The sequence below is a fragment of the Paenibacillus spongiae genome, assembly GCF_024734895.1.
GTDB lineage: Bacteria > Bacillota > Bacilli > Paenibacillales > Paenibacillaceae > Paenibacillus_Z > Paenibacillus_Z spongiae.
In genome coordinates this window covers 2,461,775-2,692,460 of sequence record NZ_CP091430.1, presented here as the reverse complement: position 1 = coordinate 2,692,460, position 230,686 = coordinate 2,461,775, and the positions used below count along the sequence as shown (strand labels likewise).

The window sequence follows — 230,686 nt, the reverse complement described above, 5'->3', positions numbered from 1 at the left end:
TGTATCCGCATACCGAGCCATGCCGGGCGCGCTTTCGACGAGCATCCAAGAGGCGCTTGCCGTATTGGGGGAGAAGTCGATGTCCTTTGGCGACCCGGACAACGCTTCGCCAAGCTGACTTTTGGCGCTGCCGCCCATCCAGTCGGCAGCCTGCATGACAAGAACGGGAAATTCAGGCCGAAGCGGCAAATCGGAATCATGCAGATCGAACGTAAAGAGCAGCATCGGTTTGCCGCCTTCTTGACCGGCGTATACGGCCGGAACGCCTCCATAGGTGACGACAGCCTTACCCCAAGTAATATTCGACTGCTGGACAAGTCTTGATATATGGATATCCTCGAAAGACAAATACTTGGTCACGGGATGATCGGCAATTTGGACCGTCCCGTTCTTAGGAGCCGTGCTTCTTGAACGATCCCCGTCAGCTGCCGATTCGAATCTCCAGACCGGTTTGGCGGCTAGAAGATCCTGCCAGGCCTTCGATTGGAGCTCCTCGCTCTGAATGCCGTCCAGAACGATCCAATCGACGGACTGGGCTGTCTTCTCTCCCGGTTCAAATGATGCGGGATCCGCTATAACGGTGCTGATTCCCGCGAGTTGAAGCGCTTTGTCCAGAAACAGATTGCCCTTCGTGACAAGCAGCGCATGCTTCTGGGCAGATGATGCAGTGAAGCGGTATAACGCGTCATCGGCCGTGTATCGTTCATCCGGCTTGGTCAGCTGTGCTTTGTACACGCTGGCCTCCGGAAGATCCGTAATCGTCACGCTCTCCCATTCGCCCGGCTGAACGCGGACCGACGCCGTGCCGACCGGACTCTTATTCCCATCCGTATAAATATCCGTTTGAAGGAGCGCCGGCTTCTTCCCGTCATTGCGAAGCGTGACGACAGCCGTGTGCGTCTTCGGCTTCGCCGGATCGCGTTTCACGCCGAAAGCGGCGACTGCAGCCCCTTCGGCCGGTCCGCCATCCGCTATATCCATCAACGTCACAGGCGACTGCAGCTTAAGCTGCTCCGCTGATGCCGCATCGGTCCAGTCGCGGTCAGTGACCACAATAACGGAGCCTTCCTTGTCTTCCCGCAGCAGCGCATCCGCCAAGGATACGGCTGCCGTACCGTCGTTCTCGCCGAATGCCGGCTGCAGACTACGTACCGCTTCCTTCAGCTTGGAACTGTCGCGCTCGCGCAGTGCCGCTATGCGGGGCTCGCCGCCAGTAGCGATAATCGAGACCGCGGTGCCGTCCCCCTTCTGCTCGTCCAGCCACTGCAGCACAGCCGATTTCGCAGCTTCCAGCTTGGTACCGCCAGATGGCTCTCCATTCTTGCCGGCAGCAGGCCCCGTCATGCTGGCGGAACGGTCGACGACAAGAACGACATGCCCTTCCGCTGCAGCGCTCCGCCACCAGCCAGGCTCCATTAAAGCCAGGACGAGCAGCAGCGCGCAAGCCAGCTGCAGCAGAAGCAGCAGCGACCGGCGCAGCTTCTGCCACGGGCGGTTCGCCTCCTGCTCCTTGAGCGCCCGATTCCATAGCAGGTGGCTGGATACCGGTGTATCGATGTATGTCCGTTTCAGCATATATAACAAGGCAATTGCAGGCAGGGAAAGCGCAAACCAGAGCGAGCCTAATGATTGAAAGAACATGTCATTCCCCTCCTTTCCTCCAGCATGCCGTGCAGCCTTGCAATCCTAGACATATTGATGTTAACCACGCAATAAACCCGAAGCTCTGAACACGCCGTGTATGGTCCGCTCCAGCGGAATGCCGGTATCGACGAATAAATAGCCCGCTCCCCGCTTGCCGCATAGCGTTCGGATTTCATTCCTGTGCGCGTCCAATGCCTGCAAATAGGATTCGATGACACCTGTCCCTAACGCCACGTCCTTGCCTGTCTGAAGCTCGCTGTCGATCAGACGCAGCTCCCCATACAAGTCCGGGCGCAGTTCATCGGGGGATAACAGATGCACGAACACCACCTCTTGTCCGGCACCGGTCAGCGCGGAGAGCACGCGGTCGACCCCCTCTGCATATAAGCCGTCTGTAAACAACCACGTCTGACCTGATCTGCGCGGAAGACTGGACGGCGAGTTGAAGGCGCTCGACATATCGTCATTGCCGGTCGCCGTCTTTCCCTCCTGTGCTTGAAGGCTGGCAGTCCATGCATCGGTTAAAAACTGAAACAGCCTCCGTGAGCTGCCTCTGCCGCGCAGCGGCGGCAGCTCTTCCCTCGCCGTATCGGCAAACAGCCTGGCGGAGACGCGATCCTCGCCTGCAAGTGCCGTGTAACCGACACAGGCTGCCAGCTGGAGCGCATAATAAAGCTTGCTCGTCGATCCGGACGATCCGGCAGACGCGACGGCTGTCGCTGCGTGTCTCCCGTCCCCTCCGGTATTCCGGGCTTGTGCATCGAAACTCATCGAACGTGAAACGTCGACCATCAGATGAACCTGCAGCTCCTGCTCGTCCCAATACTGCCTGACGAAGGCTCTTCCGGACCGGCCGTATACGTTCCAATCGATACGGCGAATGTCATCGCCCGGTACGTAGGGACGAAAATCGGCAAATTCCAGCGAACTGCCGAGCGAACGTGAACGCCGTTTTCCTTGCATCGTACCGCGAATGCGCCCTTTAGCTGAGACGGACAGCCGCTCAAGAAGCCGTATAACGGATGACTCCAATAAAAGTCCCGATTGAACGCCGCGCGACTGATCCGTTTTGTCGCCGGAGCTGCGCCCGTTCATCGCACGGCCTCCAGCGCATCCAGAATGGTGTTTACAATATCATCCGTCCGGATCCCCATTGCCTGTCCCTCGTACCCCAGTACAATTCTGTGGCGCAGCGCGGGAACGGCGGTTACCCGGATATCCTGCCACGAGACATGAAGTCTGCCCGAAGCCAGCGCTCTCACTTTGCTGGCCGCAATGACGGATTGAATGCCGCGCGGTCCGGATCCGAAGCGGACATGCTGCTTCACGATGTCAGGCGCATCCGCTTCCTCCGGATGCGTCATCATGAGCAGCTTCACAGCACGGTCGAGCACGTCCTCCGAGACGAGCACCTCCTTGGCAAAGGCCTGCAGCTCCGTCAGCTGCTCGGCAGATACGATTCGCTGCGCCGTATCCTGGCTCGGAGACGTCGTCCGCTGCACGATCAGCCTCAGCTCGTCGCGGGTCGGGTAAGTCACGTCGATTTTTAGCAGGAATCGGTCCAGCTGCGCTTCGGGCAGCGGATAAGTGCCCTCCTGCTCGATCGGATTCTGCGTCGCCAGCACGAAGAATGGTTTGGGCAGCGGATACGTTTGCCCGCCTGCCGTCACCGTCTTTTCCTGCATCGCCTCGAGCAGGGCACTTTGCGTCTTCGGGGTCGCACGGTTGATTTCGTCTGCAAGCACGATATTGCCGAAGATCGGTCCCTGCTGGAACCGGTAAGACGTCTGTCCTTGGGTGCCGAACTCCACCAGATTCGTCCCTGTAATATCGGACGGCATCAAATCCGGCGTGAACTGAATACGCGTAAAATGCAGGTCGAGCGTATCGGCCACCGTCCGCACGAGCATCGTCTTGCCGAGGCCCGGTATCCCTTCCAGCAGCGCGTGTCCGCCTGCAAGGATCGCCCAGAGCAGCTGCTCGACGCTCGATTCCTGACCGACGATGACACGGCCGATTTCCCGCTTGATCGCGTTTATCGTCTCCATCGCTTCCCCGAGCTGCGCTTTCGTTTCAAGCATGCCTTCACCTCTCCTAACCGCGTATTTACGATTCATCTCTATCGATTCGGTTGAATTTCCTCAAAATAATCTCGAACCCGCTGCTGCATGCTTTGCGGCAGCTGATTGCGCGACAGAGCCTCCTTCGCTTCCGTCGCATATTCAGCGTACACTTCCGCGTAAGGCCTGGATACGCCGTCGACCATAGGCGACTTACCGCCGGTTTCCATCTTGCCGCCTGTCGCCGGGCCTCCATCCTGCTGCACATTCCCCGATCCGGCGAGTGAACGAGGGGTTGTTACAAGATCGCGATTGCCGTTGCCGAAGCCTGCTCCCTGGCCCTGGCCTTGACCGGCTCCTCCTTGGCCCATACCTGCGCCCGTGCCTGAACCCGATCCGCTTCCGCTGCCTGAACCCGAACCCTCGCCTGAGCCGCTGCCTTCCCCGGCGCCCTCACCGCCTGTGCCTTGTCCGGACATGGCTCCGTCGCTTCCGCTCTGCCCGTCGGTGCCTCCGGATCCCGCTCCTGTCGATCCCGAATCAGTGCCGCCGCTCGCGCCCCCGGCCCCGGCTATCGCTCCGCCTGACGGCTGGTCGCCGCCACCGAGCTGGCCGGCCATTGCTGCGGCCAGCGCAGCGGCATCGCCCTGCGACAGCTCGCCTGCAAGCGCCTGCTCCAGCGCAGCGAGCGCATCGCCGTCGCCTGCGCCCTCGCTATCGCCAAGCGCTTGCTTCGCCGCGTCCTGCAGCGCCTTGCTGAGCGCGCCGCTCTCGTCTTGGAGCTGCGCAGCTGCACGCTCCATCGCCGCCGCCAGCGCTTCGCGTTCTTGCGGCGACAGCCGCTTGACCGCCGATCGCAGATTGTCGATCGCCGCGGATGCTTCCGAAGCGTCGCGCTTCTCTAACGCTTCGCCCAGCTTGCGCAGCTGCGGCTCCTTCTGCAGCGCAGCCGCCGCCTCGCCGAGCCGCTTCGCCGCATCGTCAGCTTCCGCGGCCAGCTTCTCCAGCTCGCGCTTCGCCTTCTCCAGCGCTTCAAGCGCCTCTTGCGGATCGTCCAGCTTCGCCAGCCGCTCCTTCAGCTCCTTTACCGGCTCCTCGAGCTCCTGCTTCACCTGCTCAGGCAGCTTCTCCGACTCCAGCTTGCCGGTCATCTCCTCGATCTTCTCCTCCAGCTGGGCGAGCTCCTGCTTCGCTTTCGCTATCGCTTCCGCTTTCTCATCCATTGCGCCGGGAATCAGCCATAACGCGGCCATGATCACCCAGGCCGCAGCGGTCCCATACACGTAGGGATTCCTCGCTCCGAGCCTTGGAAGCGGCAGATGCTCCTTCAATGCCGCCGTATATGCATCTGCAGCCGCGGCTGCATCTTCACGCTGCATCGCAGCGATGCGCGAATCGCTGTCCAACATCCCTAGTGCGGTTCCAACCGCATCTCCGGTGCTCCGGTCCATCGTTCGCGCCGCCTCGGCAGTCGTTATCCGGCGAAAGAAACCAGCCGCCGTACCGAGGAACGGTGCGGCGGCAAGCAGTGCCAGCGCGATCCAACGAGCGTGCAGCATAGGTATGAACCGGCTCAGAACGAGAACGAGAAGCGCTGCCGCGCTGCCGGAAGCCAAGCCCAGCAGGGCATAACGAACAACGCGAAGCAGCGTCAGCCGGCGCCTTACCCGCTTCATGCTCTCCAATAACCGCTGGACTGTTTCCACCGCAATCCCTCCTTCAAACTTCAAATCCGTGTCTTTATGTTAACTCCGCCTGCTCCGCTCCAAGTATCTGTCATCGATTCAACTTATGTTACTTGTTTCGCTTGCTCCGTTTATAGACGGGACGGATATACCGAATGCTGAGCGCTATGGCGGCGACCGAAATAACGCTGTATATCATAATGAACTCTTTCCATAGATCCAGGCGCTTCTGACCGGTATTCAGGTGAAACACCTGTTTCGTTATGCCTGTATCAAAGATGCTAAGCAGCGCGGCAATCGGATTCCATGCCGCTATATGGCCGACCCAGCCGTAAGAGGATGGATTGTAGGTGGCACTGCCGCGGTTCAGCTCCTGCATGATCTGCTCCACCAGCAAATAGATGAAGCCCGTTCCGCCAAATATGAACAGCGTCGTGCCGTACGTAACGATGACCGATACCATCGTACGCTTGAACAGCGTGGAAAACAGCATGCCCAACGAGCCCAGCGTCACCATCAGAAACACGTAGAACAAGAACACGATCGCCATCTGCCGAGGCGAAATGCCGCCATACAAGAAGACGACGCTGTATACCGGCATCGTAGCCGTAACGAGCAGCAGCATGAAGCTTAGCGAAGAAGCCAGCTTGCTCAGAACGATCGTCGCCGAGCTCTGCTGCGTCGTAAGGAGCAGGCTCAGCGTCTGCTTCTCCCTCTCCCCGCTGATGACGCCGGCCGTTAGGCCTGGAGCCATGAAAGCAATCAAACCAAGCTGTACGGCACTGATAAAATAGAACATCATCCGGCTCTGGCCGGGATCGAAGACCGAGCTTCCCCGGTTCGAAAGCACGGTGGTAACGTAGATGAACGCGAACGCGAGGCCGCCGATCACGAACAAATAGAAGAATAACGACCACATCGAACGGGGGGTCCGCATGCGCAGCCGGAACTCCTTATCGAGCACCGGGTTAATCAGTTTGCTGCGCCAACTACGCAGTCCTCCGCCTATTGAGTTCCGGCTCATTGCGTACTGTCGCCCCCTTTCGTAATTTCAAGGAATACATCCTCCAGGTTCGTCTGCGCTTCGCTGAACGAAACGACCCGGAAGCCGTTTTCCACCAGGCTTCGAATGAGACCGGCCTGCTCCTCGTCCTGTCCTTCATAGTGGACATGGATGCCATGCTCGTCACGCATCAGCCGGCCGATATGCGGCTGCTCCCTTAGGAAGCGCTCCGCTTCCTCCAGATCGCCAAGCAATCGGATATACAGCACCCGGTTCACGCGCAGACGGCTTTGAATATCGGCAATGTTGCCCTTCGCCACGAGCTGCCCATGCTCGATAACGCCGATTTCATCGACCATCTCCGCCAGCTCCGGCAAAATATGCGACGAGATAATGATCGTTTTCCCCATCGACTTAAGCTCTTTCAAAATTTCGCGCATTTCGATGCGCGCCCGCGGATCGAGACCGGAAGCCGGTTCGTCCAGAATCAACAAGTCCGGATCATGTACGAGACAACGGGCCAGACATAGCCGCTGCTTCATCCCTCTTGATAGTGTATCGACATAAGCATCCTTCTTGTCGCTCAAGTTCACGAGCTCCAGCAGCTGAGGGATCAATTCATCCCGCTCCGCCTTCGGAATGCCGTAGCTTGCTCCATAGAAGTGCAAATATTCCGTCGTCTTGAACTGATCGTAGACGCCGAAGAAGTCCGGCATATAACCGATCCGCTTGCGAACTTCCTTCGGATGAACGGTTACATCGAAGCCGTCCACCTTCGCCGTTCCGGCAGTAGGCACGGTCAGCGTTGCCAGAATCGACATGGTCGTCGATTTGCCCGCCCCGTTCGGCCCGACGAAGCCGAATACGCATCCTTTTGGAATCATGAGATCGATACCTTTCAAAGCCTGGAATGAACCGAATGTTTTCGTCAGTCCGCGGATCTCAATCATCGGCTTAACCGGCTCTTGGTCAAGGGCGGTTTCTGCATTCGCTCCCAAAGTCGTATTCATGGCTTCTTCACCTTCCCTTCCAGCGCAATTTGCGGCATGACCGTCTCGACTCTCATATCGCCGCTAACGGTATATTTCATGTTTATCGTACCTGCGGCGGTTACGTAGTCCGAAGCCTTCATCTCCCAATTCATGCCGCCGCCCGTCACGGCAGCCCACTTGCCTTCCCGCTCGTTCCATATGCTCAAGGCAGGCTGATTCTGCCCGCTCACCGTGGATATCGCGATGCTCAGCTTCTCATATGCCGCGCCTTGAATGGCCGGCAACGAATATTCAAACAGGAGATCGCCTTTGGTCAGCGCCATCCAGCCGTCGGAGCGGCTTTCCGTTTGGGCCATCGTCGTCGATTTGATGTTCGGCGGAAGCATTCCGTATGGAAGCGTAATCCGGTCGCCTTTCACAGGGTCGATCGTAATCCGCTGCACCCACATCGTTAAGGTGTCGCTCTTCACTTGCTTGCCGTTAACCTCGAACCAAGGCTGCGTGCTCTCCGTAAATCCGATTATGACAGGCTGATTCGACCCGAGCATGGCTCCTCCCTTGTTCGTGCTGTCATTGAGGTAAGCATTGACAAGTCTCCGCTCGCGCGCATATTGATCGTTCCGGCCGTTCGTCGGATATGGGAACATCATCGAAGCATAATCGACATACCCGCCTGAGTATGGCGTGGTCTTAGGTCTTACGGCGGCCGACCCGGAGGAGCCTACCTTCAAATCGCCGACTTTATACGAAAGCCCGTTCCAGAGCACGTGAACGTCGGTCATGTCGGCAGCCGTCTTATTCGTTAAACTGATTTTGCTATTCTGCCCTTCGGAATCGAAGACGGTTTGAATTTGCCCCGTATCCGTCACCAGCGCACGGTCCGTATACGTTTTGCGCGTCGACCAGAATGGCACCTCAAGCCACTTGACCTCGGCATTTTGCGAACCGGAATATACCGTCTGCAGCGCATTGTCGTCAACGCCGCCTCCCGATCCTCCGAATCCGTTGTCGTTGGGGTAGGGAACAAGAGATTGCGCCTCATTGAACTTCACATTCACCGTTCCGCCTGCCGGGGAGAATACGGCCGTAACGCCCGACTGAAGTCCATCCCCGGCTCCCGTCAGTTCGACCGTCCGTACCGTATGCGTCAGTGTGCTGTTCTTGTCCGACGCGCCAATAAAGAAGATCGCAACCGAGCTGATTATGGCAATGGACGGAATGATCCACCAGGCCCATTCCCGGCGGTCCATACGTTTGAGCATGATGAACAGCAGCGGTGCCACAATCAACAGATAAGCCAGAAATAAATAGAACAGGATCGAGAAACGCGGCATCTTGATGGAAGGGAACATGTCCGCGACGGTCTGCAGCTCCCAGAACGAGTTTCCTCCCATCTGGACAAACCCGACGCCAGGCTGCAGCACCTGCAAATGATGCTGCAGCAGCTTTGCCCACAAACCCGGGCTTCCGCTCCACGATGCCATCGGCTCCAGAGAAGGATCGAAGGCTACGTACATGACCTCGCCGGTGCCTACAGGCCATTTGACGGCCAGCGGGACGCCCTCTTCCTCCAGCAGAATCTGGCTGCCTTCCTTCGCTGTTCCGTCGGATACCGTTAGCGGCGAAGACAGCTTGAGCGGTTTTCCGGATGCGGCGGCTAATCCCGCCGTTGATGTAATCGTGCGCGTTCCGTTAGCGGTTACAGGAATAAGCTCGGCTAAGGGACCGGCTGTCTTGCTGAAACCTGCTCCACCGGCTGCAATAAGCGTTCCGCCGCGCTTGACCCACTTCGTAATGGCCTCAACCTGAGCTTGGCTCCAGCTGTCGGATGAAACGTCATTCAGCACGAGCATATCAAGCGCGTCTAGCATCTGCGCATCTTCAGGCAGCTCATTCGGTTCGATCGGCAAAACTTGAATATTGTAGCCCCGCTGGTTCAGCGTCGGCATAAAATTAAGCGTATCCGGGTCTCTGGCCAGGACGCCGATTGTGTTGTTCGAGGTCATCGTGTTCGTCAGATAGCTCTGCGTACCTGTCAGTGCGATCTGCTTGCCCGTTTCTGAGGAACCTTCATAAAAGCGGATATGATGGTTATTCTTCGCCAGCGGCATCCCCGGCAGCGCTATGGACAGCTGGATTGGCGTATCCTTGGGCAGCTGGGCTTTGACCGCGTAGTTGATCATCTGACCGCTCCACTGCGACCTGACCGACATAACCAGCTCACCGCTAATATCGTTAGCGGTCTGATTCGTTAATGTGAAGAATACGGGGAACCATCGCCCCTCCTTGACTACTCCTTGATACCCGACGGAAGCCTGCATGTCGATGCCTTTCTTGGCGCCGTTCGATTCCGCATATACTCTCCCTGTCGGCATGCCCGCAATCGGAAGCGCCCAGATCGTCAGCAAGCAGACAAGCAAAGCAACATAAGTGGTGGTTCGTCTGAAAGACAGCACGTGCGGTTCTCCTCTCTGCAATTGATTTCCTCTCTTTAACGACAATGACAATTGAAAAGTTTCGCAAGAAATGTATAAACAAAAAAACAGCATCCGTCGAAAACAGATGCTGTTTGCGGGGTATTCCTCTAGATGCGGACGGCCGTTCCGCTAACCGCTACCATGAGCATCCCCTCGCGGACAACCTCATAATCCACATCGATGCCTACAATAGCGTTGGCGCCCATTCGCGCCGCCTGACCGCCCATTTCATTAAAAGCAACGTCTCTGGCTTCCTTCAGTTTCATCTCATAGGCGCCAGATCGTCCGCCCACGATATCGGTAATCGATGCGAAAATATCCCGGACGATGTTCGCCCCCATAATCGCTTCCCCGGTAACGACGCCAAGATAGTCCAGAACCGGTCTTCCTTCAATCGTAGGTGTTGTTGTAAATATCATTTTTATTCCTCCCCTTCATTATAATCCATATACGGTTATGGATCGATGCTAGTTTCAAATGATTCTGTACCGCGATCCTGCAGAGCCGGACGGCTTGCCTTCCTCGGTAAATTGAATTTGCGTGATGCGCTCGGATTCCTGCTCGAACCAAATCTGAACTTTAATTCCGAACTGGCGCGTGCCGCTATTAAGAATCAGCTTGAAAGATTCGGAGACGATCCCGGGACGATCCGTTTTTCTGCCCAGATGCTTGTAGTCGACGATGTCGGCCCGGTATCGCTTGGCCGTCTCCTGCATGGCAATTCTTCCCCACTTGGCGTAATCAGGCTCTGCTATAACCACATTCGCGCCTGATACTCCAAGGCCATAACTGAATAGAACGAAGAGAACGAGCGCTCTAATTCCGATTTTCACGAACAACACCTCCGTTAATTTTAAGTAACGGTAGTATTGTTCCTATGGAAGCAATTCCCTATTCGCCGCAGGCTTGCCCTTCATATTTAATCCAGCGTCCCGAACTTACTGAGCGGCCATAAGCGGAATATGGCGCGCCCTTCGATGCTCGACACGGATATCGGGCCTAATTCGCGGCTATCGGTGCTGTGCTCCCGATTATCTCCCATCACGAAGAGCTTGCCCTCCGGTACCTCATATGGAACCTCCAGTCCGTTTGGGTATGTACTGCCTTTGACATAAGACTCTTCCGTCAATGTTCCGTTCACATATATTTGTCCGTCCTTCATATCGATCACGTCACCCGGCAAGCCTATGACTCTTTTGATCAATCGCTGCTCGCTCTCCGGTCCGTTAATGATGACGATATCGCCCCGATCGGGCTGCTCGAACCGATACGTAATCTTATCCTCGATCAGCCGCTGTCCGGCGAACAGCGTCGATTGCATCGATACGTTCCTGACTTCCGTCTGTGCGAACGCATAATTCTGAACGAGCAGCGCCACGATTACGGCTACAGATAATGACAATACCCACTCGCGGACTTCCTTCAGCCAGCTATTCTTTCTTGGAATGCGCGGTTCTTCGGCTTCTTTATTCATAACCTTCTACTCCTTCCGCAATTAGAGAGACGATGCGGCCCTCGTTACATTTCACACATACATACGCTTGTCATTGTCATAAAGTTTCTAATGCGTCCTACTTTTTGAGAAAAAGATTGCCGCTCCAGTTCGCTTGCGATAAAGTTAGGAGACTTACGATTATCAATGTGAAGGAGTGGCACTCGTGCAGACTCAGCCTGCTGCCGCCCCTAACCGCGCTTCCATTGCGACGGGCCGGGCGGATCACGTAATCTTTATTGCGGTTACGCTGCTGTATTGGTCGACCTTATATGTCTATGTTCCTATTCTGCCTCCGTTTATGAGTGAAAGCGGCCATTCCGCGGCGCTCATCGGAATCGTATTGGGCAGCTACGGCCTTACCCAGATGCTGGTTCGCTTTCCGCTTGGACTCCTGTCTGACAAGCTTAATAAGCGCAAGCCATTCTTAATATTAGGCTTGCTGACGGGTGCGCTCAGCTGCTTGTTGTTCACCGTTCCCGGTTCATGGCTCTGGCCGCTCGCGGGACGAATCATGTCCGGAGTCAGCGCCTCCGCTTGGGTGGCATTCACCGTCTTGTATGCCGCTTATTTTGCGAATGGGGAAGCGACTAGAGCCATGAGCAACATCAGCTTCATGACGGTAGCGGGCCAATTGTTTGGCATGACGCTCAGCGGCTGGCTGGCGGGGGCTTACAGCTGGAACGCCGCCTTCATAGCCGGTATCGTTTTCGGCGTAATCGGGCTCGCGCTCGCATTCGCCGTCAAAGAACCTAAGGAAGGCGTTGCCCGTGCTCCAATTTCCTTAGCCTTTCTGGGAGAAATCGTCCGCGAGCGGACGCTCGTCCAAGTCTCCACCTTATCCATACTGGCACACGGCATTCTGTTCATTACGATGTTCGGCTTCACGCCGCTTCAGGCAACCGAGCTAGGCGCCGATAAAGGCGAGTTGACTCTGATCGTCATTGCTTTTATGGTGCCGCATGCGCTCGTCTCGCTCATAACCGGACGCTATCTGGCCCCCCGCTTTGGCATATGGAATGTCATTGCAGTCGGCTTTGCATTCAGCGCCTTGTTCACGATTGCGATTCCGTATTCGCCTACGCTTGGTCTACTCGGCCTGACACAGGCCTTCAACGGCTTCGCACAGGGCCTATACTTCCCGCTGCTGCTTGGACTGGCGATACAGCCGTTCGAACCGGCCAAACGCGCGACGGCCATGGGTTTCTACCAAGCCGTTTATTCCGCGGGCATGTTTGCGGGACCGTTCATTGCCGGGTTCATCAGCGATCGCTTCGGCTTGAAGGGAGGCTTCTGGCTGGGCGGCGCCATCGGCTTGGCGGCGCTATTGCTCACACTATGGTGGAAGCGAGCTGCCTTACGGGAGCACGGTGGTATCCCGCGTTAAATTGCAAAAAGCCGTGGCGCCCTGCAATAAGCAGACATCACGGCTTTTTATTTCGGATCATTAGACGTCGCAGTTCTCCGGAGCCGCCGGAGCAGCATCCTCCATATTGATTTTCTCCGCAACCGTGTCGCGTATGATGGATACGACGGTCTGAAGCAGGTAGTTGATATCGGCTTGGCTTTGTTGAAACTCCGTAATGATCGGAATTTCATCGAGCTCGTCCTGGAGCGTTTCGATCTCGGTTTCGATCTTCGTGACCATATCGGCATTCTTGAAGGTCGTTTCGAATGCGACGATTTCCTTCTGCTTCTTCTTCAGCTTGGCAATTATATCTTGAATCCTCTCATTGCCTTGGATCTGCTGCTCGGCACGGCGATACTGCTGCACCTCTTCGGAGGTGAACAGCATTGCTGCCAGCTCTTTCGTTTTTGCCATGATATCTTCGCGAACGATGATATTCTCCGTATGGTGTACTACTACCCCGCATCCTTCGCCATGCTCGTGGTCATGCTCATGCGAATGCTTCGCTGTCGTTGTTTGTTCGTTAGCCATCTGCTTCCCTCTCCTTGCTTCGTTTAAGAAACGGCCTCTTGCCTTTCGGGTGCGCGGACCGGTTCTGCTTTGATATACCAGGTTTGCGGTTCGGTCAGCTTGACGTGAACGAATTCGCCGATCCATTCCTTCGGCCCTTCGAAGAGAACCAATTTGTTCGTCCGTGTACGTCCCGACAGAACGTTCGCATTGTTCTTGCTTTCTCCTTCGACGAGGACCTCGACAATCTCACCGCGCTGCGCCTCGTTGTCGGCGCGGCTCAGCTCCCCAATCAGTTCATTCAGCCGATAGAGACGGTCTTTCTTCACTTCAATCGGGACGTTATCTTCCAATTTCGCAGCCGGAGTCCCTTCGCGCAAGGAATAGATGAACGTATAAGCCGAGGCGAACCCGACTTCTCTGACGAGCGATAATGTTTCCTGGAACTGCTCTTCCGTCTCGCCCGGGAAGCCCACGATAATATCCGTCGTCAGCATTGCATCCGGAATCGCTTGCTTGATTTTCCGTACCAGCTCCAGAAACATCTCTCTCGTATAATTGCGTCTCATCCGCTTGAGGACGGCGGAGTTGCCCGATTGTACCGGGAGATGAATATGCTCCACCAGGTTGCCGCGCCTTGCCAGCACCTCGATCAAATGATCGTCGAAATCCCGCGGATGGCTCGTCGTGAACCGGATGCGCGGAATATCGATCTTGTTAAGATCGGCCATCAAATCGCCGAAGAGGTATTCGATATCCGTAAAATCCTTGCCGTACGCGTTCACGTTCTGTCCGAGCAGCGTAACCTCTTTAAAGCCCTGGCGGGCCAGCTCGCGGACTTCAGCGATCACGTCCTCCGGACGCCGGCTGCGCTCCTTCCCGCGCGTGTAAGGCACGATACAGTACGTACAGAACTTATCGCATCCGTACATAATATTGACCCAAGCCCGCATCCCTTCGCGCTTCTTGGGCAAATTCTCGATAATGTCGCCTTCCTTGGACCATACTTCAACGACCATCTCTTTGCTGAACATCGCGTTCTGAAGCAGATGCGGCAGACGGTGAATATTATGCGTGCCGAAGATCAGGTCGACGAAGGAATGCTTCTGCAGAATACGGCCGACAACCGATTCCTCCTGCGACATACAACCGCACACGCCGAGGATGAGATCCGGTTTCTCGGTCTTTAGATGCTTGAGATGTCCGAGCTCTCCGAATACTTTATCTTCGGCATTCTCCCGGATCGCGCAAGTATTGAGCAAGATGACATCGGCTTGGTTCCGGTCTTCGGTCGATACGTAGCCCATCTGCTCGAATAAGCCTTTCATGACTTCCGTGTCATGCTCATTCATCTGACAGCCGTACGTATAGATCAAATAGGATTTGCCTTTGCCGAACGTCTTCATATCATCCGGTATCGCAAATTCATAGTGAACATGAATATCTTCCTTGCCCCGGCGCTTCTCGTCTTTATAGCTGGGCGTGGAATTAATGGTAATATCGCGGCCTTTAATCCGGTATGTGGTGCTGCCGTCTTCTTCCTTAACAATCTTCGCGCCCGAGAAGTCAAAATATTTGGAGTAGTCCTTCGTTTCCTCGCCGGGCTGCATGTCCGAAGTGTTGTTATTCCCCTTAGTCATTCGTACTGATTCACTTCCTTTTACATGTCATCCATGATCGCATTATAACATTTTACCAACGGCATATCCATTCGAAAGATCGCTATCGGCTTAAACCCATATTTGAACGCAATCTGCTGGCATGGCTGAATCTGCTACCTCATCCTTCTCGTAATGCCTTGCTCTCATTCAACTTATCCGGAAGTCTATGATGGGGAAGCTGCCCTTCACCTCAAATCCATTCAAAAGAGCCTCACCGATGAGGAGGCATGCTTGCAGCAGCTCCTTTACCGATGAGGCTTCTTCACTTCTCTTGCTGCGCAGGTTGAACGCATGTTGTGAACATGAACCGATGCGCAGACAGAATGTTCTCTCACGAAACGCTGTTGTACCCGCACCGCGCTTTGTTAATTTTGTCGTTCAATCTATAAAGCTTCGATAATTTCGGCAGAATCGCCTGTTTTGGCGCCTGCAGCGTTAGCTTCATCCGTATCGATATGCATGTCGAGGGCGAAGTTCGGGGACACGCGTGCGACGACATTCTCCAAGATCAGTCCGCGTTCACCCTGGAGCCTGACCGTCAGACGCTGCTTATCCTCAATCCCCCAGCGCTCCGCATCGCTCGTATGAAAATGAATATGACGCGCTGCTACGATGACGCCTTCCTCGATCTTCACTTCACCCGCCGGACCTTTAATGGTAATCCCTGCAGAACCGGCTATATGACCGGATTCTCTGACCGGAGGATTGATTCCAAGGGAGAACGCATCCGTTCTGGAAACTTCCAGCTGCGTCTCTTTCCTTGCGGGACCTAATATTCGCACTTTGGAAAAGCTGCCTTTGGGACCGACCACTTCTACTGTCTCATTCGCTGCGAATTGACCGGGCTGAGAGAGTGGCTTCATCTCCGTAAGCTGAGCCCCTTTACCGAACAACTGCTCGACATGTTCACTGGATAAATGGATATGTCTTGCCGACACACCGACAGGTACGATTTTCATATGCAGTCTCCATCCTTTCTGGTTCCATCCCATTATAGCAATGAAATCGCAATGTTCAAAAACATAAAAAGGCATAGGGCCCGTTTGGTCCGTATGCCTTAATGGGTTTGAGCGGTACAGTCTTATTTAAACTCCGTCAGCAGTTTGTCAAACTGCTCCTGGGACATTTGGATATCCTGATTGGCAAGTCCTTGCTCGCCGAAACCGACTACGAGATCCTCGTAAGACTTCCGAACCGTGTCCTGGTAGATGAGTCCTGTCAGCATCCCGTTCGTCTCCATGATCTTATTCATGGCGGCAATACGGTTAGACGAATCGTAGTCAGGGAATTGGTCGAGGTTGACGATATTCTCCTTGAACCAGTCGTAAGTGTTCACTTTATTGAACGTTACGCACGGGCTGAATACGTTAATCAGCGAGAAGCCCTTGTGATTTAAGCCTGCTTCAATCAGTGCCGTCAGCTGCTTCAGGTCGCTCGAGAACGACTGCGCAACGAAAGTAGCGCCTGCTGACATCGCAATTTCAAGCGGAGACAGCGTCGACTCGATCGAACCTTCCGGTGTCGATTTGGTCTTGAACCCTTCCGCGCTGCGCGGTGAAGTCTGCCCTTTAGTTAAACCATAAATTTGGTTATCCATGACAATATACGTGATATCGAGATTGCGGCGGATCGCATGCACGGTGTGACCCATCCCGATCGCGAAGCCATCTCCGTCCCCGCCTGAAGCGATGACCGTAAGCTCGCGGTTAGCCAGCTTGACGCCCTGTGCGATCGGCAGCGCGCGGCCGTGAATGCCATGCAGGCCGTAAGCATTTATATAACCGGAAATACGTCCGGAACAACCGATCCCTGAGATTACCGCCAAACGTTCCGGCTCCAGTCCCACGTTCGCCGCGGCCCGTTGAATCGATGCCTGTACGGAGAAGTCGCCGCAGCCCGGGCACCAGTTCGGCTTCACGTTATTACGAAACTCTTTGAATGTTGCCATTTTAGTTCAGCTCCTTACAAGCTTTATACACTTCGGAAGGGAGGAACGGGTTGCCGTCGTACTTAAGCACGCTCTTGATTTTGTCCGCGCCGCCAGCATACAGCTTTACCTGGGAAGCAAGCTGACCCGTTGCATTGTTCTCAAGCACAATGACTTTCTTCGCCTTCGCAAGCTCCGCTTGAACGATATCCGTCGGGAACGGATGGATCTGACGAATGGTTATATGGTTCGTAAGCACATCGTCCGCACTCAAGCGTCTGCGCGCTTCATCGATCGTTCCGCCTGTCGAACCCATGCCGATGATCAGCAGATCGGCTTCTTTGTGAGGCGCGTCAACACGGACCGCATCGCGGATCGTTAATCCGTTCAGCTTGTTCAACCGTTTATCCATCATCTTCTGGCGGTTGACCGCATTCTCGGATGGCCGGCCTACCTCGTCGTGCTCAACGCCGGTTACATGGTGAATGCCGTTCTTATCACCAGGGAGAACGCGCGGCGATATGCCGTCTCCCGTGAATTCATACCGTTTGAAATATTGGTTCTCTTCCAGCGCAGGCAAGTCGCGAACGAGCTTGCCCCGTTTGATCGGAACTTCGTTCAGGTCCAGCGTATTGCAGGACTGCTTGCCCAGCGATAGCTGAAGATCCGTCATAATAATAACCGGAACTTGATATTCTTCCGCCAGGTTGAATGCTTCAATCGTATCGTAGAAGCAGTCTTCGATCGATGCGGGCGCAATTACGATCTTCGGTATTTCGCCATGCGTGCCGTACACCATCGCATTAAGGTCGGATTGCTCCTGCTTGGTCGGCAAGCCTGTTGACGGCCCCCCGCGCTGCGTATTCACGATAACGAGCGGAGTTTCCGTCATGCCCGCAAGTCCGATGGCTTCCATCATGAGCGCAAGACCGGGACCTGCAGACGCGGTCATGGTACGGACGCCGGCATAGTTAGCGCCGATCGCCATCGTAACCGCTGCGATTTCGTCTTCGGTCTGAACGACGGTTCCGCCGAATTTCGGCAGCTTCTTAATCAAATATTCCATGATTTCGGAAGCCGGCGTAATCGGATAAGCGGACATCAGACGGCAGCCGGCAGCAATTGAACCAAGCGCTATCGCTTCGTTCCCGATCATGAACAGCTTCTGCTTGCCGTCAGCCGGGTCGAGCTTGAATTCATCCAGCGGACCCCCGGCTTGCTCCAGCACAAACTCCGAGCCGCGCTTAACCGCCTCGATGTTCTTCTCTACGATTGCCGGACCCTTGCGGCCGAACTCTTCTTCCACTGCCTTGTTAAACACTTCGATAGGCAGTCCTAGAAGCGCCCAAGAAGCTCCGGATGCGACCATGTTCTTCATTAGCGAGGTCCCGAGCTCTTCCGCAATCGATGTGATAGGTACGGCAAACAGCTTCGCATTAACGCCTTCAGGCAGATTCGGATTGAACTTCGCGTCTGCAACGACGACGCCACCGGGGCGAAGCTCATGGGAATTCAAATCAATGCTCTCTTGGTCGAATGCGACCAGTATATCCAGATCATCGGATATGGCGCGAATCGGATTCGTGCTGATCCGAATTTTATTATTCGTGTGGCCGCCTTTAATACGGGATGAGAAATGACGATACCCGTACAAGTAATAGCCGAGCCGGTTCAATGCAGTTGAGAAGATACGGTCCGTACTTTCGACCCCTTCTCCCTGTTGTCCCCCGATCTTCCAAGACAATTGACTGATCAAAATAAACATCTCCTCTTTTTGACGAACATGCGATGTCTTCCGGCATCTTTTTTACCAAATAATAATATTTCTCAACAGTCAATTAAAATTTTATGACTGTAGATACTAAAAAGCAAGGTATAACCGTTATTTATACACATAGCGGTTTTCGATTGAACCCATATCAAAATGAGATTGAATTTGTCCGATTCAGCGCGGCAGATTATTTAATAGAAACCGATTCGCATTGCCGTGAAAGAACGAAGTCACCTGTTCGTCCGAGTACAGCTTCAGCAGCGTCTCTTCCAAATTCGAAAGTTCGCCCGGATTCGATAGTCCCTCCACATGGGTATCGATACCGTCGAAATCGGATCCGAACATGATATGCCTCTCTCCCCCAAGCTCGCATACATGCTCGATATGCTTGATTACATCCGCAACTTGCGCCGGCCGGCCTTTCACGATGAATGGCGGCACGAAGGTGATGCCTATTCTGCCGTCCATGGCAATTATAGCTCTTATTTGATCGTCGGTTAAGTTGCGAGGGTGATCGCAGACCGCCTTGGCGTTCGAATGCGATGCTATGAGCGGTTTATGAGTCCGGTTGACCATATCCCAGAACGACCGCTCGCTCAAATGAGAGACATCTAATAGTATACCCAATCTATTGCATTCTTCTACAAAGGCAAGCCCTTTTCCCGTTAAACCGCCCTGCCTAGGCTCCATTACCCCGTCCGCGCCCCAGTTCGCTTGATTCCATGTCAACCCTATCGCCCTGACGCCCAGCTCAAATAAGATGCGAAGCATGCCCAGGTTCCCCTGCAGACCGTCTGCGCCTTCCAATGACAGCATGGCGCCGATCTCTCCGCTATTCTGAATGCGCTCTATGTCTCCAGCCGTCTTAACAAATCGTATTCCGGGAACGGCGAGAATTTTTCTGTAAAATAAATCGATGCTTTGCAAAATGGGCGTCATCGATTTATCCATGCTATCCGGAATGTAAATCGCGAAGGTCTGGAGGCTGGCACCCGCTTGGCGAAGCCTCGTAAACGTAACATCCAGTTTACCTGTCTGGTCATCCAAAAAGCTCCGATTCCCTTGTTCAAGCAGCTTCCACAGCACATCGCAGTGAAAATCGACCGAGGACAGACTATTCATCGCGTTTCCTCCTTCATATGATATCGGTTTAATCGCTTACAGGCGCAAAAAAACCTGTTTACGACGACGTAAACAGGTTCAGCGTTCAAAGGGTTATGTTACGTTGGACGGGTAACGCTACCTTGGCTCGACGATGAGCTTGATTGCGGTCCGATCCTCTCCATCAATAACAATGTCCGTAAATGCCGGAATACAAATGAGATCCACCCCGCTGGGCGCCACAAATCCACGAGCTATGGCGACTGCTTTGATCGCTTGGTTCAACGCACCAGCCCCGATCGCCTGCAATTCTGCAGCACCGCGTTCACGCAGTACACCTGCAAGCGCCCCAGCAACGGAATTTGGATTGGATTTTGCTGAAACTTTTAAGACATCCATGGAAAGTACCTCCTCGGGAATGATGGATACCACTATTTAAATAGTATTCGAGAGCGGTAATAAAATTCCTGCTTTCTTCATGGAGACTATGCAAATATTTCCGAATTGTGAGAATTTTCAAAGTTTCATAACAATCGTTTACAGCATCAGCCAATCCGTTTCCGTCATGCGAATCTTTTGCGTACGCTTCGCTTTACCCGTTGCTTCGTCGATTTCAACAAGAATGGCGTGAACATGCCAGTCCCCTTCATCCACGACAAAACGGACAGGAAGCTGTGTCCTGAATTTGTGAATCACCGCGCCCCGCTCCATTCCAAGAACGCCTTCCTTTGAACCGCACATCCCTACATCCGTTAAGTATGCCGTTCCGCCCGGCAGAATCGTATCATCATTGGTTTGTACATGGGTATGGGTTCCGACGACCAATGATGCCCGTCCATCCAGGTACCAGCCCATTGCGATTTTCTCGGAGGTCGCCTCCGCATGGAAATCGACTAGAATGCATTTGGTTTTCGTGCGCAATTCATCGACGAGCTCATCCGCTTTGCGGAAGGGGCAATCGATCGGCGGCAGGAATACGCGCCCTTGTAAATTGACGATGGCCAGCTCTTTGCCGTTCGCCTTAATAATTGCGCTGCCACGTCCCGGCGCTTCTTCGGAGAAGTTCGCAGGCCTCACCATCCGCGGCTGATCATCGATCCATTCGAAAATGTCTTTGTTATCCCAAGTATGGTTGCCCATCGTGATTCCATGTATGCCTGATTCCAGCAGCTCCTTCACGATGGCGGATGTTATTCCGCGTCCAGCCGCAGCATTCTCGCCGTTCGCGATAATGATGTGCGGGTTGTATTTGCTCTGTAACGCCGGCAGCACTTTCTTCACGGCGGTGCGTCCGACATTGCCCACGATGTCGCCAATAAACAATACGTTCATACGATCTGTACCCTCTCTTACGACTAGAAAAGTGGCTGCATCGCAGCCACTTTACGAGTGTCGTTCTATTCATTATTTGGCGTATTCCACCGCACGGGTTTCACGAATGACGGTCACTTTAATATGTCCCGGATAATCGAGTTCATTCTCGATTTTCTTCGTGATATCGCGTGCAAGACGGAAAGCCTCCGTATCGTCGATTTTATCAGGCTGTACCATGACGCGAACCTCGCGGCCGGCCTGAATGGCATAGGATTTCTCCACGCCTTCGAAGGATTCGGTAATATCCTCGAGCTTCTCCAGACGTTTGATGTACGTCTCGAGCGTTTCTCTTCTAGCGCCCGGGCGAGCGGCTGACAAGGCATCAGCGGCGCCGACCAGCATGGCAATAACCGATGTTGCTTCGCAGTCCCCGTGATGGGATGCGATACTGTTAATGACAACCGGGTGCTCCTTGTACTTCTTGGCTAGCTCGACGCCGATTTCGACGTGAGAGCCTTCCACTTCGTGATCAAGCGCTTTGCCGATGTCGTGCAGCAATCCAGAGCGTTTCGCCAGGGTAACGTCTTCGCCAAGCTCGGCTGCCATCAAACCTGTCAAATAGGCAACTTCCATCGAATGCTTGAGCACGTTCTGCCCATAACTTGTCCGATACTTCAATCGGCCTAAAATTTTTATCAGATCTGGATGCAAACCGTGGACGCCAACCTCGAATGTCGCCTGTTCGCCGTACTCACGAATACGCTCGTCTACTTCTCTACGCGATTTCTCGACCATTTCTTCGATTCTTGCCGGGTGAATCCGTCCGTCCGCAACCAGCTTCTCCAGCGACGTACGTGCGATTTCGCGGCGAATCGGATCGAATCCGGACAATATGACCGCTTCCGGTGTATCGTCGATGATGAGATCGATACCGGTCAACGTCTCCAATGCGCGAATATTACGGCCTTCACGCCCGATGATACGGCCTTTCATTTCTTCGTTAGGCAATGCCACTACCGATACGGTCGTTTCCGCTACATGATCTGCCGCACAACGCTGAATGGCCAGCGAGATGATGTCGCGCGCTTTTTTATCCGCTTCTTCTTTGGCTTGCTGCTCGATTTCTTTAATCATTTGCGCCGTCTCGTGTCTGACTTCCTGTTCAACGCTCTGCAGAATGATCTGCTTCGCGTCTTCCATCGTCAAGTTCGAAATGCGCTCCAACTCGCTAAGCTGCTGCTTATAGAGTGAATCGATCTGTTCTTGCGTTTCCTCGATCCGCTTCTCTTTGTTGGCCACTTGTTCTTCTTTGCGCTCCAGCGCTTCTATTTTCTTATCCAACGACTCTTCTTTCTGAACCAGTCGTCTCTCAAGTCGCTGTACCTCATTACGACGTTCGCGAATGTCCTTCTCGGCCTCAGTACGGATCTTGTGGACTTCATCTTTCGCTTCGAGAACCGTTTCTTTCTTCTGCGCTTCTGCTTCCTTCTTCGCGTTGTCAACAATTTGACTCGCAGCTTGCTCAGCGCTTGAAATCTTGGCCTCAGCGATCGACTTTCGAATAAAATAGCCTAGCACAAAGAAAATCAAACCAACAAGGACCGTGATCGGGAGCCAGATATACCACTGCATCTTCTCACCTCCTCGTTGCTTTCACCAAGTCAAACGCTTGGGACATATTTGGTTTTCAGCCGGGTTTTTAATCCGATTTTCATCAATCAACCATTTTTTCGTGAAAAAAATTTAATGATCTTGAATCAATTTTTGGAAGGAAAATCGATTCAATAAAGAAGAATACAGACTCATTTTATCTTTTGTGAAAATCAATTGTCAAGCATATGCCACTCTTCGGCTAACTCTTCTTGTGTAATTGCAGCCTGAATAGCCTCTTTCACGATGCTGCCGGGAAAGCCTCTGCGCAGTAAAAATGTGGCTAGCTTGCGCTTTCGATCGATGGGTTCGCCCTTGATATAGGGCCATTTCTTACATGCCGCGCGAATCGCAGCTTCCGCTTCCTCCGTCTTATCGATCCGCTTGAGGGCTTCTTGAACCGTCTCTTTGGGAATACCGCGCTGTCTTAGCTCCTGCTGCAGCAAGAGCCGTCCCTTCATGTGGTTGCGCACCCGTTCGGAAGCAAATTGCTTGGCGAAGGCCGCGTCATTGACAAATCCCTCTTGAATGAGACGCTGGATCGCTTTCTCGCTCGACTCTTCATCGATCCCTTTACGCGACAAATAACGTGCGATTTCCTTATGCGTCCGCTGCCGGGCACCCAAGTAGACCAATCCAAGCGCATAAGCGCGGTGCTGCGTGTCTTCCTCGATAATCTGCTTCAGCTCATCGGTATGAATCTCGCGCCCCTTAAGCAATCGGAAGCGGATCATAATATCCTCATGAACCGTCAAGTACGGTTCTTCCTGGCCGTTATTGACGAATAACTGATACCGGTAACGTTCCTTGCGGTCCTGTTCCACCGCTGTTATCGTCAGCATTCCATCTTGCTGCCCATCCTTCATTCGTGTTCAGCCTCCCCCTTCATACACGTAGAAACAGAGAAAAGCACCTTTACAGGTGCTTTGAATCCCTTGGTCCCGACGAAACCGGACTTAATTCAATTCGAGTTCCAATTCGTCCTCGTCTTCATCGTCATCATTGCTGAATGCTGCGCTGTTCAATGCACCAGCAGCAAGGTTATTGGCATCGCGAATCTGTTGTTCAATGGTATCGCTAATCTCCGGATGATCCTTCAAGAACTGCTTCGCATTCTCGCGGCCTTGTCCCAAACGGTCGCCGTTGTACGAGAACCAGGCGCCGCTCTTCTGAACAATGTCCATCTCGACCCCGATATCGACGATGCTGCCTTCCTTGGAGATGCCTTCGCCGTACATGATATCCACTTCCGCTTGCTTGAACGGAGGTGCTACCTTGTTCTTGACGACCTTGATCCGCGTCCGGTTGCCGACCATGTCGTTCCCCTGTTTAATCGACTCGACCCGACGTACGTCGAGCCGGACGCTGGAATAGAACTTCAATGCGCGGCCGCCCGGCGTTGTCTCCGGATTGCCGAACATAACCCCAACCTTCTCACGCAGCTGGTTGATGAAAATCGCGATTGTCTTGGATTTGCTGATGGCACCGGAAAGCTTGCGAAGTGCTTGCGACATCAGCCGGGCTTGCAGACCGACGTGGGAATCGCCCATCTCGCCTTCAATCTCCGCCTTCGGTACCAGAGCCGCGACGGAGTCTACTACGATAATATCGACCGCGCCGCTGCGTACAAGAGCCTCAGCGATCTCTAGCGCTTGTTCGCCCGTGTCCGGCTGCGAGAGCAGCAGTTCATCAATGTTGACGCCCAGCTTACTCGCATAAAGCGGGTCAAGCGCATGCTCCGCATCGATAAATGCAGCTTGTCCACCATTGCGCTGCACTTGTGCGATCGCGTGAAGCGCGACGGTTGTTTTACCGGATGATTCCGGTCCATAAATCTCAATAATGCGGCCCTTCGGATATCCGCCGATTCCAAGAGCAATATCTAATGCGAGTGATCCGCTGGATGCAATTTCGACTTGCATGTTAGCAGATTCACCGAGCTTCATAACCGAACCTTTACCAAATTGTTTCTCGATCTGACGTAGAGCCATCTCGAGAGCTGCGCGACGATCTGACAACGCATCCACTTCCTTCACGGTTATTATTTATACATTCATGATACCTTGTTTTTCTTCCGTTGACAAGACTTTTTACGAACATATATTCTTATCCCTTGTTTCTCATTGGCCAATGAGCAAAAAAAGAACCGCAGCAAAGTATTCTTCGCCACGGTTCTTCCGTCAACTAAGTACGATTATAGACGAAGTCCGCTCTTTCGACAAGCCTTATTTCATACCTAGGCCTTCTGTCCATGCAGCTGTCAACTATTGTCCACAAGCTCCAGCCACAGCCGGTAGAGTGCCGACTTCGCCGCCCGCAAGCGGATCATCTCCCTGCTGCCGCTCAAGTGGATGGTGTGAACGGCAGGAGGCATGCCTGGCCTCGCGATCCCGATATGCACGAGCCCGACCGGCTTGCCTTCCGATTCGGAAGGGCCAGCCACACCGGTGAGCGATATTCCGAAATCGCTGCCTGTCCGTTCTCTTACCCGCTCCGCCATCAAGGCGGCCGTCGAATCGCTGATTGCCCCCGGCGCTCCGGTGCCTTCCAGCTGCGACATTGGAATGCCCAACAGCTTATGCTTCATCATGTTCGTGTACGTGACTACTCCGCCGACAAACTCGCCGCTGCTTCCGGGTACGTTCGTCACAAGCTCGGCCAGAAGGCCTCCCGTGCAGCTCTCAGCGCTTGAGAGCTTGCGCCCCGATGCCCGCAGCAGGCGAATGACCGCCGCCTCCAGAGGGATGTCTTCGCGCGCATAGAGATGCTTGCCTACGATCTGATTAATTTGTTCCTCGGTCCGGTCCAGCTTTGCGTTCGCTTCTTGCTCCGACTGCGATTTGGTCGATAGCCGGATCGCCACTTCGCCTTCATTCGCATAGGGCGCTATCGTGGGATCGGACTGAGCATCGATCAAATCGATCAGCTTCTGTTCCAGGCTGGATTCTCCGATACCGGCAAATTTCAATATTCTGGAGAACAGCCTGTGCGTATCGCCCGCGACGGAACGCAGCCATGTCTTGCCGGGTCCGTCGAACATCGGCTTCATTTCGCGGGGCGGTCCAGGCAGAAGCATGTAATGGGTGCCATCGGCCGTTAGCCCGTCGCCAACCGCCAGTCCGGCTTCATTCTTAAGCGGAACGGACCCTTCAATCATATGCGCTTGCCTGCGGTTGCTTTCCACCATATGTATGCCGCGCGAAGAGAAAATCGATTCGATTTTTTCCATGGACGGTTGATGGATGACGATCGGGCGGTTTAAATAAGCGGCCAGCGCATCCTTGGTCAGATCGTCCTGCGTCGGGCCGAGTCCCCCCGTGAACACGATCAAATCAGCTCGTGACCGGGCCAGCTCGATGGCCTGGCTGATCCTTGCCGCATTATCGCCAACAACGGTTTGAAAATAGACATCGATTCCCATTTCAGCAAGCCCCTGCGACAAATAAGTCGCATTCGTATTGACGATTTGGCCGAGCAGCAGCTCGGTTCCGACTGCAATAATTTCAGCTCGCATAATACAACTCCAATCGCAGGATGAATGAAAGCATCATCCCTTCGAATCAGGAATGATGCTTTATGAACGAACGAGAGCTCATTCTGACAAAGGAATGAGGTTTTTGTTTTTGACGAAATAATCCACACCTGAGTAAACCGTAATCAACGCAGCAGCCCAGCTGGCGACAAGGTCGAAACGGAAATCCACAAGGGCAAACGGGAAATTGTTAATCAGCAGTGCAATAATCATCGTGATCTGAACGGCTGTTTTCCATTTTCCCCACTTCGAAGCGGCAAGCACGCGGCCTTCCAGCAGCGCAATTTGTCTGAGGCCTGTTACGGCAAATTCCCGGCTGATGATCACGATTGCGATCCATGCATCCACCTTGTCCATTTCAACAAGAGAAATAAGCACCGCCGCTACAAGCAGCTTGTCCGCAAGCGGATCAAGCAGCTTGCCAAGGTTCGTAACGATTTTGTTCTTGCGTGCGATATACCCGTCAAGCCCGTCGGTACTGGCGGCAACGATAAAGATAAGCGCCGCCAGGATCTGATTCCACGTAATGGAGAAGTCCGAGAATGTAAGCGGCTTGAGGTTCACATTGATCAACAGCAGAAACATGATGATCGGTACTAAAAAAATTCGGGCGAGTGTTATTTTGTTAGCTAAATTCACGAGAGCCCCTCCCCGGACATATCAAATTCATAGGCGTGCGTTACCCGCACCTTCTGAATTTCACCGATTCCCGCTTGACAATTCGATATGAAGACTTCGCCATCAATCTCCGGGGCATCATATTCTGAACGCCCGATATAGACATCACTGCGCCCGTCATATCGCTCGACAAGCACGTCGATTTCGCGTCCTATATATTTGCTGCTATTATATTTCGATACATCGCGCTGTATTTCCATTAGCGTGTTCGAACGCCATTCCTTCACGTCGTCCGGTACGTGATTCGGCAACCGTACAGCCGGCGTATCCTCCTCTGAGGAGTATGTAAAGACACCTAAACGATCAAATTTGATCTCCCGGACAAAATCGCACAGCCGGTTGAAATCTTCTTCCGTTTCACCCGGGAAACCGACAATAATCGATGTGCGAAGCGCGACATCCGGAATACGGGTTCGAATCTTGTTAATGAGCTCGCGGGCATCTTGCTGCCGTCCCGGGCGGCGCATCCGCTTGAGTATGATATCTTCGCTGTGCTGAAGCGGCATATCGATATATTTGCAGATCTTCGGATTAACCGCTATCGTCTCGATCAATTCATCCGTGAAGAAGCCTGGGTACGCATAATGCAGCCGAACCCATGCGATTCCTTCGACCTCGCTCACCCGGTTAAGGAGCTCGGGCAGCATGAATGCATCGTACAGATCCGTTCCGTAATTCGTCGAATCCTGTGCGATCAAGCTGACTTCCCTCACGCCTTGCGATGCTAGCAGCTCAACTTCTGCCACGATGGACTCAATCGAGCGGCTGCGGAACTTACCGCGCATAATCGGGATCGAACAAAATGTGCAAGCATTGTCGCAGCCTTCCGCTATCTTGACATAAGCCGTATATCGCGGGGTTGTTACGAGCCTTGGAAGCTTCTGATCATAGTCGAAAGCAGGATTGCCGACCTTCATCGGCTTCTTGCCGTTCAGCGCTTCGTCGACAATCGTATTGATGTGATGAAAATCGCCGGTACCGACAATTCCGTCGATTTCGGGCATTTCGTCCATCAGCTGCTGCTTGTAACGCTGCGTTAGACAGCCGGATACGATAAGCGCCTTCAGACGTCCGGTCTGCTTATACTCCGCCATATCGAGAATGGTGTTCACCGATTCTTCCTTGGCCGCATCGATAAACCCGCATGTGTTCACTATAATGACAGTCGCATCGTCAGCCTGCTCGACAAGCTGATATCCGCGTTCATGGATGAGTCCAGACATGATCTCGGAATCAACCATGTTCTTCTCGCAGCCTAGTGTTACCACTTTAACTCGTTCTGTCATGGTCCCAAAAACTCCTCCGAAAAGCTACTTTTTTCAGTATAATACAAGGCCTATACAGTGTCAAAACAGCGAAAGTCCTGTTCTGAATCAAATACAAGTCGTGGAGAGGGCCTTATGATTGTGCACGTGCAAGATACTAGCGAAAGTTCATAAACTGCAAATCGATCGGCAGCTCGGCGCCGCGCAGCAGTGTCATGACGGCTTGCAAATCGTCCTTGCTTTTACCTGTAACCCGGATTTGATCGCCCTGAATTTGGCTCTTAACTTTAAGCTTCGAGTCCCGGATCAGGATGTTGATCTTCTTGGAGATGTCCTGCTCGATGCCCTGTCTGAGCTTAATCCGCTGTCTGACCGTTTGAGAAGCTGCAGGCTCGACTTTGCCATAGTCCAGGTTCTTGGTCGGAACCCCGCGTTTAATCATCTTCGAGGTCAAAATATCGATCACGTTCTTAAGCTTCAGCTCATCGTCGGATACGATGAGAAGCTCGCCCTTGTCCAGTTCGATGGTGCTCTTGCTGTTCTTAAAATCGAAGCGTGTTTCGATTTCACGTTCTGCCTGTATAATGGCGTTCGACAACTCCTGCATATCGACCTTCGATACTATGTCGAATGAATTCTCTGAGCTCATGTATTAACGACACCCTTTCCATCTCTTTCATGTCACGTATTATAACCGATCTTCACGCACAAGAAAAGGCACACCCCCAAGTCATCTTGGCTGGAATGCCTTATCCCGTCGTTCCCTGCGTATGATAGCTATCTATTGGTTCGTTACGGCGTCTGAATTCGATGTATCTGTCCCCGCCGTATCGGTTCCCGTATTTTGACCCGTTCCTGTGTCCGTACCGGTTGATTCGGCCGGATCAAGCTGCATCTTGCGGGAGCCTTTCTTGTTGCCGTCATCGATCGGCGCACCGTCAATCGTAACCTCGACCATATTCGCATGCGCGATATTGATATAGACCGGAACGGTAACATCGACCGATACCGATTCTCCGTCCTTCAACGTTTGCGTGAGCAAATACTTGCCACCCACATTTTTCTCGCTTACGCCGACCCAGCTGCTTCCTCCAGCGACCTTCAGTTCAATCTTATGCGTGCCGGCAGCAGGCGAAACTTCATAATAATTCGTTTTGCCGGTTGACCGAATGAACGTTACTGTTGTCGCAGGCGGCGTTACAGGAGGTTCGGGATCGGGTGTAACGTTCCCCGGATCCGGCGTATTGGTTTGACCGTCCGTACCCGGTGTTGTCTTATCTTTATTCTCTTCCGGCAGCTTCGCCTCATCGGTGATCTTGGTTTCGTCATCGGCCGTATCCACTTTCTTATTAACAGGATTGTTAATGTAGAATACGTACACAATAACGACGATCAGAATGAAGAACAGCCACATGAGCGAACGGAATCCCCATCGGCTCCATCGATCCGAGCTTTGCGCTTGGGCTCGGCGTGGACGCTGAACGGTTTCGACGACCGGCTCGGGCGCAGCGTGGGGAATCTCTTTCTGATATAAGCGGAGCACTTCATCGGCATCCAGCCCGACATTCTCCGCATAGTTTTTGACAAAGGCGCGCACGTAGAAGCTTCCTGGCAGGACAGCGTAGTTCCCTTCCTCGATCGCTTCCAAATAACGCTTTCGTATTTTGGTTAAATCTTGAATATCTTCAAGCGATAAACCGCGCTGCTCACGGGCTTTGCGGAGCAATGCGCCTAAATCCGACATGACCACACCTCCCTTGGTTTACAATTCGTTATAGTTAACCGTAAAGTCGAAGTTGATTTCTTCTTCCGGCGTGTTGCGAAGCTCGATAATATAATCAAAAGTACTGAGATCGTATTGGGATTCTTGTATAAAAATATCCGGGTGCTCGATCACCTTCGTGGAAGGCATCGCCATGATTTCTTGCAGCAGCGCATGGTGCTTCTCGTTCGAGCGTACCGTGCTGACAATTCCGTCAATGATGAATATATTATTCGCATTCATCTCTTCATGAGATAGCTGGCTGCGGACGGTTTGACGAAGAAGCGTCGACGATACGAACGTCCAGCGCTTGTTCGAGCAGACGCTGCCCGCGATAATGGATTCCGTCTTGCCGACACGCGGCATGCCGCGCAGCCCGATCACCTGATTGCCGTCCCTCTTGAACACTTCGCCCAGGAAATCGACGAGCAAGCCCAACTCGTCCCGTGTAAAGCGGAACGTCTTCCGGTCATCCGAGTCCCGCTCGATGTACCTTCCATGCCGTACGGCCAATATATCGACCAGCTTCGGTTCCCGAAGCTTCGTAACCGTAATATTATCGACCTTCTGGAGCATTCTGCCGAGTACTTCGATCTTCTCGTCGTCATTGGTTTGGAGAAGCATGCCGCGCGTCCGGTTCTCCACGCCGTTGATCGTCAAAATGTTTACTTCGAGCATCCCGAGCAGGGACGCGACGTCACCGAGCAAGCCCGGCCGGTTCTTATGTATCCGATATTCCATATACCACTGTTTGTATTCCATGAGACACCCCGTTCTAGGGAATTTGATCCCTACATCCGCTATTACATTTAGAAAGATTATTCTACAATATTCGTCATAATCCTGCAATGTGATTCAGGAAAACATTGCAGAAAAGCCTCCATTTGGGAGGCTTTTCGCGGGTGAAAGCTACGATTTACTTGACAAGCTTAACCATCAGCCTGGCGATTGTTTTCTTCTCGTCCTCGTCACCGGCATCCCAAATATCTTTGAGCACGCGCTGCTGCTCATTCTTGGGATCGACCTTCTCATCCAGGAAGGAGCCGATTTCATAGGCAAGATTGGAAATCGTGTCTTCACTTAAGCCCATTTTTTTCGCTTGGCTTACTCGTTCAGCCAAAAAGTGTTTCCATGTTTCGAAATTAGAAAGGACAGTTGTCATTGTGAAGGCCTCCTTTTGCGTGTTGACCGTTGACGGCAACAGTCGTATTGTGCACGCAATAGACCTTTCTTATTCGACGAAACAGATCCGTAAAAAGTTTCAACCAAGATGGAGTCATCCTCTAAGTAAGCCAACCGCCATTGGGACTAATAATCTGGCCTGTTATGTAAGCGGACTCTGGGAGTGACAAGAAATAGACAAGCGACGCGATTTCATCCGGCTGCGCAAAACGGCCGACCGGAATTTCGGACTCCAGCGCCGTCTTCTCATCTGCATCCAGGTTGTCCAGCATGACGGTGTCCACGGCACCGGGCGCAACGGCATTAACCGTTACGCCGGAAGGCGCAAGCTCCTTGGCAAGCGCCTTCGTGAAGGCGTTCATGCCGCCTTTGGTCGTGGAATACAGCACTTCGCAGGAGGCACCGGACATCCCCCAGATGGAAGAAACATTAATGATTCGTCCGTATCGCTGGGCAATCATCTGCGGCATAAAAATCTGGGTGCACAAAAACATCCCCTTCAAATTGACGGACATGACATCGTCCCAATCCTCTTCCGTCACATCGGCGAGCATGCCGTAATGGGCGATACCCGCGTTGTTCACGACAATATCCGGAACCATCCCGTGCAGCTCCAGTTTCTCGCGCATGCGGAGCAGCTGCTCCCTGGAACGAATATCGGCCGTAACGGTCATAACATTAGCACCCAGCTGCATACAGCTGCGTGCCGTTTCATTGGCTGATTCATGCGATTTCATATAATGGATGACGATATTCATGCTCTCCGCGGCAAAGCGGCGTGCGATCGCCGCTCCTATTCCGCGGCTTCCCCCGGTTATGAGCACCGTCATCTCCTTGAGCATTTTCAAATCGGATCTTTCGCGACGATCGAAGCGGCCATTCGTTCCCAATTAAAATGTTCCCGAAGCCGTTGATTCGCTTCTTCAAGCGTAATGTCTTCAAAAATCGGCACTAATTGAAACAGATCCGCGCCCCGGAATCTGTAGCGCGTAAACTCGCCGGCAATCGCTTCAGGGGAATTGAGAAGCCGGAGATATCCGCCGATACGCTTCCGTCTGGTCCGTTCAAAGGACTGCTCGTTCAAGCCGCTGGTCTTTGCGGCTTCAATAGCCGTGCGGATCCGGCTGATAAGCTCGTCGGGATCGCGGGTTTCACCGCCGATGATGGAGAACGCATAGTCCGGACTGCTGTTGAACTCATGACCGAACCCATCCGAAATTAATTGATCGTCATAGAGCTCGTGATACACCGGAGAGCTTGAACCGAGAAGCGTATCCAGCATCAGCTTTGTCGTGATTTCCGTCCGGAGCAGCTGATCGGCGGACATCTTCGGTAGGTCTTCCTTGAAGCCGAACAAGCATTTGGGCAAGGATACGGGAAGAACCGCCGTTTTGCGCTGCTGCTTGACAGCGGCCGGCTCCTCGTCGAAGAAGCGGTTGATTTTTCCTTGCTCTGCGAACGTCTTGCGGGCTTGATTGTTCCGTACAAGCTCCATCACCCGGTCCGGCTGAACGCCGCCAACCACGAACAGGAACATATTAGTTGGATGATAGAATGTTTCGTAGCAGCTGTACAGCGTTTCCTTGTCAATCTTACGGATCGACTCCGCCGTTCCGGCAATATCGATGTGGATCGGATGCACATGATACAAGGCATCGATCAATCCATAATAAACGCGCCAATCGGCGTTATCGCGGTACATGTTGATTTCTTGCTCAATAATGCCTTTCTCCTTCTCCACGTTCTCGTCCGTGAAATAAGGATGCTGAACGAAATCCAGCAGCGTCTCCAGATTGGCGTCGATTTGCTCCGTAGCCGAGAATAGATATACGGTCCGATCGAAGCTCGTATACGCATTTGCGGACGCGCCTTGCGAAGCGAACGTGGCAAATATATCGCCTGTCGGCTCTTCGAACATTTTGTGCTCAAGGAAATGGGCGATACCATCCGGGACCGACAGCGGCGCTTGATCGCCGACGGCAAAACGGTTATCGATCGAGCCGTAACGGGTTGCAAACGTCGCATAGGTCTTGCTGAAGCCTTCCTTCGGAAGCACGACGACTTCAAGCCCGTTGGGCATCACTTCGCGATATAAGGTTTCTTGTACGCCAGGGTACGATAAGGTTTGCATCGGTCACTCCTCCTTCCCGTCACGCAGGAAATAGATGGTATCCAGTTCGGTCTTGCGGGCTATTGCGGCGATTTGCTCGGCGGTGACCGCTTGCACCTGCCGGAGCAGCTCATCGGCTGTCCGCTCCTTACCCGATAGAACCGTATTAAAGTCGTAAGCGATCATTTCGTTAGCGGAATCCTGAAGCTCCCGCAGATGGTTCGCGATCATGGCCTTGGTCTGATTCAATTCCAATTCGCTGTATTTGCCGGAACGCATGCTTTCCAGCTGCTCTTGGATGATCGCCGTCGCCCGATCGTAATTGGCGATTTCAATGCCCGATTGAATCGTGCATATCCCCTTGTGGCCGTCGAAACGGGAAGCCGCATAATAAGCCAGGCTCGCTTTCTCGCGTACGTTAAGGAACAGCTTCGAATGCGGGTAGCCGCCTAATATGCCGTTGTACATCAGAGCCGCGGGATAGTCATCACTAGCATAGGACGTATGAACGCGCAGCCCCATGTTCAGCTTCCCTTGGTTAACATCCATCCGTTCCACGACGCTTCGTACATTATGTACCGGCTTCGAGACCGAAGGCATGACATATGAGGCCGGCTGACCTTCTCCGATACGAAAAGCATCGGCCACGAGCGCTTGTACCTCGTCAAGCGTCGTATCGCCGACCACGTATAAGTCGAATGCAGCTTCCGACAGCCATTTGCGGTACATAGCCGTTAGTGAATCCGCCGTTATTGCAGGTATGTCCGCGCGTTGTCCCAGCGCATGAAGCCGATAAGGCTCCCCTTGGCACATCTCTTCAATGCAGCGTTCCGCGGCATAGCGGATTTTATCGTTAATAATCGCTTCCAATCTTTTGCGAAGCGTTTCTTTCTCGGCATTCACATACTTGCTGCGGAGCTTCCCCGCCTCTTCAGCCGGGTTCGATAATACTTCGCCAAGCAGCTTCAGAGACTCTGCGAGCAGCGGCTTATCGAAGGAAACGAACCGATCGTTAATAACATCCATGCGGAACTGGATAATCTGCGAATCTCCTCGTTTATAGACATCGAAGCCGAAACCTGCACCGTACAATTCATCCAATCGTTCGCGAAAAGCGATGGTCTCCGGCGTCGAAGCCGTACCACGGCGAAGAACGAACGGAATTAAGGCAACCGGTGTCACTGTATCCTCGGCAAGCGGCAGGCCCGCAAACAGAGAAATAGAAAACGTCTTAAACCGTTTGGTCGGCATTACATGCAGCCGGATGCGGTTTAATTGTCCTCGTTCGAATCGGGATTTGATCACGTCTGGCTTCCCCTTCCGCTCTAGTTTATAAAGTAAATCTATTCCAATCAGCTGAAGTCTATTCCATTCTACCCGATTGGAAATGGAAGAAGCAACCCGCTAAGCAGCGGGTTGCTTCTATGCGGCGGCTACATGCAAAAAATATGTTTGCCGATCGTCTTGACTTGCGGACGCGTCCAAATCCATGCGGAGGTTGCCGTTTCCGGATTAAAGTAATACTCGCAGCCGCCGCTAGGGTCCCAGCCGTTGATGGCGTCTTGCACGGCGCGACTCGCCTTCTCGTTCGGAGTTAACCAAATCTGGCCATCCGCCACGGCCGTGAATGCGCGCGGCTGAAAGATTACACCGGAGACCGTATTCGGGAAGTTCGGCGACTTCACCCGGTTGAGGATAACAGCCGCTACGGCGACTTGTCCTTCATACGGCTCGCCGCGGGCTTCCCCGTATACGGCATTGGCCATCAGCTTCAAGTCGTTGGCCGACAAGCCAAGCTTATTTGACTTCGGCAAACTTGGAGCGCCCGAGGTCTCTTCTTTCGGCTTCTCCGCATTGCCGGTTCCTCCGGTAGCTTCATTACCGGTAGGCCGCCATTGCTTCGTGGCTTCCCAGAGTTTGAGCTTCGTCTTCGCTCCGACAATACCGTCTGCCTTCATGCCGAATTTCCATTGAAACCATTTGACCGCATTCAAGGTAGCCGGACCATAGTGGCCATCCACCTTGCCGTTGAAATAACCGAGATACTTTAAGCGTCCTTGAAGCTCAAGAATGTCTTTACCGGAAGAGCCGACCTTTAACGTTGCATTGCTGAACGTTTCGGCACTCCGGCCTCCGCCCGCATGCATCAGCGTGAATGCGCCGAACAACAGAAGGACGATGACGAAGGTCACCGCGATTAATCGTTTTCTCATCCTTAGGATCTGCCTTTCTCTTGCAAGTGGATTCTTAAGGGAGCAAGCAAGCTTAGACCTAGTATGAGAAACGAAGCTGCCTTCTATGCACGAATTTGCCTCAGGAACTAATCTTTCCGGCGTCGTATTGATCGATAGTCTGAAGAACCTCGCGGGGCTTGCTTCCTTCGTACGGGCCGATAATACCGCGGGCCTCCAACTGATCGATCAATCTTGCCGCGCGATTATAACCGATACGCATGCGCCGCTGAAGCAGGGATACGGAGGCCTGCTTGGCTTCCAGCACAATACGGGCCGCTTGATCGAAGAGCTCATCCTGCATCTCAAGCTCTTCCTCGGAGCTGTCGTCCAATTCCGGTACGAGGTCCTCCTTGTATTCCGCCTCTCCCTGTCCCCGGGAATAGGTAACGACGGCCTCGACTTCCGGATCGGAGAGGAACGCTCCCTGCACACGTATCGGCTTCGACATGCCGACAGGCAGGAAGAGCATATCGCCGCGGCCAAGCAGCTTCTCGGCACCCGCCGAATCGAGAATCGTACGGGAGTCCACCTGCGACGAAACGCCGAAAGCAATGCGGGATGGTATGTTGGCTTTGATAACGCCGGTAATGACGTCTACCGACGGGCGCTGCGTCGCAATAATAAGGTGGATGCCGGCGGCGCGTGCCATCTGGGCCAGGCGGCATATCGCATCTTCCACATCATTGGCGGCTACCATCATCAGGTCGGCCAGCTCGTCCACGATCACGACGATAAACGGCAGCACCGCCGCCGGATTATCGGCAACCAGACCGTTGTAGCCTTCGATATTGCGAGTGCCCGATTTCGAGAACAGCTCGTATCGCTTCTCCATCTCGACAACGATTTTCTTGAGAGCAAGCGATGCCCGCTTCGGATCCGTAACGACCGGCGCCAGCAGATGGGGAATCCCATTATAAACGTTCAGCTCGACCATCTTCGGGTCGATCATTAGAAACTTCACTTCATCCGGACGAGCCTTGTACAGAATGCTCGTAATAATACCGTTAATGCAGACCGATTTTCCGGAGCCGGTCGCCCCTGCCACGAGCAAGTGAGGCATTTTGGCCAAGTTTCCGACGATGGACTGTCCGGAGATGTCGCGTCCGAAAGCGATGGAAAGCTTGGATGTCGCATTTAAGAATGACGGTGTTTCCATGACTTCACGCATCGTAACCGTCGACACTTCCATATTCGGCACTTCGATTCCGATGGCCGATTTCCCTGGAATCGGAGCTTCCATGCGAATGTCCTTCGCCGCAAGAGCGAGCGCAATATCATCCGTCAAGCCGACGATCCGGCTCACCTTCACGCCTGTGGCCGGCTGCACCTCGTAACGCGTCACCGCCGGACCGCGGACAACGTCGAGCACTTTCGCCCTTACGCCGAAACTCTCCAGCGTCGCTTCCAGCTTCCTTCTTGAATCGGCGGCATCAGCGCTGTCTCCGGACTTGCCTGAGCTGGCCGGCTTCGCGAGCAGACTCATGGGAGGGAGCTGATACGGCTTCATCTCCGGCTTGACAGCGGCTGGTATGGCAGGGCTTGCCGAATTCTCATCCGCTTGTTCCAGCGCAGGGCTTGATATCGCCGTAGATGCCGGCAATGCTTCGTTCTCAGGCTCCTCATCCGCCTCCGATAATGCCTGCAAGTGAGTCTGTTCTATGTAGTCGTCATGATCCGAATCCGATGCGCTGCCGCTATGGCCTGCTAACGAATCGGACGGCTCATCCTCTTCCCATGGCAAGCGCTCCTTCTCGGAGCCTGCTTTCGCCGTGCTGTCTTCTTCGTTAACCGGGTAGGCCCGCCAATCGTCCTCGCCAACCTCATCGTCGTCCATCCATTCTTGGCGGCGGTAACGATCCTTCCCCGTCCGCGAGGGCAATTGCTCGTTGTCCTCCAGCAGCCATTCGCCGTCTCTGGATGAAGGATGCCCTTCTTGCACCGCAGCATCGTTAAACCACGAGAAAAAGGGCAGCTTCTTCGCCTTAACGCGCGGCTTCGGCGTTTGTTCATAATCCTCGTCGTCATCGTCTAGCAAGCGGTCGTCATTCACGATAGGGCCGCTGCCCGGATTGACGCCCTTGCCGGCTGAAGAGGCCGCAAGCGTTGTTCTCCTGCCCGATCCGGCAGTCAGCCTTGCATACAGCAGCGACAGGAGTCTCCCGCCGCGCCGGCGAAGCGTACCGGCAAGCTCCACGTAAGATTTGCCGGTCATCAGCATAAATGAAATCGCGAACATGACGATCATTACGAATTTGGAGCCGAAATAACCGAACAGCAAGTATAAGAGGGTGTATTGGAAAGCCCCTACATACCCGCCGCTGACCGGTTGGCCCGCCACCTGCTCGTCCCTGCCGGGTGCAGGAGCCGGACTAAGCAGCGTTTCCCGGATGTCGCTTCCGAGCTCCTGCAGAATATAACCGGCATCCAGCCCGCCGGTCGGCTCCGTCTTCTTGTCCATGACGGCAATCGAGCTGTACAGCGTTAGGGCAAGAACCAGAAGCAGCAGCCCCGACTTGCGGTTCGACCACCCGGATGGCCATTTGCGTTTAATCATGACGGCAAGCCCGACATAGATGCCGACCAGTGCCAGGACAAAGTAGAACTTCCCGAGTGCGAGTCCGAACAGCTTGGACAACGAACGTCCGACCGTCGCTTCTCCGGAAAGCGCTATAACCGAGAGCGTAATAAGCAGAATGCCATACACTTCGTATTTTAAGTTCGCGCCAAGCGAGCTCTTTCTTTTCTTTTTTCGTTTCGCCAAGATCAGTCACCTCTGGTTGTTATTATACCATAGGTGGACAAATGTTCCTATTGGACCGGTTTCCAATTAAGTCTCCCGGGCGCCATATGCGATGACCGTTCCAGGCGTATATTCAGGCTTTAAGTAAGCCTCTAAAGGACATTCCAGCAGGCGGACAATACGTCCGATGCCCGGCGATAACGGCTCTACCTGCATCCGGATTCCTCCGACGGCAATGTCAACGAACGGTCCTGGCTGCTCATTCAACCCGTTCAAGACGACTTCTAACGGTACGCTCGAGTAAATTGTCATTGCGGCAGTCCTCCCATTCTGTTTCGTTTGCTCTCCTCGATGATGCGATTCAGCTCGCGAAGCGCATCTCCGATCCCCCCTACCGCATCGATTAACCCATCCTTCACCGCATCGGCACCGATCACGGTCGTCCCGATGTCGCGGGTGAGCTCGCCCGTCTTGAACATCAGCTCTTTGAAGCGCTCTTCGCTCATCTTCGAATGAGAGGTTACGAACCGGGTGACGCGCTCCTGCATTTTCTCTAAATATTCGAATGTCTGCGGCACTCCGATTACTAGCCCGTTCATCCGAATGGGATGGATCGTCATCGTGGCGGTTTCGGCTATGAAGGATTTGACCCCGGCTACGGCGATCGGCACGCCGATCGAGTGTCCCCCGCCCAGCACCAGCGTTACCGTCGGCTTGCTCAAGGACGAGATCATCTCCGCAATCGCCAATCCCGCTTCCACATCGCCGCCGACGGTGTTCAAGACGATAATGATTCCTTCAATCTTCGGATTCTGCTCGGCCGCTACCAATTGAGGAATTATATGTTCGTACTTGGTCGTTTTGTTCTGCGGAGGCAGGACGATATGACCTTCCACCTGACCGATAATCGTCATGCAAAATACGTTCGATTCCGTTGCCGGCGTAACGGTCTGCCCCAGCTGTTGAATCGTGTCCACGACGGGATTGACCGGCTTCCGTTCGGCTTCCGGCTCCTGCTGCTCCGAATTGCCTTGATATTGTAAGTTGTTTTGCATGTGATACGCCTCCTCACAGATTGTCTGTTCGCCTCGCCATCTATCGGCCTGTAATTCCCGGCTCTGCATAGTATGGAATGGAGAAATGGATTTATGCAAAAGCAAGCAACGCAAAAAAGACGGTTTCCTCTCTACCCGCAGGTCGGGCAAAAAGAAAACCGTCTGTTTCTTCCTATGAGCTATACTTCCATAATGATTGGCAATATCATCGGACGACGGCGGGTCTGCTCGTACAAGAAACGTCCAAGCGCATCCTTCACATTCGTCTTGAGCGATGCCCATTCATTCACTTTGTCGTTCATTAGCTTCTGAAGCGTCGACGATACGATGCGGTTCGCTTCTTCCAGCAAACCTTCGGATTCACGCACATAGACGAATCCGCGGGAGATAATGTCCGGACCTGACAAGATCGCTCCGTCCTGCTTGCTTAACGTGACTACGACGACCAGAATGCCGTCTTGCGAGAGCAGCTTGCGGTCGCGCAGAACGATGTTGCCTACGTCGCCAACGCCAAGACCGTCAATGAGAACATTTCCTGCCGGCACCTTATTGCCCTTGCGTCCAACACCGTTCTGGAATTCTACCGTATCGCCGTTATCGATCAGGAAGATATTCTCCTTCTCGACGCCAACCGCTTCCCCAAGGAGTGCGTGATGACGCAGCATCCGATACTCGCCGTGAATCGGGATGAAGTATTTGGGCCGGATCAGATTGAGCATAAGCTTAAGCTCTTCCTGGCTTCCGTGACCGGATACGTGTACGCCCGATACCGAGCCGGGACCATAGATAACGTTAGCTCCAAGCCGGAACAGCTCGTCTACCGTACGTCCTACTAAGCGCTCGTTACCCGGAATAGGTGTAGCTGCGATAATAACGGTGTCACCCGGCAAAATATCAACCTTCCGGTGAGTTGAGCGGGCCATGCGCGTTAATGCGGACATTGGCTCGCCTTGGCTGCCGGTCGATAGAACGACGACGCGGTCTGCTGCTAATTTATTGATTTCTTCCGGTTCGATCAGCATCCCTTCAGGGATGTTCAAATAGCCGAGCTCCGAAGCGACCGTAACGACATTCACCATGCTGCGGCCAACGACGGCAATTTTGCGGCGGGTGGCCATCGCTGCGTTGATAACCTGTTGAATCCGGTGAACATTCGAAGCGAATGTCGCGACGACCACGCGCTGTGTTGCCTTCCGAAAGATATCTTCCAGTTCTGTGCCGATCTTGCTCTCTGATGGCGTAAAGCCAGGGCGTTCCGCATTCGTGCTGTCCGAAAGCAGCGCCAAAACGCCTCTTCTGCCAATATCCGCCATACGCTGAAGATCGGCATATTGATTATTAACCGGCGTATGATCGAACTTGAAGTCGCCCGTGTGAACGACGATGCCTTCCGGAGTATCCAGACATACACCGACCGAATCCGGAATACTATGATTCGTCCGGAAGAAGGATGCGCGGATCGATCCCAGCTGAACTTCCGAATCCGCATTAATAAGAATGCGTTTCGATTCGCCGAGCAGCCCGGCTTCCTTCAATTTACCCTCGATGAGTCCGAGCGTAAGCTTCGTTCCATAGACAGGAACATTCAGATGTTTCAAGACATAAGGCAATCCGCCGATATGATCTTCATGGCCATGGGTAATAAGAATGCCTCTGACTTTATCGCGGTTCTCCGTCAAATATGTAATGTCCGGAATGACGATATCAATGCCCAGCATGTCCTCTTCCGGGAACTTCAATCCTGCATCCACGATTACGATATCGTTTCCATATTGAATGACGTACATATTTTTCCCGATTTCACCGACGCCGCCCAAAGCAAAAATAAGCAACTTATCCTGGTTGTTTTTTTTCGACAAGTGGATCTATACCTCCTATAATTTTCCATAATAGTATAGAAATTCGTCCTATATTCGAGGACAATTTCGTTTTTTATAATCCTTTCGGATTCTGACGCCGCTCCAAACCTTTCCCTTTTTCAAAAATTTGCCGCACACCGTCTCTTGAGAACATTATACATGATTGAAATTAAGAAACACAAGTAAGCTAAAATGAGGCGATGACAAAAAGAAAAACCGATGCATGCGCACCGGTTTTTCGCGAGTGCAAGTCGGATGCTACGCGAGTAATTCACGAAGCGAGGCCATCTCGGCTTCCGTTGCGCCGACGAGCGGGAGGCGGACACCGCCGACAGGCAGCCCTCGCAGCGCCAAAGCAGCTTTAACGAGTACGGGATTCGGTACCGGGTTAGGCAGCTCGAATAAACCCTTGAATACGGGATGACATTTCTGATGGAGCTCGGCCGCTTCTTGAACGCTGCCATTCAAGTAAGCTTGTATCATGCGCTTCATATCGGCGCCGATAATATGGCTGGCCACGCTGACGATTCCATACCCGCCGACAGCCAGAACGGGCAGCGCTGCGCTGTCATCCCCGCTGTACACCCGGAAACCTTCCGGTGCGCCCGCTACGATTTGGGTTACCTGATCCGTCGAAGCGCATTCCTTGGTCGCTACGATATTATCCAATGCCGCAAGCCGCAATGTCGTTTCTGCCGTCATGCTCGCTACCGTTCGCGATGGAACGTTGTACAGCATAACAGGCAGCTTCGTGGATGATGCAATTGCTTTAAAATGCTGAAAGATCCCTTCTTGACTAGGCTTATTATAATAAGGCACTACAAGCAGCACGCCGTCAACGCCGCATTCTTCCGCTATTTGGGTTAAGTGGATCGAATGGGCGGTATCGTTGCTGCCTGTTCCCGCAATGATTTTGCAGCGCCCGTCCGCATGTTTGACAGCAAAACGGAATAATGCCTCTTTCTCCTCGTCCGTCAACGTAGGCGATTCGCCTGTCGTCCCGGAAACCACAATACTGTCGCTTTGCTGCGAATCAATCAAATGATCCATTAGCCGTCCTGTCGCATCCCAATCAATAACGCCGTTCGTATCGAATGGCGTTACCATTGCGGTGATCAGTCTACCGAATTCCATATTGGCTCCTCCTATTACACTGCAACCCTTTAGTTGCCGTATTTATCGCGCGTCCATTGTCGTAGCTTAGAACCGATAGCTGCGATAAGCTGCCTATCCTCGCTTATGCCGTCATTCCTATTCATGAAGAGAAAACTTTGCGTGCAGCGCTCGAAGAGCGCCGGCCATATCCGCCTCACGCACAAGCACCCAAATCGTGGTGTTCGAGTCCGCCGATTGGAGGATCGGTATTCCCTGCTCCGTTAACGCCTCCACGATACGGGCCATAATACCCGGCACGCCGTTCATTCCCCCGCCGATGACGGATACTTTCGCACAGCTGCCGACAGCGACCGGCTCATATCCGAGTTGTTTCAATACGGCGACCGCCTGAACGGCATCGTGGTCGAAGACGGTGTATACCGCTCCTCCCGGCGTAACATTAATGAAATCGACGCTTATATGATGACGCGCCATCGCTTGAAACACTTGCAGCTGAACGTCCGTGTTTCCTTCACGCGCATGTACCGTAATTTGAGTTACCCCGCTGACGTGAGCAACTCCGGTCACTAACCGATCCTTGACCGCCGCCACTTGAGCCGGGCTTGAAATATCCGTAACCAGCGTCCCCTCATCATCGGAGAACGTGGACCGGACGCGGAGCGGAATCCGCGCCTGCTGAGCAATTTCTACAGCCCGCGGATGGATGACCTTCGCGCCTTGCCGCGCCATGTTGCATATCTCTGCGTAACCCACTACCGACAAAGGTCTGGCATCCTGTACGATACGCGGATCTGCAGTCAGAATACCGTTGACGTCGGTATATATATCGACGCGCTCTGCCCGCAGAGCAGCTCCAAGCGCTGTCGCCGACGTATCGCTGCCGCCTCGGCCGAGCGTCGTCATGTCGCCGGATTCGGTCATACCTTGAAATCCGGTTACGATGACAACCATCTCTTCCTGCAAATGGCGAAGCATCTTCTCCGTCCGGATTTCCAATATGCGCGCACGCCCGAATTGGTTATCCGTTACGATTCCCGCTCCGCCGCCGGTCAGAACGACTGACGGTATCGAATTCGATTGAAGCATGCTGCACAAAGTGGCCGCGGATATAATTTCTCCGCAGCCAAGCAGCAGGTCCCGCTCCCTCGGGGGAAGCGAGCCCCCGTTCTCGCGGACAAGCGTCAGTAGCGTGTCCGTAGCATACGGATCACCTTGTCTCCCCATCGCCGAAACGACAACGACCAATTGATAGTGCCGCTGCCGTTCTCTCTCGATGTGCCTTAGCACATACTGTCGCGATTGTTCGGTTGACAATGAAGTCCCGCCAAACTTTTGAACGAGGATGGGCATGATTAACCTCCGTATTCGACCGAAAGACAATGCCGAACCGTTATCGCCCTGACAACCCTGCTGCTAAAATGTTACTTCTTCTGAAGTGCGATGTATTCCGCGATCTGGACAGCGTTCCACGCTGCGCCTTTAAGCAGATTGTCCGAAACGATCCACATGTTCAAGCCTCGATCCGATCCGAGGTCGCGACGCAGTCGTCCGACGAATACATCCGGCTTTCCAGCGGCTTCGGTAGCCAGCGGATACAACTGGTTCGCCGGGTCGTCGACTAGCGTGATACCCGGTGCGTCCGACAGCAGATTCTTGACGTCTTCCAGGTCGTAATCATTTTTCAATTCTACATAGACAGACTCCGAATGGCCGTAAACGACCGGAATGCGTACGCAGGTAGCCGTGACGTCAATCGATTCATCGCCCATGATTTTCTTCGTTTCGCGAACCATCTTCATCTCTTCCAGCGTATATCCGTTATCGGTGAACTTGTCGATTTGCGGAATCGCATTGAACGCAATTTGATGTTTGACGGGCAGCGAGCCTACCGGTAAAATATCCGGGTTCAGATCATTCCCGGAGAGCGATTCGCGGGTTTGGCGCAGCATCTCGTCAATTGCACGGCTGCCCGCGCCGGAAACCGCTTGATAGGTCGACACGATAATACGCGCGATGCCGTAACGGTCTTGAAGCGGCTTCAGCGCCGCAACCATTTGAATCGTGGAGCAGTTCGGATTGGCAATAAGCCCATTATGCTCGCTCACTTTGTCAATGTTTACTTCCGGCACCACAAGCGGCGTATTCGGATCCATACGGTATGCATTCGTATTATCGATACAAACCGCGCCGCGTTCGATGGCATGAGGAGCAAGCGATTTGGTTACGTCCCCGCCTGCGCTGAACAGCGCGATCTCAATTCCGTTGAAGCTGTCTGGAGTCGCTTCCTCCACTGTATGTTCTTGACCCTTAAACATGATCTTCGTACCGGCTGAGCGAGCGGACGAAAGCAGCTTCAGCTCGCCGATCGGAAAGTTCCGTTTCTCGAGCAGACCGATAATTTGTTCCCCTACTGCGCCTGTCGCGCCTACAACCGCGACGTTAAACAATTTCTGATTCGACATGTCGTCGTCTCCCCTCAAAATGAAACTTATGTCAAGGATTGCTCCAATTGCATACTTAGAGTACAGCTATTTGTTTGTTCGTTATGATTGAGTGCGCTCAATAAGAAGCGGCTGCAGCTGCTGACCTTTCAAGGCCGCTTCGCAAGCCTCCGGCACAAGATCCATCTTCGCGACAAGCGAATTGGGCTTCTGCAGTGGATTATCTTGGCCGAATGGAACGAAATAGACGTTCTTGCAGACGAGCAGCTTGGCGATATTAGCCGCGTTCAAGCCCAATCCGTCATTCGTCGAAATCGCCAGCACAAGCGGACGCTGATTGCGCATCTGCGCCTTGGCCGCCATCAATACCGCACTGTCCGTCATGGCATTCGCCAGCTTGCTTGTCGTATTGCCCGTACAGGGCGCTATGACCAGGACATCCAGCAGCTTCGAAGGGCCCAGAGGCTCTGCTTCTACAATTGTCGAAATCAACTCGTTGCCCGTGATGGACTTCAGCTGCCGCTGCCAATCTTCCGACGTTCCGAATCTTGTATCCGTCGTCATTAAGGTTTGGCTGGCGATAGGCACCACGTTGGCTCCCTCATCTACAAAGCGCTTGATGACCGGCATTACCTCCGCAAAGGTGCAGTGAGATCCGGACAGCGCGTAACCGACCGTTTTACCTTGCCATTTCATTGCTCATTCCCCCGCTTACTGGTCTCTTCCTTAATCAATCGGCTTAAACAATCCGCAATGATGCGTCCAGCGGTTTTGGGTGCGACGATTCCTGGGAGACCCGGGGCGAGCAAAGCTTTAATACCCCGCTTCTCTGCGAAGCGGAAATCCGTTCCGCCAGGCTTGGAAGCAAGGTCGATAATGACCGCTCGAGAGGGCAAATTTGCAATAATTTGCGCTGTGACTATCATAGTCGGAATTGTATTAAAAAGCAAGTCAATATTCCCCACATTCTGCAAGAGTTCCTTGATATAGAAGGGCTCAAACCCCATTTCGTACGCCCTTGCATAGTGCTCCTCGCGCCTGACTCCCACCTTGACCTTGGCACCGAGCCCTTGAAGCGTCCGGGCCAGCGTGAGCCCCGTCCGTCCAAGTCCCAGGACCATGCAGGAAGAGCCATGAATCGTAATATCGGTGTTCTGAATCGCCATCATAACCGCGCCTTCTGCGGTCGGGATTGAATTATAAATGGCCACGTCATCCCGATCGAACAGCTCGACGAGACGGATCATATGCTTGCTGCACAAATCGCGTAAATAGGTCTTCGCCATGCCTGCATAAATGATACAATGCTTAGGCAGCACCTCGAAAAGCTCCTCCGACAGGATGAGCTCCTGGTCGCTGAATACCGTCATGATCCGGCCGTCATCATCCGTCCCGACAGCAGGTAATATAACAGCGTCCGCTGTCTTCATCAGCTCTACGTTCATATCTGCCCGCACAGCACCGTCGAGCGGTGTATGCAGCTGGTCGAAGCCGGCTATCGTCACAGAAGCGTCTAGCTCGGTCAGCTTGCGAATGACCTCGAGCTGGCGTGCGTCTCCGCCGAGCAGCACGACCTGAACCCCCGTTAGCATCGGGGAACCACTCCTTTCCCACTGCAACCGTTAACGGCATTACACCGCTATCCCCGGCTGTCAGTCTGCGCACTTGGATATAGACCATAGTATGCGAACGCCCACAATGGGTGCTTCTCTTCACGGGAAGATCACAATGAAAAAAACCCGGAGCGCCATCGCTCCGGGCCGGTATAGGAATTAAGGGCAGCCTTGCGGCAACCTTCTTCCTGCACCATTCATTGTACCTATTTATCGTTCTATATAACAGAATTGAGTCCGCTGTTTACCTGCTTGTTCCCAATCGCGCTCTATACGCCTGTATGGCCGAATCCGCCCGCACCGCGAACGGTCTCCGGTAATTCATCGACTTCCTCGATCGTTACCTTCGGTACGACCTGGAATAACATCTGCGCAATGCGTTCGCCGCGCTCGATCGTGAATGCCTCGGTACCCAGGTTGACGAGCAGCACCTTAACTTCTCCCCGATAATCCGCGTCGATCGTTCCGGGCGTATTCAAGCAAGTAATGCCGTGCTTGAATGCCAGCCCGCTGCGCGGCCGGATCTGGGCTTCCAGATCGGCAGGCATCGCCATAGCGAAGCCGGTCGGAATAAGCTTCCGCTCTCCCGGCTCAAGCAGGACGGGCTCGCTCACGGCCGCATGTACGTCGAAGCCCGCTGCAAGCTCGGACATTCGGCGCGGCAGCTGAATGTCTTCATTGCCGGGAAGCCGTTTAAAGGTTACTTGATACAAGGCTATCCCTCCCCAGTGTAGATGCTGCCTTATCGTTGCTTCCGACCATCGCCACGGCGAACGGCACGGACAGCATCCGTTTGGTGACATCCTGTATATCTGTCATCGTTACGCTATCGATCCGGTTCAGCAATTCATCCTGCGTATAATGCCGCCCGAGCATCAGCTCGTTCTTGCCGAGCCGGTTCATGCGGCTGCTTGTGCTCTCCAGGCTGAGAATGAGGCTTCCCTTCAGCTGCTCCTTCCCCCGATGCAGCTCGGCTTCCGTCAGACCCTTGGCCGATAGTTCATGGAGCATCTCCATCGTCAAGTCGAGCACGTCTTTCGTCTGCTTGGGAGCCGTGCCGGCGTAGATGGTGAACAAGCCGCTATCCGCATAAGAGGTATGATAAGAATAGACCGAATAGGCAAGACCGCGCTTCTCGCGGATTTCCTGGAACAGCCTTGAGCTCATGCCTCCCCCAACCGCATTGTTGAGCAGTATCATCGCGTACAGCTGCGGATCCGCAATCGAGCAGCCCGGAAACGACAGGCAAATATGATTCTGCTCCGTCTTTTTCTTATGGAACAGATAAGTCCCGTTGAAGACTGGAGCCGAAACCGGCTGTTCCGCTCCGGTGTTGGCGAAGCCGCCGAAGTGACGCTCCAGCAGCTCGAGCAGCGCCTTCTCTTCCACGTTGCCGGCAACGCTGATAACCGTGTTGTCAATACGATAATGATCCGCCATGTAACCCCGCAGCGTATCGCTGGTCATCGCCGTCAGACGCTCCTCCAAGCCAAGGATCGAATAAGCGAGCGAGTGATCGCCGTATGCAGCCCGCGACGCCTCGTCATGCACTTTATCGTCCGGCGTATCGTCATACATCGCGATTTCTTCCAGAATTACATTCTTCTCCTTGCCGAGCTCGCCTGCGTCGAATTGCGATTCGAAGAACATATCGGCCAAGGCATCGACGGCCATTGGCAAATGCTGATCCAGCACTTTAGCAAAATAACACGTATATTCCTTCGCCGTAAAGGCGTTCACATTGCCGCCGATCCCGTCGAATAAATCAGCGATATCCTTCGCCGATCGGCGCGCGGTGCCTTTGAAGAGCATATGCTCGATAAAATGTGAAATCCCGTTGTTCTCAGGCGTTTCGTTGCGCGATCCCGTCTTTACCCAAATACCGAACGCGACCGACCGGAAGGTAGGAATATATTCGACTACGACGCGAAGCCCATTGCTAAGGGTATAATTATTCACCGCAGTTCCTCCTGAAAGTTTTCTGCATCATCTCAAACCGGCTTCCCTTCAGAGCGGAAAACTAGCTTCGAAAGCATGCGCTCGATTCCCATGTCGTGCTTGAGCTGAAAATCAATGATAACACTATATCAAAATTATAGCCCCGCCTCAACTAACCTGACACGGTCCGAAGATAAGGTTTCGCTGACAGTGCCCAGCACCAGCCCTTTTTGCTTAATGGCTTTGATCATCCCGGGCAGCGCCCCGCTTGCGGAATCGGTTGGATGCATGAGAATGAGGGTGCCCGGCTCGACCCGATTTCTGATTTTGCGTATGATCGAATCCGGAGACGGGTGCATCCAATCGACCGTATCCAGCGTCCACAGGACGGTCTTTAATCCCTGTTCCGCCGCAACCTCCACCGTCATGCGATTGAATGCGCCGGAAGGCGGCGCGAAGAAACGGTTCGAGACGCCGAGCGTAGATTTCAACAAAGCCTCCGTCTTCGCGATTTGATTATAAGCCGAGGTTCGGTCAAGCTTGCTCATATCCGGGTGCGAGTAGGCATGATTGGACAGTTCATGGCCATGCGACTGGATGAGACGGGCAGCTTCGGCATTCTTCTTCAGCCAAGAGCCGTCGAAGAAGAAAGTGGCCTTGACATTCTCTTTCTTGAGCGTTTCGAGCATCGGTTCCAAAAATTCGTTCCCCCATGCCACGTTAATCATCAACGCAACCATCGGCTTTTCGGGATTGCCTTTATAGATCGGCTCAATTCCGAGATCATCCAACCCCACCTTCGGCTGGATCTCCTTGTAGAAGAACTTGATTGGAGCATCGGCCGGTTCGCTGCGCATATGCAGGTAGGTCTTCTTCACATCGACCTCGATCCCGTTATATCCTGGAATCGCCTTCCAGACCCGGTCCACCCGGGCATCGATCGGCGCGATTCGCCGCTTCGCCGATTCTTCCTCGATCCTCAATCGGAGCGCTTGATCCTCATCCCCCGATAAGAAGGCTGTCCCGAACGTGCTTATGGCCTTGCCAGATTTCAAGCCGCTTACGTAAGCCGATAAATCATCATTGAATTGAACGGCAAGAAGCAGCGCTCCCATGACTGCTGTCATCACAATCGCCTTCTTCAGCATCATCGCTTCGTCCCACCCTTCTTCTTCTCATCATATTATGGCTCGGCCAACATTATGTGAGGTAAACCTCATCCAAGGTCTTCGAAGTTGAGCGTTCGCAATTCGCGGCTGGATTATTCATCCTTCGAGAAGTTTCTGTGTAGGAGCACCGTTCGTTTCGCAGCCGGAGATAGACAAAACAAAAAGAGACAGATGAAATCTGGCTCTTTCTACTTGCCTTTTTGGAAAATGCCGAAGCATTCCGTCTTAAGATTTGGCCGGCTCTTGCGCAGCCAATACCGCTTTGCGTGAGAGGTTGATGCGGCCCTGCTGATCGATTTCGGTAACCTTTACCGTAATTTGATCGCCAATTTTGAGGACATCCTCGATCTTGGCTACCCGCTCAGTGGAAACTTGCGAGATGTGTACCAGACCGTCTTTGTTCGGAAGGATTTCAACGAATGCGCCGAATTTCTCGATCCGTTTGACCGTTCCGAGGTAAACCTCGCCGACAACGACCTCGCGTACGATACCTTCAATAATTTGCTTCGCACGCTCGTTCGCCTCTTGATTCGAGGAAGCGATGAATACTTTGCCGTCCTGCTCGATATCGATTTTGACTCCGGTCTCTTCAATGATCTTATTGATGATCTTGCCGCCGGCGCCAATAACGTCACGGATTTTGTCCGGATTGATTTGCATGATCACGATCTTAGGCGCATATGGCGATAAAGCTGTCCGAGGCGCCTGCATGACTTCCGTCATTTTGCCGAGGATGTGCATGCGTCCTTCACGTGCCTGCTCCAGCGCTTCGCTCAGAATCTCGCGGCTGATGCCGTCGATTTTGATATCCATTTGGATGGCTGTTACGCCTTCGGCCGTACCCGCTACTTTAAAGTCCATGTCGCCAAGATGATCTTCCATCCCTTGAATATCGGACAGAACCGATACATGGTTGCCATCTTTAATAAGTCCCATCGCCACGCCGGCAACCGGCGCCTTAATCGGCACGCCCGCATCCATCATCGCCAGCGTGCTTGCGCAAATACTCGCTTGGCTCGTCGAGCCGTTCGATTCCAATACTTCGGAAACGAGACGAATCGTGTACGGAAATTCCGCTTCGGATGGAATGACCTTCGCCAGCGCGCGCTCACCCAATGCGCCATGACCGATCTCGCGGCGTCCCGGCGGACGGAGCGGTCTTGCTTCGCCAACGCTGAACGGCGGGAAATTGTAATGGTGCATGAACCGTTTCGTTTCTTCCAGGTCGATGCCGTCCAAAATTTGCACATCACCAAGCGCACCAAGCGTACAAATACTGAGCGCTTGCGTCTGGCCGCGCGTAAATAGACCGGATCCGTGCGTACGAGGCAGCAGCGCCACATCGCATTCGATCGGGCGGATCTCGCTTAATCCCCGTCCGTCCGGACGCACTTTATCGTGCGTGATCAGTCGGCGCACTTCCTCTTTCACGATATCATAGAGCGATTCTTTGACATCGCCAAGAAGCTCCGGCGTTTCCGCATATTCCACTTCAAAGTGAGCGACCGTTTCCGCATTCACCGCATCGATCGCATCTTGACGCGCATGCTTCTCATGGATGCGTACGGCTTCTACAAGACGATCCGCCGCATAGGCGCGCACCTGCTTGTCCACTTCATTGTCCACCGCATGAAGCTGCACTTCCATCTTGGGCTTGCCGGCGATTTGCTGCAGCTCTTCGATTACCGTAACGATCTTCTTGATTTCTTCATGGCCGTACATGATCGCTTCCAGCATGACCTCTTCGGAAACCTCGTTCGCCTCGGCTTCCACCATCATGATGGCATCTCTCGTACCTGCAACCGTAACGAAGATATCCGTCTTGGCCTCTTCTTCGACGGTTGGGTTAATAATGAACTTTCCGTCGATCCGGCCGATAATAACGCCGCCGATTGGACCGTTGAATGGAACATCGGAGATCGAAAGCGCCGCCGATGTACCGATCATAGCCGCGATTTCCGGCGGGCAATCCTGATCGACGCTCATGACGATATTGGCAACCTGTACTTCATTGCGGAATCCTTCCGGAAACAACGGACGGATCGGACGGTCCGTCAGACGGCTCGCCAAAATCGCCTTCTCGCTCGGACGGCCTTCACGTTTAATGAAGCCCCCCGGAATTTTGCCGACTGCATAAAGTCGCTCTTCATAGTTCACTGTCAACGGGAAAAAGTCCAAATTTTTAGGTTCGTTGGACGCCGTGACTGTACATAGGATGACGGTTTCACCGTAGCGTACGGTAACCGCCGCATTGGCTTGCTTGGCCAGTCGGCCCGTTTCCAAAATCAACGGACGGCCGCCGAGCGTCATTTCAACACGATGCAGCACTTAAATCCCTCCTCATTTCTGTCATAGACCCTTATCATAAATGGCCTTGGCAGCACTATTTACGAATTGCATTCGACAGCTTTCATGGTATTTCCTGCTCTTTAAGATGATAAAAGAAAAGCTCCTGTAGAACGGAGCTGTTCGAAGGAAGGAATACGAGTTCGCATCAGCTTCGCTCACGGTTGAGGCAATCTCCTGCAATTTCGTATTCTTTCGTCATTATATGTAGCTTTTCTTGTTTCCCGGCCCCTCATACCTTCGTATGGGAGAAACGTCCCTTAGCGTTACAAAAGCAACCCAGCGCAGCCTGTCCGGTAATTGGCGGACAGCTGAACAACCGGGTTGCTCTTATCATCGCATCTTAGCGGCGCAGGCCGAGTTTCTCGATCAAAGCGCTATAACGTCGTACGTCTTTGTTCTTCAGGTATGCGAGCAGCTTCCGGCGCTGACCGACCATCTTGAGCAGACCGCGGCGGGAGTGGTGATCTTTCTTGTGCCCCCGAAGATGATCTGTCAAATTGACGATGTTTTGCGTCAGGATAGCGATTTGAACTTCCGGAGATCCGGTGTCGTTCGCATGTGTCTTGTGCTCATCAATCAGTTGATGTTTACGCTCTTGTGTAAGTGCCATCCTTGTTCACCTCCTTTATCATAATCGCCATATGCCTCGCAAGCCGTCGGTGAGATCGCGCATGCCAAGCATAGGTTCACTTGCGTGCATCGTATGATTTACGCAACGTTTAGTAGTATAGCACATCGGACAGCTAGAAGTAAATGTTGTCCTGTTATTTAAATGCAGACAGCACCGATCGTGCCTTCAGGGCGTCCGCCCCGATTTGCTCGATCAGCTCCTGGACCGAAGCGAATTTCTTTTCGGAACGAAGGAACGAGATGAAGCTGATCCGGACCGTGCTTCCGTATAAATCCCCTTCATAATCGAACAGGTGAACCTCCATGACAGGCATCGGCAGAGAATCATGAAACGTAGGCTTTACGCCGACATTCAAGACACCGGAGTACCGCTCTCCATCGCTCAGCTCCGCCATAACGGCATAGACGCCCAAGCGAGGCGTGACGTATGCTCCCGCCAGCTGGATATTCGCAGTCGGATAACCGATCGTACGTCCTCTGCCCTCACCCTTTACAACCGTGCCGCGAAGCGAGAAGGGTACGCCCAGCAGCTGCTCGGCCGTTTCCGGCCGGCCGCCTGCGAGCGCCTCCCGTACCAGCGTGCTGCTCACCTTATCGCCGTCCATCATCAATGGCTCGATGATATCTACCTTCATATCCGAACCGGCCAGCTCCCGTAACGTCTCCGCTCTGCCGGCGCCTTTAGCGCCGAATGAGAAATCGAATCCAACCACTGCACGCTTCACTTGCAGAGGACGGAGCATTTCGTCAACGAAGGCTGCAGGCGACACGGCGGCAAACGTCAGGTTGAAAGTGACCACGTATACGATGTCGACTCTAAGCGAACGGAAACGCTCCAGCTTGTCCTCAAGAGGCGTCAGACAGGTTGTATATTCGGAACCGCGCCCAAGCACTTCCTTGGGATGGGGGTGAAACGTCATGACGGCTGCTTCCAGCCCTTCTGCACGCGCAACATCCACCGCACGTCTGATCACGCTCTGATGACCCTTGTGAACCCCGTCAAAATGGCCGATTGCCAATGTCTTCGGACGAATCGGGCCTTTGTCTTCCAGTCCTTGCAACGGGTAATTTATCGTAATGATTTCCACAATTCTCACACCTGCTTTACGGTCTTCACTATTACTCGGTAGGCGTAAACACCTTCACCGGCTTCAACGAATCGGATTTCGCGTCGAATTCAAACAATCCCAGAAACATGCCGTCCTCTGCAAATAACCGGACCAAGCCTTCCGCATCGATCGGCTGCTTCATGTCGACACGATCCATGGCGATGTGCTTGCCCTGGAACGCATGCTTCGCGGTTGCGAGACTGACATTTCCCCTTGGAAAATGATCTACAGCCGTTTCTGCAGGCAGCAGGCGCTCTTCCAGCTCGCCGGATGCATGCAGCTCCTCGATTTGCTCCAGCGTCAAGCAATGCTCCTTCTTGAATCCGCCCGACATCGTTCTCACCAGCTCCGCCATGGCTGCAGGCAGACCGAGCGCTTCTCCAATATCGACGCACAGCGTGCGTATATAGGTGCCCTTGGAGCATACGACGGAAAACCGGATTTTAGGATGCGGCTTGTCCAGGTCCGCGCTCAGCAGATTCAGCTCATGAATCGTAACCTTGCGCGATTTCCGGTCGATAACCTGACCTTCGCGGGCTAATTCGTACAACCTCTTCCCGTCTACGCGAACGGCCGAATACATCGGGGGTATCTGATCGATTTGACCGACGAACGACTCAAGCACCCGGCGAATCTCGGCCTCGGTGACATGAACCTCGGCCAGTTCCTGCACAACGGTACCGGTCAAGTCCTCCGTGTCGGTCGCAATGCCCAGCTGCAGCACGGCTTCATATGCCTTGGGACGTTCTTGAACGTATTCGACGACTCTTGTCGAACGTCCGATACAGAGCGGCAGGACACCCGTCACCTGAGGATCCAAGGTTCCGGTATGCCCTATTCGCTTGACCCGTACAATTCTTCTTACTTTGGCAACGACGTCATGCGACGTCCAGCCCGCCGGCTTCCATACTGCCAAAATACCGTCCATTATGCCTTCAACGCCTCTCTTGCCGCGCCGACCACAAGGGTAACGGCATCCGCAATCGCCCCGTCCAGCCGGCAACCGGCGGCACGTACGTGCCCGCCTCCGCCGAAGGACTTCGCAATGGCGGCGACGTCGGCCTTGCCCGAGGAACGCAAGCTTACCTTCACCTGGCCGTTCTCCGTTTCCTTAAACAACAGACCGATTTCGACCCCTTCGACATTGCGCGCATAATTAACGAGACCTTCCAGATCCTCGCCGGTTGCGCCGGTTTCCTGCATGTCGGCATACGGCACGTACAACCATGCCACCTTGTTGTCATCTGTGAAGGAAAGCCGGTTTAATCCGCGCTGGAGCAGCAATAATTGCGGTTTGGTCATCCGCTCCAGCAGATGATCGGCCAACTCGTGACCAGGCACGCCAAGCGCTAGCATAGCCGAAGCGATATGCATGACGCGCGGCGTCGTGTTGGAATACCGGAATCCGCCCGTATCGGTCAATAACCCGGTATACACCGCCGTTGCCGCATCCAGATCCAGCTCGATTCCGGCATGCTCGATCAAGTCGTACAAAATCTCCACCGTCGCCGCTGCGTCGGTCCGGATCAGATTAACCGTACCGAAGTGATCATTCGTTGGATGGTGGTCGATATTGAGCAGCTGCGCGCCTTCTGCAAAGCGCTCGGCTACGAGACCGATGCGCCGGAAATCCGCGCAGTCCACCGCTATAATCCGGTCAAAACCGGTTTGCACCGATTCTTCACTATCATTTATGATCGATGACGCGAACGCCAAATAACCCAGACGGGAAGGAACGGCTCCTTCGTTCATCAGGACCGCTTGCTTACCCAATTGACGCAGGAGCCAATACGTAACGACAGTGGAGCTAATGGCATCGCCGTCAGGCTGTACATGCGAGACGACTAAATAACGTTCGCCATCGCGCATGAAGGCGAGAGCAGCCTCCAGCTTCTCTGAATAAGAAACTGGAGGCGTGTGTTCTGCCGTCATTGTCTTGTACTTCCGTTGTTTATTTGTTCGAGGATCGTTTCGATCCGGCTGCCGTACTCGATGCTGCTGTCGAATTTAAACACGAGCTCGGGAATATGGCGGAACCGGATCCGCTTGCCAAGCTCGGAGCGGATAAATCCACTCCCGCTCGCCAATGCCTTAAGCGTGCTCTCTTTCTGTTCGTCATTGCCCAGCACGCTCAAGAAAACTTTCGCTTGCGACAGATCGCCTGTCACCTCAACCCCCGTAACGGTAATGAAACCGATGCGGGGATCCTTCAATTCCGTCTGAATAATCTGGCTGAGTTCTTTCTTAATCTGTTCACCGACACGTCCTACGCGAATCTTCGCCATAGGTTCATCACCTCTCTACTTTTTCCATAACGAAGGCTTCGATCGTGTCTCCTTCTCTCAAATCGTTGTAACGATCCAGCGTAATCCCGCATTCGTAACCTTGAGCGACTTCTTTGGCATCGTCCTTGAAACGCTTCAAGGATTCAATTTCCCCTTCGAATACGACAATTCCGCCACGAATCAAGCGGGCTTTCGCGGAACGGGTGATTTTGCCTGAAGTGACCATACAGCCTGCGATCGTACCCACCTTGGTAACTTTGAAGATGTTCCGGACTTCGGCTTGGCCGATAACGACCTCTTTAAATACCGGATCCAGCATCCCTTTCATAGCATGCTCAATTTCGTCGATCACATTGTAAATAATATTGTGCTGACGAATGTCTACTTTCTCCTGCTCAGCCGTTGCCAGTGCTTGCGGCTCCGGACGAACATTGAAGCCGATAACGATCGCATTGGAAGCCGATGCCAAGTTAATGTCGGATTCCGTAATCGCGCCTACGCCGCTGTGAATGATCTTCACGCGTACGCCTTCAATGTCGATTTTGGCGAGCGAGCCCTTGAGTGCCTCGGAGGTACCTTGAACGTCCGCTTTAATAATGACGTACAAGTCTTTTACTTCGCCCTCTTTAATATGCTTATACAGGTCATCCAGCGTAACGCGCGAATTCGCGCCGAGCTCGGTTTGACGCTGCTTGATGGCGCGGCGGTCCGCAATTGCGCGGGCTTTGCGCTCGTCCTCGAATACAAGGAACGGATCGCCTGCAAGAGGCACTTCCGTTAAGCCTGTTATCTCGATCGGCGTACTCGGACCCGCTTCCTTAAGACGGCGGCCTTTGTCGTTGACCATGGCACGTACGCGGCCGAAGCAGTTACCTGCAACGAATGCGTCTCCAACCTTGAGCGTCCCGTGCTGGACAAGAATACGGGCAACTGGTCCTTTGCCTTTATCCAGCTCGGCTTCGATGACCGTGCCGCGCGCCCGTTTGTCCGGGTTCGCCCGGTAGTCGTTGACTTCCGCAACGAGCAGAATCATTTCCAGCAAATCTTCCAGTCCAAGACGCTGCTTCGCAGATACGTTGACGAAAATCGTGTCGCCGCCCCATTCTTCCGGAACGAGCTCATATTCAGTCAATTCCTGCTTGATTTTGTCCGGATTGGCTTCCGGCTTATCGATCTTGTTCACAGCGACGATAATCGGCACGCCTGCGGCTTTCGCATGGTTGATGGCCTCGACCGTTTGCGGCATGACGCCGTCATCGGCTGCGACAACGATAATGGTAATGTCCGTTACTTGGGCGCCGCGTGCGCGCATAAGCGTAAACGCTTCGTGACCCGGCGTGTCCAGGAACGTAATTTTCTTGTTATTGATCTCCGCTTGGTACGCACCGATATGCTGCGTAATTCCGCCTGCTTCTCCGGTTGTTACGCTCGTATGGCGGATCGCATCGAGCAGCGTTGTTTTACCATGGTCGACGTGTCCCATAATCGTGACAACCGGCGGACGCGTCATGAGATCCTCTTCTTCGTCCTTCTCTTCAATCGTCTCGAATTGATCTTCCTCGACCGGTATTTTCACTTCCACTTCAACACCGTATTCGGTAGCGATCAGCTGGACAGTATCGAGATCGACCTCTTGGTTAATCGTAGCCATTACGCCGAGGAAAATCAGCTTCTTGATGACTTCGGAAGCATCCTTATGAAGGAGCTTCGCCAAGTCGCCTACGGTCATTTCGCCGCGAACGATAATCTTCTTAGGCGTATTGTCGATTTTCTCACGGCGCTCCTGCTGCTGGCCGCCTCTGCCGCGATTGTTCTTGCCTCCGCGGTTATTGCCCTTAAAGCTGCTGACTCTCGCATCGTCAAAGCGTTTGCCTGCAGGCTTCGTCTTTCTATTATTCGGCTTATTCGCGTCGTCTCCGGCATTGGACGTGCGGGTTTCGAAGCTGCGCCCTTGCGTACTGCGGTTCTGATCCTGACGCTGGCCGCCGCCTGGACGGTTCTGCGATGCGCCTTGACCTTGACCTGCCGGGCGTTGTCCGCCTTGTCCTCCGGAACGTTGACCGCCTTGATTGCCTTGGCCGCCCGGACGTTGTCCGCCGCCTTGACCTTGACCTGACGGGCGCTGCCCGCCCTGACCGTTCGGACGCTGTCCGCCTTGACCTGACGGACGCTGTCCGTTATGACCGCCTTGGCTCGGACGTTGTCCGCCTTGGCTATGATTGCGTTGTCCGGATTGTGCTCCGGCTTGGCCGCTTTGGCCCTGACGCTGCTGTGCGCTTTGCGCGGATGAATGATTAGTATTGGTTGGTGTATTAGATTTAGTTATGTTCATATTCCCCTGTCGATCCTGGTTTGTATTTTTGTTATCCTGGGCTTGCGCCTGTGATTGACTTTGCGAACTTGCTTGCGGCGACGGACGCTCTCCGCCTTCTTGCTGTGCAGCGCCCTGATCGTGGCTTGACTGCGGCTTGGCTCCGCCCTGCTGGTTGGAAGGACGGCTTGATGTGGACGCTGATGCTGAGACCGTTACGTTCTCTTGTGCGCGTTTGGCGGCTGCGCTCGCTTTAATGTCACGGAAAAAACCCTCGACTTTGTGCACCATCTCATTCTCCATCACGCTCATATGATTGTTGACCGGAAGATTCAGGCGCTTCAAAATCGTAATGATTTCTTTACTGCTCATATTGAGCGATTTCGCATATTCATAGACACGCAATTTATCTTTATTATCCTTGCTGTTGTCTTGTTGTTTAGTCAATATACTCCACCTCCGAAGATTGGCTTAAGCTCCGTTGTATACTTGACGAAAACCCTGCGTCCGTTACGGCGATAAGCACCCTCTCCGCTTTACCGATAGCGTGACCGAGAACTGCCCGATCAAGCGCTTCGACCACCTGCACGCCGTATGTGCCGCATTTGTCCCGATACTTCTTCTTCGTATTGTCCGATGCATCCCCGGCTATGATGACAAGCTTCGCTTTTCCTTGCCGCACCGCCTTGAGCACGGTCTCGTCGCCCGTTACAAGCTTGCCGGCGCGCATCGCCATACCAAGTAAAGACAAAGATTTATTCATCGTCATCTTCCCGTTCCTTGTTGGCGATGAACGTCTCTTCGACTTCGATGAAGTCCTTTTCGAGCTGGTCGTAAATTTCCGCACCCACTGGCTGTTTGAGTGCCCGGTCCAGCGCCTTCGTCTTCTTGGCCAGCTTGAAGCATTCCACTTTGCCGCATAAATAAGCGCCGCGTCCCGCTTTCTTGCCTGTCAAGTCGATCAGAATCGCTTCATCGGGCGTACGTACGATACGAATGAGTTGTTTCTTCGGCATCATCTGCTGACATGCTACGCATTTACGTAAAGGTATTTTTCTTGGTCTCATTTATGCACCCCTCCTTCTAAACTTAACGAAGCCTTGGCAAAACGCTTCGCAAGCAACGGCTCAAGCTGACGCCGCTAGTCGATGGAGACGGAATCTTGATGCATAGCGCTCATTGTCGATTTAGGCCGGCCGTATTCCTGCTCTGCTTGCGCTTCGCTCTTGATGTCGATTTTCCATCCGGTCAGCTTAGCCGCGAGACGCGCATTCTGCCCTTTGATGCCGATCGCAAGCGAAAGCTGATAATCCGGAACGATTACGCGCGCCATCTTCTCCTGCTCATAAACGATGACCTCGAGCACTTTGGAAGGGCTGAGCGCATTCGCTACATATTCTTCTACGTTCTCCGACCAGCGGACGATGTCGATCTTCTCGCCCTTCAGCTCGGTAACGATGGTTTGTACCCGCATTCCCTTCTGGCCGACGCAGGAACCGACGGGATCCACTTCCGGATTGCGTGAATGGACCGCGATTTTGGAGCGGAAGCCGGCTTCGCGCGCGACGGAGCGAATTTCGACCACGCCGTCGTAAATCTCCGGAACTTCAAGCTCGAACAGGCGTTTGAGCAAGCCGGGATGCGTACGCGACAGGAAGATTTGCGGACCTTTCGTCGTGTTCTCCACTTTCGTTATGAACGATTTCACGCGGTCGCCATGCTTGAATTTATCCGTCGGCATCAGCTCGGTAAGCGGCATAACCGCTTCGACCTTGCCCAGATCGATGAATAAATTGCGCACATCCTGGCGCTGCACAATTCCATTAACGATATCTTCTTCTTTATCGATGAAGGCGTTGTATATAAGTCCGCGTTCCGCCTCGCGTATCCGCTGCGTCACGACCTGCTTCGCCGTCTGAGCGGCAATGCGGCCAAAGTCGCGTGGCGTCACTTCGATTTCGGCTACATCGTCAAGCTGATAGTGCGGATTAATTTCCCGCGAAGCTTCAACCGATATTTCCAGTCTAGGATCGAGTACTTCATCAACGACGGTCTTGCGGGCATATACTTTGATAACCCCGGTATGACGGTTGATATCGACCCTAACGTTCTGGGCCGTGTTGAAATTGCGCTTATAGCTTGAGATCAGTGCAGCTTCGATGGCCTCTAGCAGCACATCCTTAGTGATGCCCTTCTCTCTTTCGATCTCCGATAATGCTTCAATAAAATCCATGCTCATCGGAATGAGCTCCCCCTTTCGAATCATTTCCTTACTTATAAAGGCGGAAGCGTCAATGGGGCTGCACCGTTTTAGAAAACGATAGCCAATCGGGCGCTTGCTACTTTGGCATAAGGAATCAAATGTGTTTTCTTACCGATCTCGATGGCCATGACTTCCCCGTCGAACGAAATCAGTTTACCTTCGAACTCTTTGCTTTTATCGATGGGCTCGTAAGTGGTTACATAGACATGCTTGCCCACTGCCTTCTCCACATCCTGCGTTTTTTTGAGCGGCCGCTCGGCTCCGGGCGACGAGACCTCTAGAAAATAGGCATCCTTGATCGGATCGTTCTCATCCAGCTTTTCGCTCAAAAACTCGCTGATCCGGCCGCATTCGTCGATATCGATGCCGCCTTCCTTGTCGACGAATACGCGCAGGAAGAAATTGCTGCCTTCCTTCACGTATTCAACGTCAACCAATTCAAATCCATTGCTGTCGAGAAATGGGCGAACCGCCTCTTCGACAACGGTTTTGATTTTTGCTGTGCTCAAACTTGTTCCTCCCTACTGCAGCCGTTAACCCGGATAAGCGGGCAGTCGGTTGTCAGTCTTGAATACAACCCGAAATTCAAATTATTGCTGGAACGCGCAAAGCGCTTGGCGCATTGCACGGTAGCAGACTTCATATCTGAGAGCCGATGGAGACCGGTCACACCTAAAAAGGTGCGGACAAAACGTAAAGAGTGGGTTTCCCCACTCTTCTGCGAAAGGTCGTATCATCAGCATTGCCAGAAATATTATACCATAACCATGATGTGGTGACAACAATGAGTTTAGATGCAAAGCATAGTCTAGTATGTCGAAAAAGCTTGAATAATGCCGGTTTAAAACAGGGATAGCTGATTGGATTCCGGCAGCCCGCGGAAGCAGCCCATAGTGCCGAGCACTTCAACGATCGTCTTGGATGCCTTCGACTTCTGCTGGAAGTCCTCGATCGATAGAAATTCGCCATGCTCGCGAGCGCCCGCAATATTGCGTGCGGCATTGTCTCCAATGCCCGCGATCGCGGCAAACGGGGGAATTAACGATCCGCCGTCCACGATGAAGCGCGTCGCTTCCGAACGATAGAGATCGATCGGTTTGAATGTAAATCCGCGGGCAGTCATTTCAAGCGCCATCTCCAGCAGCGATACCGAGTTTTTCTCTTTCGGCGTCGCGTTGAATCCTTTGGCCTCAATCTCGATCAATTTGCGCATAATGGCGTCGTACCCTTGGCACAGCAGCTCCAGATCGAAGTCCTCCGCGCGTACGGAGAAATAAGTCGCATAGTATTCGATCGGATAGTAGAGCTTGAAGAATGCGGTTCTGACTGCGGATATAACGTAAGCGGCCGCATGGGCCTTCGGGAACATGTACTCGATCTTGAGACAGGAATCGATATACCATTGCGGTACCTTGCACTGCTTCATCTCTTCGATCCATTCCGGCGTAAGTCCTCTGCCCTTCCGCACGCTCTCCGTGATCTTGAACGCAAGCCCCGCATCCATGCCGGCTTTGTAGATCAAATAAAGCATAATATCGTCCCGGCAGCCGATAACGGTCTTAATGGTACAGGTGCGGTTCTTGATCAATTCCTGCGCATTCCCGAGCCAAACGCCCGTCCCGTGCGACAAGCCCGAAATTTGCAGCAGGTCGGCGAACGATGAAGGCTTCGTCTCCTCAAGCATCTGGCGGACGAACTTCGTCCCCATCTCCGGTACGCCGTAAGTCGCGACGGATGTGCGGATTTGCTGTGGCATGACGCCGAGCGAATCGGTGGAGTTGAACATGCTCATAACCTTCGGATCGTTCATCGGAATGGTTGTCGGATCGACGCCGGTCAAGTCCTGCAGCATCCGCATCATCGTCGGGTCATCGTGGCCGAGAATATCGAGCTTCAGCAGATTTTCTTCGAAGGCGTGATAATCAAAGTGAGTCGTTTTCCACTCCGCGTTGACATCGTCCGCGGGATATTGCACCGGCGTCACGTCTTCCACCTCGATGTATTCCGGCACGACGACGATACCGCCGGGATGCTGCCCGGTGCTGCGCTTGACGCCCGTACAGCCGCCCGCGATCCGCGACAGCTCGGCCCCGCGCCACTTCTTCCCGTGATCCTCTTCGTATTTCTTCGCATAGCCGTAGCCCGTCTTCTCCGCGACGGTCCCGATCGTCCCCGCCCTAAAGACGTTCTCCGGTCCGAATAGCTCTTTCGTGTAGTTGTGGGCGATCGGCTGGTACTCTCCGGAGAAGTTAAGATCGATATCCGGTACTTTGTCGCCCTTGAAGCCGAGGAAGGTCTCGAACGGGATATCCTGGCCTTCCCCCTTCAGAGGCTTGCCGCAATTGGGGCAAATCTTGTCCGGAAGGTCGAAGCCCGACGGATAGCTGCCGTCCAGGAACCACTCGCTGTACTTGCACGCTTCATTCAGGCAGCTGTAGTGGGCCGGCAGCGGATTTACCTCGGAGATGCCGAGGAAGGTGGCGACGACCGACGAGCCGACGGAGCCCCGCGAACCGACCAAATACCCGTCACGGTTCGATTTCTTCACCAGCTTCTCGGAAATCAAATAGTTCGCCGAGAAGCCGTATTTGATTATCGGCACGAGCTCCTTCTCCAGCCGCTGAACGACGACATCCGGAAGCGGCTCTCCATATAGCCGCTTCGCCGTATCATAGCAGGTGCTCCGGATTTCATCATCCGCCCCTTCGATGATCGGGGTGAATAGACCGTTGTCTCCAGGCCCGCCCTTTCTCGGGAACAATTCGAACGTCTCGAACCGGTCGGCCAGCTCGCTCGTGTTCTTCACGACGGCTTCATAAGCGCGCGCTTCGCCGAGAAAAGCGAATTCCTCCAGCATTTCCTTCGTCGTGCGGAAGTGTGCGTCGGGCTTTTTGAGATCTTTGAGCGGGCTGAAGCCCGTTATTCCATGGATCGTAATATCTCTGAACATCTTGTCCCGCGGCTTCAGGTAGTGAACGTTGCCAGTCGCGATGACCGGCTTGTTCAGCTTATCGCCGATTTCGCACACGCGGCGCAGCGCTTGCTCCACTTCGGCGCGGCTGCCTACGAGTCCCTTATCGACCAGATGCATATAGAATCCGACCGGCTGTATCTCCAGAACGTCATAGAAGCGGGCGGTGTCCTCGGCTTCCTCGAATGATTTGTTCAGCACCGCTTCGAAAAATTCGCCCTTCTCGCAGCCCGAGACGACGAGCAGGTCTTCGCGCATTTCGGTCAGCTTGCTCTTGGGAATGCAAGCAACCCGCTTGAAGTGTTCGGTATGCGAAATCGATATAAGCTTGAACAGATTCTTCTTGCCGACGGCATTCAATGCGTAGATGCAGCAGTGGAACGGCCTCATATTCGAAATATCCAGTCCCACATAATCGTTCAGCATGTGAAGTCCGGTGATGTTGCGTTTCGCCGCATCGCCGATCAGTCCGAAGAGCACGCCGCCGAGCGCGATGGAGTCGTCGATGGCGCGGTGATGACTTTCCAGGCTGACTTTATATTTGTCCGCCAACGTGTTCAAGCGGTGATTTTTCATGGTCGGATGAATAAAGCGCGCCAGCTCGAGCGTATCGAGCACCGGATTGTCCAGCTCCGGCATTCCATGCGCCTTGCATGCCGCTTGTATGAAGCCCATATCGAATCGCGCATTGTGCGCGACCAGAATCGAATCGCCGACAAACTCGACAAATTCGCGAAGCTTCGGTTCGAGCTCCGGAGCGCCCTTCACCATTTCATTCGAAATATTCGTCAGCTGTTGAATATGATACGGAATATCCTCATGCGGATCGATGAATGTGGCGAACCTTCCGATCTCTTTGCCTTCCTTCATTTTGACTCCGGCTAATTCGATAATCTTGTTATTGATGACCGATAGACCGGTTGTTTCGATGTCAAACACGATATATTCAGCTGTCTGCAGCGCTTCTTCGCGCGAATTCATGACCATCGGAACCGCATCGTTGACGACGTTGGCTTCGACGCCATACAGAACTTGAATGCCGTTCTTCTTCGCCGCCTTCGCCGCTTCCGGATAGCAATGCACGCCGCCGTGGTCCGTAACCGCGATCGCCTTGTGGCCCCATTTTGCCGCCTGCTTGATATAGGCGTCGATGGAGGTAACGGCGTCCATCGTACTCATGGTCGTATGAAGATGAAACTCGACCCTCTTCTCTTCCGCATCGTCCTTCGGCTCCGGCGGAGCTACGACTTCATGCAGATCGGACGGCATCATGACAAGCTCCGGTTCCATCATGAAGCGGTCATATTCAACCCGCCCGCGCGCTTTGATCCATTTGCCGTTGGAGAGCTGATTCAATACTTTGACGTCATCCTTCGTCTTGGCGAACATCTTCATTGCGATCGAATCGGTAAAGTCCGTCACGTTGAACGTGAACAAAGTGCTGCCGTTGCGCAGCTCCTTCACCTCGAGGCCGAAGACCGTTCCTTGAACGGTAATCTTCTTCTCTTCATCAAGAACATTCATGATCGGAACAGGCTCCTCGCGGATGTCGTAGCCGATCACGAGCCGGACCTCGCCTTCTTCAACCGGCGGAGCTTCCAGGGCGGCGCTGCTCATCATCTGCTCCACAACCTCGCGCTCGGCCTGATCCCGTTTCTGGGCAAACTCTTCATAGATCTCTTGGTTGGATTGCATAACGCTCATCTTCATGCGGCAGGACCGGTCAAAATACTGCTCGTAGAAGCTTGAGGCCAGCTCGTCGATCCGTTTCTTGCGCGCCAGCTCCAGACTCATCTCATCTAGCATCGCAAGCGAAATTAGCCCGTCCTTCGCCTCGAAGTTCGATTTGCCCAGCCAGCCGTTCACTGAAGCGTTCTGCTGCTGGACCCATTCCACGAAAGCCGGCCAATACTCGGACAAAATCTCGTCGGTCCTGACAAGCTCCTCATAACGGATCACGAATGATACGGCCGCGATATGAGCGAATTTCGACTGAATGGAGCGGCAAAAAACACCATATGCAGCTAAAGAGATTAAAGACGTTTTGCCGATGCAAAACGTCCACTCCCGGTTGTTCCGGCTTACGGTCACTTTCTCGATATATCCGTCCTTGAACTGTTCTTCTATCAATTGCTGCGGCAGCTCCGCCTGCTTCATCAGCAGCTCGAAGCGATGCCGTTTTTCCCCGGTGTGGCTCATCGTTTCCTCCCCCGAAGCATGAAATTCTTTGCCAGAAAAAGCGGTGCCGCGATTCTCATCGCGGCGCGCACTTGTTCTATTCCGGCTTATTAATACGCTCTTGCAAACACGACCGTATGCTCAGCCTTTTCTCCGCATACGAGACATGTCGATTTCTTCTCCTCCGGCTCGAACGGAATATTCCGGCTCGTTGCGCCCGTTTCTTCCTTCACCTGCTTCTCGCAGGCAGCGGAGCCGCACCAGCCGGCCAGCGTGAATCCGCGCTTCTCTTCCTGCAGCGATTTCATCTCATCCAGCGTTTCCACCGAATTGGAATGATCGGCACGGAATTGACGCGCCCGTTCGAACATATCGCGGTGAATCTCTTCCAGCATCTTTTCAATTTCAGCGACGATGCCGCTTTGGGCCACGATGCGCTTCTCTCCGGTAATCCGGGAGACGAGCACCGCTTGTCCATTCTCCATATCGCGAGGACCAAGTTCCATGCGGATCGGCACGCCGCGCATCTCGTATTCATTGAACTTCCAGCCCGGGCTGACGTCTGCGCGGTCATCAACCTTGACACGGATGCCCGCCCCTTTCAGCTCGGCGTACAACTCATCCACTCTGGAAATCACCTGATCGCGCGTCTTCGGCGGTCCGATCGGGATCATGACCACCTGCGTAGGCGAAATCTTCGGCGGCAGCACAAGTCCGCGGTCATCGCCGTGAACCATAATGAGGGCGCCGATCAACCGGGTCGAAACGCCCCAGGAAGTGGTATGCGCGAACTGCAGCGTGTTGCCGCGGTCCAGAAATTTAATATCGAAGGCAACCGCAAAGTTGGTGCCCAGATAGTGGGACGTTCCCGCTTGTACCGCGCGTCCGTCCTTCATCATCGCTTCGATCGAATACGTATCGACCGCTCCGGCAAATTTCTCGGAAGGCGTCTTCTGTCCGACGACGACCGGAATGGCCAGGAAGTCTTCGACAAACTCGCGGTAGATGTTCAGCATCTGCATCGTTTCATGGCGCGCTTCTTCTTCCGTCTCGTGGGCCGTATGGCCTTCCTGCCACAGAAACTCGCTCGTCCGCAGGAACGGCAGCGTGCGCTTCTCCCAACGCACGACGTTCGCCCATTGATTGATGAGCACCGGCAGATCGCGGTAAGATTGGATCCACTTCGAATACATATGACCGATGATGGTCTCCGAGGTCGGACGAATCGCAAGCCGCTCCTCCAGCTTCTCGCCGCCTGCTTCCGTGACCCATGGCAGCTCCGGATTAAAGCCTTCTACGTGTTCCTTCTCCTTCTGGAAGAAGCTCTCGGGAATAAATAACGGGAAATAGGCGTTTCGATGGCCCGTTTCCTTGAACCGGCGATCCAGCTCGCGTTGAATATTTTCCCACAGCTCGAAGCCTTCCGGCCTGAACACGATACAGCCGCGAACCGGCGAATAATCCATCAGGTCCGCTTTTTTAATCACATCAATATACCATTTTGAAAAATCCTCGCCCTGCGGCGTAATTTCGGTCACAAATTGTTTATCCTTCGACATGAACGACTACTGCTCCCCTCTAACCAATCGCAAAATATCGTTATACGTAACGGCCAGCATAAGCAGCATTAGCATCGCAAAGCCGATGAAATGCACCATACTCTCCCGGTTCGGATCGACCGGTCTGCCGCGCAATGCTTCCACGCCCAGAAATATAAGACGGCTTCCGTCAAGCGCCGGTATCGGCAGCAGGTTGAAGATGCCCAGATACAAGCTTAACAGTGCAGCCCATGAGGTTAGCTTCGCAATCCCCTGCTTGGCGATTTCGCTCGTTACCTGTGCTGTACGTACAGGCCCGCCTAAATCGTCCAGCTTGAAATCGCCGAGAATGAGCTTCTTGAAGCCTTCGAAAATACTGACTGTCATATTCTTCATGGCTATGCCCGACAAGGAGAAGGTCTCTCCAATCCCAGCCGCCCGAGTCGGATAAGCCGCGGATATGCCCAATTTGCCTTCACCCGATTCCTTATCGGGCTGCGGTGTGATGGTCATCGTAATCGGAGCGCCGTCACGGATGACCTTGAACTCGATCGGCTTATTCGGAGATTTTCCGATAAGCGAAATCATTTTGTCAAAATCCGTACCGATCTTCACGCCATTGACCGAATCGATGACATCGCCAACTTTAATATTGGCCTCGGATGCCGGCATGCCCTCCGATACATTCCCGATCAACAGCTTGTCAGGATTCTCCATCGGCACGCCCGCCATCTGAAAGTAGAGAAAGAACAGCACATAGGCGAGAACGAAATTCATAACCGGGCCGGCCACGATAGCCAGAGCGCGCTGTCCGACGGTTTTGCTGCCGAATTGGCGATCCTTCGGCGCGATTTGCGTCTCTTTTCCTTTGGCGATCATCAGCGCCTGCGGGTGGACATCATACGTTTCGCTGACGCCGTCAGCCGATAGCGTAATCTTCAGGCGGTCTTCAAGATCGATCGTTTCGACCTCACCGCGAATGACATTGGAGCGCTCTTCAAGACGATCCAAGTATAGACGCGTTACCCGATTATCGTTCAATCGTACGGCAATCGTCTGACCGGGCTGTATTTCGACCAGCTCCGGATCTTCGCCCGCCATCCGGACGAATCCGCCTGCCGGAACGAGCCGCAGCGTATAGCGTGTTTCCCCGCGCTTAATGGATATCAGCTTGGGGCCGAAGCCGATAGCGAATTCTCTGACCAGAATGCCTGCCCGCTTCGCGAAATAGAAATGACCCCATTCATGGATCGTTACGATCGCGAAGAAGACCAGCACGGTCATAAAGACGATTTGAATCATTTCCATCGTTATAGTGCCTCCTGTTCGAAACGGCCTGTACCTAGATTATCATTATTCTCCCGTCCGTTACAAGAGAACCAGTCCTTCAAACAGCCGCCGCTTCGCTCCTCGCCCATGCATCGATTTCCATAATCGCCGCTACGTCAGGCACATCGGTTACGGAATGGCGCTCAAGCACGTCCGCAATAACGCGCTCGATATCGAGGAATGTGATGGCTCCTTCCAGGAAGCGCGCAACCGCCACTTCGTTAGCCGCATTAAACACGGTTGTTGCGGAACGGCCGATCCGGCCGCTCTCATAGGCCATCCTAAGACAAGGATAGCGATCCGGATCCATCTCGCGGAAATGGAGGGCGCCAAGCTTCGCCAGATTTAACGATTCCGACGGTGACGGCCTTCTTTCCGGATAGGTAAGCGCATATTGGATCGGCACCCGCATATCCGGCAATCCGAGCTGGGCTATGATGCTGTGATCCACAAACTCGACATACGAATGGATAATGCTCTCCGGATGAACCAGAACGTGAATGTCATCATAATCAAGACCGAACAGCCAGCGGGCTTCGATGACTTCAAGCCCCTTGTTCGCCATCGTCGCCGAATCGATGGTGATCTTGGCTCCCATCGACCAGTTCGGATGGCTGAGCGCCTGCTCGACCGTTACGCCGTGCAGCTCCGCTCTCGTACGGTCGCGGAACGATCCGCCGGAGGCCGTTAACGTAATCGCTTTGACCGCGGAGCGGGATTCACCATTCAAGCATTGAAAGATTGCCGAGTGTTCGCTGTCGACCGGAAGAATCGCGACGCCCTTCTCGGATGCCCGCTTCATGACCAGATGGCCGGCGGTTACGAGCGTCTCCTTATTGGCAAGTCCGATATGCTTGCCCGCTTCGATCGCCGCAAGCGTTGCTTCCAGCCCCCGGCTGCCGACGATAGCCGTTAAGACCGTGTCGGAGTCATTGTCGGCCGCAATTTGCACAAGTCCTTCTTCACCGTACAGCACCTTGGTGCCTGCAGGCAGATAAGGAGCCGCTTCATCGGCCAGCGCTTTGGTCGACAAACATACGCAGCGGGGCCGGAACCGGTTCGCCTGCTCAATGAGCAGCGCAGTATTATTGCCGGCAGCCAGTCCTTCTATCTCATAGCGGTCGGGCTCATTGGCCACGACGTCTAGCGTTTGCGTTCCGATTGAGCCTGTCGAACCGAGTATGGTCAGTTTCTTCGTCATGCTCGTTCCCCCTATCTCTAATTCAACGGCAGCAGCCCTGTCATGAGCAGCAGCGGGAATACGACGAGCCAGCTGTCGCAACGGTCCAACACGCCCCCGTGGCCCGGCAGAAGGTTACCCGTATCTTTAATGCCTCTCACGCGCTTGTAGGCGGATTGAATCAAGTCTCCGAACTGTCCGGCAACCGCGGCTATAAGGCCGATCAACAGGGCCCGGCCGATACCGATCACATCCGGAGCCGCCAGCGAGAAAGCGACCGTGACCAAAAGGGACAACAATATCCCGCCTAATGAGCCCTCTATCGTTTTGTTCGGACTGATCGAAGGCCACAGCTTATGCTTGCCGATCGCCCGTCCAGTGAAATAAGCGCCGATGTCCGAGGCCCATATCGCTCCAAAAGCCATCAAGGTCGTGACCAAGCCATGCGAATCCGCATTGCGCACTTCATACATCGCATAGAATCCGTATCCGACATACAGCGCCCCGAGAAGCAGCAATGCCGCTCCGTCGATCGTTATCTCATTCTTCGTAACGACCGTGACCGCCAGCAGCAGGAACATGAGCAGCCACAGCATATGTAAGGCCGAGAGAGAACTCATGCCGAGCTCCTGCCAAGGCACGATCAGCACGAGCATGCCGGCATACCCGAGCAGCGCGGCCGGATGCGTCCGTCTGACCCCGTTCATGCGAACATATTCGGAATATCCGATAAAGGCCAGCGCAAACAGAAGTCCATAATAATACCATTGTCCGAGAACCGTCAGCAGGATAAAGACCGATCCGCCAATTACCCCGGTTACGATGCGTTGCTTCAATGTACCTAACACGCTCCAGATGAAGCCGTGGCAAGCTACAATCCGCCATAGCGGCGAGCCCGCCGCTGGTATTCCCTTACGGCTTCATGAAAATGTTCTTCCGTAAACTCAGGCCAGTAGACGTCCGTGAACCACATCTCGCTGTATGCCAGCTGCCACAGCATGAAATTGCTGAGCCGCAGCTCGCCGCTCGTCCGGATCAGCAGATCCGGATCGGGCAGTCCGGAGCTAAGCAGCTTTTCGGAGAATGCGGTATCGTCGATCTGCTCCAGATCCATCTGTCCTTCGCGAACCGATTCCGCGATCTGCTTCACAGCTTCAATCATTTCTTTGCGGCTGCCGTAATTCAAAGCGAAGTTAAGGACAAGCCCGGTATTGCCGGCCGTTTGGCGGATTGCTTCCTCTACCGCTTCAAGCGTATGGGGAGGAAGACCCTCTTTATGGCCCATCATCCGGACTTGCACGTTCTTCTCCACCAGCTCGTTTAATTCAATGGAAAGGAATTCTTGAGGCAGCTTCATCAAGAATTCCACTTCCGCTTTGGGGCGTTTCCAATTCTCGGTCGAGAATGCATACAGCGTCAAACATTTGACCCCGAGCCGGTCAGCGGCCATCGTGATCCGCTTGACGGCCTTCATGCCCGTATGGTGGCCGGCTATGCGCGGAAGTCCGCGGCTCTTCGCCCATCGCCCGTTGCCGTCCATAATAATGGCGATATGCTGCGGTATATTATCCGTATCCAGCGCCAAAGGCGACGCCGCCGTCGCTTTACCGAATTTCGCTCTCAGTCGCTTAAACATACGCCTGCCCCCCACCATTAATGTCGATTTATGCAACAAACCCCACCTGTCGGAGGGGCGGTGAGCACGAATTATACTTCCATGATTTCTTTCTCTTTCGCTGCCAGCACTTTATCGACTTCCGCGATAAATTTATCGGTCGTTTTTTGAATGTCATCCTGGTAGCGTCTTGATTCATCTTCAGAGATGTCCGTCTTCTCCAGCTTCTTGATGTCATCGTTAGCGTCACGGCGAATGTTGCGGATCGCGACCTTCGCTTCTTCGCCAAGCTTGCGCGTCAGCTTGACCAGCTCGGCGCGGCGCTCCTCGGTCAAAGCCGGAATGACCAGACGGATCGTGCTGCCGTCATTCGAAGGCGTGAGTCCCAGGTCGGATTTCATGATCGCTTTCTCGATCGAAGCAAGAGACGATTTGTCCCAAGGCTGAATCATCAGCGTCCGGGAGTCCGGCGTGTTAATGTTTGCCAATTGGTTGACAGGCGTCATCGCACCGTAATATTCCACCTGTACACGGTCGAGCAAAGATGGCGTCGCACGGCCTGCACGCAGCGAAGTCAAATCGCGCTTCAGGGCGCCGATCGCTTTCTCCATACGCTCTTCTGCATCTTTTTTAATGGATTGAGGCACTAGTCTACACTTCCTTTCACGATGGTTCCGATTTTATCTCCAAGTACAACACGTTTAATATTGCCTTGCTCCGTGATCGAGAAAACGACCAGCGGTATATTATTGTCCATACATAAGGATGATGCGGTCGAATCCATGACGCCCAAATTGCGGTTGAGCACTTCCAGGTAAGTCAACGTTTCGAATTTCTCCGCTGACGCGTCCTTGAACGGATCGGCCGAATATACCCCATCCACCTTGTTCTTCGCCATCAGGATGACTTCCGCTTCAATCTCGGCAGCCCGAAGCGCGGCAGTCGTGTCCGTGGAGAAGAACGGGTTGCCTGTCCCGGCGGCGAATATAACGACACGCCCCTTCTCCAGGTGACGGATTGCACGGCGCCGTATGTATGGCTCCGCAATTTGCTGCATCGCGATGGATGTCTGCACGCGCGTCGGAACGTCGATCTGCTCAAGCGCGTCCTGCAGTGCCAAGGAGTTCATGACCGTGGCAAGCATCCCCATATAATCGGCGGTTGCGCGGTCGATCCCTTTGGCCGTACCCGCAATGCCGCGCCAGATGTTGCCTCCGCCTACGACGATGGCCACCTCGACGTTCAATTCTACAACTTCCTTCACCTGCTCCGCAATCGACGAAATCATCGTGGCATCGATTCCGTATCCGTTATTGCCTGATAGCGATTCACCGCTTACTTTGAGTACGATCCGTTTGTATACGGGACTTTGCAACGTGGTTTCCCTCCATCTTTGACCTTGTGAAAGGCCGCATCCTATTGTTCTATCATCTCTAGATATAATAACATAAAAGGCGGGGCGGAAGCCCCGCCCCGCCTAGCGTGTTCGGATTACAGTTTTGCTTGCGACATAACTTCAGCGACGAAGTTGTCTTCTTTTTTCTCCAAACCTTCGCCCAGCTCGTAACGTACGAAACGGCGGATCGAAATGTTCTCCCCGATCGTGCTGATTTTTTCTTTCAACAGCGTCGACACGGTTTTGTCCGGATCTTTAATGAAAGACTGCTCCAGCAGGCAGAACTCTTCGTAGTATTTGCCAAGACGGCCTTCAACCATCTTCTCTACGATATTAGCCGGCTTGCCTTCGTTCAGCGCTTGAGCCTTCAAGATTTCGCGCTCTTTGTCCAGCTCTTCTTGGGACACTTCTTCACGGGCAACGAACTTCGGATTAGCTGCGGCGATTTGCATGGCGATATCGCGCGCGAATTCGCGGAATTGATCCGTCTTGGCAACGAAGTCGGTTTCGCAGTTAATCTCGACAAGAACGCCGATACGGCCGCCAGCGTGGATGTACGATTCAACGACGCCTTCCGTCGCAATACGGCCAGCTTTGTTAGCTGCTGCCGCAAGGCCCTTCTCGCGAAGCAATTCAGCGGCTTTCGTCAGATCGCCATTCGCTTCTTCCAGTGCTTTTTTGCAGTCCAACATACCTGCACCTGTTTTTTCACGCAATTCTTTAACTGCACTCGCATTAACCGCCATATTATAGAGACCTCCTAGGTTCATCGTATGTTTACATTCGAAAAAAGGGCGGTGAGAGGTTATACACCTTCAGACCACCCTTCATGCTGACTATATCGTGAACGACTTAAGCAGTCGTTTGCTCGCCTTGGTTCGCTTCGACAATCGCATCAGCCATCTTGGCTGTGAGCAGCTTAACTGCGCGGATTGCGTCGTCATTGCCCGGAATGACATAGTCGATTTCGTCCGGATCGCAGTTAGTATCTACGATACCAACGATTGGGATACCCAGTTTGCGAGCTTCTGCAACCGCAATGCGCTCTTTGCGCGGATCGATGATGAACAGCGCGCTAGGCAGACCTTTCATGCCTTTAATGCCGCCCAGGAATTTCTCAAGACGATCTTTCTCTTTGCGGAGAATGATGACTTCTTTCTTCGGCAGTACGTTAAACGTGCCGTCTTCTTCCCACTTCTCCAGCGTTTTCAGACGATCGATACGCTTCTGGATCGTTTGGAAGTTGGTCAGCGTGCCGCCGAGCCAACGCTGGTTAATGTAGAAGTTACCGCAGCGTTCAGCTTCTTCTTTAACCGAATCTTGTGCTTGTTTTTTCGTGCCGACGAAAAGAATCGTACCGCCTTCTTCCGCTACAGAGCGTACGAAGTTGTAAGCCTCTTCGACTTTCTTAACTGTTTTTTGCAGGTCGATAATGTAAATGCCGTTCCGTTCAGTGAAGATATAACGATCCATCTTCGGGTTCCAACGACGAGTTTGGTGACCGAAGTGTACACCAGCTTCAAGAAGCTGTTTCATGGAAATAACCGCCATCCTCACAACACCTCCTAGTAATGGTTTTTTGTGTGTACCTCCGCCAATATCATTTTTCGGCAAAACTCCGGCCGGGCCGAAGCACCCTTGTCGAAATTAATCGGCGTGTGATTTTAACACCGTCAATTACTATAACATATCTAATTACGGCACGCAACAACATCACAGGGACATTCTGCTAAGTTTCTGTTAATCTTGCCTTCAGCCCTGACTAAGGCGACATTTCTTTCTTCGCCAGCTCAGGCGAAAGCGGTTTGCTTGTAATGATCTTCTTAACCTCGTTAACGGTCATATTTCCTTCAAATGGAAAATAACCCGCGCGTATTTTGGTGGTACGCATCAGGTTCGTGAACGCCTTCTTATTGCTGATAATGCCTTTGTCCGCAAGCAGTTCCGCAACTTCCGTCACGCTGGAGCCGGGCTCGATTCGGACGATAATCCGCTTGGAGGCGGGCTCCGTCTTTGTTCCGCCTTGCTCCGCTGTTTGGCCGGTCTTGCCTGAGCCGGCTGCACTCTTGTCCGCTTGAGGGACCGCTTGGCTTGCTTCTGGCTTGCTTGCAGGCGGGGCATCCGCTGCCGGGCTCTTCGCAGCCTTATCCTGATTCGCATTCCGGTCCTGCAGCTCCTTGGTCACCCGTTCGCGTTCTTCCGCAATACGTTTGTCCAGCTCCTCTTGGGTATAGGTCGGCATGACTGCCGTGCCGGATTGCCCGTCTTGCTCCCGGCTGGTCAGCTTGTCCTTCTGCTGCTGACCGGCGATCATCAGCTGAAGCAGCATGGCACCCAGTATGAGACCGATGCCCAGCCCCATCAAAAATGGCCGTTTATTCATCTTGTGTTCGTTTCCTCCTGCCTGGACAATTGAAGAATAAGCTGTACCTCTCCCTTGTTCAACGACAGTTTCTTGGCGATCGCCTCAACCGATTTGCCGCTGTCATAAAGCTCGAACAGCTCCGAATAACGGGTGCGGATCGTCGGCGCCGCATCCTGGACCTGAGCTTCGTCCCGAAGGATCGGCAACTCTTCCGGAGCTTCGGCCGTATACGCGAGCTTCTCCAAGCTGCCGGAAGGTGCAGGCTGTGATGCCGATTCTCGCGTGTATTGCGATAACGACTGTTCCAATTCGGCGCAGCGACTCTCCAGCTGATCGATGCGCGCTTCCCGAAGCTTCGCTTGCGATTGGCTGTCCTGCTGCACCTTGGCTACCAGATTGACCATATCGCGGTTGTCCGCTTCCATGTTCTCCATGAACTGCTCAAGAGCCGTCTCCATATTACGTACCGCCATGTTGTCCTCTGGGGCCGGCGCGTGCTTTCTGGGCTGAATAAAACCGAATACGACCACTACCGCGCCCAGAAGCACGATATAATGCCATGGATCCATCTAACTGTCACCTACAATCTTATAACGAGATATCGATATGCTTTCCTTTATAGGGGTGTGCAGCCTCTTGGGAGGACGTTTCCAGCGCATCTGGGCTGTCCTTTCCCGGTTTATTGCGTTTGCTTGGATTCCGAGACCCGGCATCCTGCTGACGTTCGTGGATGTCCAGCTTGCTGCTTTCCTCAACTGCTGCGTTTTGCGTGCGTGCAAGCTCCGTTTGTTTGACGGCTTCGTTCTCCAGTTTCGTTTGTTCGATCACCGGTTTCTGGATCATCTGATTATGGATCGTACCGGCTTCAGGAGACCGCTGCACCGATACCTGCAAATCGATTGACCGAAAAGTCATCCGCTATTCCCCCTCACTGCATGGGTAAATCCCCGGCTTGTGAATGATTTAGTAATAGGGCAGCATGACGATATCGCCGTCCGTAAACCGAAAGGATACGCGCTGGGTCGGATCTTTGACAAAACGGGTATACCGTCCGATCACGATCTTCGTTCCTCCGTAAATCCAACTGATCGCGTCGACTTTAGCGGCCTCCGTTTCCTCGAGCGACTTTTCGATCTCAAGTATTCTCTCGCGGATTGCGGCAGCTTCATCGGCAGCTTGACGCTTCGTAGCGTTAAGCTTGATTCGCAGCGCCATCTTATCGGAAGTCAGCTGTCCTGCGGCGGCAAGCTGGTCCAGCAATACAAGCGCTTTCTCGGTTTTATCCAGATTTCCCGACGTTGTCTTAAGCTGTTGTCTCAGCTCCAGCAGCTCCGCCCGGAGCTCCGGCCGCACGCCAACCTCAATGGAAGTGGCTGTCGACATCGTATTGCCGATCGTCCGCGCCGATACGCCCTCCCCTGCCTGAATGGAGCCGCCGACAATCAGCCCTTTCGCCCCTGCGCAAATAACCTTCCGGCCTGCTCGGACGTGCGAATGCATGATGCTCTGCGAGACGAGGACGTCTTCGGCAGCCGTCACGTTCCCGTCTTGAATAAAGGAGCTCTTCACATTCTTGCCTGCCCGTATGTAGCCTTTATTGCTGGCAAGAACGCCGCCCGTTACATCGATCGAGCCGTCTGCTTCCAGCTCGGCGCCTTCTACGCCGCCGATGACGCGGATATCGCCGGATGCTTTGACTCGAAAGCCGGTCAGCACATTGCCCCGAATGACGACCGTTCCCACAAAATCGATATTTCCTATTTTATAATCAACATCGCCGTTTACCTCATAGATCGGGAAAACATTGATCTTGCTCTTGTCCGTCATTGTAATAAGCCCATCGATAGCGGCGTATAAAGCCGTTTTTTCGGGATTCAATACAACATTCTTGCCCAGCTTGAAATAGGCTTCTTTGCCGTTCTTCCCGGGCAGGTGGTCTCCGGTCACAAGTCTGCCCGGCGTGCCTTCCGTTGCCGCGATTTTCTCTGCGATAAGCTGTCCGCGTTTGACATTTTTCAATTGCGAAATTTCTTTGAAATCGACTTTTCCGTCCTCAAGCTCGGCTGGACGGCGATCCTCTTCCTCCATGTTGTAGGCGAGCCGGATCGTCCCGTCTTGTCCGTTAACCGCCGGCTGTCCTTGGGCGATGACCGTCTGCGTATGAAAGAAAGCTTTCGGCTGCTCCGCAATTTTGGCCAATACTACCGTATCGATTCCAAATTGGATGCCGTTGCTCCTGACGAATGCCTCCAGCTCGCTAAACGTACACGTAAACTGATCATCCGCCACGTTGAATTTCAAATAGGCCGTGAGCTTGTCTTGCGACGGTTGGATAACTAAGTATGATTCCAATACTTTACGACTGGAAATCGTCATGGCCACCCCTCCTTGTCGAACAATTAATGTTGCATTAACTGGTCCTTCTGTTTATCCAGCGCTCCCCTTAGTCTCAAGATCGCCTTGGAGTGCAGCTGCGATATGCGCGACGGCGACAATGACATGACTTCGGCGATTTCGCTGAGCGACAGCTCTTCGTAATAAAATAATGAAATGACCGTCCGCTCCTTCGCAGTCAACCGTTCGATCCCCCGTACGAGCGACTCTTTCAAAAAGAACTCATGTACTTTATGATCGGGGTTTTTGGCCTTCTCGTCAATAAGCAAGGAAAGCCTCGTTTCCGACTCCTCTTCGCGAATCGGATCTTCGAGCGAACAAACCGTTGTGACCGCTATTTCGTGCAGCATATGCTGAAATTCCTTCTCGCTGACATCCAGGTAGGCGCTTATCTCCCCATCCGAGACCGAGCGAAGCAGCTGCTGCTCCAGATGCTGATAAGCCTCTTCGATTTTTTTCGCTTTTTCGCGAACGGAACGGGGCACCCAATCGCCCTGGCGCAATCCATCGATGATGGCTCCGCGAATCCGCCATGAGGCATACGTTTCGAACTGGAGTCCGCGGGTATAATCGAATTTCTCAATGGCATCGATCAGACCCATAACCCCATTGCTGGCTAAGTCGTCCTTCGAAACGTTCTTCGGAAGCCCGATCGCCATTCGATTGCTAACAAAGTCGACCAACGTCAAGTAATACTCGATCAATCGCTTCTTGGCCTCGATATCCCCGTCTTCTTTCCACTTTTGCCATATCTCCATATTAGACAAATGAGGCGTTTTCTGCACAATCATCTTTCTCACCCTCCTGTCAGGTGACGAATTGCTTTGGCCAGCTCATCCGGCTCTTTATTCGGCGTCGAAACTAATTTTTCCGGCTGCAGCGGTTTGAATAGCGCCGGCTGCTGGTTTTCCGCCTTCGGCTTGCCTTCCAGCTGAAGCTTTAACATCCCGCTTAGCTCATCGCTTTCATCCGGGGTTGACAGATCGACAAGACTTCCCTTCTCTTCGGTAACATCCGGCGCTTCTTCTTCCCGCATCGTTACGGCTGGCGTACGCAGTATCAATGCCAATACCGCGCGAAACAGGTAAGCAAGGGCAAAGAATACGGCGAATGCATACACGAACCGCATCGCGGTGATCGTCAGCCCATTGCTGCTCAATGAAAAAATGAACGTAAGCAGCCCTCCGCATATCCCGAGCACAGCATTCCAGCGCCATGTCCCAATCATCATTAGATCTCCTTTACACCAAACTGAACACTTCGGACGACAAGCAAGCCGCTAATGCTGCTAAATTCTATCGTTCGGCCGTAATTGCCGCCCGTATCCTCCGCAAGGATCGGGATCGAGAAGCGGGCCAGCTCCTTCTTGCATGCCTCCACGTTCCGGGGACCGATACGCATCGCCTCGCTTTGCGAGGCAAAAGCGAACATTTGCGCTCCTCCTGCAAGTTTGGCGATCAGGCGATCGGCTGCAGCGCCCGCCTTCTTCATCCGCTCGATCAGATCCGGGATGGCGGTATCCGCATATTTCGCAATATTAATGGAAGCTTCGCGCGCGATATCGGATGTCGGGAGCATCACATGCGCCATCCCGGCCACTTTGCTTCGTTCGTCGAACAGCGTCAGCCCGACGCATGATCCCAGACCCGTCGTTTTCAGCACGGCTCCTTCGGTTGCGATATTCAGATCCGCCATGCCCACTTTCACCAAGTTCTGCTCTATCATTCGGTAGGTACTCCCAAGGCGTTGAAGAATTTATCAAATGAGTCCGGATCGGGAATGAGGAAGAAATGCCCTTCCAGCGACTCCCGGTCTTCCATGAATTTCGTATCGATCAGCAGGGCCGAATCGCCCATCTCGCCGTACTGCATCAAGCCGTAGCTCAAGATGGCGCCAGCCATGTCGACCGCAATGGCCGGTACGGTCGGCGACATCGACAACCGGGTAAAATCGGCCAATGAGGAAAGATAAGAGCCGGCCAAAATATTGCCAATTTCCGATAAAGCCGAAAACTCCATCTCGGAATAGCTGGCATCCTCCTGCACATCGATCGATAACAAGTTCTTCAGCAGTTTCTTCGCGGAATCCTCATGAATCAGGAAGAACATATTGCCCGGGGCGTCCCCTTCCACCCGCAAGTAGATGGCTACGACGACTTGCTCGAAGCCGCCCACTTTATCGGCAACTTGTTCAAAGGGAATCAGGCTGACCGTCGGCACCTTCATATCTACCGGCTTGTCCAGGAGACAGGATAATGCTGTAGCCGCATTACCCGCTCCGATGTTGCCGATTTCCTTCAGCACGTCCAATTTGAACCCTTCGAGCTTATGTAGTGGATTGTTCACTGCTTATCCCTCAAGCTGCTCGAGCTGGATGATCTCATTCTTGTTCAGAACCTCAGACAGATTCAGCATGATGAGAAGACGGTTGTCGCCGATTTTGGCCACGCCTCGCAAATATTTCGCTTTGATGCCGCCGACCACTTCAGGAGGCGAATCGATATTGTCACTGTCAATATCAATGACATCGTTCGCTGCGTCGACGATAAAGCCGACCTCCAGGTCATTGGCCGCCACAATGATGATTCGCGAGTTTTCCGTCGGCTCCGATTCACTCAGACCAAACCGTCCCCGCAAATCGATGACCGGAAGAACGACTCCGCGCAAATTGATGACCCCTTTAATGAAAGCAGGCGTCTTCGGAACGCGCGTGATGGGAAGCATCCGTTCAATGGTGCGCACCTTGTCCACTTCGATGCCGTATTCTTCGTCTGCCAACCCAAAGACAATGACTTTCATTTCCTCTCCCATATGTAACCCCTCCTTATTTGATAAGTGCGTTCGGATCGATAATCAAGGCCACCTGGCCATCGCCAAGAATCGTTGCTCCGGATATCGTTTCGATGTTTGTCAAATATTTGCCTAACGATTTCAGCACGATATCGCTCTGACTGATAAACTCGTCCACCATAACGGCTACGAGCTTCTCTCCCTTGCGGATGACGACGATTTCGGTCTCGGCTTCGTCCGCCTCGCTGTATGACGGCGATTGAAGCACTTGGCTGAGCGATACGATCGGGATGACCGATCCGCGGAACTCCATCATGAGGTTGCCATGAATCTTGCGGATGTGCTCTCTCCGGACCATGCCGGTTTCCACGATCGAAGAGAGCGGAATGGCATATTTCTCCGTTCCGAGCTTGACCAGCATCGCCGAAATGATGGAGAGCGTCAGCGGGAGCTGAATCGAAAACTTGGAGCCTTTCCCCTCGACGGATTCAACGGTGACATGGCCGCCCAGCGAAGAAATTTTGGTTTTGACGACGTCCAGACCAACGCCGCGTCCGGAGATGTCGGATATTTTGTCCGCTGTACTGAAGCCGGCGGCAAAGATAAGCATGTTGATTTCGTTGTCCGTCAGGCGGGTAGCTTCATCCGCCGTAATGACGCCGTTCTTAATGGCGATCTGCGTTACTTTTTCCTTATTGATTCCGCGCCCGTCGTCCTCAATTTCGATGAAGACATGGTTGCCGCTGTGGAAAGCCCGCAGATGGACGGTGCCGGTTTCTTCTTTGCCGGCCGCTATCCGATCCGGAATCGGCTCGACGCCATGATCCAGCGAATTGCGCAGCAGGTGGACGAGCGGATCTCCGATTTCGTCGATGACGGTACGGTCGAGCTCGGTTTCCGCACCTGTAATGACCAGATCGATCTTCTTGTCCAGCGATTTGGCAAGATCGCGGACCATGCGGGGGAAACGGTTGAATACCGATTCAACCGGTACCATGCGCAGCTTCAACACGATATTCTGCAAGTCGCCGCTTACGCGGGACATATGCTCGACCGTCTCGCTCAATTCCGTCCGGCGAATCTCGGAGGCCAGCTGCTCCAGCCGCACGCGGTCAATGAGCAGCTCGCTAAATAAATTCATCAAGGCATCTAGACGCTCAATATCGACGCGAATCGTGCGCGAGAGGGCAGCCGATCCCCCCTGACCGGATGGCGCTGCCGATGCAGCAGCGGTTTGCGCTTTTGCTGCCTTCGCATCGCTGCTTGCAGCTGCTGCAGGCGCCGGTGCCGCCGATGCGGCGCTCTGAGTGCCCGCCGGCGAAGACGCGCCTGTCGGTCGTCCGCCAAGCTGGAATAACGACTCGCTATCCAGCTGCGTGACAACGGCGCTTTCGATTTCGGAAACCGATTCGATGCCGTTCTTGAGCTCCTCCTGATTGATGGACGATATCGTGAACACGGTGAAGGAGCGTTCAAACTTTTCCTGTTCGATATCTTGAACGCTTGGCTGCGATTTCACCACTTCTCCGCTTCGTTCCAGGAAGTCGAAGACCATGTATGCCCGCGCCGCCTTGAGCATGCAGTCCTCTCGAATCGTTACGACCGTATGGAAGACGGAATGACCCGCTTCAATCGATTGGAGCAGAACGGAGGATTGAAACTCATCCAAAATTCCTTCGGACCCGGAAGATCCGTCAGCCGATGCTGCGGAAGCAGCGGAAGCCGATTCGTTCTTATACTCGCCCTTGAAGATCGATTGGAGAAGGGCGACGATGGCGGATACGTCCGCTCTTCCCGTGCCTCCGCCGATGATATCCTGGACCATCGACTCCAATGCGTCCAGACCTTTAAATAACGTATCGAAGATAAAATTGTCCATCTTCAGTTTTTCGTTGCGCACAAGATCCAGCACATTCTCCATTTCATGTGTCAAGGATGCCAGATCCTCGAACCCCATTGTCGCCGACATTCCTTTAAGCGTATGGGCGGAACGGAATATGACTTGGACGATGCTCAAATCCTCCGGTTCGCTTTCCAGCCGCAGCAAATTCTCGTTCAGCGACTGCAAATGATCGTTGGATTCATCGATAAACATTGACAGATAGGCGTTCATGTCCATTTACGTGCACCTCCTGCAAAATGAGTTGCTTCATCTATATAAGTTTGAAACCACGATGTGAACGCAGCCCGCTGCGCAGGCAGAATGTTCTTCCGATCGCTGTTGTTCCCAGTTTTCTTTGAATTAGATTTATTGGTTGAATTCCGGGAACAAAGGCGAGCGCAGACGCTTCTTCAGAATCATTCTTCCTGCTCCGCTCGTTGCAGCTTCCATTGGTCAACTAACATCGTTACTTCATAATCATATCGACCAGCTTTGGAGCGATTTTTTTCAATGGAACGACCGAAGAAGCAACACCCGCTTCAATGGCGGAACGGGGCATTCCGAATACGACGCATGATTCCTCGGCTTCCGCTATAGCGCTCTGCGATCCGCTGTCCTTCAATGCTTTCATTCCTTTGACGCCGTCGCTCCCCATGCCGGTCATAATAACCGAATGGCGCTGCAGCTCAGGATAAGGACTGCATGACTCAAACATGACGTCAACCGATGGACGGTGTCCGCTTCGGGGCTCATCTTGCGTGAGCCGTATGTAATATCCTGAAGTGTCCTTGGCAAGCTCCATATGGAAGCCGCCTGGAGCTATATATACAAACCCGGCCAATACCCGCTCGCCGCTTTCGGCCTCTTTCACATGCAAAGCGCTGAACGTATTCAACCGCTGAGCCAAGGAATGGGTAAATTTGGGCGGCATATGCTGAACGACGAGTACCGGCGCAGGAAAATTTTCGGGCAGTGACGATAAGACTTCATGCAGCGCGCGCGGGCCGCCTGTTGACGTGCCGATCGCAACCAGATGCCGGAAAACCGGCGTCGGCTTGGGCTTGTTCGCCATCTTAGGCTCTGCCGGCTCGGCAAACAAATCTTCAGGACTTGTTCTGACCGGCTTGGCCGGCGGCGTCTCCGGTTTATTTTGCCGGGCTGCATGGGCCGGCTCTACCTTCGGTGCCGCAGGCTTCACGATCGCCGCATCCCGCTTGGCCGGCTTAGATACTTTCTCGTTCTTGACCGGCTTCACGTTCGGAACAGGTGCGACCGGCCGTGTAACGGCCGTATCCGCCGACGGTGCCGGTCTTCGGGTAAGAACGGCAATCCTCAGCTTCTCCAGCAGCTGCTCCCCAACATTATGTATATCGGGAGAGAGCGGTCCGGCAGGCTTGCGGATAAAGTCAAACGCCCCGTACTGGAGTGCCTTGATCGTCTCGCGCGTGCCGTCGTCGCTCGTGCTGGACATCATAATAATCGGCGTAGGCCGCTTGCGCATGATGTGTCCCAGCGCTTCCAGCCCGTTCATCTCCGGCATTTCCAAATCTAATGTAATGACATCCGGCTTCCATCGTTCAACGGCTTCGATTGCTTCTTGACCGTTCGTTGCGGTTGCGATAATCTCGAATTGCTTGTCCGCTGTTATGAGATCACTAAAGATCTTTCGCATAAACGCGGAATCATCCACGACAAGTACGCGATAAGAGGTCATGGGCAGCTGCCTCCTACTCTACAAAGGATTTATTTGGTTAGCCTGAACATCTTATGCAAGAATCCTTTGACGCCGCTTGCTCCTGCCACAGGTGCGGGTTCGTTGCAAAATTGCCGCGCAATGGCCGCAACATCCCGTGACGCTGCTGTTCCTGGATATGAGAGAAGGAAAGGCGATTGCCGTTTCACAGCTCTACTCACATTGGAGTCATCGAGGATGATGCCCAATAGCGGCAATGACGTTTGTAGAAACCGTTCTGCGACAAGCGCGATTTTGTCGGCCGTCGCCTTTCCTTCCTTCTGGTTCTCGGCCCGGTTCACGACAAGCTTGAACGGGACATCATGATCCATGGCCTTCACCATCTTGATGAGGGCATAGGCATCGGTAATCGACGTTGGCTCGGGTGTCGTGACGACAATCGTTAATTCCGCGGCGGTTATAAATTGAACGGTTTCCTTCGACAAACCGGCTCCGGTATCAAATAAAATATAGTCGTATTCCCCGTGAAGCTTGCCGATCTGGTCGGAGAAATACGCAAGCTCCTCCGGGCTAAGCTCCAGCAAATCGATGAACCCCGAACCGCCGGCAATGAAATGGATTCCCGTCGGTCCCTCCTGGATAATGTCCCAGATCGTCTTCTGCTGCTTTAGCAGGTGATAGAGGCTGCTGGGAGACGATATGCCCATCAGCACATCGATATTCGCCATTCCGATATCGGCATCGAACAGCAGCACCTTCTTGCCAAACTGACGCAGCGCCAGCGCAAAATTCAAGCTGAAATTTGATTTGCCGACACCGCCCTTGCCGCTCGTAATGGTTACTACGCGGGTTGTCTTCTCCACTTCGCGCCGATCGTGCTTCCGAACGAGATGACGAAGCGCTTCCGCTTGATCGTTCATGGATGAGGAGCCCCCAATAGCTGCTTGACATACGCTTCCTTGCGAAAAGGCGCAATATCGTCAGGTACCGTTTGTCCATATGCGATATAAGCGGGCTTCATCCCTTGCTCGATTGCCAAATTCAACACGGCTCCGGTTGCATGTGTTTCATCCTGCTTCGTATACAGCACCTTCTGAACGCCGTATTTGGCGAAATGATCGGCTACCACCGACATGTCGCTGAATTTACCGGTCAGGCTGAGCACCAAATACGTCTCGGATCGGTCTTTCGTTTGCAGCAGGCTGTTCACTTCCGATACATACAGCTCGTTGCGGAAGTTGCGTCCGGCCGTATCCATGAAGATCAATTCCCGATCCTCCAGCTGAAGGAATGCCCGTGCCACCTCCGACGGAGAGAAGACCACCTCAAGCGGTACGTTCAGAATCGTCGCATAGGTGCGAAGCTGATCGACGGCTGCGATCCGGTAAGTATCGGAAGTGATAAACCCTACCTTCCTCCCGGCTTTGAGCGTCTGCTCGGCAGCAAGCTTCGCAATGGAGGTTGTCTTGCCTACCCCGGTCGGCCCAACGAAATGAACAACGCGCGTATCCCGATGTATCCCTTCGTCTTCCAAGCCTGCCATCCATCCCGTCAATATCTCGGCTGCAGCATCCCAAACCTTCTCCCGGGTAACGAGCTCAGCCGCCTGTCCTTCGAACCGGGCTTCAATTTCGTTAATCAGCTTCTCGGTAATATCGCCATGTACCTCTTGCTCGTCCAGTCTCGTTTGCAGAGCCAGTATCGATTCCGGCTGCTCGGCGGCATGCTGCTGCTTAGTCATTCGAACGATCCATTGCTTCATGTCTCTAATTTCATTCAACAGGTCATCCTCAGACATCGCCTTGCCCGTCTTCGCATCCTCTTTCGAAGCCGTTCCTGCTGAAGCAGGAACGGCTTCGCGTTGTGCCCGGTAAAGCTCTGAAGCTTGTCCGCCATTATAAGCGGCGGGCTTTTCATTCGCAGCCGGATCCGCCGACGCGGCAGATTGAGGAGCGGCTGCAGGTCGCTGCAAGGAAGACGCGAACACCGCCGCAACCGCTGACGCGTTCTCGTCAGCCAAGGCCAATGCAGGCTGCGTTCTTGCGGGAGATACCGGTTTCGCTGCCGGTCTTGCGGCCGGTTTGGGAGCTGGCTTTGCTCTTCCTTCCGCCTCAACGGCGGCTATGACTTCCATTTTTTTCTTCCCGAACATCCCCAGAAATCCGCCGACTTTGATTTCTTTCGTATTTAATATGATGGCATCGACCCCGAGATCGCTCCGAATCATCGGAAGCGCCTCCGGCAGCGCATTGACGACGTAACGTTTCACTTTCATAGATTCACCACCCCAATGCTTTGAACTTCGACACTAGGCTCGAGCTCACTATAGGAAAGTACGGGAATGTCCTGCATCGTCCGTTCTACAATTTGACGCAAATACATGCGGATCGTCGGCGAAGCCAATACGATTGGTTGATAGCCGGATTGAATTTGCTTGCTGACCTGTTCGTTCAGCTTCTGGTAAATCGTCTGCGTGGCGATCGGATCGAGCGCCAGATAGCTGCCTTGATCGGATTGTTGAACGGACTCCGCAATTTTCTTCTCCAGCGAAGGGCCGACCGTAATCACCTTCATCGTATCGTTGTTTTGCGAGAATTGCTGTGTAATTTGTCTCGACAGCGCCTGTCTGACATACTCGGTCAGAATATCCGGGTCTTTCGAATAGACGCCATGATCGGCCAACGTCTCGAAGATCGTTACCATGTCGCGAATCGATATTTTCTCGCGCAGCAGCTTGGCAAGCACCTTCTGAACATCGCCGAAGGAAAGGATGGAAGGAATAAGCTCGTCCACAAGCGCCGGGTAGGTTTCCCTGACATTCTCGACAAGCGTCTTCGTCTCTTGCCGGCCAATCAATTCATGCGCATGGCGCTTAATGATTTCGGTCAAGTGCGTGGCGACGACGGAAGGCGGGTCAACGACCGTATACCCCGACAGCTCCGCCCGCTCCTTCGTAACCTCATCGATCCAGATCGCCGGAAGTCCGAAGGCAGGCTCTGTCGTTTCGATTCCGATGACCGAATCATCGTCGAAGCCCGGGCTCATAGCCAGATAGTGATTCAGCAGCAGCTCGCCTCTTGCGACCGTATTGCCTTTGATTTTAATCACATACTCATTCGGCTTCAGCTGAATGTTATCCCGTATTCGGATGACGGGAACGACTAGGCCGAGTTCAAGAGCGCACTGTCTGCGAATCATAATGATCCGGTCCAGCAAATCTCCGCCCTGCTGCGTATCGGCCAGCGGGATCAATCCGTAACCGAATTCGAATTCGATCGGATCCACCTGCAGGAGGCTGATCACGCTCTCCGGGCTGCGCACCTCTTCGATTTGCTGTTCCTCTTCCATCTGTTCCTCCTGCAGCTGGCGCTTGGCCAGCGTGTTCTGCATCCGGTAACCGGCAATGACGAGAAGTCCTGCAAGCGGAAGCGTGGACAGCATGCCGATCGGAGTGCCGATTCCAAGCAGCGTTATCGTTCCGGCTACAATATAGAGCAGTTTCGGATACCGGAACATCTGGTTAGTCACGTCATAAGCGAGATTGCCTTCCGAAGCAGCGCGTGTGACGATCAGACCGGCTGCCGTGGAAATCAACAGCGCAGGAATCTGGCTGACCAAGCCGTCCCCGATCGTCAGTACGGAGAAGGTGCTGAGCGATTCGCCGAATGGCATGCCGTGGATCGCCATCCCGATTACAAATCCGCCGATCAGGTTGATAAGCAGGATGATGATCGAAGCGATCGCATCGCCTTTGACGAATTTGCTGGCACCGTCCATCGAACCGTAGAAATCCGCTTCCCGTTCGATTTTTTGACGGCGTTCCCGCGCCTGCTGCTCGTTGATCAACCCGGCATTCAAATCCGCATCGATACTCATCTGTTTACCGGGCATCGCATCGAGCGTGAATCGCGCTCCAACTTCCGCAACGCGCTCCGAGCCCTTCGTAATGACGATAAACTGAACCACGACCAGAATTAAGAACACGACGAAGCCGATCGCGATTTCACCGCCGGCCACCCAATTGCCGAACGTTGCTACGACATGACCCGCTTCTCCATACTGGAGGATGTTGCGCGTGGTCGAGATGTTCAAGGCGAGCCGAAACAATGTCGTAATAAGCAGCATCGCCGGGAAGATGGAGAAATCCAGCGCATCCTTCGTGTTCATCGAGATGAGCAAAATCATAAGCGCCGTGGAGATGTTAATGATGAGCAGCACATCCAGCAGCCAGGTGGGTATCGGAATGACCATCATGAGAACGATGCCGATAATTGCTACTAATATGGTCAAATCCTTTGCCTTCAACTTTGTCCCTCCTCCAGTGCATGTGACATTCTTATTTCGTTTTACCTTTTAACTTATATACATGAGCCAATACTTCAGCCACAGCTTGGAATAGATCAGCCGGAATCGTGTCACCGATCTCCGACAGTTGATATAACGCTCTGGCCAGAGGCTTGTTTTCCATCGTTATAACGCCGTTCTCTTTCGCAATTTCCCGTATGCGAAGCGCCACGAAATCCATCCCTTTGGCGATTACGGTCGGCGCCTCCATCTTGGAACCGTCATATTGCAGGGCGATTGCGAAGTGAGTCGGGTTCGTAATGACGACATCGGCTTTGGGCACTTCCTGCATCATGCGCTGCAGTGCCATTCTCCGTTGTCGCTCACGGATTTTTCCTTTTATCAGCGGATCCCCTTCCGACTTTTTGAACTCATCCTTGATGTCCTGCTTGGACATTCGGATACTTTTCTCATGTTCATAGCGCTGGTAGATATAGTCTGCAATCGCCAGCACAACGAGCAGTGCGCCTATTTCAAGGCCAAGCTTGACTGTAAGTCCTGCCGTATACGAGAACATCGTTTCAACAGGAACGCTCGCCAGCTGCATGATGTGATGCCTTTCGTTCCATAGCGTCATATACACGATCACGCCGATAATGACGAGCTTGATAATATTTTTCAAAAATTCGACGACTGACCGCATCGAAAAAATTTGCTTGAACCCGTTGATCGGATTCAATTTGCTTAATTTCGGCTTGATCGGCTCGCCGGTAAACAAAAACCCGATTTGCAGATAGCTTCCGAGAAAAGCGAGCAGGAGCGTTATCGCGAATATGGGGGCTAACAGCATGAAGCATTGCAGCATGATATCCGTAAATAACGTAACTATGTTTCCTGTCGACAGCTGAAGGTTCAGCCTGTTTTCAAAAATAAAGCCGAAAAGCGTTAAGATCCGTTCTTTGTAATAGCCTCCCAGCATCATGAAGCTTAAGAACGTGAACAGCAGGATGAATGCGCCGGGAAGCTCTGCGCTTTTTGCCACTTGGCCCTTCTGCCTTGCTTCCTGCCGTTTCTTATGCGTTGCAGGCTCCGTTTTTTCCTGGGAGAACATCTGTAAATCGAGCGTGAAGCGGTAAGCTCGCATGTCAGCAGTCCTCCTATTGGGTACCGGAACCTTCCACGATTCCGAACAGCTTCTCGATTGCGGTAAACATCTCTGCGAATAGATACTCGAACAAGGTAACGAATCCCGGCATAATGATCGCCAGCATAAGAAATCCGACGAGAATTTTGAGCGGAATGCCGATGACGAACACGTTGTACTGCGGTGCCGTCCGGGCAAGCAGACCGAGCCCGACGTCGGTTAGAAACATCGCGACGACAAGCGGTGCCGATATTTGCAGAGCAAGCATGAATGTATCTGCAAAGGTTCTAACCAGAAAGTCGGAAATGCTTCCATTATAAATTTGGCTAAAAAGCGAATTTGATAATGGGATCCACTCATAGCTCTTCAGGAGCGCCATCAGCAGATGATGATGACCGTTCATCGATAAGAAAATTAACGTTAAGATCATATACTTGAAATTACCAAGCAGCGGTGTCGATGCCCCGGTCATCGGGTCAATAATGTTCGCCATGCCGAAGCCCATCTGCAAGTCAATGAATCCGCCTGCGGTCTGCACGATGGTGAAGAACAGATAGACGACAAAACCCAGCAGAATACCGGCCAATATTTCACGGATGATCGAGAGTATGAATTCAGCGTCCGGTACGATGGTTTGCTTTAATCCGTATGTAAGGAAGATGAGCAATGATATCAGAAAGCTGAACCCGATCTTGAACGCCGTCGGCACGTTTCGAGCCGAAAAGATCGGCGCGACGACGAAAAATGCAGTTATTCGACAAAATATAAGCAAAAAAATAGGAAACCCCTGTAAAAAAAGCGCCATCGATTTCTACCCTCAGCTTATCCAATGTATTTATACAGATTGTTCAGCAGATTGTACGTAAAATCGACGAGTGTGTTTAGAATCCATGGTCCAAACAGTAGTATGGAAAGTAAAACCGCCACGATTTTAGGAACAAACGCCAAGGTCTGTTCTTGGATTTGGGTGGTGGCTTGAAAAATACTAACCAGCAAGCCGACTACAAGACCGAGCACAAGCATTGGCGCACTGGCCTTTAACACGGTGTAAACCGCTTGTCCTGCTAAACCGATGATAAAGTCCGAACTCACTTTGATACCTTCTTTCGGGTCGTCACATGTTAAAACTGAGCAGCAGCGATTTCACGATCAAATACCAGCCGTCAACCATAACAAAAAGCAAAATCTTGAATGGCAGGGAGATCATAACCGGCGGCAGCATCATCATCCCCATCGCCATAAGCGTACTGGATACGACCATGTCGATGATCAGGAACGGAATGAAGATCAGAAAGCCCATTTGAAAGGCTGTTCTCAATTCACTTAGCGCAAAAGCAGGCACCAGTACTGTAAGCGGAATATCTTCATATGTACGGGGCTTCTCTGTCTTCGTATAGTTCATGAACAGCAGCAGATCTTTCTCCCGCGTCTGGTTGAACATAAACTTTTTCATTGGATCGGCCGCCTTGTCCAGCGCCTCCGTCTGGGTAATTTCCCCTTTCAAGTAGGGCTGAAGCGCAACCTCGTTTACTTGTCCGAATGTAGGGGCCATGATGAAGAACGTTAGGAACATGGCCAGCCCGATCAGCACCTGATTCGGCGGCATCTGATTCGTGCCGAGCGAAGTCCGGACAAAGCCGAGGACGATAGCGATCCGGGTGAAGCTGGTCATCAGTACGAGAATGGCAGGCGCTACGCTCAATACCGTAATAATGAGAAGCAGCGACAATGCGCTCGTTCCCGGCTGCTCCCCTTCACCGCCAATACTCACACTGACATTGGGCAGAGGCTCGGCGAACGTATGGGAAGCGAGTACCAGCCCGACAAGCTGAAGCATAACAAGTGAAATTACGATTTTTTTATTCATTCGTCCAACAACCGATCGTTTTGATTTTGCTCTTTGAGTAGCTCTTCCATCTTCTGTTTGTTCTCCGCTTGACGCTTCATACGATTGTTCAGCAAGGTCTGGAAAGACTCTGACTCCTGCCACCGTTCATCATTCGGCCCGGCAGAAGAATCCGTATTGCGGTTGCGGAATCGGCCCACCATATCTTTCAAGGATGTGGCGTTCCATACTTGGCCGGTTTGCTGCTGCATATCGTCCAGCACCATCTGCGCTTCAACCGGGTCATCGATTTTGTCAAGCAAGGACACGTTCTCGCCCACGCCGACTACATAGATTCGTCCGGATAATTCAACGACCTGCAGAGACTTGTTCTGGCCAAGCGGTATGCCGCCAAGCGAGCGCAGCGAGCGATTAGCTCCCCATCCGCGACTGCGCTTCGACAGCAGCTTAATGACGAGCACAATCAGGCCAATGACGAGCAGCAGTGCGAATATGACCCAGATCAAGTAACCGGTTATACTGGAGGCTGGTATAACCGGTGGCTTGTCGTTCATTGGTGAATCCACTGTTTCTTCTGCTGCAGCCCATCCTGCCGTCATCAGCCAGTAGACGAAGGAAAGTCCTGCAAGCCGTAAAGTTTGCCGTTGTTTCATCGCTCGTTAACCGAGTGTTTTTTTGATGGCCTCGATCACGCGGTCGGCCTGGAACGGTTTCACGATGAAATCCTTCGCTCCTGCTTGAATCGCGTCGATCACCATAGCCTGTTGTCCCATTGCGGAACACATAATGACTTTTGCGTTGCCATCAATTTTCTTAATCTCTTTCAGCGCGACGATGCCGTCCATCTCCGGCATGGTAATGTCCATTGTCGTCAGATCCGGCTTCAACTCCTTGAACTTCTCAATCGCCTGGGCGCCGTCCTGCGCTTCTCCGACTACCTCGTACCCGTTCTTCGTCAAAATGTCGCGAATCATCATTCGCATGAAAGCTGCGTCGTCTACGATCAAAATGCGGTTTGCCATCGTGTGTTCCTCCTAGATTCCTATCTGTGTTTTGGTGTTGCCTAACTCCCCTGATCCTTGCGGCTTACTGCAGTTTTTGGATCCTGTCCCATTGGCTGACAATATCGGTGACCCTGACGCCAAAATTCTCGTCGATAACGACAACTTCGCCTTTCGCGATTAATTTGTTGTTGACCAGAATATCGACCGGTTCTCCGGCCAGCTTGTCCAGCTCAATGATGGATCCTTGCGACAACTCAAGAATATCCTTAATTTGCTTCTGAGTCCTTCCTAATTCTACCGTTACCTTCAACGGGATGTCGAGCAATAAATTAAGGTTCGATTCTTCCGCTTGCACATAAGGCGCGCCTTGAAAATTCGCGAACTGTACAGGCTGTACATTGACGTTTCGGCCAGGCAGCCCGCCATATGTTTGCGGTACGCTCGGCGCAGCAGCATAGGGCTGCGACATAGGCGGCATAGGCGGCGGATACGAGGCCTGCGGAGCCTGCTGCGCTTGTGCGGGAATGGCCGCTTCGGCGTATACCGGAGGCGCGGACGGCGCGCTTGCGGCAGGCGCTTGCACGCTTGGTGCCGGAGCTTCCGCTGCGGCCGGTTCAGACGTACCGCCCATCAGCGTATCGACCATTTCTTTGGCGAACTTAATCGGAAGCAGCTGCATGATCGTCGAATCGATCAGCTCTCCGATTCGGAGTCGAAAAGCAATTTTAATGAATTTATCGTCGGGCGGAAGGCTGTCGATGCCCTCACCGTTCGAAACATTCAGTATGTCAATGCCCGGTGGCGAAATGTTGACGAAGCGGTTGAATATCGTTGACATCGAGGTGGCGGAAGAACCCATCATCTGGTTCATCGCTTCCTGAACGGCGCTGATATGAATATCGTTCAATTCGTCGCCCAGCACTTTTCCTTCGCCGCCCAGCATCAAATCCGCTATCGTTTGCGCGTCGGCCGTTCGGATCACTAATGAATTGATCCCTTGAAAGCCGTCCACATAATGAACGGATACGGCCACATGCGGCTTCGGAAATTCATTATCCAGCTGGTCTCTGCGAATAAGAGATACTTCCGGCGTCGTAATATCGACTTTCTTCCCCAGCAGGGTGGACAGCGCCGTTGCCGCACTGCCGAAGGTTATATTGCCGATCTCACCAAGCGCATCTTGCTCCATGGAGTTTAAATATGTATTTAGCTCCCCTGTCTCATCTGCCGAAGGCATATCCGGCTGATCGGAGGACTGACGCAGCAAGGCATCGATTTCTTCTTGCGACAAGTAGTCTTTACTGGTCATAATCTTCTTCAACTCCTTCACTGACTACTTCATCGATCTGTATGGCCAACCGGTCCTTGACCGATCCGGGACTGCCCTTAAACTTGAGCTTCTCCCCGAGCTTAATGTTCAAACCTTCAGTAATGGGCTTGTTCAGCGAGATGACGTCGCCGACCGCAAGTCCCAGGAATTCGCGAATTGAAATGCTGGATTGTCCAAGCTCGGCAATAATCGGGAGCTTCGCCTTGCTTACCCGCTGCTTCAACACTTCCATTTCTTCCGGCGCGCGCGTTTTCTTCTGCGACACGAACCAGTGATGGACGGACAGTCGCGGCATAATCGGCTCGATGACGACATGCGGAATACAGAGATTGATCATGCCTGTCGTATCGCCGATTTTGGTGCTAAGCGAAATCAATGCGATCGTTTCATTCGGAGAGACGATCTGCATGAATTGCGGATTGGTCTCCAGCGCCTCCAGCCGAGGCGATATATCGACGACGGTTTTCCACGCCTCCTGCAGGCTTTCAAAGGTCCGGCTGAAGATTCGTTCCATGATCGTCGTTTCGATTTCCGTCAATGCATTAATTTTCGAAGGCGCCATTCCTTGTCCGCCAAGCAGTCTGTCCAGCATGGCGTAAGCGACATTCGGATGCACTTCAAGCACCATGCGGCCTTCCAAAGGCTCCGCCTCAAAGATGTTCAGAATGGTCATCTTAGGGATGGAACGAATAAACTCATCATACGGCAGCTGTTCGACTTGAACGACGTTGATTTGTACGAACGTACGAAGCTGCGCAGAGAAATAGGTTGTTAAATATCGCGCGAAGTTTTCATGGATCCGGGTTAAGCTGCGGATATGATCCTTCGAGAAACGTACCGCGCGCTTGAACTCATATGAGCGAATCTTCTTCTGCGTATCTTCCTTCTTCAGTTCTTCAGCATCCATCTCTCCGGATGATAAAGCAGCAAGCAAAGCGTCGATCTCATTCTGCGATAAAACATCAACCAATTATCTCACCCCCTTCGAAGGAATGCGGCATGTTCTTACAGTTGTGCAATGATGAAGTCCGTGATGTCAACATTAACCAGCTTACCTTCCGTTGTTTCCTGCAGCTTCTGGTTGATCAAGTTCAGGAGCTTCGATTTCAATTCGTCTTTCCCCTTCGACCCGTTCAGGCTCTCAGGCGTCATGTCGCCCAGCGTGCTGATAATGATCGGTTTGATGACGATGTCTTTAATTTTCTCAAAGTCTTCTTTCGTTTTCTTATTTTCCAGCTGGAAAGCGAAATCGAGATCGACAATATATTCCGGATCGACCAGGTTCGTTCGGATCTCCTTGATTTCACTGGTCACATCAACGCGCTTGCTGGCGCTGATGCGTTCCGCCTGAACGTTCTTCACGCTATCGGCCGCTTTCGAATCGCTGTTCTTATCGTCACCGAATATGTTGTTCAAGAGAATGATGGCTACGATCGCAATCAATGTAATGGCAAGCAATATCGTAATTAACCAAGGTAACATCTTCTTCATGTTGAGGGTCCCTCCGTTTGTCCGCTCTTGATAGTCGCCGCATGGACGCCGATGGAGCGAAGATAATGCTGCATGGAGGAAATGACTTCCGCCGCACTTTCCTTAACTAACCATTTCTTGCCCGTCGTTAACGTCAGAAGCGTATCAGGCGTTTCCTCGATCGTCTCGATAAGCAGCGCGTTGATATGCAAGGTACTGCCGTTCAAACGCGTTACAGCAATCATGAGTTACCTCCTAAACCTAGCCGGGAGGCGGTGAAGCCTCACCGGCGGTTAATGGCCTATCGTTTCAGGTTAACGACTTCCTGCAGGATTTCATCGGAGGTCGTAATGATGCGCGAGTTTGCTTGGAAGCCGCGCTGTGCAACGATCATCTCCGTGAACTCGGATGTCAGGTCAACGTTGGACATTTCCAGCTGTCCGGAAATAATGGCGCCGGTGCCGGCTTCAGGATCGCCTGCAGTCGTGATTGCAACCTCGCCATCGAGGTTCGCATTCGGCGTTACGCGGTACAGGTTACCGCCCAGCTTCTCGAGGCCGGCCGGATTGACCACTTTCACGATACCTAGCATAATGCCTGTCGGAGCGCTGGTCCCGTCAACACCGACAGCGATGATCTGGCCGTCCTGAGCGATCGAGAAAGATTTAACTTCAGCAGGATCAAGGACAATAGGTGCTCCGCCGGAATCCAGAACGAACATGCCGTCTCCATTCACAAGCTGTCCAGCCGCATCCAACGTAAAGTTGCCTGCGCGAGTCAGATACGGTACCTCGGCCCCGTCTCCAGACGAGACCGCAAAGAATCCGTCGCCGTCGATCCGAACGTCCGTCGGATTATTCGTCGTCATCGCGCTGCCCGGCGTATGTACCGTATCGATAGAGGCAAGCGCTACGCCCAGACCGATCTGCTTCGCATTAACGCCGCCCGAGGTGCCTTCCTCAGGGGTAGAAACGCCGGATACCGTCTGACTCAGAATATCCTTGAACATCACGCGTCCGGCTTTAAAGCCTACCGTATTCACGTTGGCGATGTTATTCCCAATTACGTCGAGCTTCGTTTGAAATCCGCGCATACCCGAAACACCAGAGTACATCGATCTTAACATGCGTTTTTTGACCTCCTAAAAGTTTTTGCGAAGCAAAAACTGCTTCGTAAGCATCAGCTTAAGTTTTTGCGGGCTTCGCCCGTTATTTGCGAGCTGTATCAGTCGATCCACAGCTCTATGGCTTCCTCATCCGAGGTCCAGCCCATTAATTGACGATTACGGCACTATCGATTTGAGTAAACACATTCCCATGCAGCGATTTGCCGTCCATCGCCGTTACAACGGTTCTGCTGGGAATATTCACGATCATGGCCACATCGCGGTAAACCACGAGCGAATCCTTGGCCCCTTTGGCGGCGGCTTGGTCGATCGCGCTCACGATTTCATGAATGGTTTCCGGTTTAAACGAAATCCCCCGCTGCTGCATGCGAAGCTCGGCATGCTGACTGAATTTGAGCACATTGCGGTTTAGTACATCTTTAAATGAAGCGCTGCTGCCAGATTGTTCCGTCCCCGCTTGTTTGCGAAGCTGGGCATTCGCGCTTGTCAGACGGAGCTGAGCAATCGTCATCCGATTATCCATCTGATGTTTCACCGCCTTCGGCAATCGACACAATCTTGTCCAGCGGTATTTGGCTTTCGCCTACGATGGCGTACTGTACGTTATCTTTGATCAGAATGGATTCCACCTTGCCGGAGAAAGGAACCAGCTCGCCGGTTTCCGTGTAATCGTACCAAGCGATTTCTTTGCCGATCATGCTTGAGGCCATCCCGAGATTTTGCCGCAGCATCGTCATTTCGTTAGACATGTTCATCAGCTGCTCGACAGATGTAAATTGCGCCATCTGCGCGATAAAGTCGCTATCCTGCAGAGGCTGCATCGGATCTTGGTTCCGCAGCTGGGTAACCAGGATACGTAAAAAATCGTCTTTCCCAAGCGAATTATTGTCCTTCTTCTTCTCCGCTGCCATCTGTACATTGCTCTTGTCGTAATACGGCCACACATTACGGGTAGATACGCTATCTGACGCCATTACACACTTCACCTCCATTCGTGCATGGTGCTAAGAGTATGCTGCCAGACTATGCTCTTGCGTTCACACCTCTGCCAAAGCCGAGCGTTCGGTCAACGGCTTGTTCAATAGCCAGTTCATCTTCCGTTTCGAATGATATGCTGTCGAATGAGGAATCCCCTTCGGATTTATTTCGCTTCGCCGCTTGTTGTTCGCGGTTGCTTGAGCCTTCTCTCCCTTGGAAGAGGTTCGATTGCTCCAAGTTATGGGAGACCTCCAGTTTGTCAACCTGCAGACCTTGAGATTGCAAAGCCGAACGAAGCTGCGCCATCTGGCTCTCCAGCATGTCTCGTGCTGAAGCCGTATCCGTCACGAACATAGCCGTCAATTGACCGTTATGTACCGTAATACGGACATCAACTTGACCCAATCGCTCCGGATAAAGGGAGATGCGGGCTTCCGACATTCCATTCGCGGACGTTACATTAAATTGCTTGACAACCAAACTCTCCATCGTCTCGGCAAATTGTTGAACCGGAACCGCTTGAACGATAACCGTCTTCACCGGCTGCTGCCGCAGAACCTCCTGCGATCCTACTGCTTGCTGCAACACCGCAGTCGGTGCAGGAACCGGCTCCTCCGTCAGATTGATGCCAGCTTCCTCCTGGGTAGGAATGACCGATATCAAGCCCGCATGGAACAGCTGATTGCCCAATCGCTGCAGGTGCGTGCTGGCTGCCGGCCGTGACGACATCGAACGAAGCATGTTCGCAACCTGCGTCTCTGCATCCGTTACATCCGCTTCTGCAGTTGATAACGATGCGCCGCCCAGCACAAGCTTCACAGCTTGAAGCTGCTTGCTGATGATCGCATTCTGTTCGTTCACGGCTCCATTGCCTTTGCCCTGCTGCAGGAACGAACGAAGATCGGTCAATGCACCTTCCAGCGCGGACTTAATGGCAGCGAAATTCTCGCCGGACTGCTCCGGCTTTGCCGCCATCTGCATCTGAGCCGTCAGATTCTCGACTGACGCTGACGCCTTGTTCATCACAGCCTTGACTGCGTCCAAATCCAACGATAAATCCGCTTCGGCATTCGCGTCCAGATTCGTCAGACCGGATTGAACCGCCGTTTGATTCATGAATGGCTGCAGGGCCGGTACGGCACCTAGCAGAGCGAGCAAATTGTCAAGCTCGGCCAGCGCTTCGTTCAAATCCGCTTCCGTAACGTTCGTCTCGGCGTTGTCGCCGCCCATTTCATCCAGCTGCTTCAACAAGCCTTCGATCGCAGCGAGCAGATCGGCCGTTGTAACGCTCTCGCCCAGCAGATTCGTCAATGCAGTCGTCGCTGCAGCTGCAGCGGTATCGGCATTCAACTGCTGTGCGGCTTGTCCGGCATTTCCGCTTCCGCCGTTAATCGTCTGATTTAAAGCAAGTCCGAAGGCTTGTCCATCCGCCCCTTTGGCTGCTTTGCCGTTTGCCAAAGCCTGTACGCCAGCTGTGGGCGTTTGTGAGACTGCCATTTGCATATTTGTTCACCTCCTTTCCGATCTGTTTCATAGTACAGTCCACCAACGAACGTTTATTTCCCGGACATCAATTTCGAGACTAATTGTGCCGTGATGCCTTTATTAATAGCCGACATTTCCGCCAGAATGTTCGAGCGCGAAGTGCTGTCGACCGCATTTAAGATACGAAGAACCTTGCTCGGACTGACATCGGACATCTTGATGAGCAGCTCGCCTGCACTCTTCGCATCCATATTGGCAAACGTATCCTTCAGCTGCGTCGTATCCAATACCGATTGCGGCTGTGCTTTCGCGGAATCCTGCTTCTTGATCCTTGCCTGCAGCGCAGCGATCTGTCTATCCTTCGCCGTTGCGGCATCCTTGAGCATGACCGTCGCATCTGCCGCTTTCTTCGGCGTCATCTTCTCCAAGATGCGGACCCGGTCATCCGGACGCATCGCGTCCAATACAAGAACCGCTTCTTCAAGCTCCATGCTTTCCAGGATCGGGGCCGCTTTACTTGGCGTAATCTTGGCATACATGCCGGCAAGCTCGCCGATTTTCGACTGGTACTGCTCGTCTTCCAGCTGCTGCTCGCTATTCACGCGTTTAAGCTGATCCACCTGACCCTGCAGATCCTTCACCTGCTGCGTCTGCTTCGCGCTTTCTTCGGTCAGCTTTCTCAATTCGGCTTCCTTCGCGGTGAGCTGAGAAGTCAATTCGGCAACCTTAGCCGATGTTTTCTCGTTCTTCAGCTTCTCTTCATCCATCGACAGCTCAGGCGCTGCCGGATCCGGAAGCACCTTCTCCAGCACAGGAATCGAATTCCCAAGGCTCAGCATTTTGTTGCGCAGATCGAAATCGAACAGTGTCAGCAGCACACCAAGCAGTATGAGCGTAAATAAGATGGGCGTTACAAAAAACATAAACCGTTCAAACCCGCTGTAGCCTTGTTTTTCCATATCTAAATCCGCCATGATTATCCCCTCCTCGGGCAATTGCACCCGATTCGTCAAGCCTAATTTCGAATTACCGGGCTGGAGCGACAAAACGGACCGTCGCCATTTCATCCAATTCATTCTGTTCCTTCGCCAGCGTGAGAACGCGGTATCTATCCCGAGCATGATCCTTCGCTTTCAACCATACCTTCTCATCCATCATCCGATCCGTTAAGTGAGAACGGCTGGATTCGACTTCCTGCTTAGCCTGCCTTACGTCCGAACGCTTCGATGCAATTTTGCTCTCGATAAACTCAAGATACAGCTGCACGACGCGAATACTGGAGAGCGAGACAACCTTCTCCGAAGCTTCCTGAAGCCGTTCCAGCCATTCGGAACGTTCCTGTAACAACCCTTCCAGAGTCGCTTCTTCCTCATGCAGCTTGCTGACTGCCGAGGATAGCAGCCATTCGGCTTGCGTCTTCTCACTGGATTTCAAATCCACGATTTTTTGATAGGTATACAGAAACTTAGCCACGAGAGGAATCAACTCCTATGAAAATCGTTAACGAGCTTCGCTTGCGCTTCTTGATAATCCACTTTTTCCGTCGTCTTCTGCCGGGTAAATGCTCGAATTTGATCGATTTGTTCGATGGCGCGATCAATTTCTTTATTGGAACCCCGTTGGTACGCCCCAATATTGATCAGGTCTTCCGAATCTTTATAAATAGCAAGCAAACGTTTTAATTCATTTGCCGCATCCTGTTGTTCTTCGGACACGATTTCTTTCATAACCCGGCTAACCGAGGAAAGAACATCGATCGCCGGAAAATGGCCCTTGTGCGCTAAATCCCGGCTTAGCACGATATGTCCGTCCAGGATGCCCCGTACGGCGTCCGCAATGGGCTCGTTCATATCGTCGCCGTCGACCAGTACCGTATAGAAGGCTGTTATGGAGCCTCTGGGCCCTGTGCCGGCACGTTCCAGCAGTTTGGGCAAATTCGCGAAAACGGAAGGCGTATAGCCTCTTGTAGCCGGCGGTTCTCCAATCGCCAGGCCGACTTCGCGGAGCGCCATGGCGTACCTTGTTACGGAATCCATCATCAGCATGACGTTCAGCCCGCGATCGCGAAAATATTCGGCAATCGTCGTGGCGATCAGAGCGCCCTTCATACGGATAAGCGCCGGTTGATCGGATGTCGCTACAATGACGACGGAACGGGCTAGCCCTTCCGGACCGAGATCCTTCTCGATAAATTCGAGAACCTCGCGTCCCCGTTCGCCAATGAGCGCGATGACGTTCACATCGGCTGATGTGTTGCGGGCCACCATGCCGAGCAGTGTACTCTTGCCGACGCCGGAGCCTGCGAAGATGCCGACGCGCTGCCCTTGCCCTACGGTGAGCAGACCGTCGATTGCCCGTACGCCAATGCTTAACGGCTCCTTGACTCTCGGTCTCATCAGCGGATTGCTCGGTGCGCTCTGCGTCGAATAATGCGGCATCCGGCTTGGAATAAACGAGCCGTCGAGCGGCTGGCCAAGCCCGTCGAGCACTTTGCCGAGCAGGTCGGATCCGACCTGTACCGTAAGCGGTTTGCCTGTTCCGACAACGTCGCAGCCAGGACCGATCGAGGTCAGCTCGCCGAGCGGCATCAAGATGACTTTATTATTGCGGAATCCGACAACCTCCGCCTTTAATGGCTTTGCCGTCTTTACCGGATAGATGTAACATAAGTCTCCGATACTGGCATCGGGCCCTTCGGATTCGACGGTCAATCCGATAACCTGCGTCACTTTTCCGTTCACTCGAACGGGATCGATCGGGCGGAGATGCTCGATATATTTTTGAGCGTCCAGCTTAGTGACTGTCATCGGCTTGCCCCCGCTCTTCAGCTTGAAGCGCCAGCTGGATCAACTCGCGTTTGACTTCCGAGAGCTGCGTGTCGATCCGGGCATCGATGCTTCCGAATGCCGAACGGATCACACATCCGTTATCCTTGACCGATACGTCGGGGACGATCTGCAGTTCAGCCTGCGAATCGATCGCAAGGCTCAATTCTTCTCGGGCCGCTTGTACGAACGTTAGATGCCCTGGTGCAACGCATAGCGTTATGACACCCTGCTCCCGTCTTCGTTCAAGCGATTTGCGAATCAGTTCGAGCGACCATTCCGGCGAAACCGTCAGCTGCTTGCCGATGATTTTCTCTGCAATCGCAGCGCTGAGCTCAACCAGAAACGGTTCGGCTTCCTGGATGATTTGCTCTTTCATTTGATAAGCGGAATCCAGGATCGATTTGGCTTCGGTTAAAGCCGATTCCCATTGCTGCCAAACTTCCTGCTCGGATTCGGTCTTTCCTTCGTTGTAGCCCTGCTGGTAGCCTTCGCTCCGGATTTGCTCGAAATGCTGCAAGTCCTGGTCGCGACGCTCCTGCCACCAGTTATTGATTTGCTCGTTCGCGGAAGCGAGCATCGCTTCGATCTGCTGTCCGGTTTCTTCCAGACGCTGCTTGGCGAACATCTCGGCATCATTGAGAATCCGCTGCTGCAGCGAGACGGTTTCTTCATCCGGCCCAGCCGGCTCCGGCTCAGGCTCCGGTTGAACGGCATGCTGGTTATACCATTCCAGCCGTTTCAAATCATGAGCGGAAACAACTTGAGAAGACTTGTAAAGGCTAGACAATGATATCGTCACCTCCACCGCGTGCGATAATGATCTCGCCGGACTCTTCGAGTCTGCGGATCGTCGCTACGATGCGCGTTTGAGCTTCTTCAACATCGCGCAGGCGGACAGGTCCCATATATTCCATTTCTTCCATGAAGGTTTCCGCCATGCGCTTGGACATATTGCGGAAGATCGCTTCACGGACTTCTTCGCTTGCCACTTTAAGCGCAAGCTGTAAATCGGCATTCTCGATATCGCGGATAATTCGCTGTATGGAACGGTTGTCGATGTTGACGATGTCTTCGAAAACAAACATCCGCTTCTTGATTTCTTCGGCCAATTCGGGGTCTTGAATTTCCAGTGCGTCGAGGATCGTACGTTCGGTCCCCCGGTCTACACCATTTAATATTTGAACAATGGATTCAATACCGCCCGCACTGGTGTAATCTTGAGTAACGGTAGCAGAGAGCTTTTGTTCGAGTATGCGTTCGACCTGCGAGATCACCTCTGGAGAAGTGCTGTCCATGAGCGCAACCCGTCTGGCGACATCCGCCTGCTTTTCCTGTGGAAGGGAAGATAAGATCTGGGCGGATTGATCGGCTTGCAAGTAAGAAAGCACGAGTGCGATCGTCTGCGAGTTTTCATTCTGGATAAAGTTCAGAATCTGACTGGCATCCGCTTTACGGGCAAAATCGAACGGACGAACTTGCAGGGTAGCTGTCAAGCGGTTGATGACCTCGACGGCCTTCTGCTCACCAAGGGCTTTCTCCAAAATTTCACGGGCGTAGGCAATGCCGCCCTGCGAGATGTATTCCTGAGCGAGGCATATTTGATGAAATTCGCTTAAAATCATTTCCTTATCGGCGTTATCCACTTTACGCACGTTAGCAATCTCAAGGGTTAACTGCTCGATTTCTTCTTCTCGCAAATGTTTGAAGATTTGGGCGGAAACTTCGGGGCCAAGCGAAATCAACAATATGGCTGCTTTCTGACGTCCGCTAAAACCTTGAGCAACTTTAGCCATTCGCTTCTCCTCTATTCATCGACAAGCCATGTGCGAAGAAGATTGACGAATTCTTCGGGCTTGCGTTTTGCTAATGTATCGAGCTGTTTACGCACTTGGCTTTCGTTATTTGCACTGTCGAGGTCGATCGTCGGATATTCCAATTTGCCCGGAACGATGACTTCTTCCTCTTGGTTTGCTCGCTTGCGCCTGCGAAGCACGACAAAACCGAGACCGCCGATTAAAGCAAGTGCGGCGAGTCCGATTCCGATCATCCATGGCGTGGACAAGCCCGTAACAGCGGTTGCTCCGCTTCCTTCCGCGAATGTTTGTGCGATGAGTGAAACTTTTTTGGCGACTAGTGCGTCATCAGTAACATTCTGACCGGATTCGACCAGCTGCGAACGGACAAGGGACGTCAAGTAAGCGTTAATGTCTTTCTTGGCTTCATCGTTCAATCTTGACTTTTCAACCGCAACGCTAATGGATAAATCTTTAATGACATAAGGGCCGGATTGAATCTGATTCTTGATCCGATTGACATCATAGTTCGTTGTACGCGAGTTTTCTTCGGTGTTCGTAGTGCCGCTGCCGTCAGCCGCCTGATAGCCGGGCACATCCGTTTCGCCGGTGCCGACTACCCCGCCGGCGCCGTTCGAGCCGGTAGCGGTCTTGGAGTTTGTCTGTTCGCTGATGATAATGCCGTTGTTATTGTTGTCATCAAGCGGTTTTACCAGGTCTTCGTCCGTCATTTTCTTATCGAAATTAATCGAGCTCGAAACGCTGACGACGAGATTATTCATGCCTACCATCGGACTTAGAAACTGTTGGATGTTGCGTTTCAGGTCATTCTCGTATTTGCGCTGGATTTGAAAGTGGGTTTCCAATGCCATCGCACTGCCGTTCCCGCCCACTTCGTTCGAGGCGATAAGCTCGCCTTCCGGGCTCGATATCGTAATGTCTGCAACGTTCAGCTTAGGGACCGCCGTTTTGACTAGGTTATAATACCCATCTACTTCTTTCTGTGTAGGACGATATCCCGGTTTGAACGTAATCATGATCGACGCGGAAGCCGGTTCCTGTTCTTCTGTCGAGAGAAACACGCTTTCTTCAGGGAGTGTAACAAGAACGTTAGATTTTTGTACGCCCTGCATGCCGTTCAGCAGCTGCTGAATTTCACCGTTGAGAGCGCTGCGGTACTTCACATCGAACTCCCGGTCCGTCGCACCGAACGGCGATGAGCCCTCGTTGAAGGCTGCGAAGCCCATTGAACCATTCTGTATGAGGCCTTGCGAGCCTGCCTCCACCTTCGCTTTGGCTGCCTCGGCTGCCGGTACCGAAATGCTTGTTCCCGCATCAGACAGCTTGTAAGGAATACCGCTGCCATCCAGATAGCTCATCACCGCTGCTGCATCCGTGCTGTCCAAATCGCGAAACGCGAGTTCATACTCCGTCTTGGAGAAGATTACTGTTAGCAGAATGACAGATATAAGTAATACCCCTGCCGTAGCTCCAAGCCAGATTCGTTGCTTCTTCCCTACTCCACTCCAATACTGAGACAACCTGCCTCTGTATTGGTTCAATTTCTCGTTCACGATTTCACCTCACTTTATCGCTTTGCTGTGTCTAAGAGTGCAATTACAGCTGTATCCGCATGATTTCTTGATAAGCTTCGATGACTTTGTTGCGGACTTGTGAGGTTAACTGCAGACTGAGCTGCGCTTGTTCAGAAGCAATCATCACCTTCGTTACATCAACCTGCCCCAGCATAAACTGATCGGTAAGCGCGTGAACGTTCTTCTCTTGGGCGTCGACGCTCTCCAGCGCCTTATTCAAATATTTACCGAAGCTCTGCGTCAGCTCGGCCGGCGTTTTATCCGCAGCCTGTCCTTGTTCAACGGTCCGCAGCGCCTGTACCGGATTCATCACGATTTGCTGTATCACTCATATCCCCCCGCGTATTATGTACTACTTCCCGATCTCCAGCGCCTTTACAAACATGGCTTTAGTCGCATTCAGGGCCGTTACGTTCGCCTCATAAGACCGCGTAGCAGAGATCATATCCACCATTTCTTTCATGACGTCAACATTAGGTAATTTGACATATCCTGCTTCGTCTGCATCAGGATGGCTCGGATTATAAACCAGCTTCGACGGCGAGCTGTCTTCGATAATTCTTGTCGCTTTAACCCCCGCGGCTCTTTCCGATCCGCTGATTTGCGCATTTAGAACGTCAGAAAAAGAAGGCTGTATCGGCTCGATGACAACCATCTTCCGTTTGTAAGGTTCATATTGGCCATTAACGAATTTCCCGCGGGTCGTCTCGGCGTTGGCAATGTTGGAGGAGATGACATCCATCCTGAGACGCTGTGCCGTCAATGCCGATGCGCTGACATTAAATCCGTTTGTAAGCTTCACGCTCAAGCTCTCCCTTCTATTGCCGTACGAATCATTCTCATGTCATGATTAACCTGTTGGATGTAATAATTGTAAGTTAATTGATTCTTCGCCAGAAGCGCCATCTCCCGCTCAATATCGACATTATTCGAGTTATTGTTCATGACTGTATTCGCATCCGCCACGATTGACGCTCCCGGAACCGAATCGGATTGACCGATGACAAAATGCCTAGAATCGGTTCGTTTTCCATTGATTTGGGAAGTCTGATTTCCCATTTGTTGGGCCAACAGTTCCTCAAATAGCACTTCTGAACGCTTGAAATTCGGCGTATCGGCGTTAGCCACGTTGTTAGAGACGACTTTCTGACGCAGCTCCGCAGCACTGATGGCACCTTCCAGCCGCTTGAATACCGGGCCATTCAGCAGGTTCATTGATATCCCCACCTTCACTCTTGATCCATCCTAGTTATTCAACAGAATTTTCCTCATCCCTTCTTTCTTCGACAAAACATTATTAAAAAAATGAGAGAACTGTGTCGAAATTCACTTAGTTTTATAATCCGCAACTTACTAATATATTACAATAAGAAAAAAGCCCTATCTTTTGGTCAGATAGGACTAGTAAAGAGGAAAATGGTACCATTTTTATGTCATTAACTATATTTTTTTCTTTTCAAGCTCTAATATGAGCTGAGAATTCAAAATTTTAATATAGGTTCCTTTCATGCCCAAGGAACGCGTTTCGATGACGCCGGCGCTTTCGAGCTTGCGGAGCGCATTCACGATGACAGACCTTGTAATGCCGACCCGATCGGCAATTTTTGATGCAATCAGCAGCCCTTCTTTGCCTTCAAGCTCATCAAAAATATGCTCGACCGCCTCCTGTTCGCTGAAGGATAGCGATCCGACCGCAACGGCAACGACAGCACGGCTTCTTGCTTCCTGCTCGATTTCCTCCGCGCGTTCCCGAAGGATCTCCATCCCGACAATCGTCGAGCCGTATTCCGCCAATATAAGATCATCGTCTCCAAACGGATCCGCGCTTCGAAGAAGGACTAAAGTCCCTAACCGGTCTCTTCCTCCGACAATCGGCACAACCGTCATCATCTCTTGCTCGGCCATCGATGGGAACGCCTCATGAATTCCCTCATCCGGCTTTACATTTGTGACCGTTTCTTGCATGTTCATAAAACGTTCATTGCATTCCACTGAGAAACGCAGCTCATCGGTGGACATAGCCCGCAGCTGTTCATGATGAAAAGGGCTTACGGCTGCACAACCAAGCACCTTTCCCCGCCGGCTGACGACAAAGATATCCGCTTGTATCGTTGTGCAAAGCACCTCCGCCATATCCCGAAAATTGAGCGCTCCTCCGGCTGCGCGCTGCAGCAGCCGATTTAGCGTTCTTGTCTTTGCAAGTAAAATCATGCTTAAGCCTCCTACTTTCCACTCCGTGCCATTACAAAATATATTGACTCAAATCGCGGTTCTTGGCAATGTTCCCCAGCTTATCCCTCACATATTCGGGCGTTATCGTCATCCGGTCAAGCGACAATTCCGGCGCCTCGAACGATAAATCCTCAAGCAGCTTTTCCAAAATGGTATGGAGACGCCGTGCTCCAATGTTCTCTGTGTTCTTATTGACGTCCGCCGCAATGGAAGCCAGCTCGCGAATCGCTTCCTCGGTGAAATCGATCTCAATGCCCTCTGTTTCCAGCAGCGCCGTATACTGTTTGGTTAGCGCATTTTTCGGTTCCGTTAATATTTTGACAAAGTCATCCAGGCTCAGATTCGTCAATTCTACCCGAATCGGGAATCTGCCCTGCAGCTCCGGTATCAAATCCGACGGCTTGGCGACATGGAATGCTCCTGCCGCAATAAACAGGGTATAGTCCGTCTTAACAGGGCCGTACTTGGTCATAATAACCGACCCTTCCACAATCGGAAGAATATCGCGCTGCACGCCTTCACGCGAGACGTCGGGACCGTTGCCGCGCGAGGAGCTAGCGATTTTGTCGATTTCATCAATGAAAATAATACCCGATTGTTCGGCGCGGCTGACAGATTCCGATATCACGTCGTCCATATCGATTAATTTATTCGCTTCTTCCTGCGTAAGCACTTTACGGGCTTCTTTCACAGGGAGCTTGCGTTTCTTCGCGCGCTTCGGCATCAGCTGGCCGAACATCTCCTGCATATTCATCCCCATGCCCATGCCATCGCCGCCTTGACCGGACAGCATATCCAGCATGCTCGGCGACGTATCCTCAACCTCGATCTCAATCAAGTCCTGCTCCAGCTTGCCTGCCTCCAGCTGCTCCTTGACCTGCTTGCGGCGGTCGACGATCGAAGCATCCAATTCCGGCTCTTCTTCCGCGGCATCCTTCGCGTTCTGGCCGCCGAACAGCATCTCTAACGGATTTTTGCCTGTTTTGGACTTAGATGCGGACGGAACGAGAATGGACACGATTCGGTCATTCGCCATTTTTTCGGCTTTATCACGCACCTTCTCGGTCCGTTCCGCTTTGACCATCCGGATCGCGGTCTCGACCAAATCCCTTACCATGGACTCAACATCCCGGCCGACATAGCCCACCTCAGTGAATTTCGTCGCTTCTACTTTAACGAAAGGGGCATTGACCAACTTGGCCAAGCGGCGGGCGATTTCAGTCTTACCGACCCCCGTCGGCCCGATCATTAGAATATTTTTGGGGACAATCTCATCACGCAGCGCTTCATCCAGGCGGCTTCTGCGATAACGGTTGCGAAGCGCAATCGCAACCGACCGCTTCGCCTGCTTCTGTCCGACTATATATTTATCCAGTTCAGTGACGATCTGCCGGGGCGTCAAATCTTCATTCTTCATCGTCTATCCCTCCGCTCGTGTAAGAGACATTATTCTAATTCTTCAACAATGATGTTGCGGTTCGTAAAAACACAAATATCCGCAGCGATTTCCAGCGCGGACCTGACCATATCCTTCGCCTCAAGCTCTGTAGCATGCTGCTTGAGCGCCCTTGCTGCAGCTAATGCAAAGCTGCCGCCAGAGCCGATTGCAAGAACGCCGTCATCCGGCTCGATAATTTCTCCGCCGCCCGAGATGAGCAGCATACCGCTGTTATCCATGACGATCATCAGCGCTTCCAGCTTACGAAGAACACGGTCTGATCGCCATTCCTTCGCCAGTTCCACAGCCGCGCGCTGCAAATTGCCATGATGCTCCTCCAGCTTGTTTTCGAACTTCTCGAACAAGGCTATCGCATCGGCCACCGATCCGGCAAAGCCTGCTATGACCTGTCCCCGGTATAGCCTACGAACTTTCTTCGCATGATGCTTCATCACCATGCTGTTGCCGAAGGTTACTTGACCGTCACCTGCGATCGCACCTTTGCCATTATGGCGTATGGCGCAAATCGTCGTAGCATGAAATTGCATTTCCATGAACGCGTCCTCCTTCATCTCCTACTTTGCGCTGCTATTATGTAAAAAAGGGAACAGCGGCTGCATCCGATACCGCCGCACCCGTTGTGTCCTTCAAAATCGCGTTACTCCGAGGCCGTGTTCACTGCCGCCCCTTTATCAGCACGAAATCGTTCCAATTGCTCCAGCGACCGGTTTGCAATCGCTTCGTTCTTATCCTTCTTACTCTTGAACCGTTTCTCGAATGCCGGAAACAAGCCGAAATTGGCATTCATCGGTTGAAAATGCTTGAAGTCTGCGGTCGTAATATATTGCGCCATGCTGCCAAGCGTCGTGCCTTGCGGAAAGACGAGCGGATCGAGTCCGAGAGCGAGTCTTCCTGCGTTCATGCCCGCAATGAGTCCGGAAGCGGCAGACTCCACATAGCCTTCTACTCCGGTCATCTGTCCGGCGAAGAAGAGCGTATCGCGGCTGATCGTTTGATAGGTCGGCTTAAGCAGCTTCGGCGAATTGATGAACGTATTCCGGTGCATAACGCCATAGCGGACAAACTCCGCTTGCTCCAGACCCGGAATAAGGGAGAATACCCGCTTCTGCTCGCCCCATTTGAGATGGGTTTGGAAGCCGACCAGATTATATAAGGTGCCTGCGGCATTATCCTGCCGGAGCTGCACGACGGCATGCGGGAGCTTCCCGGTATGCGGATTGATTAACCCGACCGGCTTCATCGGTCCGTATAGGGCGGTCTGTTTGCCGCGCTGCATCATCACTTCGATCGGCATGCAGCCTTCGAAGTACTGCTCCTTCTCGAATTCCTTCATCGCGGCTGTCTCCGCCGTTATGATGGCATCATAGAAAACGTTAAATTCCTCTTCCGTCATCGGGCAGTTCAAATAAGCAGCCTCGCCTTTATCGTAACGGGAGGCAAGATATACCTTGCTCATGTCGATCGAGTCTTTCTCTACGATCGGCGCGGCCGCATCATAGAAGTAGAAGTACTCCTGGCCGAGCAGCGACTGGATCTGCTCAGAGAGCCGCGGTGCGGTCAATGGACCCGTCGCGATCACGACAATCCCGTCTTCCGGAATGCCTGTAACTTCCTCGCAGCGCACTTCGATGAGCGGATGCTCCTTCAGCAGCCGCGTCACATCGCCCGAGAATCCGTCGCGGTCTACGGCTAGCGCGCCGCCGGCCGGTACCGCGTTGCGGTCCGCGCAATCCAGGATGATGGAATTCAGCCGCCGCATCTCTTCCTTCAAGACGCCGACTGCATTCGTCAGCCCGTTGGCGCGCAGGCTGTTGCTGCATACGAGCTCGGCGAATTGATTCGTATGATGTGCCGGCGTTTTAGTCTCAGGGCGCATCTCGTACAATGTAACGGGCACGCCCTGCGAAGCGATTTGCCATGCCGCCTCGCTGCCGGCCAAGCCGGCGCCGATAACGGTCACTCGTTGTTGATCGGACAATTGTTTTCCCTACCTTTCCCCATAAAGCGAATACGACGTTATATATCAGCTTGTTCCGGTTCTTCAAGCACTTCTTCGTTGAAATCGCACTGCGTGCATTGATGTCGGACCCCGTTGCGGTTGCGCTTCTCCACAAGCATGCTGCCGCACTCCGGACACGGCTTCCCGGTCGGCTTATCCCAGGATACGTAATCACAGCCGGGGTATTGATCGCAGCCGTAGAAGATGCGCCCTTTCTTGCTGCGGCGCTCGATAATCTTGCCTTCCGCGCACTTCGGACATGGAACGCCGATATCTTTGACGATCGGCTTCGTATTGCGGCAATCGGGAAACCCGGAGCAAGCCAGAAACTTGCCGAACCTTCCCATCTTGTACACCATATGACTGCCGCACTTCTCGCATGTCTCATCGGAGATCTCGTCTTGAATCTCCACTTCCTTCATCTCTTCTTCCGCTACTTCAAGCCGCTTCTCGAACGACTCGTAGAAGGAGCCGAGAACGCGGACCCAATCTTCCTTGCCATCTTCGACATGGTCGAGATCGGCTTCCATATGGGCCGTAAACTCCGTATCGAGGATCTCCGGGAAGAACTCCTCCATCAGCTGGATCACAAGCTCCCCGAGCTCCGTCGGGATAAACTTCTTCTCCTCGATCGCCACATAGCCGCGCTTCTGAATCGTCTCCAGCGTAGGTGCGTACGTGCTTGGGCGGCCGATTCCAACCTCCTCCATCGTACGAACCAAGCGTGCCTCCGTGTAGCGCGGCGGCGGCTGCGTGAAATGCTGCTTCGGCTCCACAGATTCCGGTTCAACGATGTTTCCGACCGCGAGAGGCGGAAGAAACTTTTCATCCTCCGTCGTTCCGTCGTCATTGCCCTCCACATAAATTTTCATGAAGCCATGAAATTTCACTTTCGAGCCTACAGCCCGGAACGTAGCCGTGCCGACCGTCAGATCCACCGTCATCGTATCCAGAATCGCAGAAGCCATCTGGCTCGCCACGAACCGTTCCCATACAAGCTTGTATAGCCGGAACTGATCCCGACTCAGGAAAGGCTTCATCGCTTCCGGATCCCTCAGTACGGACGTCGGACGAATCGCTTCATGCGCATCCTGCGCATTGCTGTTCTTCTTCGCATAGACGCGCGGCTGCTCAGGAACGAATGACGCGCCGTATTTATCCGCAATGTATTCTCTTGCATCGTCCTGCGCTGTTTGGGATATACGCGTGGAATCGGTACGCATATACGTAATGAGACCGACCGTCCCTTCCTTGCCGAGATCGACGCCCTCGTATAGCTGCTGCGCGACGGACATCGTCTTCGACGCGCGGTAACCGAGCTTGCGTGCCGCTTCCTGCTGCAGCGAGCTTGTAATAAACGGCGCCGCGGGATTGCGCAGGCGCTCTTTCTCTTTGACATCGGATACCGTATATGGGCCGGAGCCCATGGCCTTCAGAACATCCTGAACATCCTGCTCTTTGCCAAGGTCGCGTTTCTCCCCGTTCAAGCCGTAGAACTTGGCTTCGAACGATGAGGAACCATGCTTCAGCTGCGCCGTTATCGTCCAATATTCCTCCGGAATAAAGGCGTCGATCTCATTCTCGCGATCCATGATCAGCTTGACGGCTACCGATTGTACGCGTCCGGCGGACAGCCCCTTCTTTACTTTCTTCCACAAGAGGGGACTGATCTTATACCCGACGAGCCGGTCCAGAATCCGCCTCGCTTGCTGGGCGTTCACAAGATCCGTGTTGATCGGACGCGGAGTTTTGAAGGCATCCTTCACGGCCTGTTTCGTAATCTCGTTAAATACGACACGGCAGGGCTCTGTATCATCGATTTCCAAATAATGAGCAAGATGCCACGCAATCGCTTCCCCTTCGCGGTCCGGGTCAGCCGCGAGGTACACTTTCTTCACTTTCTTGCTCGCATCCTTCAATTCCTTCAGAACGCTGCCTTTACCGCGGATGGTTATATATTTGGGCTGAAAGTCGTTTTCAACCTCGACGCCGATTTGACTTTTCGGCAAATCGCGAATGTGGCCCATCGATGCCTTGACGATAAATTTGCTGCCAAGGTATTTTCCGATGGTCTTCGCCTTTGCCGGTGACTCCACTATGACTAATGAATCCGCCGCCATCTATGCGTCCTCCTCTCTGTTGCTTTGCTTACGTTACCCTGTATATTGAACCCGGCTGCTGTTCGATCTTTCGTTTTATAGATAAATTTATCAGAACGGAATGCAAAAGTCCAAACGGAAGCGATGAGAGCTCGTGAAGTTCATCGGTCGACCGGGGCTGATCCAGCAGCAGCCGGTACAGAAGCTCCTCTTCGCCGGTAAGCGGCTCATCGGCCGGCGGCTCTGCTTCCGGCTTGGTTTCAAGCCGTGCAGGCAGCCAAATAAACTCTTCCGTTATATGCTCGACATTCGATATGAGCTTTGCTCCGCTCTCCCGAATCAGTTTATTCGTTCCCGCGCTCTTAGGAGATGAAATCGGGCCGGGCACGGCAAACACTTCACGGTTCATCTCCAGCGCCTGATCGGCCGTAATGAGCGAACCGCTCTTCTCCGCAGCTTCGACGACGACCGTTCCGATCGACAGACCCGCTATGATCCGGTTGCGAAGCGGAAAGTGCCCGGGATGAAACGCTGTGCCTAGGGGGACTTCCGAGAGAATCAGCCCTTGAGCGGCAAGCGTCCGATACAGCCCCCGGTTCTCCGGCGGATAGATGACGTTAACCGGCGTGCCTAAGACGGCGATAGTCCCTCCCTCGCCGCGCAGCGCGCCTTCGTGAGCAACGCTGTCAATCCCCCTGGCCAAACCGCTGACAACGGTGATACAGCGCTTAGAGAGCCCTTCAGATAGCTCTGAGGCGATCTTTCGGCCATAGGCTGTCGGTCCTCTCGTCCCTACGATGGAGATGCAGACGCTAGGCAGCAGCTCCAATCGCCCGATCGCATATAAGACCCAAGGCGGCTGCGGAATATAGCGGAGCAGCTCCGGATATCCGGAATCGAATCGGGTGATGACCGTTATACCGAGCTTGCTCATTCTTGCTTCGTGTTCTTTCATATCCAACAATCGAAGCGACCGCGCAGCGGCAGCCGCCTGCTCCGGACGGAGGCCGAGCGTGCGCCAGGCATCAGGCTCGTAGCGAATATATGATGGCCAATCGCCATACTCAACCACTTTGCGAATCGTATGCCAGCCGATCCCGGCTGTCTCATGCAAGGCAATAATGATATCCCGATTCAAGCCTTCTTGATCGTGTTTCTTCATTATATTAGACACGTCCCCTCGAAGGGCGGCCTGTTCCTTCCCCTTATTTTGCTTGACGAGGATTCAGAATGCAAGCCGCACTCAATATTTTGATAAAAAAAAGCAACCTTTCGTCCCAATAAATTGGAAGTACGAAAGGTTGCTTACCTTTATGCCCACTCTTATTCGATTGATATCAAGCAGAGGTTCAGTGCGTTTTGCACTTCTCGAGCATGCCTTGCTTCTCAAGAACGCGAACCAGTGTCGAGCCCATTTCGGAAGGCGTCGGCGCGACTTCGATGCCGCATGCTTCGAGGGTAGCGATTTTCTCGGCAGCTGTTCCTTTGCCGCCCGAGATGATCGCGCCCGCATGGCCCATCCGTTTGCCCGGAGGCGCCGTTGCGCCGCCGATAAAGCCGACAACCGGCTTCTTCATGTTGGCTTTGACCCATTCAGCCGCTTCTTCTTCGGCCGATCCGCCGATTTCGCCGATCATGATGACCGCATAAGTATCCGGATCTTCATTGAACATGTTCAAGATGTCGATGAACTCGGAACCTTTGACAGGGTCGCCGCCGATACCGACAGCAGATGATTGTCCGATGCCGCGTGTAGACAGCTGATGAACGGCTTCATACGTCAGCGTGCCGCTGCGGGAAACAACGCCCACATGGCCCTTCGTATGAATATAGCCCGGCATGATGCCGATTTTGCATTCGCCTGGCGTAATAACGCCTGGGCAGTTCGGACCGATCAGGCGAGTTTTACGGCCTTCCAAGTAACGGCTGACCTTCACCATATCCAGAACGGGAATGCCTTCCGTGATACAGATCGCGAGCTCAAGCTCGGCATCGACCGCTTCCATAATCGCGTCTGCAGCGAATGCCGGCGGTACGTAGATGACAGAAGCCGTGGCGCCTGTTGCTTTTACCGCTTCAGCAACCGTATTGTAGACCGGCAGAGAAACCGTTTCGCCATTCTCGAGGACGATATCCACGTTCGTACCGCCTTTGCCCGGCGACGTTCCTCCGACCATCTGAGTACCGTAATCCAAGGCTCCTTTGGCGTGGAACAGAGCCGTTTTACCCGTAATGCCTTGTGTGATGACTTTAGTATCTTTTCCTACCAAAATACTCATCTCAGAAACTCACATCCCCTATATGAATTCGTGTGCCGCTAAGCGTATGTTCGTTGATATGTGAAGAAGTTACTTCACGAGCGCGACGATTTTTTGTGCACCGTCTGCCATGGAGTCAGCGGCCACGATGTTCAATCCGGATTCGTTAAGCATCTTCTTGCCGAGCTCAACATTCGTGCCTTCCAGGCGTACGACGAGCGGACGATCAAGGCCCAACTCTTTCGCAGCTGCGATAACACCGTCGGCAATAACGTCACAACGCATAATGCCGCCGAAGATATTAACGAAAATCCCTTTAACCTTCTCGTCGGACAAAATGATCTTGAAGGCTTCGGTAACTTTCTCTTTCGTAGCGCCGCCCCCTACATCGAGGAAGTTCGCAGGGTCGCCGCCGTAATATTTGATAATATCCATCGTCGCCATCGCCAGGCCGGCTCCGTTAACCATGCAGCCGATATTGCCGTCAAGGGCGATGTAGCTCAGGTCGAACTTGGACGCTTGGATTTCTTTTTCGTCTTCTTCGTCAAGGTCGCGCAGCGCCAGAATGTCTTTATGGCGGTACAGCGCATTGGAATCGAAGTTCAGCTTGGCGTCAAGCGCCATCACATTGCCGTCGCCGGTAACGACGAGCGGGTTGATTTCGGCGATGGAGCAATCCTTCTCAACGAAAGCTGTATAGAGGGAAACCATGAAGTTAGCCGCTTTGTTGACCAGCTCGTTAGGAATGTTGATCGCGAACGCCAGCTTTCTCGCTTGGAACGGAAGCAGACCCGCAACCGGATCGATCACTTCTTTGAAAATTTTCTCCGGTGTATGCGCCGCAACCTCTTCGATTTCCGTGCCGCCCTCTTCCGAGGCCATCATAACGACACGGCCGGTTACGCGGTCAACGACGATCCCGATATAGTACTCTTTCTTAATGTCGCAGCCTTGCTCGATCAGCAGGCGCTTCACTTCTTTGCCTTCCGGACCCGTTTGGTGGGTGACGAGCGTTTTACCGAGAATCTCCTCGGAATATGCGCGAACCTCGTCCAAATTTTTGGCAACCTTTACGCCGCCCGCTTTACCGCGGCCGCCTGCGTGAATTTGCGCCTTCACGACGACAACCTGCGTGCCCAGCTGTTTAGCTGCCTCAACCGCTTCATCAACAGTAAAGGCCACTTTTCCTTCCGGAACAACTACACCATACTGCTTGAGCACTTCTTTGCCTTGATACTCATGGATATTCATGAACGAAAATCCTCCTATCCGCAGTCAAATCCTACGTAAGTGAACACAAACCGATATCATTGTAACATATTTGCGAAACTTTTTACGCAGAATTACTTCTTCCTTTTTGATATGGGTTTCATCTCAATTTGAGATTGAATGAAATGAATTCATCTCATTACAGCGTATTAGCTGTACCTTGTTATCGACACAGCCTCGAGCCAACTTGTATTATATCCAAACTTTAGAAATATATTGCCCGAAAATTGATGAGCGTGATAATGTCGGTACGCACCTCGATTACGATTCCTTCAATGCCGGTGCTGCTCCTTATGCCCAGCAGCTCACTCAGCAGCAGCTGATCGACGAGACTATCACTTGCCGGACGGAAATCATTCAACGGATTGAAGCCCTCTCCGGGCAGAATATCGCTAAGGAGCATGTCGACGGAGACGGCAGCCTCTTTACGATAGCCGGTTATCTGGAAGGCTTCGTGCCTTATGACGAACAGCAGCGGCGCGAAATCAAATCGTTTCTGAACAAGCATTGACAGCGCGCGCACGGCCGTACTATGATGACACTAGTTATTTAACCGAACGGATCTGTGAGGAAGCACCTTCATCCGATAACGATGGAGGTGTTTTTTGTTGTATACGCGTCTCTACAGCGGAAGTGTGTTTGGAGTCGAAGGAAGATTAATTGCAGTCGAAGCCGATATTGCCAGCGGCTTGCCTCAAGTGAACGTGGTCGGGCTGCCTGATCCGGCGGTAAGAGAATCAGTGGAACGGGTCCGCGCAGCTGTCAAGAACTGCGGGTTCACGTTTCCGCTGGAACGGATTACGATTAATCTGGCCCCTGCGGATTTGCGCAAGGAGGGCACGGCGTTTGATCTTGCAATCGCATCGGCCATTCTGACGGCGAGCAGCCAGCTTCAGTCCGGGCCGTTTCAAGATACGCTCATCCTCGGCGAGCTCGCATTGAATGGTGAGATCCGGTCGATACCCGGCGTACTGGCCATGGTGGAGCAGGCCAAGCTGACGGGAATGAAGCGCGTTCTGCTGCCGAAGGGCAATGCCATGGAAGCTTCTTTCATCGACAACATGGAGCTGTTCGCCGTATCTCACCTGCACCAGCTGGCTGCCTGCAATCAATCGGATGCCGCATGGGAATCCTTGCGGTATCATCCCGGCTCCGAGGCTCATGGAGATGCGGGCGACGAGCGCTTCTCATCTTCCGGGCATGGCGATTACGGTGATGTGCTCGGACAGCATCATGCGAAGCGGGCGCTGCTGATCGCAGCAGCCGGAAACCATAACGTTCTGCTGTCGGGCCCTCCCGGCACCGGAAAAACGATGCTTGCCCGCCGGCTTCCCGGCATTATGTCGCTTCTTGACGAGGAGGAGGCGCTGCAGGTTACCAAAATATACAGCGCCGCAGGCAAGCTTCCTTACGGTGTCGTATCGCTCATGAGGGAACGTCCCTTCCGGACGCCGCATCATACCATTTCGCCAGCCGGCCTCATCGGCGGCGGCTCCATTCCCCGTCCCGGCGAGGTTACGCTGGCGCACCGCGGGGTACTGTTTCTCGACGAGTTTCCTGAATTTTCGCGTGCGGCGCTTGAAGTGCTCCGCCAGCCACTGGAGGATCGCGAGGTGACGATCGCCCGTTCCAGAGCCGTATTCCGCTTTCCCTCTCACTTCCTGCTTGCAGCATCGATGAACCCCTGCATGTGCGGGTATTTGGGGCATGATACGCCAGACCAGCGCTGCCAATGCAGCTCTTCCCAAATCGCCCGATACCGCGCCAAAATATCCGGCCCGCTGCTGGACAGAATCGATATGCACATTGAGGTGCCGCGTCCAGGCGCAATAGCAGGTTTAAAGCCGGGGCTGAACTCGGCCGAGATGCGCGCGATCGTTAAGGAAGCGCATCAGAGGCAGCAAGCCCGATACATTCTTAACGGCTGCCATATCTCCGGACTCGCTGGCGCTTCCTTAAGGCGGGCCGTCGCGCTCACTGCCGGAGCGGAGAAGCTCCTCCGGCAAGCCTTCGATACGCTTGGCGTCAGTCTGCGCGCCCATGACCGGATTCTGAAGCTGGCACGCACAATTGCCGACATTGAGCATCGTGATACCGTCGAAGCTCCGCATATTGCCGAGGCTATCGGATATCGCAGTCTCGACCGCCAGACGATTGCAGCGAACGAATAACCCCCTCCATTCCAACTCATATAAGCCGGTTCCTGTGCACAGACGCAATATGCGAAATGCTAGGAAGCGGCTTATTTTTATATGCGATAACATATCTCAAATTAGATTGGCAAACGTGGCTGCAAACTTATCAGACTGCCGGTTATGCGCAAGCAGCGTCTTCTAGAACGCTCCTTGAAGATGTTTATATTCGATAATGGCGTTGGATTTGCGCTCGATGGTAATCGCGATAACGTCGAATCGGGCGGGCATCCGCCGGTATTGGAATGCTTGCATATAGATCTCCGCTATCGAGCGGACCTGCCGCCGCTTGCGCGGATCGACGGATTCCGCGGCCGTCCCGAAGCGTCCTCCTGCCGTACGTGTCCGCACCTCAATAAAGACAAGCGTGCCCCGATGTTCGGCGACGATATCGAGCTCTCCCGACCGGCAGCGCCAATTGCGGTGAAGTATAGCGAAGCCTTCGTCTGTCAGCCTGTCCGCAGCATAGGTCTCGCCAAGCGAGCCTATAGCCCTACGGAAATCCGGCTTCCCGGATGAAGATGATGCATTCACGTCTCCCCGTCACCCGCCTTCTTATCCGAACGATAGACGAAGCTTAATATTTCGGCAACGAGCAAATAAAGCTCCTGCGGTATTTCCTGATCGATGTCCAGCTTGGACAGCACTTCAACCAGCGAGCTGTCCTGCTGTACAGGAACGCCATTCTCTTCCGCCTTCTCAAGAATCGCTTCGGCCAGTTTGCCGCGGCCTTTGGCGACGACGACTGGCGCGTTCTGCTCACCCGGTTCATACTTAAGCGCAACGGCCTTCTTCTGCGGATTGATAACCTTCGATGATTGTTCAAAGCTTCCTTGCTGCTGGTTCATACGCGGAAATCGACTCCTTTATACGGCTTGGCGGACCATTCCGCAGGTATCGCGCCAGGCCCGAACGTTTGGGCTGTGGGCAAGCCCGCATCGGTCCGATCGGGCAGCGGAGTCGTACGAAGCGTAAGAAGCTGATAACCTGCCTGCCGCAGCGCTTCGGTCATTTCCTCCCGGGACGCATCCATCAGTTCAGGCATGGCGGGATGATCATTCCATAAATTCAAGCTGACGATTTTATCGACAACCTGGACATCGACAACCGTGCTCCCCAGCGTCTTCATATTTAAATCGAACAGCAGCCTGCAGTTATCCGGATCCAGCTCCCCTTTGCTACCGCGGCGGGTTTGAATATGAACCGATGCGGTCTGGGCGCCGTCCTGGTCTTTCAGCGGAATGAACATCGTGACATGTGTGAACATGGAAGAAGTCCGTTCCTGTGACAGAAGCAGCTGCTGACCGGTGATTTGCTGTACCAGCTGCTGCGCCGTATCCTTTAGAGACGATGGTAAACTATCACTGCTGACTAGCGACAGGAGCGCGCTCTTTAGCGTTTCTGCAGCTCCTTTGGGTGCTGAATCAGGCAGACTGCCGCCGCCCTCCGCAGCGGCCTGTGGAAGCGGTGGCGTTACTGCCGCGGGCGTCAAAGCACGCTCGCCCTGCTGTTGAACATGCCCGGCACCCCTCTCAGCATGAGATGCGGTTCCGGCTGTCCCTCCTGCAGCGTGCTGCGCAAGTATTCTTCCTTCCGCAGCTTGGGTTCTCCCGCTGTCCGGATCTCCCGGCTGTTCGCCCTGCGATCCGGAGATCAGAACAGATTGAGCCAGCATCCGCTCGTGATCGACGCCAAGCCATTTCATAAGCCCGTTAATCCAGTTCGTCGAAGCACCGGACAAGCTTGCTGCTGCCGAGGTTCCCTGCAGAAGCTCTGAGACCGGTGCAGCGGCTTGAGTGCCACCGCCGGAGCTAGCCGGCAGGGCAGCCGAAGAGCGGGCAGGCTCAGCGGCCGCTGCCGTCCTGCTTCCTTGGTTCGCAGCAGCCGGGTTATCGGATGCCAGCTCAGCGGCCGCTCCAAGCGCAGCGACGGCCGCCTGAGCGGCCGCAGCAGCTCCTCCAGCCGTCCCGGCTCGGGAAGATATTACAGCCGCTGACTGGGAAGCCGCCAAGCCCTGTCCGGCCCCGGTTCCACCCGTCTGGGGAGCGTTCTGGTTCAGGGATCCCGTCTGCAAGGCTTCGCTCTGAGCGGCCGCGCTGCGCATGAATGCCGCCCCCTCTGCAAGCAAAGTAAGCGTACGCGACACTAATGCTTGTGCAGCTGCAGGCGCCCCGCCGCCATCGGCCGATCCCCGCCACGCTGTAAGCCCCTGCTCCAGCGTATCCAGCAATACGTGTGCCGGCGGCCCTGCAAGTGCTTGCCGAAGCGCCACGATGGTCGCCTCGGTCATCGGCAGCCCCCTTTTCACCGCAATCGCGGCTGCTTGCATATAGGACTGCGCATCGGCTCCAGCAGGTTTGGCGGCAGACGCTTGCTGAAACTGGCTGCTCAGCTCGCGCGTCAAGGTCATGCCGTCGCGCCGAAGCTCACGGACGAGATCGCCGGCCCACTTCTGATCGGGGAGCCCGAGCGCCTTCAACCATTCCATCAATCGTTCCTGCGGCATTGCAGCGGCCTGCTGATCGACCGTCTTCAAGACGAGCTGCCCGTTTGCCAATTGCGGCTGAACCTGCAGCAGCGTCGATTGACCGGCCTGCAGCAGCGTTTCCAGCTTGGCCCGGATCTGCGTCCCGTTAATTTGAACGATCGCCTCCTGATTGTCCATCATCTGCACGATCAAGCCTCGAACGATTTGACCGACCTTCAGCTCCAGCGCTTTTCCGTCCGATGCCTTCGCTTCCCCGAGCAAGCCGCGCATCAGCTGTCCGATATTCATTACGCCGCCACTCCTTCCCCTGTTACCGTTACAATTCGAATCGCTCGTTCAGATGATCCTTGTCCGCAGCGTACCGTTCCCTTTAGCTCTATTATCGGTCCGCAGCCCATTTTCCGTTAATGATAAATCACCGCTCTTACGTCGTATACTCCTAGAAGAAAAACAATAAGGCCGGAAAAGCCGTTCTGCGTTCACTCCAACGCAGTTCCGACTAACCGGCCTTTCATCTTGCACGTTTTTATTAATTAAAATAATTGCAGCTGTTCCAACTGAAGCTTACCCAGAAACGACTTTCGGTGCATCGGGCTCGGCCCGTATTCGAGCAGCTTCTCCCGATGCAGCTTGGTCGCATATCCTTTATGTATCGCAATGCCATATGCAGGATACAGGACGTCCCATTCCCCTGTACACAGACGGTCCCGGGTCACTTTGGCTATGATCGAAGCCGCTGCGATAGACTGGCTCAGCGCATCGCCCTTAATAATGGCAAGCTGAGGAATTTCACACTCTACCTTCTCCGCATCGACCAGCAAGTAGTCAGGCTCCAAGTCCAACTTCATGACAGCCTGCTTCATGGCGAGCCGGGCGGCCTGCTTAATATTGATTTCATCGACCTTCCGCGCGTCCACCCTTGCCACGGACCATGCTGCCGCCTCGGACAGGATCACCTCATAGAGCTGTTCGCGCTTCTTCTCCGACAGCTTCTTCGAATCATTGATGCCCTCGATCTTCAGCCCTTCCGGCAAAATGACGGCAGCCGCCACCACATCACCAAACAGGCAGCCGCGGCCGACCTCATCAATGCCGGCGATCCGGCGGCAGCCCTGTTCCCATAACGGCCTTTCGTACGTTAGCATTCCGCGTCTCCCCCATTCCCCGCGGTCACTAGCAACCACTTGCTTCCTTGACGACTACATCATGTCAGGGGTCTCTAACGTAATCCGACCCAGCTTGCCTGCCCGCAGTTCGCGCAGAATGATGCCCGATGCCTTCTCCAGGTCCACGCGCCCCCCGCTGACCAGACAGCCGCGCTTGCGCCCGATCTCTTCCATCACGCGCACGATTTCATCCGAATCGTCCGGATCGCTGGGCGGCTTGTCCAAGTCAAACCGCTCGGCAAGCGCCGCCCAATAACGTTTCACCAGCTCTTTGACCGCGAAGAATGCGATATCCTCCACGTTAAGAATCTGTTCCCGAATTGCCCCTGTCATCGCAAGGCGGTAACCGACCAGCTGATCCTCGAATTTCGGCCATAGAATGCCCGGCGTGTCCAGAAGCTCCATTTCTTTGCCAACCTTGATCCACTGCTGCCCCTTCGTTACGCCAGGACGGTCGCCGGTTTCGGCAATACTGCGGCCTGCAAGCCTGTTAATGAGCGTGGATTTGCCGACATTCGGAATCCCGACGATAAGTGCCCGGATCGCCCGCGGATTCATCCCTTTGGCAATCTGCCGTTCAATTTTCTCGTGCAGAATCTGTTTGGCCATAACGGGAATTTCATTCACCTTCGTACCGGTGGAGGAATCCACGGCAATGCTGGCATGTCCTTCAGCCTTGAAGTCCGCCATCCATTGTTCGGTTGTTTTGGCATCCGCCAAATCCGCCTTATTCAATACGATAAGCCTCGGCTTATCGAGCAAAATTTCATCAACCATCGGGTTTCGGCTTGAAAGCGGAATCCGGGCATCCAGCAGTTCGATCGCCAGATCGATCAGCTTCAGCTTCTCCTGAATTTGCCGCCTTGCTCTGGTCATATGACCAGGAAACCATTGAATGCTCATGCTGCTGCCCACCTCATCCGTGTTTGACCAATTTGACCTGATCGAGCGGCCAGAAGATAACGTCCGCCCGTCCGATAATCCGATCGAACGACACGTAACCGATATCCCTGCCATCGCGGCTGTTCTGGCGGTTATCGCCGAAGGCGAGGATGGTACCTTCAGGCACGACATCCGATTGCACCTTCGCGTTCGGGAAATCTTTGTCATAGCCGCCGCTGTTGAAAATTTCGCCTCGCGCTTTGGCCGCCTCGATCGATTCCTTCAAATAAGGCTCTTCGACCTTCTTGCCGTTTATGTACAAATTATCCCCTTCATATTTCACTTTATCGCCTGGAACGCCAATAACCCGTTTAATGAAATCGCGTCCTTCCTCCGGCACTTCAAAGACAACGACCTCGCCGCGCTTCGGGGCCCGGAAGTCGTAGATCAGTTTATTCACGATCAGACGCTCGTCCGTATAAAAGTTAGGCTCCATCGAGGGGCCGTCGACAATGAACGGAGCAAACAGAAACCAGCGAATGACAAACACGAGCAGTCCCGCAATCGCGAGCGCCTTCACCCATTCGAAAACCTCTTTCTGCGCTTTGCTGCCGCCCTGTTTGGCTGGTCCTGCGGCCTTCTCGGACAATTCACCGGCTTCCGTTTGCGGATCGGTCTCCTGCGTCAGTTCCGAGCCATTCTTCGGTTCGTCCTTCCGACCTTGTTGATCCATTAAATCCACCCTTTTCTATACCGTATGAAAAGAAACCGTATAAAAAACGAAAAGGGACTTGTTTGCGCAAGCCCCTCCTGTCGTTCATTAGCGAATCTCTTTAATTCTAGCAGCCTTACCGCGCAGATTACGAAGATAGTACAGTTTAGCGCGACGGACTTTACCGCGGCGAGCCACTTCAATCTTCTCCAGCTTAGGCGAATGCAGCGGGAAAGTTCTTTCCACGCCAACACCGTACGAAATCTTACGAACCGTAAAAGTTTCGCTGATGCCACCGCCGCGACGCTTGATCACAACGCCTTCGAAAAGCTGAATCCGTTCACGGGAACCCTCGATAACTTTAACGTGTACCTTGAGCGTATCCCCAGGACGGAAGTTCGGCAAATCGGTGCGAAGCTGTTCCTGAGCAATCGTTTGAAGTAAATTCATCTTTGACTCACTCCTTCCACACAGGCGTTCATATCAACTCTCCGGATCCCTATTGAACCGGGTCAACATCGTATAGCGGACCGCCCGACTTTACAAAAGCAACACCAGAAATTTTACCACATTGAGAGGCAAAATACAATCTTTAATTGCTAGTTATTTATATTCCAGCAAACGTCTTACTCGGTTGTCGATGGAGACTTCGTTTGGGCCTTCATCTGCGCCAGCCAAGCCCGCTCTTTATCCGTAAGCTCAGCCGACTCCAGCAGGTCCCGGCGGCGGTTCCATGTCCGCAGCAGAGACTGCTCTCGCCGCCAGGCCGCTACGTGGGCATGATGACCGGACATGAGCACCTCCGGCACCTCCCAGCCGCGAAATACAGCCGGACGGGTATATTGGGGATGCTCCAGCAATCCCGTGCTGAACGAGTCGGTGATAGCCGACGTTTCATTGCCAAGCACGCCGGGCAGCAGCCGGACGACGCTGTCGATGACGGTCATGGCAGGCAGCTCCCCGCCGGTTAGTACATAATCGCCGATCGACAGCTCGTCCGTGACGAGGTACTCACGAATCCGCTCGTCATAGCCTTCATAGTGTCCGCACAGAAACACGAGATGCTCCTCGCGGGCAAGCTCTTCCGCTTTGCGCTGACTGTACGTCTCGCCTTGCGGACACATCAGAATGACCCTGGGAGGGGGCCCGTCTTGCGGCACCAGATCCTCCACCGCGGCAAACAACGGCTCAGGCTTGAGCACCATCCCGCCGCCGCCTCCATAGGGATAGTCGTCGACCGTATTATGCTTATTATTCGCATATTCGCGAAAATTAACCGCATTCAGCCGAACAATTCCTTTATCGCGCGCCTTGCCGAGAATGCTGGAACGGAAAACGCCATCGAACATCTCCGGGAACAGCGTCAGGACATCGATTCTCATCGGTCAGATCAGCCCTTCCATCAAGCGGACCGTAACAACCTTTTCCTTGACATCCACCTGCAGCACGACTTCATCAATAACGGGAAGAAGCACCTGCTTGCCTTTCTTCGCTTCTACAACCCAGACATCGTTCGCGCCGGGACTTAATATTTCTGTTATCGTCCCTAGCTCCTCGCCGTCTTCCGTTATTGCGCGGCAGCCGATAATTTCGAAGTAATAATACTCCCCGTCGTCCAGATCGGACCGGTTATCCTTCGAGACCTTGAGCATCCAGCCCTTATACTTCTCGACATCATTAATGTTGTCGTATCCTTTGAACTTCACAATAAACATATTTTTGTGTTCGCGCGCGCTCTGCACTTCCACTTCGAGCTGCTGCTTCTGCTCCGGATTCTCAAGTATAAGCAGGCTCCCGGCCGCGAAGCGCTCATCGGGAAAATCCGTCTGCGACACGACCTTCAGCTCGCCGCGGATTCCATGCGTATTGACCACCTTGCCTACTTTAAGCCACCCTTGCTCCATCTATGATTTACCCCCTTCATATATGCTTTTCTTCCATCGAAAAAGGGCTAGGACAACGATATCCTAGCCCTGCTTCGATGTACGATCGCTACGAAATAATGTCGACCATGACGCGTTTATCCGATTTAACAGCCGCCGAAGTGACGACCGTCCGGAGCGCTTTCGCAATCCGACCCTGCTTGCCGATCACTTTGCCGACATCGGTCTGGTGAACGGTAAGCTGGTAAACGGTGCCGCGATCGTCTTCTTTCACGTCGACGCGCACATCTTCGGGGTGATCCACTAAAGCCTTCGCTATGACAAGAATCAAATCTTTCATCTCAAGGCCCTCCGCTAAAGAAATGATTATTTCTGAAGCTTCAGTTCATGGAACTTCGTCATGATGCCTGCTTTGGAGAGCAGGTTGCGAACAGTGTCGGAAGCTTGAGCTCCATTTTGAAGCCATTTCAATGCTTTCTCTTCATCGATATTCACTAGAGCCGGTTGTGCAACCGGGTTATAAGTGCCGATTTCCTCGATGAACCGACCGTCACGCGGGGAACGGGAGTCGGATACAACAACGCGGTAGAACGGCGCTTTGTGTGCACCCATCCGTTTCAAACGAATACGTACTGCCATGATAATTCACCTCCTTCAATTAATGCGAAGCTGCCCTCCGGGCTTAGAACGGGAATTTCTTCCCTTTGCCGAGCATGCCCTTCAAGCCCTTCATACCGCCTTTCGGACCCTTGGGACCCATCATGGAAGAGAACTGCTTCATCATCTTGCGCATATCGTCAAACTGCTTGATGAGCCGGTTTACTTCCGCAATGGAGGTTCCGCTGCCTGTGGCAATCCGTTTGCGCCGGCTGTAGTTTATGATTTCAGGCTTCCGCTTCTCATCCTTGGTCATCGACTTCACGATGGCTTCGACCCGGAAGATCTGCTTGTCGTCCACCTTCATATTCTTCATATCTTTCATCTTGCCCATACCCGGCAGCATATCCATGAGCTGATCGATTGGGCCAAGCTTGCGCACCTGCTCCATCTGCTCGAGGAAATCCTCGAATGTAAATTCCGCGTTGCGCATCTTGCGTTCCATCTCGGCCGCCTTGTCAGCGTCGATGTTCGACTGCGCCTTCTCAATCAGCGAGAGCATATCGCCCATGCCGAGAATACGGGAAGCCATCCGCTCCGGATGGAACGGCTCCAGCGGTTCGATCTTCTCGCCGGTTGCGGCGAATTTGATCGGACAGCCGGTTACGGCTTTGACCGATAGCGCGGCGCCGCCGCGCGTGTCGCCGTCCAGCTTGGTCAGGACGACACCCGTCAGCTCCAGCTGGCTGTGGAAGCTTTCCGCCACGTTGACGGCCTCTTGTCCGGTCATTGCATCGACGACAAGCAGCACTTCGTCCGGCTTGGTCGCTTCATGAATTTGCCGCAGCTCATCCATAAGTGCTTCGTCGATATGAAGACGTCCGGCCGTATCAATAATGACGTAATCATTGCCGTTATCCTTCGCATGCTGGAGACCGCTGCGCGCGATGTCAACCGGCGAGGTTTGATCGCCTAACGAGAAGACTGGGACGCCGATCTGTTCCCCAAGCACCTGCAGCTGCTTGATTGCAGCAGGGCGATAGATATCGCATGCGACGAGGAGCGGACGATTATTGCTTTTGAGGAGCATCTTGGCAAGCTTGCCGGAAGATGTTGTCTTACCTGCGCCCTGCAGGCCTGCCATCAGAATAACGGTCGGAGGCTTGTTCGACTTGGCAAGCTTGCTCTGCGTGCCGCCCATCAGCTCCGTCAGCTCTTTATTGACGATATCGATGATGACCATGCCCGGAGTAAAGCTCTTCATCACTTCCAGGCCAACCGCACGCTCTTTCACCTTGGCGATGAATTCCTTAACGACTTTAAAGTTGACGTCGGCCTCCAGCAATGCAAGCCGAACCTCGCGCATCGCTTCGTTAACGTCTTCCTCCGACACCTTGCCTTTGCCTCTCAGCTTGCCGAATACGCTCTGCAGCCTGTTTGTCAATCCTTCAAACGCCATGACCGTCACCTCCTATGAAACTCAATCCTATTTGCTTATATCGGACTCCGGCTCCGCCCGGAAGCCGATCGCTTCCAGATCCCGCAGTCCCTGCGCGATCTCGCTTAGCTTCCGGGCGAACGCCTCGGTGCCGGCCGATGACGCGCATATCTCAAGCTCTCTGAGCCACTTGGCCGTCGCCTCATGCTTCGCCAGCAGCCCGAGCTTGGCTTCATAGCCTTCGAGCATGGAATCCGCCCGTTTGATATGCTCGTATACCGCCTGCCGGCTAACCTCGAATTCAGCGGCTATTTCGCCAAGGGAATAGTCGTCGTGAAAATAATATTTAAAGAACGTCCGCTGCTTCTCTGTAAGCAGCGCCTCGTAGAAATCGAACAGCATGTTGATTCGGTTCGTCTTCGCCAGGGCATCGGATTCATAGGCTGTCACCGTGCAACCCCCTACCGTCAAGGGAAATTCCTTTACACCTTAACCACTTCGTCTATAATAGCTCAGCGGATATCCCCTGTCAAGTGATTTCCCTTGTCACCAAAAACAAGCTATTGTTCAGCCGCTTCGGAAGCTTCAGCGGATTGAATGAGGCCCGCGAACAGCGCATGGACAAACTGCTCGGAATCGAATTCCTGCAGGTCGTCCATCTTTTCGCCGAGACCGACGAATTTAACCGGCAAGTTCAGCTCATTGCGGATCGCGATGACGATACCGCCCTTCGCGGTTCCGTCCAGCTTGGTCAGCACAAGGCCGGTCACGCCGCTCTTCTCGCCGAACAGCTTCGCCTGGCTGAGCGCGTTCTGGCCTGTCGTGGCATCAAGCACCAGCAGCACCTCATGCGGAGCGTTCGGCACTTCGCGCTGAATGACCCGGAAGATCTTGTTCAGCTCTTCCATCAGGTTCGACTTGTTCTGCAGGCGGCCAGCCGTATCGCAAAGAAGCACATCGACATTCCGCTGCTTGGCCGCTTGGACGGCATCGTACATGACAGCCGCCGGATCAGCGCCCGACCCTTGCTTAATGACATCGACGCCTACCCGCTGGCCCCATACCTCAAGCTGCTCGACGGCTCCCGCCCGGAACGTGTCCCCTGCCGCCAGCATAACCTTCTTGCCTTCGCTTTTGAATTTGTGGGCAAGCTTCCCGATCGTCGTCGTCTTCCCTACGCCGTTCACCCCGACGAAGAGAATGACCGTCATACCATTGTCCGCCATACGGAGCTTCTTGTCCCCTTCTCCCTTCAATAACCCGACCAGCTTCTCGGAGAGAATCGGTTGCAGCTCCGATGCGCTCTCGATCTTGCGCTTCTTCACTTCCGCGCGCAGCTCGTCGATGAGCTCCATGACCGTATTGACGCCGACATCGGCGCCAATCAGAATCTCTTCCAGCTCCTCGAAGAAGGCTTCGTCGATTTTTTTGCGGCGCGTAATCAGCTCCTCGACCTTCTCGACGAACGCCGTCCGGGTCTTGGTCAACCCTTCCTTGAAAATATTCGTAACCGCTTCGGTCTTCTGCGAAATGCTTTCCTTTAACTTCTTGAAGAAACTCAAGCGTTATCCCTCCATCTCTTTATTGGCAAAAGCCGGAAAGCGAGCGCCAAGCAGCCCGTCACCGGCTTCATTGTATATTGCGATTGCCATAAGCAGCGCTTATGCGGAAACCTGATCTTCCTCCTCAAGCCGTACGGATACGAGCTTGGAGACGCCGCCTTCTTCCATCGTAACGCCGTACAGCACATCTGCTTCTTCCATTGTGCCCTTGCGGTGCGTGACGACAATGAACTGCGTAAGTTCGGAAAACTCCCGGAGATATTGGGCGAACCGTGCGACGTTCGCTTCATCGAGCGCCGCCTCTACCTCGTCGAGCACGCAGAATGGGACCGGCTTCACCTGCAGAATGGCAAATAATAAGGCAATCGCAGTCAGCGCGCGTTCTCCGCCGGACAGCAGCTGAAGATTCTGCAGCTTCTTGCCCGGTGGCTGCGCAACGATATCGATCCCGCTCTCCAGCACGCGGTCGGGCTCGACCATCACGAGATCGGCGCGCCCGCCCCCGAACAGCTTGGCGAATACGATGGCGAAGTGGCCGCGAATCGACTCGAAGGTGGTTCGGAAGCGCCTCGACATCTCGTCGTCCATCTCGCGTATAACCTGATAGAGCGTCGTCTTCGCATCAATCAGATCGTCCTTCTGCTCGCTCAGGAAGGTATACCGTTCCTTCACCCGCTCGTATTCATCGATTGCGCCAAGGTTGACCTCGCCCAAAGAAGAGATGCTGCGCTTCAAATCGCGGACCTCGTTCTGCGTGGCGATAACGTCCTCCGGAACCGGGTAGCGTTCCCTGGCCAGCTCGAAACTCAGCTCATATTCCTCGCTCAGCTTGCGAAGCAGGTTGTCCAGCTCCACATCAAGACGGTTTGAGGCGATTTCGGTCTGCCGGAGCTGGTCTTCGACGGCGCGCAGCTGCGCACGCTGCTCCTTCGTTTCGTTCTCGCCAAGCTCCAGATCGCGGGTCATATCCGCGCGCTCCGAGCGCTTCAGATCCGTCTGCTCGGAGCAGGTCGACTTCTTCAGACGCAGCTGGTTGAGCTGTTCGATCTGTCTTATGCTTTCTTCCGCGTGCGAATCGGCTTCTTCCTCCTGCCTCGCCAGCAAATCACGCAAGCCGGCCAGCTCCTGCTTGGCACGTCCGACATCGGAGCGGACGCGGGAGGCCTGATCCTCGAACGATTGCTTCTCCTGATCGGTCTTGGCGACGGCGATCTTCAGGTCCGTTAACTGCTCCTGAAGCTGCTCCTTTGCCGTTTCGCTTGCTTTCCGGTAGTCTTCAGCGCTGCGTATCGCTTCCTGCAGCTTCGCTTCCTCGAAGGTCTTCTCTTCCAGCCGCTTCGCCGCATCTGCCGCCGAGAGCTTCAGCTGTTCGCGCTCCGCCCGTTGGCCTTCATGGTCCAGCTCGTACAGCTGCTTCTGTTCTTCAAGATGCCTCCGCTCATTATCGAGCTGCTGCAGCTCCGCGCGGATGTGCTGCTCCTCGATCCGGTATTGTTCGCCCTGATTGCGGAGATCGTCGATATTCTGGCTTCGGATCGACTGCTCCTTGCGGAGATCGCCGATCCTGTCGCGCAGCGTCACGAGCTGGCCTTCGGTCGATTTGATATCGCCGTCCAGCTGCTCGATTTGGCGATTCCTTCCCAGCAGATTCGCACCCTTCTTCTGAATGCTGCCCCCCGTCATCGATCCGCCCGCATTCACGACATCGCCTTCCAGCGTGACGATCCGGAACCGGTAGTGACATTTCGCTGCGATCCGGTTCGCCTGCTCCAGATTCTCCGAGATCAGCACGTTGCCAAGCAGATTCTCGACGATCGAGCTGTACTTGGATTCGCTCGACACCAGCTCGGCCGCAATCCCGACGAACCCTTCGACGGTCGCGATCATGCGCCGGTCATGCTCGGGTATGCTCCGTCCGCGAATGACATCCAGCGGCAGGAACGTTGCGCGTCCGAGCTGGCGCTGCTTCAGAAACGCAATGGCGGTTCGGGCGCTTCGCTCATCATTCATGACGATATGCTGAAGCGCTCCCCCCAGCGCAGTTTCGATTGCCAGCTCCAGCCGTTCCGGTACGCGGACAAGCTCTGCCACGGCGCCGTGAACGCCTTCCAGCCCGCCTGACGAACGGCGTGACGCCTTCAGCACCTCGCGGACCCCCTGCATAAACCCGTCCAGATCATCCTGCATTTCTTTCATCGTGTCGCGGCGGGAACGAAGCGCCTCCAGCTTCTGCTCCCACTTGCGGGCAGCGGCTTGGGCTTCCTCCAGCAGCTTGTGGCCTGTCTGCTGCTGTTCCCCTTCGTTTATGTATTTGTTTCGCACCGCAGCAATCGCGTCCAATGTCTTGTTCAGCCGCTCCTGCAGCTCGCTGCGCCTTGCGCCCAGCTTCTCATGCTGCTCACGCCACTTGGTCTGCTCGTCGCCAAGCCGCTCGATCCGCTTCTGCAAAGCTTCTTCCTGCTGGCTGGCATACCTGATTTCATTGCGCAGCTGCGCCATTGCGCTCAACACATCAAGAAGCTCGCTCTTCAGCGATTCCACGGCATCGCCGGACACCGAGGCCGTCGTCCCGAGCAATTGGGCCTCCTCCTGGATCAGGCGGTCCCGAAGCTTGGTCAATTCGCCTTCCAGGTTGGCCGCTTTAACGCGGAATTCCGCTTCTTCTTTGGCTAGACCGGTTATCCGTTCCGTCTGCGCCGCCAGCGATGCCTCCAGCTGGGCGCGGTTCTGCTCCAGATTGCGCTTGCGTTCCTTCAGAACTTCGCCGTATCCTTCGCACTTCTCATACTCTTCACTGTATTGCAGCATCGCTTCGTGAAGGCGGTCCAGCGACTCTTCGAGCTCCTTAAGCTTCAAACGGTCCTTCTCCAACAGGGCGTCATGCTTGCTGACGACGGTTGTGAGGGACAGCTGCTCCTCATTGAGCTTCTTCAGCTTCGCGCTGGCTTCCGTCCAGGAAGCGTGCACCGTCTGAATATTATGCACGTACATCGAGATTTCCGACGTCTTCAGCCGTTCCTTCAGCTGCTTAAAATGAATAGCCTTTTCCGACTGCACCCGCAGCGGCTCGACCTGGTCTTCCAGCTCCGATACCAAGTCGTGAATCCGGACCAAATTCTGTTCCGTCTCTTCCAGCTTCTTCTGCGCTTCGCGCTTGCGGGACTTGTATTTCACAATGCCGGAGGCTTCCTCGAAGATGCCGCGGCGGTCCTCTGACCGCGTGCTTAAGATCTCTTCAATCCGGCCTTGTCCAATAATCGAATAAGCCTCTTTCCCGATGCCCGTATCCATGAACAATTCCGTAATATCTCTCAGCCTGCACGGCTGCTTATTGATCATATATTCACTGTCGCCGTTCCGGTGCACGCGTCTCGTAACCGTGACCTCGTTATACTCTAACGGAAGAGCGTTATCGCTGTTATCCAGCGTCAGCGACACTTCGCCGATATTAACTGCCTTGCGCCCGTCACTGCCGGCGAAAATGATATCCTCCATCTTCCCGCCGCGCAGGCTCTTGGCGCTCTGCTCGCCCAGCACCCAGCGGATGCTGTCGCTGATATTACTCTTTCCACTGCCGTTCGGACCGACGACCGCCGTAATTCCACGGACGAATTCCAGCTCCGTCTTATCGGCGAAAGATTTAAAACCTGCAAGTTCAATCCTTTTCAGGAACATAAATTAACCTTCACCTCAACGCTTATTGTACCATACTTAACTGAAAAGGACATGTCGAAATCTCTCAAACCCCTTGATGCGACAGCGTTATACAGCTTTCTCCCCCTTGCGCCCGCTTGATTCGCAGCTGCTGCTTTTGACACAAAAAATCCCGGTCTGCAAACCGCATCCCAGGATTCATCCTTAATTTCTTCCGCGCTCGTCCAACAACTTGCGCCATGCTTCGGCAGCTGCTTGCTGCTCCGCTTCCTTCTTCGTCCGGCCGACTCCCGTCCCGTAAAGCTGATCGCCGATTTGAACTTCCGCCACAAATTCCCTGTCATGAGCCGGACCGCGTTCCTCCGCAATCCGATATTCAATCGCGCCGAGATTATTGTGCTGAGCGCGTTCTTGCAGAGTCGATTTGAAATCCTTGACGAGCAATCCGCCGTCGCTATCGATATGCGGGAACATGTGCAATCCCAGAAAAGCGCGAACGGCTTCCAGCCCCTGATCCAAATAGATCGCGCCGACGAAGGATTCGAAGAGGTCGGCCAGCAGCGCTTGACGCTGCCGGCCTCCCAGCTGCTCTTCCCCCCGGCCCAGCAATACATGCGCGCCAAGATCGATGATCTCGGCGAAACGCGCCAGCGACGGCTCGCAGACGATAGACGCCCGCATGCGGGTCAGCTGGCCTTCCGGCCGTTCAGGGAATGAACGGTACAGATACTCCGAAACCGTCAGTTGAAGAACGGCATCGCCGAGAAATTCAAGCCGTTCGTTATGCTCGGCATTGCTCTGCCGGTGTTCATTCACATAGGAGGTGTGAGTGAACGCTTGCCGGAGCAGCCGCGGCTTTCGGAAGCGAAGCTGCAGTCGCTGCTGAAGCTCCTCAAACCGTTCATGCTTCATATTTCTTCATCACGATCGTTGCGTTGTGACCGCCGAAGCCGAACGAATTGGACAGCGCGATGCGAACATCGCTTGGCCGTGCCTTGTTCGGTACGTAGTCCAGATCGCATTCCGGATCTTGATTGTCCAAGTTGATCGTAGGCGGAATGATGCCATTCTGAAGGGTTAGTCCGATAATGACGCCTTCTACGCCGCCGGCTGCGCCCAGCAGATGGCCCGTCATCGATTTGGTCGAGCTGACGGCAAGCTTATAGGCATGATCGCCGAACGTCTTCTTGATCGCGGACGTCTCCGATTTGTCGCCGATTCCGGTCGAAGTGCCATGCGCGTTAATATAATCGATATCTGTCGGCTCAAGACCTGCGTCCTTCAATGCCTTCGACATACAGCGCGCTGCGCCGTCCGGATCCGGATCGGTCATATGATAGGCGTCTCCGCTCATTCCATAGCCGATTACCTCGGCATAGATATGGGCGCCGCGCTGCTGCGCATGCTCAAGCGATTCAAGAATAAGAACGCCGGAGCCTTCGCCCATGACGAAGCCATCCCGGTCGATATCGTACGGACGGCTTGCTTTCTCCGGGGCGTCGTTACGCGTCGACATCGCGCGCATCGCGCAGAAGCCGGCAAGTCCCGTAGGGCGAATCGTCGCCTCCGCTCCACCGCAGATCATCACGTCGGCATCGCCGCGTTGAATCATTTTGTAGGAATCGCCGATGGAATGCGTTCCGGTCGCACAAGCCGTCACCGCCGTGCTGTTCGGGCCTTTGGCGCCCGTCAGCATCGATACCTGGCCGGAGCCCATGTTCGCGATCATCATCGGAATAAAGAACGGGCTAACCCGCTTGGGACCTCTATCGAGCAATAGATTATGCTGGTCCTCCCACGTACCTAACCCGCCGATTCCCGAACCGATCATGACGCCGACACGTTCAGCGTCGACGTTAGTCCCGATTTCCAGCTTAGCATCCTTGACGGCTGCAAGACTTGCCACGGCGGCAAACTGAACGAAACGGTCCATACGGCGCGCTTCTTTCTTGTCGATACCGTAATCCTCTAGATTGAAATTTTTGATCTCTGCGGCGATTTGCGTCGGGTATTCCGATACATCGAACGCCTCGATATGAGACACACCTGATTTACCTTCCATCAAGTTGCCCCAAAACTGGTCGATCTCGGAGCCAAGCGAAGTCATGACCCCCATGCCTGTAACAACGACTCTTTGCTTCATTCTCTTCACCTCTGATGGACAACTTTTATAACGCTAATCATCTATAAAAACGCGAAAATGCGCTGCTTCATTCATAGGGTACTTCTTAAGCGCAAGAGCAGATGGAGAGAAGTCCCGTCGGTAAACGGGACTTGTCCTCCTTAGGTATGAGATTGTATGTAATTAACTACTTCTCCCACACTTGTAATTTTCTCTGCATCTTCATCAGAGATCTCCAAATCGAATTCGTCTTCAAGCTCCATGACGAGTTCGACGACATCGAGAGAATCTGCACCAAGGTCGTCTTTAAACGACGCTTCGATCGTAACCTCAGATTCTTCCACGCCAAGGCGGTCCACTACGATGCGCTTAACACGTTCCAAAACATCGGACATCCGGTTCACCTCCTCCTAAGGTATTATACGAGAATCGCGGACAAATTGCCATACATCCGCAGCCATCGTAATCTATAGACATAAAGCCCATAAATACAAGTGTTCAAGCACAGGACGGAGCCTGAAATTACATATACATACCGCCATCGACATGCACGGTCTGCCCGGTCATGTACGACGCTGCATCGGAGGCAAGGAACCGGACGGCATTGGCAATATCCTCCGGAGAACCCAGACGGGCAAGCGGGATGTCACCCACAAGCTTCGCCCGCATTTCCTCAGGCAGCTTGTCCGTCATGTCGGTCTCGATGAATCCCGGCGCGACACAATTGACGGTAATGCTCCGCGAAGCGAGTTCACGGGCGGCTGCTTTGGTCAATCCGATGACGCCGGCTTTCGCCGCTACGTAATTCGCCTGACCGGGATTGCCCAGAGCCCCTACAACGGATGAAATGTTAATAATGCGGCCGGAGCGCTGTTTCATCATCGGCCGGGTAACGGCTTTGATTCCGTTAAACACGCCTTTCAAGTTCGTCTCGATCACTTGATCGAACTCTTCTTCCTTCATGCGCATGATGAGATTGTCACGCGTAATGCCGGCATTGTTCACCAGAATGTCGATCGTACCGAACGTATCGACGACCTGCTTCACCATCGACTCGAACTCGTCCGCCTTGCCGACGTTCGCCTGGAGCACGATCGCACGGCGGCCAAGCGCCTCGACCGCTTGTGCGGTTTCAGCCGCTGCAGCCTCGCTTCCCGCATAATTGATCGCGACATCCGCTCCGGCTTCTGCCAGCGCTACCGCAATCGCGCGACCGATTCCGCGGGACGCCCCCGTCACAAGCGCTGTTTTTCCTGCTAAGGATCCAAACACCGAAATTCCCCCTCTCGTTATCCATTATTGAAACCGAGGAGCTGTATCCTTCGGCATCTTGCCTGCCCATGATCGGCTGTCGCTGTATTATTCCGCTGCTGCCGCTTCGAGAGCGGATAAGCTGTTGATCGAAATTACGCTGACGCTCTTATCAATCTTCTTGATCAGTCCGGCGAGAACCGTGCCCGAGCCGATTTCCACGAAGGTGTCGACTCCCTCTCCGATCAAGTAACGGATACTATCTTCCCACAGTACCGGCGAATAGACCTGCTCGGCGAGCAGCCGGCGGATCTCCGCAGCTTCCGTTACCGGCTTGGCCGTCACGTTGGCGATCACTTTCACGGCTGCATCGGATAATGCAACCTCCGCAAGCACCCCTTCAAGGCGCTCTGCGGCCGGCTTCATAAGCGAGGAATGGAACGGTCCGCTTACTTCCAGCGGGATCACCCGTTTGGCGCCGGCTTCTTTGCCCCGCTCCACAACGCCCTGAACGCCCTTGGCCGAACCAGACACGACAATCTGACCGGGACAGTTTACGTTCGCAAGCTCGACGACGCCAATCTCCGATGTGACCGAGGCGCATAATCCGGCAAGCGCTTCGCGCTCTAAACCGAGAACCGCCGCCATGGCGCCCTCCCCGCCCGGCACGGCCTGCTCCATAAACTCACCGCGGGCGCGCACCGTACGCACCGCGTCTTCGAACGTCAGCACTTCTGCCGCCACAAGCGCGCTGTATTCCCCGAGGCTGTGGCCTGCTACATAATCAGGTTTCATTCCGCTGCTGCGGAACGCCTCCAGCAGAGCGATGCTGACGGTAAGAAGCGCAGGCTGCGTATAAGCCGTCTGCTTCAGCGTATCTTCCGGACCGTCGAAGATAATATCGCTCAGCTTGAAGCCGAGCGCATCATCGGCACGCGTAAATATGTCACGTGAAGCTTCAATCGAATCATATGCGTCTTTCCCCATCCCGACCGCTTGCGCGCCTTGACCGGGAAAAACAAACGCCAATTTGCCCATTATCGAACAACTCCCAACCTAACCTTATTGCAATGCAAATCCTTTACCAAACCAATACGGCTGCGCCCCAAGTCAAGCCTCCGCCGAAGCCGACAAGCACGACCCGGTCGCCTTCGTTCACGCGGCCTTGCTCCACCGCCTCGGCAAGCGCGATCGGTATGGAAGCGGCAGATACATTGCCGTACCGGTCCAAATTGATCATGCACTTGTCTTCCGGAAGATCAAGCCGGTTAAGCGCCGATTGAATGATGCGAATATTAGCTTGATGAGGAACCAGCAAATCAATTTCGCTCTTATCCATACCGGCTTTCCGCAGCGCTTCTTCCGCGGCTCCGCCCATAATCCGTACGGCGAATTTGAATACTTCGCTTCCGGCCATGTGAATGAAGTGCTTCTTATCGGCGACGCTTTGTTCGGTCGAAGGCAAGCGTGAGCCGCCGCCGTTAATGCAGAGCAAGTCGCCTCCTGCTCCGTCGGCGCCCAGCTCGAACGACTTGAATCCGCGGCCCTCCGGCACTTGGCCGAGCACAACCGCGCCGGCTCCGTCACCGAACAGGATGCAAGTGTTGCGATCCGTATAATCCGTTACCCGCGATAAGGTTTCCGCTCCAACGACGAGTACATGTTTGTACATGCCCGAAGCAATCATGCTGGAGGCTGTGGCAAGCCCATAGATAAAGCCGGAGCAGGCTGCAGACAAATCGAATGCCGCCGCTTTCTTCGCTCCTAATTTATCCTGAAGGATGCAGGCGGTCGATGGAAAAAACTTATCCGGCGTAATGGTTGCAACGATGATCAAATCCAAATCTTCGGCAGCTACATTCGCTGCAATAAGTGCTTTTTCGGCTGCATAGTAAGCGAGATCCGACGTCGCTTGATCGTCCGCCGCGAGCCGGCGCTCGCGAATGCCGGTTCGCGTCACGATCCATTCGTTGTTCGTCTCCACCATCTGCTCCAGCTCGCGGTTCGTTAAGATGCGGTCCGGGACATATTTACCGGTTCCGAGAATACCTACGGGATGTAATTGCATATGACACTCTCACTTCCTGCTGAATTCCGTTGCAATTGACTCTACGAGACGGTTCTGTACAGCCGTTCGGGCTCTGCCGATCGCATTCTTGACCGCCTTGCTGTCCGAGGAACCGTGACATTTGAGCACAAGTCCGTTAACACCGAGCAGCGGGGCCGCCCCGTGCTCCTTATAATCCATCTTCGCGCGCAGCTGCTGCAGCTTCGGACGCACGGTCAGCGCGGCCAGCTTCGTGATCCAGCTGCTCGTCAGCGCATTGCGCACCTCCCGCATCAAGGCGCTTGCCGTGCCTTCCATCGCCTTCAGCATAATATTGCCTGCGAAGCCGTCGCATACCAGGATATCGCAATTCCGAATCAGGACATCACGAGCTTCAACGTTACCGATAAAATGGATCGGAGCGGACTGCATCAGCTCGAAGGCCGCTTTGGTCAGCTCATTGCCTTTCATTGCTTCGGTGCCGACGTTCAGAAGCCCGACGCGCGGCTGTTTCAATCCATGTACCTGGGAGCGATAAATGCTCCCCATAATAGCGTATTGAAGCAAATGCTCCGGCTTGGCGTCCATATTGGCGCCAAGATCCAAAGCCAGAACGCCGACATCGTCCATTGTCGGCAGCATAGGGGCCAGCGCCGGCCGTTCGATGCCGTCTATGCGGCCGACGACGAGCAGCCCGGTCGTCATGAGTGCGCCCGTATTGCCTGCGGAAATCATCGCCTGAGCCTCGCCGTCATGCACGAGCTTGCCGGCAACGACCATCGATGCGCCTTTCTTGCGTCTGACTGCTCTGACCGGCTCGTCGTCCGGACTAATAACGTCGTCCGCATGAACGACCGTCAAATTGGCCGGTTTCTTGCCGTTCAGGTGGGATTCGATTTGCGCCGTGTCCCCCACCAGCAGCAGCTGCGTATCCGGCCATTCCGCCGCCGCTTCCAGCACGCCATGAACGATCTGCTCGGGAGCATGATCGCCACCCATTGCATCAATTGCGATCCGCACGTTCGTTCCCTCCCTCGATGATCGGTTCTCCCGCGGATCGATAGATGATGAAATGCCCTTGAAAAACCATCTCATCGCCAACGTATGTGAAAACCTCCACCTTCGCTTTGCTTCGTTCGCCCGAGATCGATCTCAGGTAAGCTTTGGCGATGCATTTCTCGCCAAGCTTGACCGAACGGACGAAACGAATGTCGGCCGCGGCGGTTAACGCGATCTCGTCGTTAATAACCGCTACGGCGAGCGAATTCGCTTGCGCGAATATATGGTGTCCGCGGGCGATACCCGTTCTAGAAAATACATGCTCTTCCCGTATTTCAAATACCGAAATTCCGCTTCGGTCAAGTTGAAGATCAACGATGTCGCCGATCACTTCGTGCAGCGGCAATGAACGGACGGAGTCGTAAGACCGTTCCGCCATCAGCTTCATCCTCTCGCGAAGCTCGGGAATGCCAAGCTCCAACCGGTCCAATCTAACTGTCTGTATACTTACTTTAAGCTGCCGCGTGAGCTCCCGGTCCGTCATGAACGGATTTTCTTCGATTAGCCGGGAAAGCTGCTGATGCCGCTGACGTTTCGGAACGCGTTCGATGGTCCGCACAACCTTTGTCATATAATCTTTGTCATAATTGCAGCTGCAATTCATCGCATCCTAAGCCGATTGGTGGCAGCATGATCCGAAGATGAGCTTGCTGCTGACAGTCGGCTTAAAACCGATTCTTTTACCAGCAGCTATTATCACCAGGTACTAACAGTATATAAGAGATAACAGCCGGAATCAATGACATGTGTGATTTTTACTGACGGATACGCCCTCCGCCTTCATAAAAAAAAGCGCCCCACCGAGTGGTGAGGCGCTGCACAAGAAACGAAAGAAACTATTGTTTAATAATCTCTCTTGATTTATAAACTCCGCACACTTTGCATACCCGGTGAGCCAATTTCAACTCTCCGCATTGCTCGCATTTCACCATACCCGGCACCGCCAGTTTGAAGTGCGTGCGGCGTTTGTCACGACGGGTTTTGGATGTTCTTCGTTGTGGTACTGCCATATTTCCCACCTCCTTCACAGAATTCGGATCCAAGCTGCTTCTTACGATTCCTTGAATAAATCTTTCAATGCGGCAAGCCGCGGATCGATGCGATCCTGCGTGCAGCCGCAATCCGTTTCGTTTAAGTTGGCGCCGCAAGTATGGCATAGCCCCTTGCAGTCTTCACCGCAAAGCGGAACAAATGGCAGGGAAAGCATCATCGACTCTTCGATGAGCGGTTCCAGATCCAACTTGTCCTCTTCGACAACGATCACTTCATCTTCTTCGGCTGCCTCGCCGCTGCGGGTGTTGGCAGGCTTGAAGCGTTCATGAAACGGAACGGCAATGTGCTGTTTAACCGGCTCCAGACAACGAGAGCAGGCCATCTCAATATCGAGCGAGAACTCGCCGTCAAGATGAACGATGCCATTCTGTCCCGATGCCTCGAGTTCTACCTCCATCGGGCCCACATGCAGAATATCCTTGCGAACCTCTTGCAGCCATCCGGCGTTCAAGCTCTTACGGATCGAAGTTTTCGTTCCCTTGGATGCCAGTTCTTGAATATGAATCTCCATAAGATCACTCCAAACAAACAAAGTTTATTATATCGACGTTTGAATCGTTTTGTCAACATTTTCACGCAGCAAGTTCATGTTTGGCGGCAAGGAGCCCTTACGATCATCCGTTTATGCGGCCGGATGCTCAATCAAAGCCGTTCGTACTTGGCAGCCTTGCTTCCCGTTATCATTTGCAATTCATGCAGAAAATAAAGGATTCATTACGTCCGTTTCAAGGCCAGAACCCCGTCATCAAGCGTGGCGACAGGAATAACCTTGATTTCACTGCCTATTTCACGCGCCTTGCCGGCAGCCTCGGCGGCATTCCGTTCGGGAACGAGAAACAGCTCCGCTCCTGCCCGGTCGGCTGCTACCACCTTATGTCCAACGCCTCCGATCGCCCCAACCCTGCCTTCGGGATCGATTGTTCCTGTTCCGGCTACCTTGTAGCCGCCGGTTAAATCGCCCGAGGTTAGCTCATCCAGTGCTTGCAGAGCAAACATCAGCCCTGCCGACGGTCCGCCGATGCCCTCGGCATCGATGGCAACCGAACGCGTCGAATCGTCGGGCACGACGTGGCGCAGCTCGGTTAACTGCTTCACGCCAAGAGCCGCGGCCGCTTGATCGGCAGCGCTTCCCGCCATGTCCGCCGGTTGCTGCGGTCTAATATGCACCGTCACCTGCTTGCCATTCCTGACGACGGAAGCATCGATCTCTTGACCGGGTTTCAATCCATCAAGCGATTCGATAAGCTCTGACATGCTACCTGCCGCTACCCCTCCTACTTCGATTAGCTCGTCACCCGTAAGAAGCCCTCTGCTTCCGGCGGCATTGCCGCCTGGGCCGGCTTCGCTGACGACAAGCGCATAAGGCGCGATCTTGTAGGGGATCCCCGCTTTGCGGTAGGCGGCTTCAAGCGCATCGGTTTGGGAGCCGAGCATTACGACGGATAACCGCTGCTGGTACTCGCCCGCAGTCTTTCCCTTCAGCAAATCCTTTTTCATGAATAGTTCGATATTATGATCCCATGCCGACCGGATCGCCATCCAGAAGTTAGCATAGGTCAGCTTCACCGTCGTCAGAAGAAACGTCCCTTCCCCCGGGGAATCGGGCGCTACCGCCTGCACGAGCGGCTTGGTCGAGATGGCGATCCCCGGCTCATATGCAGCAAAGGGGGTCGGGACATATAGCAGCAGCGTCATAATAATCGCTGCGCAGACCGGCCACTTCCACATCCCGCCTATTCCAGCAGGCAGCTTCCTCAGCTTCCGCTGCTTGTTCATGCCGGTCACCGCCTTCGCAAATAGTGGTCTATCCCAGTCAAGACAAGCGTACAATGTAGTGCTGATGCGGCATCGCCCTATTAACCAGCACTGGAGTTGATAATGATATGCTGCGTACGATAACGTTCGCCGCTCTGTCCCTTATGCTTGTAACGGCCATCATCTACAGGCCCTCAGAAGCGTTCCAAGCGTCTTTACAAGGGCTTACTGTCTGGTGGAACATCGTCTTTCCAGGCCTGCTTCCCTTTCTGACGATGCTTGAGCTGATGCTCGCATTCGGCGCGGTTCACGCCTTGGGAACGCTGCTCCATCCCCTTATGCGGCGTCTGTTCCGCCTGCCGGGCGAAGCCGGCTTTGCCCTGGTCTTAGGCTGGACAGGCGGGTTCCCCGCCGGTGCGGAATCGGCTGCCGCGCTTCGGAAGACAGGACTCCTTACGCGGAGTGAAGGACAACGCTTGCTCGAGATGGCTCATATGCCAAGTCCCCTCTTTATTATCGTCGTTGTCGGCGCCGGTTTCCTGAATCGCCCGGAGCTGGGTCTCGCCATTGCAGGCACGGTGTGGCTGACCGGGCTGCTGTCGTCTCTCGTGCTTGCCCGCTTCAGCCGCGAGCAGCCGCAGATGGCGGAAGAGCAGCCGCGGCATACGGGATTATTCCGCCGTGCGGCAGCTGCGATGGCAGATGCAAGGAATCGGGACGGGCGTTCGTTCGGCAAGACGCTTGGCGATGCCGTCACCGTATCGGTTGCGAAGCTGATGGCAATTGGCGGGTTTATGATGATGTGCGCCGTTATTGCAGGTCTCGTTGAAACTCTGCTGAATAACGCTATACCTGCCCCTCTTCTCACCGGTCTGCTCGAGAGCCATATCGGCGCCTTCTCGGCAGCGACTGCACAGATCCCCGGCGGTCAACCGTGGAATATAGCGGCCATAACCGCCATCTTGAGCTGGGGCGGCTTAAGCTCGCTGCTGCAAGCCGGAAGCGCACTCGGGGGCACCGATCTGTCCGTTTGGAGATTGGCTGTCCATCGTCTGCTGCAAGCTATACTCGCATTCATTCTGTCGCTTACCGTGACAAACCTGATCGTCAAATATGCAGGTGCAGTAATCGACTCGTCCCCTGCTATGCTTCAGAACGGCTCGCATGAGAAGAGAACCGGACCGTGGCGGGTTTCCGAATTGCCGGACATCTGGCCCCACATGCCGGTTGCGCTGCTAACGTTCGCGGGTATCCTTGTCCTGCTTTGCCTGATTTCGGCAGGCGCCGCCAGACGAGACCGTCCGTACGGACGCTGAATGATTACTTGCGCTGTGTATATTTCAACGACATGGCGCGGTCGACTTCCGGCGGCACCAAATCCTTCACGTTCCCTTGGAAGTGTGCGATTTCTTTGACGATACTGGAGCTCAAATACGAATATTTCGGGTTCGTCATCATAAAGATCGTTTCGATCCCGTCATCCAGCTGATGGTTGGTTGAGGCAAGCTGAAGTTCATATTCGAAATCCGTCACGGAACGGATGCCTCTGACGATTACTTGGGCATTGCGGGAACGCATGAAGCGGACCAGCAGATCGCGGAAGCTGTCAATGGACACATTCGGTAAATCGCGCGTTACCGCCGTAAGCAGCTCCTTGCGTTCTTCGACCGAGAACAGCGGATTTTTACTGGAATTGTTCAATACCGCGACAATCAAATGATCGAACTGCTTCGCGGCGCGATGGATAATATCAAGATGGCCGAACGTGACGGGGTCGAAGCTGCCTGGATATACAGCGATTCGCTCCCCTTTGCGCTGCTTGTCCGATAATTGCATGTGTGTTTACTCCTCCGTTTGCGTGCTGCCGCCTTCTTCGGAAGGGAAGTAGCGGTAGATCGAAACCGCCGTGTCCCCATAAAGGGCGTGCTTCGTTTGTTCGAATGCTCCTGCTGTTACGGGATATACATGCTCGGCGTCATGCTCGATGACAACTGTTCCGCCGGCTTCCAGCAGCCCCCGCTCTGCGAGCTCCTGCATGAAAGCATCCATGTCCTTCATCTTGTAAGGGGGATCGAGAAAAACGAGCGAAAACGCCGTTCCCCGCTTCTCCAGCACCTTCAGCGCCCTTCCAGCCTCATTCCGGTAAATTTCCGCCCGCTCGGCAACCCTTGCGGCTTCAACATTCCGCTTGATAACCTCAATGCTCTGACGCTCCAAATCCACGAATACCGCATGTCCGATACCGCGGCTCAACGCTTCAATTCCCAAGCCTCCGGTCCCGGCAAATAAATCAAGCGCCCGGCCGCCGTCAAAATAAGGACCGATCATACTGAAGATCGCTTCCTTCACCTTGTCCGTCGTCGGCCGCGTGTTCATGCCCGGCACCGGCTTAAGAGCACGGCCTTTGGCCGTCCCTGCTATGACTCTCACCGTGCTGACCCCTCTCTGGCATTCAACTGCTGATATATTACCACACTTGTCCGCCCTAGTTAAAGCATACGACAGCATCCCTTCCGCTCCCCTGCCTTTTCAATAGATTGGGCCATGCATAGTGAACAATAAACTTTCAACAGGGTTGGCCTGAACGGGAACCTAGTCATGAGTCCGGATATCGCCGCCTATATATAAAAGGATGGCGGTTTTTGTCAGAAGCTTGTTCGCCTGGCCTTAAGGCAAAGCTGCAGATGAAGGAGCGTGATCATATGGATGTCGGAACGCGGCTGTTCCGATCTGCTCTGCTTGGTTTGGCAGGTAACCGCGTGGCAAGAAAGTTCTCCGAGCGGTACGGAATGAAGCTTGGCGCAAGCCGGTTCGTCGCTGGCGAAACAATGGAAGCGGCCATCGAGCAGGCCAAGCGAATCAATCAACAAGGCGTAACCGTAACGCTCGATTACTTGGGCGAAAGCGTCAGCAGTCTCGAAGAGGCGAAGGGCTGCGAGCTCGCTTACCTCGATCTCCTCCAAGCTATCCGTGCCTCGGGCATCGATGGCAATATCTCGTTAAAGCCGACCCAATTCGGTCTGGCCATTAATGAAGACAGCTGCCTGGCCAGTATTCGCAAGGTTACGAAGGAAGCCGCCTGCCTCGGCTTGTTCGTCCGGCTGGATATGGAAGACAGCCCTTGGACGGATGCAACCCTCCGCATTGTGCGTACATTAAAGGCGGAAGGATACAAGAATATCGGAACGGTCATTCAAGCCTGCCTATACCGAAGCCGTCAGGATGTAAGAGCCTTATCGGCGGAAGGGATCAATCTGCGCCTGGTCAAGGGCGCCTACAAGGAGCCGCCCAGCATCGCCATACCTTCGAAGCGCAAGGTCGACGCGAACATGCGACATCTAATCCGAACGCGGCTTGACAGCGGGGTTTATACGGCTATCGCGACACATGACGAGGAAATCATCCGCTGGGTCAAATCGTACACAAGGACGCATAACATACCGCGAACCGCCTTCGAATTCCAAATGCTGTACGGGATACGGACGCCGCTGCAAGCGGCGCTGGCGCGCGAAGGGTACACCGTAAGAAGCTACGTTCCCTTCGGCCGCAGCTGGTATCCTTATTTCGTCAGACGATTGGCCGAACGGCCGGCCAACGTTCTGTTCATCGCAAGAAGCCTCTTCAAGCGGGGATGAAGGGCAGAAGGGAATGATATCGTAATAAAAGAACCGGTCCGAGGTGCTCCCCCGGCCGGTTCTATTCGCGATTAGCCTGCTGCTGGATTGGTGTTCGCTCCACCGTCCGCATCAGCTTCGGTATCTTTTTTAAGATGATTCGTAATCTTGGCATTCGCTTTCAGATCGGCCATCCAGGTTTGGGACAGCTCGCCGATTTTGCTGTTGATCAACGACTCTTGAATCTCCGCTTTATGATCCTCAAATTTCGCGGCTGCCGCTGCTTTGTGCTCCGTAAATTTAATGATATGGAAGCCATGGCTTGTCTGCACGATCGGGCTGAGCTCGCCAGCGGACTTCAGCGCGAAGGCTGCCTTCTCGAAAGGCTCCTCCATCGCTCCTTTAGGGAAGAAATTAAGATCGCCCCCGGCATCCTTCGAACCGGGATCAATCGATTTTTCCTTCGCCAGCGCGGCGAAGTCCGCCCCCTCATTCAGCTGCTTCATAATCGCTTCCGCTTCTTCCTTGGTCTCTACCAAGATGTGGGATGCGCGAACTTGTTCCTCGGTATCGTACATCGATTTGTTCTCGTCAAAATATTGTTTTACCTGCTCGTCGGTCACGCTCTCCTTCGCCTTCGGCTCCAGCAGCTTGCGCATTTGAATCTGAATCGGCATCTGCTCCTTCAGATCGTCAATCGTCATATTCGATTGCATCAAAGCCGCGTTGAATTCTTCCTCGGACGGAAAGTTCTTCTTAAGCGTATCGATTTCTTTATTAATATCCTCATCCGTAACGGTAATGCCGGCTTTCTTCGCTTCCTGGTTAATCAATTCCTCGTTGATCAGGTTCTCAAGAATCGAATCGCCGCCGAGCTCGACCATGGAATCAAACAGCTGATCCTTCTTAATATCAACGCCGTTCACCTGTGCGACGACCTCGTTGCTTCCGCCGAACGGCGGTTTAATAAGTGCAGCCGCAAGCAGGACAGCCAGAACGATGCTTGCGATCATCCATCCTTTACCGCTCTTGCCGCCCGTTGCAGCGGGTTCTGACGGGACGGTCCCGGACTCAAGCGCAGCCGCGCCGTTATTCTCAACCTTATCGTCTTCAGCCGCACGATCGTCATCCGTTTCAGTTCCGGTATATGCCGGGGAATCCAAATTCTCTTCCCTGGCGGCCGGCTCTTCTTGCGAAGCGGCCACTTCATTCGCACCTGGCAGATTATCCGGCGCTTTCGTCTCTTCTTTATTGCCCCCTGCTTTATTAAGTTCTAAATCCTTCTGCTGCTCGTCTTTCTCGTTCAACTAAAAAACTCCCTTCCGAAATGTAATTGCCAACAAGCTTGTCTATCTGTATGCAGTCACTATATCAGAAGCGAACAGGCAAAACCTTAAGAGAAGATAAAAAAGCTTCAGGCCCGCTACAAAATAAACCAATTGACCGGCACGAGCAGCAAAGGGGTAAAGATGGCGCATGCCGCCATCGAGAAGCTGCTGATCCCGCCCTTTTCTTCCGAATCCGCGAGCAGCTTGGCCGAACCGATCCCGTGCGACGAAGCGCCGATGGCAATGGATGAAGCAACGTAATCGTCCACCCGCGCCAGACGCAGCAGCGGAGGACCCGCGATGCTTCCGATCAACCCCGTCAACACGGTCAATGCCGCAGCAAGCTCCGGCGAGCCTCCAAGCCAATTAGCCAAATCCGCCGCTACGGGAGCGGTAACGGATTTCGGCAGGACAGCGAGCAGCAGCGCTTTCGATCCGCCCATCGCAATCACGCAGAGGGCATTGATCGCAATGCCCAGCACACTGCCGATTAACGCGCCGGCCAGCAGCTTGCGAAGCATAGGTCTTAGCCGCATCGCTTGTTTGTATAAGGGCACCGCCAATGCCACCGTTGCCGGTCCAAGGAAGAAGGTGACGATACTTCCTCCGGCATTGTAAGCTTCATAGTCAATGGAACCGGCCAGTAACACAAGGTAAACCAGAAGCGGCGCCGACAGCAAGGGATGCAGCCATCGAACCTTGGCATGAAGCTTAACCGAAAGCGCGTAAGCAAGTACGGTCACCGTCGTACCGAAGAGCGGGTTAGAAAACAGAGTGCTGCTGCTCATGCGAAGCCTTTACCTCCTTATGTCCGCCAATGAGAAGACGCATCGCCAGGCCCGTAAGCAGCGTGACTGCTGAGGTGCCTGCAATAAGGCTGACTGCAATAGCAGGCCAAGCCGTGCTGAGCATAGGGATAAATACAGATACTCCCGCCAGGAGCGGCACGAAAAATAACATCATATGACGGGTTAGCACCGTCGCAGCCGTTTCCACCCATTCCAGCTTAATAAGGCGCGTGAACAGCGCCAGCGTCAGCAGCAGCAGCCCCAATACATGCGAAGGGAGCGGTACGCCCGCTCCCTCATGCAGCAGCCAACCCAAACCGTCGAATCCGATGATGATGACGAATCCCCTCATTCCCCGCATCTCCTTCAGGTATTTTGGCAGCGCGCGGCAGCCGGCTCAGTTTACCCGGTTGACGGCTTCTCCGTCTTGGAACGACCGCAAATTGGAAGCGGCAATTTCCATTAACCGTTGGCGCGCCTCGACCGTCTCCCATGCGATATGAGGCGTAATGATACAATTGGGCGCTCCAATGAGCGGATGATCTGCCGCAGGCGGCTCCGCCGACAAGACATCCAGCGCAGCGCCTGCAATCCTTCCTCCCTTCAATGCATCGGCCAAATCATGCTCGACGACGTGGCCGCCCCTTGCCGTATTAATGAGAAATGCAGTCGGCTTCATCAAGCCAAGCGTACGCTTGTTGACGATGCCGGAGGTCTCCTTCGTCAGCGGGCTATGAAGGGAGATGACGTCCGATTCGGCAAACAGCGCATCCTCTGAAACGAACCGAACCTCTTCCAGCCCCTCGACGCGCTTCTCGGTGCGGGTATGAACGATTACCTTCATGCCGAAAGCAAGCGCCAATCTGGCCACCTGTTGGCCGATCTGGCCATAACCGAATATCCCCATCGTTTTGTCCGCGAGCTCGAGCAGCGGATGCAGCGTAAAGGTAAAATCCGGTCCGGCCGACCAGCGGCCGGCATGAACGGCTGCATTGTGAGCAGCCACGTGATTGCACTGTTCCAGCAAAAGAGCGAACACGAGCTGCGCGACCGAGTGCGTGCTGTAATCCGGAATATTGGTTACTACGATACCCTGCTCGGCAGCCGCTTGCGTATCCACGACGTTATAGCCTGTCGCCAGCACGCCGATGTATTTCAACCCGGGGAGCTGCCGGATCGTTTCCGCGTTAAGCGGCGTCTTGTTCGTCAGCAGCACGTCCGCTCCGGACGACCGTTCCAAAATCTCGTCTCCTGACGACCGATCGTGTACGGTGACGTCTCCGAGCGCCTTCAAGGGTTCCCATGACAAATCGCCCGGATTGAGCGTATATCCATCTAATATCACAATTTTCATGACTGATCATCCTCCAATGTTCCGTAGTTTAACTTACCATGCACCCATTCACGAAGAATGAAGCGTTTGCAGGTGCATCGCCGCGCCGCCAACGCATCACTCCTTTACGCAATCATAGACCCGCCGGAGCCTGCATGTCCAGCAGGATTGAAACCGGCGGCCCCGAAGGCCGAATAAGGATCTTTTCGCACCCATGTATAAATAGCCGCGATCTGGCAATCCTTATCATATCGGCATCGCGAGGTGCCGTAGACAACCGCGGAGAAGACTTACGTTTCCCCATAAGCTCTTCGTCCGGTTTCTCCTCTCCCATGAAAAGGGGCTCTCGAAAGAGGGCCCCGGTTTTTTTGTTCACATCCCCCGATTACCGTCAAGCCTTTGCTATTGGGAAGGTTTCATCTGTACCGCGAAAGCAGCTGTCAAGTAAAAACAGACCTTTTATTCTAAGCAAGTTCTAATAATTTTACCGCAGAGCACGCCACGCCTTACGTTGGTTCGGTCTTAGCAAGTATTAGGCGGTGTTTGATGTGTTATATTGATTTCGGGTAATCGCCTTAGCCATTCTAACAAGCAAATGGAGGGAACAGACCGAAATGATAAACACAAAGCGTATTGGAAAATTAGTTGCGGGCGTCACGATAAGTCTTTCCGTCTTCATATCTGGAAGCATGCTGGTGACACCACAAGCGGCCCATGCCGCAGCTGCATCCGGCACAGTCGCGGACAGCATCCTGAAGGACGGGCAGCAGTTCCTGGGGGTTCCGTATCATTTCGGAGCCAAAACAGGGCGGACGGACCAATTCGACTGTTCTTCGTTCACACAATATGTATTCAAACAAAACGGAATCGACCTGCCTCGTTCGTCAAAGGAGCAGTCGACGGTCGGAACCTATGTACCGAAAGATCAGCTGCAGCCGGGCGATCTCGTTTTCTTCTATTCGCCGATTCACCATGTCGGCGTCTATATGGGTAACGGCAAAGTGATTCATACGTACGGGAAGCCCGGCGTAACGATAACCGATATGAACACCGGATGGTGGAGCGACCATTATACGACGGCACGCCGGGTCATTACAGGAAACGGACAAGCCGCAGAGAAAACGGCCGATGAGCAGGCTGCTCCGGAGACGGTCCAGAAACCATCGAAACCGGCGGCAGACAATCAAGCGGATGCATCCAATGATCAGAACAGTGACCGGAATCACGACCAGAACGAATATGATGAATAGAATGCACACACGATGCTTTTCATGAAAATAGAGCAAGAGCAGCCCCGCCCTCACGAGGAGAACGGAGCTGCTCTTTTGTCTGTACATAAGAACGCATGCCTTGTTGCCGTGCCGTACAGTTTACTAGCTAATACGAATCAGACTGTTCTATATGACTTCAAGACCGTATGCATCCGGGAGCGCAGGATGGGCTTGGTGCGGCTCGGACTGGTACCAGAATGCCACCGAGGCGATATCGTCCTGCAGCGGCAAATACTTGCCATGCGACCTCCAGCCAAGCGCCTGGATTGTAACCCGAAGATCCTCTTCGAACCGGATTGGATCCATAATGTGCCACCGGTACATGCCGAACCTTTGATTGGCTTTATACAGACCGTCCGGCTTGATATGCTGATGCATGCCGAGGAACGGGGTAGAATAAGTAACGTATTGGCCGCTCATATCCCAGTTCCAGGCACCGCCGAAATAATCCTCCGTTCCCGTCCCGCAGATCGTAGGGAACTCGCCGTCGCCATCCATATAGAACTTCACTTCGCCCTCGCCAAACCAATTGTTGCTGTTTACCTGCCAGGCAATGTAAGTACCGACATAATGCCCTTTTCCTTTGATGCCGTCCACGATCGTATGCACTTCTTTATACTTGAGCGGATTGCTGCGGCGCCATTGTGCATGGAAATAAGCCATATCGGCCGGTACTTCCGTCAAGGTGTAGTCGATTTGATAATACAGGGTATGGTTATGGTCGCTGACATTTTCCATAACGACTTTGGCTTTTTGGCGGAAAGGCATTTCCCAATAGCTGTTAAATCCGTTCGCGGGATTAACCGATACCGGCATCGAATTGACCAAGCTCCGCTCGCACCAGCCGTTGCAGAAGAAATCCCCCACCGGTACGCGGACGGACGGTGATTCTTCATCGTCCCAATAGATATTCAGGATCAGATGGCGCCATGAATCCGTGTGGCAAGTCAGCCAAATATGCTGAATGACGCCGGGACCGTCGATTTCCGCCATGGTGAAGGAAGCATTCGCCTGAAGCGAGACCGAAGGCGATATTTTCCAGCCTTGACCGAGATTACCCGATGCGGACAGGCCTGTCCCTTCCGTGGCCATGCCGCCTTTTCCCTTCTCACCCGTGAAATTCTCAGGCGATATCGAACGCGTCTTCGCATCCGATAGTCTGGCCAAATTACCGAGTCCCATCCCAATTCCGTTAAACGCTGTCATCTTGTGCCCTCCCGTATGTGGTTGTCCTTCTTCCTGTAGCCAGTATAGAAGGTTTCCATCCGTTTGGATTTAGCAATCAGTTTGATTAATTTAGCAAAAGTTCACTTTTTTTCGGCACATTTTTGGAAGTGGTTCTTTCTTTTCACAGGTCATACGAATACAATGAAGCCATACCGCGAATAAGGTTTCATTTATCAATTTTTAATCACTTGAACGAAAAAAGAGGGATGGATTTGCTCCGCCATTTGTCGCCATACGTTCGCGTTGCCATGGATCATTGGCTGCAATTGAACGCTTATATCCCCGACAGAGCCATATGGGATTATGAACTTTTATACGTGAAGCAGGGCGAGCTGGAAGTGACGGTCGAGGATGCCGTTTACCGCGGCGCGGAAGGCGATGTCTTCCTGTTCAAACCGAAGCAGCGGCATTCGATCAGCGTTGTGGGACAGGCTCCGGTCGAGCAGCCCCATGTCCATTTCGATATAATCGAAGCCCCGGACAGCCGCTTGATACCGGTATCCTTCAAGCCTGAGGAAGAGATGGATCAAACCGAGCTGGGGTGGTTTCGGCAGGATCTGTTGTCGGGGCCCGAGCTGCAGCTGCCTAACCGCATTCGGCTTCGCTCACCCAAAACATTCGAGAAGCTGCTGTTTACGATCATTCACGAATTCCGTGCACAGGCACCGTACGCGGATCTGAGGTTGAAAGGACTCATGCTCGATCTGCTCGTAACGTTATTTCGCGAATCGCATTGGCATGCGGGCTACGATCAGCCTGATCGTGTCACGCAGCTGATGAATATGAAGGAATATTTGAATCAGCACGCAGACCGGACCGTTACGCTGGACGAAATGTCCGCCCATTTTCATATGAACAAACGGTATCTGATCGGTCTTTTCCGGCAAGCCTTCGACCAGACGCCGATTCAATACCATCAGCAAATGCGGATGGAGCAGGCGAAGAACCTGCTGAAATATTCCCAGCTGTCGATGCAGGAGATGTCCGAAGCGCTCGGGTATCCGAATCTGCATACGTTCAGCCGCGCTTTCAAGAACAATTCCGGCTGCAGCCCTTCCGCTTACCGGACTGCGTTCCGCCATTCATGAGAACGCCTTCAACCGTGCGAACGCCCACCCGCTCTCCCGCATAGGATGTAGGACCATTCCTATAGGTACGAGAGGGTGTTTCCCAAGTGGACATTCAGCTTACGGCGCTGCACTGGGTTTATCTGGCTTTCATTGTGTTTATTATGACGCTTCTCATTAAACGCCGGGATACGTCGCTCATCTGCGTGGTCGGCATTTTTACGCTTGGCCTGCTTGCAACGGAAAGTCTCAGCGGGTCGGTCAGCGGCGTATTCAACAGCTTTATTTATGCGACCAAAGAGCTGATCGGCACGATCTTCATCATCTCCATTATCGTCGCGATGAGCCGCATCCTGATCATAACCGGCGTCAACGAAATGATGGTATCTCCCCTCACCCGGTTTATCCGGACGCCTGCGCTTGCCTTCTGGGGCATCGGATTGATCATGATGGTCACCTCATGGTTCTTCTGGCCATCTCCTGGAGTCGCGCTGATCGGAGCGGTCCTGCTTCCGGTTGCGGTACGCGTCGGTCTTCCTGCGCTTGGGGCGGCAATGGCGATGAACCTCTTCGGTCACGGCATCGCCTTGTCGGGCGATTATATTATCCAAGGCGCGCCGAAGCTGACGGCCGACGCAGCCGGGCTGCCGGTCGCCGACGTCATGCAGGCCAGCATACCGCTTGTTATTGTTATGGGCCTTGTAACCACAGTGGTTGCATTCTGGATGATGAGACGGGATATGAAGAGGGGAACATGGAGGGACGGACTGGTAGAGTCCGGCGTCGGAACGGGTCCCGGCAGCACCGAATCATCTGCGCAAGTCCGTCTGCCAAAGCAGTTGAAACGCTGGCTTGCAGTAATTATTCCGCTTCTGTTCGCTGCCGATGTCGCCGCCATGTTCGTTCTTGATTTGCAAGGCGGCGACGCGACGGCGCTCATCGGCGGTACGGCGGTGCTCATCTTAATTGCCGTCACGCTGATCGCGCATCGCAATCGCGGACTTGAGCAGACAACCGCTTATTTAATCGAAGGCTTTCAATTCGGATTTCGGGTATTCGGTCCGGTTATTCCGATTGCCGCCTTCTTCTATCTGGGCGATGCGGCGTTCACGGAACTGTTCGGCAAGACCTTGCCGGACGGCTCTCATGGCATCGTGAACGACCTGGGTGTCGCGCTTGCTAACCATGTGCCGCTCAACGATGCAATCGGCGCCGTCACATTGACGGTAACCGGAGCCATTACCGGACTCGACGGCTCCGGCTTCTCCGGCATTTCGCTGGCGGGCTCGGTCGCGCAGCTGTTCGCCTCCGCCATCGGCACCGGCGCCGATACATTGACCGCGCTCGGTCAGGTAGCCGCGATTTGGGTAGGCGGCGGGACGCTTATTCCTTGGGCTCTCATCCCCGCTGCCGCCATATGCGGCGTTAATCCGTTCGAGCTGGCTCGGCGGAATTTGAAGCCGGTGCTCATCGGTCTTGCCGTTACGACGATCGTCGCCATCTTTCTCATCTAGATGACGAAAAGGCTGTACCTCTATCCCGCCTGCTGACGGTACTGAGGTACAGCCTTCTTGCTCTTATCGTGCCCTTGCACGCGCCTGCCGGCTGACACCGGACTGTATAAGTCGCGCATCGACTTCACCCTTCGGTAGAAAACCCGTAGAAAGACGCCGCGTTTCGATACAGCCGCCATTCCGCTGCATCCTCCGGTATCCCCTTCAGTTCCGCAATCTTGCCCGCCACATGCCGAACCATGAGCGGCTCCGTCCGTTCTCCGGCGAATGGACCCTCGAACGGCCATGGACCATCGGTCTCGGTCATCATCAGCTCTAACGGATACTGCTTCACAAGCTGCTGAATTTCTTCTTCATACAGGACATCGGGGGTGATGGAGATGTAATACCCGGCTGCAATCATTCGTTCTATCGTGTCCGGCGAACCTTTAAACCAATGAAAATGCGCCTTTCGCACATGATGCCGTTCCAGCAGATCGAGCGTTGTATCCGCATCCTCATAGACGGCATGCAATACGATGGGCAGCTGCATGTCGGAAGCAAGCCTGACGAACTTCTCGAGCAGCGCGATATAGGGCTCCTGGGCGAACGGCTTCCCCGCCGCTTCTGCTTCCGTTCGCGTATAATAGGGCAGTCCCACCTCGCCGATGGCAAGCCGCTCGCCGGACGCGAAGCGAACGCGAATCCAGCGAAGCAGTTCCTGAATCGAGGCATCGTCCGGCAGCGGCTGCTCGGGATGAAACCCGTAAGCAGGCAGGACGCGGCCGGGAAACCGGCCTGCCAATGTCTGATTCAAGCGGGATGATTCCAAGTGCATCGATACGGCAACCACGCCCGCTGTACCGCCGGAGAACGCCTCGGACAGCAGCGGCTCCCGCTCCTGCTCGGGATATAAGTCCACATGCAGATGAGCATCGAACCATCTCCCCGCAGCAGGCTGCGGATTCGTTACCGGACCTCTTTCAGGAGTGCGGTCCCGGCGATCGGCGTCATCCATATTCCGGTTCCGGCTGCTCATACGCGCCCTCCCGTCTGCACTGCCGGCGTGAGCAGGCCGTATATTTCACGCTTGAGCTCGTTGAATACCGGATCGCTCCACAGCTGCTCACCCCGTGGGCGGGGGAATGGCACCTCAATCTCCCGGATGACCTTCGCCGGCGCGGTAGAGAGTACGAGAATGCGGTCGGACAGCAGCAGCGCCTCTTCGATGCTGTGCGTAATAAACAATACGGACCGTCTGTCTTCCTCCCACAGCGAGAGCAGCCATGTTTGCATATGCTGCCGGGTTAGTGCGTCGAGCGAACCGAAAGGCTCGTCGAGGCACATGAGCGGCTGCGGCGACAGCAGTGCCCGGAGAAACGAAACCCGCTGCTGCATGCCACCCGACAGAGCATGCGGATAGGAATCCGCGTCGCGCTCCAGTCCGATGCGGGTCAGCCACTTGCGCGCCATGTTACGGGCCTCCTTGCGATCGATTCCCGCAATCTCAAGCGCCATCTCGATATTCCGGGCAACAGACAGCCATGGGAGCAATGAGGCGTTCTGCGGCATATAGGCGATTAATCCGCGTTCCATTGGGGCGATAAGCCGCCCGCCGATCCGGATCTCGCCCGAACCGGGCTTCTCCAGCCCGCCGATCAGATGGAAGAGCGTCGATTTACCGCTACCGGACGGGCCGATCAGCGAGACGAATTCGCCTTCCTTGACATGGAAGGTAGCGTCCTCCAGTACAAGTTTCGAGCTGCCGCCCGACGTGAAGGTCTTTGAAACCCCGGTGATCTCCAAAGCATGATGCGTCATCGTCCCGCCTCCTCATCGCTCCGTACGCGCCAGCGTACCGATAATTTCTCTGCAATCGTAATAGCGCCGAACAACAGCAGGCTTATCGTAATAATGGTGACGATGCCGACGAACAGCCGGCTCGTCTGCCAGCCGTTCGAAGCGAGCTGAATGAACTTGCCCAGCCCCTTATCCGCTCCGTTCGACTCTGCATAGATAGCGCTGATTACACTGTAGCTGGCTGCAATCTTCAGGCCCGAGAACAAATAGCTGATCGAACCCGGCAGCTCCAGCCGCCAGAACAGCTGTCGTTTGGTCGCGCCGATCATCTTCATATAATTGACGAGCTTCGGATCCGCTTGGGTGAGTCCGGTCAGCATGGCCACAGCCACGGGAAAGAAGCAGACGAGCATAAGCAGCAGCACCCGCGGCATCATGCCGAAGCCAAACCAGATCACGAATAAATTGATCAGCACGAAAACCGGAACATTCTGAGTCAGCACGAGCAGCGGATAGAAGCCGGCCTTCACCCAGGGAACCAGATGCAGCAAAGCGGCGAGCAACATGCCCGCCGCCGATCCCGCCGCAAATCCAAGCAGCGTAATGCCCAGTGTCGCCGATGCATGCTCGAACAGCCGCGGTGCAACGGACACGAACTCCTTCGCAATATCCAGAGGCGATGGAAGCACATAGTCTTCGATACCGAACAGCATAACCGCCGCTTGCCAGATGACAATGAGCGAGGCGAGAACCGCTGCAGGCGGTCCTGCCTTGCGCAGGCTGAACCATCTATTGCCCATCGGGATATTTCTCCAGCAGGCGGTCCATAGAAGCCCCGCTTCCCGGATTGTGGTACACCTTGATCTGGGAAATAATCGACGGGCAGCCCATCTCGGTCATCGCTTCGTTCATCCGCTGCACGATCGCCAGCAGCTCGCCGAGCTCGCCTTCCATCGTCGTTTCGAGCGGTGCCACACGGTAAGGAACGCCGGATGCTTTAATAATATCGATGGCGCGGTCCACATAAGGAATGACGCTTTCGCCTCCGGGCGTATGAGGTATGATTTGAATGCTAAGCAGCGTGTTGGCCATTATGTTCGTTCTCCTCTCAACTTCAGGTGTATGTTGTTGTGACTTGATTTGACTTGTGAAAACGGATATGAATAGCTTTATTCCGGCAGAAATTCGTTCGTAAACGCCTTATCTGCTTCCAGCTCTTTATCCAGCAGCTTGTGATCGAACATCCACTGTGCGTAGTTTGTCCAGACTTCCAGCTTCTGTTCGCCCCAGCGCGGCGCGTCGTCTTGATATTTGGGGCTCAGCCACTTCTGGCTGGCACGCACGAGCTCCGGCTTCAATTCCGGCTCCGCCTTGATCAGCACTTCCGCCGCTTCTTCCGGATGCTCGATCGCGTATTTATAGCCTTCGGCAGAGCCTGCCACAAACGCCTTCACAATGTCTTTGTTCTCCGCGATCATCTTTTCGTTCGTCGCCAATACCGGCGTATAGTAGTCCAGCTTGTCGCTGTAATCGGTCAAATAGACCATGTTCAGCTTCTCGCCGCGGAGCTCAGCTTCAACACCCGTCCAAGCATAGAAAATCCAGGCGAAATCGATGTTCTTCTTCACGGCCGTGAAGAAATCCACGTCCCCCGTGCTGACGATCTTCACCTTCTTTGCATCGGCCTTCTCTTCCTGCATCAGCGAGTCAATAACCGCTTCTTCGGCCGGAGATCCCCAGCCGCCGTACGTCTTTCCTTCGAAATCCTTCGGCGTCTTAATGTTCTTGTCCGCCGGGGATGCGAAACCCGATGTATTGTGCTGAATGACTGCTGCAATCGAAACGATCGGCACGCCCTGAATGCGCGCTTGCGTAATGCCCTCCTGGTAGCTGACGCCGAACTCAGCCGCTCCAGTAGCGACCATCTTGTCGGCGCCGGCTTCGCCAGGCTGAATAATTTCGACATCCAGTCCGTGTTTCTTGTAAAATCCGTTATCCCGCGCCACATACAGGCCGGTATGATTCGTGTTCGGCGACCAGTCGAGCACGACCTTTACTTTCGTCAGCGGTTTGTCCGCAGCGTTATCTGCGGGTGTTTCCGCGTTATTCCCGGCAGCGCCCTGTTCACCATTTTGCTCGTTCGCTTCCTTCGCGCCGCAGCCCGTGAGCGCAAGCAGCATGATGACGAGTGCGATCCCCCATTTTGCCAAAGTAGTGCTTCGTTTGCCGATCCTCATGATCCAACTGCTCCTCTCCGTATTGCCAGATGAGCGACAACTATAGACGTTACCATGATTCCATAAGAAAAAGCGTCCCCCGATAGTGGAAGACGCTTCGATATTGCTCTCTTGTCCCGCACGGCTTCCTCCTAAGTTTACAGGCGAAAGCGGCACGGCTTGACGCGCAATTCCTACGCTGGCATTATCCAGATCAGGTCAATGGGTCGGGATTCATCGGATCCCCTCTCAGCCGGCCAATCTCCAGCTCCCCTTGTCATATTCAGTTCGTCGCAAAGCTTATTATAGCACTTGTCAGGTAAATTGCCACTCTTTTATACCCGGATCATTCGCTTGCCATCCTACAGATGGACTAATTCATGAACCGCCAGCCGCTAACGGCCGCCGCGAAATTTCTGTGTATGCGCTTTGGCTTCGTCGGTATTCGTCACGCGGTTGCGGCTCCACTCGATCAGAATGCGATCGATATAGCGGAAGTGAAGCTTTCCTGCGAAAACGGCCTCCTTCAGCGCAAACCGGATCAGCTCGTCCGGGTATTTGTCCTGATCCAGCCAAGCGCTGATCGTTTCGCATTCCATTGGAGACAAGGGGCGACCGAACTCCTGCTCGAACACGGTAAAAAGATCGGACGCCTTGGGCTCCGGATCGCGCTCTTCGCGATGATTCTGCATGCTTTCGCGGGCAGTGTCGGACAGCCACTCCGCCGAGCGGAGCATCCAGCCGTCCCAGTTATAGCATTCCGAGCGGATGCCCGTCAGCGGATCGACCTCCTCGTCAATCGTGAGCAGGCCTTCCTTGATCAGACGCCCGAGAAGCTGGTGAGCGGTCTTGGGCGTAACGCCGAGCCGGTCGGCAAGCTGTTCCGGCGTCGGAAAATCGATTTGTTCGAGCTGCCGGAACATGAGAAGCTGCAGCAGCAGCAGAAACTCGGCATCGGATAATCCGATGGCCTTGTACGCCCGCAGCAAGCCTGCCGGTATGACGACGCTGCCGCTGTTCATGGCGGCAGCCATGCCCCGTGAATAAGACTTCCACATTTCTTGTTTCAATCCAGTTACCCTCCAAAAGTTTTGTGAGCCAATGCGCTTTAGGAAATCGGATGCTTCACAAAATCCATCGGAAGCTTACGAGAGCCGGCTTTATGGATAGAGCCGGTGGAGCAAGCGCGGGAATGGAATCGTCTCCCTCACATGATCCAAGCCGCAGATCCAGGCGACCGTCCGCTCCAGTCCGAGACCGAAGCCCGAATGCGGAACGGTGCCGTAACGGCGCAGGTCCAAATACCATTGGTACGCCTCTTCCGATAGCTCGTGCTCGCCGAACCGTTCCGCGAGCAGCTGCGGATCGTCGATCCGCTGCGAACCGCCGATAATCTCGCCGTAGCCTTCCGGCGCGATCATGTCGGCGCACAGAACGACCTCCAGCCGGCCCGGGTCCGGTTTCATATAGAACGCCTTAATTGAAGCGGGGTAATGCGTAATGAAGACAGGGCGGTCGAACTTCTCGGCGATTGCCGTTTCATGAGGCGCTCCGAAGTCCTCGCCCCACGGCACATCGAATCCGTTCTCTTGAAGCAGCTTGATCGCGTCGTCATACGTCATGCGGGGGAACGGGGCCTGGATAGCCTCCAGCTTGCTTATATCGCGGCCGATCGTCTCCAGCTCCTTGCGGCAATGCGTAAGGACCGATTGAATGACGTGCGAAACAAACTGCTCCTGAATGCGCAGGCTTTCTTCAAGATCGACGAACGCCATCTCGGGCTCAATCATCCAGAATTCGATCAGGTGGCGGCGTGTCTTCGACTTCTCCGCGCGAAACGTCGGCCCGAACGAATAAACTTTACCCAACGCCATTGCGGCAGCTTCCATATAGAGCTGTCCGCTTTGCGTCAAGTACGCATCGTCATCGAAGTATTTCGTGTGAAACAGATTCGTCGTGCCTTCGCAAGAAGAAGGCGTCAAAATGGGCGGATCGACGAGCGTAAAGTCGCGCTCGTCGAAGAACTGTTGAATGGCGCGGATAATTTGCGCGCGAATGACGAGAATGGCACGCTGCTTCGGCGTTCGCAGCCATAAGTGGCGGCGGTCCATCAGATAGTCGACACCATGCTCTTTAGGCGTGATGGGATAGTCCTCCGTCAGCTGGATAATCTCGACTTCCTCCACGAGAAGCTCGTAGCCGGACGGGCTGCGCGGTTCTTCGCGCACCGTTCCTCTAACATACAGGGAGCTTTCCTGCGTCAACTGCTGAGCCGATTCCCATGCCGCTTCGGACACTTCGCTTTTGACAAGAACGCCCTGGATATATCCCGTCCCGTCGCGCAGCTGCAGAAACTGGATTTTCCCGCTGGAACGTTTGCCGTTCAGCCAGCAGCCGATCCAGACCTGTTCTCCGGCATATTCGCTAACCTGCTTGATTGTCCTTAACGTTTTCATTGTGAAATCACGTCCTTTCGGCTCGATCCTACCGGTTGTTCGATAAACGCAAAGGTGCTGCTTGCGCGGATCGCTTGGTTGCAATCGAATGTCAAACCACGCTTGCGCAGCAGCACCTCTTATACATTATGCTTCAATCTCGACGATGCCGCTGTCTTTGCCTTGCTCCATCATGATCTGATACGTATCTCTCGCAATGAGCAGCTCTTCATTCGTCGGAACGACCAGCACAGCGACGCGCGACTCATCCGTCGAAATCAGGCGCGACTCATTCGAGCGCTCTTCATTGCGGGCGCGATCGAGCTCGATGCCGAGGAACGTAATGCCTTCGCATACCGATTGCCTGGTGATGACGGAGTTTTCTCCCACACCCGCAGTGAAGACCAGCGCGTCCACGCCGTTCATGGCCGCTGCGTAAGCGCCGATATACTTCCTAAGTCTGTACATATACATATCGAAGGCCAGCTTCGCCTGTTTGTTGCCCTCCTGCATCGCTTCGGTGATTTCCCGCATATCGCTGCTGAGGCCGCTAATCGCCTGCAGCCCGCTATGCTTGTTCAGCATGGAGCTCACTTCGTTCAGCGTCAGGTCCTCCTTATCCATCGTGAACGGCACGATGGCCGGATCCAAGTCTCCGCTGCGTGTTCCCATCATTAAACCTTCCAGCGGCGTAAGTCCCATGCTGGTATCGTAGGACTTGCCGTGCAGAATAGCGGTACAGCTCGCCCCGTTGCCGATGTGGCAGGTGATCATCTTCAACGACTCGAGCGGTTTGCCGAGCTTAGCCGCCGCCTGCCGGCTCACATAGTCATGCGAAGTGCCGTGAAAACCGTACCGGCGGATTTTGTGGCGGCGGTAGAGCACCATCGGGATCGGATACAGGAAGGTTTCCTGCGGCATCGTCTGATGGAAGGCCGTATCGAAGACGACCGTTTGCGGAACGTCCGGCAGGTTCGTTTCAACCGCGGTGATCCCCATCATCGCTGGCGGATTATGTAACGGCGCCAGGTCAAACAGCTTGCGGATTTCAAGCTTTACATTATCGTCTACGATCGTGGAATGCTTAAAGCTCTCTCCTCCATGTACCACCCGATGTCCGACTGCCTTGATTTCGTTCATGGATTTCAGCACGCCGTGCTCAGGGTGGGTCAACAGCTCGATCACCCGTTTGACCCCTGTCGTATGATCCAATATTTCTTTTACTTGCCTGACTTCCGGTTTATTCGTGGGCTCATGCGTAATAATGGAGGCGTCCAAGCCGATGCGCTCCACCCTGCCCTTGGCGAGCACGCTTTCGTCAAGCATGTCGTAGAGCTGATATTTAAGCGATGAGCTTCCGGCATTCATAACCAAGATTATCATATGCGATTCCCGTCCTTATCATAATGAAAAAATCCGACTCCGCTCTTTGCGCCGAGTTGTCCGGCACGAACCATCTTCTTCAATACGATCGAAGGTCTATACTTTAATTCCCCGTATTCGCGGAACATCCGCTCCAGTGCGGCAAGGATCGAATCGAGTCCGAAACGGTCGGCCATCTCGAACGGCCCGTTCTGGAAGGAATACCCGATCCTCATTGCGCTGTCAATATCTTCGGCGGAAGCAACCCCTTCCTCCAACACATGCAAGGCTTCATTGATAAATAGACAAATGAGACGCGTTGTTACAAAACCAGGCGATTCGAATACCATGACGCCCTTCTTTTGGATGATAACCTCGACAAAATGCTTTGTCCGCGAAAAAGTATCGTCTGACGTTTTCAGCCCGCGCACGATTTCAACGAGATCCGTCTTCATGACCGGATAGACGAAATGCATGCCGATTACTCTTTCCGGGTAAGCGGTAACACTGGCAAGCTCCGTCAAGCTTAACGTCGAAGTATTGCTGGCCAGGATGACATCCGGACCGCATATTCGGTCCAGCTCTTCGAATACAGCCTTCTTGCTGTCCAGATCCTCGGTTATCGTCTCGATCACAAGCTCGCAATCGTGCATGGATGAGAGGCTCTCTGCGATATGAAGCCGGCTGGTGACCAGCTTCTTCTCCGATCTGGTTATCGCCCATTTCTCGATTTGCTTGTCCAGGCTCTGCTCAATCATAGCCAAAGCATGTGATTGGCGATCCTCCAAGTGCTCGTATATATATACATCCAACCCATGAAAGGCAAGCATCTCCGCAATACCTTGGCCCATCGTACCGGCTCCGATAACGCCTACTTTACGTACTATCAATTGTGTCATCCCCCATGTGCGCAAATAAAAATCGAAGCTCATCCGTCTTCAATTTACATCTCTTATTATACCGTGTTTGTAATATCGGGGCTAGGGAGAAACCTGGATGAAACCGCATTCTTCCGGTCTTCGGACAGGCTTATTGTGACAATTCATATACAAAAAAAAGGCGGAGTGTGACTCCGCCTCTCATCCGTTTACGCCGATGCCTGATTGACTGGCGTCCCGGCGGATGCAAGGAGCTCCCTGAACCGGTCGCCGCCTAACGTTTCTTCCCGTACGAGCACGTCCAGCGACTTCTCGAACACGACACGCTGCTCGTCCAGAAGCTGTCTGACCCGGTCGAATAACCCGTCCAGTATTTCGCCGTTCACATGCGCCCACTTGTCCGGGGTCATCATCGAATTGTCAACAATCCCCATCTCGGTCAATCCGCTTTCGACCATCGTCCGGACGATGCTCATCGCCTGGTCGAAATCTCCGCGGGAGCCCGTGCTGCGGCCGCCGTAGAACATTTCTTCAGCCGCCGCTCCCCCGAGGGCGATCATGATTTGCCCTTCAAGAAATTCGCGCGTATACAGATAGCGGTCCTGCTGCGGGTTATGCCGCACATACCCAAGCGCCTGTCCGCGCGGGGACAGCGCGACCTGCGATACGCTGCCAGGTCTGACAAGCTCGGCCGTAATAGCATGCCCCAGCTCGTGCAAGGCCACACGCTCACGCTCTTCTTTCGTCGCCTCGCGGTCCGTCTTCTCGCCCATCATCACTTTATCGATCGCCATCGACAGATGCCGATGCGAGATCGCTTCCGTATCGTCACGCATCGCATAAATTGCCGCTTCATTCATGACGCTCTCAAGCTGTGCGCCTGAGAAGCCGAACGACTCCGCAGCAACCTTGTCCAGGTCCGCATCGTCGGCTAGCGGCTTGTTCCGGGCATGAATGTTTAATATATGCGAGCGGCCCTTTTTATCGGGCAAATCGACGGCGATATGACGGTCGAACCGGCCCGGACGCAGCAAGGCGTTATCCAGCATCTCCTTGCGGTTCGTCGCCCCGATTAAGAGGATTCGCGGCGTTTCCGACGTATGAATGCCGTCCATCTCGGTGAGCAGCTGGTTCAATGTCTGATCGTATTCGCGATGCTGCCCGCCGTCTCTTTTGCCGCCGATAACATCGATTTCATCGATGAAGACGACTGCGCTTCCCAAGCCCGCCTTCGTCGCCTTCTGTCTGGCTTCCTTGAAGATATCGCGAATGCGGCTTGCGCCCACGCCGACATACATCTCGACGAACTCCGACCCCGATGCCGTCACATAGACGGAATTGGTGTACTGCGCGGCGGCTTTGGCCAGCAGCGTCTTCCCCGTTCCCGGAGGTCCGGTCAGCAATATCCCTTTCAACGGGCGAATGCCGAATTTCTTAATTTGTTCCTCATGAACGAGAAAATCAAGCGCTTCGATCAGCTCCTGCTTGGCCCTTTCCTGACCGCCGATCTCGTCGAAAGAGAGCTGGACAGTCGGCCGGGCTTTCGTCCGGCGGTCGCCGCCAACTGCCGCTAAATTGCCCCGCGTTCTGACCATGAACAGCAAGCCGCCGAGAATGACGGCCGCCAGAATGATCGGTATGACGTTCACCTCGACAAAAAACTGGAGAAAAATGAGCAAAACCGGGACGAAGCCGATAACAATTTCTTTCATATATTTACGCATTCGGCCATACCCCCAGTTTGTCAGGCGTACGAGGCAAAACGACATATTTGGTATCGGCGCCATTCTTCAACGTAATATATACGTTCACATCGTCCATCTCCGAGACTGCTTGGACGCCTTTATACTGCGTCTCGATCTGTTTCATCGCAGCTGGAATTTCCGTGTATTTCCGCGTCTCCATCGCTTGAGCGACATCGAATAGAACGGATGCCCATACATCATTCAAGCTGGAATCGTCCTTCGCTCCCTGGATATCAAGGCGCAGCTGCTTGCTTCCGATAACGGACGCACCTTCACGCACAATCTGATCATAGATACTCCGTATATTCGCTTCATTATTCAACGTCAGTTCCATCGTAACGGAATCACGATCGATGACCGGCTTTGCCTTCTCGACGCCGGGGACGCTTTGAACAATATGCTCGAGCGGCTGCACGGCAGCAAAGTTCCGGTACATATACCAGCCTCCGATAAGAAGGACTGCGGATATTATAGCCGTTATAATGGTGGGAATAACCCGGATTTTCATATGCAAAAAGCCCCCTTTCAAGGATGCTGTCACTTTTATATCGCAACAAGTGTATACCCGTTTGCTATACAAAAGTATATCACATCGACTTGCATAAGGGGGTGTGTAATAGATGGCAGCACTGGTTAACGCGCGGCATAACCGCACATTCGGCGCTATTGCTTCGGCAGGCTGTATGTAATGATAAAGCCGCCGTCGCTATACCGGTAGAAATCGTAATAATAGAAGTCCGTTCCCGATTGATCGCGGGAATAGAACAGCTCCCAGACCGGCTCGTTATCCTTCCATCCGAGCTTGATATGCTCCAGATTAGCATCCGGCTTCGAGCTCAGGAGCTTCTCTTTCAGCTGCTCCTTGGTTACGCCGTCTTTCACCTTGCGGATGACAGGCTGCATGGCATTCGGATTCTCGTACAACCAAACATAGACTTCGTCGCCCTGTTTGTCTTTCCCTTCCACAATCCATATCGTGTCATCCCACACGTACGTGTAAGAATCGCTAGTTTCCTGCAAGCCGGCTATCTTCATAGCCTGCTCTTCCAACTTCGTCTGATCGTTCCACATCGGGGCTTGGACATAACGGTAATAACCGTTTGCTCCGATCAACAGGACAACTATGCTTGCGATGACAACCGCAGCTATTCGCGCCGGCGTCATCGAGGACGGCCGCTTGCGGCGTGAAGCACGCATTATCGTGCCAGCAGCCTTTCAAAGCAGGACTGCGCCTCGGCCTTCACCTTAGCTTCGTCGATCAGCAGACATTCACCCGAGCTCACCACTTGACGCCCGTCAATCCATACATGCTTAACATCCCGGCCCGACCCGGAGTAAACAAGATGCGATACCATTTCCGTCTGCGGGTAGAAATGCGGCTGCTCGGCATCAATCGCGATAAAGTCGGCCTTCATACCGGGCTTCAATACGCCAAGGAGCGAGTGCTTGCCTAAAGCGCGGGCACCGTAAACGGTTCCCAGCTTCAGCGCCTCGGAAGCCGGAACCGCTGTCGGATCGCCTGAAACGCCTTTATGGATAAGCGCTGCGAGACGGATTTCATCGAATAGATCCAAATTGTTATTGCTTGCCGCGCTGTCCGTGCCAAGAGATACCGTAACGCCCGCTTTTAGCAGCTGAGGCACCCGCGCCACACCGCTGGCCAATTTCAAATTGCTTGCCGGATTATGAGAAATAGCCGCTCCCCGCTCGGCAAGCAAAGCGATTTCTTCGTCATTGAGATGAACCGCATGGGCAAGCAGCGCAGGCTTGGAGAAAAAGCCAAGCTTGTCCAGATGCTCGACCGGACGGCGTCCGTAATCCTTCACATTCTGCTCCACTTCGGCAAGCGATTCGGACATATGCGTATGAAGCGGCACATCCAGCTCATGGGCGGCTTCAACGATCCGCTCGATATAATCCGGCGGACAAGTATACGGCGCGTGAGGCGACATCATTGTCGTAATCCGGCCTCCCGCCTGACCGTTCCAGTCCTTGGCGAACTGCTTGGCTTCGATGAGCTTCTCGGTCTGCACGTCCGGAGGGCACAAGCCGATGACGCCGCGGGTCAAGACGCCGCGAATACCCGACTGCTCGACAACTTCGGCAACAATATGCATGCGGTCATACATATCGACGAATGTCGTTGTACCCGATTTTAGCATTTCAGCCACTGCAAGCGATGTCCCCCATCTGACGTCATCATCGGTAAACTTCGCTTCCATCGGCCACATCTTCTGCTCCAGCCATACTTGAAGCGCTTCGTCATCAGAATACCCGCGCAGAAGTGACATCGCAGAGTGCGCGTGCGTATTGATTAAGCCCGGCATAAAGACAAGTCCTTGTCCGTTCAATCGCTCCGCACCTTCCGGGGCCGGGCTAGGCGGCTCTTCGCCCAAGTAGACAATACGGTCGCCCTCGACAACCATATGTCCTTTCAATACGGGACGGCTATCATCCATCGTTACGAATGTGCCGTTCTCAATCCACAGCCGGTTCATCGTCTTCCTCCTCATTCTTCTCCAAATAATAAGCTAAGCTTAGCAGCTCCCTCGTAAAATCGGCATAATGAATGCGGATATGTTCGGGAACGCGCAATATGGTCGGGGCAAAATTCAATATCGCTTTCACGCCCGCATCGACGAAACGGTCTGCTACATTCTGCGCTTCGACTGCGGGAACGGTAATAATGCCGATTACAATATGAAGCTCTTCGACCTTCTCCTTCAAATCATCCATCGCTTGAACCGTCAGACTGTTGATTTGCGTCCCTACGACGGAGGGATGCGCATCGAATACAGCCATGATTTTCATATTATCCTTCAAATACGTATTGTAATTGCACAGCGCACGGCCAAGATTGCCGGCGCCTACAAGCCCGACGCTCAGAGGCTGATCGAGCTTGAGAATTTGCCTTATTTTTTCGATGAGGTACGACACGTCATAGCCGATGCCTTTGCGCCCGAATTCGCCGAAGTAAGCCAAATCTTTGCGGATTTGCGCCGGATTAAGATCCAGCTTATTGCCGAGATCCTGTGACGAAACCGTCTGAATGTCCCGCTTATGCAGGTCGTTCAGCACCACCAGGTAAATCGGCAGCCTGCGCACGACCGCTTCGGATATTTTCTTCATGGCTTACCTCTCCTCTCTTTCAACCGCTAACCATTCCCTGATTCTCGGTACGATTAGATCTAGATGCATATGCTCGATTTTTGGGCCAGGCAGGGAGTACAAGAAATATTTGCCGTAATACGTATCGATGACGCGGGTATCGTAGATGAGTACAATTCCGCGGTCATTAGCCGTCCGGACAAGCCGGCCGAAGCCCTGCTTAAACCGGATGACCGCTTGAGGAATGGACAGCTTCATGAACGGATTCTGCTTCTGCTCCTGCAGCAGCTCGGATTTCGCTTCCACCAGCGGATGATTGGGCGGCTGGAACGGCAGCCTGACAATGGCCAGACAGGTCAGCGCATCGCCAGGGATGTCCACTCCTTCCCAGAAGCTGCTCGTCCCAAGCAGGACGGAAGCCGTCTGCTGCTGGAACCGCTTGGTCAGCTTGCTCCGGTTGCCGCTGTCGATCCCCTGCGCAAGGAGCTGGATACCGCTTGGCGCCAACGCTTCCTTGAGCGGGTCGTAAACCTGTTTCAGCATACGGTACGAGGTGAACAGGACAAGCATCCGCCCCTTGGTTTCCGCCGCGGCATCGGCTAAGGAACGAATCAGCATTTCATTAAATTGCGAGTCGCCCGCCGCACCCTTCAATACGGGGAAATTGCGCGGGATGCAGACCAGAGCCTGTTCCCTGAAATTAAACGGCGAAGGCAGCTGGACCGTCTTCAGCCGTCCTTGCTCCTCATCCTGCTGCAGCCCGAGCTGCTCGGCGGCATATTGAAACGACTTCTGTACCGACAAGGTCGCCGACGTGAGGACAACGCTCTTTTTTGCGTCGAAGAAATACGTCCGGAGCTGACCGCTTACATCTGCGGGCACCGCATACAGATGAACCGATTTCGCACGGAAATTGTTATTGGCCTCCAGCCAGTAAACAAACTCCTTTTTGTCCGCTTTCATAAACGAACGGAGATCGTCGCGCGCCCTCATGAGATCTTTGACCGTGCCGCTTAAATCCGTCACAAGCGCTACAATCGACTGATCGTCCAGGTCATCCTTCATTTCCGTAAATATTTTGTCCAAGGAACGGACGATCTTGTTCAGATGGCCGTGCACCGCTTCTTCGACGATCTGGGCATCCTTCCATTGGTTCGGAAGCTTGCCGGATCTTAGGCGCAGCACCAGCTGGCCCGCCTCGGCGGTCGAATCCTGTGCGCCGCTTCCCATGATGGCAAACAGCAATTCGAACAGCTTGTCCCAATCATCGCGAAGATCGCCGAATACCGGCACCACATCGTCGATCGTTTCCCGCCACGCTTCGCTCTTCTCCGCGCTTTCGCCGCTAAGTCTGTGTTTCAGCTGAATAAGCAGGCCGTTGCGGGCGTCCTTGCACAATCGGGCAACGGGATGATTAACGGAATGATAAGATAATTGCGTTCCCAGATGCTTGCCCGCTACTTCCTCCAGGTGATGCGCTTCGTCTACGATCAGGTGCTCGTATCCGGGAAGCAGCCTGTGGTCGGCGCGGATATCGGTAAACAGCATGGAATGGTTCGTTATGACAACATCGGCTAAATTGGCTTCCTGCTTGGCTCTATGATAAAAGCATCGTTTGAACCAAGGACAGCTCCGGTTCAGGCAGGAGTCCGCGTCGCTCGCAACCGTTGACCAGAAATCGGCTCCTTTGTTGCCGAAGTTGAGCTCCTCTTGGTCGCCGTTATCGGTTTCTCCGAGCCATACGACCATCTGCGAGGCTGTGATCCGATCCTCGTTCGGTGAGCTGAAATCCTTGGTCACCACTTTGCCTTCGAACTTGCGCAAACATAAATAATTGCCGCGCCCTTTGAAGACCGCGGCCTTGAATGGATAAGGGAGTACGGATTGCAGCAGCGGCAGATCCCGCTGTCTGAGCTGCTCCTGAAGATTGATGGTATGGGTGCTGACAATGATTTTCTTATCGTTCTTCACCCCGTAATAGAGCGAAGGAATAAGATAACCGAGCGACTTGCCTGTACCTGTGCCGGCTTCAATCATGAGATGCTTGTCTTGCTCGAGCGCCTCAAGCACTTCCTGGAACATTATGTTCTGCGGGTCCCGTTCTTCGTAGTTCGGAATTATGGCCCGAAGACTGTCTTTCATGTGGGAAAGAAAGTCGGGGAACGTCCAAGCGTCTACCGACTCTGCCTCTCCTCCGCTTCTTGGAGGCTCCTCATCCGTCCAATCGCCGGTTTTCATGGCGAATTGGCGGAAATACGAGAATGCGCTTGGATCTATGGAAGAAGTTAATGATTTCGAGACGGCTATTTGCTGGACGAACCAGCCCAAATCGTCGATTTCATCCCCAAGCAGAATGGCCAGTCGTTCCAGCGTCAGCAGCGGCAGCTGCTCCAGCTTTCGGTAGCAGAGCGCAAATAGCTCACCGGTCGCGATGGCGTCGCTGTCAGCGCGGTGATGCTGATCATGCTCGATGCCGAACTGCTCCGTAACCGCGCCAAGCTGATAGGTGGTCAGCATCGGATAGAGCACGCGCAGCAGATCGATCGTATCCAGACGTCTTCCGGCGAACGGCATATACCCGCAGCGGTCGAGTGCCTGGTTCAGAAAACCCGCATCGAAACCGACATTGTGGGCGACCAATACGGCATCATCCAAAAGCGGAATCAACTCGAGCAGCACATCTTCGGCAGGCGGGGCGTCTGCGACCATGGACTCGTCGATACCGGTTAGCTGTGTTATAAAGGGTGGAATCGGAATCGTAGGCTTGACGAAGCTGCTGTACGTACGAATCGTCTGCATATCCTCGTCAAGCAGCACGAGCCCGACCTGTATGATTTCATCGCCGGCACTGTGTCCGGTCGTTTCCAAATCCAATACCGCATAATTCATCCGATTATTGATCCTCTCCCAAATTCTAAAGCTGCCCGCTCCCAAAGTATAAGGATAAGTGCCCATCATCATGCTGCCTGCATGAATTCAAATTGGATAGCGGGTCGGTAAAGGCGGGGTCGGTTTCATGAGCCTTCAAGAAATATCTCTCCGCCTGCTCCAGATTCATCCTCACGGCTTGTATGCAGCCCAGCGCGTTATACCCGAGCGCCTGCCACTTCGGATGATCGGTCAGCTCTACAAGTAGTTGAAAATGTCGCTGCGCCTCCAGCCATTCCTGCAAATGCATGTACGTCATGGCCAGGAAGAGACGCGCACCATTGTTGTCGGGCGCTTGTTTGACCGCTTCCTGAAAGTGCGCCGCGGCATGCCGGAACATAAAGAGCTTGAAATAACCTTGCCCTTTCGTAAGCAGGGTCGCCTCCAGGTCGCTTGATTCCGACGCTGGCGATGCAGCAGCCTTATTGGGCGGGGCAGAAACAGGAGCCGTTTGGACAACTAAACCCGGCATTTTCTGCTGTGCTTTATGGTTTTGCGGGAGCTCCTGAACGGACTTTTCGGCCGACTCATGCTGAAGCTCCCGAAAATCAGCCATCTTCTCCTCAAACTGCAGCCATTCTTCAATGAATGTGTCACTTAATGATTTTAACATGGAAAGTTGCTCGGTGTATTGTTTCTTTTGTTCAAATGCTGCATGCGGATAATGAACCATAATGTCGTCAAGCATTTCGTGCATCGTTGCGAATACATGCCGGAACAATAGACTGCACCTCGCCTTCGCGCCAAAGTTGAGTAAATTGTTATGCTCATTCTTTGCGCGGGGCCTGTTTTTCATACTCCATGGCAATCGTTACACAAGTTTGGGATCATAAATCTGCCGTGGCCGTGCCGCTATTTAATGGTGGCGTGAACTTCTTCCGTCATGGTTTCCACCGGACGGTTCGCCTCATCTAATATGACGACCTTCGGCTTGTATTGGCTCGCTTCTTCTTCCGACATCATGCCGTATGAAATAATGATGACATTATCGCCCGGTTGTACCAGCCTAGCGGCCGCCCCGTTCAAGCAGATGACGCCGGAGCCTCTCGGACCTGGAATGACATACGTTTCAAGCCGGGCTCCGTTATAATTGTTGACGATTTGAACCCTTTCGTTGGCCCAAATATCCGTTAGCTCCATCAAATCTTCATCAATGGTAATGCTGCCCACATAATTCAAGTTCGCTTCCGTCACGGTAGCGCGGTGCAGCTTGGATTTCATCATTGTCCTAAACATGTCTTTCACCTCCGTGTGAATCCAATAACCGGTTGTCGATCAGCCGCGTGCTGCCGAATTTTACGGCGAGAGCGACGATCAGCTTGTTCGGGTATTGCGATAAATCAACCTCCGCTGACGGGACCGTTAAATCCGGATAGTCCAATACTTCAGCATAATCGATATCCGCAAGCGGCGCTTTCGCAATCGTTTCGCGTATGCGCGCCTCCAGCTCTTTGACGGTCATTCCCGCTTCCTTCACCGCCTGCTCCGCTTCCGTCAGCGCTTGGGACAGTACGACGGCTTGTGCCCGCGCATCGGGGCTTAAGTAAACGTTGCGGGAGCTCATGGCAAGCCCATCGGATTCCCGCACCGTTTCGCAAGGCACGATTTCAACCTGTATATTCAAGTCATCCACCATTCGCTGTATAACGGCCACCTGCTGCGCATCCTTCATGCCAAAGTAAGCCCGGTCCGGCTGGGTCAGATGAAACAGCTTGCTGACCACCGTTCCTACGCCGTCGAAGTGTCCCGGACGGGACGCCCCGCACAGCCGGTCGGTTACCTGGCTAATGATGACGCTCGTGAGCGGCTTCGAAGGATACATCTCTTGCACGGAAGGCATGAACACGAGATCGATGCCGTTCCGCTCCGCTAGGGCCAGATCGCGCTCCGCATCTCTCGGATAGCGGTCGAAATCTTCATTCGGCCCGAATTGAAGGGGGTTGACGAAGATCGATAATACGGAAAAGCCGCATTCGGCCTTCGATCTGCGCATAAGACTAGCATGGCCTTCATGCAAATAGCCCATCGTCGGCACGAGGCCGATTCGGTCGTCCGGATATTCGCGCCGGCGCGTACGCATATGGTGAAGCAGCTCTTGTATCGTCGTTATGGCAATCATGCCTTCGCGCCTCCGTCACCGGCTGCAGAACCGGCGCCGTATAAATGCTTGACGAGCTCCTGTTCCATCGGGAAGGCGTGCTCTTCCTGCGGGAAGGTCTTCGCCTTCACGTCGGAAACATAAGCGCTGATCGCGTCTCGGACCGTCGAGCCCAGATCGGCATACGTTTTGACGAAACGCTTCTCGCGGTATGGCGAAGCATATTGAAGGATATCGTGATAGACAAGCACTTGTCCGTCGCAGCTGCGTCCTGCCCCGATTCCGATGGTCGGGATTTGCAAAGCCGACGTTATCGCCTCGGCTATCGGTTCGGTGACAAGCTCCAGAACGATGGCGAATGCGCCAGCCGCTTCCAGTGCCTTCGCATCCTCGAGCAATTTCTTGGCTTCCTGCTCAAGCTTGCCCTGCACTTTATATCCGCCGAGCTGGTGTACCGATTGAGGAGTCAGACCGATATGGCCCATCACCGGAATTCCGGCTTGTACGAGCGCCGCAACCTCCTCCGCGATATCGGCCCCGCCCTCCATCTTCACGGCATGGGCATGACCTTCCTGCATCAATCTGGCTGCGTTCCTCAATGTTGTTTCTTTGCCCAACCGATACGTCATGAAGGGCAGGTCCGCAACGATGAATGTCTGCCTCGCTCCGCGCGCTGTTGCGCGCGTGTGGTACACCATGTCATCCAATGTGACCGGTATTGTCGTATCATAGCCAAGCACGACGTTGCCAAGCGAATCTCCGACGAGTATGACGTCGATGTCCGCTTCCTCGGCCAGCTTGGCGGATGGATAATCATAGGCAGTCAGTACCGAGATCGGTTCGCCGCTCTTCTTCATTTTTTTCATTTTCGTAATCGTTAACGGTTGTTTCATCGTCTCGTCCCCCTGTGGGTTAGGATAAACACAAAAAAACCTTTTAGCCGCCGCTAAAAAGGTCCCAAACCAAAAAGGAACAACCCTCGCGCTTGCAAGCTTCCTTCTGTCTCGGTCCCTAACGGCTCAGAGCAGAATACGCAATGCCTTGCTACTACCAGTATGTCGAAATAACGGGTCTGTTACTCTAAAGGCACTCCATCAATAGGTGTGGTTCGCAGCTGCGATACCACCCGTAAGAGGCCTCTAATCACGATCAGTATAGCATAAAAAACATTTTTTCGTCTATCCGCGCGCATCCGGGGGTCCGCTTGATTCCGCCGAAAAAACGAGCGTCTGGGCACCATCCGGCTTCCGCACAATAAGCGCTCCGCTCTCGCTCAGTCCAATCGGCGTTCCTTCTACTTGCCCGGCCGGCGTCAACAGCTTCACTGGCTTGTTCAGCGTAACCGACAATGCTTCCCACAGCGATTGAATCGGCGAGAAGCCCTCCTGCTGGTACAACGTATATAATTGTTGAAAATGTCGGATAAAAGCCGCGATGATCTCCGTTCGGTCCAGCTCGTTCCCAAGCTCGATCCGGAGCGATGTAGCCGTATCCCGCAGCGCCTCCGGATAATCGTCCTCCGTCAAATTGACGCTGATCCCGATACCGGCAACGACATACCGGATCCGCTCGTCTTCGGCCGAAGACTCCAGCAGGATGCCGCTAATTTTTTTGCCTCCGACGAGCAGATCGTTCGGCCACTTGATTCCAATATCCAGCGGCGCAAGCTCCTTGAGCGCACGGCATAAGGCAACGGCGGCAAGCAGCGTCAACTGGGGAGCGAATTGAAGAGGGAGGCTTGGCCGGAGGATCAGGCTCATCCAGACTCCTTTGCCAGGGGGTGAAATCCAATTGCGTCCCATGCGGCCGCGGCCGTTGGTCTGCTGTTCGGCTATGACGAGCGTGCCCTCCGGGGCGCCTTCCTCGGCGAGCCTCTGGGCAATATTTTGCGTTGAATCCACCGCGTCGAACAGCTTGACGGTACGGATGAACGAGCTGTCCTGAAGCTTGCCCAGCAGCTCGGACACCGTCAGCTTGGCCGGCTTTCCGGCAAGTCGGTATCCGAGTCTTCGCGACGCTTCAATCCGATAGCCGAGCTCCTCCAGCTTCTTCATCTTTTTCCAGATCGCCGTCCTGCTCATCCCAAGCTCCCGGCTGATCGCTTCGCCCGAGACATATTGCCCTTCCTGCTGTTCCAGCATTTCAATAATCCGGTTGCTCATGTCTTCTCCATCTCGCTTCCATTGTCGATCGGTCGTTCCTTCAAGAATGCCAGCAGTGAATCCCGGTCGTTATCTACCTGCCGGTGAACCACGGCACGAAGCAATTGCTGAAGCAGCTGACCTACCCACGGCCCTTCAGGCTTCTGCAGCAGCCGGACGACATCTTTGCCGCCGATCGCAAGCTCCCGAATGGCTGTGATCGGAATGGCTGCCAGCCACTGCTCCAGCTTGTCCGCCACAGGTGCAGCCTTCACGAGGTCGAATGGCTGGTCATTCGGCGGAGCCAGCAGCAGCGGAATCGTCCGCACTGCCGTTAACCACCTGCCGGCATCCTTCCTGCCTTCTTGAATAATCGCATCCAGCCATTCATGCCGAAGCTCTTCCTCCGAGCATTCCTGCTTCAAATAGCGATGTATGGCGGGTTCCATAAGATTGCCAATGCGCACCGCAGCTGCTATCGCCGATTTGCGTACGTTGGAGAATTTGAGCGCATCCGCCAATTGCCAAGCGTCATCCGGATTCATTCCGACAGCCAGACAAAGCGATGTCCATCTTGTATCGGCATCCTTAAGCTGCACCAGCTCGTCCAGCGCCATTACGAGCTCTCCACGGGGCTTAGACAGCAATGCTCCCTCACCGCTCCCGTCCTCCGCGCCTAGCTGAAGGAGCGCTTGAGGAAGCAGCACCTTCGTATGGCCGAGCAGTCCGCTTGCTGCAAATAAAGCGGCAGCCCGCTCCGGATGGCTGCCGCTCATCATTTTATCCGCTTCCGCGCCAACCCGCTCCATGGCGACATGCTTAAGGAGCATGCGATGCCTCTTCAAGGCTTGCCATGTCTGTAATTCGATCTGCAGCTGGAACTCCGCGGCGAACCGTATGGCCCGTACCATGCGCAGCGCATCCTCCTGAAATCTTGCATCGGCCTCGCCGACACATCGCAGCACGCCCTGGCGCAGATCGTCCTTACCCCCGAACGGATCGACTAGCGTCCCGTCAGCGCGCATAGCCATCGCATTGATCGTGAAATCTCTTCTGAGCAAATCCGCCTCCAGATCGGTCACGAACTGAACCTCGGAGGGCCGCCGGAATTGCTCGTAGGCGGACTCCTTGCGGAATGTCGTCACCTCATAAACGCTTTGATCGGTCATGACCGTAATCGTCCCGTGCTTCAGGCCGGTCGGCACATGGCGCGGGAAAATCGCCATGACCTGCTGCGGTTCCGCAGACGTTGCGATGTCGACATCCTTCAGCTCGCGCCCCATGACCGTATCCCGAACACAGCCGCCGACGAATACCGCCTCATGTCCCTGCTCGTTCAATAAGCGAAGCACCGGGAGCGCATCCTGCAAAGCTTTATTCCAGCGCATGGCGCCCCCTCCTTCGACTCTAATGTGTTCTTAGTCGCATACCGGCTGCGGAATATGAGCTTCGATTCCGAGCACCCGATAGTAAATACGTTCATACTCCGCCGTAATCAAGTCATTGCAAAATTGCGTGCGCGCCCTCTTCAAGCAAGCATCCCGGAACTGCTCATAGAGCCGTTCGTTCTGAAGCAGCCGGATCGCATTCTCGGCCATGTCGTCAGTGTCGCCAATCGGAGACAAATAGCCGGTCTCGCCGTGCGTGACGAGCTCGGGTATGCCCCCTGCCTGCGAGCCTATGGTAGGAACGCCGCAGGCCATCGCTTCCAGCGCGACGAGTCCGAAGCTTTCCTTCTCGGAAGGGAGCAGCATCAAATCCGCAATCGAGATGACATGGGCGACATCATCCTGCTTGCCCAGGAAGTGTACCCGGTGTTCCAATCCCATGCTTCTGATTTTGTGCTGGACCTTGGGAAGATCCGGGCCCTCGCCGACCAGCAGCAGCTGGCTGGGCACGTGTTCCGCCACCTTGGCGAAAATATCGACGACGTCGCTAACCCGCTTAACGGGGCGGAAGTTGGAAATATGCATCAATATTTTTTCTTCGGGTCCGGCGTAATCATTGCGTAGGGACGCACAGCTGCGCGGATAATAAATGCGCTTGTCGACAAAGTTATAGGTCAGGTCGATCGGCTTGACAATATCCAGCAGCTCCCGCGTTTCGGAAATCAAATCATTCGATACGGCCGTAACCGCATCGCTGGAGTTAATGGCCAGGCGGATTAGATCCTTCAACGTTTCATCCTGTGCCAGAACCGTTATATCGGTACCATGGAGCGTCGTTACCGTACGTAAGCCATCGCCCGCCATCTGCTTCGCGAGAAACGCGCATATGGCATGGGGAACCGCGTAATGAACATGCAGCAGATCCAGCTGCTGCATCTTGGCTACTTGCGCCATCTTGCTCGCCAGCGACAAGTCGTAAGGCGGGTAACGGAATACGTAATAATCGTTTACTTCCACTTCATGGTAAAAAATATTTTTATGAAACTGCCCCAGCCGGAACGGGACGCTGTGGGTAATAAAATGAATTTCATGTCCCTTCTCGGCCAAAAGCTTACCCAGCTCCGTCGCCACGACGCCGGAACCGCCTAAAGTCGGATAACAAGTAATGCCGATCTTTAGAGGTCTTGTCATATAACCACCTCCAGTTGCGCTCTCTAGTGTAATTTATATGCGTCCGATGACGAATTCTGACGCAGCGTTAAAATAAATGAACCGGCTGCGGTCGTTTGATGGCGAAACCTTCGGCGTACGCCAACTGCCTCGTCTGGCCAAGCAGCAAATCTCTGGCTTCCACCCGCTCCACGTAGCGGTCCGTCAGCGGCGTCTGAACCCGGTCTTCTCCGCTTCCCACTTTCTCAAACTGGGAACGGTATGAGCGCAGCGCACTTATTTTGCGGTCATAGTGCGTGCTTACATCGACGATAAGCGAGACGTCCGCGCTGTCGTTAATATAATAGAAGAGGAGCTGCTCGACGTTGACAGGAGGGAGCTCCGGCAAATACTTGCGCAGCTTGGCGTTAAACACCGCTTCTTCCACCAGCCTGCTGCAGGCGCCGTGATCCGGATGGCGGTCCGCCCAATACGGAGCAAATACGATACGGGGCCGCAAGCGTCTGATCTCGCGCACGATCGCTTCGATTTGATCCGCGGAGCCCGTCAAGCCCCGGTCAGGCAGCGCCAGGCAGGAACGATCCGCCAGGCCAAGCAAGGAAGCGGCTTCGGCTGCTTCCTGCTTCCTTGTTTCTACGGTGCCGTTCGACGACATCTCCGCTTCCGTCAGATCGCAGATGGCGACCCGGTAACCGGCATCCACATGCTTGGCTATCGTTCCGCCCATACCGATTTCGACATCGTCGGGATGCGCACCGAAGGCTGCTATATCGACAGATCCGTCCATTATACTTCACCCGGCTTGTATTTGTGTACAAGCTCCCGCCATGCGAAATCGCCGCGCTGCAGCGCCTTGACGAGCAGCTCGGCCGTCGCAACATTCGTTGCGACGGGAATTCCCTGAACGTCGCACAACCGCAGCAGTGCGATGATATCGGGCTCATGCGGCTGGGCCATCAACGGGTCGCGCAGGAAGATGATCAGATCCATCTCGTTCTGTGCGACAAGCGCTCCGATTTGTTGATCGCCGCCGAGCGGTCCGGACATGAAACGATGAATCGATAAATCCGTATTCTCCATTATGCGCTTCCCTGTCGTGCCGGTTGAATATAAGGTATGCCCGACAAAAACGGGCTCGTATGCAATCACGAAATTGACCATTTCTTCTTTTTTTCGATCATGTGCGATGAATGCGATATTCATGATGTAGATCCCCTCTCTTTGAAAATACGGTCAAATTTCTGTTAATCCATAATGTGCTCAAAACCGTAGATAAGTCCAGTGTAGGTCATTACTTTTTTTACGGCGACCGCCACGCCCGGCATATAGCCCGCGCGCTCATAGGAATCATGACGGATCTTCAAGGTTTGACCGAATCCGCCGAATATGACCTCCTGCTGGGCAAAGACGCCCGGCAGCCTTACGCTATGTATGCGAAATCCGTTGTAATAGCCGCCGCGTGCGCCCTCGATCGTCTCTTCTTCATTCGGGTTGCCCTGCCGCAGCTCCCGACGGACGCCGGCAATAAGCTCGGCTGTCTTGATCGAGGTTCCTGAAGGCGCATCCAGCTTCTGGTCGCCGTGGTATTCGATAATTTCCAAGTGCGGAAAATACTTGGACGCTTGCGCCGCAAACTGCATCATGAGAATGGCGCCGATGGAGAAGTTAGGCGCGATAAGCCCTCCGAGCCCCCGTTCTTGGCACAGCTTGTCCAATTCGTCGATTTGCTCCGGCGTAAATCCCGTCGTCCCGATTACCGGGCGAACGCCATGGAGAATGGCTGTTTTCGTATTCCCGTAAGCCGCTTGAGGCACGGTAAAATCAACCAGAACATCCGCACGCGCATCGGACAGAGCGGTCTCCAAATCCGCCGAAACGGTAACGCCGCAAGGGTTGACGCCGACCATCGATCCCGCGTCAACCGGACCTGCGGAAGGACTGACTGCGGCGGCCAGCGTCATATTCTCATCCTGAAGCACCATCTTAACCACTTCGCGGCCCATCCGGCCTCCGGCCCCAATAACCGCCACTCTTATCGTATCTGCCATGATCATCACCTGTTCTTTCTTCGATTTCTTCTATTCGCTCCCTGTCCCTTGCTCCGACGCTGCTTCTGCGTCACATCGGCGTAAAGCCTCTGTGCAGCCGAATGCTGCGGGTCAAGCCGGATCGCCTCTTCGGCAAATTCTGCCGCCTGCTCGTATTGCGCGAGCGAATCGTACAGCGCGCCGAGCAATAAGAAGGTCTCCAGATTCAGTGGATCTTTATTGACTGCGAGGCGAAGCTTAGCAATAGCGCCCTCCGAGTCCGGAGGCGAAAGCCCCAGCAGCGCTTCCGATTCCAGTACAAGCTGCTTCGCTTGTACCGTCTGAAGATGATAATTGTACTCCTCATGATCCGAATCGAGCATGACGGCTTGCTCGGCATGATAGATCGCCTTCTGCCATTTGCCGCTTCGGGCGCACGTTATCGAGCATTTATAATGATAATCCGCCTGCTGCGGCTCCAGCGCAATCGCTTCTTCAAACCGTAAAACGGCGAGCTCGTAATCACCGTTAAGGATGGCTTCGTAAGCCTTCTTCAAACTGCTTTCTCCGACCATCTGCCCACCCTCCTTGTACACAGGTTGATGGTACAGCATATGTAAGGAGCACGTTTACGGTTCGACGTTTTTTGGCGTCCAGCGATTCGCATCCCGGGTGGCAAATTTGTTCATGACCTGATTATGCGCTTCCGTCATATCTATGCCCAGCGAGTTGGCAAAACAGCATACAATGAACAAAATGTCGCCGAGTTCCATCTCGATCGAATTTTCCGCTTCATCCAGCTTCTTCGGTTTCTCGCCAAATTGATGGTTTACTTCGCGGGCCAGCTCGCCGACTTCTTCACTCATGCGGGCCAGCATGGAAAGCGGGCTGAAATACCCCTCTTTGAATTGTGAAATATAACGGTCCACCTCACGCTGTATCTCCGCAAGCGATTTTTCGGCCATGATAGGTCGCAGTCCTTTCTATCCTCATATTCACTCCATATGTTATCGTAAAGCGACATCGAAAACAATTCTTTTCGATTGGCCGCAAATCAGCCATACTAAGCCTTACATACCTTCTGCATCTGAAGAAAGGAGCTCTTGCCATCGTGAACAAGCAATTATCAGCACTGCTGCGGACGCTGCCGCAGGTAACGGTGGGCACCGCCATTTACGCCTTCGGCCTTCACTACTTCATCCTTCCGAATCAATTAATGGAGGGCGGCGTTACGGGAATCGCCGTTCTCTTGAATTATGCTCTCGGCTGGCCGCTGTGGCTATCTACCCTGGTCCTGAACATTCCTCTATTCCTTGTCGGGTGGAAGATATTAGGACTTGGTCCTATGGGCTATTCCATATATGGTACAGTCTCGCTCTCCTTCTTCCTTGCCTTGATCGAGAAATGGATTAAAGCCGGCTGGATCGTTCCGTTCCAAACGTCGAACGATTTTATATTGGCCGCCTTGTACGCGGGTGTTACGCTTGGCGCAGGTCTTGGCATCGTCTTCCGGTTCGGCGGAACGACGGGGGGAGCGGACATCCTGGCACGGATCGGTTCCAAAATGCGCGGCTGGAGCATGGGCCAAGTTATCCTTACCCTTGATGTCGTTATTATCGGCGCATCGCTGTTGTACATCCCGAAGGAAAAAGTGCTCTATACGCTGGTAGCTGTCTTCATCGCTTCAAGAATGATCGATTTTATCCAGGAAGGCGCATATGCGACCAAAGCGTTCTCCGTCTTTACCGATCATGGAGAGCCGATGTCCGCATTGATTACGAAGGAAATGGAGCGGGGAACGACGTTATTCGAAGCCAAAGGCGGATATTCGGGCAACAAAAAGCAGGTCCTCTACTGCGTCGTCGCCCGTCATGAGATCAGACGGCTGAAAACGTTGATACGCAGTATAGACCCGCTTGCATTCATTGTTATTAACGATGTGCATGATGTGCTGGGAGAAGGTTTCAAGGAAGAATAATGCCTCAGCAGCAGCTTGTTCATGCGGCCGATTAAGCATTAATTCCGGCGGACTCCGTCGGTAGGCGGATAAGATGAGCCATGATTCTGATCGAACCTGTACCTTCGCCAGCCGACATAACCAAGGACGCCCAGAATGAAAGCCGAAATATACATGGTGGCCAGCTGTTCACGGCCTCTTCGCGATTCGCCGATCGTCTGCGGCAGCGTTGAGTTGAGCAGAGCATCGACCGCAGCGGCTCCATCGCTTCCGAACAGAGCATCGACCGTCTTCTCAAGCGCTGAGAAGCTGCCCTCGACCAAGCGCTTGTTCGATTGCGTATTCGAAGCCAAGACAAGCGTGCGCTCCGTGCGTTTTATTTGGTCATATAACGCGCTCACCTGTTTCTCCGGTTGTCCCATGAGAGCCGCAATCTCAATTCGCTTGGCATGAAGCTGAAGAACGCTGAGGGTTGCCAGCGCAGCTTCAGATGGATTCACGCCTTGCGAATGCCATGCTTGCCGAATGCGAACCATATCATTCTTCAACACTTCGCGGTACTGCAGCCATAGCGGCGCCTTCCGAAACAAAGCATCCGCGGCCAGCTTCAATCGCGCTGCCTGCAAATAAGCCTCATTCCCCTTGCCTTCGCTTAACGCTTGTCTCGCATCAAGTATGCTGCGGTCAAATGCCGCCCAGCCCGGCTGCTTCCCGGCTTGGCGGATAACCGGCTTGGCGGCGGCCTGCTGCAGGCGGTTGATCGTAGAATAGGCCAGCTGCCGGTTTCCGGCATTTACTGCCGCATATAATCGGTCCGCCAGCTGAACGACTGACACTTCCGCTCCGGCATTCGTCGCTCCCGCTTCCTTCGAAGCCGGTATGCCGGCAGCTGCCGAAGCCTTGTCCCATCCGTGACCGCCGGCCGCCACCGTTAATAGCGCTCCGAGTAATAAAGCTACTATCGACGTTCTCACAAAGCATCCCCCCATACTTAACGTATGGGGGGATGTCCTATTTTAGACCTCTGGAGCGCTCGGCCAGACGGAGAGCAAGCACGGTCAACAAAAAGCTGAATAACGTTAAGCCCACTGTGAAGTTCCGAACATCCGGCAAAATATCATCCAATACTTGCGGCAGCCAAGGATAAACGTAATAAGAATAATCGATCATATCATTCAAAAACAGCCAGCATGCCGCTCCGAAAGCCGCGGCAATTCCGAAGGCAAAGAACCGGGTAAACAGAAGCGCTTCGACGGCCATGCCCAGGTGGGAGACGATCAGCATATAATTTTCCCATACCATCGGCGTGCCCTTCATTGCACCCGCGATAATCATGGCAACAGCCCAAATGCCGTATTTCACAGAAGTTACGACACCTAACGCTTCGATCGCGGAGCGCAGCCATTTCGCCGGTCCCTTCAATTCCCGTTTCGGCGGAAAGAGCAGGTATAGCAAGGCCAGCGTAAAAAACAGGCTTGCCGTTGGACTATCCGGTACGAATATAAGCTGCCAAGCCGGGTTATGATCATAAGTTTCGATCAGCTGATCCCCATACCAAATATATCCATACACCGTACCCAGAGCATTAACGATAAATAACAGCCATAAAAACGATTTGTTCGTAAGGAGCGCCCGGCTCCACAACCATGATACTGACGACATCGGCGACTCTCCTTAAAAAAAACCTGATCGCATAAATACGATCAGGCTTTACGTTTTGATTATTCAGCAGCAGGCGCTTTTTGCTTCGCCAGCCAAGTGACGACTTGATCGATCTCTTCCGGAGACATCGAGTCTTTCTGAGCCGGCATGCCGTTCTTGCCGTTCGTGACGATATCGCGGATATCATCTTCGGATAAACGATCACCAACACCTACAAGAGCAGGAAAACCTGCGCTTTCTTGGCCTTTCAGGTCGACTGCATGGCAAGCCACGCAACGTGCTTGCAAGATATCCATGGCCGGATCGTTCTTGTCCACGATAGGTATGGCAGCAGGTTCTTTTACTGCGCCGCCCTGTCCTTGACCTTTTTCAGCCGCCTCACGCGCCTTCTCTTCACGAAGGTGATGCTCAGGAATCGTGTTCGTCTTCTCAAGCTCATGGGTGTAATGATCCCATGATTGCTTCGTGAGATAGAACAGCGAGATCAGCGACAACAACATAAGAATCGACGTGATCGGACGTTTGTAGAAACGGCGCTCTTTACCGGTATCCAGGAACGGCGCCAGCAGCAGCGCTCCGAATGCAATACCCGGGATGCCGATCGTTCCGAGCACAACGTAATCTTGCGATACGTATGGGTATTTCAGAAATTGATACAGGAACAAGAAGTACCAGTCCGGCATCGGAATAAATGCCGCGTTCGTCGGATCCGCCGGATAGCCGAGCGGTGCCGGCTCTGCGATCGTCAGAACGAGGAAGCCGACGAGGACAACGACGCCGACCATCCATTCCTTCAGAAGGAAGTTCGGAATGAACGCTTCCGATTTGCCTGGATACGCCGAATAGTCCGGCGGTACCGTATCGTATCCGCCGCCCTTCTTCTTAACCCGGGAATCGCCGACGTATACGACTTTTTCATTCGATTTGTGGCCGTGTGCCATTCGCAATTTGCCTCCCTTCGTCTTATAGTGGTCCCGAAATGCCTTGCTTCCGGATCATAAAGAAGTGAGCCGCTAGAAGCGCAAGCAGCGCACCCGGCAAGAAGAAGACGTGAATCGCGAAGAAGCGCGTCAATGTTTCTGCACCGACTATTTCGCCGCCCTGCATCAATTCTTTAATGTAAACGCCGATATATGGAACGGATTCTGCAATCTGAATGCCGACCTTCGTTGCAAAGTACGCCTTGTTATCCCACGGAAGCAGGTAACCCGTGAAGCCAAGACCGAGCATAATGAAGAAAATAAGCATCCCGACCACCCAGTTCATCTCGCGAGGCGCTTTGTAAGAGCCTGTAAAGAAGACGCGGAGCGTATGCAGGAACATCATAACGATAACCAAACTTGCGCCCCAGTGATGCATGCCGCGGACGATTCCGCCGAAGGCAACCTTGTGCTGCAGGTAGTCAACGCTCTTATATGCGTTGATAATATCCGGAACGAAGTACATCGTCAGGAACATGCCGGACAAAATTTGAATGACCGTGATAAAAAACGTCAGCCCGCCAAAGCAATACACGAATGCGGAGAAATGGTGCGCAGGGTTAACGTGCTCGGGAACCTCATGGTCGGCCACGTCCCTCCACATCGGCGTAATATCGAGACGTTCATCAATCCAGTTGTAAACACCTTTAAACATCTGAGCCTACGCCCTCCTTTATTTTACCCGTGTATTAGGCTTGACCGGTCCGAGATAAATCCAGCCGTTCTCGCGCTTCAGATCGTACTCGTCAAGCGGTTTCGGTGCCACGGTCAAGTTCTTGCCGTCTTTCGTGTATTGAGCGTTATGGCAAGGACACACGTATTCGTTGTTCTTATTCGTGTTCCAGCCAATTGTGCAGCCTAGATGCTTACATATAGGCGACAGCGCAAAGAAATCGCCTTTTTCGTCTTTGGAAATCCATGCGGCGAGCTCGGGATCGCTCACATACCAACCGTCGACCTGGTGAATTTTGAACTTGAACTCCTGCGGTTCGTTCGTGATCTTGGATTCCTCGACCACTTTAATGTATGTACCGCTTTCTTTCTTTTTCAAGATCGGATCAACCGCAAAGCGAATCATCGGCAACGACATGCCTGCCGCCATGAAAGCGCCTGCACCTCCGAGCGTATACGACAGAAATTGACGCCGGGACATTTCCTTCCGTTTCATCGATTTATGCGCTGTTTCATGTTGTTCGTGGTTACTCATCTTCTGTTCTACCCCCTTTGCCAACCATATCTTGCGTCTTGCCCATCGGCAAAACGTATGACGAACTAGGACATTACCTATAATAGCCTAGGTGGTTTTGAGCGTCAAGAATACGGTGGCACATAATCACAACGGAAAAAAACGGTTTTTAAATTTGTTATCAAATTGTCACATTTGACCTCGTCTGGCATTTGTTTTTCCCCAATTGCTGTCGGCTTATGCACCGATTGACCGAATGCTTCTTATTGACCCAGCCATATTTTTCGAATTTCTTCGCTGACGGCTGCTGCTGACGGAGGAGTACCGTCCGTATCCGTGCCGATCAGCAGATCCGCCGATGGGATGAGCCTGCTGTTCGTCTCTACCGGGAACGCAGCCGCCACAATGACATACCGGAAGCCTCTTTGCTTCAGCTTCGCGCAAATATTCTCCACTTGACCGCCGGCTTGGTCGGTTAACAGGCCGTATTGACATACCGGGTACGTGACGATTCTCCCTTTAAACTGGCTTTCGATCGGGTACAGCACATCCCGCAGCCGCTCGAGCGATTCGGTCGCTTGATAGGGCATCTCGTCTCCTGTCAAACCGGTGACCGGCAGCACCGCAGTATCCAGATAGGGCTGCAGCTCCGCCCATTGTTCGGGAGTTAGCTCGCTAAATTTCATATTCACCTGTCCTTTGCATCAGTCAACTTCCATATCCTGTCCTTGCATTCTCTAATCCTATCACACTACTTTGCACAAAAAAAAGACCTTCTTCGCATACGGACCGTAATCCGGCGAAAAGCAGGTCTTCTATGTGCGGCTAGGCATTCAGCGTTTTCAGCTCGTCTGTCAACCGATGGAACGTATCCTTATCTCCAGATGCCAATGCTTTATCAATCGCCTGATACAACCGGTCCGTTCGATATTTTAAGACAGCCTCATCCAGCACCATTTCTGCAACAAGTCCAAGCATCGCTTCATACGACACTTTCATTTTGTCCATAGGATACACCTCCAAGCAATTCGTTTAAAGAGGTCCTATATTCATTTCCTTGCGCCACAGAAGCTTCTCATCGTCCTTCTCCCACGGGTGGCCGTCGACTTGGTGTCCTCTTCATAGCCGACTTTAGCAGGCGCTGCAAGTGAAAGCATATAGGCTCAAGCATGGGTTCAAGGTTCAATACCGTCCGACATACCGGCCTCTAGTAAATCATATTCATTCTGGAATCCGGCCGTTGCGTACGATTGCCCTGATGACAAGGAATGTGTCCCCGCCCATAGCTGGCCTGGCGTCAGACCGGCGGGCGCCCTCGTCTTATTCCAATACAATAGCTTCCTCATCCTCGAGGTTAAGACCGGCTATGACAGCCCGTCCGAGGGGCGTCATGCGGATCACTCGTCCCAGCTCGTTATGCTCGCCAATCCGGATCAGCCCCAGGTGCAGCATCATACCGCTCAGCCGTTGTTCAAAGATCGTTTCCGCATTGTCGTAATAGTACGGTTTAATAAACGGGCTTAACGTGTTCTTCAATGATTCGGCGCTGACCCATCGCGGGGATAATTTATCGATCCAATGGACGAGTGAACGCAGATTCGGAACGGCATTCTTGTACAGCCTCAGCCAGAATCGGTAAAGCTTGTCGGGCTGCTCGGGTCTCCGCTGGGCCTGCCGCTGCATCCCTTCGCTCGTCAGGGCGAGCGAAGGTCCGGTTTCGGTGATCCATCCGTTGAAGTAACAATAGTCGTAGATGAACGCCATCCGGTTCGGATATTCCTTCATCCTTCTGCCATATCCGAACCGCCACTCGCCGCGCGCCGGCAGCATCTCCTTCACGCCAAGCCGGTCGATGATCTGCAGTACGCTTCGCTTGTACATCGCACCTTCGGCTGTAAGCGGAATATCGTTTTGATAAATAAAGGTAAGCATTTCTGACACGTCGCAGCCAAGCAGCTGCTGCTCGTCGCGGTAAGCCTGAGGATCGTCTGCCGCATAGGTAAGCTGGCCCATAAATCTGCGCTCCAACGTTTCGCGGAAGCGGATTTTCAAATCGGCGGGCACCTGGAATAGATAGCGGTTTGGACCGGAAAACCCGTTGAACAGCCAGCCATATTGCTTAAACCGGGTAATCGTAGCCCGCGGCCCGGTTTCGGGAGCGGCTTCGCTGCCTGCAGCCTTCGTTCGTTTCGAGCCCGGACGCTTCGCCTTCGGTTCCTTAGCATGCGCGCCTTGAGCCTTAACGGGCTCTGCATCCGTCTGCGGCTCGCCGAATTTACTTTGCTGAACTCTAGCGATCAGCTCTTCCAGACTGAAGGAATCACGGGGATCGAACAGCAGCGAGTTCATGAACCGCAGCTCTTCCAGCTTCATAGAACCGACCTGCGCTTCGAACACCTCTTTACGGCCAACCGCCTGCAGTATGGATTGAATCAGCTCATTCTTGGAATGCCCATTACATTCGCAGCTGTAAGTCGTCGCAATCCGGCTGAGCTGACCGATGTCCGCATAGCTGAGCATATCCGCCAAGTTCATTCGCCATCCTCCAATCCCTCTTGTTTCAATTACGTTTACCACCATTATGGGAAGATTCAAGGGATTTAATAACAATACAAAAAAAAATAGCCGCCCGGGCGCATGAATGCGTCAGGCGGCTATAAAAGGATAGCTTATTGGCTTTGAGGTTGTTCCAGGTGCAGCGTACAATTGTGAAGAAGCGGCTCCCAGCGATCTCCGGAGCGCTCCATGACGGAGTAAGCTAAATTACCGATCGGTTTATCCTCCAGCTTATCGCACATCGCACGAAGCAGTTGGGCGAGCAAGCTTCCATGCGTGACGACAAGAATATTCTTGTCGGGCATCCGCCTTGCGATATCGTCGATGAACCCAAGCGCCCGTTTCCTTACCTCTTCATCGGTTTCTTGTCCGCAATCTAGCGAGCGCCAATCTTTCCCCCAACGGGCTAAGCGTTCTTCCTCCGTCGTACCTTCGACTTCTCCGAAATACCGCTCGCGCAGACGCTCATCGCTTGGGAGCTGAGGAATCCCCAATCGATCCGCAAGGATGCGCGCTGTTTCGGCGGCACGCATCAGGTCGCTGGAGATGACGGCATTCCACTGCCGCGGCTCTTGAACCAATCGTTCCGCCAAGGCCTTCGCCTGGCGAATCCCTTCCTGATTTAACGGGATATTCGTCTGTCCCTGAATTTTGCCCAGCGCGTTCCAGTCTGTCTTGCCGTGTCGGATTAATCCGATTCTCATTAGATATCCCCCTCGCTCAAGCAAAAACAAGAAGAAGCGGCTCGCGCCATCCGTGGCGTCGAGATTAGTTTCTCCCCTTAGACGAAATAGAATTAGCACATCGTGTAAGCATATCAATTCGATAAAGTTGAAAAATCTCCAGCAGCGGACTGCTGGAGCAACGCAAATCAAGCATACGGTCAGTGACGGGTCCGCGCCAGCCAATTGAGAATAAGGAGCGTCATCACCATGCCGAGTAATGATAAGGCAATCCAGTACTCCGGTACGGTCGGAACAACATTGAGTACGATCGGATCGCTGATGCTCGCAACCGGTACGTCCGCATAGAAATCATTCCCGATTAACGAGGTATCGCTGGCGGCATTCGCCGTCTCCAGCAGCCCGGTCAGCTTCCTGACTTCGATCGAACCCGGATCATTGCTGCCGAGCAGCAAGAAAAATAAACCGCATATGAACATCGCCATGCAGCTCGCTATAATAGCAGCCGTGTTGCGGCGGAAGGATTTGGTGAATTGGTAGCTTCGGCTTTGAACGGGCATAAACCAGGATTGTTCCGCATAGATCCGGTCCATGACTTCCCGGTTCAAATGATCGACAGGCCCTGATATATCTTCATACTCAGAGAAACGGCGTATTAACTGCTCACTTTCTTCCCATATGCGGAATTCATTCCGGCATTCTGTACAGGTTAAAAGATGGTCGTCAACAGCCTGCCGTTCCGAATCATCCTCAGGCAAATCCCAATAAACGCCGAAAGATTGCTGAACATCCAGGCATTTCATCGCATTTTCATCCCCTCGTGTTGTTCCAGAAACGGCGTATCGCCAAAATACGGCTCCAGCTGGACTTTCACGCTGTTTCGTGCGCGGAAGAGGAGCGACTTTACGGAGCTGACCGTTTGGCCTAGTATCGTTGCGATCTCTTGATAGTCCAATTGATCATACTCACGTAAAATGAGCGCCGAACGCTGTTTCTCCGGAAGATTATTTATCGCTTCACGCACCATCGTCATTCTCTCGCTTTGGAGCAGCCGATGCTCTGGACGGGAGTCCAAAGAGGCGATCGGCGTTATCGTCATTTCGTCAAGAGAGACGTTGCCCGTCTTTTGCTTGCGAAGCTCGCTAAGCACCGTATTTCTCGCTATTGTGTACAGCCATGTGGAGAATGAAGCATCTACCTCGCGGAACGAGTGCAGGCTGCGATACGCTTTATAGAATGTTTCCGAGCACATATCCTCCGCCAGCAGCTCCAGCTTCGAGCTCTTCAGCATGTGATAGATAAAGGCAAGGATCTTACGTTGGTAGCGCCGCATCAGTTCCGAGAAGAGCTGTACATTACCGTCCTTGATTTCGCGTATTAACTGGGAATCGGTCATTACGGGCGACCCTCCTTGGCCTCCGGAGTCCATCCCAGTCCGGTATATAATTGTACCGAACCGAAAAGAAAAAGTTGCGCTCTCCGTACAAAAAGCTTATGACCTATGTATTCGTCCGTCCAATAGGATTAAATTCGCGAGATAAGCTCAAATTCCTGCCTATTTCGACATATCCTATATTACCCATATATTTACAGACATGAAATCATTGTACCATGCCGGCGCGGTATAGCGGTTAAAAATTTTCCAAAAAAGTTCGGTTCAATGGCTTCCCTACCTGAAACGTATATACATGAAGGGCAAAAAAAAGACCGCCTTAAAAAGGCGGCCCGCACAACGTGCGTTAGATTTGGATAGGAGTGGAGAGAAACCATACTGTACCTTTATTATATGTATACGTTTTCATTTTGTCAATAAGCGTTTTCATTTTTCCTGACGTTTTTCGGAATTCATGATAAGAAGCCGGCCTCCGGCAGTTTTGAACTGCCTGTAGACCGGCTTCCTGTTAGACAAGCAGGCGAGTGTGCCTGTTCGCGGTATTGTTATGCATGCAGCTTGTTAAAAATGTGCCGGATAGCCGATCTGACCCAGCTTGGTCACCGCCAGATCCAGGTCCTCCTGCGTCCGGAACGACATCCGCAGTACCCCTGGTATGTCCGCACGGCTCTCGATAATTTGCATGTTGCTCAGATTGATCCGGTCATTGCCGAGCTCTGTCGCGATCTTACCGATGATTCCCGGGTGATCGGGCACATCGACGTAGCATTCGTATAAGGAATGAATCATGCCTTTGCGCCGCTCCGGAAGCTGGTTGCGGAACGCACCCGCTTCCTGAAAGGCACGCGCGATTCCGTCCCCGTCTTCCTCCTCGAGCAATCGAATGAATGCAGACGTCTCTTCGTTCCAGTCCTGGAGCAGCTTCAGCAGAATACTCCGGTTGTTGATGAGAATGTCGCGCCAGACGATAGGATCGCTCGACGCAATGCGGGTAATATCCCGGAAGCCTCCGGCCGCCAGAACGCTGTATAATGGATCGGATTCATTGCAGCGGCTAATCTGGTTCACTAACGCTACGGCGATAATGTGCGGCAAATGGCTGATAGCCCCAACAATCTCGTCATGCTGCTCGGCATTCACGTGCACGATATGCGCATTCGTGTGCTTGAGCAGCTGCGTCAGCTTATCGACTTCGCGCTGCGGCGTTGAAGGATCCGGGGTTAGCACATAATAAGCGTTCTCGAATAAATAGGAAGATGCCGCCTCCACGCCCGAACGTTCGCCGCCGGCCATCGGATGACCGCCGATAAAGGTAACGCCTTCCTGCTGAAGCATTCTGCCGCAAGAAGCAACCGATACTTTCGTACTCCCCACATCGGTAACGATGCAGCCTTTCTTCAGCTTGAACTGGCTCAGCTCGTTCAAGTACCCTTCGAGCATGCCGACAGGCACACACAGAAAAATAAAATCCGCGTCTTCTGCCGCTTCACGCATGGACGTCGTCGCATGATCCACGACGCCTCTTGCAACGTATTTCGCCACGGATGATTCGCGTACCGAATGACCGACGACCGTCAAGCCCGGTTTGCCCTTGAAGCAGAGGGCCAGGGAGCCGCCGATCAATCCGACGCCGAATATCGCTATTTTCGTCATAATGTTACCCCAGCACCGCCGCTTCTTGGAGTACGGCTTCCAGCGCTTGGATGAATTTCACGTTCTGCTCCCGGCTGCCGACCGTGATACGGATATGCGTCGGGTAGTACGTCCAGCGTGCGCGCGAAACGATGCCTCTGCGGAGAAGCCCATCGAATACTTGCTGAGACGGCAGTTTCGAATCGAACATGATGAAATTGCCGTGCGGCTCGAAGTAGCTCAAGCCCAGACGGTCGAACTCGGCCATCATATAGGCGAGCCCTTCAGCGTTGCGGTCCCGGCAGCTTTCAATAAACGCAGTATCGGCCACTGCCGCCGCAGCCGCCGCCTGCGCGATCCGGGTTGTGTTAAACGGCTCGCGCACCTGATTGATGAAATGAATCACATCCGGGTGACCGACGCCGTAACCGATACGCAGCGAGGCAAGTCCGTAAATCTTGGAGAAGGTGCGCAGAATGATAACATTTTTAAAATCGTTAAGATACTTGATGCTGTCCGGATAGGAGGCATCCATGACGTACTCGGCGTAAGCCTCGTCCAGTACCACGATCACATTCGACGGCACGGCGCGAATGAATTCTTCCAGCTCGTCCTTGCCGACGATCGTGCCGGTCGGATTGTTCGGATTGCAGATCCATACGATCTTGGTCCGCTCGTTCACTTTGGCCAGCATGGCGGGCAAATCATGCTTCCCGTCCTTAAGCGGCACTTCGATGGAAGTCGCGCCTTCAATCGTGGCGTTATGCTTATACTGCGGGAATGTTTCATCCGCCATGATGGTTTCATCACCCGGCACCAAATACGCGCGCGCAAGCATGAGAATGACTTCGTCGGAGCCTGCTCCGAATACGAGCTGCTTGCGGTCCACCTGCAGGTAGTCCGCTACAGCGGCTGCCAGCGTCGTGCTGAAGCTGTCCGGGTATATGCTGGTATTCGCAATTTCCGCCTGAATGGCAGCCTTCGCCTGTTCGGAGAATCCGAACGGATTTTCATTGGAAGCCAGTTTAATGACTTCGGTCAAGCCAAGCTCGCGTTTCACTTCTTCAACCGGTTTACCGGGCTGGTATACAGGCAAATGTACGATACTGTTCTTTGGTTGCATTAATCGTCACCTCGACATATGGGCTATTCTTCACAAAAAATCTACGATAAACATTGTCTCATATCTTGTCTGCGTTTTAAAGTGTTTCACGCGCATTCTCCTCATCATCCATATGAAACGGTTAAACAGGACTACTCGGGCGTAGGTTTTTCCGATCCGGAAACAGAGACATTCCCGTCGAATAGAAAAAGCTGTGCAGGTTTGAATGCCTGCTCAGCCTTTAAATTTCTCTATGGGACACTTCATATCAATTTAACCAAACTCTGTATACTTAATAACCAGACGACATACGATCGCACCAATTGGCGGGACTAAGCCCGTAGGAGCTTGCTTGCGTATTTCACCGACCCGTGTGATCGATGCAGTACCGGATTATTGGGCAGGCTAGCTCTTCATTCGTTCGCTCGATACAGTTGGCGGATTACCTGGTATGATAGCTCTCCATCGAACGATCGATGCTGTAGGCGGATTGCCTGGCATGTTAGCTCTTCATTCGAACGATCGATGATGCAGCCGGATGTTCTGGCATGCTATCTGCTCTTTCGTTCAACCAATGCAGCTATGGATGTTGATGTTGTAAAATGTACAACAAAACTCCATGATGTAGCCCCCATTGGCCGAATTGTTGCATTTTATACAACAATGTGGCTATGAAATCAAGGATTAGCCGCTTTGCTAAGAAAATTCTTGCAGAATGTGCAACAATTCCTTATTGTCGGAGTTTTTGCACTTCCGGTGTTGTATAAAATACAACATTACTAAAGCATTGTCATTACCAGACATGCCCATATCCACAAGCCATATCCAGACCAGTGCCAGAGCCAGTGCGAGTGCCATATCCATAGCACATAGCCATACCCAAAGCCATAGCCTTAGTCTTTTTCAATCAGGTTGAGTCGCCAGCTCTCCGGATGCTTGCACTTCTCCTATACGGTTTTCCCAGCTCCAGCTCTGCATTGCTATAAATTCGTTCAACTGATGTAGAACAGCAAGCCGTTCATTGCCATTTACTCGCCCTTTGGCAAACAGCCACTTGCAGCGAACATACATGGAGCCCACGACGAGTCGGATCAGCGCTAGCCTTTCAGTCCGCTGACGAACGTCCGGATTTGAGCCAAACCTTCCGGTTTCGTGCTCTCCGACAACAGAAGCGGCAGTACTTCCTCGATCTTGCGCACGATCGCGCTGCCGACGATCACGCCATCGCACTGCCCGGCGAAGCGCTCGACATGCTCCCTGCTGGATATGCCGAATCCGACCGCGATCGGCGTGTTCGTCGCCTTTCGGACGGTGGATAGGAAATCTTCGATACCTTGATGAAAATCAGTACGTACGCCGGTTACGCCGAGCGAGGAGACGCAGTATACGAAGCCGCGCGCATTGCTCGCAATACGGGTAACGCGGTCATTCGACGTAGGCGCGACCAGCGGAATCAGATGGATATCGGCCGACTCGGCCAATTGACGCACTTCCGCATCCTCCTCGATCGGAAGATCGGGAATGATAAGGCCGCTGATCCCTTTCTCGACGATATGCGCGAAGAAGGGCTTGAGACCGAATTGCAGAACCGGATTATAATAAGTGAACAGGATGAAAGGCAGCTTAACGCCGGCTTGTCGCGCACTCTCCGCCACTTGAATACAATCGACAATGGACACTTTATTTTTCAAGGCCCGCTCGGATGCCCGTTGAATGACAGGCCCGTCAGCCAGCGGGTCGGAATACGGCACGCCAAGCTCGATCATGTCGGCGCCCGCTTCCTCCAGTGCTTGAATGATCTCGACCGAGGTGGCCAGATCGGGGTCGCCAATCGTCAGAAACGGAATAAGCGCCGTCTCTCCCTTATTGCGAAGCTGCTCAAAAGCCGCATCAATGAGATTCATGTCCGGTTCCCTCCAAATACCCCATAATAGCCTGTACGTCTTTGTCGCCGCGGCCGGACAGACTCACCACGATGATCTGATCCTTATTGAGCGTCGGCGCCAGCTTCATGACTTGCGCGATCGCATGAGCGGACTCCAGAGCAGGAATGATCCCTTCCGTCTTGGAAAGCAGCTGCAGCGCTTCAAGCGCTTCGGCATCGGTAATCGGCACGTACTCGGCACGAGCCGTATCCTTCAAATAAGCATGCTCCGGTCCGATACCGGGATAATCGAGCCCCGCCGAGATCGAATGAGCCGGCTGAACCTGTCCATAATCATCCTGCAGCACGTAGCTGAGCGAGCCTTGGAAGACGCCGTGGCGGCCCTTAGTCATCGTCGCAGCATGCTCCTCCGTATCCACGCCTTTGCCCGCCGCCTCGACACCGACCATACGCACGGACTCGTCTTCGATGAACGGGTAGAACATGCCGATCGCATTGCTGCCGCCGCCAACGGCAGCCACGACGTAATCCGGCAGCCTCCCGGCTTCTTTCATGATCTGTTCGCGCGACTCGTCGCCGATAATACGCTGGAAATCGCGGACGATCATCGGATATGGATGCGGCCCTGTAACCGAACCCAGAATGTAATACGTATCGTTCACATTGCTGACCCAATAACGAAGCGTCTCATTGCAAGCATCCTTGAGCGTGCGGGTACCGGACAAGACCGGCACGACCTCTGCGCCGAGCAGACGCATCCGGAATACGTTCAGCTCTTGGCGCTTCGTATCCTCTTCGCCCATGAACACTTTGCATTCCAGTCCGAGCAGCGCGGCAATCGTAGCAGAAGCGACGCCATGCTGGCCTGCGCCGGTCTCGGCAATGACTTTCGTCTTCCCCATCCGCTTGGCGAGAACGCCTTGGCCGATCGTATTGTTGATTTTATGAGCACCGGTATGGTTCAAATCTTCGCGTTTCAAATAAATCCGGGCGCCGCCCAGATGGTCCGACAGCCGCTCCGCATAATAAAGCGATGTCGGCCTGCCGGAATACTTGTGCAGCAAATAACGAACCTCTTCAATAAATTCCGGATCCTTGGAATAATGGCGGTAAGCTTCTTCCAGCTCCAGTAGTGCGTTCATCAGCGTTTCCGGAACGTAACGCCCTCCGAATTTACCGAAACGCCCGTTCTCGTCCGGGACTTTATTCATATGCGTTTCACCCTTTTCACAAATTGGTTGATCTTCTCCGAATCCTTCGTGCCGTCAGTCTCAACGCCGCTGGAAACGTCTACGCCGTCTGCGGGATGATGGTCGAGCAATTCCCTGACATTATCCGGCGAGAGGCCTCCGGCCACATACAATGGAACGCCAATCGCATGCGCCGCTTTCGCATAGTCGCCGACCACATGCCAGGCAAATGTTTTCCCTGTCCCTCCGCCCGCCGTATCGATCAGAACGGCATCCACCGCTCCGCGGTACGCATTCAAGCGGCTTGACGGGTCGATCGCTTCATCCCCATTATCATCCGTACTGACGGAAAAAACTTTCCACACCTCGGCGCCTAACTCAAGCTTGATCGCTTTGCACAGTTCAGGCGATTCGCTTCCATGAAGCTGTATGACGTCAATAGGGGCATGCTCCAACAGCTCTCGAAGTTCGCCGATCCCGCCTCCGACGAATACGCCGACCGTGCGAGGAGGTCGCCCCGACGGCGTATTCAATTTCTTGACTTCCGCAATCAGCGAGCCTGCCAGCTCAGGCGACACCTGCCGCCGGCTCTTCGCGAAGACGAAGCCGATCTCGTCGACGGGCAATCCGTCCATCGCGCGTATTGTCGCGATGTCCTGCAGTCCGCATATTTTCACACGGACGTCTGACCGTTTCTTCTGCACGGAGCCGCTCAATGATTGGTTACCGGGCCCATGAGCTGCTCGACCGCTTCCCTTACGTCAGGCTGGCGCATGAAGTGTTCGCCGACCAGCACGCCCTTCGCTCCGGCGGCTTGCACATATGCGATGTCCTCCGGTTTCGAGATCGCGCTTTCGCTTATGACGGCAATCCCCGGTGGAACCAAATGTATTAAGGTTTCGGTCGTTGCCAGATCAGTCGCGAAGGTTTTCAAATTGCGGTTATTGATCCCGATGAGCGTAGCTTTATCCAGCTCGAGCACCGTCTCCATCTCTTCGCGGTCGTGAACCTCGACCAGAACGTCCATCCCGAGCGATCTTGCGATATCATAAAACTCCGACAGCTCGGACTGCCGCAGTATAGCCGCGATCAGCAATACCGCATCGGCGCCGATTTCCCTGGCTTCATAGATTTGGCGGTAATCGATAATGAAATCTTTGCGAAGAAGCGGCACGTTCACCGCTTCCCTTACGGCCGTCAAGTAAGCGTTGGAGCCTTGAAAATACTCCGTATCGGTCAGCACCGAGATACAGTCCGTACCGGCAGACGCATAGGTCTGCGCCAACTCGACCGGATGAAAATCCGGTCGGATGAGCCCTTTGGACGGCGAGGCCTTCTTCACCTCCGCAATGAGGCCGACCGAACGCTTACGCGCCGTTGTAATCGCCCGTTCAAAGCCCAGGCATTGCGGCATCTGTGCAATACGCCGTTCAGACTCGCTTAGCGAGAAGCGTCCGGAGAGATCGGCGACCTCGCTTTGTTTGGTTGCTACGATTTTATCAAGAAACATGGGCTACCTCTCCTGTCGTTTCAATCAATTGATTCAGCTTTTCCGCCGCTTGGCCGGAATCGATAAGAGCGGCAGCGACCTCGGCGCCTTCCCGCAGCGATGCGGCCATTCCGCCGACATAGATGCACGCACCCGCATTCGCCAGTACGATTTCACGGTAGGCCCCTTTCTCTTCTCCGCTGAAGATGCGGCGAATAATTTGCGCATTCACGGCAGCGTCTCCGCCAATCACTTCGGACAGCGGACGTGTGCTTAAGCCGATCGATTCGGGTGTAATATCATACGTTCTCACGATCCCGTCCTGCAGCTCCGAGATTTGAGTCGGTGCAGAAATGCTGATCTCGTCAAGTCCGTCATGACTGCTGACGACCATCGCCCGCTTAAGGCCCAGCTCGCCGAGAACCTCTGCGACGGTCGATGTCCGCGAACGGTCGTACAAACCTAGCAGCTGCCGATCCGCACCGGCCGGATTCGTCAATGGCCCCAGCATGTTAAAGATGGTCCGGATTCCGATTTCTCTCCGGGCGCCTGTCGCATGCTTCAAGGAAGGATGATAGAGCTGGGCGAACATGAAGCAAATCCCGATCGATTCCAGACAGCTCGCAGCCTGCTCCGCAGATAACGTAATATTCACGCCAAGCGCTTCAAGCACGTCCGCGCTTCCCGCTTTACCGGACATTGCGCGGTTGCCATGCTTCGCCACGCGTACGCCGGCCGCCGATGCGATCATCGCGGAGGCGGTTGAGATATTGAATTTATGAATGCCTGAGCCGCCTGTTCCGCAAGTATCCAGCAGCCCTTCTTGCTTGGCCTGCACGCGGTTCGAATGCGCGCGCATCGATTCGGCAAATCCGGTGATTTCGTCCTTGGTTTCGCCTTTCATACGCAGAGCCGTCACGATCGCGGCGATCTGCGCATCACTCGCTTCGCCGTTCATAATGATCCCCATGATTGCCCGCGCTTCACCGCGCGTCAAATCTTTACCGCTCATTATGGCTGTCAGCGCACCCTGTATCGTCATCGCTTCGCTAATCATCTTCACTCATCCTCTCGCATTCGCATAATAATCGACGTTAATCATGTTAACTGTCCGTTTCTGCGGTGCAAAAGCAATCTCGGCAGCCCGGATCGCCTTGAGCATCCCCATGCTTTTATTCACGGTTTCGGTATATTCATTCTCCGGAACGGAATCCCATACGATTCCCGCCCCCGCTTGAACATACGCTTTGCCGTGCTTGAAGATGATTGTGCGAATCGTGATGCACGTATTCAGGCTCCCGCCGAAGCCGAGATATCCGATGGCCCCGGCATATGCGCCGCGCACCTCGTTCTCCAGCTCCGCAATAATCTCCATCGCCCGCAGCTTGGGTGCGCCTGATACCGTACCGGCCGGTAAGCAGGATATGAACGCATCGAAGAAATCTTTATCCTCGCGCAGCTTGCCCGAAACGTTCGAAACGATGTGCATCACATGCGAATACCGTTCGATCTCCATAAAGGAATCGCAATGCACAGAGCCAAACTCCGAGACGCGGCCGATATCGTTGCGCCCAAGATCCACGAGCATCAGATGCTCCGCGCGCTCTTTCTCGTCGGCGAGCAATTCCAGCTCCAGGGCGTAGTCTTCATCAGGCGTCTTGCCCCGAGGCCGCGTGCCGGCGATCGGACGGGTCTCCACGCGGTCGCCGTCGACCTTCACAAGCGCTTCGGGAGACGTGCCGACGATCACCTCATCATCCATTTTCAAATAGTACATATACGGTGAAGGGTTCATCGTTCGCAGTACGCGATAGACATGGAGCGGATCGACCTCCGTCTCAATGCTGAACCGCTGCGACAATACCACTTGAAAAATGTCGCCCGCGCGAATGTAATCCTTCGCTTTGTCCACATTGGACAGAAATTGCTCTTTCGTTACGTTGGAGTGAACTTCTCCAAGATCCGGGTCGGTCGGTACAGCGCCGCCGGACATGAACGAGGCCGGCATCGGCTGCTGAAGCCGTTCAATGATCTCCTCTATGCGGGCAATCGTCCGATTATAGGAAGCTTCGATGTCTGAATCTGTTGCGCCATCCTTGATGTGAACGTTGCCGATCACCTGAATCTGCTGCTTGAAATGATCGAATACGATGATTTGATCGCAGAACATAAATTGCAGATCATTCATGTTCAAATCATCGATACGATGGGCCGGCAGCTTCTCGTAATATTGAAGCAGATCGTACCCGAAGAATCCGATTGCACCCCCGGTGAAAGGCGGCAGGTTAGCGATTGACGGGCTGCGGAAAGAACGCAAGTGCGCCTTGAGCAGTTCAATCGGCTTGTCGCGCAATATCCGTTTCTCACCGTGCTGCTCAATGATCATCTCGCCGTCTTGACCGCGTATGATCATGAATGGATCCGTTCCGATGAAGGAATACCGAGCCCACTTCACTCCGCCTTCGACGCTCTCGAGCAGAAAGGCGTGACGCTCGCGAGAGAAATGTTGAAACAATCGAATCGGCGTTTCGGTATCTGCCATGACATGTCGCGCGACCGGAATCAGATTATAGCTACCTGCTAACCGAAGTACCTGCTGCAGCTCGTTATTCATGCCTGCCCACTCCTCTTATCAATCGAATAAAATAAAAAAACTCCCGCCGAGGCAGGAGTGTTCATGTCAATAAGATAAAGAAGAGTGCCGACAGAAAGATCGGAATCAGCAGCAAGCTCAAATCCGCCGAGATTTGCCGTAAGGGCATAACAATCGGCGGGTGCCTGCACCCGGTTTCCATCTTCACTTGGCTTACGCTCGGCTATACTAAACTAGTCTCATCTCATCTCAAGTCACAAACGCTGCTAACTCGGCTCATCTCTACTAACGGTTCTTTAAGTATGTGAACACTATACACTAGCACGGTCGAATCCGTCAACCGTTCTTCTCATGGAATACAAAATATGGATAAGTCCTCCGATAAAGCGCAATTCTAGGCTTTAGCCAAATCCGGCCGCAGCTTCTGAGCGTGGCCCAGATAGATATGCTCGATATCCTTTTGCGATTTGTCCGTATTTACCAGTACCATCAGACGTATGCATTTCTCAAGGCTTCCTTTAACGGGAACTTCCAATGCGCACATTAACGGAACGAGCTCCCAGCCTTCCATCGAGCGGATTGCGCGCGCCGGGAACGTTGCATCCAGATCGCCCGTTACGGTAACGAGCACGCTGCAAATATCTTCCGGCAGAATGGCGTTTGCCTTGACGATATCATGGAGCAGTTCAGCCGTTGCCTCCAGGATGGGTTGTTCTTCGTTGACATCCACCGTAATGGCACCGCGTATACCTCGAACACTCATGGGCTTCTATGCCTCCTGTTTTAATTCTTCCACAATTTCGCGTACTAGTGATGCGGAGACGGTATGATTGATTTCGACTTCACCGATCGCGACGGGCACGATGAAGGTCATCGAACCTTCTTGGAATTTCTTGTCATGCTTCATGGCATCCATAATCAAATCCGTATCCAGCTCTTCCGGTAAACGGACCGGCAATCCGACTCTGGACAAGACATGCTTGGTCACCGTATATACCTGCTCGGGCGCCCCTAGCTTGACTGCCAACCGGGCGGCGCCAACCATGCCGATCGATATCGCTTCACCGTGCAGCAGCTGGTTATAACCAGCTACGGCTTCGAGTGCGTGGCCGATCGTATGGCCGAGATTCAGGATCGCACGCAGATCGTTCTCGCGTTCATCCTTCGATACGACCGCTGCTTTCACGCTGCATCCCTTAAAGAGGGCGTAACCAAGCGCATCCGAATCGAGGGCCTGCAGCCTGTCCGCATTCTCGTCGCACCAAGCGACGAATTCTGCATCCCAGATGAGGCCATGCTTTACGACCTCAGATAATCCTGCTCTTACTTGGCGCTGAGGCAGCGTCTGCAGCGTGCTCAGATCGTACAGAACCATCTCCGGCTGATGAAAGGCGCCGATGATGTTTTTGGCGAGCGGGTGATTCACCGCCACCTTGCCTCCGACACTGCTGTCGTGCGCAAGAATCGTCGTCGGAACTTGGACGAATCTAATGCCGCGCATGTAGGAAGCTGCGACGAAACCGGCCAAATCGCCGACTACGCCGCCCCCAAGCGCGACGATCGTCGATTTCCGGTCCAGACCCGCTTGCAGCGCCTTCGTAACAAGCTCTTCGAAGACAGCAAGCGATTTCGAGGTCTCGCCTGCAGGCACTACAGCCGAACTAACCGTGAAGCCCGCTTGTTTCAGAACGGATTCCAGGCGGACCAAGTGCTGCTGCACGGCTACATGTTCATCCGTCACGATCATGATCGGAGACTTGCTGCTGATTCCGTGCTCGATGAATCGTTGACCTGCTTGATCAATAAGGCCCTCGCCGATATAGATCGGATACGAGCGTTCCCCCAGCTGTACAGTTAACGTCCGATGCTCTCCCATTAGTACTGCTCCATCTGTTTCAAATAGTTGTCGTAGTTGGCACGGATTTCTTCCATTGAGTCCCCGCCGAATTTCTCAAGAAACGCCTTCGCCACTTCCCATGTCACGACATGCTCCATGACGACGCTTGCCGCCGGCACCGCACAAGCATCGGATCGCTCGACCTGCGCCGTGAACGGCTCCTTCGTGTCGATATCGACGCTCTGCAGCGGTTTGTACAACGTAGGGATCGGCTTCATGACGCCTCGCACGACGATTTGCTCGCCGTTGGTCATTCCGCCCTCGAAGCCGCCAAGACGGTTGCTTGCCCGGTAATAGCCGCGCTCCTTCGAATACATAATTTCGTCGTGTACCTGCGAGCCGCGCAGCAGTCCGGCTTCGAAACCGATTCCGATCTCGCAGCCCTTGAATGCGTTAATCGATACGACCGCTTGCGCGATCCGGCCGTCAAGCTTGCGGTCCCACTGAACGTGGCTTCCCAGTCCGACAGGCACGCCTTCGATAATGCACTCAACAATCCCGCCGATCGAATCGCCATCGGCTTTGATTTGGTCGATATAGGCCGTCATTTTCTCTTCCGTTTCTTTATCGACGACCCGAACAGCCGACTCTTCCGTCAAGCGAATCAGCTCATCAACCGGGAGATCGTTCGGCGGTGCTTCGATCTCGCCGATTCGAATGACTTGTCCGGCAACCTTAATTCCGAACTCGGCCAGAAATTGGCGCGCTACGGCGCCGACGGCCACACGGGCTGCCGTCTCGCGGGCGCTGGAACGCTCCAGTACATTCCGCAGGTCCTTTAAATTATATTTCAATCCGCCGTTCAAATCGGCATGGCCGGGGCGGGGACGATGAACGCGGCGCTTCTCTTCGTCGCTGCCCTCGATGGGCTCGATGTTCATCACCGTCGTCCAATGCTTCCAATCGTTGTTGGCTACTACAAGCGCGACCGGCGCGCCCGTCGTCTTGCCATGCCGAACGCCGCCTACGATCGCCGCCGTATCCTTCTCGATCTGCATGCGCTTGCCCCGTCCATGACCCTTCTGCCGGCGGTGCAATTGAAAATTCAGCTCTTCAAAGTCCAGCTTCAGATTGCTCGGCAATCCTTCTATTATAGCTGTCAGCTGCGGTCCATGGGTCTCTCCCGCTGTCAAATAACGTAAACTCACGCTAAAGCTCCTCCCAAGCGTTAACGGCAGTGCCAGTCCCGCAATGGGGCGGCACCACCCGCTCGCGCGGTCGTTTCCAAGCCTTCCATCCGTTCCTTGCCTTATCCGTCCACTATGTATAATTACGTATAAATATACCCAAACATCTTTGCTCATTATAGTATAGCCTTGCCGGTTTGACAAGGAATTGCAAGCTTTCCCACCCTTGCCTACATCCGTGCTCCGTGCAGGCGAAGGATAGAAAAAAGCTGTCTTGGTGCCAGATTTCCGCACGTTCGACAGCTTGTAAATTGCCCCAACTATCCATTGACCGACTGCTTGCCGAGCTTCGCCTGCGAATCGGCATCCATACATGGATCATTCAGCAGACTGGATAGTTGTCCGATATCAAGACCCAATATTTGCGCGCATTCCTGCACGGTAATAAAGCCCCGGCGATATGCCGCGATCACTTGCCGCTTGTCCATAAGCACCCTCCAGATACATCATAATATGCTTAGTATCGGAGAAGTTGGAAATCCGTATACGCTGCGCTCTAGATGCTGCGCCGGTAGAAGAAGGTTTCCACGGACTCCAGTTCATATTGGGAAGGGCTGAAAATCTGCTCGGTGCTGCCGACGAAGAGCAATCCGCCTGGCTTCAGCGCCTTGGCAAATTTGTGATAGAGCATCTGCTTCGCTTCTTCGGTAAAATAGATCATAACATTGCGGCATACGATTAAATCGAATTGCGTATCGAACGTATCCTTCAATAAATTTTGCTGCTTGAAGGTTATTATTTTCTTTAGCCGGGCGTCGACCTCATAGAGATCAGGATTCTTCCGGATTAAATATTGGCCCAAATAGGCAGCCGGCACATCGCGGACCGAACGTTCGTGGTATTGAGCTTGCCTCGCTTTCTCCAGCACCAGGTTATCCAGGTCCGTCGCCAATATTGTCGTCGTATCCAGTATGCCCAGACGTGCGGCGATCATGGCCAGCGTGTAAGGCTCTTCGCCGGTCGAGCAGGCAGCGCTCCAGATCTTCAAGCGACCTGAACGTTTGATCATGTCGGGCAAAAATTTACGCTCCAGCGTCTCCCACCGGTTTGGATTCCTCCAAAATTCCGATACGTTGATTGTCATGCGGTCCAGAAACTCGTTAAACAGCTTCGAATCGCGCTGCATCGCATCCCAATAGGCAGCGAATGAAGTAAAGCCATACTTCATTCGGAGCGTTGTGAGCCTCCGTTTCATCTGAGCTTCTTTGTACTGCGACAGATCGATATCGGTTTTCGCTTTGATGTTCCTAATAAATTGTCCGAAATCCACGTCTTCCACGAGATAATCCCTCCGCCGACCCATGATGTCCATTGCTCTTGCCAGCGATAGAGCTAAGCTTAAAAGCAGTTAAATCCAGCGCTGTATCGTTTGCTTGTAATCCACGAGCTCTTCGGGCTTGAAGAAGATGCCGATTTCGCGGGCGGCGCTTTCTTCCGAATCGGAACCATGGATAAGATTGAATCTGGTATGTACCGCAAAATCGGAACGGATCGTACCCGGCGCAGCATCAAGCGCATCTGTCTTCCCGATAAGCGCACGCGACAGAGCGATGACATTGTCGCCCTGCCACACCATCGCAAATACGGGAGAAGCCGTTATGAAATCGACAAGCGGCGGATAGAACGGCTTGCCGACATGCTCCGCGTAATGACGCTCGGCAATTTCAGGGGTAACCATCATAAACTTCGCTGCAACGAGCTGCAATCCTTTACGCTCAAACCGCGAAACGATCTCACCGATCAGTCCGCGCTGTACGCCGTCAGGCTTTATCATTAGAAACGTTCTTTCCACGATTAAAAACCTCCCTGTGTCACTAGTGACTAGTAATTGCGCTTTGCTACGAAATGTGCGATGTCCGTTAAATTCTTCTTCGCCGGGATATGCGACAAGCCATCCAGCGCCGAGATCGCTTTGGTAATATAGCGGTCCGCCAGCGCCTCCGCGAATTGAATGCCTTCGCTCTTGCGAATAAGCTTCAAGGCCGGCTTCGTATCCCCTTCGCCGTCCGCTTCGCGAATCCGTTTGATCTCCTCTAGAAGAGGTCCGCGAATCGTATTCTCGCGCAGTGCGAGCAGCACCGGAAGTGTAATATTCCCTTGTCTAATATCGGAACCCGGCGGTTTGCCGATTTGCTTCTCCGTCCCGAGCAAGTCCAGAAGATCATCGCGAATCTGGAACGCCATCCCGACATTGTAACCGAACCGGTACAGCCGGTTCGCAACGGTCCATTCGGCGCCGGAGGCGACGGCCCCCAGCTGACAGCTGATGGCGATCAGCAGCGCGGTCTTGCGGCGGATGCGAAGCATATATTCGCGGATCGACTGCTCGGTGTTGAAGAAATCGCGGATCTGCTCCATCTCGCCGATACACATTTGTACCATCGCTTTGGCCAGAATCTGATGGATCAGCGGATTGCCCAGATCGGTAACGACGGACAGCGCCTTGCCATAAATATAATCGCCCGTGTACATGGCAATCCGGTTGTCCCACTTGGACTTCACGGTCAATTGTCCCCGGCGAGTATCCGCATTGTCGATGACGTCGTCATGGACGAGCGACGCCATATGGATCAGCTCCAGAGGGACCGCCACTTTCTTCAGAACCTCCAGCTCGTAGTTCCCGAACTTGCCCGCAAGCAGCACGAAGACCGGGCGGATTCGTTTCCCACCCGCTTTCAGCAGATGCGTCGATGTCTCGGTAAGCAGCGCATGGTCGGATGTGACGGTACGCGCTAGCTCACGCTCGATAACATCGAGATCGCCTTTCATTTTGGCATATAAGTCAAGTAGTTTCATTCGTTCACCTGCATGGCAGTTTGGTCTTCGACAACCTGCATCCGGACCGTCGTGTCCAACAGTCCGAGCTGCTTCGCATAATCGAAGTATAATGCTAAGCCGTTCTGCTCGCTCGGACCAAAATCGTAGTGGAGCTCGTGAAAGTAGCGGTTCCAATACGAGAGGGAGCCTCCAAGCTGCTCGCAAGCTTTACTCATAAGCGGAGCGAGATCGCTTAAGCTTCTCCGCTTGCTGCCCGTTAATGCCCGCAGCACTTGAGCAACGGCTTCCGGATCGGCTGCCGCCGTTTCTTTGCGCACGGCAACCAGCGCAAAGGTCATGCCGAAACCTGTCCAGGTTTTCCACAGCTCGCCGAGATCGATAACAGTCATCCCTTCGCTGCGCCATGATTCTTTTATCGCCGTATCACCGATTAGTAACGCAGCGTCAGCCTGCTCCAGCATCTTGTCAAGCGTTGGCTCCATGGTGATATAGGATGGATTGGCTTTGTAATACAAAGACATAATAATTTTCAGCAGATTGACCGACGTGGCCGAGGTTGCCGTCAACGCGATCCGCCCTTGCAATACGCGCTCGAGCGGCTCACGCGTGAACAATAGAATGGAATTGACTCTGCCTTTGGCGCTCACGGACAAGTCCGGCAGCAGCAAGTAATCATCCGCGTTCTGTGCATATGCGAAGGAAGACATCGACGTAATATCCAGCTTTCCTTCGCGAAACGCCTTATTCAGTTCTGACGGCACCCGTTTAACAACAACAAAGCGTTCCTGCGGCAGCTTGTCCTCCGCATAATGAAAAATTGGCCATACATTCGCATAATCAATCCGTCCGATGGTGATCGGGCGACTTAGCCCCATGCTGCTCATCTCCCCATCTTCTGTACAAATCGTGATCTATTGGTATTTGATCCAGCACCTTGCCGACGAGAAAGTCAATCATATCCTCCATCGACTGCGGACCATAATAGAATGCCGGCATAGCCGGAATGAGCTTGACGCCCAGCCTGGCAAGCTTCAGCATATTCTCCAGGTGAATGGCATGCAGAGGCGTTTCCCGCGGCACAAGCATAAGCTTGCGGCCTTCCTTCAGCATAACATCCGCAGCCCGGGTCATCAAATTATCGGAGCTCCCGTGCGCAATCGATGCGAGCGTACCCATCGAGCAGGGCATGATGATCATGCCTTCCGCGCGGTAGGATCCGCTCGCAATCGAAGCGCCTATATCTCCATTCGGATGATATATAAGCGAGCCGGATGCCATGGCATCCCCGAATCTGGCTTCAAGCGCCGCTTGCCGCTTGGCCGCTACCCAGCCCAGCTCCTCCTTCAATACGCGCCAGCCGGCATCCGTAATAACAAGATGAACTTTGATCCCGGAGCTGATAAGCATCTCGATGAGACGGATGCCATAGATTGCGCCGCTGGCACCCGTTATGCCTACTGCCCAACGGGACTCCGTCCGCGTTACCATGTACGAAGCACCACCAAGTCAAGCAGCGTGAAGGCGAACAATACCGTGCTGAGCCAGCCGTTCATCGTGAAGAAGGCTGTCTGGACCCGGCTGATATCGCTTGGCTTGACCAGCCAGTGCTCGTAGAACAGTATTCCTGCCGCAATGACCGTACCTGCCAGATAGCCCCAGCTGAGCGGCGTCATGGCGAACAGGAGGAAGAAGCCCGCCGCGGTAATGATGTGAAATCCGCGGGCCATTCTGAGCGCGTTCCGAAGCCCGAAACGAGCCGGAATGGAATGAACGCCGTCCTTCCGGTCAAAGTCGAAATCCTGACAAGCATAGATAATATCGAAGCCGGCCAGCCAGAACACGACGGCGATATAGAGGATCCAAGCCGCGGTATCGAATGAACCGGTAACGGCTACCCACGCGCCAAGAGGCGCAAGGCCGATCGTCAGCCCCAGCACGATATGGCAGAGCCAGGTAAAGCGCTTTGTATACGAATACAGCACCAGCATGAAGACCGCGATCGGCATTAACTGTATGCAGATGGGCTCCAGGCGAGATGATGCCAAGAACAATAATACGAATGATACCGCGCTGAATAGAAGAACCTCGCTTACGCGCAGAAGTCCGGCCGGAATCGCCCTCATCGCCGTCCGCGGGTTCCGTTTGTCGATCGCGCTGTCAATGACTCGGTTGAGACCCATAGCAGCGCTTCTCGCGCCAATCATCGCCAGCAGAATCCATCCGATCTCTCCCCATTCCGGCAGCCGGTTCTCCATGACGACGGCTCCCAGCAGCGCTCCCATAAAGGCGAACGGCAGGGCGAAGATCGTATGCTCAAACTTGATCATTTCCAGAAAAATACGCAGTTTGCGAATCATGCTCCGTCCGTCCCCTTCGTTCCGATGTGCAGGCCTGCAATACCGCCGGTAAGCGGATAAGCCTGTACGTTCCGGAGACCGATCTTGCGGTAAATCTCCGCAAGCTCATTAAGATCCGGGAATGTCTTCAATGATTCCGGAAGCCACTTGTACTGCTCATAGCGCTTGGCGACCAATTTGCCGATCAGCGGCAAGATACGTTCAAAATAAAAGTAGTATATGGACTTGAACGGCTGATGAAGCGGCTTGGACAATTCCAGACAGACGATCTGCCCGCCGGGCTTGACAACCCGTTTCATCTCTTTAAGCACCTGAACCAGATCCGGTACGTTGCGAAGACCGAATCCGATCGTTGCATAATCAAAGCGGTTATCCTCGAACGGAAGCTCCATGGCATTGCCGTGGATCAGAGAGATTTGGCCTTCCAATCCTTCACGTTCAACCTTCAGCTGTCCCACATCAAGCATATTGCGGCTAAAGTCGAGGCCGACGGTCGGCCCGTTCACGCTGGCGCGCGCAAGCGCTATCGTCCAGTCGCAGGTGCCGCAGCAAAGATCAAGGGAGGAGTCGCCTTGTTTAAGGCCCATCTTGCGCATCGTAAACTTGCGCCATGCTTTATGCCTGCGAAAGCTCATCAGATCATTCATGAAATCATACTTCGGCGCAATGCTTTGAAATACGGAGTGGACATGCTGTTCCTTCGAATTCGATTGCATCTGTTCGTTCACCTTCTTTCGCCTAGCGCCGGTGCTGTCGGCATAAGCGGACGCATGAATGTTTCTCCGATTTGCGCAAGCTCACGGACGAGCTTATCGGAATCCAGACGCGCCGCCGCCGCTTGAATGCTTGTAACGGAATGCTTCAGCTTCTCGGCTAATTGGCTTCTGATATCGTATTTCGTTACTAACAATTGAATAAAAGTCGGTTCGCTATTCTTCTCCGCAAGTTTCCGCTTCTCTTCTTCCGTTCCTTCGCACAGCACATGCCAGTAGCCCCAGCTCCCTGTAAACATCTCGGGCTTGTCGCTCTTGGCCAGCTCCTCCAGAACCGCTTCACAGCGGCCTACGCTGAAAAGCGCCTCCGACCACGGCTTTACGAACTTGTCGTCCAGAATGCCGGTGAAGGCGTGGAAAACCTCTGTCTTCACCATGGCGCTTTGATTCAAATATTCATCCGCGCTTAACTTCAGCTGTTTCATGCGCATATACAAATTGATCTTCAGCCGGTTCACCTCGCATACACGATCGCTGATGAGACGAATCATATCGATCTGCCCGGCTTGCGCCAGAAGCTGAAAAAACCGGCTGCTGAAGTAGTCGCCGGCTAGCACCTTCAACTGACGGGAGCGCATCTCGCGTTCGTTCACGCGTCCCGAATCGGAGTCGATCCGATCGTGGGTATCCATACCGAGCTGAACCAGGGATACAACAAGAGAATACAGTTCGCTGTGCAGCAGAGGCGTGCGCTGATTGGCCAAAAAAGCGAAAAGCAGCCGAATCCGCGAATCGGGAAAGGCCGGGAGCTCGGTATGCTTTTGGATCATGTCGTATTCTACATATTTTTTTGCCATTTCGTATATTTTGTTCGGTTTCATCCGTCAAGCCTCCGGGCAGAGCAGCGAAAGTCTTGCTGTTCTATAATCTAAATTATTATAGCATGTTGTATTTCATTGCGCTACAAGCCGGGGACGGCTCAATTCCAGCAGAATTAGGGAACGAAAGCCGTCCTGACCGCGTGCCTGGTCACATTCCATTGTCCTGGACGAATGACATGCGCAGCCGCTGTCTCCATATGTAATCGGTGTAAGGCTGCGCTTTATCCAATTCGGACAACTCCGTCCCGATCCATGGATCGGTTCGGCGCACATCGACGGCCGCCTGAAGCAGCAGCTTCCCCGGTTCACTTGTCGGGTCTCCCTCGGCAATATATCGGACCAGCACCCGGTTGACATTGTCCGTCTGGACGAATGCCAGGTACAGCAGCCGCTCCAAATCCGCCATCCAGTCCTGCGAATCCTCCGCATTGCCATTCACCGACAAATCAAGGGATAGAACCCCCTGCTTCCAATCGACCTTCCGGATCGGCAGCTGTAATTGGAGTCCGATCATCGAATCGACCAAATTGCCGGAGCTGAGCCGCGTAATCGGCGCCGCATGAAAGACGGCCACCTCGCTGCGGTCCTTATCCTTCCGCTGTTCGGCGAACGGCACTAGCGTCAGCAGTACGGCTGCAGCCGCTGCGACCATCGCCGCCGCCAGGAACCTCTTTCCTATTCGCATAACCTGAACGCCTCCGTACATCGAATGTCCTACACTCTTATTGTACAAAGAAAAAAAGCAGGCTATGCCTGCTTGGACGAACGGAACAGGAAACGTGTTATGCGGCTGCTATCAACGGCATCTAGGTCTCGGTTTCAATGACTCCATGTTTCGTAGTTACGGTTGCATTGCCGCGAATTTTGATAGCCGACGTATGATCCGTAAATTGAACGATCAATACCTCATTCTTATCCAGCTTCTCCGTATGATGAAACTTCGTATCCGTACCGCGTGTCAAGCCGATGACTTGAACGCCTTGCGCCTTGGCCTTAATCACGATGTAGTCGCTTTCCGAAGCACTCATGAACACATCTCCTCTCATCACGTTACATTTTAAAAAAACTGCCTCCCGAACAAATCATCCGGACGGCAGTTATGGCTTATTGTATGCATGGTCGGGTGTACCGGATTTGAACTGGCGACCTCTACCACCCCAAGGTAGCGCTCTACCAAGCTGAGCTAACACCCGACAAGAACCGGGATATAGACCGGCGTACGTTTACGCTGGATTCCCGAGAACTGCAAGGATGAGTCTACTGGATTTGCATCCCGATGTCAATAGTCTCGGGTAAAAAAACGTCCGAATGCATAGGCATTCGGACGTTAGCGGCGCCAGCGGCGCAGACAATTATTGGGATACCAGATCTTTCAGCGACTTACCCGCTTTGAACGAAGGGATCTTGCTCGCTGGAATGTCGATTTCCTGACCTGTTTGCGGATTGCGTCCTTTACGGGCTTCGCGGCTTTTCACCTCGAAGTTTCCGAAGCCGACGAGTTGAACTTTGTCCCCGCCTTGCAGTGCGTCGGAGATCGCATCGAATACAGCGTCAACCGCTTTCGAAGCGTCCTTCTTGGAAAGGTCGGTCAATTCAGCCACTTTCGCAATTAGTTCCGTTTTGTTCATTTTCATTCACCTCCCCTTACAGCGCTTCATTATCATTCTGTTTAACCGAAACGTACAAAAATATACCTTCAAGTCCCGGAAGAAGCGATTCGTTGCCTGATGATTGCGATACTCACCGGGGCAATGATTCAGAAAATGGTACGATGTGAAATCCATTCCTGCTGAACCATGAACAAACTTATAGTAATACAGACATATTAGAATTTCAAGAGGGAGAGCCGTTTTTACCGCGTCAGACCTAGATTTTCACGTCTTTTTACGGTGCAAATGGATGAAAGTAGCAGCTTCTGGATACAAGAAGAATAAATGGAGTATCGGCAGCAGTTCAAACGGCCCTCGTCCTTAAGCTGGTTGATCAAGCAGCGTACGTGTTGAAGGATTCCAATGGCAATCAACCGAACCGATGTGTAAATCGATATCCTCACGATGCTAGCCGTTCAAAATATCGCCTAAAATAGAATATCGGTCAGGACCAGGGAAAAGTTTATGCTGCCTGTAAATATAGCAATCATAAATGCCTTATCGTATTATCCCGGTTTCATGTCGTATGCCAGGATCGGAGAAAGATTTGTCGATCCCTGTCCCAAACAATCGAAAAGAGGGCACGCCCCTCGGCGCACCCCTTGTCATAAACTTATAATATGATCGCAATCAAGCCGCCCGATCCTTCGTTAATAATGCGTCCAAGCGTCTCCTGCAGCTTGTAGCGCGCGTTGTCCGGCATCATCGCGATTTTCCCCTGGATGCCTTCTCTTACGATGGAATGGAGGGAGCGGCCGAACATATCGGAATCCCACACCTTGATCGGATCGTTCTCGAAGTCCTGCATCAGATACCGGACGAGCTCCTCGCTCTGCTTCTCCGTTCCGATGATCGGCGCGAATTCCGATTCGACATCGACACGGATCATATGAATCGAAGGAGCCGTCGCTTTCAGCCTGACGCCGAAGCGCGAGCCTTGACGGATCAATTCCGGCTCATCGAGCTCCATCTCCGCAAGCGTAGGGGCCGCGATGCCGTAGCCTGTCGTTTTGACCATCTCCAGCGCTTCCTGGAACCGGTCGTACTCCCGTTTCGCATGCGAGAACTCCTGCATGAGCTGGAGCAGATGATCCTTGCCTCGAATTTCGACGCCCACGACTTCCATCAGAATCTGGTCGTATAGTTCGTCCGGGGCATAGAGGTCGATCTCCGCGACGCCTTGCCCCATATTCATGCCGCTGAGTCCGGCCCGGGCAATAAAGTCATACTCCATAAACTGGCTGACGACCCGGTCGACGTCACGCAAACGGCGAATATCTTTGACTGTATCCCGAACCGAGTGCTCATAATTGCTGCGCAGCCAATGCTGGTCGTTCAGCACCATGACCCAGCTCGGAAGATTGACGTTCACTTCGTGAACAGGAAACTCGTAGAGCACTTCGCGAAGAACGGACATTACGTCTTCTTCACCCATGCTGGCGACGCTCATCGTCATTACCGGTATATCGTATTTCGCCTGCAGCTCGTTGCGAAGCTGGAGCGCTTCGTCGCTCCGCGGTCTCGTGGAATTCACGATGAGAACGAATGGCTTGCCGACTTCCTTCAGCTCATTCACGACGCGCTCTTCGGCTTCTACATAAGAGCTGCGGGGGATTTCGGCAATCGTGCCATCCGTCGTGACGACGACCCCCAGCGTAGAATGCTCTTGAATGACTTTACGCGTGCCGATCTCGGCTGCTTCCTGGAACGGAATCGGCTCCTCGAACCAAGGTGTCGTAATCATCCGCGGGCCGTTCTCGTCCTCATAGCCTTTGGCTCCTTCCACTGCGTACCCAACGCAATCCACGAGCCGGATGTTCACGTCGAGGCCTTCGGCGACCCTCAGCTGCACAGCCTGGTTCGGTACGAATTTCGGCTCCGTCGTCATGATTGTTTTGCCTGCCGCGCTTTGCGGCAGTTCGTCAATCGCTCTCACACGATCGGCATCATTCGTAATGTTCGGCAGAACAACCGTCTCCATGAACCGTTTGATGAAGGTTGATTTGCCTGTGCGGACCGCACCGACAACGCCGAGGTAAATATCCCCGCCGGTTCGTTCGGCAATGTCCTTGAAAATGTCCACTTTCTCCACTGATATCCCCTCCCAATCGAATTTCGCCAGTACATGGACGTACCGTTACTGCCGCGTTGCCTCCTGCTGTGTAGTCGTCAGGGTCCGCCGCCTAACCGCCGCTCTTTAAGCAGGGCGGCGACGCAACTCGTACATGAATTTGGACTAGTAATAGCTTATTGCGCGAATGTCCCAAATATGACGACTGTTCCTGAAATCTTTCGTTTCTTCCCCGTTCCTTAAGGCTCCGCCCCTTCCAAGATTGAGATATATGAGAGAAACGGCTCTCCTATGCCAAAAATATAAGAGCACAACAAAATACCCCCGCACGGTCCGCGTACGGGGGGAACATAAGAAACCGCGTTATTCGTTTATGACTGCTTGAGGCTCGCCGTCGACAAGATAATAGGCAGCCGACTTGACCGGCACGAAATCGGAGCTCTCGACAAGCAATTCCCGCAGGTCCTGCTCAGGGCCTGGCTTTGCGCCTTCCAGCTTCGTTAACGCTTGGGTAATATCGATACCGTAATCCACATATACCTTGCCTTCCGCATCCATCATCGTTCCGAGCGTCTGACCGGAGAATACGCTGCGGATGTCGGGCTCGCTCGTGCCCAGCTTCTTGTAATCGATGCGCTTGAAGCCCGGATAGACGGACTCTCCCACCGGCAGCTTGCCGCCGTTCTTGTCCGCATAGTTTTTGAGAGCGATCTGAACGTCGTTTATCCGTTGATAGATAACGAGATTCATAAGCTTGATCGTAGGATCCTTCTCTTCGTCTATGATCAAATAATAGTAGCTGCCGCCCTTCTCATAGGCCGTGGTCGGAATGTCGCTTATATATTTCATCCGCTGCAGCTTATCGAAGTCCACCAAATATTTTTCATACAGCGGGGTATCGGGCTTGCTGTTCTGGATCGGCAGCAGTCCGGTATCCTTCTGATATTGATCGATAACGGTCTGTACGTTCAGAATCGCATCCTTGGCCGGTCTCTGGTTCTGTTCCAGCTGATCGTCCGGATACAAGCATCCGGAAAGCGCGATTGACATGATGGCGATCAGAAGCGCAGATACCGCGCTTTTCATTCGAAACATTCTTACGTCCTCCTATTTACCACAATTCATCTTCTTCGGCCTGCCGCATCAATTGCTTCCGGACGGCAGCCTTAAGCGGGTCCTCGGGAACCTCGACCGTCGCACGGCCTGTAATCTTCGTCTGGCAGGCAAGCCGCATTCCCTGCTTGTCGAGCCCGGCTATCTTGCGTCGTTCGATTTCGCTGAGCGGAGACAGTCCTGCTCCGTTCGTCGTGATCTTGCACATGAGACAAGCGGCCTTGCCGCCGCATCGCGTACGAATCGCGACGCCTGCTTTCCTTGAAGCATCGAGCACAGTCGTTCCTGCGCGTACCGCAACCTTGCGGCCGGATGGAAGAAACGTGATGTCAACATTCACTGCAGCTCCTCCGTTCCTGATTGGCCTATCCAAGCATGCACAAGCTTGACCATATCCGTCGTGAATGCATTACGCGCTTCGATCTGCCGGAATGCGCTCATATGAGCTTCCGGCTCGGCTCGCACCGCATCCGCGATCAGCTTGATCCGGTCATTGCGCTGTCGCAGTACATTGAACCACAATTCATGCGCGAGCGGAACGATGCCGATTCTCCGTTCCATGCAAGCAAGCGTAAGCTGCAGCTCCTGAAGCTCTTCTCTTACTTCAACAACATATTTGCCTGCGGCGGCTGTTACGACAAAGCCGCCAACCAATTCGACCTGTACGCCGTGAATCAGGTAATGACTGAGTTCCGAACGGTATAACGTACTAATGCTTACCTTGGGCTCATCTATCGCATACGCCCGCAGCGCTTCATGAAGCAGCGCGGCATCGCGGCTATCGGCATATAAATCCAGATCGCGGGGTGGCACATCCAGCTTCAGCCCGCGCAGCATCAAGCCTGCGCTGCCGCCGACAAGCCATACCGCATCTGTTCGAGATGCCGCGTCGGCTATAACGGCCAGCGCCTGGCGGATTGACTCTGTTCCTTCCACCCGCTTCACTTCCTTTGCATTCATATATAAGGTCTGCCCTGTACGGGCATCAGTCATGCCTTCCTTATGTAGATTCGGCGCTTGCTTATATAATGGATATAAAGCCTAGAATCCCGCCGACGATCAGACAAACAAAAGCGACGGACGACATAATAAATCGAATCACGCCCTTAAACTTATATCGCGCCCATGTGATTAGAAGTGCCGCTAACGCCATTAACCCGATCCCGATTAAAGATACCCACATTTTTGTCATTGCATCCACGTTGATTCACGCCACCTTGTCCGATGAATATTCGTTCTATTATAGCATCTGTCCGTTACATTCGGCTACTTTTAGCCCTGTATCCTGAATATAGATGGCAGCGCAGAGGAGTTGAATAAAGAAAAAGGACATCAGCGAGAAGCGGTTGCTGACGGCAATTCGCCGGGCATGCCTTCGACTTTATGTCCTTATCCATCATTATTTCATCTTATTTCATCATCATTTTCATCAGCGATTCGATATTGCTCATATTTATACCGCTTTTCTTCACGGCGCTGACAATGTCGTTGATCGTACTTTCCGCTACCGGCACTTTAGCCACAGCTGCCACTTGTTTGATCAGCTGGCGGAGCTCCGCTTCGTTCTTTATCGTATCCGCCGTAACGCCGTTGGCAAGCTTCTTGACGGCATTCTCTGATATCGTATTGCCCGTTTTCTTGTTCACTGCGTTCAAGACATCTTTAGATAAGTTTTTGTTGTCGCTCATACTTCCCCTCCTAACAAGTGCTGATAGCATCATATGAGGAGAGAAAGCGATTGGTGTAGGCGCTTATGGAGCCGCAATATCTTCCATTTCGTGCGTTTTTCCGCGGCCCATTAAATCTTCGACGGCCGTCCGCGGCGGCTTGCCCTCGAACAGGACGCTGAAGAGCTGTTCGGTGATCGGCATCACGACATTGTAAGCCGAGGACAATTCGCGCGCGGCATTCGTTGTCCGCACTCCTTCGACAACCATGCCCATTCGTTCCAGCACTTCGTCCAGCGGCAGCCCTTCCGCGAGCATCGAGCCTGCACGCCAGTTGCGGCTGTGCTTGCTTGTGCAGGTAACCACCAGGTCGCCAACGCCGGCAAGTCCGGCGAACGTCGGCGGATTAGCGCCCATCGCAATACCAAGCCGGGTAATCTCAGCCAGTCCCCGGGTCAGAAGTGCAGCCTTCGCATTATCGCCGAATCCTAGACCGTCCGACAGTCCTGCGCCTAATGCGATAATGTTCTTGATGGCGCCCGCGACCTCCACGCCGATTACATCCGGATTTGTATACACTCTGAAGAAAGGAGTTATGAACGCATCCTGCGCTAGTTCGGCCGATTGCTGGCATGCGGACGCTACGACAACTGTAGTGGGCTGCCGCTTGACGACCTCCTCCGCATGGCTCGGACCCGAAATAACGATGAGCTTCATCGGATCGGTCTTCAATTCTTCGGCAAGAACCGTCGTCATCCGCTTCAAGCTTCCCGTTTCGAACCCTTTGGTAGCATGAACGCAAAGAGCATCCTGCTCTATGTATGGAGCCGCCTGCTGCGCCACCTGCCTCATGGCGGATGAGGGAGCGGCGAACAGCACAAGCTCAGCGCCTGTCACTGCGTCCTCCATGAGGGTCGTTGCCCGTATGGCATGCGGAAGCGTCACATCCGTAAAAAATTTATGATTCGTGTGGTCTTCATTGATTTCCCTAACCTGCTCTTCGTTTCTAGACCACATCATGACTTCAAAACCGTTATCCGTCAGCACGGTAGCCAATGCCGTTCCCCAGCTGCCGGCGACCAATACGGCCGCTTTGCGTTTTGTCATGCGTACACCCCCTTACCCTTTTCGCGCACCGAGCTTGTTCTCATTGCCTTGAATCAGCTTCACGATGTTGCTCCGGTGACGCCAGAAAGCGAATAGACATATGATCAGGCTTGCCCACAATAACGGCATAGGCTTGTCCAAGAGCCAAATAAAGACCGGCGTAAGCGCGGCAAAAATCAAAGAACCAAGCGATACGAAACGGGTGATTACAATCGATATAATTGCAATTACGCCGGCAATTAATGCAGGCACGAATGCGAGTGACGCAATCACGCCGATCGTCGTCGCGATTCCCTTGCCGCCCTTAAAACCGAACCAAATCGGCCAATTATGGCCTGCAATGGCTGCAAGCCCGCACAGCACCGGCGTCCATTCGCCCCCGGCAAGCAGGCTTCCGATCGTAACCGCGGCCACGCCTTTCGCAATATCGAGCAGAAACACGGCAATAGCCGGCCCTTTGCCGAGAATGCGGAGCGTATTCGTCGCACCTGCATTTCCGCTGCCATGATTGCGAATATCAATGCCCTTCACCCATTTGGCAATTAAGATACTGAATGAGATCGAACCTATTAAATAACTAATCACAATCCCGATGACTGTCAACACCGTTGTTCTCTCCCCCTGGACCATAGCGAACCTGCAGATGAATCCGTGAATTCACGTTTATCCCCACGAAAAAACGCCCAAAGGGCTCTAGCGGATAGAACCCCATTGGACCTGAAGCCTAAGTTGTAGCCGAAACTTCCGTAAGTGAAAGCCTCCTGCGCCTAATCCTCATCCGATTTCTTTCGGGTGTAAATCCGGATTGGCGTGCCTTCGAAATCGAAGGCGGCGCGGATTTTATTCTCCAAGTAGCGTTGGTAGGAAAAATGCATCAGCTCCGGATCGTTGGCGAACAACACGACCGTCGGCGGCTTCACCGCAACTTGCGTAGCATAATTGATCCTCAGGCGTCTGCCTTTATCCGTCGGAGGCGGGTTAATCGCGATCGCATCGGATACGACGTCATTGAGCAGATGAGTTTGAATACGCAGGCTATGCTGCTCCGAAACATGGTTCACAACGGGGAGCAGCTTATGCAGGCGCTGTTTGGTCTTGGCGGACAAATAGACGACCGGAGCATAGGTCATGAACAGGAAATGGTCGCGTATTTTTTGCGTGAACTGCTGCATTGTCTTGTCATCCTTGTCGATGACATCCCATTTGTTCACGACAAAAACGGACGCTTTCCCCGCTTCATGCGCATAACCGGCGATATGCTTATCCTGCTCAATGATGCCTTCTTCACCGTTAATGAGAATAAGCGCGACATCTGCGCGTTCAATCGCCTTCAGCGCACGCATGACGCTGTATTTCTCCGTCGTCTCGTACACCTTGCCGCGTTTGCGCATGCCCGCCGTATCGATAAGCACGTACTTCTGGCCGTCGCGCTCGAACGGGGTATCGATCGCATCCCGCGTCGTACCCGCTACATCGCTGACGATCACTCTCTCTTCGCCGAGAAGCGCATTCACCAACGAGGACTTCCCGACGTTCGGACGGCCGATCAAAGCAACCCGGATCACATCGTCTTCGTAATGCTCCTCTTCAAGCTCCGGCAGCCGCGCGACCGCAGCATCCAGCAAATCGCCGATACCCATTCCATGCGCGCCGGAAATCGGGATCGGATCGCCGAATCCCAGGCTATAGAACTCGTAAATATCGTCATGTCGATTCAAATTATCGACTTTATTGACAGCGACAACAATCGGTTTGCGGGATCGCAGCAGCATCTGCGCGACCTCATCGTCCGCGTGGGTCAACCCGGCTTTGGCATCAACCATGAAAATGATGACATCTGCTTCTTCGACAGCCAGCTCCGCTTGCATGCGGACTGACTTCATAATCTCATCTTCACCATCAATTTCAATGCCTCCGGTATCCACAATACTGAAGGCCCTGCCATTCCATTCTCCGGTACCGTAAATACGATCCCGTGTGATGCCGGGCTTGTCCTCCACAATCGCTAACCGATCGCCGATCACACGGTTAAAAATCGTAGATTTCCCCACATTCGGCCGCCCTACTATGGCGATAATGGGTCTAGACATCGACTTCACTCCTCAAGCGTAAACGTAATCGTATCATAAAGCCTAGCTCCGCAAGGAACGCATAACGACCCCTCGCTTGCACATGACTAACGGTAACGAACGTTTATCAAAATACTCACGACTACCATCATAGCAAAAAACAGCGGCCTTGGCTAACATTTCATTCCTGCCTATGATCAACCAAAATAAACGTTCCGTTCTTCAAATCATGTGTGGTCGCATCCAATATTTTTTCCAACAAAAAGGCGGTGGATTCGCGTTTATTTGCATCCGCTTCCACAAAGATCGGGGCCCCGCCGCCCACAGAACCCCCGTCAATTGCGACAATAGCCACAATTCTAGCCATTTTGGCCCTCCTCCCCTTGATTCACGCTCGCCTCTGTCGGCATCCGGACGGCAGACTCCAAAATAGGGACACGCTGCGCCACGGCTTTCGCCTTCTCTGCATCCTGCTCCTGCGGTATAAGAAAGATCGCCAGACGTCCATCTTTCATATCCAGCTTCGCCATCGGAACGAGAGCCGGCTCTCCGTCATCACGGAACACGCCGAGTATCGTAGACAAATCATAGAGGAGCGCTTGCCGCTGGCCCAAATTGCTTAGCGTTGCTTTGCCGTTCGCGTTATAGGGCGTTAACACCAAACCGATCCCCCGCTTTGCGATTAGATCCTGGTTGGATGACAGCCCCACGTTCATGATATAAACATCGTCGACAAACAAATCGGGGCCATCGATTCGTACCGCGGCTGTATCCACGCGGGCAATATGGGATATCGTCTTACCTGCTCTCAGCTTTCGGACGATGAGCAGCGAGAGCAATCCGGCTGCCACGCCATACAGAACGCCTAACGAAATCGAGGCGAGGCTGGTCAGTAATGCGGACAAGATGACCAAATAGTTGCGCCCTTCAAACACCATCGCGATGCCTTCGATATAGGTCGCTCCGCGCGGGACCAGCTCTTGGCTATCAATTTTCGACAGCGTCTCCCTCTCCATCTTGCGGACATCCCGGAATTGCTGAGCAGCCAGCGTGAGGAACGTTATGGCTGTATAGTCCTTCTTGTACAGTGCCGGAACAGCAACCGCTCCAAGGGCTGCGGCGATTACGCCAAGCGAGATGTGAATGATCCGCCCATGCGGATACGTCGGATACTGCCGGTAATCCGTTCGCAGCATGAATAGCCGTGATATGGTGCCGAATGCAAGACCGAGCAATATGCCGTAAAGCACATGATGCGGCTGACCGGACATGAATGACTTCCACATGATTTACGAACTCCCTCCCCGCTGCCGCCGCTGCCAATAGCCCTCTGCAGCCCGCCTTGGGCCGCGGCGAAATCCGGTTTTCAAATTCCAGACCATACGCGCGGTGATAAGCGCAATTGCCACACCGTCCCACCAGGCGGCTGACCCGAGCGTGACGACCGTTGTATGCCGTCCTGCAGCGCTGCTGAATTCCGCAATCGCCGCCGCTAGCGTTACGATCCCATAATGGTAACGAAACCGGTCGGTGAGAAGGCCCGCCAGCAATCCGGCCATCAGCGGACCGTCCCATTTCGGATTCATCAGGATGAAGACAGGATCCATGGCGTACATCGTACGAATCCACAGCCATACGGTACCCGCCAGCATCGTGCATAAGATGACGAATACCGTCTGCATCGTATTCCGGACGGATACAACCGCAATAATGGCCGTAAGAAGCGCCCACCCGGCGCTGCCCCGCAGCATAATATCCGGGCCGACCGGTATGAATACCGGATGTAGAATGGCGGCGACGCATAGATAGATCAAGACGGACCGCCCCGAAATCCGGCCGGCCACATGGCGCTGCCAGCCCGTACAAAACAAGATGAGTCCGATCGACAGCAGCCAGACTGCGATAAATCCCTCATTCATCTGCATATCACCTCACGATTTCCCTATTATGCGCATCATCCCCTTCCCCTAATCGATAAAAACAAAAAGAAACTACGGGCTTGGCCACATGACGGAGATTGGGTTGTCTTCGGAAGAAAATAGAAGCAAGGAGCCATTAAAAAAACCGCCAACGAAGCAGATATCTGCTCCATTGGCGGCTCAAGCCGTTCATACGGCTCAACCAATTATTTCAATTTGCTCAGTTTATCGCCGAAACGTTCAGCCAACGTGAAGCTCATGCCTTCGTTGCTCAGGCTTACGTTCGGATTGTCGATTTTCTCGATTTTCGGTCCACGGTCGCGGTCACGATCGCCGCGTGGAGCTCTTTCGGCTCTTGGCGCTTGTTCAGGCGCTTCTTCCGTTTCTTTGATGCTCAAGCTAACGCGCTTCTCGGCCGGGTTAAAGTCGAGAACTTTCGCTTTAACTTCCTGACCCTCAGTAACGACCTCATGCGGCGTTGCCACATGGCGGTGAGCCAGTTGAGAGATGTGTACCAGACCTTCGACGCCAGGAGCGATTTCAACGAAAGCACCGAACGTTACGATACGGCGGACCGTACCGGTAACGATATCGCCGGTATTGAACTTGTCGCCAGCCGTTTCCCAAGGACCAGGCTCGGCTGCTTTCATGCTGAGGCTGATTTTGCCCAATGCCGGATCTACCTTCAGAACCTTCACGCGAACCGATTGACCTTCGGAAACGATGTCCTTCGGATGCGCAACATGCTGCCAAGAAAGCTCGGAAACGTGAACCAGTCCGTCGATTCCGCCGATATCTACGAATGCGCCGAATGGCGTCAAACGCTGCACGGTGCCTTCAAGCTCTTGGCCTACTTGAAGCTCGCTCATAATTTTTTGCTTGTTTTGCTCGAATTCGGCATCGAGCACTTCTTTCTGGGAGAGAATCACTTTATTGTTCTCGCGGTCGATTTCTTTCACTTTTACGCGAAGCGTACGCCCCTTGTAATCGCTGAAATCTTCTACGAAGTGACGCTCAACCATGGATGCAGGAATGAATCCGCGAACACCGATATCCGCGACGAGTCCGCCTTTTACGACGTCGGCTACTGTTACTTCGAACACTACGCCGTTGTCGAAACGGGATTGAAGTTCGTCCCAAGCGCGCTCGCCATCGATTTGACGTTTGGAAAGGACAAGCTTCTCCTTCTCGTCATCGATGCTTACCACTTTCAGCTCGACTTCTTGGCCGACTTCAGCAGCCTCAGCTGCGTTGTCCAGCTGAATCGAGGATAATTCGCGAAGCGGAATGACGCCGTCATATTTATATCCAAGGCTAACAAACACTTGGTTATCTTCAATCTTGACGATCGTACCTTTTACCGTGTCGCCTTTCTTAACGGACACGAAATTATCCATTGCTTCTTGGCTGATCGTTTCCGCTGCTGCGGTTTCTTGCACATTTGTTTCTTCTGACATTTGAAATACCTCCTCAATTCATACCCCAACTTTATTTAAACGTACGCTCACAAACTTGAATCAGTTCAGTTTCACGCACCGTCTAAAACAATCCAACATTATCCCTTTTTTACCATTTCGCGAATATTGTCCATAATGGCATCTGTAATACGCTCCAGCACATCGGTAGAAGAATCCTCATTTATGATAGCTGTCAGATCGATCGGCTGGCCGTAACGGATTTGCATTTTTCTAAACAGACGATAATCGCCGATGATGGCTACAGGAATAACGGTCGCTTGACTGCGCATCGCAATCATGGCAGCGCCTTTCTTGCCCATACCGGTGGCAGCGTTGCGCGTGCCTTCCGGGAAGATCCCCATCACGCCGCCCTCTTGAAGCAGGGCGATCGCAGAACGGATCGCTTCCTTGCTGACCCCTCCCCGTTTGACGGGAAACGCGCCGAGCTCGCGAATGAACGGTCCGAATAGCGGCACTTTGAATAGCTCCGCTTTCGCCATGTAATGAACCTTGCGGTTCACTTTGGTCCCTACTGTCGTAGGATCCAGCAGACTAATGTGATTCGAGCAGAGGACGACCGGACCGGTTGCCGGAATATTCTCAAGCCCGCTTGCTTCGAATCGGTACAGCACGGCATAGATGACACGGAGCAGGCTGCGGCAAATGCTGTATAACATAGTTTACTTCGCCTCCGCCGTTTTGGTTCGGCTCAAGTCTATAATAACTTCAACGACTTGGTCGACCGTCAAATCCGTACTGTCCACGACGACGGCATCCTTGGCGCGAACCAAAGGCGCATGCACCCGTTGTTCATCGCTTCGGTCGCGGTCGGCGATTTCTTGCTCCAGCTGCGCGAGCGGTACCTTCTGGTCTTCTGTTAATTCCTGAAATCTTCTCAATGCCCGGGTTTGCACGCTTGCGGTAAGAAACACTTTCAATTCCGCATCCGGAAGCACATTCGAACCGATGTCCCGGCCGTCCATGACGACGCCCTTGGCGGAAGCAAGCTTGCGCTGCAAATCGACGAGCTTCGCGCGAACCGCCTCATGCGAGGCCACCTTCGATACGCGGAGCGTAACGTCGCGCGAGCGAATCTCCTCGGTCACATTCTCACCGTTCAACAGCACGGTTTGGCCGTTAACGCCCGGCTCCAGCCGGATATCCAGCCCGGAAATCAGCGTTCCCAGCCTGTCCGGTTCATCCGGATCGACACCTGCCCGATTGGCGGCAAGCGTTACCGCACGATACATCGCGCCGGTATCAATGTAAACATAGCCGAGTTGCTCGGCGACTTTGCGGGCAACCGTGCTCTTGCCTGCACCTGCAGGCCCGTCGATCGCCACGTTCATCCGCACGCTGCAAAGTCTTTCATCCTTGCTCAACGATGTGTGACCTCCTCGAAAGCCGAAAACGGCTTGTCAGCCTAAGCCTTGAAGAGCCTGGCTCCTAAGCATCAAGAAAAAAGCAGGCTCTGCCTGCGGTTGTGAAAATTATACCACACTGGACATGGAAGTGCAAAGAACGCGAACCTACTGGAAGGAGGTTCCTTCAAGCCGGTCCACGCCCGTTACCCACCTTCTAACCGCCCCGGACTGCATGGCCACCTGACTGATAACGACTGCAATCAGAAGCGTTATGACAATTTTTTTCAATATTTCGGTTACGTCGTCGGACAGCTTCGCGAGCCGTTTCGAGTGCGTATCCGCCGGGCGCCGTTTGCGCGGCTTCAGACGATTCACGTTCATAAGAACTCCCCATTTCTATCGTTTGGGGATAGTTTTTCCATGAAACGCTTCCTTATGCGCCCCGGCAAAATCACACGTATTTATATCCCGCTATCTTTTGCGGACATCCAGCTGCCGTTCAAAGCAATACCGAATGATTTTTTGCCTCTCGCCGTCCGTAATACTGACATACTTGGCCATCACTTGAATCCGTCCCGTCTCCAGCTTCTTGACCCGGACGACCTCCGCCTTGAACTGCGTGTGCTCGATCGAGCCGTTCCGGTAAGGCACAAGCAGCCAGCAATCAAGCTCAGTCTCCGGTTTGATCGGCCACCTGCCATCGCATAGGAAAGAGATGCCTCCGCCGCCGACATCGTCCGTCATGCCAAGAAAGCGGACATGGTCCGAAAGCCTGATCGCGATCTCCAGCTCCGACGCAACTCGCAGAAAATGTCGGCGTTGAATCTTCGTAATCGAATCCGGATCCGGCTTTTGTATGCGGACGAGCCGGACGACATCCTCCTTAAGACCAAGCACATGGGAGTTAAAATAGTGCTTTACGCCGTCATGGGTCAAATAATAAGCAGACAGCTCATCGCCGAGAAACAGACGTTTATAACGCCCCGTCCCTTCCAGAACAGGGATTTCAATCAGAAGCTCGTTATCGCTCCCGTCTGCAATTCTCGACTTGTACTCCAGTGCGGCTTCCTCTTCGTCGGATGAAGCCACCTGCAGGTATATGATTTGGTTTACTTTCGGCAGCATGGCCCTCGCCCCTTCCATTTCTAGATTATAGCAGGATGTCGAATTATGGGGAAGACGGAATGAGGCGCTGTCTTTTCCAGAGGATGGAATACGAAAATGGCTGAACAGGTTGGAGCGCCTGTTCAGCCATTGTTTGGTTCATGCTTGCGTTTATTTGGGCAGCTGCTCGATCGATTCTTCCATGCCTGTTTCGGCATTGATAAAGATTCGATAATCTGCCCCGTTGATAGAGCCGGTAAAATCGTAACAGAGCACTTCATCGCCAACTTCATTCAAGATCATGGCAAGATTCTCTGTTTTCTGCTTCAAATCTGGATTGATGAGCTTACGGGCTTCGGCCGAGGAAAGCTTCGGCTTCGGTATTTTGCGGGTATGGTGCTCATAAATGTAATCCGCTGCCTGCAGGCCGATCGCTTCCCCGTTGTCCAATGCAACCTTAACCGTTAATTTCTCCGGATAGATCAATACGCCGTTCTGTTCAGCGACACATGTGAGGGTTGCGACCTTGTCGTACTCGTCATATTGGATTGCCTTCATCCCATCGTAACCGTGCCGGCCCAAGAATTCCATCGCTTTGGTTTCAGCCTGCTTCACGCCCAGCTTCTTCTGTCCGATGTCCCGAGGATCCATATAGTAGATCAACTGGCCGCCCTTTTGCGTAAAGTCCATTTGGATCGTACGATTGGACTGCGGCTGCTGGACCGTCGCGGTGTAGGATGTGAATTCGGTGCCCTTCCCATTCTCAACGACACGAATGGCTTTCATGTCCTGGGTGCCGGTAAATTTAGCAGCCAGCTTCTTGATGTCCTCCGGCGTTTTCTTCGGGCCTCCAAGCATTTGCGCCGATCGTTTCTGATACATGCTGGAGACGGACGGCCCCCAGTTGATCTCCGGATATTCGCCTACCTTTTTATCCATGGTTTTGAACCCGTCGATAATGGAGTTGTCCATGTTGGAGTTCTCCGACGCGAGCGCGAGCTCTACATCCATCCAGCGCAGATTGTTGGCCAGCACCGTGCTCTGCACGCCTGACAGCTCTTTGGAAATTTGCTCGGAATTCGCATAGAGCGTCTTCAGCGTCTTGTATTCATCTGATGAAAGCGGCTGTTTGGTCAAGTCGCGCACAGATGTTTTATAAGCGAAGTTGGACATTTTGGACAGGAACTCTTCCGTTTTGTTGAACGGCAGCAGCGTGAGCGGCAGCTGATTGATTTCACTCTGGGCCTCGCTCGTCATTCGCCACACATTCACGAGTCCTTTGCGCTGGGACCCTTGTGAGGCTGTATGAACCGCCAGCGTTTTGCCAAGCTCCCGGTTCACCTGCTGGACATGGTAAGTCAAGCCATGGAATGCGCGCTGGTATTGGTTCTCCGCTTTGATCAAGATGGAGTTCTTCTCCTGATGCTCTTGGTATCCCCAATATATGGAGCCAATAAAAAGCAGCGACATGACGGGAAACAAAACCGCGCTTAATCGTTGGTACATAAGACAAAAGCTCCTTTCTTGTGCAAAACCTGGTGTTAGTTTGGTTTGCCGAAAGGAGCTTTATGCATGTTTTTTTGATTTTGGGGCGGAATTCGTGATCCGAAGCTATAGTGCCAGCTCTTCGATTTCGAAATCCAGGGTGTTATTGCAGATGCACTGCTTGAAGCCCGTATCGATCTGACCCTTCTCCCGGCGGCCGCGCAGCACAAATTTCTCGCCGCACGCCCGGCACCGGATCGCTACTTTAACACGTGGCGAATTCATCATTACCTCCTCGTCCCTAATGCGAAAGCCGTTAATTTTCGAAAAACCCGACTTCCTTATTATGGACGGGAACGCTATAACTTAACCTCTTCCTCGCGGCCCAGAATCCGAAATGGCGATCTTGCATTGGCCCGGTTCATCTTCCGCAAGCCCTTCACCCATAAATACAGCATGAGCGGCACGATGAACCAGATCCAATAAACGGTTCCGGAGCCCATAATCCAATCATAGACCCCATGCTCCAGCACAGGCAGCATAAATGAGAGCAGAAGGAACTTGCGAATTCCGGTTCCGCTCGCGAACTTCGCTTTGCCGAAGTAATAACCCATCGTTACGCCGAACAAGGCATGCCCCGATACCGGCAGGAACGCCCGTATAAGCAGCGGGCCGAATGAAGTCGGCTGATTAACGGCATAGAGCACATTCTCGACGGTAGCGAAGCCGAGCGATACCGCCACCGCATATACAATTCCGTCATACGGCTCGTCAAATTCCGTATGATTATAAATAATATGATACAGGACGAACCACTTGACCAGTTCCTCAACCCCGGCCGACACGATAAAAGAGAATACGAACGGATTATCGCCCCACCACAGGACAAGCCCCCGTTGGATGACCATAATCGGCAGGACGATCAAGAAGCCGAGGAAAAATACTTTGACGACCACATGAACGGGCTCCGCATCGTACCGGTCTTTGAGGTAGAAATAAGTAAGCAGCGCTACGCCAGGTGCAATTGCCGCCGTCAATATGGATAAAACCAGCATCATCCTTGTTCATCACCTCCTGCTGCGGTCGCTGCCTCGATAAATTGTATCATCAACGGCCCCATTACTGATCTTTATTGATTTTTCTTTATGACATCTTTAGCAAAATATAATATTAACCTAACCTGACGTCATTCGCGTTAGACCCATCCTCTTAAACGAGCGGCTTCCGCCATCTTCCTTACGCCCACCATATATGCGGCCAATCTCATGTCCACATTCCGGACTTGATGAAGCTCATAGACTTGATCAAACCCGCGCACCATCATATCGCGAAGCTTCGTATCCACCTCGGCCTCGGACCAGTAGTAGCCTTGATTATTTTGTACCCATTCGAAATAGGAGACGATGACGCCTCCCGCACTTGCAAGCACATCCGGAACCAAAAGAATGCCCCGGTCCGTCACGATGCGCGTCGCTTCGAGCGTCGTCGGTCCATTGGCAGCCTCTACGATAATCTTGGCGCGAACATCATGCGCGTTATGGATCGTTATTTGGTTCTCGATCGCCGCCGGAACGAGCACATCGCAATCAAGTGCAAGCAGTTCTTCATTCGTAATCGTCTCGCGAAACAGATTCGTTACCATGCCGAACGAATCGCGCCGTTCAAGTAAATCTTCGATATCGAGTCCACTCTCATTATACAATGCTCCGTGCACATCGGAAATAGCAATAACTTTAGCGCCTGCCTCATACATGAATTTGGCCAAGAAACTGCCTGCATTGCCAAAGCCTTGTATGACGACCCGTGCCTCATGAAGCGCAATCCCCTTCTTCTTCATCGCTTCATGGATCATAATGGCTACTCCCCGCGCCGTAGCGGTTTCCCTTCCCTGCGAGCCGCCGAGCACAATCGGCTTTCCGGTAATGAAGCCAGGCGAATCAAATTCGCGAATGCGGCTGTATTCATCCATCATCCATGCCATGATTTGGGAGTTAGTCATTACATCCGGAGCGGGTATATCCTTGGTAGGGCCCACGATCTGGCTTATCGCGCGAACATAGCCGCGGCTGAGCCGTTCAAGCTCGCGGAAGGACATTTTGCGCGGATCGCAAACAATGCCTCCTTTGCCGCCGCCGTAAGGAAGATCCGCTATCCCGCATTTGAGGCTCATCCAGATCGACAAAGCCTTCACTTCAAGCTCGTTGACATCCGGATGAAAGCGGACGCCGCCCTTGGTCGGACCCACGGCATCATTGTGCTGGGCGCGGAATCCGAGAAACACCCGCGTTTTGCCGTCATCCATCCGCACCGGAATGCGAACCGTCAATACACGCATAGGTTCCTTCAACAATTCGATCATATCTTCGCCGTATCCAAGCTTGCTCAGCGCCTTCTCAATAATCACCTGCGTCGATTTCAGAATATCGCTCGAATCTTTGATGCTCATCAGAACCGTCACCACCTTATGAATAATATGGGCGGGAAACTGGCGGGCTATGCGGACCGTACACGAGCCTCGTGCATCGGCCATTCCTGCCATGTTCGATTCAAATAATAAAGAGCATCCCGCGCACGGTATTACCGCAGCTGATGCTCTCACAATTTAAGCAGTTAAAAATGAGTGCAGATTTCCAAGACGGCTTTGGAAGGCATGATGACTTTTCCGTATTCGTCCAATACAGCTGTCGTTACAGACGCCGCTTCGCCATATTCAGCGAGCAGGGCGATAATGGCGTGGTACCGGGCTAGTTCCAAACCGACCGGTTCGAAAGCGAGCATATACTTCCCGTTGTATGCGTACAGACGTCCGTCCTCCGTAAGATCGGCTGCATGCAGCTGCTTACATGCGGAGATGACGTCTTCAATGTCCCGGAATGCGTAAAGCACGACGTCGCTCTGTTCAAGCGTAACCTCAAGCTCATACTCGTCCTCATCATGATCTTCTTCCTGCAGCCGTTCGTCGGACTTACCGTGTACTTTGCCACGCGTTACGATGACGACCATGCCTTGAGCAGGAAGCGCGAACACTTCGACGGCAAGCGGGCCGCTTGCATCAAACCCCAGTTCCGTATAGGCTTGATCCATCATCTCGCTGAACAACTCATGTACCTTCGGAATTTCGCGCCACATGTCTTCCTTCTGGATCCCACGCTCCAGCAAGTCGTCGAACGTCAGGAAAATTCGTATTTTGTCTTGATTGAGTCGTTCGATCTTCATGATAGGATCCTCCTTATCGAAAGTATCCGCTTCGTGTTTACGGAGCAAAACAGACTTCGAAAGCGCAAGTAACGCGGCAGTTTCTGTTATAAACAGCGTATGAAGCAGATAACGATGTGTGCTTAAATCGTGCTATGTACCCATGTTATCATTTATGTCCCTGGAATGCACTAGATCGCGAAAAAAAGAATCGCTATAACGATCCATTTTGCGTTCGAAATGGACGGTCAAGCGATTCTAATGGTTACCTTCAATGCGATTGGCTCTGCGATGCGATTTGCTCGGCTTCGCGTTTGACGGCCGGATCGCTGTTCATAATCATTTCGATCTGTCCCCATGCATCGGAGGCCTTGCCTGCAGAGGCACTCGAACGTTTCGGCGCGGACGCAGCCGGTACAGGACCAAATTTACGGTTCATGACGGCATTGATCGCCTTCCCCTTCATGCCTGTCATAACTTCTCCGGCAGCCGTACCCGCCCATGCGACCCAGTTCGGCTTTCTTTTCGACAGATACGCGACCGCCGCAATTCCCGCAATGCCGCCAATGATAAATCCGCTCCATTTCATCGGAAATCCTCCTTATAAGTGTAGTGGAGCTTATCTTCCTCGTGTTATACCCTGCCATAACGGGTAATCGGAAGAACAGCGCTTGTGATGAGTTTGGATCCGATGTTAGTTTGACCTTGCCCGGACCGAGTCATCCCTATCCAAAAGCAGGAAGTCCCGCTTATGCTGCCAGCGGGGGACTATGTTACAATGAAGAGAACAATTAGACCAGCGTTACACACCGGCATAGGAGGATATAGAGATGCGCTTAAAGCCTTTCACGCGAAGCTTCATCATTACTGCAGCCGCAGTCAGCTTATTGGCCGGATGCGGGGCAAAAGAGAACGCGCCGGGTACGGCCAATACGGAAGCCGCGACCAAGACGCCTGCAGAGGACGGGAATCCGAATTCCGGCAAGGAAGGAACGGTAGCGCCGTCAGACAAGCCCGATGCCGCAAAACCGGTAACCGGCGGAGGAGAAACGGCTGCCGATCCGAAAACGCCAAGTTCGAATACGGCGGATCAGAAGCCTGGAGCGGATATAGAAAAGAAGAAGCTGTACAAGATGAACAAGGTATACCGTTTCGTCCCGATAGACAAATCGTCAGCGCCCGAGAAAGTGGTGCTGCTGACCTTCGATGACGGACCCAAGGA

Annotated in this window: 236 protein-coding genes, 1 tRNA gene, 1 pseudogene and 1 riboswitch (2 of these 239 cut by a window edge); of the genes and pseudogenes, 9 read left to right on the top strand and 229 right to left on the bottom strand. The window is 53.6% G+C overall.

The genetic code is table 11. From position 1 onward, the window contains the following. The 10 genes from L1F29_RS12530 to lepB (L1F29_RS12485) form a co-directional block, all read right to left on the bottom strand. A protein-coding gene (locus L1F29_RS12530) for a vWA domain-containing protein (protein WP_258388640.1) crosses the window boundary here: on the bottom strand, positions 1–1,641 show its 5' portion. 363 nt of this gene lie to the left of the window's left edge; 1,641 of the gene's 2,004 nt are visible here — the first part of the coding sequence; the start codon lies at positions 1,639–1,641; its stop codon lies off the left edge, out of view. 60 nt (positions 1,642–1,701) lie between these two features. After that, on the bottom strand, positions 1,702–2,739 hold the full coding sequence (locus L1F29_RS12525) for a DUF58 domain-containing protein (RefSeq protein WP_258388639.1): 1,038 nt from the start codon (positions 2,737–2,739) through the stop codon (positions 1,702–1,704). Next, the gene (locus L1F29_RS12520) at positions 2,736–3,725 is read right to left on the bottom strand and encodes an AAA family ATPase (RefSeq protein ID WP_258388638.1); all 990 of its coding nucleotides are present in this window, start codon (positions 3,723–3,725) and stop codon (positions 2,736–2,738) included. The genes L1F29_RS12525 and L1F29_RS12520 overlap by 4 nt, the downstream gene beginning before the upstream one ends. Before the next feature lie 38 nt (positions 3,726–3,763). Then, positions 3,764–5,410, bottom strand: coding sequence for a DUF8809 domain-containing protein (locus tag L1F29_RS12515; RefSeq protein ID WP_258388637.1), 1,647 nt, complete (start codon positions 5,408–5,410; stop codon positions 3,764–3,766). A gap of 88 nt (positions 5,411–5,498) precedes the next feature. Next, complete coding sequence (locus L1F29_RS12510) at positions 5,499–6,413, bottom strand: ABC transporter permease (protein ID WP_258388636.1); 915 nt, start codon at positions 6,411–6,413, stop codon at positions 5,499–5,501. Beyond that, complete coding sequence (locus tag L1F29_RS12505; protein WP_258389675.1) at positions 6,410–7,342, bottom strand: ABC transporter ATP-binding protein; 933 nt, start codon at positions 7,340–7,342, stop codon at positions 6,410–6,412. Before L1F29_RS12505 ends, L1F29_RS12510 begins: the two co-directional genes overlap by 4 nt. 56 nt (positions 7,343–7,398) lie before the next feature. Then, positions 7,399–9,840, bottom strand: coding sequence for a DUF8725 domain-containing protein (locus tag L1F29_RS12500; RefSeq protein WP_258388635.1), 2,442 nt, complete (start codon positions 9,838–9,840; stop codon positions 7,399–7,401). Between the two features lie 128 nt (positions 9,841–9,968). Further along, positions 9,969–10,280, bottom strand: a complete 312-nt coding sequence (locus L1F29_RS12495) for a heavy metal-binding domain-containing protein (RefSeq protein ID WP_258388634.1) — start codon at positions 10,278–10,280, stop codon at positions 9,969–9,971. A 54-nt stretch (positions 10,281–10,334) separates the two neighbouring features. Continuing rightward, on the bottom strand, positions 10,335–10,694 hold the full coding sequence (locus tag L1F29_RS12490; protein WP_258388633.1) for a DUF3889 domain-containing protein: 360 nt from the start codon (positions 10,692–10,694) through the stop codon (positions 10,335–10,337). Between the two features lie 86 nt (positions 10,695–10,780). Then, complete coding sequence (gene lepB / locus L1F29_RS12485; protein ID WP_258388632.1) at positions 10,781–11,335, bottom strand: signal peptidase I; 555 nt, start codon at positions 11,333–11,335, stop codon at positions 10,781–10,783. Between the two features lie 184 nt (positions 11,336–11,519). Here lepB (L1F29_RS12485) and L1F29_RS12480 point away from each other — a divergent pair, with 184 nt between their 5' ends. Continuing rightward, positions 11,520–12,740, top strand: a complete 1,221-nt coding sequence (locus L1F29_RS12480; protein WP_258388631.1) for an MFS transporter — start codon at positions 11,520–11,522, stop codon at positions 12,738–12,740. A gap of 60 nt (positions 12,741–12,800) precedes the next feature. Here the strand turns inward: L1F29_RS12480 and L1F29_RS12475 are convergent, their stop codons facing one another. The 101 genes from L1F29_RS12475 to L1F29_RS11975 all read right to left on the bottom strand — a co-directional run bounded on the left by L1F29_RS12475 (position 12,801) and on the right by L1F29_RS11975 (position 116,373). Continuing rightward, on the bottom strand, positions 12,801–13,292 hold the full coding sequence (locus tag L1F29_RS12475; RefSeq protein ID WP_258388630.1) for a YlbF/YmcA family competence regulator: 492 nt from the start codon (positions 13,290–13,292) through the stop codon (positions 12,801–12,803). Between the two features lie 23 nt (positions 13,293–13,315). After that, positions 13,316–14,911 (bottom strand): tRNA (N6-isopentenyl adenosine(37)-C2)-methylthiotransferase MiaB, encoded by a 1,596-nt coding sequence (miaB, locus tag L1F29_RS12470; RefSeq protein WP_258388629.1) that lies wholly within the window; start codon positions 14,909–14,911, stop codon positions 13,316–13,318. A 404-nt stretch (positions 14,912–15,315) separates the two neighbouring features. After that, entirely contained in the window at positions 15,316–15,891 is a 576-nt protein-coding gene (pduL, locus tag L1F29_RS12465) for a phosphate propanoyltransferase (protein ID WP_258388628.1), read from the bottom strand. 122 nt (positions 15,892–16,013) lie between these two features. Next, positions 16,014–16,880, bottom strand: coding sequence for a 2-oxoacid:ferredoxin oxidoreductase subunit beta (locus tag L1F29_RS12460; RefSeq protein WP_258388627.1), 867 nt, complete (start codon positions 16,878–16,880; stop codon positions 16,014–16,016). Between the two features lies 1 nt (position 16,881). Then, on the bottom strand, positions 16,882–18,615 hold the full coding sequence (locus L1F29_RS12455; protein ID WP_258388626.1) for a 2-oxoacid:acceptor oxidoreductase subunit alpha: 1,734 nt from the start codon (positions 18,613–18,615) through the stop codon (positions 16,882–16,884). A 189-nt stretch (positions 18,616–18,804) separates the two neighbouring features. Then, the gene (locus L1F29_RS12450; RefSeq protein ID WP_258388625.1) at positions 18,805–19,752 is read right to left on the bottom strand and encodes a dipeptidase; all 948 of its coding nucleotides are present in this window, start codon (positions 19,750–19,752) and stop codon (positions 18,805–18,807) included. A 117-nt stretch (positions 19,753–19,869) separates the two neighbouring features. Then, complete coding sequence (locus tag L1F29_RS12445) at positions 19,870–20,130, bottom strand: stage V sporulation protein S (protein WP_025335291.1); 261 nt, start codon at positions 20,128–20,130, stop codon at positions 19,870–19,872. 138 nt (positions 20,131–20,268) lie between these two features. Further along, positions 20,269–21,063, bottom strand: a complete 795-nt coding sequence (locus tag L1F29_RS12440; protein WP_258388624.1) for a TIGR00282 family metallophosphoesterase — start codon at positions 21,061–21,063, stop codon at positions 20,269–20,271. Between the two features lie 72 nt (positions 21,064–21,135). Further along, the gene (gene rny / locus L1F29_RS12435) at positions 21,136–22,677 is read right to left on the bottom strand and encodes a ribonuclease Y (protein WP_258388623.1); all 1,542 of its coding nucleotides are present in this window, start codon (positions 22,675–22,677) and stop codon (positions 21,136–21,138) included. A 191-nt stretch (positions 22,678–22,868) separates the two neighbouring features. Continuing rightward, positions 22,869–23,561, bottom strand: coding sequence for a regulatory protein RecX (locus L1F29_RS12430; protein WP_258388622.1), 693 nt, complete (start codon positions 23,559–23,561; stop codon positions 22,869–22,871). A 90-nt stretch (positions 23,562–23,651) separates the two neighbouring features. Next, the gene (gene recA / locus L1F29_RS12425) at positions 23,652–24,713 is read right to left on the bottom strand and encodes a recombinase RecA (RefSeq protein ID WP_309252393.1); all 1,062 of its coding nucleotides are present in this window, start codon (positions 24,711–24,713) and stop codon (positions 23,652–23,654) included. A 242-nt stretch (positions 24,714–24,955) separates the two neighbouring features. Further along, on the bottom strand, positions 24,956–26,209 hold the full coding sequence (locus L1F29_RS12420) for a competence/damage-inducible protein A (protein WP_258388621.1): 1,254 nt from the start codon (positions 26,207–26,209) through the stop codon (positions 24,956–24,958). A gap of 78 nt (positions 26,210–26,287) precedes the next feature. Further along, positions 26,288–26,866: a CDP-diacylglycerol--glycerol-3-phosphate 3-phosphatidyltransferase gene (gene pgsA, locus L1F29_RS12415; protein ID WP_258388620.1), complete on the bottom strand. Its 579-nt coding sequence runs from the start codon at positions 26,864–26,866 to the stop codon at positions 26,288–26,290. Beyond that, positions 26,863–28,191 (bottom strand): 30S ribosomal protein S12 methylthiotransferase RimO, encoded by a 1,329-nt coding sequence (gene rimO / locus L1F29_RS12410; protein WP_258388619.1) that lies wholly within the window; start codon positions 28,189–28,191, stop codon positions 26,863–26,865. Before rimO ends, pgsA begins: the two co-directional genes overlap by 4 nt. 136 nt (positions 28,192–28,327) lie before the next feature. Further along, entirely contained in the window at positions 28,328–28,819 is a 492-nt protein-coding gene (locus L1F29_RS12405) for a YajQ family cyclic di-GMP-binding protein (RefSeq protein ID WP_258388618.1), read from the bottom strand. Between the two features lie 132 nt (positions 28,820–28,951). Then, on the bottom strand, positions 28,952–29,914 hold the full coding sequence (locus tag L1F29_RS12400) for a helix-turn-helix domain-containing protein (protein WP_258388617.1): 963 nt from the start codon (positions 29,912–29,914) through the stop codon (positions 28,952–28,954). 18 nt (positions 29,915–29,932) lie between these two features. After that, positions 29,933–30,694: a DUF3388 domain-containing protein gene (locus L1F29_RS12395; RefSeq protein ID WP_258388616.1), complete on the bottom strand. Its 762-nt coding sequence runs from the start codon at positions 30,692–30,694 to the stop codon at positions 29,933–29,935. A gap of 154 nt (positions 30,695–30,848) precedes the next feature. Next, complete coding sequence (locus L1F29_RS12390; RefSeq protein WP_258388615.1) at positions 30,849–31,094, bottom strand: DUF3243 domain-containing protein; 246 nt, start codon at positions 31,092–31,094, stop codon at positions 30,849–30,851. A gap of 121 nt (positions 31,095–31,215) precedes the next feature. Further along, positions 31,216–31,944, bottom strand: a complete 729-nt coding sequence (gene ymfI, locus L1F29_RS12385; protein ID WP_258389673.1) for an elongation factor P 5-aminopentanone reductase — start codon at positions 31,942–31,944, stop codon at positions 31,216–31,218. A 14-nt stretch (positions 31,945–31,958) separates the two neighbouring features. Beyond that, positions 31,959–33,245 (bottom strand): EF-P 5-aminopentanol modification-associated protein YfmH, encoded by a 1,287-nt coding sequence (yfmH, locus tag L1F29_RS12380; RefSeq protein ID WP_258388614.1) that lies wholly within the window; start codon positions 33,243–33,245, stop codon positions 31,959–31,961. Between the two features lie 3 nt (positions 33,246–33,248). Next, positions 33,249–34,529, bottom strand: coding sequence for an EF-P 5-aminopentanol modification-associated protein YfmF (gene yfmF / locus L1F29_RS12375; protein WP_258388613.1), 1,281 nt, complete (start codon positions 34,527–34,529; stop codon positions 33,249–33,251). Positions 34,530–34,657: 128 nt separating this feature from the next. Further along, positions 34,658–35,437 (bottom strand): spore cortex-lytic enzyme, encoded by a 780-nt coding sequence (gene sleB / locus L1F29_RS12370; protein WP_258388612.1) that lies wholly within the window; start codon positions 35,435–35,437, stop codon positions 34,658–34,660. 100 nt (positions 35,438–35,537) lie between these two features. Then, positions 35,538–38,222, bottom strand: coding sequence for a DNA translocase FtsK (locus L1F29_RS12365; protein WP_444980957.1), 2,685 nt, complete (start codon positions 38,220–38,222; stop codon positions 35,538–35,540). A 63-nt stretch (positions 38,223–38,285) separates the two neighbouring features. Then, a complete protein-coding gene (locus L1F29_RS12360) occupies positions 38,286–38,510 on the bottom strand; it encodes a YlzJ-like family protein (protein WP_258388610.1) in 225 nt (74 codons plus the stop codon). Further along, positions 38,507–39,253, bottom strand: a complete 747-nt coding sequence (locus L1F29_RS12355; RefSeq protein WP_258388609.1) for a ClpP family protease — start codon at positions 39,251–39,253, stop codon at positions 38,507–38,509. The genes L1F29_RS12360 and L1F29_RS12355 overlap by 4 nt, the downstream gene beginning before the upstream one ends. Before the next feature lie 179 nt (positions 39,254–39,432). Beyond that, positions 39,433–41,112 (bottom strand): ribonuclease J, encoded by a 1,680-nt coding sequence (locus tag L1F29_RS12350; protein ID WP_258388608.1) that lies wholly within the window; start codon positions 41,110–41,112, stop codon positions 39,433–39,435. A 258-nt stretch (positions 41,113–41,370) separates the two neighbouring features. Next, on the bottom strand, positions 41,371–42,246 hold the full coding sequence (gene dapA / locus L1F29_RS12345) for a 4-hydroxy-tetrahydrodipicolinate synthase (RefSeq protein ID WP_258388607.1): 876 nt from the start codon (positions 42,244–42,246) through the stop codon (positions 41,371–41,373). A 117-nt stretch (positions 42,247–42,363) separates the two neighbouring features. Next, positions 42,364–43,578 (bottom strand): aspartate kinase, encoded by a 1,215-nt coding sequence (gene dapG, locus L1F29_RS12340; protein ID WP_258388606.1) that lies wholly within the window; start codon positions 43,576–43,578, stop codon positions 42,364–42,366. Between the two features lie 71 nt (positions 43,579–43,649). Further along, entirely contained in the window at positions 43,650–44,690 is a 1,041-nt protein-coding gene (locus L1F29_RS12335; RefSeq protein WP_258388605.1) for an aspartate-semialdehyde dehydrogenase, read from the bottom strand. An 81-nt stretch (positions 44,691–44,771) separates the two neighbouring features. Then, positions 44,772–45,365, bottom strand: coding sequence for a dipicolinate synthase subunit B (locus L1F29_RS12330; protein ID WP_258388604.1), 594 nt, complete (start codon positions 45,363–45,365; stop codon positions 44,772–44,774). Then, positions 45,362–46,261, bottom strand: coding sequence for a dipicolinate synthase subunit DpsA (gene dpsA / locus L1F29_RS12325; RefSeq protein WP_258388603.1), 900 nt, complete (start codon positions 46,259–46,261; stop codon positions 45,362–45,364). The genes L1F29_RS12330 and dpsA overlap by 4 nt, the downstream gene beginning before the upstream one ends. A 290-nt stretch (positions 46,262–46,551) precedes the next feature. Continuing rightward, positions 46,552–46,935, bottom strand: a complete 384-nt coding sequence (dut, locus tag L1F29_RS12320; RefSeq protein WP_258389672.1) for a dUTP diphosphatase — start codon at positions 46,933–46,935, stop codon at positions 46,552–46,554. Positions 46,936–46,975: 40 nt separating this feature from the next. Beyond that, positions 46,976–48,241, bottom strand: coding sequence for a M16 family metallopeptidase (locus L1F29_RS12315; RefSeq protein ID WP_258388602.1), 1,266 nt, complete (start codon positions 48,239–48,241; stop codon positions 46,976–46,978). A gap of 134 nt (positions 48,242–48,375) precedes the next feature. Beyond that, entirely contained in the window at positions 48,376–49,371 is a 996-nt protein-coding gene (locus L1F29_RS12310; protein WP_258388601.1) for a polysaccharide deacetylase family protein, read from the bottom strand. 243 nt (positions 49,372–49,614) lie between these two features. After that, positions 49,615–51,717, bottom strand: a complete 2,103-nt coding sequence (pnp, locus tag L1F29_RS12305; RefSeq protein ID WP_258388600.1) for a polyribonucleotide nucleotidyltransferase — start codon at positions 51,715–51,717, stop codon at positions 49,615–49,617. A 361-nt stretch (positions 51,718–52,078) separates the two neighbouring features. Beyond that, a complete protein-coding gene (rpsO, locus tag L1F29_RS12300) occupies positions 52,079–52,348 on the bottom strand; it encodes a 30S ribosomal protein S15 (protein WP_258388599.1) in 270 nt (89 codons plus the stop codon). Between the two features lie 154 nt (positions 52,349–52,502). After that, positions 52,503–53,456 carry a bifunctional riboflavin kinase/FAD synthetase gene (locus L1F29_RS12295; RefSeq protein WP_258388598.1) on the bottom strand — a complete coding sequence of 318 codons (954 nt, stop codon included), beginning with the start codon at positions 53,454–53,456 and terminating at the stop codon, positions 52,503–52,505. Between the two features lie 31 nt (positions 53,457–53,487). Beyond that, on the bottom strand, positions 53,488–54,405 hold the full coding sequence (gene truB / locus L1F29_RS12290) for a tRNA pseudouridine(55) synthase TruB (protein WP_258388597.1): 918 nt from the start codon (positions 54,403–54,405) through the stop codon (positions 53,488–53,490). After that, positions 54,405–55,409 carry a DHH family phosphoesterase gene (locus tag L1F29_RS12285; protein ID WP_258388596.1) on the bottom strand — a complete coding sequence of 335 codons (1,005 nt, stop codon included), beginning with the start codon at positions 55,407–55,409 and terminating at the stop codon, positions 54,405–54,407. Before L1F29_RS12285 ends, truB begins: the two co-directional genes overlap by 1 nt. After that, the gene (gene rbfA, locus L1F29_RS12280; protein ID WP_258388595.1) at positions 55,406–55,762 is read right to left on the bottom strand and encodes a 30S ribosome-binding factor RbfA; all 357 of its coding nucleotides are present in this window, start codon (positions 55,760–55,762) and stop codon (positions 55,406–55,408) included. The genes L1F29_RS12285 and rbfA overlap by 4 nt, the downstream gene beginning before the upstream one ends. A 7-nt stretch (positions 55,763–55,769) precedes the next feature. After that, a complete protein-coding gene (gene infB / locus L1F29_RS12275; protein ID WP_373876539.1) occupies positions 55,770–58,445 on the bottom strand; it encodes a translation initiation factor IF-2 in 2,676 nt (891 codons plus the stop codon). Positions 58,446–58,512: 67 nt separating this feature from the next. Further along, a complete protein-coding gene (locus L1F29_RS12270) occupies positions 58,513–58,836 on the bottom strand; it encodes a L7Ae/L30e/S12e/Gadd45 family ribosomal protein (protein WP_258388593.1) in 324 nt (107 codons plus the stop codon). Beyond that, entirely contained in the window at positions 58,829–59,140 is a 312-nt protein-coding gene (gene rnpM, locus L1F29_RS12265; RefSeq protein ID WP_258388592.1) for an RNase P modulator RnpM, read from the bottom strand. The genes L1F29_RS12270 and rnpM overlap by 8 nt, the downstream gene beginning before the upstream one ends. Before the next feature lie 74 nt (positions 59,141–59,214). Beyond that, a complete protein-coding gene (nusA, locus tag L1F29_RS12260; RefSeq protein WP_258388591.1) occupies positions 59,215–60,312 on the bottom strand; it encodes a transcription termination factor NusA in 1,098 nt (365 codons plus the stop codon). A 71-nt stretch (positions 60,313–60,383) separates the two neighbouring features. Continuing rightward, positions 60,384–60,845: a ribosome maturation factor RimP gene (gene rimP, locus L1F29_RS12255; protein WP_258388590.1), complete on the bottom strand. Its 462-nt coding sequence runs from the start codon at positions 60,843–60,845 to the stop codon at positions 60,384–60,386. A 332-nt stretch (positions 60,846–61,177) separates the two neighbouring features. Beyond that, positions 61,178–65,506: a PolC-type DNA polymerase III gene (locus L1F29_RS12250; RefSeq protein WP_258388589.1), complete on the bottom strand. Its 4,329-nt coding sequence runs from the start codon at positions 65,504–65,506 to the stop codon at positions 61,178–61,180. Between the two features lie 89 nt (positions 65,507–65,595). Then, on the bottom strand, positions 65,596–67,044 hold the full coding sequence (gene proS, locus L1F29_RS12245; RefSeq protein ID WP_258388588.1) for a proline--tRNA ligase: 1,449 nt from the start codon (positions 67,042–67,044) through the stop codon (positions 65,596–65,598). 6 nt (positions 67,045–67,050) lie between these two features. Next, positions 67,051–68,331: an RIP metalloprotease RseP gene (gene rseP / locus L1F29_RS12240; protein ID WP_258388587.1), complete on the bottom strand. Its 1,281-nt coding sequence runs from the start codon at positions 68,329–68,331 to the stop codon at positions 67,051–67,053. A gap of 79 nt (positions 68,332–68,410) precedes the next feature. After that, a complete protein-coding gene (locus L1F29_RS12235; protein ID WP_258388586.1) occupies positions 68,411–69,553 on the bottom strand; it encodes a 1-deoxy-D-xylulose-5-phosphate reductoisomerase in 1,143 nt (380 codons plus the stop codon). A gap of 17 nt (positions 69,554–69,570) precedes the next feature. Further along, complete coding sequence (locus L1F29_RS12230) at positions 69,571–70,368, bottom strand: phosphatidate cytidylyltransferase (protein ID WP_258388585.1); 798 nt, start codon at positions 70,366–70,368, stop codon at positions 69,571–69,573. Positions 70,369–70,403: 35 nt separating this feature from the next. Further along, a complete protein-coding gene (gene uppS / locus L1F29_RS12225) occupies positions 70,404–71,168 on the bottom strand; it encodes an undecaprenyl pyrophosphate synthase (protein ID WP_258388584.1) in 765 nt (254 codons plus the stop codon). 71 nt (positions 71,169–71,239) lie between these two features. Next, positions 71,240–71,794, bottom strand: coding sequence for a ribosome recycling factor (gene frr / locus L1F29_RS12220; RefSeq protein WP_258388583.1), 555 nt, complete (start codon positions 71,792–71,794; stop codon positions 71,240–71,242). Continuing rightward, complete coding sequence (gene pyrH, locus L1F29_RS12215) at positions 71,794–72,522, bottom strand: UMP kinase (protein WP_258388582.1); 729 nt, start codon at positions 72,520–72,522, stop codon at positions 71,794–71,796. The genes frr and pyrH overlap by 1 nt, the downstream gene beginning before the upstream one ends. A 116-nt stretch (positions 72,523–72,638) precedes the next feature. Then, positions 72,639–73,289, bottom strand: coding sequence for a translation elongation factor Ts (tsf, locus tag L1F29_RS12210; protein WP_258388581.1), 651 nt, complete (start codon positions 73,287–73,289; stop codon positions 72,639–72,641). Positions 73,290–73,395: 106 nt separating this feature from the next. After that, a complete protein-coding gene (gene rpsB / locus L1F29_RS12205; protein ID WP_148928125.1) occupies positions 73,396–74,094 on the bottom strand; it encodes a 30S ribosomal protein S2 in 699 nt (232 codons plus the stop codon). Positions 74,095–74,305: 211 nt separating this feature from the next. After that, positions 74,306–74,926, bottom strand: coding sequence for an endolytic transglycosylase MltG (locus L1F29_RS12200; RefSeq protein WP_258388580.1), 621 nt, complete (start codon positions 74,924–74,926; stop codon positions 74,306–74,308). Continuing rightward, positions 74,923–75,477, bottom strand: coding sequence for a DUF6115 domain-containing protein (locus L1F29_RS12195; protein ID WP_258388579.1), 555 nt, complete (start codon positions 75,475–75,477; stop codon positions 74,923–74,925). Before L1F29_RS12195 ends, L1F29_RS12200 begins: the two co-directional genes overlap by 4 nt. Positions 75,478–75,496: 19 nt before the next feature. Then, the gene (locus tag L1F29_RS12190) at positions 75,497–75,823 is read right to left on the bottom strand and encodes a hypothetical protein (RefSeq protein ID WP_258388578.1); all 327 of its coding nucleotides are present in this window, start codon (positions 75,821–75,823) and stop codon (positions 75,497–75,499) included. 48 nt (positions 75,824–75,871) lie between these two features. Beyond that, the gene (locus L1F29_RS12185; RefSeq protein ID WP_258388577.1) at positions 75,872–77,284 is read right to left on the bottom strand and encodes a flagellar assembly protein A; all 1,413 of its coding nucleotides are present in this window, start codon (positions 77,282–77,284) and stop codon (positions 75,872–75,874) included. Positions 77,285–77,307: 23 nt separating this feature from the next. Beyond that, positions 77,308–78,093: a FliA/WhiG family RNA polymerase sigma factor gene (locus L1F29_RS12180; protein ID WP_258388576.1), complete on the bottom strand. Its 786-nt coding sequence runs from the start codon at positions 78,091–78,093 to the stop codon at positions 77,308–77,310. 5 nt (positions 78,094–78,098) lie between these two features. Next, complete coding sequence (locus tag L1F29_RS12175; protein ID WP_258388575.1) at positions 78,099–78,530, bottom strand: hypothetical protein; 432 nt, start codon at positions 78,528–78,530, stop codon at positions 78,099–78,101. A gap of 2 nt (positions 78,531–78,532) precedes the next feature. After that, positions 78,533–79,027, bottom strand: coding sequence for a chemotaxis protein CheD (locus tag L1F29_RS12170; RefSeq protein ID WP_258388574.1), 495 nt, complete (start codon positions 79,025–79,027; stop codon positions 78,533–78,535). Continuing rightward, the gene (locus L1F29_RS12165; RefSeq protein ID WP_258388573.1) at positions 79,024–79,647 is read right to left on the bottom strand and encodes a chemotaxis protein CheC; all 624 of its coding nucleotides are present in this window, start codon (positions 79,645–79,647) and stop codon (positions 79,024–79,026) included. Before L1F29_RS12165 ends, L1F29_RS12170 begins: the two co-directional genes overlap by 4 nt. A gap of 3 nt (positions 79,648–79,650) precedes the next feature. Next, positions 79,651–80,112 carry a chemotaxis protein CheW gene (locus tag L1F29_RS12160; RefSeq protein ID WP_258388572.1) on the bottom strand — a complete coding sequence of 154 codons (462 nt, stop codon included), beginning with the start codon at positions 80,110–80,112 and terminating at the stop codon, positions 79,651–79,653. Between the two features lie 13 nt (positions 80,113–80,125). Further along, entirely contained in the window at positions 80,126–82,210 is a 2,085-nt protein-coding gene (locus L1F29_RS12155; RefSeq protein WP_258388571.1) for a chemotaxis protein CheA, read from the bottom strand. Between the two features lie 229 nt (positions 82,211–82,439). Then, entirely contained in the window at positions 82,440–83,687 is a 1,248-nt protein-coding gene (locus tag L1F29_RS12150; RefSeq protein ID WP_258388570.1) for a protein-glutamate methylesterase/protein-glutamine glutaminase, read from the bottom strand. Positions 83,688–83,716: 29 nt separating this feature from the next. Next, positions 83,717–84,586 carry a MinD/ParA family protein gene (locus L1F29_RS12145; protein ID WP_258388569.1) on the bottom strand — a complete coding sequence of 290 codons (870 nt, stop codon included), beginning with the start codon at positions 84,584–84,586 and terminating at the stop codon, positions 83,717–83,719. Beyond that, complete coding sequence (gene flhF / locus L1F29_RS12140) at positions 84,583–85,941, bottom strand: flagellar biosynthesis GTPase FlhF (protein WP_258388568.1); 1,359 nt, start codon at positions 85,939–85,941, stop codon at positions 84,583–84,585. The genes L1F29_RS12145 and flhF overlap by 4 nt, the downstream gene beginning before the upstream one ends. After that, on the bottom strand, positions 85,938–87,971 hold the full coding sequence (gene flhA, locus L1F29_RS12135) for a flagellar biosynthesis protein FlhA (RefSeq protein WP_258388567.1): 2,034 nt from the start codon (positions 87,969–87,971) through the stop codon (positions 85,938–85,940). The genes flhF and flhA overlap by 4 nt, the downstream gene beginning before the upstream one ends. 31 nt (positions 87,972–88,002) lie before the next feature. After that, positions 88,003–89,094, bottom strand: a complete 1,092-nt coding sequence (gene flhB, locus L1F29_RS12130; RefSeq protein ID WP_258388566.1) for a flagellar biosynthesis protein FlhB — start codon at positions 89,092–89,094, stop codon at positions 88,003–88,005. A gap of 13 nt (positions 89,095–89,107) precedes the next feature. Continuing rightward, on the bottom strand, positions 89,108–89,899 hold the full coding sequence (gene fliR, locus L1F29_RS12125) for a flagellar biosynthetic protein FliR (protein ID WP_258388565.1): 792 nt from the start codon (positions 89,897–89,899) through the stop codon (positions 89,108–89,110). 17 nt (positions 89,900–89,916) lie between these two features. Beyond that, the gene (gene fliQ / locus L1F29_RS12120) at positions 89,917–90,186 is read right to left on the bottom strand and encodes a flagellar biosynthesis protein FliQ (protein ID WP_204816174.1); all 270 of its coding nucleotides are present in this window, start codon (positions 90,184–90,186) and stop codon (positions 89,917–89,919) included. A gap of 22 nt (positions 90,187–90,208) precedes the next feature. Continuing rightward, a complete protein-coding gene (fliP, locus tag L1F29_RS12115) occupies positions 90,209–90,961 on the bottom strand; it encodes a flagellar type III secretion system pore protein FliP (protein ID WP_258388564.1) in 753 nt (250 codons plus the stop codon). Continuing rightward, positions 90,958–91,593 carry a flagellar biosynthetic protein FliO gene (locus tag L1F29_RS12110; protein ID WP_258388563.1) on the bottom strand — a complete coding sequence of 212 codons (636 nt, stop codon included), beginning with the start codon at positions 91,591–91,593 and terminating at the stop codon, positions 90,958–90,960. The genes fliP and L1F29_RS12110 overlap by 4 nt, the downstream gene beginning before the upstream one ends. Before the next feature lie 6 nt (positions 91,594–91,599). Next, positions 91,600–91,962, bottom strand: coding sequence for a response regulator (locus tag L1F29_RS12105; protein ID WP_258388562.1), 363 nt, complete (start codon positions 91,960–91,962; stop codon positions 91,600–91,602). A 64-nt stretch (positions 91,963–92,026) separates the two neighbouring features. Continuing rightward, positions 92,027–93,253 carry a flagellar motor switch phosphatase FliY gene (fliY, locus tag L1F29_RS12100; RefSeq protein WP_258388561.1) on the bottom strand — a complete coding sequence of 409 codons (1,227 nt, stop codon included), beginning with the start codon at positions 93,251–93,253 and terminating at the stop codon, positions 92,027–92,029. Beyond that, a complete protein-coding gene (gene fliM, locus L1F29_RS12095) occupies positions 93,243–94,244 on the bottom strand; it encodes a flagellar motor switch protein FliM (RefSeq protein WP_258388560.1) in 1,002 nt (333 codons plus the stop codon). The genes fliY and fliM overlap by 11 nt, the downstream gene beginning before the upstream one ends. 35 nt (positions 94,245–94,279) lie before the next feature. Further along, positions 94,280–94,765 carry a flagellar basal body-associated FliL family protein gene (locus L1F29_RS12090; RefSeq protein ID WP_258388559.1) on the bottom strand — a complete coding sequence of 162 codons (486 nt, stop codon included), beginning with the start codon at positions 94,763–94,765 and terminating at the stop codon, positions 94,280–94,282. Then, a complete protein-coding gene (locus L1F29_RS12085) occupies positions 94,762–94,989 on the bottom strand; it encodes a flagellar FlbD family protein (protein ID WP_258388558.1) in 228 nt (75 codons plus the stop codon). The genes L1F29_RS12090 and L1F29_RS12085 overlap by 4 nt, the downstream gene beginning before the upstream one ends. A gap of 56 nt (positions 94,990–95,045) precedes the next feature. After that, positions 95,046–95,870 carry a flagellar basal body rod protein FlgG gene (gene flgG / locus L1F29_RS12080; RefSeq protein ID WP_258388557.1) on the bottom strand — a complete coding sequence of 275 codons (825 nt, stop codon included), beginning with the start codon at positions 95,868–95,870 and terminating at the stop codon, positions 95,046–95,048. A 145-nt stretch (positions 95,871–96,015) separates the two neighbouring features. Next, entirely contained in the window at positions 96,016–96,393 is a 378-nt protein-coding gene (locus L1F29_RS12075; protein WP_258388556.1) for a TIGR02530 family flagellar biosynthesis protein, read from the bottom strand. Beyond that, entirely contained in the window at positions 96,386–96,844 is a 459-nt protein-coding gene (locus L1F29_RS12070) for a flagellar hook capping FlgD N-terminal domain-containing protein (protein ID WP_258388555.1), read from the bottom strand. Before L1F29_RS12070 ends, L1F29_RS12075 begins: the two co-directional genes overlap by 8 nt. A 49-nt stretch (positions 96,845–96,893) precedes the next feature. Next, positions 96,894–98,351 (bottom strand): flagellar hook-length control protein FliK, encoded by a 1,458-nt coding sequence (locus L1F29_RS12065; RefSeq protein WP_258388554.1) that lies wholly within the window; start codon positions 98,349–98,351, stop codon positions 96,894–96,896. Positions 98,352–98,404: 53 nt separating this feature from the next. Further along, positions 98,405–99,307: a MotE family protein gene (locus L1F29_RS12060; RefSeq protein ID WP_258388553.1), complete on the bottom strand. Its 903-nt coding sequence runs from the start codon at positions 99,305–99,307 to the stop codon at positions 98,405–98,407. A 52-nt stretch (positions 99,308–99,359) separates the two neighbouring features. Further along, the gene (gene fliJ, locus L1F29_RS12055; protein ID WP_258388552.1) at positions 99,360–99,806 is read right to left on the bottom strand and encodes a flagellar export protein FliJ; all 447 of its coding nucleotides are present in this window, start codon (positions 99,804–99,806) and stop codon (positions 99,360–99,362) included. Between the two features lie 8 nt (positions 99,807–99,814). Next, entirely contained in the window at positions 99,815–101,140 is a 1,326-nt protein-coding gene (gene fliI / locus L1F29_RS12050; protein WP_258388551.1) for a flagellar protein export ATPase FliI, read from the bottom strand. Further along, a complete protein-coding gene (locus L1F29_RS12045) occupies positions 101,127–101,948 on the bottom strand; it encodes a FliH/SctL family protein (RefSeq protein WP_258388550.1) in 822 nt (273 codons plus the stop codon). The genes fliI and L1F29_RS12045 overlap by 14 nt, the downstream gene beginning before the upstream one ends. After that, positions 101,941–102,954: a flagellar motor switch protein FliG gene (gene fliG, locus L1F29_RS12040; protein ID WP_258388549.1), complete on the bottom strand. Its 1,014-nt coding sequence runs from the start codon at positions 102,952–102,954 to the stop codon at positions 101,941–101,943. Before fliG ends, L1F29_RS12045 begins: the two co-directional genes overlap by 8 nt. 11 nt (positions 102,955–102,965) lie before the next feature. After that, positions 102,966–104,528, bottom strand: a complete 1,563-nt coding sequence (fliF, locus tag L1F29_RS12035) for a flagellar basal-body MS-ring/collar protein FliF (protein ID WP_258388548.1) — start codon at positions 104,526–104,528, stop codon at positions 102,966–102,968. A 43-nt stretch (positions 104,529–104,571) separates the two neighbouring features. Then, positions 104,572–104,877, bottom strand: coding sequence for a flagellar hook-basal body complex protein FliE (gene fliE / locus L1F29_RS12030; protein ID WP_373876501.1), 306 nt, complete (start codon positions 104,875–104,877; stop codon positions 104,572–104,574). Between the two features lie 24 nt (positions 104,878–104,901). Further along, entirely contained in the window at positions 104,902–105,351 is a 450-nt protein-coding gene (gene flgC / locus L1F29_RS12025) for a flagellar basal body rod protein FlgC (RefSeq protein ID WP_258388547.1), read from the bottom strand. A 2-nt stretch (positions 105,352–105,353) separates the two neighbouring features. Continuing rightward, positions 105,354–105,764, bottom strand: coding sequence for a flagellar basal body rod protein FlgB (flgB, locus tag L1F29_RS12020; RefSeq protein WP_258388546.1), 411 nt, complete (start codon positions 105,762–105,764; stop codon positions 105,354–105,356). Between the two features lie 225 nt (positions 105,765–105,989). Continuing rightward, positions 105,990–106,760 (bottom strand): GTP-sensing pleiotropic transcriptional regulator CodY, encoded by a 771-nt coding sequence (codY, locus tag L1F29_RS12015; protein ID WP_258388545.1) that lies wholly within the window; start codon positions 106,758–106,760, stop codon positions 105,990–105,992. Positions 106,761–106,791: 31 nt separating this feature from the next. Further along, positions 106,792–108,198 carry an ATP-dependent protease ATPase subunit HslU gene (gene hslU / locus L1F29_RS12010; protein ID WP_258388544.1) on the bottom strand — a complete coding sequence of 469 codons (1,407 nt, stop codon included), beginning with the start codon at positions 108,196–108,198 and terminating at the stop codon, positions 106,792–106,794. 29 nt (positions 108,199–108,227) lie between these two features. After that, the gene (hslV, locus tag L1F29_RS12005; RefSeq protein ID WP_258388543.1) at positions 108,228–108,773 is read right to left on the bottom strand and encodes an ATP-dependent protease subunit HslV; all 546 of its coding nucleotides are present in this window, start codon (positions 108,771–108,773) and stop codon (positions 108,228–108,230) included. Positions 108,774–108,877: 104 nt separating this feature from the next. Continuing rightward, the gene (gene trmFO, locus L1F29_RS12000) at positions 108,878–110,218 is read right to left on the bottom strand and encodes an FADH(2)-oxidizing methylenetetrahydrofolate--tRNA-(uracil(54)-C(5))-methyltransferase TrmFO (RefSeq protein WP_258388542.1); all 1,341 of its coding nucleotides are present in this window, start codon (positions 110,216–110,218) and stop codon (positions 108,878–108,880) included. A gap of 38 nt (positions 110,219–110,256) precedes the next feature. Continuing rightward, positions 110,257–112,359, bottom strand: coding sequence for a type I DNA topoisomerase (topA, locus tag L1F29_RS11995; protein ID WP_258388541.1), 2,103 nt, complete (start codon positions 112,357–112,359; stop codon positions 110,257–110,259). Positions 112,360–112,387: 28 nt separating this feature from the next. Then, a complete protein-coding gene (gene dprA, locus L1F29_RS11990; protein ID WP_258388540.1) occupies positions 112,388–113,500 on the bottom strand; it encodes a DNA-processing protein DprA in 1,113 nt (370 codons plus the stop codon). A gap of 187 nt (positions 113,501–113,687) precedes the next feature. Beyond that, positions 113,688–114,617 carry a succinate--CoA ligase subunit alpha gene (gene sucD / locus L1F29_RS11985; protein WP_258388539.1) on the bottom strand — a complete coding sequence of 310 codons (930 nt, stop codon included), beginning with the start codon at positions 114,615–114,617 and terminating at the stop codon, positions 113,688–113,690. Positions 114,618–114,686: 69 nt separating this feature from the next. Further along, complete coding sequence (gene sucC / locus L1F29_RS11980; RefSeq protein WP_258388538.1) at positions 114,687–115,847, bottom strand: ADP-forming succinate--CoA ligase subunit beta; 1,161 nt, start codon at positions 115,845–115,847, stop codon at positions 114,687–114,689. A gap of 223 nt (positions 115,848–116,070) precedes the next feature. Continuing rightward, positions 116,071–116,373 (bottom strand): hypothetical protein, encoded by a 303-nt coding sequence (locus tag L1F29_RS11975; RefSeq protein ID WP_258388537.1) that lies wholly within the window; start codon positions 116,371–116,373, stop codon positions 116,071–116,073. Between the two features lie 100 nt (positions 116,374–116,473). Between L1F29_RS11975 and L1F29_RS11970 the strand changes: the two genes are divergently transcribed. Next, a complete protein-coding gene (locus L1F29_RS11970) occupies positions 116,474–118,036 on the top strand; it encodes a YifB family Mg chelatase-like AAA ATPase (RefSeq protein WP_258388536.1) in 1,563 nt (520 codons plus the stop codon). Positions 118,037–118,198: 162 nt separating this feature from the next. Here L1F29_RS11970 and L1F29_RS11965 read toward each other — a convergent pair whose 3' ends face one another. The 26 genes from L1F29_RS11965 to L1F29_RS11840 form a co-directional block, all read right to left on the bottom strand. Continuing rightward, positions 118,199–118,591, bottom strand: a complete 393-nt coding sequence (locus L1F29_RS11965) for a YraN family protein (RefSeq protein WP_258388535.1) — start codon at positions 118,589–118,591, stop codon at positions 118,199–118,201. Next, a complete protein-coding gene (locus L1F29_RS11960) occupies positions 118,588–118,905 on the bottom strand; it encodes an EscU/YscU/HrcU family type III secretion system export apparatus switch protein (RefSeq protein WP_258388534.1) in 318 nt (105 codons plus the stop codon). The genes L1F29_RS11965 and L1F29_RS11960 overlap by 4 nt, the downstream gene beginning before the upstream one ends. Further along, positions 118,902–120,833, bottom strand: a complete 1,932-nt coding sequence (locus L1F29_RS11955; RefSeq protein ID WP_258388533.1) for a TP0910 N-terminal domain-containing protein — start codon at positions 120,831–120,833, stop codon at positions 118,902–118,904. The genes L1F29_RS11960 and L1F29_RS11955 overlap by 4 nt, the downstream gene beginning before the upstream one ends. A gap of 245 nt (positions 120,834–121,078) precedes the next feature. Beyond that, positions 121,079–121,690: a ribonuclease HII gene (rnhB, locus tag L1F29_RS11950; protein ID WP_258388532.1), complete on the bottom strand. Its 612-nt coding sequence runs from the start codon at positions 121,688–121,690 to the stop codon at positions 121,079–121,081. Positions 121,691–121,744: 54 nt separating this feature from the next. Beyond that, a complete protein-coding gene (gene ylqF / locus L1F29_RS11945) occupies positions 121,745–122,614 on the bottom strand; it encodes a ribosome biogenesis GTPase YlqF (protein WP_258388531.1) in 870 nt (289 codons plus the stop codon). Positions 122,615–122,627: 13 nt separating this feature from the next. Next, positions 122,628–123,326, bottom strand: a complete 699-nt coding sequence (gene lepB / locus L1F29_RS11940; protein ID WP_258388530.1) for a signal peptidase I — start codon at positions 123,324–123,326, stop codon at positions 122,628–122,630. Positions 123,327–123,413: 87 nt separating this feature from the next. Continuing rightward, positions 123,414–123,755 (bottom strand): 50S ribosomal protein L19, encoded by a 342-nt coding sequence (rplS, locus tag L1F29_RS11935; protein WP_258388529.1) that lies wholly within the window; start codon positions 123,753–123,755, stop codon positions 123,414–123,416. Positions 123,756–123,931: 176 nt separating this feature from the next. Beyond that, on the bottom strand, positions 123,932–124,687 hold the full coding sequence (gene trmD / locus L1F29_RS11930; RefSeq protein ID WP_258388528.1) for a tRNA (guanosine(37)-N1)-methyltransferase TrmD: 756 nt from the start codon (positions 124,685–124,687) through the stop codon (positions 123,932–123,934). A 3-nt stretch (positions 124,688–124,690) separates the two neighbouring features. Then, positions 124,691–125,209 (bottom strand): ribosome maturation factor RimM, encoded by a 519-nt coding sequence (gene rimM, locus L1F29_RS11925; RefSeq protein WP_258388527.1) that lies wholly within the window; start codon positions 125,207–125,209, stop codon positions 124,691–124,693. 88 nt (positions 125,210–125,297) lie between these two features. After that, positions 125,298–125,528 carry a KH domain-containing protein gene (locus L1F29_RS11920; protein WP_258388526.1) on the bottom strand — a complete coding sequence of 77 codons (231 nt, stop codon included), beginning with the start codon at positions 125,526–125,528 and terminating at the stop codon, positions 125,298–125,300. Between the two features lie 26 nt (positions 125,529–125,554). Then, positions 125,555–125,827 carry a 30S ribosomal protein S16 gene (gene rpsP, locus L1F29_RS11915; RefSeq protein WP_258388525.1) on the bottom strand — a complete coding sequence of 91 codons (273 nt, stop codon included), beginning with the start codon at positions 125,825–125,827 and terminating at the stop codon, positions 125,555–125,557. A 43-nt stretch (positions 125,828–125,870) separates the two neighbouring features. Beyond that, a complete protein-coding gene (ffh, locus tag L1F29_RS11910; protein WP_258388524.1) occupies positions 125,871–127,244 on the bottom strand; it encodes a signal recognition particle protein in 1,374 nt (457 codons plus the stop codon). 27 nt (positions 127,245–127,271) lie between these two features. After that, a complete protein-coding gene (gene ylxM, locus L1F29_RS11905; protein ID WP_373876538.1) occupies positions 127,272–127,625 on the bottom strand; it encodes a YlxM family DNA-binding protein in 354 nt (117 codons plus the stop codon). A 158-nt stretch (positions 127,626–127,783) separates the two neighbouring features. Further along, positions 127,784–128,785, bottom strand: coding sequence for a signal recognition particle-docking protein FtsY (gene ftsY / locus L1F29_RS11900; RefSeq protein WP_258388522.1), 1,002 nt, complete (start codon positions 128,783–128,785; stop codon positions 127,784–127,786). 99 nt (positions 128,786–128,884) lie between these two features. Further along, positions 128,885–132,460: a chromosome segregation protein SMC gene (smc, locus tag L1F29_RS11895; RefSeq protein ID WP_258388521.1), complete on the bottom strand. Its 3,576-nt coding sequence runs from the start codon at positions 132,458–132,460 to the stop codon at positions 128,885–128,887. Positions 132,461–132,643: 183 nt separating this feature from the next. Further along, entirely contained in the window at positions 132,644–133,351 is a 708-nt protein-coding gene (rnc, locus tag L1F29_RS11890) for a ribonuclease III (protein WP_258388520.1), read from the bottom strand. Beyond that, on the bottom strand, positions 133,341–134,582 hold the full coding sequence (fabF, locus tag L1F29_RS11885; RefSeq protein ID WP_258388519.1) for a beta-ketoacyl-ACP synthase II: 1,242 nt from the start codon (positions 134,580–134,582) through the stop codon (positions 133,341–133,343). Before fabF ends, rnc begins: the two co-directional genes overlap by 11 nt. A 140-nt stretch (positions 134,583–134,722) precedes the next feature. After that, positions 134,723–134,956: an acyl carrier protein gene (gene acpP / locus L1F29_RS11880; protein ID WP_204816220.1), complete on the bottom strand. Its 234-nt coding sequence runs from the start codon at positions 134,954–134,956 to the stop codon at positions 134,723–134,725. 127 nt (positions 134,957–135,083) lie between these two features. Continuing rightward, positions 135,084–135,833, bottom strand: coding sequence for a 3-oxoacyl-[acyl-carrier-protein] reductase (fabG, locus tag L1F29_RS11875; protein WP_258388518.1), 750 nt, complete (start codon positions 135,831–135,833; stop codon positions 135,084–135,086). A gap of 87 nt (positions 135,834–135,920) precedes the next feature. Beyond that, a complete protein-coding gene (fabD, locus tag L1F29_RS11870; protein ID WP_258388517.1) occupies positions 135,921–136,850 on the bottom strand; it encodes an ACP S-malonyltransferase in 930 nt (309 codons plus the stop codon). A gap of 43 nt (positions 136,851–136,893) precedes the next feature. Beyond that, positions 136,894–137,880 carry a beta-ketoacyl-ACP synthase III gene (locus tag L1F29_RS11865; RefSeq protein WP_258388516.1) on the bottom strand — a complete coding sequence of 329 codons (987 nt, stop codon included), beginning with the start codon at positions 137,878–137,880 and terminating at the stop codon, positions 136,894–136,896. A gap of 9 nt (positions 137,881–137,889) precedes the next feature. Beyond that, on the bottom strand, positions 137,890–138,879 hold the full coding sequence (gene plsX, locus L1F29_RS11860) for a phosphate acyltransferase PlsX (RefSeq protein ID WP_258388515.1): 990 nt from the start codon (positions 138,877–138,879) through the stop codon (positions 137,890–137,892). Next, on the bottom strand, positions 138,863–139,489 hold the full coding sequence (fapR, locus tag L1F29_RS11855) for a transcription factor FapR (RefSeq protein WP_258388514.1): 627 nt from the start codon (positions 139,487–139,489) through the stop codon (positions 138,863–138,865). Before fapR ends, plsX begins: the two co-directional genes overlap by 17 nt. A 265-nt stretch (positions 139,490–139,754) precedes the next feature. After that, positions 139,755–139,928, bottom strand: coding sequence for a 50S ribosomal protein L32 (gene rpmF, locus L1F29_RS11850; RefSeq protein ID WP_258388513.1), 174 nt, complete (start codon positions 139,926–139,928; stop codon positions 139,755–139,757). Positions 139,929–139,969: 41 nt separating this feature from the next. Beyond that, positions 139,970–140,482 (bottom strand): YceD family protein, encoded by a 513-nt coding sequence (locus tag L1F29_RS11845; protein WP_258388512.1) that lies wholly within the window; start codon positions 140,480–140,482, stop codon positions 139,970–139,972. 203 nt (positions 140,483–140,685) lie between these two features. After that, positions 140,686–141,747 carry a YlbL family protein gene (locus tag L1F29_RS11840; protein ID WP_258388511.1) on the bottom strand — a complete coding sequence of 354 codons (1,062 nt, stop codon included), beginning with the start codon at positions 141,745–141,747 and terminating at the stop codon, positions 140,686–140,688. Positions 141,748–141,854: 107 nt separating this feature from the next. Between L1F29_RS11840 and L1F29_RS11835 the strand changes: the two genes are divergently transcribed. Further along, positions 141,855–143,042 carry a nucleoside recognition domain-containing protein gene (locus tag L1F29_RS11835; RefSeq protein WP_258388510.1) on the top strand — a complete coding sequence of 396 codons (1,188 nt, stop codon included), beginning with the start codon at positions 141,855–141,857 and terminating at the stop codon, positions 143,040–143,042. 4 nt (positions 143,043–143,046) lie between these two features. On the opposite strand, the gene coaD is transcribed toward L1F29_RS11835, so the two are convergent. After that, positions 143,047–143,562: a pantetheine-phosphate adenylyltransferase gene (gene coaD, locus L1F29_RS11830; RefSeq protein ID WP_258388509.1), complete on the bottom strand. Its 516-nt coding sequence runs from the start codon at positions 143,560–143,562 to the stop codon at positions 143,047–143,049. Positions 143,563–143,568: 6 nt separating this feature from the next. Next, on the bottom strand, positions 143,569–144,156 hold the full coding sequence (rsmD, locus tag L1F29_RS11825) for a 16S rRNA (guanine(966)-N(2))-methyltransferase RsmD (protein ID WP_258388508.1): 588 nt from the start codon (positions 144,154–144,156) through the stop codon (positions 143,569–143,571). 272 nt (positions 144,157–144,428) lie between these two features. Here rsmD and L1F29_RS11820 point away from each other — a divergent pair, with 272 nt between their 5' ends. After that, positions 144,429–145,361: a proline dehydrogenase family protein gene (locus L1F29_RS11820; RefSeq protein WP_258388507.1), complete on the top strand. Its 933-nt coding sequence runs from the start codon at positions 144,429–144,431 to the stop codon at positions 145,359–145,361. Between the two features lie 71 nt (positions 145,362–145,432). Here L1F29_RS11820 and L1F29_RS11815 read toward each other — a convergent pair whose 3' ends face one another. The 4 genes from L1F29_RS11815 to L1F29_RS11800 all read right to left on the bottom strand — a co-directional run bounded on the left by L1F29_RS11815 (position 145,433) and on the right by L1F29_RS11800 (position 148,810). After that, entirely contained in the window at positions 145,433–146,647 is a 1,215-nt protein-coding gene (locus L1F29_RS11815) for a peptidylprolyl isomerase (protein WP_258388506.1), read from the bottom strand. A gap of 116 nt (positions 146,648–146,763) precedes the next feature. Then, positions 146,764–147,456, bottom strand: coding sequence for an LrgB family protein (locus L1F29_RS11810; RefSeq protein WP_258388505.1), 693 nt, complete (start codon positions 147,454–147,456; stop codon positions 146,764–146,766). Next, the gene (locus L1F29_RS11805) at positions 147,431–147,808 is read right to left on the bottom strand and encodes a CidA/LrgA family protein (RefSeq protein ID WP_258388504.1); all 378 of its coding nucleotides are present in this window, start codon (positions 147,806–147,808) and stop codon (positions 147,431–147,433) included. The genes L1F29_RS11810 and L1F29_RS11805 overlap by 26 nt, the downstream gene beginning before the upstream one ends. Positions 147,809–147,853: 45 nt before the next feature. After that, on the bottom strand, positions 147,854–148,810 hold the full coding sequence (locus L1F29_RS11800; RefSeq protein WP_258388503.1) for a D-2-hydroxyacid dehydrogenase: 957 nt from the start codon (positions 148,808–148,810) through the stop codon (positions 147,854–147,856). A gap of 593 nt (positions 148,811–149,403) precedes the next feature. Between L1F29_RS11800 and L1F29_RS11795 the strand changes: the two are divergent. After that, positions 149,404–149,883: pseudogene (locus L1F29_RS11795) on the top strand (C40 family peptidase); the annotation flags it as partial. 303 nt (positions 149,884–150,186) lie between these two features. On the opposite strand, the gene L1F29_RS11790 reads toward L1F29_RS11795, so the two are convergent. After that, the gene (locus L1F29_RS11790) at positions 150,187–151,266 is read right to left on the bottom strand and encodes a glycoside hydrolase family 172 protein (protein ID WP_258388502.1); all 1,080 of its coding nucleotides are present in this window, start codon (positions 151,264–151,266) and stop codon (positions 150,187–150,189) included. 233 nt (positions 151,267–151,499) lie between these two features. Between L1F29_RS11790 and L1F29_RS11785 the strand changes: the two genes are divergently transcribed. Continuing rightward, a complete protein-coding gene (locus tag L1F29_RS11785; RefSeq protein WP_258388501.1) occupies positions 151,500–152,375 on the top strand; it encodes an AraC family transcriptional regulator in 876 nt (291 codons plus the stop codon). Positions 152,376–152,461: 86 nt separating this feature from the next. Beyond that, complete coding sequence (locus L1F29_RS11780; RefSeq protein WP_258388500.1) at positions 152,462–153,868, top strand: hypothetical protein; 1,407 nt, start codon at positions 152,462–152,464, stop codon at positions 153,866–153,868. Between the two features lie 124 nt (positions 153,869–153,992). On the opposite strand, the gene L1F29_RS11775 is transcribed toward L1F29_RS11780, so the two are convergent. The 27 genes from L1F29_RS11775 to L1F29_RS11645 form a co-directional block, all read right to left on the bottom strand. Next, positions 153,993–154,886 (bottom strand): TatD family hydrolase, encoded by an 894-nt coding sequence (locus L1F29_RS11775; protein ID WP_258388499.1) that lies wholly within the window; start codon positions 154,884–154,886, stop codon positions 153,993–153,995. After that, complete coding sequence (locus L1F29_RS11770; RefSeq protein ID WP_258388498.1) at positions 154,883–155,668, bottom strand: ABC transporter ATP-binding protein; 786 nt, start codon at positions 155,666–155,668, stop codon at positions 154,883–154,885. Before L1F29_RS11770 ends, L1F29_RS11775 begins: the two co-directional genes overlap by 4 nt. Next, positions 155,665–156,447, bottom strand: coding sequence for an ABC transporter permease (locus tag L1F29_RS11765; RefSeq protein ID WP_258388497.1), 783 nt, complete (start codon positions 156,445–156,447; stop codon positions 155,665–155,667). Before L1F29_RS11765 ends, L1F29_RS11770 begins: the two co-directional genes overlap by 4 nt. After that, on the bottom strand, positions 156,437–156,739 hold the full coding sequence (locus L1F29_RS11760) for a thiamine-binding protein (RefSeq protein WP_258388496.1): 303 nt from the start codon (positions 156,737–156,739) through the stop codon (positions 156,437–156,439). The genes L1F29_RS11765 and L1F29_RS11760 overlap by 11 nt, the downstream gene beginning before the upstream one ends. A gap of 77 nt (positions 156,740–156,816) precedes the next feature. Continuing rightward, the gene (locus tag L1F29_RS11755; RefSeq protein WP_258388495.1) at positions 156,817–157,884 is read right to left on the bottom strand and encodes an ABC transporter substrate-binding protein; all 1,068 of its coding nucleotides are present in this window, start codon (positions 157,882–157,884) and stop codon (positions 156,817–156,819) included. Between the two features lie 153 nt (positions 157,885–158,037). Next, a riboswitch (TPP riboswitch) is annotated at positions 158,038–158,148 on the bottom strand. 110 nt (positions 158,149–158,258) lie between these two features. Continuing rightward, complete coding sequence (locus tag L1F29_RS11750; protein WP_258388494.1) at positions 158,259–158,933, bottom strand: DnaD domain protein; 675 nt, start codon at positions 158,931–158,933, stop codon at positions 158,259–158,261. Between the two features lie 90 nt (positions 158,934–159,023). Then, positions 159,024–160,319: an asparagine--tRNA ligase gene (gene asnS, locus L1F29_RS11745; RefSeq protein WP_258388493.1), complete on the bottom strand. Its 1,296-nt coding sequence runs from the start codon at positions 160,317–160,319 to the stop codon at positions 159,024–159,026. A gap of 126 nt (positions 160,320–160,445) precedes the next feature. Beyond that, the gene (locus tag L1F29_RS11740; RefSeq protein ID WP_258388492.1) at positions 160,446–161,681 is read right to left on the bottom strand and encodes an acetate kinase; all 1,236 of its coding nucleotides are present in this window, start codon (positions 161,679–161,681) and stop codon (positions 160,446–160,448) included. Further along, the gene (locus L1F29_RS11735; RefSeq protein WP_373876500.1) at positions 161,678–162,559 is read right to left on the bottom strand and encodes a 3-hydroxyacyl-CoA dehydrogenase family protein; all 882 of its coding nucleotides are present in this window, start codon (positions 162,557–162,559) and stop codon (positions 161,678–161,680) included. The genes L1F29_RS11740 and L1F29_RS11735 overlap by 4 nt, the downstream gene beginning before the upstream one ends. 188 nt (positions 162,560–162,747) lie before the next feature. Continuing rightward, positions 162,748–164,262: an AAA family ATPase gene (locus L1F29_RS11730; protein WP_258388490.1), complete on the bottom strand. Its 1,515-nt coding sequence runs from the start codon at positions 164,260–164,262 to the stop codon at positions 162,748–162,750. Next, positions 164,255–164,791: a hypothetical protein gene (locus L1F29_RS11725; protein ID WP_258388489.1), complete on the bottom strand. Its 537-nt coding sequence runs from the start codon at positions 164,789–164,791 to the stop codon at positions 164,255–164,257. Before L1F29_RS11725 ends, L1F29_RS11730 begins: the two co-directional genes overlap by 8 nt. Positions 164,792–164,946: 155 nt before the next feature. After that, positions 164,947–165,480, bottom strand: coding sequence for a cell wall elongation regulator TseB-like domain-containing protein (locus tag L1F29_RS11720; RefSeq protein ID WP_258388488.1), 534 nt, complete (start codon positions 165,478–165,480; stop codon positions 164,947–164,949). Further along, on the bottom strand, positions 165,480–166,781 hold the full coding sequence (locus L1F29_RS11715) for an amidohydrolase (RefSeq protein WP_258388487.1): 1,302 nt from the start codon (positions 166,779–166,781) through the stop codon (positions 165,480–165,482). Before L1F29_RS11715 ends, L1F29_RS11720 begins: the two co-directional genes overlap by 1 nt. Continuing rightward, positions 166,762–167,412: a redox-sensing transcriptional repressor Rex gene (locus L1F29_RS11710; protein ID WP_258388486.1), complete on the bottom strand. Its 651-nt coding sequence runs from the start codon at positions 167,410–167,412 to the stop codon at positions 166,762–166,764. Before L1F29_RS11710 ends, L1F29_RS11715 begins: the two co-directional genes overlap by 20 nt. Positions 167,413–167,415: 3 nt before the next feature. Next, on the bottom strand, positions 167,416–170,280 hold the full coding sequence (dinG, locus tag L1F29_RS11705) for an ATP-dependent DNA helicase DinG (protein ID WP_258388485.1): 2,865 nt from the start codon (positions 170,278–170,280) through the stop codon (positions 167,416–167,418). A 25-nt stretch (positions 170,281–170,305) separates the two neighbouring features. Next, a complete protein-coding gene (locus L1F29_RS11700; protein WP_258388484.1) occupies positions 170,306–170,932 on the bottom strand; it encodes a tetratricopeptide repeat protein in 627 nt (208 codons plus the stop codon). A gap of 239 nt (positions 170,933–171,171) precedes the next feature. After that, the gene (panD, locus tag L1F29_RS11695) at positions 171,172–171,555 is read right to left on the bottom strand and encodes an aspartate 1-decarboxylase (protein ID WP_258388483.1); all 384 of its coding nucleotides are present in this window, start codon (positions 171,553–171,555) and stop codon (positions 171,172–171,174) included. Then, positions 171,548–172,438: a pantoate--beta-alanine ligase gene (panC, locus tag L1F29_RS11690; RefSeq protein ID WP_258388482.1), complete on the bottom strand. Its 891-nt coding sequence runs from the start codon at positions 172,436–172,438 to the stop codon at positions 171,548–171,550. The genes panD and panC overlap by 8 nt, the downstream gene beginning before the upstream one ends. Then, entirely contained in the window at positions 172,435–173,310 is an 876-nt protein-coding gene (panB, locus tag L1F29_RS11685) for a 3-methyl-2-oxobutanoate hydroxymethyltransferase (RefSeq protein WP_258388481.1), read from the bottom strand. The genes panC and panB overlap by 4 nt, the downstream gene beginning before the upstream one ends. A gap of 285 nt (positions 173,311–173,595) precedes the next feature. Then, the gene (locus L1F29_RS11680; RefSeq protein WP_258388480.1) at positions 173,596–174,579 is read right to left on the bottom strand and encodes a biotin--[acetyl-CoA-carboxylase] ligase; all 984 of its coding nucleotides are present in this window, start codon (positions 174,577–174,579) and stop codon (positions 173,596–173,598) included. Continuing rightward, a complete protein-coding gene (locus L1F29_RS11675) occupies positions 174,576–175,946 on the bottom strand; it encodes a CCA tRNA nucleotidyltransferase (protein WP_258388479.1) in 1,371 nt (456 codons plus the stop codon). Before L1F29_RS11675 ends, L1F29_RS11680 begins: the two co-directional genes overlap by 4 nt. 30 nt (positions 175,947–175,976) lie before the next feature. Then, positions 175,977–177,137 (bottom strand): N-acetyl-alpha-D-glucosaminyl L-malate synthase BshA, encoded by a 1,161-nt coding sequence (bshA, locus tag L1F29_RS11670; protein WP_258388478.1) that lies wholly within the window; start codon positions 177,135–177,137, stop codon positions 175,977–175,979. Positions 177,138–177,204: 67 nt separating this feature from the next. After that, positions 177,205–177,903 carry a bacillithiol biosynthesis deacetylase BshB1 gene (gene bshB1 / locus L1F29_RS11665; RefSeq protein ID WP_258388477.1) on the bottom strand — a complete coding sequence of 233 codons (699 nt, stop codon included), beginning with the start codon at positions 177,901–177,903 and terminating at the stop codon, positions 177,205–177,207. Then, positions 177,903–178,319 (bottom strand): methylglyoxal synthase, encoded by a 417-nt coding sequence (gene mgsA, locus L1F29_RS11660; protein ID WP_258388476.1) that lies wholly within the window; start codon positions 178,317–178,319, stop codon positions 177,903–177,905. The genes bshB1 and mgsA overlap by 1 nt, the downstream gene beginning before the upstream one ends. A 41-nt stretch (positions 178,320–178,360) precedes the next feature. Next, the gene (gene dapB / locus L1F29_RS11655) at positions 178,361–179,164 is read right to left on the bottom strand and encodes a 4-hydroxy-tetrahydrodipicolinate reductase (RefSeq protein WP_258388475.1); all 804 of its coding nucleotides are present in this window, start codon (positions 179,162–179,164) and stop codon (positions 178,361–178,363) included. A 5-nt stretch (positions 179,165–179,169) separates the two neighbouring features. Further along, complete coding sequence (locus L1F29_RS11650) at positions 179,170–179,718, bottom strand: tetratricopeptide repeat protein (protein ID WP_258388474.1); 549 nt, start codon at positions 179,716–179,718, stop codon at positions 179,170–179,172. Between the two features lie 54 nt (positions 179,719–179,772). Next, positions 179,773–180,108 carry a nucleotide pyrophosphohydrolase gene (locus tag L1F29_RS11645; RefSeq protein ID WP_258388473.1) on the bottom strand — a complete coding sequence of 112 codons (336 nt, stop codon included), beginning with the start codon at positions 180,106–180,108 and terminating at the stop codon, positions 179,773–179,775. A gap of 146 nt (positions 180,109–180,254) precedes the next feature. Between L1F29_RS11645 and L1F29_RS11640 the strand changes: the two genes are divergently transcribed. Next, entirely contained in the window at positions 180,255–181,121 is an 867-nt protein-coding gene (locus L1F29_RS11640) for a YitT family protein (protein WP_258388472.1), read from the top strand. Positions 181,122–181,159: 38 nt separating this feature from the next. Here the strand turns inward: L1F29_RS11640 and L1F29_RS11635 are convergent, their stop codons facing one another. From L1F29_RS11635 to L1F29_RS11350, 58 genes are all read right to left on the bottom strand, one after another. Next, positions 181,160–182,074, bottom strand: coding sequence for a sporulation protein YpjB (locus tag L1F29_RS11635; protein WP_258388471.1), 915 nt, complete (start codon positions 182,072–182,074; stop codon positions 181,160–181,162). Positions 182,075–182,111: 37 nt separating this feature from the next. Next, a complete protein-coding gene (locus L1F29_RS11630; protein WP_258388470.1) occupies positions 182,112–182,762 on the bottom strand; it encodes a DUF1405 domain-containing protein in 651 nt (216 codons plus the stop codon). 59 nt (positions 182,763–182,821) lie between these two features. Next, positions 182,822–183,703: a c-type cytochrome gene (locus L1F29_RS11625; protein WP_258388469.1), complete on the bottom strand. Its 882-nt coding sequence runs from the start codon at positions 183,701–183,703 to the stop codon at positions 182,822–182,824. A gap of 22 nt (positions 183,704–183,725) precedes the next feature. Further along, on the bottom strand, positions 183,726–184,397 hold the full coding sequence (qcrB, locus tag L1F29_RS11620; RefSeq protein WP_204816274.1) for a menaquinol-cytochrome c reductase cytochrome b subunit: 672 nt from the start codon (positions 184,395–184,397) through the stop codon (positions 183,726–183,728). Between the two features lie 18 nt (positions 184,398–184,415). Then, positions 184,416–184,949, bottom strand: coding sequence for a Rieske (2Fe-2S) protein (locus tag L1F29_RS11615; protein WP_258388468.1), 534 nt, complete (start codon positions 184,947–184,949; stop codon positions 184,416–184,418). Between the two features lie 242 nt (positions 184,950–185,191). Then, on the bottom strand, positions 185,192–185,614 hold the full coding sequence (locus L1F29_RS11610; protein WP_258388467.1) for a DUF2487 family protein: 423 nt from the start codon (positions 185,612–185,614) through the stop codon (positions 185,192–185,194). A gap of 139 nt (positions 185,615–185,753) precedes the next feature. Further along, positions 185,754–185,936: an IDEAL domain-containing protein gene (locus tag L1F29_RS11605; protein ID WP_258388466.1), complete on the bottom strand. Its 183-nt coding sequence runs from the start codon at positions 185,934–185,936 to the stop codon at positions 185,754–185,756. A 312-nt stretch (positions 185,937–186,248) separates the two neighbouring features. Beyond that, the gene (locus L1F29_RS11600) at positions 186,249–187,463 is read right to left on the bottom strand and encodes a hypothetical protein (protein WP_258388465.1); all 1,215 of its coding nucleotides are present in this window, start codon (positions 187,461–187,463) and stop codon (positions 186,249–186,251) included. A gap of 134 nt (positions 187,464–187,597) precedes the next feature. Then, positions 187,598–188,188, bottom strand: a complete 591-nt coding sequence (locus tag L1F29_RS11595) for a histidine phosphatase family protein (protein WP_258388464.1) — start codon at positions 188,186–188,188, stop codon at positions 187,598–187,600. A gap of 179 nt (positions 188,189–188,367) precedes the next feature. Next, a complete protein-coding gene (locus tag L1F29_RS11590; RefSeq protein WP_258388463.1) occupies positions 188,368–188,970 on the bottom strand; it encodes an anti-sigma factor family protein in 603 nt (200 codons plus the stop codon). Further along, positions 188,967–189,563: an RNA polymerase sigma factor gene (locus L1F29_RS11585; RefSeq protein ID WP_258388462.1), complete on the bottom strand. Its 597-nt coding sequence runs from the start codon at positions 189,561–189,563 to the stop codon at positions 188,967–188,969. The genes L1F29_RS11590 and L1F29_RS11585 overlap by 4 nt, the downstream gene beginning before the upstream one ends. 558 nt (positions 189,564–190,121) lie before the next feature. Further along, complete coding sequence (locus tag L1F29_RS11580; RefSeq protein WP_258388461.1) at positions 190,122–191,213, bottom strand: prephenate dehydrogenase; 1,092 nt, start codon at positions 191,211–191,213, stop codon at positions 190,122–190,124. Positions 191,214–191,217: 4 nt separating this feature from the next. Beyond that, positions 191,218–192,315, bottom strand: coding sequence for a histidinol-phosphate transaminase (hisC, locus tag L1F29_RS11575; RefSeq protein WP_258388460.1), 1,098 nt, complete (start codon positions 192,313–192,315; stop codon positions 191,218–191,220). Positions 192,316–193,391: 1,076 nt separating this feature from the next. Then, on the bottom strand, positions 193,392–194,198 hold the full coding sequence (trpA, locus tag L1F29_RS11570; protein ID WP_258388459.1) for a tryptophan synthase subunit alpha: 807 nt from the start codon (positions 194,196–194,198) through the stop codon (positions 193,392–193,394). After that, positions 194,185–195,390: a tryptophan synthase subunit beta gene (gene trpB / locus L1F29_RS11565; protein WP_258388458.1), complete on the bottom strand. Its 1,206-nt coding sequence runs from the start codon at positions 195,388–195,390 to the stop codon at positions 194,185–194,187. The genes trpA and trpB overlap by 14 nt, the downstream gene beginning before the upstream one ends. Next, on the bottom strand, positions 195,387–196,073 hold the full coding sequence (locus tag L1F29_RS11560; protein ID WP_258388457.1) for a phosphoribosylanthranilate isomerase: 687 nt from the start codon (positions 196,071–196,073) through the stop codon (positions 195,387–195,389). Before L1F29_RS11560 ends, trpB begins: the two co-directional genes overlap by 4 nt. 8 nt (positions 196,074–196,081) lie before the next feature. Further along, positions 196,082–196,879, bottom strand: a complete 798-nt coding sequence (gene trpC / locus L1F29_RS11555; protein WP_258388456.1) for an indole-3-glycerol phosphate synthase TrpC — start codon at positions 196,877–196,879, stop codon at positions 196,082–196,084. After that, positions 196,869–197,915: an anthranilate phosphoribosyltransferase gene (gene trpD / locus L1F29_RS11550; RefSeq protein WP_258388455.1), complete on the bottom strand. Its 1,047-nt coding sequence runs from the start codon at positions 197,913–197,915 to the stop codon at positions 196,869–196,871. Before trpD ends, trpC begins: the two co-directional genes overlap by 11 nt. A gap of 6 nt (positions 197,916–197,921) precedes the next feature. Then, positions 197,922–199,472, bottom strand: a complete 1,551-nt coding sequence (gene trpE, locus L1F29_RS11545) for an anthranilate synthase component I (protein WP_258388454.1) — start codon at positions 199,470–199,472, stop codon at positions 197,922–197,924. 373 nt (positions 199,473–199,845) lie between these two features. Next, positions 199,846–200,214, bottom strand: a complete 369-nt coding sequence (gene aroH, locus L1F29_RS11540; protein ID WP_258388453.1) for a chorismate mutase — start codon at positions 200,212–200,214, stop codon at positions 199,846–199,848. Between the two features lie 6 nt (positions 200,215–200,220). Next, positions 200,221–201,327 carry a 3-dehydroquinate synthase gene (gene aroB / locus L1F29_RS11535; protein ID WP_258388452.1) on the bottom strand — a complete coding sequence of 369 codons (1,107 nt, stop codon included), beginning with the start codon at positions 201,325–201,327 and terminating at the stop codon, positions 200,221–200,223. Further along, positions 201,327–202,496, bottom strand: a complete 1,170-nt coding sequence (gene aroC, locus L1F29_RS11530; RefSeq protein WP_258388451.1) for a chorismate synthase — start codon at positions 202,494–202,496, stop codon at positions 201,327–201,329. Before aroC ends, aroB begins: the two co-directional genes overlap by 1 nt. 299 nt (positions 202,497–202,795) lie before the next feature. After that, positions 202,796–202,963, bottom strand: a complete 168-nt coding sequence (locus L1F29_RS11525; RefSeq protein ID WP_258388450.1) for a hypothetical protein — start codon at positions 202,961–202,963, stop codon at positions 202,796–202,798. Positions 202,964–203,031: 68 nt separating this feature from the next. Then, positions 203,032–203,814 carry a CheR family methyltransferase gene (locus L1F29_RS11520; RefSeq protein WP_258388449.1) on the bottom strand — a complete coding sequence of 261 codons (783 nt, stop codon included), beginning with the start codon at positions 203,812–203,814 and terminating at the stop codon, positions 203,032–203,034. Between the two features lie 69 nt (positions 203,815–203,883). Next, the gene (gene ndk, locus L1F29_RS11515) at positions 203,884–204,327 is read right to left on the bottom strand and encodes a nucleoside-diphosphate kinase (protein WP_258388448.1); all 444 of its coding nucleotides are present in this window, start codon (positions 204,325–204,327) and stop codon (positions 203,884–203,886) included. Positions 204,328–204,356: 29 nt separating this feature from the next. Continuing rightward, the gene (locus L1F29_RS11510; RefSeq protein ID WP_258388447.1) at positions 204,357–205,331 is read right to left on the bottom strand and encodes a polyprenyl synthetase family protein; all 975 of its coding nucleotides are present in this window, start codon (positions 205,329–205,331) and stop codon (positions 204,357–204,359) included. Further along, complete coding sequence (locus tag L1F29_RS11505) at positions 205,328–206,188, bottom strand: menaquinone biosynthesis protein (protein ID WP_258388446.1); 861 nt, start codon at positions 206,186–206,188, stop codon at positions 205,328–205,330. Before L1F29_RS11505 ends, L1F29_RS11510 begins: the two co-directional genes overlap by 4 nt. Beyond that, entirely contained in the window at positions 206,151–206,801 is a 651-nt protein-coding gene (locus L1F29_RS11500) for a UbiX family flavin prenyltransferase (RefSeq protein ID WP_258388445.1), read from the bottom strand. Before L1F29_RS11500 ends, L1F29_RS11505 begins: the two co-directional genes overlap by 38 nt. Next, entirely contained in the window at positions 206,795–207,670 is an 876-nt protein-coding gene (locus L1F29_RS11495; RefSeq protein ID WP_258388444.1) for a UbiA-like polyprenyltransferase, read from the bottom strand. The genes L1F29_RS11500 and L1F29_RS11495 overlap by 7 nt, the downstream gene beginning before the upstream one ends. Beyond that, the gene (locus tag L1F29_RS11490) at positions 207,667–208,386 is read right to left on the bottom strand and encodes a demethylmenaquinone methyltransferase (protein WP_258388443.1); all 720 of its coding nucleotides are present in this window, start codon (positions 208,384–208,386) and stop codon (positions 207,667–207,669) included. Before L1F29_RS11490 ends, L1F29_RS11495 begins: the two co-directional genes overlap by 4 nt. A gap of 8 nt (positions 208,387–208,394) precedes the next feature. Then, entirely contained in the window at positions 208,395–209,264 is an 870-nt protein-coding gene (locus L1F29_RS11485) for a heptaprenyl diphosphate synthase component 1 (RefSeq protein ID WP_258388442.1), read from the bottom strand. 148 nt (positions 209,265–209,412) lie between these two features. Beyond that, a complete protein-coding gene (locus L1F29_RS11480; RefSeq protein WP_258388441.1) occupies positions 209,413–209,949 on the bottom strand; it encodes a hypothetical protein in 537 nt (178 codons plus the stop codon). A 121-nt stretch (positions 209,950–210,070) separates the two neighbouring features. After that, positions 210,071–210,292, bottom strand: coding sequence for a trp RNA-binding attenuation protein MtrB (gene mtrB / locus L1F29_RS11475; RefSeq protein WP_258388440.1), 222 nt, complete (start codon positions 210,290–210,292; stop codon positions 210,071–210,073). An 88-nt stretch (positions 210,293–210,380) separates the two neighbouring features. Continuing rightward, a tRNA-Pro gene (locus L1F29_RS11470) sits at positions 210,381–210,457 on the bottom strand. 159 nt (positions 210,458–210,616) lie between these two features. Then, positions 210,617–210,892: a non-specific DNA-binding protein Hbs gene (gene hbs / locus L1F29_RS11465; protein ID WP_204816302.1), complete on the bottom strand. Its 276-nt coding sequence runs from the start codon at positions 210,890–210,892 to the stop codon at positions 210,617–210,619. Positions 210,893–211,526: 634 nt separating this feature from the next. Beyond that, positions 211,527–213,005 (bottom strand): stage IV sporulation protein A, encoded by a 1,479-nt coding sequence (spoIVA, locus tag L1F29_RS11460; protein ID WP_258388439.1) that lies wholly within the window; start codon positions 213,003–213,005, stop codon positions 211,527–211,529. Between the two features lie 342 nt (positions 213,006–213,347). Next, a complete protein-coding gene (locus L1F29_RS11455) occupies positions 213,348–214,079 on the bottom strand; it encodes a YphF family lipoprotein (RefSeq protein WP_258388438.1) in 732 nt (243 codons plus the stop codon). Between the two features lie 16 nt (positions 214,080–214,095). Continuing rightward, positions 214,096–214,437 carry a 2Fe-2S iron-sulfur cluster-binding protein gene (locus L1F29_RS11450; protein ID WP_258388437.1) on the bottom strand — a complete coding sequence of 114 codons (342 nt, stop codon included), beginning with the start codon at positions 214,435–214,437 and terminating at the stop codon, positions 214,096–214,098. Beyond that, complete coding sequence (locus L1F29_RS11445) at positions 214,434–215,057, bottom strand: hypothetical protein (protein ID WP_258388436.1); 624 nt, start codon at positions 215,055–215,057, stop codon at positions 214,434–214,436. The genes L1F29_RS11450 and L1F29_RS11445 overlap by 4 nt, the downstream gene beginning before the upstream one ends. Before the next feature lie 61 nt (positions 215,058–215,118). Continuing rightward, positions 215,119–215,289 carry a DUF2768 domain-containing protein gene (locus L1F29_RS11440; RefSeq protein ID WP_309252414.1) on the bottom strand — a complete coding sequence of 57 codons (171 nt, stop codon included), beginning with the start codon at positions 215,287–215,289 and terminating at the stop codon, positions 215,119–215,121. A 217-nt stretch (positions 215,290–215,506) separates the two neighbouring features. Then, positions 215,507–215,785 carry a stage VI sporulation protein F gene (locus L1F29_RS11435; RefSeq protein WP_258388434.1) on the bottom strand — a complete coding sequence of 93 codons (279 nt, stop codon included), beginning with the start codon at positions 215,783–215,785 and terminating at the stop codon, positions 215,507–215,509. Between the two features lie 63 nt (positions 215,786–215,848). Continuing rightward, positions 215,849–216,871: an NAD(P)H-dependent glycerol-3-phosphate dehydrogenase gene (locus L1F29_RS11430; RefSeq protein ID WP_258388433.1), complete on the bottom strand. Its 1,023-nt coding sequence runs from the start codon at positions 216,869–216,871 to the stop codon at positions 215,849–215,851. A 12-nt stretch (positions 216,872–216,883) separates the two neighbouring features. After that, positions 216,884–217,501: a glycerol-3-phosphate 1-O-acyltransferase PlsY gene (gene plsY, locus L1F29_RS11425; protein ID WP_258388432.1), complete on the bottom strand. Its 618-nt coding sequence runs from the start codon at positions 217,499–217,501 to the stop codon at positions 216,884–216,886. A 137-nt stretch (positions 217,502–217,638) separates the two neighbouring features. Beyond that, positions 217,639–218,961 (bottom strand): ribosome biogenesis GTPase Der, encoded by a 1,323-nt coding sequence (gene der / locus L1F29_RS11420; protein WP_258388431.1) that lies wholly within the window; start codon positions 218,959–218,961, stop codon positions 217,639–217,641. A gap of 160 nt (positions 218,962–219,121) precedes the next feature. Beyond that, the gene (locus L1F29_RS11415) at positions 219,122–219,307 is read right to left on the bottom strand and encodes a capping complex subunit for YIEGIA (RefSeq protein WP_258388430.1); all 186 of its coding nucleotides are present in this window, start codon (positions 219,305–219,307) and stop codon (positions 219,122–219,124) included. Beyond that, complete coding sequence (locus L1F29_RS11410) at positions 219,300–220,226, bottom strand: YIEGIA family protein (RefSeq protein WP_258388429.1); 927 nt, start codon at positions 220,224–220,226, stop codon at positions 219,300–219,302. Before L1F29_RS11410 ends, L1F29_RS11415 begins: the two co-directional genes overlap by 8 nt. 3 nt (positions 220,227–220,229) lie before the next feature. After that, positions 220,230–220,859 (bottom strand): YphA family membrane protein, encoded by a 630-nt coding sequence (locus L1F29_RS11405; RefSeq protein ID WP_258388428.1) that lies wholly within the window; start codon positions 220,857–220,859, stop codon positions 220,230–220,232. 206 nt (positions 220,860–221,065) lie between these two features. After that, positions 221,066–222,316, bottom strand: coding sequence for a 30S ribosomal protein S1 (gene rpsA / locus L1F29_RS11400; RefSeq protein WP_258388427.1), 1,251 nt, complete (start codon positions 222,314–222,316; stop codon positions 221,066–221,068). Between the two features lie 98 nt (positions 222,317–222,414). Further along, entirely contained in the window at positions 222,415–222,993 is a 579-nt protein-coding gene (locus L1F29_RS11395) for a lysophospholipid acyltransferase family protein (RefSeq protein ID WP_258388426.1), read from the bottom strand. 3 nt (positions 222,994–222,996) lie between these two features. Further along, complete coding sequence (cmk, locus tag L1F29_RS11390) at positions 222,997–223,665, bottom strand: (d)CMP kinase (protein ID WP_258389670.1); 669 nt, start codon at positions 223,663–223,665, stop codon at positions 222,997–222,999. Between the two features lie 180 nt (positions 223,666–223,845). Then, complete coding sequence (locus tag L1F29_RS11385) at positions 223,846–224,061, bottom strand: hypothetical protein (protein WP_258388425.1); 216 nt, start codon at positions 224,059–224,061, stop codon at positions 223,846–223,848. Positions 224,062–224,151: 90 nt separating this feature from the next. Beyond that, a complete protein-coding gene (locus tag L1F29_RS11380; RefSeq protein ID WP_258388424.1) occupies positions 224,152–224,805 on the bottom strand; it encodes a flagellar brake protein in 654 nt (217 codons plus the stop codon). A 150-nt stretch (positions 224,806–224,955) separates the two neighbouring features. Then, positions 224,956–226,290, bottom strand: a complete 1,335-nt coding sequence (ypeB, locus tag L1F29_RS11375; protein ID WP_258388423.1) for a germination protein YpeB — start codon at positions 226,288–226,290, stop codon at positions 224,956–224,958. A gap of 105 nt (positions 226,291–226,395) precedes the next feature. Beyond that, complete coding sequence (locus L1F29_RS11370; RefSeq protein WP_258388422.1) at positions 226,396–226,554, bottom strand: hypothetical protein; 159 nt, start codon at positions 226,552–226,554, stop codon at positions 226,396–226,398. Positions 226,555–226,628: 74 nt separating this feature from the next. After that, the gene (prsW, locus tag L1F29_RS11365) at positions 226,629–227,324 is read right to left on the bottom strand and encodes a glutamic-type intramembrane protease PrsW (RefSeq protein WP_258389669.1); all 696 of its coding nucleotides are present in this window, start codon (positions 227,322–227,324) and stop codon (positions 226,629–226,631) included. Between the two features lie 140 nt (positions 227,325–227,464). Continuing rightward, on the bottom strand, positions 227,465–228,715 hold the full coding sequence (locus L1F29_RS11360) for a Glu/Leu/Phe/Val family dehydrogenase (RefSeq protein ID WP_258388421.1): 1,251 nt from the start codon (positions 228,713–228,715) through the stop codon (positions 227,465–227,467). 164 nt (positions 228,716–228,879) lie between these two features. After that, positions 228,880–229,485, bottom strand: coding sequence for a genetic competence negative regulator (locus L1F29_RS11355; RefSeq protein WP_258388420.1), 606 nt, complete (start codon positions 229,483–229,485; stop codon positions 228,880–228,882). A 250-nt stretch (positions 229,486–229,735) separates the two neighbouring features. Beyond that, on the bottom strand, positions 229,736–230,053 hold the full coding sequence (locus L1F29_RS11350; protein ID WP_258388419.1) for a hypothetical protein: 318 nt from the start codon (positions 230,051–230,053) through the stop codon (positions 229,736–229,738). A gap of 241 nt (positions 230,054–230,294) precedes the next feature. On the opposite strand from L1F29_RS11350, the gene L1F29_RS11345 reads away from it, so the two are divergent. After that, a protein-coding gene (locus tag L1F29_RS11345; protein WP_258388418.1) for a polysaccharide deacetylase family protein crosses the window boundary here: on the top strand, positions 230,295–230,686 show its beginning. Its footprint extends 553 nt past the window's final position; the window shows 392 of its 945 coding nt (coding positions 1–392); the start codon lies at positions 230,295–230,297; the stop codon falls past the right edge of the window.

What these genes read in the sequence shown, in the direction of transcription:
- L1F29_RS12525 (WP_258388639.1), bottom strand. Translation starts at nt 2,739, where the DNA reads ATGAACGGGCGCAGCTCCGGCGACAAAACGGATCAGTCGCGCGGCGTT.
- L1F29_RS12520 (WP_258388638.1), bottom strand. Translation starts at nt 3,725, where the DNA reads ATGCTTGAAACGAAAGCGCAGCTCGGGGAAGCGATGGAGACGATAAAC.
- L1F29_RS12510 (WP_258388636.1), bottom strand. Translation starts at nt 6,413, where the DNA reads ATGAGCCGGAACTCAATAGGCGGAGGACTGCGTAGTTGGCGCAGCAAA.
- L1F29_RS12505 (WP_258389675.1), bottom strand. Translation starts at nt 7,342, where the DNA reads ATGATTGAGATCCGCGGACTGACGAAAACATTCGGTTCATTCCAGGCT.
- L1F29_RS12495 (WP_258388634.1), bottom strand. Translation starts at nt 10,280, where the DNA reads ATGATATTTACAACAACACCTACGATTGAAGGAAGACCGGTTCTGGAC.
- lepB (WP_258388632.1), bottom strand. Translation starts at nt 11,335, where the DNA reads ATGAATAAAGAAGCCGAAGAACCGCGCATTCCAAGAAAGAATAGCTGG.
- L1F29_RS12475 (WP_258388630.1), bottom strand. Translation starts at nt 13,292, where the DNA reads ATGGCTAACGAACAAACAACGACAGCGAAGCATTCGCATGAGCATGAC.
- miaB (WP_258388629.1), bottom strand. Translation starts at nt 14,911, where the DNA reads ATGACTAAGGGGAATAACAACACTTCGGACATGCAGCCCGGCGAGGAA.
- pduL (WP_258388628.1), bottom strand. Translation starts at nt 15,891, where the DNA reads ATGAAAATCGTACCTGTCGGTGTGTCGGCAAGACATATCCATTTATCC.
- L1F29_RS12460 (WP_258388627.1), bottom strand. Translation starts at nt 16,880, where the DNA reads ATGGCAACATTCAAAGAGTTTCGTAATAACGTGAAGCCGAACTGGTGC.
- L1F29_RS12450 (WP_258388625.1), bottom strand. Translation starts at nt 19,752, where the DNA reads ATGAATAGTCTGTCCTCGGTCGATTTTCACTGCGATGTGCTGTGGAAG.
- L1F29_RS12445 (WP_025335291.1), bottom strand. Translation starts at nt 20,130, where the DNA reads ATGGATGTCTTAAAAGTTTCAGCAAAATCCAATCCAAATTCCGTTGCT.
- L1F29_RS12440 (WP_258388624.1), bottom strand. Translation starts at nt 21,063, where the DNA reads ATGAACGTATTGTTTATTGGCGACATCGTGGGCAATGTCGGACGCACC.
- rny (WP_258388623.1), bottom strand. Translation starts at nt 22,677, where the DNA reads ATGCAGTGGTATATCTGGCTCCCGATCACGGTCCTTGTTGGTTTGATT.
- L1F29_RS12430 (WP_258388622.1), bottom strand. Translation starts at nt 23,561, where the DNA reads ATGAAGGATGGGCAGCAAGATGGAATGCTGACGATAACAGCGGTGGAA.
- L1F29_RS12420 (WP_258388621.1), bottom strand. Translation starts at nt 26,209, where the DNA reads ATGCGAGCTGAAATTATTGCAGTCGGAACCGAGCTGCTGCTCGGCCAA.
- rimO (WP_258388619.1), bottom strand. Translation starts at nt 28,191, where the DNA reads ATGACAGAACGAGTTAAAGTGGTAACACTAGGCTGCGAGAAGAACATG.
- L1F29_RS12405 (WP_258388618.1), bottom strand. Translation starts at nt 28,819, where the DNA reads ATGAGCTCAGAGAATTCATTCGACATAGTATCGAAGGTCGATATGCAG.
- L1F29_RS12400 (WP_258388617.1), bottom strand. Translation starts at nt 29,914, where the DNA reads ATGTCGGATTTAGGCGCATTGCTCCGCAAAGCCCGTGAGCAGCGCGGT.
- L1F29_RS12395 (WP_258388616.1), bottom strand. Translation starts at nt 30,694, where the DNA reads ATGGAATACAAACAGTGGTATATGGAATATCGGATACATAAGAACCGG.
- L1F29_RS12390 (WP_258388615.1), bottom strand. Translation starts at nt 31,094, where the DNA reads ATGACAACTGTCCTTTCTAATTTCGAAACATGGAAACACTTTTTGGCT.
- ymfI (WP_258389673.1), bottom strand. Translation starts at nt 31,944, where the DNA reads ATGACGGTGCTCATAACCGGGGGAAGCCGCGGAATAGGAGCGGCGATC.
- yfmH (WP_258388614.1), bottom strand. Translation starts at nt 33,245, where the DNA reads ATGCAAACCTTATCGTACCCTGGCGTACAAGAAACCTTATATCGCGAA.
- sleB (WP_258388612.1), bottom strand. Translation starts at nt 35,437, where the DNA reads ATGAGAAAACGATTAATCGCGGTGACCTTCGTCATCGTCCTTCTGTTG.
- L1F29_RS12360 (WP_258388610.1), bottom strand. Translation starts at nt 38,510, where the DNA reads ATGACAATTTACTCGAGCGTACCGTTAGAAGTCGTCTTGAACGGGTTG.
- L1F29_RS12355 (WP_258388609.1), bottom strand. Translation starts at nt 39,253, where the DNA reads ATGCAAAACAACTTACAATATCAAGGCAATTCGGAGCAGCAGGAGCCG.
- dapA (WP_258388607.1), bottom strand. Translation starts at nt 42,246, where the DNA reads ATGGAATTCGGTAGACTGATCACCGCAATGGTAACGCCATTCGATACG.
- dapG (WP_258388606.1), bottom strand. Translation starts at nt 43,578, where the DNA reads ATGCCCATCCTCGTTCAAAAGTTTGGCGGGACTTCATTGTCAACCGAA.
- L1F29_RS12335 (WP_258388605.1), bottom strand. Translation starts at nt 44,690, where the DNA reads ATGTCGAATCAGAAATTGTTTAACGTCGCGGTTGTAGGCGCGACAGGC.
- L1F29_RS12330 (WP_258388604.1), bottom strand. Translation starts at nt 45,365, where the DNA reads ATGAAATGGCAAGGTAAAACGGTCGGTTACGCGCTGTCCGGATCTCAC.
- dpsA (WP_258388603.1), bottom strand. Translation starts at nt 46,261, where the DNA reads ATGCTAACGGGGGTTCAGGTCGTGCTGCTCGGCGGAGACGCACGCCAG.
- dut (WP_258389672.1), bottom strand. Translation starts at nt 46,935, where the DNA reads ATGTCCGAGCTTGCAGCGGGCTTCGACGTACATGCGGCCGTGAGCGAG.
- L1F29_RS12310 (WP_258388601.1), bottom strand. Translation starts at nt 49,371, where the DNA reads ATGATGCTGAAGAAGGCGATTGTGATGACAGCAGTCATGGGAGCGCTG.
- rpsO (WP_258388599.1), bottom strand. Translation starts at nt 52,348, where the DNA reads ATGGCACTTACACAAGAGCGTAAACATCAACTGATTGATGAGCACAAG.
- truB (WP_258388597.1), bottom strand. Translation starts at nt 54,405, where the DNA reads ATGGACGGTATTTTGGCAGTATGGAAGCCGGCGGGCTGGACGTCGCAT.
- L1F29_RS12285 (WP_258388596.1), bottom strand. Translation starts at nt 55,409, where the DNA reads ATGACGGCAGAACACACGCCTCCAGTTTCTTATTCAGAGAAGCTGGAG.
- rbfA (WP_258388595.1), bottom strand. Translation starts at nt 55,762, where the DNA reads ATGGCGAAGATTCGCGTAGGACGTGTCGGTGAACAGATTAAGAAAGAA.
- infB (WP_373876539.1), bottom strand. Translation starts at nt 58,445, where the DNA reads ATGAGCAGTAAAGAAATCATTACGATTTTGAAGCGCCTGAATCTTCCG.
- L1F29_RS12270 (WP_258388593.1), bottom strand. Translation starts at nt 58,836, where the DNA reads ATGAATAAATCTTTGTCTTTACTTGGTATGGCGATGCGCGCCGGCAAG.
- rnpM (WP_258388592.1), bottom strand. Translation starts at nt 59,140, where the DNA reads ATGAGACCAAGAAAAATACCTTTACGTAAATGCGTAGCATGTCAGCAG.
- nusA (WP_258388591.1), bottom strand. Translation starts at nt 60,312, where the DNA reads ATGAGCATGGATTTTATTGAAGCATTATCGGAGATCGAAAGAGAGAAG.
- L1F29_RS12250 (WP_258388589.1), bottom strand. Translation starts at nt 65,506, where the DNA reads ATGAGCCACACCGGGGAAAAACGGCATCGCTTCGAGCTGCTGATGAAG.
- proS (WP_258388588.1), bottom strand. Translation starts at nt 67,044, where the DNA reads ATGTCGAAGGATAAACAATTTGTGACCGAAATTACGCCGCAGGGCGAG.
- rseP (WP_258388587.1), bottom strand. Translation starts at nt 68,331, where the DNA reads ATGGAAATGATTCAAATCGTCTTTATGACCGTGCTGGTCTTCTTCGCG.
- L1F29_RS12235 (WP_258388586.1), bottom strand. Translation starts at nt 69,553, where the DNA reads ATGACGAAGAAACTGACCATACTCGGTTCGACAGGCTCAATCGGAACG.
- uppS (WP_258388584.1), bottom strand. Translation starts at nt 71,168, where the DNA reads ATGTTTAAGCGACTGAGAGCGAAATTCGGTAAAGCGACGGCGGCGTCG.
- tsf (WP_258388581.1), bottom strand. Translation starts at nt 73,289, where the DNA reads ATGGCGGTTAATGCGAGTGCAGTTAAAGAATTGCGTGAAAAAACAGGT.
- rpsB (WP_148928125.1), bottom strand. Translation starts at nt 74,094, where the DNA reads ATGGCGGTTATTTCCATGAAACAGCTTCTTGAAGCTGGTGTACACTTC.
- L1F29_RS12200 (WP_258388580.1), bottom strand. Translation starts at nt 74,926, where the DNA reads ATGAATAAACGGCCATTTTTGATGGGGCTGGGCATCGGTCTCATACTG.
- L1F29_RS12195 (WP_258388579.1), bottom strand. Translation starts at nt 75,477, where the DNA reads ATGGATCCATGGCATTATATCGTGCTTCTGGGCGCGGTAGTGGTCGTA.
- L1F29_RS12190 (WP_258388578.1), bottom strand. Translation starts at nt 75,823, where the DNA reads ATGACTTTTCGGTCAATCGATTTGCAGGTATCGGTGCAGCGGTCTCCT.
- L1F29_RS12185 (WP_258388577.1), bottom strand. Translation starts at nt 77,284, where the DNA reads ATGACGATTTCCAGTCGTAAAGTATTGGAATCATACTTAGTTATCCAA.
- L1F29_RS12180 (WP_258388576.1), bottom strand. Translation starts at nt 78,093, where the DNA reads ATGATTGTGCAGAAAACGCCTCATTTGTCTAATATGGAGATATGGCAA.
- L1F29_RS12175 (WP_258388575.1), bottom strand. Translation starts at nt 78,530, where the DNA reads ATGATTGGGACATGGCGCTGGAATGCTGTGCTCGGGATATGCGGAGGG.
- L1F29_RS12170 (WP_258388574.1), bottom strand. Translation starts at nt 79,027, where the DNA reads ATGATAGAGCAGAACTTGGTGAAAGTGGGCATGGCGGATCTGAATATC.
- L1F29_RS12160 (WP_258388572.1), bottom strand. Translation starts at nt 80,112, where the DNA reads ATGGGAGAGGAAATGAAAGTCATTGTCTTTGGGTTGGCAGACGAAGAA.
- L1F29_RS12155 (WP_258388571.1), bottom strand. Translation starts at nt 82,210, where the DNA reads ATGGACATGAACGCCTATCTGTCAATGTTTATCGATGAATCCAACGAT.
- L1F29_RS12150 (WP_258388570.1), bottom strand. Translation starts at nt 83,687, where the DNA reads ATGACCTCTTATCGCGTACTTGTCGTGGATGATTCCGCGTTTATGCGA.
- L1F29_RS12145 (WP_258388569.1), bottom strand. Translation starts at nt 84,586, where the DNA reads ATGAACGATCAAGCGGAAGCGCTTCGTCATCTCGTTCGGAAGCACGAT.
- flhF (WP_258388568.1), bottom strand. Translation starts at nt 85,941, where the DNA reads ATGAAAGTGAAACGTTACGTCGTCAATGCGCTGCCGGAGGCGCTTCCG.
- flhB (WP_258388566.1), bottom strand. Translation starts at nt 89,094, where the DNA reads ATGCGAGCTTACCGCTTCACGCTCGATTTACAGATGTTCTCCCAGGAA.
- fliR (WP_258388565.1), bottom strand. Translation starts at nt 89,899, where the DNA reads ATGGCGCTTTTTTTACAGGGGTTTCCTATTTTTTTGCTTATATTTTGT.
- fliP (WP_258388564.1), bottom strand. Translation starts at nt 90,961, where the DNA reads ATGAATAAAAAAATCGTAATTTCACTTGTTATGCTTCAGCTTGTCGGG.
- L1F29_RS12110 (WP_258388563.1), bottom strand. Translation starts at nt 91,593, where the DNA reads ATGAAACAACGGCAAACTTTACGGCTTGCAGGACTTTCCTTCGTCTAC.
- L1F29_RS12105 (WP_258388562.1), bottom strand. Translation starts at nt 91,962, where the DNA reads ATGGCAAACCGCATTTTGATCGTAGACGACGCAGCTTTCATGCGAATG.
- fliY (WP_258388561.1), bottom strand. Translation starts at nt 93,253, where the DNA reads ATGACCAGTAAAGACTACTTGTCGCAAGAAGAAATCGATGCCTTGCTG.
- L1F29_RS12090 (WP_258388559.1), bottom strand. Translation starts at nt 94,765, where the DNA reads ATGAAGAAGATGTTACCTTGGTTAATTACGATATTGCTTGCCATTACA.
- L1F29_RS12085 (WP_258388558.1), bottom strand. Translation starts at nt 94,989, where the DNA reads ATGATTGCTGTAACGCGTTTGAACGGCAGTACCTTGCATATCAACGCG.
- flgG (WP_258388557.1), bottom strand. Translation starts at nt 95,870, where the DNA reads ATGTTAAGATCGATGTACTCTGGTGTTTCGGGTATGCGCGGATTTCAA.
- L1F29_RS12075 (WP_258388556.1), bottom strand. Translation starts at nt 96,393, where the DNA reads ATGGATAATCGGATGACGATTGCTCAGCTCCGTCTGACAAGCGCGAAT.
- L1F29_RS12070 (WP_258388555.1), bottom strand. Translation starts at nt 96,844, where the DNA reads ATGGCGTCAGATAGCGTATCTACCCGTAATGTGTGGCCGTATTACGAC.
- L1F29_RS12065 (WP_258388554.1), bottom strand. Translation starts at nt 98,351, where the DNA reads ATGCAAATGGCAGTCTCACAAACGCCCACAGCTGGCGTACAGGCTTTG.
- L1F29_RS12060 (WP_258388553.1), bottom strand. Translation starts at nt 99,307, where the DNA reads ATGGCGGATTTAGATATGGAAAAACAAGGCTACAGCGGGTTTGAACGG.
- fliI (WP_258388551.1), bottom strand. Translation starts at nt 101,140, where the DNA reads ATGACAGTCACTAAGCTGGACGCTCAAAAATATATCGAGCATCTCCGC.
- fliG (WP_258388549.1), bottom strand. Translation starts at nt 102,954, where the DNA reads ATGGCTAAAGTTGCTCAAGGTTTTAGCGGACGTCAGAAAGCAGCCATA.
- flgB (WP_258388546.1), bottom strand. Translation starts at nt 105,764, where the DNA reads ATGAACCTGCTGAATGGCCCGGTATTCAAGCGGCTGGAAGGTGCCATC.
- codY (WP_258388545.1), bottom strand. Translation starts at nt 106,760, where the DNA reads ATGATTTTACTTGCAAAGACAAGAACGCTAAATCGGCTGCTGCAGCGC.
- hslU (WP_258388544.1), bottom strand. Translation starts at nt 108,198, where the DNA reads ATGAAGAATGAAGATTTGACGCCCCGGCAGATCGTCACTGAACTGGAT.
- hslV (WP_258388543.1), bottom strand. Translation starts at nt 108,773, where the DNA reads ATGGAAATGCAATTTCATGCTACGACGATTTGCGCCATACGCCATAAT.
- topA (WP_258388541.1), bottom strand. Translation starts at nt 112,359, where the DNA reads ATGGCGGCGGATTCATTAGTCATAGTGGAGTCACCGGCAAAGGCGAAG.
- dprA (WP_258388540.1), bottom strand. Translation starts at nt 113,500, where the DNA reads ATGAAGAAACACGATCAAGAAGGCTTGAATCGGGATATCATTATTGCC.
- sucD (WP_258388539.1), bottom strand. Translation starts at nt 114,617, where the DNA reads ATGAGTATTTTGGTAGGAAAAGATACTAAAGTCATCACACAAGGCATT.
- sucC (WP_258388538.1), bottom strand. Translation starts at nt 115,847, where the DNA reads ATGAATATCCATGAGTATCAAGGCAAAGAAGTGCTCAAGCAGTATGGT.
- L1F29_RS11975 (WP_258388537.1), bottom strand. Translation starts at nt 116,373, where the DNA reads ATGCTTGTTCAGAAACGATTTGATTTCGCGCCGCTGCTGTTCGTCATA.
- L1F29_RS11960 (WP_258388534.1), bottom strand. Translation starts at nt 118,905, where the DNA reads ATGAACCAGCAGCAAGGAAGCTTTGAACAATCATCGAAGGTTATCAAT.
- L1F29_RS11955 (WP_258388533.1), bottom strand. Translation starts at nt 120,833, where the DNA reads ATGAATATCGGACAGCTGATGCGCGGCTTGCTCGGGGAAGCGAAGGCA.
- rnhB (WP_258388532.1), bottom strand. Translation starts at nt 121,690, where the DNA reads ATGCTAACGTACGAAAGGCCGTTATGGGAACAGGGCTGCCGCCGGATC.
- ylqF (WP_258388531.1), bottom strand. Translation starts at nt 122,614, where the DNA reads ATGAGCATTCAATGGTTTCCTGGTCATATGACCAGAGCAAGGCGGCAA.
- lepB (WP_258388530.1), bottom strand. Translation starts at nt 123,326, where the DNA reads ATGGATCAACAAGGTCGGAAGGACGAACCGAAGAATGGCTCGGAACTG.
- rplS (WP_258388529.1), bottom strand. Translation starts at nt 123,755, where the DNA reads ATGAATTTACTTCAAACGATTGCTCAGGAACAGCTTCGCACCGATTTG.
- trmD (WP_258388528.1), bottom strand. Translation starts at nt 124,687, where the DNA reads ATGAGAATCGATGTCCTGACGCTGTTCCCGGAGATGTTCGATGGCGTT.
- rimM (WP_258388527.1), bottom strand. Translation starts at nt 125,209, where the DNA reads ATGGAGCAAGGGTGGCTTAAAGTAGGCAAGGTGGTCAATACGCATGGA.
- L1F29_RS11920 (WP_258388526.1), bottom strand. Translation starts at nt 125,528, where the DNA reads ATGAAAGATTTGATTCTTGTCATAGCGAAGGCTTTAGTGGATCACCCC.
- rpsP (WP_258388525.1), bottom strand. Translation starts at nt 125,827, where the DNA reads ATGGCAGTACGTATTCGTTTGAAACGGATGGGTGCACACAAAGCGCCG.
- ffh (WP_258388524.1), bottom strand. Translation starts at nt 127,244, where the DNA reads ATGGCGTTTGAAGGATTGACAAACAGGCTGCAGAGCGTATTCGGCAAG.
- ylxM (WP_373876538.1), bottom strand. Translation starts at nt 127,625, where the DNA reads ATGCTGTTCGATTTCTACGAGGCGCTGCTTACAGAGAAGCAGCGGACG.
- smc (WP_258388521.1), bottom strand. Translation starts at nt 132,460, where the DNA reads ATGTTCCTGAAAAGGATTGAACTTGCAGGTTTTAAATCTTTCGCCGAT.
- rnc (WP_258388520.1), bottom strand. Translation starts at nt 133,351, where the DNA reads ATGAAGCATGAACGGTTTGAGGAGCTTCAGCAGCGACTGCAGCTTCGC.
- fabF (WP_258388519.1), bottom strand. Translation starts at nt 134,582, where the DNA reads ATGAAGCAAAGAGTCGTTGTTACAGGCATGGGGGTCATGACTTCGCTT.
- acpP (WP_204816220.1), bottom strand. Translation starts at nt 134,956, where the DNA reads ATGTCCGATGTTTTGGAACGTGTTAAGCGCATCGTAGTGGACCGCCTT.
- fabD (WP_258388517.1), bottom strand. Translation starts at nt 136,850, where the DNA reads ATGGGCAAATTGGCGTTTGTTTTTCCCGGTCAAGGCGCGCAAGCGGTC.
- L1F29_RS11865 (WP_258388516.1), bottom strand. Translation starts at nt 137,880, where the DNA reads ATGCAATTACATCCCGTAGGTATTCTCGGAACCGGTAAATATGTCCCG.
- fapR (WP_258388514.1), bottom strand. Translation starts at nt 139,489, where the DNA reads ATGACAAAGGTTGTGCGGACCATCGAACGCGTTCCGAAACGTCAGCGG.
- rpmF (WP_258388513.1), bottom strand. Translation starts at nt 139,928, where the DNA reads ATGGCAGTACCACAACGAAGAACATCCAAAACCCGTCGTGACAAACGC.
- L1F29_RS11845 (WP_258388512.1), bottom strand. Translation starts at nt 140,482, where the DNA reads ATGGAGATTCATATTCAAGAACTGGCATCCAAGGGAACGAAAACTTCG.
- L1F29_RS11840 (WP_258388511.1), bottom strand. Translation starts at nt 141,747, where the DNA reads ATGAACAAGCAGCGGAAGCTGAGGAAGCTGCCTGCTGGAATAGGCGGG.
- L1F29_RS11835 (WP_258388510.1), top strand. Translation starts at nt 141,855, where the DNA reads ATGCTGCGTACGATAACGTTCGCCGCTCTGTCCCTTATGCTTGTAACG.
- coaD (WP_258388509.1), bottom strand. Translation starts at nt 143,562, where the DNA reads ATGCAATTATCGGACAAGCAGCGCAAAGGGGAGCGAATCGCTGTATAT.
- L1F29_RS11820 (WP_258388507.1), top strand. Translation starts at nt 144,429, where the DNA reads ATGGATGTCGGAACGCGGCTGTTCCGATCTGCTCTGCTTGGTTTGGCA.
- L1F29_RS11810 (WP_258388505.1), bottom strand. Translation starts at nt 147,456, where the DNA reads ATGAGCAGCAGCACTCTGTTTTCTAACCCGCTCTTCGGTACGACGGTG.
- L1F29_RS11805 (WP_258388504.1), bottom strand. Translation starts at nt 147,808, where the DNA reads ATGAGGGGATTCGTCATCATCATCGGATTCGACGGTTTGGGTTGGCTG.
- L1F29_RS11800 (WP_258388503.1), bottom strand. Translation starts at nt 148,810, where the DNA reads ATGAAAATTGTGATATTAGATGGATATACGCTCAATCCGGGCGATTTG.
- L1F29_RS11790 (WP_258388502.1), bottom strand. Translation starts at nt 151,266, where the DNA reads ATGACAGCGTTTAACGGAATTGGGATGGGACTCGGTAATTTGGCCAGA.
- L1F29_RS11775 (WP_258388499.1), bottom strand. Translation starts at nt 154,886, where the DNA reads ATGAGCAGCCGGAACCGGAATATGGATGACGCCGATCGCCGGGACCGC.
- L1F29_RS11770 (WP_258388498.1), bottom strand. Translation starts at nt 155,668, where the DNA reads ATGACGCATCATGCTTTGGAGATCACCGGGGTTTCAAAGACCTTCACG.
- L1F29_RS11765 (WP_258388497.1), bottom strand. Translation starts at nt 156,447, where the DNA reads ATGGGCAATAGATGGTTCAGCCTGCGCAAGGCAGGACCGCCTGCAGCG.
- L1F29_RS11760 (WP_258388496.1), bottom strand. Translation starts at nt 156,739, where the DNA reads ATGGCCAACACGCTGCTTAGCATTCAAATCATACCTCATACGCCCGGA.
- L1F29_RS11755 (WP_258388495.1), bottom strand. Translation starts at nt 157,884, where the DNA reads ATGAGGATCGGCAAACGAAGCACTACTTTGGCAAAATGGGGGATCGCA.
- asnS (WP_258388493.1), bottom strand. Translation starts at nt 160,319, where the DNA reads ATGAAAACGTTAAGGACAATCAAGCAGGTTAGCGAATATGCCGGAGAA.
- L1F29_RS11740 (WP_258388492.1), bottom strand. Translation starts at nt 161,681, where the DNA reads ATGATAATCTTGGTTATGAATGCCGGAAGCTCATCGCTTAAATATCAG.
- L1F29_RS11735 (WP_373876500.1), bottom strand. Translation starts at nt 162,559, where the DNA reads ATGACACAATTGATAGTACGTAAAGTAGGCGTTATCGGAGCCGGTACG.
- L1F29_RS11730 (WP_258388490.1), bottom strand. Translation starts at nt 164,262, where the DNA reads ATGCGTAAATATATGAAAGAAATTGTTATCGGCTTCGTCCCGGTTTTG.
- L1F29_RS11725 (WP_258388489.1), bottom strand. Translation starts at nt 164,791, where the DNA reads ATGAAAATCCGGGTTATTCCCACCATTATAACGGCTATAATATCCGCA.
- L1F29_RS11720 (WP_258388488.1), bottom strand. Translation starts at nt 165,480, where the DNA reads ATGCGTGCTTCACGCCGCAAGCGGCCGTCCTCGATGACGCCGGCGCGA.
- L1F29_RS11715 (WP_258388487.1), bottom strand. Translation starts at nt 166,781, where the DNA reads ATGAACCGGCTGTGGATTGAGAACGGCACATTCGTAACGATGGATGAT.
- L1F29_RS11710 (WP_258388486.1), bottom strand. Translation starts at nt 167,412, where the DNA reads ATGAAGAAAATATCCGAAGCGGTCGTGCGCAGGCTGCCGATTTACCTG.
- dinG (WP_258388485.1), bottom strand. Translation starts at nt 170,280, where the DNA reads ATGAATTATGCGGTATTGGATTTGGAAACGACCGGACACAGTGCCGGC.
- L1F29_RS11700 (WP_258388484.1), bottom strand. Translation starts at nt 170,932, where the DNA reads ATGTTAAAATCATTAAGTGACACATTCATTGAAGAATGGCTGCAGTTT.
- panD (WP_258388483.1), bottom strand. Translation starts at nt 171,555, where the DNA reads ATGTTTAGGACAATGATGAAATCCAAGCTGCACCGCGCTACCGTGACG.
- panC (WP_258388482.1), bottom strand. Translation starts at nt 172,438, where the DNA reads ATGATTGCCATAACGACGATACAAGAGCTGCTTCACCATATGCGTACG.
- panB (WP_258388481.1), bottom strand. Translation starts at nt 173,310, where the DNA reads ATGAAACAACCGTTAACGATTACGAAAATGAAAAAAATGAAGAAGAGC.
- L1F29_RS11680 (WP_258388480.1), bottom strand. Translation starts at nt 174,579, where the DNA reads ATGAGCAACCGGATTATTGAAATGCTGGAACAGCAGGAAGGGCAATAT.
- L1F29_RS11675 (WP_258388479.1), bottom strand. Translation starts at nt 175,946, where the DNA reads ATGCGCTGGAATAAAGCTTTGCAGGATGCGCTCCCGGTGCTTCGCTTA.
- bshA (WP_258388478.1), bottom strand. Translation starts at nt 177,137, where the DNA reads ATGACAAGACCTCTAAAGATCGGCATTACTTGTTATCCGACTTTAGGC.
- bshB1 (WP_258388477.1), bottom strand. Translation starts at nt 177,903, where the DNA reads ATGGACGGATCTGTCGATATAGCAGCCTTCGGTGCGCATCCCGACGAT.
- mgsA (WP_258388476.1), bottom strand. Translation starts at nt 178,319, where the DNA reads ATGAATATCGCATTCATCGCACATGATCGAAAAAAAGAAGAAATGGTC.
- dapB (WP_258388475.1), bottom strand. Translation starts at nt 179,164, where the DNA reads ATGGCAGATACGATAAGAGTGGCGGTTATTGGGGCCGGAGGCCGGATG.
- L1F29_RS11650 (WP_258388474.1), bottom strand. Translation starts at nt 179,718, where the DNA reads ATGGTCGGAGAAAGCAGTTTGAAGAAGGCTTACGAAGCCATCCTTAAC.
- L1F29_RS11645 (WP_258388473.1), bottom strand. Translation starts at nt 180,108, where the DNA reads ATGGCCGAAAAATCGCTTGCGGAGATACAGCGTGAGGTGGACCGTTAT.
- L1F29_RS11630 (WP_258388470.1), bottom strand. Translation starts at nt 182,762, where the DNA reads ATGTCGTCAGTATCATGGTTGTGGAGCCGGGCGCTCCTTACGAACAAA.
- L1F29_RS11625 (WP_258388469.1), bottom strand. Translation starts at nt 183,703, where the DNA reads ATGGCACACGGCCACAAATCGAATGAAAAAGTCGTATACGTCGGCGAT.
- qcrB (WP_204816274.1), bottom strand. Translation starts at nt 184,397, where the DNA reads ATGTTTAAAGGTGTTTACAACTGGATTGATGAACGTCTCGATATTACG.
- L1F29_RS11615 (WP_258388468.1), bottom strand. Translation starts at nt 184,949, where the DNA reads ATGAGTAACCACGAACAACATGAAACAGCGCATAAATCGATGAAACGG.
- L1F29_RS11610 (WP_258388467.1), bottom strand. Translation starts at nt 185,614, where the DNA reads ATGAAATTTAGCGAGCTAACTCCCGAACAATGGGCGGAGCTGCAGCCC.
- L1F29_RS11605 (WP_258388466.1), bottom strand. Translation starts at nt 185,936, where the DNA reads ATGGACAAAATGAAAGTGTCGTATGAAGCGATGCTTGGACTTGTTGCA.
- L1F29_RS11600 (WP_258388465.1), bottom strand. Translation starts at nt 187,463, where the DNA reads ATGAACTTGGCGGATATGCTCAGCTATGCGGACATCGGTCAGCTCAGC.
- L1F29_RS11595 (WP_258388464.1), bottom strand. Translation starts at nt 188,188, where the DNA reads ATGAGAATCGGATTAATCCGACACGGCAAGACAGACTGGAACGCGCTG.
- L1F29_RS11590 (WP_258388463.1), bottom strand. Translation starts at nt 188,970, where the DNA reads ATGAAATGCCTGGATGTTCAGCAATCTTTCGGCGTTTATTGGGATTTG.
- L1F29_RS11585 (WP_258388462.1), bottom strand. Translation starts at nt 189,563, where the DNA reads ATGACCGATTCCCAGTTAATACGCGAAATCAAGGACGGTAATGTACAG.
- L1F29_RS11580 (WP_258388461.1), bottom strand. Translation starts at nt 191,213, where the DNA reads ATGACGAAAATAGCGATATTCGGCGTCGGATTGATCGGCGGCTCCCTG.
- hisC (WP_258388460.1), bottom strand. Translation starts at nt 192,315, where the DNA reads ATGCAACCAAAGAACAGTATCGTACATTTGCCTGTATACCAGCCCGGT.
- trpA (WP_258388459.1), bottom strand. Translation starts at nt 194,198, where the DNA reads ATGAATCTCATTGATGCGGCTTTTGAGCAGCTTCGCAATAAGGGAGAG.
- trpB (WP_258388458.1), bottom strand. Translation starts at nt 195,390, where the DNA reads ATGAATAAAGTCCCGGACGAGAACGGGCGTTTCGGTAAATTCGGAGGG.
- trpC (WP_258388456.1), bottom strand. Translation starts at nt 196,879, where the DNA reads ATGTTTCTTGATAAAATCGTAGCAACCAAACAAAGCGAGGTCGCCGAT.
- trpD (WP_258388455.1), bottom strand. Translation starts at nt 197,915, where the DNA reads ATGATTAGCGAAGCGATGACGATACAGGGTGCGCTGACAGCCATAATG.
- trpE (WP_258388454.1), bottom strand. Translation starts at nt 199,472, where the DNA reads ATGAATAACGAGCTGCAGCAGGTACTTCGGTTAGCAGGTAGCTATAAT.
- aroH (WP_258388453.1), bottom strand. Translation starts at nt 200,214, where the DNA reads ATGAGTGTTCGAGGTATACGCGGTGCCATTACGGTGGATGTCAACGAA.
- aroB (WP_258388452.1), bottom strand. Translation starts at nt 201,327, where the DNA reads ATGGGAGAGCATCGGACGTTAACTGTACAGCTGGGGGAACGCTCGTAT.
- L1F29_RS11525 (WP_258388450.1), bottom strand. Translation starts at nt 202,963, where the DNA reads ATGGACAAGCGGCAAGTGATCGCGGCATATCGCCGGGGCTTTATTACC.
- L1F29_RS11510 (WP_258388447.1), bottom strand. Translation starts at nt 205,331, where the DNA reads ATGAAACTACTTGACTTATATGCCAAAATGAAAGGCGATCTCGATGTT.
- L1F29_RS11505 (WP_258388446.1), bottom strand. Translation starts at nt 206,188, where the DNA reads ATGGGGCTAAGTCGCCCGATCACCATCGGACGGATTGATTATGCGAAT.
- L1F29_RS11500 (WP_258388445.1), bottom strand. Translation starts at nt 206,801, where the DNA reads ATGGTAACGCGGACGGAGTCCCGTTGGGCAGTAGGCATAACGGGTGCC.
- L1F29_RS11495 (WP_258388444.1), bottom strand. Translation starts at nt 207,670, where the DNA reads ATGATTCGCAAACTGCGTATTTTTCTGGAAATGATCAAGTTTGAGCAT.
- L1F29_RS11490 (WP_258388443.1), bottom strand. Translation starts at nt 208,386, where the DNA reads ATGCAATCGAATTCGAAGGAACAGCATGTCCACTCCGTATTTCAAAGC.
- L1F29_RS11485 (WP_258388442.1), bottom strand. Translation starts at nt 209,264, where the DNA reads ATGAAACCGAACAAAATATACGAAATGGCAAAAAAATATGTAGAATAC.
- L1F29_RS11480 (WP_258388441.1), bottom strand. Translation starts at nt 209,949, where the DNA reads ATGCGAATAGGAAAGAGGTTCCTGGCGGCGGCGATGGTCGCAGCGGCT.
- mtrB (WP_258388440.1), bottom strand. Translation starts at nt 210,292, where the DNA reads ATGAGTGCTTCGGAAAGCGACTACATCGTGATTAAGGCCAAGGCGCAA.
- hbs (WP_204816302.1), bottom strand. Translation starts at nt 210,892, where the DNA reads ATGAACAAAACGGAACTAATTGCGAAAGTGGCTGAATTGACCGACCTT.
- L1F29_RS11455 (WP_258388438.1), bottom strand. Translation starts at nt 214,079, where the DNA reads ATGTTTCGAATGAAAAGCGCGGTATCTGCGCTTCTGATCGCCATCATG.
- L1F29_RS11445 (WP_258388436.1), bottom strand. Translation starts at nt 215,057, where the DNA reads ATGAATGCAAAGGAAGTGAAGCGGGTGGAAGGAACAGAGTCAATCCGC.
- L1F29_RS11440 (WP_309252414.1), bottom strand. Translation starts at nt 215,289, where the DNA reads ATGACAAAAATGTGGGTATCTTTAATCGGGATCGGGTTAATGGCGTTA.
- L1F29_RS11435 (WP_258388434.1), bottom strand. Translation starts at nt 215,785, where the DNA reads ATGAGCGACAACAAAAACTTATCTAAAGATGTCTTGAACGCAGTGAAC.
- L1F29_RS11430 (WP_258388433.1), bottom strand. Translation starts at nt 216,871, where the DNA reads ATGACAAAACGCAAAGCGGCCGTATTGGTCGCCGGCAGCTGGGGAACG.
- plsY (WP_258388432.1), bottom strand. Translation starts at nt 217,501, where the DNA reads ATGGTCCAGGGGGAGAGAACAACGGTGTTGACAGTCATCGGGATTGTG.
- der (WP_258388431.1), bottom strand. Translation starts at nt 218,961, where the DNA reads ATGTCTAGACCCATTATCGCCATAGTAGGGCGGCCGAATGTGGGGAAA.
- L1F29_RS11415 (WP_258388430.1), bottom strand. Translation starts at nt 219,307, where the DNA reads ATGGCTAGAATTGTGGCTATTGTCGCAATTGACGGGGGTTCTGTGGGC.
- L1F29_RS11410 (WP_258388429.1), bottom strand. Translation starts at nt 220,226, where the DNA reads ATGTGGAAGTCATTCATGTCCGGTCAGCCGCATCATGTGCTTTACGGC.
- L1F29_RS11405 (WP_258388428.1), bottom strand. Translation starts at nt 220,859, where the DNA reads ATGAATGAGGGATTTATCGCAGTCTGGCTGCTGTCGATCGGACTCATC.
- rpsA (WP_258388427.1), bottom strand. Translation starts at nt 222,316, where the DNA reads ATGTCAGAAGAAACAAATGTGCAAGAAACCGCAGCAGCGGAAACGATC.
- L1F29_RS11395 (WP_258388426.1), bottom strand. Translation starts at nt 222,993, where the DNA reads ATGTTATACAGCATTTGCCGCAGCCTGCTCCGTGTCATCTATGCCGTG.
- cmk (WP_258389670.1), bottom strand. Translation starts at nt 223,665, where the DNA reads ATGAACGTGGCGATCGACGGGCCTGCAGGTGCAGGCAAGAGCACGGTT.
- L1F29_RS11385 (WP_258388425.1), bottom strand. Translation starts at nt 224,061, where the DNA reads ATGAACGTGAATCGTCTGAAGCCGCGCAAACGGCGCCCGGCGGATACG.
- L1F29_RS11380 (WP_258388424.1), bottom strand. Translation starts at nt 224,805, where the DNA reads ATGCTGCCGAAAGTAAACCAAATCATATACCTGCAGGTGGCTTCATCC.
- ypeB (WP_258388423.1), bottom strand. Translation starts at nt 226,290, where the DNA reads ATGTACCAACGATTAAGCGCGGTTTTGTTTCCCGTCATGTCGCTGCTT.
- L1F29_RS11370 (WP_258388422.1), bottom strand. Translation starts at nt 226,554, where the DNA reads ATGAATTCGCCACGTGTTAAAGTAGCGATCCGGTGCCGGGCGTGCGGC.
- prsW (WP_258389669.1), bottom strand. Translation starts at nt 227,324, where the DNA reads ATGCTGGTTTTATCCATATTGACGGCGGCAATTGCACCTGGCGTAGCG.
- L1F29_RS11360 (WP_258388421.1), bottom strand. Translation starts at nt 228,715, where the DNA reads ATGAGCATCAAAGATTCGAGCGATATTCTGAAATCGACGCAGGTGATT.
- L1F29_RS11355 (WP_258388420.1), bottom strand. Translation starts at nt 229,485, where the DNA reads ATGAAGATCGAACGACTCAATCAAGACAAAATACGAATTTTCCTGACG.
- L1F29_RS11350 (WP_258388419.1), bottom strand. Translation starts at nt 230,053, where the DNA reads ATGAAATGGAGCGGATTTATCATTGGCGGCATTGCGGGAATTGCGGCG.